Annotated in this window: 224 protein-coding genes, 4 tRNA genes and 1 other RNA gene (2 of these 229 running past the window's edge); 105 read left to right on the top strand and 124 right to left on the bottom strand. The window is 65.0% G+C overall.

Features of this window, described 5'->3' with window-relative positions:
* Positions 1-311: the 5' portion of a DUF3775 domain-containing protein gene (locus tag EOD43_RS10885; RefSeq protein ID WP_127743692.1), read on the bottom strand. The gene continues 97 nt to the left of window position 1, outside the view; only the first 311 of its 408 coding nucleotides appear in the window; its start codon is at positions 309-311; its stop codon lies off the left edge, out of view.
* Between the two features lie 91 nt (positions 312-402).
* Positions 403-479 (bottom strand) — tRNA-Met (locus tag EOD43_RS10880).
* 220 nt (positions 480-699) lie between these two features.
* Here EOD43_RS10880 and EOD43_RS10875 point away from each other — a divergent pair.
* From EOD43_RS10875 to EOD43_RS10865, 3 genes are read left to right on the top strand one after another with little or no spacing between them, the layout of a single operon-like run.
* On the top strand, positions 700-1,293 hold the full coding sequence (locus tag EOD43_RS10875) for a cupin domain-containing protein (RefSeq protein WP_127743690.1): 594 nt from the start codon (positions 700-702) through the stop codon (positions 1,291-1,293).
* Between the two features lie 5 nt (positions 1,294-1,298).
* Positions 1,299-2,462, top strand: a complete 1,164-nt coding sequence (locus EOD43_RS10870; protein ID WP_164857191.1) for an MFS transporter — start codon at positions 1,299-1,301, stop codon at positions 2,460-2,462.
* A gap of 42 nt (positions 2,463-2,504) precedes the next feature.
* On the top strand, positions 2,505-3,134 hold the full coding sequence (locus tag EOD43_RS10865) for a TetR/AcrR family transcriptional regulator (RefSeq protein WP_127743686.1): 630 nt from the start codon (positions 2,505-2,507) through the stop codon (positions 3,132-3,134).
* Between the two features lie 352 nt (positions 3,135-3,486).
* Here EOD43_RS10865 and EOD43_RS10860 read toward each other — a convergent pair whose 3' ends face one another.
* Positions 3,487-5,160, bottom strand: a complete 1,674-nt coding sequence (locus EOD43_RS10860) for a formate--tetrahydrofolate ligase (RefSeq protein WP_127743684.1) — start codon at positions 5,158-5,160, stop codon at positions 3,487-3,489.
* Between the two features lie 53 nt (positions 5,161-5,213).
* Between EOD43_RS10860 and EOD43_RS10855 the strand changes: the two genes are divergently transcribed.
* Both EOD43_RS10855 and EOD43_RS10850 read left to right on the top strand, forming a co-directional pair.
* The gene (locus tag EOD43_RS10855) at positions 5,214-6,110 is read left to right on the top strand and encodes a hypothetical protein (RefSeq protein ID WP_127743682.1); all 897 of its coding nucleotides are present in this window, start codon (positions 5,214-5,216) and stop codon (positions 6,108-6,110) included.
* Positions 6,095-6,955, top strand: coding sequence for a S41 family peptidase (locus tag EOD43_RS10850; RefSeq protein WP_164857190.1), 861 nt, complete (start codon positions 6,095-6,097; stop codon positions 6,953-6,955). The genes EOD43_RS10855 and EOD43_RS10850 overlap by 16 nt, the downstream gene beginning before the upstream one ends.
* Positions 6,956-6,959: 4 nt before the next feature.
* Here the strand turns inward: EOD43_RS10850 and EOD43_RS10845 are convergent, their stop codons facing one another.
* On the bottom strand, positions 6,960-7,448 hold the full coding sequence (locus EOD43_RS10845) for a pyridoxamine 5'-phosphate oxidase family protein (protein WP_127743678.1): 489 nt from the start codon (positions 7,446-7,448) through the stop codon (positions 6,960-6,962).
* Between the two features lie 59 nt (positions 7,449-7,507).
* Complete coding sequence (locus EOD43_RS10840) at positions 7,508-9,238, bottom strand: N-acyl-D-amino-acid deacylase family protein (protein WP_127743676.1); 1,731 nt, start codon at positions 9,236-9,238, stop codon at positions 7,508-7,510.
* A gap of 149 nt (positions 9,239-9,387) precedes the next feature.
* Here EOD43_RS10840 and EOD43_RS10835 point away from each other — a divergent pair, with 149 nt between their 5' ends.
* Positions 9,388-10,173, top strand: coding sequence for a class II aldolase/adducin family protein (locus EOD43_RS10835; protein WP_127743674.1), 786 nt, complete (start codon positions 9,388-9,390; stop codon positions 10,171-10,173).
* A gap of 11 nt (positions 10,174-10,184) precedes the next feature.
* A complete protein-coding gene (locus EOD43_RS10830) occupies positions 10,185-11,357 on the top strand; it encodes an acyl-CoA dehydrogenase family protein (protein ID WP_127743672.1) in 1,173 nt (390 codons plus the stop codon).
* 102 nt (positions 11,358-11,459) lie between these two features.
* Here EOD43_RS10830 and EOD43_RS10825 read toward each other — a convergent pair whose 3' ends face one another.
* Positions 11,460-11,666, bottom strand: a complete 207-nt coding sequence (locus EOD43_RS10825) for a hypothetical protein (RefSeq protein ID WP_127743670.1) — start codon at positions 11,664-11,666, stop codon at positions 11,460-11,462.
* 100 nt (positions 11,667-11,766) lie between these two features.
* Positions 11,767-12,378, bottom strand: coding sequence for a hypothetical protein (locus EOD43_RS10820; RefSeq protein WP_127743668.1), 612 nt, complete (start codon positions 12,376-12,378; stop codon positions 11,767-11,769).
* Between the two features lie 136 nt (positions 12,379-12,514).
* On the opposite strand from EOD43_RS10820, the gene EOD43_RS10815 reads away from it, so the two are divergent.
* From EOD43_RS10815 to EOD43_RS10805, 3 genes are read left to right on the top strand one after another with little or no spacing between them, the layout of a single operon-like run.
* Entirely contained in the window at positions 12,515-13,273 is a 759-nt protein-coding gene (locus EOD43_RS10815) for an SDR family NAD(P)-dependent oxidoreductase (RefSeq protein ID WP_127743666.1), read from the top strand.
* Positions 13,270-14,832: an acetate--CoA ligase gene (locus EOD43_RS10810; protein WP_127743664.1), complete on the top strand. Its 1,563-nt coding sequence runs from the start codon at positions 13,270-13,272 to the stop codon at positions 14,830-14,832. The genes EOD43_RS10815 and EOD43_RS10810 overlap by 4 nt, the downstream gene beginning before the upstream one ends.
* On the top strand, positions 14,829-15,767 hold the full coding sequence (locus tag EOD43_RS10805) for a DUF3237 family protein (RefSeq protein ID WP_127743662.1): 939 nt from the start codon (positions 14,829-14,831) through the stop codon (positions 15,765-15,767). The genes EOD43_RS10810 and EOD43_RS10805 overlap by 4 nt, the downstream gene beginning before the upstream one ends.
* 4 nt (positions 15,768-15,771) lie before the next feature.
* Here EOD43_RS10805 and EOD43_RS10800 read toward each other — a convergent pair whose 3' ends face one another.
* From EOD43_RS10800 to EOD43_RS10785, 4 genes are all read right to left on the bottom strand, one after another.
* The gene (locus EOD43_RS10800) at positions 15,772-16,008 is read right to left on the bottom strand and encodes a hypothetical protein (protein WP_127743659.1); all 237 of its coding nucleotides are present in this window, start codon (positions 16,006-16,008) and stop codon (positions 15,772-15,774) included.
* A 99-nt stretch (positions 16,009-16,107) separates the two neighbouring features.
* Positions 16,108-16,183: transfer RNA gene (locus EOD43_RS10795), tRNA-Glu, on the bottom strand.
* 80 nt (positions 16,184-16,263) lie between these two features.
* On the bottom strand, positions 16,264-18,384 hold the full coding sequence (locus EOD43_RS10790) for a M3 family metallopeptidase (RefSeq protein WP_127743658.1): 2,121 nt from the start codon (positions 18,382-18,384) through the stop codon (positions 16,264-16,266).
* A gap of 24 nt (positions 18,385-18,408) precedes the next feature.
* Positions 18,409-19,338 (bottom strand): LysR family transcriptional regulator, encoded by a 930-nt coding sequence (locus tag EOD43_RS10785; protein ID WP_127743656.1) that lies wholly within the window; start codon positions 19,336-19,338, stop codon positions 18,409-18,411.
* A 98-nt stretch (positions 19,339-19,436) separates the two neighbouring features.
* Here EOD43_RS10785 and EOD43_RS10780 point away from each other — a divergent pair, with 98 nt between their 5' ends.
* Genes EOD43_RS10780 through EOD43_RS10770 form a run of 3 tightly spaced genes read left to right on the top strand, consistent with a single transcriptional unit; the run spans position 19,437 to position 24,014 of the window.
* Positions 19,437-20,588 carry an isovaleryl-CoA dehydrogenase gene (locus EOD43_RS10780; protein ID WP_127743654.1) on the top strand — a complete coding sequence of 384 codons (1,152 nt, stop codon included), beginning with the start codon at positions 19,437-19,439 and terminating at the stop codon, positions 20,586-20,588.
* Positions 20,585-22,177, top strand: a complete 1,593-nt coding sequence (locus tag EOD43_RS10775; RefSeq protein WP_127743652.1) for a carboxyl transferase domain-containing protein — start codon at positions 20,585-20,587, stop codon at positions 22,175-22,177. Before EOD43_RS10780 ends, EOD43_RS10775 begins: the two co-directional genes overlap by 4 nt.
* 4 nt (positions 22,178-22,181) lie before the next feature.
* Positions 22,182-24,014 carry an acetyl/propionyl/methylcrotonyl-CoA carboxylase subunit alpha gene (locus EOD43_RS10770; protein WP_127743650.1) on the top strand — a complete coding sequence of 611 codons (1,833 nt, stop codon included), beginning with the start codon at positions 22,182-22,184 and terminating at the stop codon, positions 24,012-24,014.
* Between the two features lie 93 nt (positions 24,015-24,107).
* Here EOD43_RS10770 and EOD43_RS10765 read toward each other — a convergent pair whose 3' ends face one another.
* Both EOD43_RS10765 and epsC read right to left on the bottom strand, forming a co-directional pair.
* On the bottom strand, positions 24,108-24,443 hold the full coding sequence (locus tag EOD43_RS10765; RefSeq protein WP_127743648.1) for a DUF2794 domain-containing protein: 336 nt from the start codon (positions 24,441-24,443) through the stop codon (positions 24,108-24,110).
* A complete protein-coding gene (epsC, locus tag EOD43_RS10760; RefSeq protein ID WP_127743646.1) occupies positions 24,443-25,141 on the bottom strand; it encodes a serine O-acetyltransferase EpsC in 699 nt (232 codons plus the stop codon). Before epsC ends, EOD43_RS10765 begins: the two co-directional genes overlap by 1 nt.
* 199 nt (positions 25,142-25,340) lie before the next feature.
* Here epsC and EOD43_RS10755 point away from each other — a divergent pair, with 199 nt between their 5' ends.
* A complete protein-coding gene (locus EOD43_RS10755) occupies positions 25,341-26,210 on the top strand; it encodes a hypothetical protein (protein ID WP_164857189.1) in 870 nt (289 codons plus the stop codon).
* Positions 26,211-26,398: 188 nt separating this feature from the next.
* On the opposite strand, the gene ahpD is transcribed toward EOD43_RS10755, so the two are convergent.
* Together ahpD and EOD43_RS10745 are read right to left on the bottom strand one after the other, a co-directional pair.
* Positions 26,399-26,920 carry an alkylhydroperoxidase, AhpD family gene (gene ahpD / locus EOD43_RS10750; RefSeq protein ID WP_127743642.1) on the bottom strand — a complete coding sequence of 174 codons (522 nt, stop codon included), beginning with the start codon at positions 26,918-26,920 and terminating at the stop codon, positions 26,399-26,401.
* A 115-nt stretch (positions 26,921-27,035) separates the two neighbouring features.
* Positions 27,036-27,581 (bottom strand): peroxiredoxin, encoded by a 546-nt coding sequence (locus EOD43_RS10745; protein WP_127743640.1) that lies wholly within the window; start codon positions 27,579-27,581, stop codon positions 27,036-27,038.
* A 123-nt stretch (positions 27,582-27,704) separates the two neighbouring features.
* Between EOD43_RS10745 and EOD43_RS10740 the strand changes: the two genes are divergently transcribed.
* A complete protein-coding gene (locus tag EOD43_RS10740) occupies positions 27,705-28,616 on the top strand; it encodes a LysR substrate-binding domain-containing protein (RefSeq protein WP_127743638.1) in 912 nt (303 codons plus the stop codon).
* A gap of 240 nt (positions 28,617-28,856) precedes the next feature.
* On the opposite strand, the gene EOD43_RS10735 is transcribed toward EOD43_RS10740, so the two are convergent.
* The 5 genes from EOD43_RS10735 to pgsA are packed head-to-tail and all read right to left on the bottom strand — an operon-like array spanning position 28,857 to position 31,377.
* Positions 28,857-29,579: an anti-sigma factor gene (locus tag EOD43_RS10735; protein WP_127743636.1), complete on the bottom strand. Its 723-nt coding sequence runs from the start codon at positions 29,577-29,579 to the stop codon at positions 28,857-28,859.
* Entirely contained in the window at positions 29,572-30,114 is a 543-nt protein-coding gene (locus tag EOD43_RS10730; protein WP_240653150.1) for a sigma-70 family RNA polymerase sigma factor, read from the bottom strand. The genes EOD43_RS10735 and EOD43_RS10730 overlap by 8 nt, the downstream gene beginning before the upstream one ends.
* On the bottom strand, positions 30,111-30,560 hold the full coding sequence (locus EOD43_RS10725; RefSeq protein ID WP_127743634.1) for a molybdenum cofactor biosynthesis protein MoaE: 450 nt from the start codon (positions 30,558-30,560) through the stop codon (positions 30,111-30,113). Before EOD43_RS10725 ends, EOD43_RS10730 begins: the two co-directional genes overlap by 4 nt.
* Positions 30,557-30,820 (bottom strand): MoaD/ThiS family protein, encoded by a 264-nt coding sequence (locus EOD43_RS10720; protein ID WP_127743632.1) that lies wholly within the window; start codon positions 30,818-30,820, stop codon positions 30,557-30,559. Before EOD43_RS10720 ends, EOD43_RS10725 begins: the two co-directional genes overlap by 4 nt.
* Positions 30,821-30,825: 5 nt before the next feature.
* Positions 30,826-31,377 (bottom strand): CDP-diacylglycerol--glycerol-3-phosphate 3-phosphatidyltransferase, encoded by a 552-nt coding sequence (pgsA, locus tag EOD43_RS10715; RefSeq protein ID WP_127743630.1) that lies wholly within the window; start codon positions 31,375-31,377, stop codon positions 30,826-30,828.
* 175 nt (positions 31,378-31,552) lie between these two features.
* Between pgsA and EOD43_RS10710 the strand changes: the two genes are divergently transcribed.
* Positions 31,553-32,932: an MFS transporter gene (locus EOD43_RS10710; protein ID WP_127743628.1), complete on the top strand. Its 1,380-nt coding sequence runs from the start codon at positions 31,553-31,555 to the stop codon at positions 32,930-32,932.
* A 241-nt stretch (positions 32,933-33,173) separates the two neighbouring features.
* On the opposite strand, the gene EOD43_RS10705 is transcribed toward EOD43_RS10710, so the two are convergent.
* The 3 genes from EOD43_RS10705 to EOD43_RS10695 form a co-directional block, all read right to left on the bottom strand.
* Positions 33,174-34,445, bottom strand: a complete 1,272-nt coding sequence (locus tag EOD43_RS10705) for a DUF445 domain-containing protein (RefSeq protein WP_127743626.1) — start codon at positions 34,443-34,445, stop codon at positions 33,174-33,176.
* Between the two features lie 66 nt (positions 34,446-34,511).
* Positions 34,512-37,580, bottom strand: coding sequence for an efflux RND transporter permease subunit (locus tag EOD43_RS10700; protein ID WP_127743624.1), 3,069 nt, complete (start codon positions 37,578-37,580; stop codon positions 34,512-34,514).
* 10 nt (positions 37,581-37,590) lie between these two features.
* Entirely contained in the window at positions 37,591-38,766 is a 1,176-nt protein-coding gene (locus tag EOD43_RS10695) for an efflux RND transporter periplasmic adaptor subunit (RefSeq protein WP_127743622.1), read from the bottom strand.
* Between the two features lie 245 nt (positions 38,767-39,011).
* Between EOD43_RS10695 and EOD43_RS10690 the strand changes: the two genes are divergently transcribed.
* Positions 39,012-39,722, top strand: coding sequence for an SIMPL domain-containing protein (locus EOD43_RS10690; protein ID WP_127743620.1), 711 nt, complete (start codon positions 39,012-39,014; stop codon positions 39,720-39,722).
* Positions 39,723-39,784: 62 nt separating this feature from the next.
* Here EOD43_RS10690 and EOD43_RS10685 read toward each other — a convergent pair whose 3' ends face one another.
* The 3 genes from EOD43_RS10685 to EOD43_RS10675 all read right to left on the bottom strand — a co-directional run bounded on the left by EOD43_RS10685 (position 39,785) and on the right by EOD43_RS10675 (position 40,837).
* A complete protein-coding gene (locus EOD43_RS10685; RefSeq protein WP_127743618.1) occupies positions 39,785-40,033 on the bottom strand; it encodes a GlsB/YeaQ/YmgE family stress response membrane protein in 249 nt (82 codons plus the stop codon).
* Between the two features lie 115 nt (positions 40,034-40,148).
* Entirely contained in the window at positions 40,149-40,448 is a 300-nt protein-coding gene (sciP, locus tag EOD43_RS10680) for a CtrA inhibitor SciP (protein WP_127743616.1), read from the bottom strand.
* Between the two features lie 113 nt (positions 40,449-40,561).
* Positions 40,562-40,837, bottom strand: coding sequence for a hypothetical protein (locus EOD43_RS10675; RefSeq protein ID WP_127743614.1), 276 nt, complete (start codon positions 40,835-40,837; stop codon positions 40,562-40,564).
* Between the two features lie 109 nt (positions 40,838-40,946).
* Here EOD43_RS10675 and mnmA point away from each other — a divergent pair, with 109 nt between their 5' ends.
* A complete protein-coding gene (mnmA, locus tag EOD43_RS10670) occupies positions 40,947-42,050 on the top strand; it encodes a tRNA 2-thiouridine(34) synthase MnmA (protein ID WP_127743612.1) in 1,104 nt (367 codons plus the stop codon).
* 53 nt (positions 42,051-42,103) lie between these two features.
* Here the strand turns inward: mnmA and EOD43_RS10665 are convergent, their stop codons facing one another.
* Positions 42,104-42,814 carry an SDR family NAD(P)-dependent oxidoreductase gene (locus tag EOD43_RS10665; protein ID WP_127743610.1) on the bottom strand — a complete coding sequence of 237 codons (711 nt, stop codon included), beginning with the start codon at positions 42,812-42,814 and terminating at the stop codon, positions 42,104-42,106.
* 24 nt (positions 42,815-42,838) lie between these two features.
* Positions 42,839-44,299 carry an amidophosphoribosyltransferase gene (gene purF, locus EOD43_RS10660; RefSeq protein ID WP_127743608.1) on the bottom strand — a complete coding sequence of 487 codons (1,461 nt, stop codon included), beginning with the start codon at positions 44,297-44,299 and terminating at the stop codon, positions 42,839-42,841.
* 128 nt (positions 44,300-44,427) lie between these two features.
* Between purF and hisI the strand changes: the two genes are divergently transcribed.
* The 4 genes from hisI (at position 44,428) to EOD43_RS10640 (ending at position 49,037) form a co-directional block, all read left to right on the top strand.
* Entirely contained in the window at positions 44,428-44,805 is a 378-nt protein-coding gene (gene hisI / locus EOD43_RS10655) for a phosphoribosyl-AMP cyclohydrolase (protein ID WP_127743606.1), read from the top strand.
* A gap of 167 nt (positions 44,806-44,972) precedes the next feature.
* Complete coding sequence (locus tag EOD43_RS10650) at positions 44,973-45,455, top strand: DUF1465 family protein (RefSeq protein WP_338068994.1); 483 nt, start codon at positions 44,973-44,975, stop codon at positions 45,453-45,455.
* A 23-nt stretch (positions 45,456-45,478) separates the two neighbouring features.
* Positions 45,479-46,525 carry a LacI family DNA-binding transcriptional regulator gene (locus EOD43_RS10645; RefSeq protein WP_240653149.1) on the top strand — a complete coding sequence of 349 codons (1,047 nt, stop codon included), beginning with the start codon at positions 45,479-45,481 and terminating at the stop codon, positions 46,523-46,525.
* Between the two features lie 97 nt (positions 46,526-46,622).
* Positions 46,623-49,037 (top strand): TonB-dependent siderophore receptor, encoded by a 2,415-nt coding sequence (locus tag EOD43_RS10640; RefSeq protein ID WP_127744709.1) that lies wholly within the window; start codon positions 46,623-46,625, stop codon positions 49,035-49,037.
* On the opposite strand, the gene EOD43_RS10635 is transcribed toward EOD43_RS10640, so the two are convergent.
* The 4 genes from EOD43_RS10635 to rsmI are packed head-to-tail and all read right to left on the bottom strand — an operon-like array spanning position 49,025 to position 51,881.
* Positions 49,025-49,630 (bottom strand): DedA family protein, encoded by a 606-nt coding sequence (locus tag EOD43_RS10635; protein ID WP_127743604.1) that lies wholly within the window; start codon positions 49,628-49,630, stop codon positions 49,025-49,027. The genes EOD43_RS10640 and EOD43_RS10635 overlap by 13 nt on opposite strands.
* A gap of 2 nt (positions 49,631-49,632) precedes the next feature.
* Positions 49,633-50,595: a glutathione synthase gene (gene gshB / locus EOD43_RS10630; protein WP_127743602.1), complete on the bottom strand. Its 963-nt coding sequence runs from the start codon at positions 50,593-50,595 to the stop codon at positions 49,633-49,635.
* A gap of 54 nt (positions 50,596-50,649) precedes the next feature.
* Positions 50,650-51,003: a YraN family protein gene (locus EOD43_RS10625; protein WP_127743600.1), complete on the bottom strand. Its 354-nt coding sequence runs from the start codon at positions 51,001-51,003 to the stop codon at positions 50,650-50,652.
* Entirely contained in the window at positions 51,000-51,881 is an 882-nt protein-coding gene (rsmI, locus tag EOD43_RS10620; RefSeq protein ID WP_127743598.1) for a 16S rRNA (cytidine(1402)-2'-O)-methyltransferase, read from the bottom strand. The genes EOD43_RS10625 and rsmI overlap by 4 nt, the downstream gene beginning before the upstream one ends.
* Positions 51,882-51,893: 12 nt before the next feature.
* Between rsmI and EOD43_RS10615 the strand changes: the two genes are divergently transcribed.
* Positions 51,894-53,072 carry a penicillin-binding protein activator gene (locus EOD43_RS10615; protein WP_127743596.1) on the top strand — a complete coding sequence of 393 codons (1,179 nt, stop codon included), beginning with the start codon at positions 51,894-51,896 and terminating at the stop codon, positions 53,070-53,072.
* A 3-nt stretch (positions 53,073-53,075) separates the two neighbouring features.
* On the opposite strand, the gene EOD43_RS10610 is transcribed toward EOD43_RS10615, so the two are convergent.
* Genes EOD43_RS10610 through rph form a run of 4 tightly spaced genes read right to left on the bottom strand, consistent with a single transcriptional unit; the run spans position 53,076 to position 56,387 of the window.
* Positions 53,076-53,774 carry a DUF4230 domain-containing protein gene (locus EOD43_RS10610; protein WP_240653147.1) on the bottom strand — a complete coding sequence of 233 codons (699 nt, stop codon included), beginning with the start codon at positions 53,772-53,774 and terminating at the stop codon, positions 53,076-53,078.
* A 50-nt stretch (positions 53,775-53,824) separates the two neighbouring features.
* Positions 53,825-54,997 (bottom strand): radical SAM family heme chaperone HemW, encoded by a 1,173-nt coding sequence (gene hemW / locus EOD43_RS10605; protein WP_127743592.1) that lies wholly within the window; start codon positions 54,995-54,997, stop codon positions 53,825-53,827.
* Positions 54,998-55,047: 50 nt separating this feature from the next.
* On the bottom strand, positions 55,048-55,668 hold the full coding sequence (gene rdgB, locus EOD43_RS10600) for an RdgB/HAM1 family non-canonical purine NTP pyrophosphatase (protein ID WP_420822453.1): 621 nt from the start codon (positions 55,666-55,668) through the stop codon (positions 55,048-55,050).
* 2 nt (positions 55,669-55,670) lie between these two features.
* Positions 55,671-56,387, bottom strand: coding sequence for a ribonuclease PH (rph, locus tag EOD43_RS10595; RefSeq protein WP_127743588.1), 717 nt, complete (start codon positions 56,385-56,387; stop codon positions 55,671-55,673).
* Positions 56,388-56,590: 203 nt separating this feature from the next.
* Between rph and hrcA the strand changes: the two genes are divergently transcribed.
* A complete protein-coding gene (hrcA, locus tag EOD43_RS10590) occupies positions 56,591-57,634 on the top strand; it encodes a heat-inducible transcriptional repressor HrcA (RefSeq protein ID WP_127743586.1) in 1,044 nt (347 codons plus the stop codon).
* Positions 57,635-57,661: 27 nt separating this feature from the next.
* Here the strand turns inward: hrcA and EOD43_RS10585 are convergent, their stop codons facing one another.
* Complete coding sequence (locus EOD43_RS10585; protein WP_127743584.1) at positions 57,662-57,982, bottom strand: PilZ domain-containing protein; 321 nt, start codon at positions 57,980-57,982, stop codon at positions 57,662-57,664.
* Positions 57,983-58,171: 189 nt separating this feature from the next.
* On the opposite strand from EOD43_RS10585, the gene EOD43_RS10580 reads away from it, so the two are divergent.
* Positions 58,172-58,750: a carboxymuconolactone decarboxylase family protein gene (locus tag EOD43_RS10580; RefSeq protein ID WP_127743582.1), complete on the top strand. Its 579-nt coding sequence runs from the start codon at positions 58,172-58,174 to the stop codon at positions 58,748-58,750.
* A gap of 36 nt (positions 58,751-58,786) precedes the next feature.
* Here the strand turns inward: EOD43_RS10580 and EOD43_RS10575 are convergent, their stop codons facing one another.
* The 7 genes from EOD43_RS10575 to miaA form a co-directional block, all read right to left on the bottom strand.
* Positions 58,787-60,331: a 2-isopropylmalate synthase gene (locus EOD43_RS10575; protein WP_127743580.1), complete on the bottom strand. Its 1,545-nt coding sequence runs from the start codon at positions 60,329-60,331 to the stop codon at positions 58,787-58,789.
* A 214-nt stretch (positions 60,332-60,545) separates the two neighbouring features.
* Positions 60,546-61,955 carry a sensor domain-containing diguanylate cyclase gene (locus EOD43_RS10570; protein WP_164857188.1) on the bottom strand — a complete coding sequence of 470 codons (1,410 nt, stop codon included), beginning with the start codon at positions 61,953-61,955 and terminating at the stop codon, positions 60,546-60,548.
* A 94-nt stretch (positions 61,956-62,049) separates the two neighbouring features.
* Entirely contained in the window at positions 62,050-62,688 is a 639-nt protein-coding gene (locus tag EOD43_RS10565) for a YceI family protein (RefSeq protein ID WP_127743576.1), read from the bottom strand.
* An 87-nt stretch (positions 62,689-62,775) separates the two neighbouring features.
* Positions 62,776-63,795: a ketol-acid reductoisomerase gene (ilvC, locus tag EOD43_RS10560; RefSeq protein WP_127743574.1), complete on the bottom strand. Its 1,020-nt coding sequence runs from the start codon at positions 63,793-63,795 to the stop codon at positions 62,776-62,778.
* A gap of 64 nt (positions 63,796-63,859) precedes the next feature.
* Positions 63,860-64,375, bottom strand: a complete 516-nt coding sequence (gene ilvN, locus EOD43_RS10555) for an acetolactate synthase small subunit (protein ID WP_127743572.1) — start codon at positions 64,373-64,375, stop codon at positions 63,860-63,862.
* A gap of 50 nt (positions 64,376-64,425) precedes the next feature.
* The gene (locus EOD43_RS10550; protein ID WP_127743570.1) at positions 64,426-66,180 is read right to left on the bottom strand and encodes an acetolactate synthase 3 large subunit; all 1,755 of its coding nucleotides are present in this window, start codon (positions 66,178-66,180) and stop codon (positions 64,426-64,428) included.
* Between the two features lie 82 nt (positions 66,181-66,262).
* Entirely contained in the window at positions 66,263-67,213 is a 951-nt protein-coding gene (gene miaA / locus EOD43_RS10545) for a tRNA (adenosine(37)-N6)-dimethylallyltransferase MiaA (protein ID WP_127744708.1), read from the bottom strand.
* Between miaA and serB the strand changes: the two genes are divergently transcribed.
* Positions 67,206-68,084: a phosphoserine phosphatase SerB gene (serB, locus tag EOD43_RS10540; protein ID WP_127743568.1), complete on the top strand. Its 879-nt coding sequence runs from the start codon at positions 67,206-67,208 to the stop codon at positions 68,082-68,084. The genes miaA and serB overlap by 8 nt on opposite strands.
* Here the strand turns inward: serB and EOD43_RS10535 are convergent.
* Both EOD43_RS10535 and EOD43_RS10530 read right to left on the bottom strand, forming a co-directional pair.
* On the bottom strand, positions 68,081-68,392 hold the full coding sequence (locus tag EOD43_RS10535) for a peptidylprolyl isomerase (protein WP_240653146.1): 312 nt from the start codon (positions 68,390-68,392) through the stop codon (positions 68,081-68,083). The genes serB and EOD43_RS10535 overlap by 4 nt on opposite strands.
* 69 nt (positions 68,393-68,461) lie before the next feature.
* Positions 68,462-69,538 (bottom strand): SPOR domain-containing protein, encoded by a 1,077-nt coding sequence (locus EOD43_RS10530; protein WP_240653145.1) that lies wholly within the window; start codon positions 69,536-69,538, stop codon positions 68,462-68,464.
* Between the two features lie 162 nt (positions 69,539-69,700).
* Here EOD43_RS10530 and EOD43_RS10525 point away from each other — a divergent pair, with 162 nt between their 5' ends.
* Positions 69,701-70,996: an SPOR domain-containing protein gene (locus EOD43_RS10525; protein ID WP_127743566.1), complete on the top strand. Its 1,296-nt coding sequence runs from the start codon at positions 69,701-69,703 to the stop codon at positions 70,994-70,996.
* Positions 70,997-71,049: 53 nt separating this feature from the next.
* Here EOD43_RS10525 and EOD43_RS10520 read toward each other — a convergent pair whose 3' ends face one another.
* Positions 71,050-72,279, bottom strand: coding sequence for a dihydroorotase (locus EOD43_RS10520; protein ID WP_127743564.1), 1,230 nt, complete (start codon positions 72,277-72,279; stop codon positions 71,050-71,052).
* Positions 72,276-73,238, bottom strand: a complete 963-nt coding sequence (locus tag EOD43_RS10515; protein WP_127743562.1) for an aspartate carbamoyltransferase catalytic subunit — start codon at positions 73,236-73,238, stop codon at positions 72,276-72,278. Before EOD43_RS10515 ends, EOD43_RS10520 begins: the two co-directional genes overlap by 4 nt.
* A gap of 104 nt (positions 73,239-73,342) precedes the next feature.
* On the opposite strand from EOD43_RS10515, the gene EOD43_RS10510 reads away from it, so the two are divergent.
* A complete protein-coding gene (locus EOD43_RS10510; protein ID WP_127743560.1) occupies positions 73,343-74,221 on the top strand; it encodes an SDR family NAD(P)-dependent oxidoreductase in 879 nt (292 codons plus the stop codon).
* A 53-nt stretch (positions 74,222-74,274) separates the two neighbouring features.
* Here EOD43_RS10510 and EOD43_RS10505 read toward each other — a convergent pair whose 3' ends face one another.
* Both EOD43_RS10505 and EOD43_RS10500 read right to left on the bottom strand, forming a co-directional pair.
* Positions 74,275-74,664: a hypothetical protein gene (locus EOD43_RS10505; protein ID WP_127743558.1), complete on the bottom strand. Its 390-nt coding sequence runs from the start codon at positions 74,662-74,664 to the stop codon at positions 74,275-74,277.
* 27 nt (positions 74,665-74,691) lie between these two features.
* Positions 74,692-74,781 (bottom strand) — tRNA-Ser (locus tag EOD43_RS10500).
* Positions 74,782-74,900: 119 nt separating this feature from the next.
* Here EOD43_RS10500 and EOD43_RS10495 point away from each other — a divergent pair.
* The 8 genes from EOD43_RS10495 (at position 74,901) to EOD43_RS23635 (ending at position 82,461) form a co-directional block, all read left to right on the top strand.
* Positions 74,901-76,028, top strand: a complete 1,128-nt coding sequence (locus EOD43_RS10495) for a lytic murein transglycosylase (RefSeq protein WP_240653144.1) — start codon at positions 74,901-74,903, stop codon at positions 76,026-76,028.
* A complete protein-coding gene (locus EOD43_RS10490) occupies positions 76,012-76,920 on the top strand; it encodes a septal ring lytic transglycosylase RlpA family protein (RefSeq protein WP_127743556.1) in 909 nt (302 codons plus the stop codon). The genes EOD43_RS10495 and EOD43_RS10490 overlap by 17 nt, the downstream gene beginning before the upstream one ends.
* Positions 76,917-78,092: a D-alanyl-D-alanine carboxypeptidase family protein gene (locus EOD43_RS10485; protein WP_127743554.1), complete on the top strand. Its 1,176-nt coding sequence runs from the start codon at positions 76,917-76,919 to the stop codon at positions 78,090-78,092. The genes EOD43_RS10490 and EOD43_RS10485 overlap by 4 nt, the downstream gene beginning before the upstream one ends.
* Positions 78,093-78,192: 100 nt before the next feature.
* Positions 78,193-79,158, top strand: coding sequence for an AAA family ATPase (locus EOD43_RS10480; RefSeq protein ID WP_127743552.1), 966 nt, complete (start codon positions 78,193-78,195; stop codon positions 79,156-79,158).
* Between the two features lie 39 nt (positions 79,159-79,197).
* Positions 79,198-80,754 (top strand): methionine--tRNA ligase, encoded by a 1,557-nt coding sequence (gene metG, locus EOD43_RS10475; RefSeq protein WP_127743550.1) that lies wholly within the window; start codon positions 79,198-79,200, stop codon positions 80,752-80,754.
* Positions 80,754-81,530 carry a TatD family hydrolase gene (locus tag EOD43_RS10470; RefSeq protein ID WP_127743548.1) on the top strand — a complete coding sequence of 259 codons (777 nt, stop codon included), beginning with the start codon at positions 80,754-80,756 and terminating at the stop codon, positions 81,528-81,530. The genes metG and EOD43_RS10470 overlap by 1 nt, the downstream gene beginning before the upstream one ends.
* Positions 81,527-82,291 (top strand): MBL fold metallo-hydrolase, encoded by a 765-nt coding sequence (locus EOD43_RS10465; RefSeq protein WP_127743546.1) that lies wholly within the window; start codon positions 81,527-81,529, stop codon positions 82,289-82,291. The genes EOD43_RS10470 and EOD43_RS10465 overlap by 4 nt, the downstream gene beginning before the upstream one ends.
* Complete coding sequence (locus EOD43_RS23635) at positions 82,288-82,461, top strand: hypothetical protein (protein WP_164857187.1); 174 nt, start codon at positions 82,288-82,290, stop codon at positions 82,459-82,461. Before EOD43_RS10465 ends, EOD43_RS23635 begins: the two co-directional genes overlap by 4 nt.
* A gap of 55 nt (positions 82,462-82,516) precedes the next feature.
* Here EOD43_RS23635 and EOD43_RS10460 read toward each other — a convergent pair whose 3' ends face one another.
* On the bottom strand, positions 82,517-82,783 hold the full coding sequence (locus EOD43_RS10460) for a hypothetical protein (protein ID WP_127743544.1): 267 nt from the start codon (positions 82,781-82,783) through the stop codon (positions 82,517-82,519).
* A gap of 149 nt (positions 82,784-82,932) precedes the next feature.
* Here EOD43_RS10460 and EOD43_RS10455 point away from each other — a divergent pair, with 149 nt between their 5' ends.
* The 3 genes from EOD43_RS10455 to EOD43_RS10445 are packed head-to-tail and all read left to right on the top strand — an operon-like array spanning position 82,933 to position 84,673.
* Positions 82,933-83,568: a DMP19 family protein gene (locus EOD43_RS10455; protein ID WP_240653143.1), complete on the top strand. Its 636-nt coding sequence runs from the start codon at positions 82,933-82,935 to the stop codon at positions 83,566-83,568.
* Positions 83,565-84,089: a GNAT family N-acetyltransferase gene (locus tag EOD43_RS10450; RefSeq protein ID WP_127743542.1), complete on the top strand. Its 525-nt coding sequence runs from the start codon at positions 83,565-83,567 to the stop codon at positions 84,087-84,089. Before EOD43_RS10455 ends, EOD43_RS10450 begins: the two co-directional genes overlap by 4 nt.
* Positions 84,090-84,091: 2 nt before the next feature.
* Positions 84,092-84,673 (top strand): permease, encoded by a 582-nt coding sequence (locus tag EOD43_RS10445; protein WP_127743540.1) that lies wholly within the window; start codon positions 84,092-84,094, stop codon positions 84,671-84,673.
* A gap of 17 nt (positions 84,674-84,690) precedes the next feature.
* Here the strand turns inward: EOD43_RS10445 and mutL are convergent, their stop codons facing one another.
* Positions 84,691-86,490, bottom strand: a complete 1,800-nt coding sequence (gene mutL, locus EOD43_RS10440) for a DNA mismatch repair endonuclease MutL (RefSeq protein ID WP_127743538.1) — start codon at positions 86,488-86,490, stop codon at positions 84,691-84,693.
* 114 nt (positions 86,491-86,604) lie between these two features.
* On the opposite strand from mutL, the gene EOD43_RS10435 reads away from it, so the two are divergent.
* From EOD43_RS10435 to EOD43_RS10400, 8 genes are all read left to right on the top strand, one after another.
* Complete coding sequence (locus tag EOD43_RS10435) at positions 86,605-87,648, top strand: rod shape-determining protein (protein WP_127743536.1); 1,044 nt, start codon at positions 86,605-86,607, stop codon at positions 87,646-87,648.
* A gap of 17 nt (positions 87,649-87,665) precedes the next feature.
* Positions 87,666-88,541, top strand: coding sequence for a rod shape-determining protein MreC (locus EOD43_RS10430; protein WP_127743534.1), 876 nt, complete (start codon positions 87,666-87,668; stop codon positions 88,539-88,541).
* A 10-nt stretch (positions 88,542-88,551) separates the two neighbouring features.
* Positions 88,552-89,061, top strand: coding sequence for a rod shape-determining protein MreD (locus EOD43_RS10425; RefSeq protein ID WP_127743532.1), 510 nt, complete (start codon positions 88,552-88,554; stop codon positions 89,059-89,061).
* The gene (mrdA, locus tag EOD43_RS10420; protein ID WP_127743530.1) at positions 89,058-91,073 is read left to right on the top strand and encodes a penicillin-binding protein 2; all 2,016 of its coding nucleotides are present in this window, start codon (positions 89,058-89,060) and stop codon (positions 91,071-91,073) included. The genes EOD43_RS10425 and mrdA overlap by 4 nt, the downstream gene beginning before the upstream one ends.
* Complete coding sequence (rodA, locus tag EOD43_RS10415) at positions 91,070-92,170, top strand: rod shape-determining protein RodA (RefSeq protein ID WP_127743528.1); 1,101 nt, start codon at positions 91,070-91,072, stop codon at positions 92,168-92,170. Before mrdA ends, rodA begins: the two co-directional genes overlap by 4 nt.
* A 109-nt stretch (positions 92,171-92,279) precedes the next feature.
* A tRNA-Lys gene (locus EOD43_RS10410) sits at positions 92,280-92,355 on the top strand.
* Positions 92,356-92,718: 363 nt separating this feature from the next.
* Entirely contained in the window at positions 92,719-93,234 is a 516-nt protein-coding gene (locus tag EOD43_RS10405; RefSeq protein WP_127743526.1) for a Dps family protein, read from the top strand.
* Positions 93,235-93,380: 146 nt separating this feature from the next.
* Positions 93,381-94,298: a cation diffusion facilitator family transporter gene (locus EOD43_RS10400; RefSeq protein ID WP_164857186.1), complete on the top strand. Its 918-nt coding sequence runs from the start codon at positions 93,381-93,383 to the stop codon at positions 94,296-94,298.
* A 43-nt stretch (positions 94,299-94,341) separates the two neighbouring features.
* Here EOD43_RS10400 and EOD43_RS10395 read toward each other — a convergent pair whose 3' ends face one another.
* The gene (locus EOD43_RS10395; protein WP_240653141.1) at positions 94,342-96,465 is read right to left on the bottom strand and encodes an FdhF/YdeP family oxidoreductase; all 2,124 of its coding nucleotides are present in this window, start codon (positions 96,463-96,465) and stop codon (positions 94,342-94,344) included.
* Here EOD43_RS10395 and EOD43_RS10390 point away from each other — a divergent pair.
* The 5 genes from EOD43_RS10390 to EOD43_RS10370 all read left to right on the top strand — a co-directional run bounded on the left by EOD43_RS10390 (position 96,464) and on the right by EOD43_RS10370 (position 101,901).
* Positions 96,464-97,180 carry a FecR family protein gene (locus tag EOD43_RS10390; RefSeq protein WP_127743522.1) on the top strand — a complete coding sequence of 239 codons (717 nt, stop codon included), beginning with the start codon at positions 96,464-96,466 and terminating at the stop codon, positions 97,178-97,180. The two genes, EOD43_RS10395 and EOD43_RS10390, sit on opposite strands and share 2 nt — an antisense overlap.
* 103 nt (positions 97,181-97,283) lie before the next feature.
* The gene (locus EOD43_RS10385) at positions 97,284-99,674 is read left to right on the top strand and encodes a TonB-dependent siderophore receptor (protein WP_127743520.1); all 2,391 of its coding nucleotides are present in this window, start codon (positions 97,284-97,286) and stop codon (positions 99,672-99,674) included.
* Positions 99,675-99,681: 7 nt separating this feature from the next.
* Complete coding sequence (locus EOD43_RS10380; protein WP_206363516.1) at positions 99,682-100,398, top strand: energy transducer TonB; 717 nt, start codon at positions 99,682-99,684, stop codon at positions 100,396-100,398.
* Between the two features lie 150 nt (positions 100,399-100,548).
* The gene (locus EOD43_RS10375) at positions 100,549-101,460 is read left to right on the top strand and encodes a hydroxymethylglutaryl-CoA lyase (protein ID WP_127743518.1); all 912 of its coding nucleotides are present in this window, start codon (positions 100,549-100,551) and stop codon (positions 101,458-101,460) included.
* Positions 101,461-101,469: 9 nt separating this feature from the next.
* On the top strand, positions 101,470-101,901 hold the full coding sequence (locus EOD43_RS10370; RefSeq protein WP_127743516.1) for a GlcG/HbpS family heme-binding protein: 432 nt from the start codon (positions 101,470-101,472) through the stop codon (positions 101,899-101,901).
* On the opposite strand, the gene EOD43_RS10365 is transcribed toward EOD43_RS10370, so the two are convergent.
* From EOD43_RS10365 to EOD43_RS10355, 3 genes are read right to left on the bottom strand one after another with little or no spacing between them, the layout of a single operon-like run.
* Positions 101,898-102,947 (bottom strand): AbrB family transcriptional regulator, encoded by a 1,050-nt coding sequence (locus EOD43_RS10365; RefSeq protein WP_164857185.1) that lies wholly within the window; start codon positions 102,945-102,947, stop codon positions 101,898-101,900. The two genes, EOD43_RS10370 and EOD43_RS10365, sit on opposite strands and share 4 nt — an antisense overlap.
* Positions 102,947-104,017, bottom strand: a complete 1,071-nt coding sequence (locus EOD43_RS10360) for a phosphotransferase (RefSeq protein ID WP_127743512.1) — start codon at positions 104,015-104,017, stop codon at positions 102,947-102,949. The genes EOD43_RS10365 and EOD43_RS10360 overlap by 1 nt, the downstream gene beginning before the upstream one ends.
* Complete coding sequence (locus tag EOD43_RS10355; RefSeq protein WP_127743510.1) at positions 104,014-105,192, bottom strand: acyl-CoA dehydrogenase family protein; 1,179 nt, start codon at positions 105,190-105,192, stop codon at positions 104,014-104,016. The genes EOD43_RS10360 and EOD43_RS10355 overlap by 4 nt, the downstream gene beginning before the upstream one ends.
* 193 nt (positions 105,193-105,385) lie before the next feature.
* Between EOD43_RS10355 and EOD43_RS10350 the strand changes: the two genes are divergently transcribed.
* Positions 105,386-106,528, top strand: coding sequence for an acyl-CoA dehydrogenase family protein (locus tag EOD43_RS10350; RefSeq protein ID WP_127743508.1), 1,143 nt, complete (start codon positions 105,386-105,388; stop codon positions 106,526-106,528).
* A 24-nt stretch (positions 106,529-106,552) separates the two neighbouring features.
* Here EOD43_RS10350 and EOD43_RS10345 read toward each other — a convergent pair whose 3' ends face one another.
* From EOD43_RS10345 to EOD43_RS10320, 6 genes are all read right to left on the bottom strand, one after another.
* Positions 106,553-107,206 (bottom strand): TetR family transcriptional regulator, encoded by a 654-nt coding sequence (locus tag EOD43_RS10345; protein ID WP_164857184.1) that lies wholly within the window; start codon positions 107,204-107,206, stop codon positions 106,553-106,555.
* An 80-nt stretch (positions 107,207-107,286) separates the two neighbouring features.
* On the bottom strand, positions 107,287-108,066 hold the full coding sequence (locus tag EOD43_RS10340; protein WP_127743506.1) for an SDR family NAD(P)-dependent oxidoreductase: 780 nt from the start codon (positions 108,064-108,066) through the stop codon (positions 107,287-107,289).
* 23 nt (positions 108,067-108,089) lie between these two features.
* Positions 108,090-109,256, bottom strand: a complete 1,167-nt coding sequence (locus EOD43_RS10335) for an acetyl-CoA C-acetyltransferase (protein ID WP_127743503.1) — start codon at positions 109,254-109,256, stop codon at positions 108,090-108,092.
* Positions 109,257-109,276: 20 nt separating this feature from the next.
* A complete protein-coding gene (locus tag EOD43_RS10330) occupies positions 109,277-111,319 on the bottom strand; it encodes a 3-hydroxyacyl-CoA dehydrogenase NAD-binding domain-containing protein (RefSeq protein ID WP_127743501.1) in 2,043 nt (680 codons plus the stop codon).
* Between the two features lie 10 nt (positions 111,320-111,329).
* On the bottom strand, positions 111,330-112,103 hold the full coding sequence (locus EOD43_RS10325) for an SDR family NAD(P)-dependent oxidoreductase (protein WP_127743499.1): 774 nt from the start codon (positions 112,101-112,103) through the stop codon (positions 111,330-111,332).
* A gap of 2 nt (positions 112,104-112,105) precedes the next feature.
* Positions 112,106-112,888, bottom strand: coding sequence for an enoyl-CoA hydratase-related protein (locus EOD43_RS10320; protein ID WP_127743497.1), 783 nt, complete (start codon positions 112,886-112,888; stop codon positions 112,106-112,108).
* A gap of 165 nt (positions 112,889-113,053) precedes the next feature.
* Here EOD43_RS10320 and EOD43_RS10315 point away from each other — a divergent pair, with 165 nt between their 5' ends.
* Both EOD43_RS10315 and EOD43_RS10310 read left to right on the top strand, forming a co-directional pair.
* Complete coding sequence (locus EOD43_RS10315) at positions 113,054-114,580, top strand: long-chain-fatty-acid--CoA ligase (protein WP_127743495.1); 1,527 nt, start codon at positions 113,054-113,056, stop codon at positions 114,578-114,580.
* Positions 114,581-114,667: 87 nt separating this feature from the next.
* Complete coding sequence (locus tag EOD43_RS10310) at positions 114,668-115,000, top strand: DUF4286 family protein (protein WP_127743493.1); 333 nt, start codon at positions 114,668-114,670, stop codon at positions 114,998-115,000.
* 48 nt (positions 115,001-115,048) lie between these two features.
* Here the strand turns inward: EOD43_RS10310 and EOD43_RS10305 are convergent, their stop codons facing one another.
* From EOD43_RS10305 to EOD43_RS10265, 9 genes are all read right to left on the bottom strand, one after another.
* The gene (locus EOD43_RS10305) at positions 115,049-116,332 is read right to left on the bottom strand and encodes an acyl-CoA dehydrogenase family protein (protein WP_127743491.1); all 1,284 of its coding nucleotides are present in this window, start codon (positions 116,330-116,332) and stop codon (positions 115,049-115,051) included.
* On the bottom strand, positions 116,332-116,730 hold the full coding sequence (locus EOD43_RS10300) for a DUF6285 domain-containing protein (RefSeq protein WP_206363514.1): 399 nt from the start codon (positions 116,728-116,730) through the stop codon (positions 116,332-116,334). Before EOD43_RS10300 ends, EOD43_RS10305 begins: the two co-directional genes overlap by 1 nt.
* A complete protein-coding gene (locus tag EOD43_RS10295; RefSeq protein ID WP_127743489.1) occupies positions 116,723-117,751 on the bottom strand; it encodes a phosphotransferase family protein in 1,029 nt (342 codons plus the stop codon). The genes EOD43_RS10300 and EOD43_RS10295 overlap by 8 nt, the downstream gene beginning before the upstream one ends.
* 80 nt (positions 117,752-117,831) lie before the next feature.
* Positions 117,832-119,265: an NAD-dependent succinate-semialdehyde dehydrogenase gene (locus tag EOD43_RS10290; protein WP_127743487.1), complete on the bottom strand. Its 1,434-nt coding sequence runs from the start codon at positions 119,263-119,265 to the stop codon at positions 117,832-117,834.
* A gap of 13 nt (positions 119,266-119,278) precedes the next feature.
* Positions 119,279-120,961, bottom strand: a complete 1,683-nt coding sequence (locus EOD43_RS10285; protein ID WP_164857183.1) for an FAD-dependent oxidoreductase — start codon at positions 120,959-120,961, stop codon at positions 119,279-119,281.
* A 10-nt stretch (positions 120,962-120,971) separates the two neighbouring features.
* The gene (locus tag EOD43_RS10280; RefSeq protein WP_127743483.1) at positions 120,972-122,063 is read right to left on the bottom strand and encodes a CaiB/BaiF CoA transferase family protein; all 1,092 of its coding nucleotides are present in this window, start codon (positions 122,061-122,063) and stop codon (positions 120,972-120,974) included.
* Positions 122,053-123,207: an acyl-CoA dehydrogenase family protein gene (locus EOD43_RS10275; RefSeq protein WP_127743481.1), complete on the bottom strand. Its 1,155-nt coding sequence runs from the start codon at positions 123,205-123,207 to the stop codon at positions 122,053-122,055. The genes EOD43_RS10280 and EOD43_RS10275 overlap by 11 nt, the downstream gene beginning before the upstream one ends.
* Positions 123,207-123,953, bottom strand: a complete 747-nt coding sequence (locus EOD43_RS10270; protein ID WP_127743479.1) for an SDR family oxidoreductase — start codon at positions 123,951-123,953, stop codon at positions 123,207-123,209. The genes EOD43_RS10275 and EOD43_RS10270 overlap by 1 nt, the downstream gene beginning before the upstream one ends.
* A 13-nt stretch (positions 123,954-123,966) precedes the next feature.
* Positions 123,967-125,487: an AMP-binding protein gene (locus tag EOD43_RS10265; RefSeq protein ID WP_127743477.1), complete on the bottom strand. Its 1,521-nt coding sequence runs from the start codon at positions 125,485-125,487 to the stop codon at positions 123,967-123,969.
* A 126-nt stretch (positions 125,488-125,613) separates the two neighbouring features.
* On the opposite strand from EOD43_RS10265, the gene EOD43_RS10260 reads away from it, so the two are divergent.
* The 6 genes from EOD43_RS10260 to EOD43_RS10235 all read left to right on the top strand — a co-directional run bounded on the left by EOD43_RS10260 (position 125,614) and on the right by EOD43_RS10235 (position 131,856).
* A complete protein-coding gene (locus tag EOD43_RS10260) occupies positions 125,614-126,417 on the top strand; it encodes an IclR family transcriptional regulator (RefSeq protein WP_127743475.1) in 804 nt (267 codons plus the stop codon).
* A gap of 57 nt (positions 126,418-126,474) precedes the next feature.
* On the top strand, positions 126,475-127,719 hold the full coding sequence (locus EOD43_RS10255) for a thiolase family protein (protein ID WP_206363513.1): 1,245 nt from the start codon (positions 126,475-126,477) through the stop codon (positions 127,717-127,719).
* Positions 127,716-128,567, top strand: a complete 852-nt coding sequence (locus EOD43_RS10250; protein ID WP_127743471.1) for a MaoC/PaaZ C-terminal domain-containing protein — start codon at positions 127,716-127,718, stop codon at positions 128,565-128,567. Before EOD43_RS10255 ends, EOD43_RS10250 begins: the two co-directional genes overlap by 4 nt.
* A 135-nt stretch (positions 128,568-128,702) precedes the next feature.
* On the top strand, positions 128,703-129,833 hold the full coding sequence (locus EOD43_RS10245) for a CaiB/BaiF CoA transferase family protein (RefSeq protein ID WP_276318200.1): 1,131 nt from the start codon (positions 128,703-128,705) through the stop codon (positions 129,831-129,833).
* 121 nt (positions 129,834-129,954) lie between these two features.
* Positions 129,955-131,253, top strand: coding sequence for a spinster family MFS transporter (locus EOD43_RS10240; RefSeq protein WP_127743467.1), 1,299 nt, complete (start codon positions 129,955-129,957; stop codon positions 131,251-131,253).
* Between the two features lie 24 nt (positions 131,254-131,277).
* Positions 131,278-131,856, top strand: a complete 579-nt coding sequence (locus EOD43_RS10235; RefSeq protein WP_127743465.1) for an NADPH-dependent FMN reductase — start codon at positions 131,278-131,280, stop codon at positions 131,854-131,856.
* A 5-nt stretch (positions 131,857-131,861) separates the two neighbouring features.
* On the opposite strand, the gene EOD43_RS10230 is transcribed toward EOD43_RS10235, so the two are convergent.
* A complete protein-coding gene (locus tag EOD43_RS10230) occupies positions 131,862-132,293 on the bottom strand; it encodes a MarR family winged helix-turn-helix transcriptional regulator (protein ID WP_127743463.1) in 432 nt (143 codons plus the stop codon).
* A gap of 101 nt (positions 132,294-132,394) precedes the next feature.
* On the opposite strand from EOD43_RS10230, the gene EOD43_RS10225 reads away from it, so the two are divergent.
* Genes EOD43_RS10225 through EOD43_RS10215 form a run of 3 tightly spaced genes read left to right on the top strand, consistent with a single transcriptional unit; the run spans position 132,395 to position 135,859 of the window.
* Positions 132,395-134,032, top strand: coding sequence for a long-chain-fatty-acid--CoA ligase (locus tag EOD43_RS10225; protein WP_127743461.1), 1,638 nt, complete (start codon positions 132,395-132,397; stop codon positions 134,030-134,032).
* Entirely contained in the window at positions 134,029-135,156 is a 1,128-nt protein-coding gene (locus EOD43_RS10220; protein WP_127743459.1) for an alpha/beta hydrolase, read from the top strand. Before EOD43_RS10225 ends, EOD43_RS10220 begins: the two co-directional genes overlap by 4 nt.
* Positions 135,143-135,859 carry an alpha/beta fold hydrolase gene (locus EOD43_RS10215; RefSeq protein WP_127743457.1) on the top strand — a complete coding sequence of 239 codons (717 nt, stop codon included), beginning with the start codon at positions 135,143-135,145 and terminating at the stop codon, positions 135,857-135,859. Before EOD43_RS10220 ends, EOD43_RS10215 begins: the two co-directional genes overlap by 14 nt.
* 76 nt (positions 135,860-135,935) lie before the next feature.
* On the opposite strand, the gene EOD43_RS10210 is transcribed toward EOD43_RS10215, so the two are convergent.
* From EOD43_RS10210 to EOD43_RS10170, 9 genes are all read right to left on the bottom strand, one after another.
* Entirely contained in the window at positions 135,936-136,544 is a 609-nt protein-coding gene (locus tag EOD43_RS10210) for a VOC family protein (protein WP_127743455.1), read from the bottom strand.
* Positions 136,545-136,603: 59 nt separating this feature from the next.
* Positions 136,604-137,320, bottom strand: coding sequence for a glutathione S-transferase N-terminal domain-containing protein (locus tag EOD43_RS10205; protein WP_127743453.1), 717 nt, complete (start codon positions 137,318-137,320; stop codon positions 136,604-136,606).
* A complete protein-coding gene (locus EOD43_RS10200; protein WP_127743451.1) occupies positions 137,317-137,802 on the bottom strand; it encodes a nuclear transport factor 2 family protein in 486 nt (161 codons plus the stop codon). The genes EOD43_RS10205 and EOD43_RS10200 overlap by 4 nt, the downstream gene beginning before the upstream one ends.
* A gap of 71 nt (positions 137,803-137,873) precedes the next feature.
* Positions 137,874-140,123 carry a TonB-dependent receptor gene (locus EOD43_RS10195; RefSeq protein WP_164857182.1) on the bottom strand — a complete coding sequence of 750 codons (2,250 nt, stop codon included), beginning with the start codon at positions 140,121-140,123 and terminating at the stop codon, positions 137,874-137,876.
* 212 nt (positions 140,124-140,335) lie between these two features.
* Positions 140,336-141,247, bottom strand: a complete 912-nt coding sequence (locus tag EOD43_RS10190) for an SMP-30/gluconolactonase/LRE family protein (protein ID WP_127743447.1) — start codon at positions 141,245-141,247, stop codon at positions 140,336-140,338.
* 35 nt (positions 141,248-141,282) lie between these two features.
* Positions 141,283-141,924: a carboxymuconolactone decarboxylase family protein gene (locus EOD43_RS10185; RefSeq protein WP_127743445.1), complete on the bottom strand. Its 642-nt coding sequence runs from the start codon at positions 141,922-141,924 to the stop codon at positions 141,283-141,285.
* Positions 141,925-141,951: 27 nt separating this feature from the next.
* Positions 141,952-142,341 (bottom strand): nuclear transport factor 2 family protein, encoded by a 390-nt coding sequence (locus tag EOD43_RS10180; RefSeq protein WP_164857181.1) that lies wholly within the window; start codon positions 142,339-142,341, stop codon positions 141,952-141,954.
* Between the two features lie 2 nt (positions 142,342-142,343).
* Positions 142,344-143,240, bottom strand: a complete 897-nt coding sequence (locus EOD43_RS10175; protein ID WP_127743441.1) for an SDR family NAD(P)-dependent oxidoreductase — start codon at positions 143,238-143,240, stop codon at positions 142,344-142,346.
* Between the two features lie 178 nt (positions 143,241-143,418).
* A complete protein-coding gene (locus EOD43_RS10170; protein WP_127743439.1) occupies positions 143,419-144,171 on the bottom strand; it encodes an SDR family NAD(P)-dependent oxidoreductase in 753 nt (250 codons plus the stop codon).
* A 206-nt stretch (positions 144,172-144,377) separates the two neighbouring features.
* On the opposite strand from EOD43_RS10170, the gene EOD43_RS10165 reads away from it, so the two are divergent.
* The 3 genes from EOD43_RS10165 to EOD43_RS10155 all read left to right on the top strand — a co-directional run bounded on the left by EOD43_RS10165 (position 144,378) and on the right by EOD43_RS10155 (position 146,147).
* Positions 144,378-144,665, top strand: coding sequence for a DUF1330 domain-containing protein (locus tag EOD43_RS10165; protein WP_127743437.1), 288 nt, complete (start codon positions 144,378-144,380; stop codon positions 144,663-144,665).
* 94 nt (positions 144,666-144,759) lie between these two features.
* Positions 144,760-145,401, top strand: coding sequence for a GntR family transcriptional regulator (locus EOD43_RS10160; protein ID WP_127743435.1), 642 nt, complete (start codon positions 144,760-144,762; stop codon positions 145,399-145,401).
* Positions 145,402-145,418: 17 nt separating this feature from the next.
* Positions 145,419-146,147: a glutathione binding-like protein gene (locus tag EOD43_RS10155; protein ID WP_127743433.1), complete on the top strand. Its 729-nt coding sequence runs from the start codon at positions 145,419-145,421 to the stop codon at positions 146,145-146,147.
* Positions 146,148-146,171: 24 nt separating this feature from the next.
* On the opposite strand, the gene EOD43_RS10150 is transcribed toward EOD43_RS10155, so the two are convergent.
* Positions 146,172-147,347, bottom strand: coding sequence for an LLM class flavin-dependent oxidoreductase (locus tag EOD43_RS10150; protein WP_164857180.1), 1,176 nt, complete (start codon positions 147,345-147,347; stop codon positions 146,172-146,174).
* Positions 147,348-147,462: 115 nt separating this feature from the next.
* Here EOD43_RS10150 and EOD43_RS10145 point away from each other — a divergent pair, with 115 nt between their 5' ends.
* The 3 genes from EOD43_RS10145 to EOD43_RS10135 all read left to right on the top strand — a co-directional run bounded on the left by EOD43_RS10145 (position 147,463) and on the right by EOD43_RS10135 (position 149,445).
* Complete coding sequence (locus EOD43_RS10145; RefSeq protein ID WP_164857179.1) at positions 147,463-147,894, top strand: MarR family winged helix-turn-helix transcriptional regulator; 432 nt, start codon at positions 147,463-147,465, stop codon at positions 147,892-147,894.
* A 73-nt stretch (positions 147,895-147,967) separates the two neighbouring features.
* Complete coding sequence (locus tag EOD43_RS10140; protein ID WP_127743427.1) at positions 147,968-148,672, top strand: glutathione S-transferase family protein; 705 nt, start codon at positions 147,968-147,970, stop codon at positions 148,670-148,672.
* Between the two features lie 71 nt (positions 148,673-148,743).
* Complete coding sequence (locus EOD43_RS10135; protein ID WP_127743425.1) at positions 148,744-149,445, top strand: TetR/AcrR family transcriptional regulator; 702 nt, start codon at positions 148,744-148,746, stop codon at positions 149,443-149,445.
* Here the strand turns inward: EOD43_RS10135 and EOD43_RS10130 are convergent.
* Both EOD43_RS10130 and EOD43_RS10125 read right to left on the bottom strand, forming a co-directional pair.
* Positions 149,442-151,754, bottom strand: coding sequence for an arylsulfatase (locus EOD43_RS10130; RefSeq protein ID WP_127743423.1), 2,313 nt, complete (start codon positions 151,752-151,754; stop codon positions 149,442-149,444). The two genes, EOD43_RS10135 and EOD43_RS10130, sit on opposite strands and share 4 nt — an antisense overlap.
* 58 nt (positions 151,755-151,812) lie before the next feature.
* The gene (locus EOD43_RS10125) at positions 151,813-154,731 is read right to left on the bottom strand and encodes a TonB-dependent receptor domain-containing protein (protein ID WP_240653139.1); all 2,919 of its coding nucleotides are present in this window, start codon (positions 154,729-154,731) and stop codon (positions 151,813-151,815) included.
* 160 nt (positions 154,732-154,891) lie between these two features.
* Here EOD43_RS10125 and EOD43_RS10120 point away from each other — a divergent pair, with 160 nt between their 5' ends.
* Positions 154,892-155,611, top strand: a complete 720-nt coding sequence (locus EOD43_RS10120) for a TetR/AcrR family transcriptional regulator (protein WP_127743421.1) — start codon at positions 154,892-154,894, stop codon at positions 155,609-155,611.
* Here the strand turns inward: EOD43_RS10120 and EOD43_RS10115 are convergent.
* Entirely contained in the window at positions 155,595-156,533 is a 939-nt protein-coding gene (locus EOD43_RS10115) for a formylglycine-generating enzyme family protein (protein WP_127744700.1), read from the bottom strand. The two genes, EOD43_RS10120 and EOD43_RS10115, sit on opposite strands and share 17 nt — an antisense overlap.
* 107 nt (positions 156,534-156,640) lie before the next feature.
* A complete protein-coding gene (locus EOD43_RS10110) occupies positions 156,641-157,081 on the bottom strand; it encodes a DUF983 domain-containing protein (RefSeq protein WP_127743419.1) in 441 nt (146 codons plus the stop codon).
* Positions 157,082-157,176: 95 nt separating this feature from the next.
* Between EOD43_RS10110 and EOD43_RS10105 the strand changes: the two genes are divergently transcribed.
* The 10 genes from EOD43_RS10105 (at position 157,177) to EOD43_RS10060 (ending at position 168,176) form a co-directional block, all read left to right on the top strand.
* Positions 157,177-158,529: an aminotransferase-like domain-containing protein gene (locus tag EOD43_RS10105; RefSeq protein WP_127743417.1), complete on the top strand. Its 1,353-nt coding sequence runs from the start codon at positions 157,177-157,179 to the stop codon at positions 158,527-158,529.
* Positions 158,530-158,678: 149 nt separating this feature from the next.
* Positions 158,679-159,620, top strand: a complete 942-nt coding sequence (locus EOD43_RS10100) for a hypothetical protein (RefSeq protein ID WP_127743415.1) — start codon at positions 158,679-158,681, stop codon at positions 159,618-159,620.
* 168 nt (positions 159,621-159,788) lie between these two features.
* Positions 159,789-161,555: an N-acyl-D-amino-acid deacylase family protein gene (locus tag EOD43_RS10095; RefSeq protein WP_127743413.1), complete on the top strand. Its 1,767-nt coding sequence runs from the start codon at positions 159,789-159,791 to the stop codon at positions 161,553-161,555.
* 30 nt (positions 161,556-161,585) lie between these two features.
* Positions 161,586-163,058, top strand: a complete 1,473-nt coding sequence (locus EOD43_RS10090; RefSeq protein WP_127743411.1) for a flavin-containing monooxygenase — start codon at positions 161,586-161,588, stop codon at positions 163,056-163,058.
* A 2-nt stretch (positions 163,059-163,060) separates the two neighbouring features.
* Entirely contained in the window at positions 163,061-163,813 is a 753-nt protein-coding gene (locus tag EOD43_RS10085) for an SDR family NAD(P)-dependent oxidoreductase (protein ID WP_127743409.1), read from the top strand.
* 35 nt (positions 163,814-163,848) lie between these two features.
* Positions 163,849-164,358, top strand: a complete 510-nt coding sequence (locus tag EOD43_RS10080; RefSeq protein WP_127743407.1) for a response regulator transcription factor — start codon at positions 163,849-163,851, stop codon at positions 164,356-164,358.
* Positions 164,359-164,488: 130 nt separating this feature from the next.
* On the top strand, positions 164,489-164,920 hold the full coding sequence (locus EOD43_RS10075) for a hypothetical protein (protein ID WP_127743405.1): 432 nt from the start codon (positions 164,489-164,491) through the stop codon (positions 164,918-164,920).
* Between the two features lie 10 nt (positions 164,921-164,930).
* Positions 164,931-165,260 carry a helix-turn-helix domain-containing protein gene (locus tag EOD43_RS10070; protein ID WP_127743403.1) on the top strand — a complete coding sequence of 110 codons (330 nt, stop codon included), beginning with the start codon at positions 164,931-164,933 and terminating at the stop codon, positions 165,258-165,260.
* A gap of 115 nt (positions 165,261-165,375) precedes the next feature.
* Positions 165,376-167,178 (top strand): flavin-containing monooxygenase, encoded by a 1,803-nt coding sequence (locus tag EOD43_RS10065; protein ID WP_127743401.1) that lies wholly within the window; start codon positions 165,376-165,378, stop codon positions 167,176-167,178.
* 59 nt (positions 167,179-167,237) lie between these two features.
* Positions 167,238-168,176 carry a cyclase family protein gene (locus tag EOD43_RS10060; protein WP_127743399.1) on the top strand — a complete coding sequence of 313 codons (939 nt, stop codon included), beginning with the start codon at positions 167,238-167,240 and terminating at the stop codon, positions 168,174-168,176.
* Positions 168,177-168,188: 12 nt separating this feature from the next.
* Here EOD43_RS10060 and EOD43_RS10055 read toward each other — a convergent pair whose 3' ends face one another.
* The 8 genes from EOD43_RS10055 to ccmC all read right to left on the bottom strand — a co-directional run bounded on the left by EOD43_RS10055 (position 168,189) and on the right by ccmC (position 173,349).
* Positions 168,189-168,392 (bottom strand): hypothetical protein, encoded by a 204-nt coding sequence (locus tag EOD43_RS10055; RefSeq protein ID WP_164857178.1) that lies wholly within the window; start codon positions 168,390-168,392, stop codon positions 168,189-168,191.
* A gap of 88 nt (positions 168,393-168,480) precedes the next feature.
* The gene (locus tag EOD43_RS10050; protein WP_127743395.1) at positions 168,481-169,119 is read right to left on the bottom strand and encodes a tetratricopeptide repeat protein; all 639 of its coding nucleotides are present in this window, start codon (positions 169,117-169,119) and stop codon (positions 168,481-168,483) included.
* Positions 169,116-169,562, bottom strand: coding sequence for a cytochrome c-type biogenesis protein (locus EOD43_RS10045; RefSeq protein WP_127743393.1), 447 nt, complete (start codon positions 169,560-169,562; stop codon positions 169,116-169,118). Before EOD43_RS10045 ends, EOD43_RS10050 begins: the two co-directional genes overlap by 4 nt.
* 53 nt (positions 169,563-169,615) lie before the next feature.
* Positions 169,616-170,143: a DsbE family thiol:disulfide interchange protein gene (locus EOD43_RS10040; protein WP_127743391.1), complete on the bottom strand. Its 528-nt coding sequence runs from the start codon at positions 170,141-170,143 to the stop codon at positions 169,616-169,618.
* Positions 170,143-172,071: a heme lyase CcmF/NrfE family subunit gene (locus tag EOD43_RS10035; RefSeq protein ID WP_127743389.1), complete on the bottom strand. Its 1,929-nt coding sequence runs from the start codon at positions 172,069-172,071 to the stop codon at positions 170,143-170,145. Before EOD43_RS10035 ends, EOD43_RS10040 begins: the two co-directional genes overlap by 1 nt.
* Positions 172,068-172,502 (bottom strand): cytochrome c maturation protein CcmE, encoded by a 435-nt coding sequence (gene ccmE / locus EOD43_RS10030; protein WP_127743387.1) that lies wholly within the window; start codon positions 172,500-172,502, stop codon positions 172,068-172,070. Before ccmE ends, EOD43_RS10035 begins: the two co-directional genes overlap by 4 nt.
* Positions 172,499-172,636: a heme exporter protein CcmD gene (ccmD, locus tag EOD43_RS10025; protein ID WP_127743385.1), complete on the bottom strand. Its 138-nt coding sequence runs from the start codon at positions 172,634-172,636 to the stop codon at positions 172,499-172,501. Before ccmD ends, ccmE begins: the two co-directional genes overlap by 4 nt.
* The gene (gene ccmC, locus EOD43_RS10020; RefSeq protein WP_127743384.1) at positions 172,633-173,349 is read right to left on the bottom strand and encodes a heme ABC transporter permease CcmC; all 717 of its coding nucleotides are present in this window, start codon (positions 173,347-173,349) and stop codon (positions 172,633-172,635) included. Before ccmC ends, ccmD begins: the two co-directional genes overlap by 4 nt.
* A gap of 116 nt (positions 173,350-173,465) precedes the next feature.
* Between ccmC and EOD43_RS10015 the strand changes: the two genes are divergently transcribed.
* Positions 173,466-174,377, top strand: coding sequence for a DMT family transporter (locus tag EOD43_RS10015; protein ID WP_127743382.1), 912 nt, complete (start codon positions 173,466-173,468; stop codon positions 174,375-174,377).
* A gap of 1 nt (position 174,378) precedes the next feature.
* Here the strand turns inward: EOD43_RS10015 and EOD43_RS10010 are convergent, their stop codons facing one another.
* Positions 174,379-175,446, bottom strand: coding sequence for a hypothetical protein (locus EOD43_RS10010; RefSeq protein WP_127743380.1), 1,068 nt, complete (start codon positions 175,444-175,446; stop codon positions 174,379-174,381).
* Positions 175,447-175,576: 130 nt separating this feature from the next.
* On the opposite strand from EOD43_RS10010, the gene EOD43_RS10005 reads away from it, so the two are divergent.
* Positions 175,577-176,716, top strand: coding sequence for an epoxide hydrolase family protein (locus EOD43_RS10005; RefSeq protein ID WP_127743378.1), 1,140 nt, complete (start codon positions 175,577-175,579; stop codon positions 176,714-176,716).
* On the opposite strand, the gene EOD43_RS10000 is transcribed toward EOD43_RS10005, so the two are convergent.
* From EOD43_RS10000 to EOD43_RS09965, 8 genes are all read right to left on the bottom strand, one after another.
* Positions 176,713-177,633: an SMP-30/gluconolactonase/LRE family protein gene (locus EOD43_RS10000; RefSeq protein WP_164857177.1), complete on the bottom strand. Its 921-nt coding sequence runs from the start codon at positions 177,631-177,633 to the stop codon at positions 176,713-176,715. The two genes, EOD43_RS10005 and EOD43_RS10000, sit on opposite strands and share 4 nt — an antisense overlap.
* Before the next feature lie 157 nt (positions 177,634-177,790).
* Complete coding sequence (phoB, locus tag EOD43_RS09995; RefSeq protein ID WP_127743374.1) at positions 177,791-178,489, bottom strand: phosphate regulon transcriptional regulator PhoB; 699 nt, start codon at positions 178,487-178,489, stop codon at positions 177,791-177,793.
* On the bottom strand, positions 178,486-179,193 hold the full coding sequence (phoU, locus tag EOD43_RS09990; protein WP_127743372.1) for a phosphate signaling complex protein PhoU: 708 nt from the start codon (positions 179,191-179,193) through the stop codon (positions 178,486-178,488). The genes phoB and phoU overlap by 4 nt, the downstream gene beginning before the upstream one ends.
* A gap of 13 nt (positions 179,194-179,206) precedes the next feature.
* Positions 179,207-179,953 (bottom strand): phosphate ABC transporter ATP-binding protein PstB, encoded by a 747-nt coding sequence (gene pstB / locus EOD43_RS09985; RefSeq protein ID WP_240653240.1) that lies wholly within the window; start codon positions 179,951-179,953, stop codon positions 179,207-179,209.
* Positions 179,954-180,018: 65 nt separating this feature from the next.
* Positions 180,019-181,302, bottom strand: coding sequence for a phosphate ABC transporter permease PstA (gene pstA / locus EOD43_RS09980; protein WP_240653239.1), 1,284 nt, complete (start codon positions 181,300-181,302; stop codon positions 180,019-180,021).
* Entirely contained in the window at positions 181,295-182,674 is a 1,380-nt protein-coding gene (pstC, locus tag EOD43_RS09975) for a phosphate ABC transporter permease subunit PstC (RefSeq protein WP_127743368.1), read from the bottom strand. The genes pstA and pstC overlap by 8 nt, the downstream gene beginning before the upstream one ends.
* Positions 182,671-183,681 carry a substrate-binding domain-containing protein gene (locus tag EOD43_RS09970; protein WP_240653137.1) on the bottom strand — a complete coding sequence of 337 codons (1,011 nt, stop codon included), beginning with the start codon at positions 183,679-183,681 and terminating at the stop codon, positions 182,671-182,673. The genes pstC and EOD43_RS09970 overlap by 4 nt, the downstream gene beginning before the upstream one ends.
* 118 nt (positions 183,682-183,799) lie before the next feature.
* Complete coding sequence (locus EOD43_RS09965) at positions 183,800-185,020, bottom strand: ATP-binding protein (RefSeq protein ID WP_240653136.1); 1,221 nt, start codon at positions 185,018-185,020, stop codon at positions 183,800-183,802.
* A gap of 148 nt (positions 185,021-185,168) precedes the next feature.
* On the opposite strand from EOD43_RS09965, the gene EOD43_RS09960 reads away from it, so the two are divergent.
* The 4 genes from EOD43_RS09960 to EOD43_RS09945 are packed head-to-tail and all read left to right on the top strand — an operon-like array spanning position 185,169 to position 187,795.
* Positions 185,169-185,606, top strand: a complete 438-nt coding sequence (locus tag EOD43_RS09960) for a hypothetical protein (RefSeq protein ID WP_127743362.1) — start codon at positions 185,169-185,171, stop codon at positions 185,604-185,606.
* Between the two features lie 13 nt (positions 185,607-185,619).
* The gene (locus EOD43_RS09955) at positions 185,620-185,907 is read left to right on the top strand and encodes an HPr-rel-A system PqqD family peptide chaperone (RefSeq protein ID WP_127743360.1); all 288 of its coding nucleotides are present in this window, start codon (positions 185,620-185,622) and stop codon (positions 185,905-185,907) included.
* Positions 185,907-186,773, top strand: coding sequence for an HprK-related kinase A (locus EOD43_RS09950; protein ID WP_127743359.1), 867 nt, complete (start codon positions 185,907-185,909; stop codon positions 186,771-186,773). Before EOD43_RS09955 ends, EOD43_RS09950 begins: the two co-directional genes overlap by 1 nt.
* A complete protein-coding gene (locus EOD43_RS09945; RefSeq protein WP_127743357.1) occupies positions 186,770-187,795 on the top strand; it encodes a nucleotidyltransferase domain-containing protein in 1,026 nt (341 codons plus the stop codon). Before EOD43_RS09950 ends, EOD43_RS09945 begins: the two co-directional genes overlap by 4 nt.
* Here EOD43_RS09945 and gph read toward each other — a convergent pair.
* Complete coding sequence (gene gph / locus EOD43_RS09940; RefSeq protein ID WP_127743355.1) at positions 187,764-188,432, bottom strand: phosphoglycolate phosphatase; 669 nt, start codon at positions 188,430-188,432, stop codon at positions 187,764-187,766. The genes EOD43_RS09945 and gph overlap by 32 nt on opposite strands.
* 44 nt (positions 188,433-188,476) lie before the next feature.
* Between gph and glmU the strand changes: the two genes are divergently transcribed.
* From glmU to EOD43_RS09910, 6 genes are all read left to right on the top strand, one after another.
* The gene (gene glmU, locus EOD43_RS09935; protein WP_127743353.1) at positions 188,477-189,835 is read left to right on the top strand and encodes a bifunctional UDP-N-acetylglucosamine diphosphorylase/glucosamine-1-phosphate N-acetyltransferase GlmU; all 1,359 of its coding nucleotides are present in this window, start codon (positions 188,477-188,479) and stop codon (positions 189,833-189,835) included.
* Positions 189,836-189,938: 103 nt separating this feature from the next.
* Positions 189,939-190,373 carry a hemerythrin domain-containing protein gene (locus EOD43_RS09930; RefSeq protein WP_164857176.1) on the top strand — a complete coding sequence of 145 codons (435 nt, stop codon included), beginning with the start codon at positions 189,939-189,941 and terminating at the stop codon, positions 190,371-190,373.
* 42 nt (positions 190,374-190,415) lie between these two features.
* Positions 190,416-190,652: a ribbon-helix-helix domain-containing protein gene (locus EOD43_RS09925; protein WP_127743349.1), complete on the top strand. Its 237-nt coding sequence runs from the start codon at positions 190,416-190,418 to the stop codon at positions 190,650-190,652.
* Positions 190,652-191,017: a type II toxin-antitoxin system VapC family toxin gene (locus EOD43_RS09920; protein ID WP_127743347.1), complete on the top strand. Its 366-nt coding sequence runs from the start codon at positions 190,652-190,654 to the stop codon at positions 191,015-191,017. Before EOD43_RS09925 ends, EOD43_RS09920 begins: the two co-directional genes overlap by 1 nt.
* A gap of 13 nt (positions 191,018-191,030) precedes the next feature.
* On the top strand, positions 191,031-192,854 hold the full coding sequence (glmS, locus tag EOD43_RS09915; protein WP_127743345.1) for a glutamine--fructose-6-phosphate transaminase (isomerizing): 1,824 nt from the start codon (positions 191,031-191,033) through the stop codon (positions 192,852-192,854).
* 105 nt (positions 192,855-192,959) lie between these two features.
* Positions 192,960-193,376: a JAB domain-containing protein gene (locus EOD43_RS09910; protein WP_127743343.1), complete on the top strand. Its 417-nt coding sequence runs from the start codon at positions 192,960-192,962 to the stop codon at positions 193,374-193,376.
* Here EOD43_RS09910 and EOD43_RS09905 read toward each other — a convergent pair.
* From EOD43_RS09905 to EOD43_RS09875, 7 genes are all read right to left on the bottom strand, one after another.
* Positions 193,373-194,194, bottom strand: a complete 822-nt coding sequence (locus tag EOD43_RS09905) for a hypothetical protein (protein ID WP_127743342.1) — start codon at positions 194,192-194,194, stop codon at positions 193,373-193,375. The two genes, EOD43_RS09910 and EOD43_RS09905, sit on opposite strands and share 4 nt — an antisense overlap.
* 27 nt (positions 194,195-194,221) lie before the next feature.
* Entirely contained in the window at positions 194,222-194,983 is a 762-nt protein-coding gene (thiD, locus tag EOD43_RS09900) for a bifunctional hydroxymethylpyrimidine kinase/phosphomethylpyrimidine kinase (protein WP_127743340.1), read from the bottom strand.
* Positions 194,976-195,335: a hypothetical protein gene (locus tag EOD43_RS09895; RefSeq protein ID WP_127743339.1), complete on the bottom strand. Its 360-nt coding sequence runs from the start codon at positions 195,333-195,335 to the stop codon at positions 194,976-194,978. Before EOD43_RS09895 ends, thiD begins: the two co-directional genes overlap by 8 nt.
* Before the next feature lie 5 nt (positions 195,336-195,340).
* A complete protein-coding gene (gene glmM, locus EOD43_RS09890) occupies positions 195,341-196,678 on the bottom strand; it encodes a phosphoglucosamine mutase (RefSeq protein ID WP_127743337.1) in 1,338 nt (445 codons plus the stop codon).
* A 77-nt stretch (positions 196,679-196,755) separates the two neighbouring features.
* Positions 196,756-198,042, bottom strand: coding sequence for an amidohydrolase family protein (locus EOD43_RS09885; RefSeq protein WP_127743335.1), 1,287 nt, complete (start codon positions 198,040-198,042; stop codon positions 196,756-196,758).
* Positions 198,039-199,454: an amidohydrolase gene (locus EOD43_RS09880; protein WP_127743333.1), complete on the bottom strand. Its 1,416-nt coding sequence runs from the start codon at positions 199,452-199,454 to the stop codon at positions 198,039-198,041. Before EOD43_RS09880 ends, EOD43_RS09885 begins: the two co-directional genes overlap by 4 nt.
* The gene (locus tag EOD43_RS09875) at positions 199,444-201,225 is read right to left on the bottom strand and encodes a peptide MFS transporter (RefSeq protein WP_127743331.1); all 1,782 of its coding nucleotides are present in this window, start codon (positions 201,223-201,225) and stop codon (positions 199,444-199,446) included. The genes EOD43_RS09880 and EOD43_RS09875 overlap by 11 nt, the downstream gene beginning before the upstream one ends.
* Positions 201,226-201,354: 129 nt before the next feature.
* On the opposite strand from EOD43_RS09875, the gene EOD43_RS09870 reads away from it, so the two are divergent.
* The 3 genes from EOD43_RS09870 (at position 201,355) to EOD43_RS09860 (ending at position 203,462) form a co-directional block, all read left to right on the top strand.
* A complete protein-coding gene (locus EOD43_RS09870) occupies positions 201,355-201,939 on the top strand; it encodes a nitroreductase family protein (RefSeq protein WP_127743329.1) in 585 nt (194 codons plus the stop codon).
* A 39-nt stretch (positions 201,940-201,978) separates the two neighbouring features.
* Positions 201,979-202,323, top strand: a complete 345-nt coding sequence (locus tag EOD43_RS09865) for a GntR family transcriptional regulator (protein ID WP_127743327.1) — start codon at positions 201,979-201,981, stop codon at positions 202,321-202,323.
* 203 nt (positions 202,324-202,526) lie between these two features.
* Positions 202,527-203,462: an L-threonylcarbamoyladenylate synthase gene (locus EOD43_RS09860; RefSeq protein ID WP_127743325.1), complete on the top strand. Its 936-nt coding sequence runs from the start codon at positions 202,527-202,529 to the stop codon at positions 203,460-203,462.
* Positions 203,463-203,730: 268 nt separating this feature from the next.
* Here the strand turns inward: EOD43_RS09860 and msrA are convergent, their stop codons facing one another.
* From msrA to EOD43_RS09835, 5 genes are all read right to left on the bottom strand, one after another.
* A complete protein-coding gene (msrA, locus tag EOD43_RS09855; RefSeq protein WP_127743323.1) occupies positions 203,731-204,276 on the bottom strand; it encodes a peptide-methionine (S)-S-oxide reductase MsrA in 546 nt (181 codons plus the stop codon).
* Positions 204,277-204,326: 50 nt separating this feature from the next.
* Positions 204,327-204,569, bottom strand: a complete 243-nt coding sequence (locus EOD43_RS09850) for a DUF2171 domain-containing protein (protein WP_127743321.1) — start codon at positions 204,567-204,569, stop codon at positions 204,327-204,329.
* Between the two features lie 51 nt (positions 204,570-204,620).
* An RNA gene (rnpB, locus tag EOD43_RS09845) (RNase P RNA component class A) lies at positions 204,621-205,014 on the bottom strand.
* A gap of 41 nt (positions 205,015-205,055) precedes the next feature.
* Positions 205,056-206,018 carry a class II fructose-bisphosphatase gene (gene glpX / locus EOD43_RS09840; RefSeq protein ID WP_127743319.1) on the bottom strand — a complete coding sequence of 321 codons (963 nt, stop codon included), beginning with the start codon at positions 206,016-206,018 and terminating at the stop codon, positions 205,056-205,058.
* 81 nt (positions 206,019-206,099) lie between these two features.
* Positions 206,100-207,392, bottom strand: a complete 1,293-nt coding sequence (locus tag EOD43_RS09835; RefSeq protein WP_127743317.1) for a homoserine dehydrogenase — start codon at positions 207,390-207,392, stop codon at positions 206,100-206,102.
* 64 nt (positions 207,393-207,456) lie between these two features.
* Between EOD43_RS09835 and EOD43_RS23630 the strand changes: the two genes are divergently transcribed.
* Both EOD43_RS23630 and EOD43_RS09825 read left to right on the top strand, forming a co-directional pair.
* A complete protein-coding gene (locus EOD43_RS23630; protein ID WP_164857174.1) occupies positions 207,457-207,786 on the top strand; it encodes a hypothetical protein in 330 nt (109 codons plus the stop codon).
* Between the two features lie 133 nt (positions 207,787-207,919).
* Positions 207,920-208,786 carry an alpha/beta hydrolase gene (locus tag EOD43_RS09825; protein WP_164857173.1) on the top strand — a complete coding sequence of 289 codons (867 nt, stop codon included), beginning with the start codon at positions 207,920-207,922 and terminating at the stop codon, positions 208,784-208,786.
* Here EOD43_RS09825 and EOD43_RS09820 read toward each other — a convergent pair whose 3' ends face one another.
* Positions 208,787-209,170 (bottom strand): RidA family protein, encoded by a 384-nt coding sequence (locus EOD43_RS09820; RefSeq protein WP_127743311.1) that lies wholly within the window; start codon positions 209,168-209,170, stop codon positions 208,787-208,789.
* A 111-nt stretch (positions 209,171-209,281) separates the two neighbouring features.
* On the opposite strand from EOD43_RS09820, the gene EOD43_RS09815 reads away from it, so the two are divergent.
* On the top strand, positions 209,282-210,490 hold the full coding sequence (locus EOD43_RS09815; protein WP_240653135.1) for a GGDEF domain-containing protein: 1,209 nt from the start codon (positions 209,282-209,284) through the stop codon (positions 210,488-210,490).
* On the opposite strand, the gene EOD43_RS09810 is transcribed toward EOD43_RS09815, so the two are convergent.
* The 4 genes from EOD43_RS09810 to EOD43_RS09795 all read right to left on the bottom strand — a co-directional run bounded on the left by EOD43_RS09810 (position 210,463) and on the right by EOD43_RS09795 (position 216,598).
* Positions 210,463-210,816 (bottom strand): ArsC family reductase, encoded by a 354-nt coding sequence (locus EOD43_RS09810; protein WP_127743309.1) that lies wholly within the window; start codon positions 210,814-210,816, stop codon positions 210,463-210,465. The genes EOD43_RS09815 and EOD43_RS09810 overlap by 28 nt on opposite strands.
* A gap of 87 nt (positions 210,817-210,903) precedes the next feature.
* A complete protein-coding gene (locus EOD43_RS09805; RefSeq protein ID WP_127743307.1) occupies positions 210,904-213,645 on the bottom strand; it encodes a TonB-dependent receptor in 2,742 nt (913 codons plus the stop codon).
* 264 nt (positions 213,646-213,909) lie between these two features.
* On the bottom strand, positions 213,910-215,217 hold the full coding sequence (locus tag EOD43_RS09800; protein WP_127743305.1) for a sensor histidine kinase: 1,308 nt from the start codon (positions 215,215-215,217) through the stop codon (positions 213,910-213,912).
* The gene (locus EOD43_RS09795) at positions 215,207-216,598 is read right to left on the bottom strand and encodes a sigma-54-dependent transcriptional regulator (RefSeq protein WP_127743303.1); all 1,392 of its coding nucleotides are present in this window, start codon (positions 216,596-216,598) and stop codon (positions 215,207-215,209) included. The genes EOD43_RS09800 and EOD43_RS09795 overlap by 11 nt, the downstream gene beginning before the upstream one ends.
* Before the next feature lie 173 nt (positions 216,599-216,771).
* On the opposite strand from EOD43_RS09795, the gene EOD43_RS09790 reads away from it, so the two are divergent.
* From EOD43_RS09790 to EOD43_RS09780, 3 genes are all read left to right on the top strand, one after another.
* Positions 216,772-218,082, top strand: a complete 1,311-nt coding sequence (locus EOD43_RS09790; RefSeq protein ID WP_127743301.1) for an efflux RND transporter periplasmic adaptor subunit — start codon at positions 216,772-216,774, stop codon at positions 218,080-218,082.
* A 14-nt stretch (positions 218,083-218,096) separates the two neighbouring features.
* Complete coding sequence (locus EOD43_RS09785) at positions 218,097-218,777, top strand: ABC transporter ATP-binding protein (RefSeq protein WP_127743299.1); 681 nt, start codon at positions 218,097-218,099, stop codon at positions 218,775-218,777.
* Between the two features lie 131 nt (positions 218,778-218,908).
* Positions 218,909-221,410: an ABC transporter permease gene (locus EOD43_RS09780; RefSeq protein ID WP_127743297.1), complete on the top strand. Its 2,502-nt coding sequence runs from the start codon at positions 218,909-218,911 to the stop codon at positions 221,408-221,410.
* Positions 221,411-221,450: 40 nt separating this feature from the next.
* Here the strand turns inward: EOD43_RS09780 and EOD43_RS09775 are convergent, their stop codons facing one another.
* On the bottom strand, positions 221,451-221,861 hold the full coding sequence (locus tag EOD43_RS09775; RefSeq protein WP_127743295.1) for a DUF2147 domain-containing protein: 411 nt from the start codon (positions 221,859-221,861) through the stop codon (positions 221,451-221,453).
* An 81-nt stretch (positions 221,862-221,942) separates the two neighbouring features.
* Between EOD43_RS09775 and EOD43_RS09770 the strand changes: the two genes are divergently transcribed.
* Both EOD43_RS09770 and EOD43_RS09765 read left to right on the top strand, forming a co-directional pair.
* Positions 221,943-222,185, top strand: coding sequence for a type II toxin-antitoxin system Phd/YefM family antitoxin (locus tag EOD43_RS09770; RefSeq protein ID WP_127743292.1), 243 nt, complete (start codon positions 221,943-221,945; stop codon positions 222,183-222,185).
* Entirely contained in the window at positions 222,185-222,610 is a 426-nt protein-coding gene (locus EOD43_RS09765; RefSeq protein WP_127743290.1) for a type II toxin-antitoxin system VapC family toxin, read from the top strand. The genes EOD43_RS09770 and EOD43_RS09765 overlap by 1 nt, the downstream gene beginning before the upstream one ends.
* Here the strand turns inward: EOD43_RS09765 and guaA are convergent, their stop codons facing one another.
* On the bottom strand, positions 222,611-224,209 hold the full coding sequence (gene guaA / locus EOD43_RS09760; protein WP_127743288.1) for a glutamine-hydrolyzing GMP synthase: 1,599 nt from the start codon (positions 224,207-224,209) through the stop codon (positions 222,611-222,613).
* A 111-nt stretch (positions 224,210-224,320) separates the two neighbouring features.
* On the opposite strand from guaA, the gene EOD43_RS09755 reads away from it, so the two are divergent.
* Positions 224,321-224,599 (top strand): acyl carrier protein, encoded by a 279-nt coding sequence (locus EOD43_RS09755; protein ID WP_127743286.1) that lies wholly within the window; start codon positions 224,321-224,323, stop codon positions 224,597-224,599.
* A 314-nt stretch (positions 224,600-224,913) separates the two neighbouring features.
* Here EOD43_RS09755 and trxB read toward each other — a convergent pair whose 3' ends face one another.
* Positions 224,914-225,013: the 3' end of a thioredoxin-disulfide reductase gene (gene trxB, locus EOD43_RS09750; protein ID WP_127743284.1), read on the bottom strand. The gene runs 866 nt beyond the window's last position; 100 of the gene's 966 nt are visible here — the last part of the coding sequence; its start codon lies off the right edge, out of view; the stop codon is at positions 224,914-224,916.

Below are 225,013 nucleotides of genomic sequence, written 5' to 3'. Positions count from 1 at the left end.
ATCGCCTCGTCGGTGCCGTCCTCGCCGGCGGCTTCGAGCGCCTCGTCCCACTCGCTCGCGTCGAAGGTGCCGCGGCCGACCAGCGCCAGCGCCAGCACCTCGTAAAGCTCATCCTCGTTGAGATCGTCGAGCAGGCTCGACACCTCTTCCTCGATCGCCTCGTTGGCCTCATCCTCGATCACGGCGAAGGGATCGTCGGAATCGGTGGGATCGTCGTCGGCCTCGGTCTCGATCGCGGGCACCTGCGCCTCAAGCTCGCGGGCGCGCACGATCAGCCGGCAGACGGTTTCAAGCGATACGGTCAGTTCCATCGCACACAGTTCCTCTTCCCCATCATGGCCGCAAACGTGGGCCTGCGGGAGTGGTTCCGGGATGTGCGAAGGATTTTGAAGGACCGTGGAGTGGTAGCGGAGGAGGGACTTGAACCCCCGACACGCGGATTATGATTCCGCTGCTCTAACCAGCTGAGCTACTCCGCCCCAGAGGGCACCGCTCCACGGTGGAGGCGGCCTATAGGTGGCGTCTGCGCGCCGGTCAACAGCCCGTTCGGCCCTTCATGGGAAATTACGGATGCGGGCTAAAGCGAACCGGATTCGAAAATCATCGCGGCAAGGCGCGACATCGCTTGACCCGCCCGGTGGGTGGGAGAATAATGCATTATAAAGCGCGGGGCAGACGCGCGGACCAGGAGATCGAAGCATGACCGACGGCATCAGCAGCACCGGCACCACCCCAGAGAGCGTCGAGCCCGTCGAGGCGCCCAAGGGCACCCGCCAGCGCATGCAGATCTTCCGCGGCGCCGATGCGCCCGAACTCGGCAAGGATGCGATGCCCTTCGTCGGGATCGATGCGGGCGTGATGGCGGGCTTCGCCAAGCTCGCGGCCGCGCAGGGCGGCGAGGAGCGCGTGGCGGGCGAGGATGTTCGCGTCCTCTTCAGCCAGCCCGGCGGCGGCATGAGCCTGTGCTACAGCTGGTTCAAGAGCGGCTATGTGCTGCCGCGGCACAGCCACAATGCCGACTGCATCTATTATATCCTGGGCGGCGCGTTGCGCGCGGGCACGCAGATCCTGCGCAAGGGCGACGGCATCTTCATCCCGGCGGACTTCGGCTACACGTTCGAGGCGCTGGAAGACGGGGTCGAGTTCCTCGAGTGCCGCAACGCGACCCATTTCAACATCCATTTCAAGGGCAATGACGAAGCCCATTGGGACAAGATGGCCGCCAGCTATCGCGACAATAAGGATCGCTGGAAGGAAGAGACCGTAAAGCCGACGGACCGCGTTCCGGCCTGACGCGCGTGGAGCGCGCACCGCTGGGGATCGCGGCCCGGACCGCGATCCTGCTTTCGCCCGTCCTGTCGGCCTATGCGGTCGCAGGGCTGACCCCGATCCTGCCCAAGGTCGGCGCGCATTTCGCGGCGACGCCGGGGGTGGGGTGGCTCACCCGGCTGATGGTGACGTCGATCGGCATCGCGATGCTGTTCGCGCCGTTCACCGGCATCGTCGCACGCAGGCTGGGCTGGCGCCGTGCGCTGATCCTCGGCCTGATCGGCTATGCGGCGTTCGGCGTTGCGGGTGGGATCATCGACAATCTGTGGCTGATCGTCGCGACGCGCTTCGGCCTGGGCCTCTCGACCGCCATCATCGCGACCTTGCTCGTCTCGCTGATCGCGACCGAGATGGATGGCGATCAGCGCAACCGCTGGCTCGGCTATGTCCTGCTGACCGGCACGCTCGGCGCGCTGGTGCTGGTGCCGCTGGCGGGGTTCCTGGGCAAGGTCGACTGGCGATTGCCGTTCATGGTCCATGCGCTCGCGCTGGGCGTCGTGGTGCTGGTGGCTGCGGGCATCCCTCACAGCGTCGGCGCGCCGCCCCAGCATGCGCCGAAATCGGCCGGGGGCGGGGGCTTCCCCATCTCGATCGTGATTTTGGGGATCGTGACCGGCGCGCTGGTGAGCACGCAGTCGCTCTATACGCCGTTCCATCTGGCCGACATCGGCATCCACGATCCGGGCGTGGTGGGGCTGGCGATGCTGCCGGCGGCGCTGGGCGGGGCGCTCGTCTCGCTGGTCTATGCGCGCTGGCGGCGGGGCGTTTCGCTGTGGCTGACCTTCGTCGTGGCCTTCGTGGTGATGGCGGGCGGGCTGGCGATCACCGGCCTTTCGACCAACCTGCCGGTGCTGCTGGCTGGGCAGGCGGTGGCGGGGTTGGGCCTGGGGCTGGGCAGCCCTAACCTCTACGCCTTCGCCGCGATGGTGGGCCGCGATATCGATAAGACGCGCAATATGGGCCTCGCCCGCGGCGCCTATTTCGCCGCGCCCTTCCTCGCGCAGTTTGCGCTGGAGCCGATTGCGGGGCTGGCGAGTGCGGGGATCGCGTTGGTCGCGCTGGGCATATTCGGGGTCGTTGCGGCGCTGCTCGTCCGCATGATGATACCGCGTTCGATTGCGGTTGCTGTCTGACGGCCCTTTTCCCCCGGGCATTTCGGTGCAAAGGGGAGGAGCATGAACAAGGGTAAGCAGGTCGCGGCGCTTGGCGCCTTCGCACGCGCGCAGCGCGAGGAAAATCGCCGCAGGCTGATCGCGGCCGCGCGCCGGGTGTTCGAACGATCGGGCTACCTCGCCCCGTCGGTCGACGACATCGCGCAGGAGGCCGGGGTCAGCCGCCAGACCTTCTACCGACATTTCGACGGCAAGCTGGCCGTGGCGATGGAGTTCTTCGACGAACAGCATCAGCTGGCGCGCAAGGTGTGGGGGCAGATTTCCGCCGAGCAGGCCCGCGATCCGAAGGGCGTGCGCGCCTGGCTGACCAAGATGCTCGACGGTTATGAGCAGGATCGCAATGCGTTGCGGGCTTTCTTCGAAATGGGCGCCGTTGAGCCGACCTTCACCAAGGCGGTGAAGGATCTGGTGCGCGACTATATGGCGGAGCTGACCGAGAATATCCCGCTGTTTCGGTACGAACAGGATGGCAGCGTGCAGGATCGCGAACGCTTCGCCGATGCGGTGCTGCTGGTCGAACTGATCCTCGAGCAGTTCAACAGCTACATCATCCACTATGCGCTGCTCGAACGGAACGACATGCTCGACGCGCTGACCCGATCCTTTAGCAGGTTTGTTGCGCGTTATCCGTGACAACCTGTCGTTTACAGGATGTAACAGGTTCGATAGACAGAAGCCACGAGGCGAAACGCACGGCGGGTCATGGCCCCGTCATGCGGCTTCGATCGGGCTAAACTATCGCGCCATCCCGCCACCACCCTCTCGGCGGGATGGCGTTTTTTTTATGCTTGTTATCCTCCCCCGCCAGGGGGAGGTGGCGCCGAAGGCGACGGAGGGGGAGGATGCGATTCAAACGAGTTAGCTGCTGACCTCCCCCTCCGTCAGCTACGCTGACACAGTGCGAGGTCGGATCGTTCCCCGAACGATCCTTGAACACGCGGGGCGTGTTCAACCTCGCGCTCCCTGGCGGGGGAGGATTGAGGGTTTAGAACAGACCTTCGATCACGCCGTCGGCGTCGATGCGGATCGATTCGGCGGCGGGCACCTTCGGCAGGCCGGGCATCGTCATGATTTCCCCGCAGATCGCCACGACGAAGCCGGCCCCGGCGGCGAGGCGGACTTCGCGGACCGGCACGACATGGCCGGTGGGCGCGCCGAGCAAGGCCGGATCGGTCGAGAAGCTGTATTGCGTCTTGGCAAGGCAGACGGGGAGATGGCCGTAGCCCGCGGCCTCCCAACGATCGAGCTGGGCGCGGACGCTGGGATCGGCGACGGCTTCCTCGGCGCGGTAGATGCGGGTGGCGATCGTGTTGATCTTGTCGAACAGCGAAAGATCATCGTCGTAGATCGGTGCGAATTGCGCCGCACCCATATCCGCGATCGCGGCGACGGCTTCGGCCAGCTCGACCGCGCCCGCGCCGCCCTCGGCCCAGTGGCGGCACAAGATTGCCTGCGATCCATGCGCTTCGGCGACTTCGCGCAGAACCTGCAGTTCGGCATCGCTGTCGGTGACGAAATGGTTGATGGCGACCACGGCAGGGACGCCGAACTGGCGGACATTCTCGATATGACGGATCAAGTTGACCGAGCCGCGGCGAACCGCCTCGACATCCTCCTTGCCCAGATCGGCCTTGGCGACGCCGCCATTCATCTTGAGCGCGCGGACGGTGGCGACGATCACGACGGCCTCGGGCGAAAGCCCCGCCTGCCGACATTTGATGTCGAAGAATTTCTCCGCGCCCAGATCGGCGCCGAATCCGGCTTCGGTGACGACATAATCGCCCAGCGACAGCGCCGCGCGGGTGGCGATGACCGAGTTGCAGCCATGCGCGATGTTCGCGAAGGGGCCGCCGTGGACGAAGGCCGGATTGCCCTCCAGCGTCTGAACGAGATTGGGCTGGATCGCTTGGGCGAGCAGCACGGCCATTGCGCCATCGGCCTTCAGATCGCGCGCCGTGATCGGCTTGCGATCGCGCGTATAGGCGACGACGATGCGGCCGAGCCGCGCCTCCATATCGGCCAGATCTTCGGAGAGGCACAGGATCGCCATCACTTCGGAGGCGACGGTGATGTCGAAGCCGGATTCGCGCGGGAAGCCGTTGGCGGTGCCGCCGATCGACTGGACGACGTCACGCAGCGCGCGATCGTTCATGTCGAGCACGCGGCGCCACATCACGCGGCGCACGTCGATGCCCAGCGCATTGCCCCAGTGGATATGGTTGTCGATCATCGCGGCGAGCAGATTGTGCGCCGAGGTGATGGCGTGGAAATCGCCGGTGAAGTGGAGGTTGATATCCTCCATCGGCGCGACCTGCGCAAAGCCGCCACCGGCTGCGCCCCCCTTCATCCCGAAACAGGGGCCGAGCGAGGGTTCGCGCAGGCACAGGACGGTCTTTCGCCCGGTGCGGTTCAGCGCGTCGGCCAGGCCCACCGACGTCGTCGTCTTGCCTTCGCCCGCCGGCGTCGGATTGATGGCGGTGACGAGGATCAGCTTGCCCCTTTTGCCCTTCTCCTCCTGTGCGCGGAGCCAGGGCAAAGCGATCTTCGCCTTGTATCGACCATAAGGTTCGACGGCATCCTCCGGGATGCCAAGCGCGTCGGCCACATGAGCGATAGGACGAAGCTTGGCGGCGCGCGCGATCTCGATGTCGGTTTGCATAGAGTGATCGGTATCAAGGCGGAACGGCCTGCGCCATCCCTCGTTGGCGGGTGATGGCAAGGTATCTGTGGATCGTTGGGGCACTGGCGCTGATAGCCGCCGCCGATGCGCGTAAGCCGGCGCCGCCGCGCGGCGAACTGGTGGTGCCGATCGATGCACCGGTGATCGATGTCGAAGTGGCGGGCGTGCCGCTGCGGCTGCGCGTGGGGCTGGACGCGAAGGATGTGGTGGAGATCAACGCCGACGTCATCCCGCGCCTGCCGATCATGTTCGAGGATGGGTTCGACGCGCAGGTCGGGCGGGAGACGATCAAGGGCGTAACCGCGATCGGCGAGCTTCGGATCGGCAGGACGAAGCGCCCGGTGCAGCTGTCGTCGCACGGCCCGAAATGCTGCGAGGGCGTCGATGGCGAGATCGGGCTTGGTCTGTTGCCCTATGCCACCGTGCGTTTCGTGCGCGATGGGGTGCAGGGGGCGCTGGAGGAGCGGCGGCTGCCGGTGCGATCGACGATCGAGCGCGGGCTGGAGGCGGTGCCGGACGGCAGCCCGATCGCGATCCAGTTGGCGCCGGGGCGGGAGCGGAGCGTGGCCACTGCCGCCGCCGGCGCCCTGTTGGCGCGCAAGCTGGGCGGAGGGCCGGACGGGGAGAGTTTCGAGGTGGCTTCGGCCTTTGGCGTGACGCGGCCGGCGCGGCGGGTGCGGTTCGAACGGCCGGCGGAGATTGCAGGGTTCGCCTTTGCCGACATAGCCGTGCGGATGACCGATTTTGGCGGGCGGGAGAGCTTTGCCGACCCCGACGCGGAGCCCGGCGATATCGTCGTGAAGCGGCACATTCCGCGTCAGGAGGCGTGGCCGGTCGTGATGCTGGGGCGTGACCGGCTCGATCGATGCGCCGAGATCGCTGTCGATATGGTCGGCAGGCAGGTGACGTTGCGATGCGTCTTCGGCTGATCGCGATCGTCGCGGCGATGCTGCCGCTCTGTGCGGCGGCGTCGGATCGGGCGGCGCTGTTCGATCGGGCCTGGTCGCTGGTTGATCGGCATTATTGGGATCGCAGTTTCGGCGGGCAGGATTGGGCCGCCGCGCGTGATCATTATCGGGGGCGGGCCATCGCGGCGGCCGATCAGGCGAGTTTCTATGCAGCGCTCAACGCGATGCTGGCGTCGATCGGCGACAGTCATGTCTATGCGCGATCGCCGGCCGATCTGGCGGTGGAGCGTGCACCCGATCGCACGAAGCGCGAAGCGCGCGAAGTCGCGTTGGACGTATGGCTGGTGCGCTTCGATGCCTTCATGCCGCCCGACGAGCGCTGGTTGCGCGCGACGATGCGGGCGGTGCGTCCCGAGGCGCTGATCCTCGATCTGCGCGACAATGGCGGGGGACGGGACGATGTGTTGGATCGGATAGCGGGTATCTTCCTGCCCAGTGGCACGCCGCTATTGTTGCGTGAAGATGCTATCGAAAAGACGGTCGGCAAGCGGCTCTATAACAGACGGATTTATGTTCTGATCGGGCCGCGAACCGCCAGCGCGGCCGAACTACTTGCGGCGGCTTTGGATCGCGCTGGGGCCGATGTGATCGGGCAGCGGAGCAAGGGGGCGGTGACGGGCGGGGCGGACTATCGCCTGCCCGATGGCGGGAGGCTGACGGTGGCCGATTATGATGTGCGGCTGCCCGATGGCACGCGGATCGAGAAGGTCGGGGTGAGGCCCCGGCACGTCGTGGCAGATCGGCCGGGGGAGGATGCGCCGCTCGCCTGCGCGCTCCACCTCGCAAAAGGTGGAGCGGCGTGCTGACGGATCAGGCGAGCGAGACCTCGGCGACCTTGTCCTTATAATCTTCCTTCGGATCGCGGCCGAGCATCGTCTTGATGCCGGCGATCAGGCTCGATCCGTTCTCCCAGATTTCGGCCTTTTCGGGATCGAGGCGGAGAAGGGCGATCTTGGGATCGTCCTTTCCGCCTTCATACCAGGCGGCGACATGGCTGTTCCACAGCCGCTCCACGACCGCGCGATCGGTGTCGACGCGGACGGTGCCGTGGATCGTGGCGAACAGATCATGCCCCTTCGATGCGAAGGTGGCGATGGCGCGGCCGCCATAATTGGCGAGGCTGTTGACCAGCGCATTGTCGGTAGAGGTGAACATCCACAAGGGGCCATGATCACCCTCGACCTGCACGGTCATCGGGCGGGTATGGCCATCCTCGGCGCCGTCCTGCCCGAGCATGATCGTCATGTCCGAGCGGAGGGCTTTCCAGAATTTGGCTTCGAGTTCCTGCGGGGTCGGCATGTCCATTCTCCTCGGCTGTTATCGCCGTGAAAAACGGATGGCCGGGAAGCCGGGTTCCCTCAGGCGGCCGCAGCGACATTGGCTTTGCCACGCGCGCCGCGCACGAGGCGACCGGGGAGCGCGCCGGTCGGTTCGCCGTCACGATAGGTGACTTCGCCCGCCACGATCGTCCAGCGATAGCCGCCCGCCCGCTGGACGAGGCGGCGGGCGCCGGTCGGCAGATCGTAGCGGACTTCGGGCGCGTAGAGGCTGAGCGCGTCGAGATCGATGATGTTGAGATCGGCGCGCAGCCCCGGCTCGATCCGGCCGCGATCGCCGAGGCCGAGCGCCTGCGCGGTATCGTTCGTCTGCATCCGCACGAGTTTCTCGATGCCGATGCCTTCGCCGCGTTCGCGCTTGGCCCAAAGCATCACCTGCGTGGGGAAGGATCCGTCGCAGATGATCCCCATATGCGCGCCGCCATCGGACAGGCCGGGAATGGTGTTGGGATCGAGCAGCAACTCCCGCGCATGATCGAGATTGCCATACGCATAGTTGGTCGCGACCGTGTAGATCAGCCCGCGACCGCCATCGCTCAGCATATGATCGAGCGCGATTTCGGCCGGTTCGACGCCGCGCGCCTCGGCAAGGCCCGCGATCGAATCCTCCGGACGGGGTTCGTAATCGGTATTCTCGCGGGCGAGGATGTACATGCGGCTGAAGTTGCGCAGGCCGGCGGGAAGGTCGGGGCTGCGGTTCGCCTCCAGCAGCCGTTCGCGGAAGGCCGGATCGCTCAGTTTCGCGACCTTTTCGGCATGGGGCAGCGCGATGATCTCGCGGAACACAGGGTTGGCGATGAAGGGGTTGTAGGTCAGTTCCAGCCCCTGCAGCGCGCCGACGCCGCGCGCGGCGACCTGCGCCTTCATCGGCAGGCCGGCCGCGACCGCGTCGCCCAGATGCGCGACGATGCGGCGCCAATCCTCGGGCCGTTCATGCTTCTGCATCAGCGAGAAGGAGAGGGGGCGGCCGCTTTCCTCGACCATGTGACGCATCAGTGCGAACTCGCTGTCGACATCGTCAAAGTCGCAGATCATCTGCAGCGTGCCCTTGCCCGCCGCCGCCAGCCCTTTGGCGATACCGACCAGCTCGCGCTCGGCGGCCTTGAGCGTGGGGGTATGTTCGCCGTCGGGCGTCTTGTGGTTGATCGTGCGCGAGGTGGAGAAGCCCAGCGCGCCGGCCTCCACCGCGCGTTTGGCGATGGCGGCCATCGCGTTGATGTCCGCCTCGGTCGCCTGTTCGAAACAGGTCGCGCGCTCGCCCATCACATAGGTGCGCAAGGCGGCATGGGGCAGCTGGGTGCCGATATCGACGTCGAAGCGCCGCTCCTCGATCGCGTCGAGATAATCGGGGAAGCTCAGCCAGTTCCACGGCAGACCCTCGGTCATCACCGGATTGGGAATGTCCTCGACCCCCTCCATCAGCCGGACGAGCCGTTCGCGATCCTCGGGCTTGCACGGTGCGAAGCCGACGCCGCAATTGCCCATCACGATCGTGGTGACGCCATGCCAGGACGAAGGCTGCATCCGTTCGTCCCATAGCGCCTGGCCGTCATAATGGGTGTGGACGTCGACGAAGCCGGGGGTGACGATCAGGCCGGTCGCGTCGATTTCCTGCGCGCCGGTGCCGCGAACCTCGCCGATTGCAGCGATCCGGCCGTCCTTGATCGCCACGTCGCCGATGAAGCTGTCACCGCCGCTGCCGTCGACCACGGTTCCGCCGCGGATCACCAGATCATATGCCGTATCGGCCATCACACTCTCCATATTTTGATAAGAGTGTGCGCTTTCGGATTGGCGATGAACAGCCCGGCTTTGTTGGCCCAGGCGACAAATGAGCGAGCATTGCGTCGCCTCATCAATTGAGTTAACTCTTTTGCCAACAAGAGAGGGAGCCAAGGGTGATGGAGTCGAAGATCGTCCCGACGATCTGGCCCAAGGGCAAGGAATTGCCGCCGCCGCGCGAGTCGATCGCGGAGGAGCGGCTGTACCGCAAACAGAGGCTTGCCGCCGCCTGCCGCATCTTCGGAAAGCTCGGTTTCGACATGGGCGGAGCCGGCCACATCACGGTGCGCGATCCGGGCGATCCAACGCATTTCTGGGTAAACCCCTACACGGTCCCGTTCGGCCATATCACGGTGTCGAGCCTGATCATGGTCAACCATGAGGGGCGTCGGGTTGAGGGTGAAGGGCAGCTCAACCGCGCGGCCTTCGCGATCCACGCGCGGCTGCATGAGGCGCGGCCCGACGTGCTGGCGGCGGCGCATTCGCACTCGATCCACGGCAAGACCTGGTCGACCCTGGGTCGCACGCTCGATCCGCTGACGCAGGACGCCTGCGCCTTCTATCAGGATCACCGGGTCTTCTCGGCCTTTTCGGGGGTAGTGTACGACACTGACGAGGGCGATCGGATCGCCGAGGCGCTGGGCGACGGCAAGGCGGTGATCCTGCAGAATCACGGGCTGCTGACCGTTGGCGGATCGATCGAGAGCGCGGTGTGGCGCTATATCGGGATGGAGAATGCCGCGCAGGTGCAACTGGCGGCGGAGGCGGTCGGTACGCCGATCCCGATCCCGCACGACGTCGCGATCAAGACGCGTGGCCAGATCGGGTCCGAGATTGCCGGCATCTACGGCTTCAAACCCTATTGGGACATGGTCATCCGCGACGAACCCGACCTTTTCGACTGAAGGACCCCATCTTGTCCGATCATATCCTGACGCCCGAACAGGCGGAGATCAGCAGCGCCGTGCAGAAGGTGCTGGCCGATTTCGACGATGCCTATTGGCACGATTGCGATGAGGCGAAGCGCTTTCCCGAAGAGTTCGTGAAGGCGATGGCCGATGGCGGTTGGCTGGGCATCGCCATGCCGCAGTCTGTGGGCGGCGCGGGGCTGGGGCTGGGCGAGGCCGCGGCGATGATGCAGGCGGTGACGGAGAGCGGAGCGGGCTTCACCGGCGCATCGGCAATCCACCTCAACATCTTCGGGCTGATGCCGCTGATCCGCTTCGGCACCGATGAACAACGCGCGCGCCATTTGCCGCGCGTGCTGGCGGGCGAGGATCGGGTCTGCTTCGGCGTGACAGAGCCCGATAGCGGCCTCGACACGACCAGCCTGAAGACCTTCGCCACGAAGAAGCCCGGCGGCGGATGGCGGATCAACGGGCGCAAGATGTGGACCAGCGGCGCGCAGACCGCGACCAAGATCCTGATCATCGTCCGCACCACGCCCAAGGAGCAATGCGCCAAGCCGACCGAGGGGCTTTCGCTATTCTATACCGATCTCGATCGATCGAAGGTGGACGTGCGGCGCATCCCCAAGATGGGGCGCAACGCGGTGGATACCAATGCGGTGTTCATCGACGATCTGGACGTGCCCGACGAGGATCTGGTCGGCGAAGTCGGCAAGGGCTTCCGCTACCTGCTCCACGGCCTCAATCCGGAGCGCGTGCTGTTCGCGGCGGAATCGGTGGGGCTGGGGCGTGCGGCGCTGCGCAAGGCATCGGACTATGCGCGCGATCGGACCGTCTTCGGCCGACCGATCGGGCAGAACCAAGGCATCCAGCACCCGCTGGCCAAATGCTGGATGGATCTGGAGGCGGCCAATCTGATGGCGTTCCAGGCCGCCCGCCTGTTCGATGCCGATCAGGAATGCGGATCCTTCGCCAATGCCGCCAAATATCTGGGCGCGGAGGCGGGTTTCCATGCGTGCGAGACGGCGGTGCTGACGCATGGCGGCATGGGTTATGCCCGCGAATTCCACGTCGAACGCTATTTCCGCGAGTCCATGATCGCGCGCATCGCGCCGGTCAGCCGCGAGATGATCTTCAGCTACATTGCAGAGCGAGAGCTGGGGCAGAAGAAGAGTTATTGAGGGGAGGGTGATGGGCGCACGCGGGGCGCGCTCATAAGCGCCAGCGGCGGCTTGACCTAAATATGCGTCATCCCGGCCTCCGCCGGGATGACGGTTGGGGGCTTATCCCTCCTTGTGGGTCTTGGTGATCTTGGTGGTCTTCTTGATCACCTTGCGATGATGGACCGTCGCGGTGCGGTTGACGCATTTGTCGGTGACGGTTTTCGAACAGGTCGGTAGCGCGGGCGCGGCCGGCGCAGCGTCCTGCGCGTGGGCGGCAATCCCCGTCGTCGCGAAAGCGAGCGCGGTCAGCATCACGATGGTCTTCATCAGAAAACTCCTGCCTCTTCAGCGAGACGTTGCCCGCCGCCGGGCCAAACGCGCGAACATCACAACAGGTTCGGCTCGCGCATCATTTCCTGATATCGCTTCACTTCTTCGGTTTGGCAGGCCCGGTGACCTCAAGCTTGCGGGCAAGCTCCAGTATCTGGGCGCGCGTGGCGGCGGCGCCTTCGGATGGATAAGCGGCCGTGAGGCGCGCGCTCCAATAGCCGAAGCTGACGGTCGAGAGGCTCAGTTCATAAGGCTGGCCATCGGCGACCGCGGTGAAGCGGCCCTGATAGCCCGATCCGGCCTTCATGCCCGGCGGATCGAATGGCCCTTCACCGGCCGGCTTCAGATCGCTGAACTTCAGCGCGCCGAAATATTGGCCGATCAGCGATTTCATGCCGAGATAATGTTCCTTCGGCGTCATCGCCTCGATGTGGATCAGCGCGACGCGCGCGACGATCGGCGTGCCGTTCAGATCGCGGCCATAAGCGATGGTCACGTCATGCCCGACCAGATCGAAGGGCTGCTCGTAGAATCGGGTGAAGCCGGCGAGTTTCTTGGGAAACACCGTGCCGCTGGCTTCGTGGATCAGATTGTCATTGCCCCGGCATTTGAAGCCGGTCGGAACCGCATCGGGGCAGGCCGCCTGCGCGCCCGTTGCCGCTGTTGCCAGCAGCAGCGCCGCCATGATCGATCGCATCCGCTTCGCCATATCGTGCACCCCTGTTCTGCGAGACGCGCCTGTCCTAGCCCAACCTTTAGTCGTTCCGAAAGGGTGTGCGGTTCGCGCCGACTGCGATATTCCAAACGAAACGCCAAAGAAAACGAACGACAAAGGAGCAGGGTTGATGGCGGACGTCCGCTATGATTTCGCGGGAGAAAGTGTCGTCGTCACCGGTGGCGGGCGTGGACTTGGCCGGGCGATTGCAGAGGGCTTTGCTGCGGCGGGCGCGACCGTCGCGATCATCGGACGCGATGCTGATCGCCTGGCGCAGGCGGCCGCAGACATAGAGGGCGATGTGCGTGCTTATGCGGCCGATGTCGCAGACGAGGCTGCGATGGAGGCGGTCGCCGCGCGCATCCTGGGCGACCTTGGGCCGGTCGACACTCTGATCAACAATGCCGGGATCAACCCCTGGTATCGCAGCGCCGAAAAGGTGCCGATGAGCGAATGGCGCGCGATCATCGACGTGAACCTGAGCGCGGTGTTCCATTGTTGCCTGTTGTTCGGGAAGCCGATGATCGAGCGCGGCAAGGGATCGATCATCGGGATCAGCTCGGTCGCCGGCCATGTCGGGCTGGCCAAGGCGGCGGCCTATAATGCGGCGAAGGGCGGGCTGGAACTGCTCACCAAGTCGCTGGCGATCGATTGGGCGGCGAAGGGCGTGCGGGTGAACACGGTCGCCCCCGGCTATTTCGAGACCGATCTGACGGCGGGCCTGCAGGGGCACGAGATATTGTCGGGCAAGATCGTGGATCACACGCCGCTGGGGCGCTTCGGCAAGCCGGAGGAGGTTGTGGGGGCGTGCCTCTATCTGGCGTCCCCGGCCGCGAGTTACGTGACCGGCCAGTCGCTGCGCGTCGACGGCGGTTATACCGCGTCATGAGCCTCTATCCGCCGAGCTTCAATTTCGGCGGCGACGTCGTCGATCATCTCGCGCGCACCGTCGACGGCCCGGCGCTGATCTGGGCCAATGCAGCGGGCGAGGAGCAACGCTTTTCCTTTTCGGATATGGCGCGGCTTACCGCGAAGCTGGCCGCATCGCTGGCGAAGCTGGGTGTCGCGAAGGGCGACCGCGTCATCATCATGCTGCCGCGCATTCCCGAATGGCAGATCGCAATGGTTGCCTGCTTCAAGCTGGGTGCGATCCCGATCCCGTGCATCGAGATGCTGACCGCCAAGGACATCGCCTATCGCGTCGCCCGCGCCGAGGCGAAGGTGGCGATCGCGCGCGCGGAGCAGGTCGACAAGTTTGCGGGCCTCGACATCCCAATCCGCATCAGTGTGGGCGCGGCAGCGGACTGGCTGGCGTTCGACGCGCTGATCGATGCCGGCGATCCGGGGTTCGAGCCGGTGCGGATGGAGGCCGAGGATCCGGCGATCCTCTATTTCACCAGCGGATCGACCGGCCAGCCCAAGGGCGTGCTGCATGCGGCGCGCGCCACTTATGTGTGGCGGCAATCGGCGATCGACTGGCTCGATCTGCGCCGCGACGACATGATCTGGGCGACGGCGGATACGGGCTGGAGCATGGCGGGCACGGCGATCCTGGTCGGGCCGTGGAGCGTGGGGGCGTGCGCCTTCTTTTATGACGGGCCGTTCGACGCTGCGGAGCGGCTGCGGCTGCTGTCTCGCTATGGCGTCACCGTCTATTGCGCGCCGGCCACCGAATTGCTCCGCGTGGTCGATCAGGACATGGCGGCGCACGATCTTTCGCGCCTGCGCCGCACGACATCGGCGGGCGAATCGCTGAGCCCCGTGATCGTCGATCGCTGGCAACGGGCGACGGGGCATCCAATTGCGGAAGGCTATGGCCAGACCGAAACGCTGATATCGATCTGCTATCCGCCCGATCTGCTCTACCGCCGGGGTTCGGCGGGCAAGGCGATGGCGTATAACGACGTCCGCATCGTTGCGGGCGGGCGCGAACTGCCGCGCGGCGAAATCGGCGACATCGCGATCCGCGCGCCCAATCCGCAGATCATGCTGGGTTATTGGAAGGATCCGGAGCGGACGGCCGATTGCTATGCCGACGGGCCGGATGGACGATGGTTCGTCACCGGGGATCGCGGTTCGCAGGACGAGGACGGGTTCATCTATCATCAGGGGCGCACCGACGATGTGATCAACTCGTCGGGCTATCGGATCGGGCCGAGCGAGATCGAGGATGTGCTGCTGACCCACCCCGCGGTGGCCGAGGCGGCCGTGGTAGGCGGGCCAGATGAGGAGCGCGGCGAGATCGTGGTCGCTTTCGTTGTGGCGCGCGGCGATGCCGGAGAGGCGCTGGCGGGCGAGTTGCAGGCCTTCGTTCGGGCCGGAACCGCGCCCTACAAATATCCGCGCAGCGTGCGCTTCGTGGGCGAATTGCCCAAGACGCTGACCGGCAAGATCCAGCGCAACGTGCTGCGCGAACAGCTCGTGCGCGAAAAGGGAGAGGGGAAATGAGCGAGGTCCAGATTCCGGTCGACCATATGTTCACGATGGTGCTGGAGGGGCTGAACGACGCCCGCCACGATTATGTGGGGCCGTTCGGCCGCCGCATCTTCGAGAAAGCGAGCGGTGGCACGATCCGGGGGGCGCGGCTGAACGGACAGGTGCTGAGACTGCATGCGACTGACTATGGCCGCGCCAGCCTCGACGGATCGTTGCGGCAGCTCGATGCCGAGGCGGGGCTGCTGCTCGATGACGGGACCGCGATTCTGATGCGCTATCGCGGGCGGATGTCGCCGCGTTATGGCGCTGGGCAGTCGCGGATTTCGGCCGTGTTCGACGTGGCGGACGGGCCGCATGGCTGGATCAACGGGATTCAGGCGATGGGCGTCGGGGAGGAGCGCGCCGACGGCACCACGGTCATTGAGGTCTATCAGCTGACCGGCGAGGCCGAGAGCGAAGGCCCGCGCGATACCGCGACCGACCCGAGCCAGCGCCGCAGTCTGCCCGCCGAATTCGTCCTGCGCCGCAAGAGCGAGCATGAGCCGGGATCGAAGCGGCATACCGTCGCCAGCCCCTTCGGCGCGCGTTACTTCACGCTGGCCGAGGCCGGCGGCGCGTTCAAGGGGCCGAAGATCGCGGGGCAGTTCCTGTCCGGCTACAGCTGGTCGCCGCATTATATGCATGCGAAGGGCGAGCCGGGTCAGCCGGGGTTCGAGATGCTGATGCATTATGACGTCAAGACGCTGCTGCGCACCGATGACGGAACATCGGTGCTGATGGCCTATACCGGCGCGACGTCGGGCGCCTATGCGCGCGGGGCCTGGATGACGGCGACCTTGTTCGAAGTGCCGGAAGGGCCGCACGCCTGGTTGAACGAGGTGCAGGCGGTGGGGGCAGGGCGATGGGCCGGGGACGGCGCCGAATATCGGGTGTTCGCGCTGCTTTGAGCCGTTACGGCCTGGCGCTGACCGGCTTGCCGCATTCGAGATCGCGGCTGTTCTTGCCGACGGCCTTCTTGCACATCCGCATCATGCCGGTGACGGTGTCGAGCACGTAGAGGCTCGGTTCGTAAGGGCCATCGCCGATCACGACCTGATAACGGCCGATCTTTGAAGGGGGAGCCTGCGGTGCGGGCTGGTTGCAGCCGGCGAGCAGCAGCGCCGTCAGGATGATTGCGGGTTTCATCATCGGGAATCGCTCCTCCGTTCCGCGCCGCGTGAACCGGCGTTCTGGCCATATCGAAGCGCAGGATAGACCGATCTGGGCTGTCGAAAGCCTGAACCGTGGTGGTGACCCCAACGGGACTCGAACCCGTGTTTTCGCCGTGAAAGGGCGACGTCCTAGACCGCTAGACGATGGGGCCGTCGATCGGTGACGGGGCGATTAGGGGAGAGGCGGCGGGGGGTCAACCCCACCCGACGCCCAACCTGTCATTAAAGTGATTTATTCCTCCGTAACCGGGAAGCCTTCGTGGCGCAGCCAGGCGGCGACCTTCGGATCGCGGCCCCGGAAATTGCGGAATGCCTGCGCCGGATCGACCGTATTGCCCACCGACAGGATCGTGTCGTGGAATCGCTTGGCGGTGGCGGGATCATAGGGGCTGCCCGCTTCGCCGAACGCTTCATAGGCGTCGGTCGCCAGCACTTCGGCCCACAGATAGCCGTAATAGCCCGCCGCATAGCCTTCGCCGGCGAAGATATGGCCGAATTGCGGGATGCGATGCCGCATCACGATTTCCTTCGGCATGCCGATTTCGGCCAGAGTCGCCTTTTCGAACGCTTTGGGATCGATCGCGGCGTCGCCCGCCAGATGCAGCTTCATGTCGACGATCGCGCTCGCCTGAGTCTCGACCACGCTGAAGCCCTGGTTAAAGGTCTGCGCGCGCTTGATCTTGGCGAGCAGTTCGGCCGGAATCTGTTCGCCCTTCGCATTGACGAGCATCGCCTGCACCTCAGGCGTCGAGAACCAGTTCTCGTTCACCTGGCTGGGGAATTCTACGAAGTCGCGCGCCGTATTCGTGCCCGACAGCGACGGATAGGTGCTGTTCGCGCTCAGCCCGTGCAGCGCGTGGCCGAATTCGTGGAACATGGTTGCGGCATCGTCCCACGAAATCGTCGTGGGCTGCCCCGCGCCGCCGGGGATGAAGTTCGAATTGTTCGACACGATCGTCGGCACGTCGCCATCGACACGCGATTGCTCGCGATAGGCGTTCATCCACGCGCCCGATTGCTTGCCGGCGCGCGCGAACGGATCGAAATACCAATAGCCGATGTGATTGCCGGCCTTGCCCTTCACCTCATAGACGGTGACGTCGGGGTGATAGACGGGCAGGCCGTCGACCTTCGCGAAGCTGTAGCCGTAGAGCTTGCCCGCGGCCATGAACATCGCGTCGCGGACATGATCGAGCTGGAGGTAGGGCTTCACCTCACCCAGATCGAGGTCGTACTTCGCCTTGCGCAGCTTTTCCGCATAGAAGCGGTAGTCCCACGGCTCGATCGTGATCTTGTCCGCATCGGCGATCTTCTGCATCTCGGCGACGTCGGCATGGACCTGCGCAACCGCGGGTTTCCACGCACGCATGAGCAGGTTCATCGCATTGTCGGGCGTCTTCGCCATCGTGTCGGCCAGGTGCCAGTGCGCATAGGTGGGATAGCCGAGCAGCTTCGCCTTCTGCGCGCGGACCTTCAGGATTTCGACGACGAGCGCATTATTGTCGTTGGCATTGCCGTTGTCGCCGCGGCTGACCCACATGCGCCAACCCTTTTCGCGCAGCGCGCGGTCGGTCGCGTAGGTCACGAAGGGCTCCATTGCCGATCGCGTGTTGGCGATGCGCCATTTGCCGGGCAGCTTGTGTGCTTCGGCATCGGCCGATGCGGCGGCGATCTGCGCGTCGGTAAGTCCCCTCAGCTGATCCTTGTTATCGAGGACGAGGGCGTAATTCTCCTCATCGGCCAGCTGGTTCTGCGCGAACTTGGTGTAGAGCGCGGCGAGCTTCTGATTGTAGGTCGACAGGATCGCCTTGTCGGCGGCGCTGAGCTTCGCGCCGGCCTGGTTGAAGTCGTTCCACGATTTCCAGACGAGGCGCTGCTGTTCGGGGGTCAGCTTCGCCTTGTCGGGCGAATTGTAGATCGCGTCGATGCGAGCAAAGAGCTTGGCGTTCTGGATCAGCCGGTCCTGCGCGGCCGCCAGTTTCGGCATGACCTCTTCCTCCACCTTCTGGAATTCGGGGCTGGAGAGGTTGGACGAATAGACGAAGAAGATGGTCAGCGCGCGGCTGAGCGGGCGGCCGGCCTTTTCGAGCGGGACGATCGTGTTGTCGAAGGTGGGCGCGGCGGGATTGGCCGTGATCGCGTCGACTTCCTTGAACTGCGCCTCGATCCCGGCCTCGATCGCGGGCTTGAAATCGGACACCTTCGCCTTGTCGAACGCCGGGACGCCACCGTTCGGGCCGGTCCATTCGGCGAGCAGCGGATTGGCGGGCAGCGCGGGGGCCGCGCCCAGCGGCGCGGTCGCGGCGGCCACCACCATCGCGGCGGTGCCGGCGGCGAGGATCATCTTGTTCATGGAGTCCGGTCTTTCTTCTATGGCTTATCGCCCCATCTTATCGAGCGGCGGCAGCTTGGCCAGCGGGATCGTATCGCCCCCGCGCGTGCGGCGAAGCACCGAATAGAGCGCGCTGACGAAGGTCGGCCGGCTGAAGCGCATCGCCTCATGCCGCCCGCCATAAGCGATGCCGACGGTGCGGCGCAGATCGAAGCCGGCGAGCCGAGGGCGGACAACGCCGGGCGCGGTGAACCCGTCGGGCATCACCGTAACGCCCAGGCCGGCGGCGACCATGCGGATCGCATTGTCGTCGCTGGTGGTGCGCAGCGCGAAGAAGGGGCGCACGCCGCGATCGGTGAAATAGCGGCTCGTTTCGGGCAGCGCCTCGCAATGGCGGCGGACGATCATGACGTTGTCGGCCAATGCCTCACCCGCGATCTGCGGCTGCGCGGCCAGCGGGTGCAGGGCGGGGAGGGCGAGGGCATAGCCTTCCTCATATAACGGCTCCTCGACGAAGCGATCGCCGCCCCGGTTGACGAGGGTGACGGCCAGATCGACGCGTCCGCGCGTCAAATGCTGGGTCAACTGGCGCTCATTCCCTTCGACCAGTTCGATTCGCGCCTTGGGATCGATCCGGTGCGCATCGGCGACTGCGGCGGCGATGGCGACGATCGGGATCGAGGTGAGGATGCCGACGCGCAGCACGGCCGGCGCCTCCGCGACGACCACCGATTGCTGGGCAAGCTGGAAGCTGCTTTCGATCGCGCGGGCGTGCGGCAGGAGGCGGGTGCCTGCGTCAGTGAGGTGGACACGCTGGCTCGATCGATGGAACAAAGATGCGCCGATCAGTCTTTCCAGCTTGGCGATCCCGACCGACAAGGTGGGTTGGGACACGTTGCTCTGTTCCGCCGCGCGGGAGAAGGTGCCGTTGTCGACCACGGCGAGGAAGTACCGCAACAGATATCGGTCGATCATAGATGCAGTCTATGATGTCGGCGCATATCTTTCAATTTCCGTCGATCGCCGCGCGGCGCTACCTTCGCCGCAATCATAAGAATGGAAGAGAGGATGCGATGACCACCGCTCCGTTCGATTTCGGCCTTGGCGAGACCGCCGAGATGATCCGCGACACCACCGCCCGCTTCGCGACCGACCGGATCGCACCCATCGCGGCGAAGATCGACGCCGAGGACTGGTTCCCGCGCGATCTGTGGCCCGAAATGGGCGCGCTGGGCCTGCACGGCATCACCGTCGAAGAGGCCGATGGCGGCCTTGGCCTCGGCTATCTCGAGCATGTGGTGGCGCAGGAGGAGGTGGCCCGCGCATCGGCCTCGATCGGCCTAAGCTATGGCGCGCATTCGAACCTGTGCGTGAACCAGATCCGCCGCTGGGCGACCGCGGAGCAGAAGGCGCGCTACCTGCCCAAGCTGGTGTCGGGCGAGCATGTCGGCAGTCTGGCGATGTCCGAGGCGGGGGCGGGATCCGACGTCGTCTCGATGAAGCTCAAGGCCGAGAAGAAGGGCGATCGCTACATCCTGAACGGCACGAAATTCTGGATCACCAACGCGACCTATGCCGACGTTCTGGTCGTCTATGCCAAGACGGGCGAGGGATCGAAGGGGATCAGCACCTTCCTGATCGAGAAGGGCTTCAAGGGTTTTTCGATCGGGCAGAAGATCGACAAGATGGGCATGCGCGGATCGCCGACCGCCGAACTGGTGTTCGACGATTGCGAGGTGCCGGAAGAGAACGTCATGGGGCCGCTCAACGGCGGCGTCGGCGTGCTGATGTCGGGGCTGGATTATGAACGGACCGTGCTGTCGGGCATCCAGCTGGGCATCATGCAGGCGTGTCTCGACGTGGTCCTGCCTTATGTTCGCGAGCGCAAGCAGTTCGGAAAGCCGATCGGCGCGTTTCAGCTGATGCAGGCGAAGATCGCCGACATGTATGTCGCGCTCAATTCGGCGCGGGCTTACGTCTATGCGGTCGCCAAGGCCTGCGACGCGGGGAAAACGACGCGCTTCGACGCTGCGGGCGCGATCCTGCTGGCGAGCGAGAATGCGATGAAGACCTCGCTGGAGGCGGTGCAGGCGCTGGGCGGGGCCGGCTATACGAAGGACTGGCCAGTCGAACGCTTCATGCGCGACGCCAAGCTGCTCGATATCGGTGCGGGCACCAATGAGATCCGGCGGATGCTGATCGGGCGGGAGTTGATCGGCGCATGATCCTCGGCACCTCGCTCGATCCGGCCTCGCCCGAATTCCTTGCGCGCGCCGCGCATAATCGCGGGCTGGCCGACGATCTGCGCGCGCGGGTCGCCAATGCGGCGCTGGGCGGCAGCGGGCAGGCGCGCGAACGGCATGCGGCGCGCGGCAAGCTGCTCCCGCGCGACCGGGTGGAGCGGCTGCTCGATCCAGGTTCGCCCTTCCTCGAAGTTGGGCAACTCGCGGCGAACGGCCTCTACGGAGACGAGGTGCCGGGTGCGGGGATTATCGCCGGGATCGGGCGGGTTTCGGGCCGTCAGGTGATGATCGCGTGCAACGACGCGACCGTGAAGGGCGGCACCTATTATCCGATGACGGTGAAGAAGCATCTCCGCGCGCAGGAGATTGCCGAGGCCAACCGCCTGCCGTGCATCTATCTGGTCGATAGCGGCGGCGCGAACCTGCCGCATCAGGCCGAGGTTTTCCCCGATCGCGAGCATTTCGGGCGCATCTTTTTCAATCAGGCGAACATGTCCGCAAAGGGTATCCCGCAGATCGCCTGCGTGATGGGAAGCTGCACCGCGGGGGGCGCCTATGTGCCGGCCATGTCGGACGAGACGGTGATCGTGCGTAATCAGGGCACGATCTTCCTCGCCGGCCCGCCGCTGGTGAAGGCCGCGACGGGCGAGGTGATCTCGGCCGAGGATCTGGGTGGCGGCGACCTGCACGGGCGCAAATCCGGCGTGGTCGATCATGTCGCCGACAATGACGAACATGCGCTGTCGATCGTCCGCGATATCGTCGCCACGATCCCGCTCGACCGCACGCCCGACATTGCGATGCGTGAACCGCGTGCGCCTCTGTTTCCTCCCGAGCAGCTTTACGGCGTTGTCCCCGACGATGTCCGCGCGCCCTATGATGTGCGGGAGGTGATCGCGCGGATCGTCGATGGATCCGAGTTTCACGAGTTCAAGGCGCTCTACGGCACCACGTTGGTCTGTGGTTTCGCGCATATCTGGGGCATGCCGGTCGCGATCCTCGCGAATAATGGCGTTCTGTTCAGCGAGAGTGCGGTCAAGGGCGCGCACTTCATCGAACTCGCCTGCCAGCGGCGAGTGCCGCTGCTGTTCCTCCAGAATATTTCGGGCTTCATGGTCGGCGGCAAATATGAGGCCGAGGGAATCGCCAAACATGGCGCGAAGCTGGTCACGGCGGTCGCGACCGCGCAGGTGCCCAAGATCACCGTGCTGATCGGCGGCAGCTTCGGTGCCGGCAATTACGGCATGTGCGGGCGGGCCTATTCGCCGCGCTTCCTGTTCAGCTGGCCCAATGCGCGGATCAGCGTGATGGGCGGCGAGCAGGCGGCCTCGGTCCTCGCCACTGTCCACCGCGATGCCGATCGCTGGAGCCCGGAGGAGGCCGAAGCCTTCAAGAACCCGATCCGCCAGAAATATGAGGATGAGGGCAATCCCTATTACGCGACATCACACCTTTGGGATGACGGCATCATCGATCCCGCCCAGACCCGCGACGTCCTCGGCCTCGCCTTCGCCGCCACGCTGAACGCCCCGATCCCCGAAAACGCGCGCTTCGGCGTGTTCAGGATGTGATGCGATGATCAATAAACTCCTGATCGCCAATCGCGGCGAGATCGCTTGTCGGATCATCCGCACCGCGCGTGAGATGGGGATCGCGACGGTTGCGGTCTATTCGGATGCCGATGCCGAAGCGCTACATGTGCGCGAGGCCGATGAGGCGGTGCATATCGGGCCGGCGCCGGCGCGCGAAAGTTATCTGGTCGGGGAGAAGATCATCGCGGCGGCCAAGGCTACGGCTGCGGAGGCGATTCATCCGGGCTATGGCTTCCTTTCGGAGAACGCAGATTTCGCCGAGGCGGTGATCGCAGCGGGGCTGATCTGGGTCGGGCCGAAGCCGTCGAGCATCCGCGCGATGGGCCTCAAGGATGCGGCCAAAAGGCTGATGCAGGACGCGGGCGTGCCGACCACGCCCGGCTATCTGGGCGATGAACAGTCCGAAGTGCGATTGCAGTCCGAGGCCGATGCAATCGGCTATCCGGTGCTGATCAAGGCGGTCGCGGGCGGCGGTGGCAAGGGGATGCGGCGGGTCGATGCCGCAGCGGACTTCGCCGAGGCGCTGGCATCGTGCCGGCGCGAGGCGGCGGCTTCGTTCGGCGACGACCGGGTGCTGCTGGAGAAATATATCCTGAGCCCGCGCCATATCGAGGTGCAGGTGTTCGGCGACACCCACGGCAATATCGTTCACCTGTTCGAGCGCGACTGTTCGCTCCAGCGCCGCCACCAGAAGGTGATCGAGGAAGCGCCCGCACCGGGGATGGATGATGCGACCCGCGCTGCGATCTGCGAGGCGGCGGTCAAGGCGGCGCGGGCGGTCGACTATGTCGGGGCGGGGACGATCGAGTTCATCGCCGACGCCTCCGAAGGGCTGCGCGCAGACCGCATCTGGTTCATGGAGATGAACACGCGGCTTCAGGTCGAGCATCCCGTGACCGAAGAGATTACCGGGCAGGATCTGGTCGAGTGGCAGTTGCTGGTCGCGTCGGGCGAGTCTTTGCCGCTCGAACAGGACGAGTTGGAGATCGACGGTTGGGCGATCGAGGCGCGGCTTTATGCCGAGGATCCGGCCAAGGGCTTCCTGCCGTCGATCGGTGCGCTCGATCTGTTCGAACTGGGCGATGATGTGCGGATCGACAGCGGGGTCGAGCGGGGCGCAGCGGTTTCCCCACATTATGACCCGATGATCGCCAAGATGATCGCCTGGGGCGAGGATCGCGAGGAAGCGCGGGAGACGCTGGCCGCCGCGCTCGATCACAGCGCGATCTGGCCGGTGCGCACCAATGCGGGCTTTCTGGTGCAGGCGTTGGAGCATCCCGATTTCATCGAGGGCAATGTCGATACCGGCCTGATCGCGCGCGAAGGCGATACGCTAATGCCGCCTGCGACGCCGTCGCTCGATGCGCTGGCCGATGCGGCTGCGGCGGTCGCGGGCGGCAACGGGTTGGGTGGCTTCCGGCTCAATCGGGCGATGAACGAGCAGGGGCGCTTTCTGCTCGACGGGCGGCCGATCGATATTGCCTTCGACGGGCAGGCGGGCGGCGATCCTTCGGATTCGATCCTGATCGCTGAACATGGTCAGGTCTGGAAACTCGCCCGCTGGCGCGTCGATGGCGCGGGCGGGGCAGGGGCCGGCGATGGCGCGATCCTGTCGCCGATGCCGGGCAAGGTCATCGCGCTCGCCGTGGCCAATGGCGATCGGGTCGAGAAGGGCCAGAAGATCGTCACGATCGAGGCGATGAAGATGGAGCACAGCTTGACCGCGCCGTTCGACGGGACGGTGGTCGATCTGTCGGTGGTCGAGGGCGGGCAGGTCAGGGAAGGTGTGTTGCTCGCGCGGATCGAGAACGACTGATCTTTTACACCGTTCGTGTCGAGCGAAGTCGAGACACGTAAGTCGGGCGCGCGTGAACGTATCTCGACTTCGCTCGATACGAGCGGTTCGGCGTTATTCGGCCACCAGCTTCATCAGCCGCCGCTCGATGGGCGCCAGAACCGGGCCGAGTTCGTGCCCGCGCTTCAGGATCACACCATTTTCACCGAACAGGGTCCACATGCCCTGACGGTTGCGCAACACTGGGCGTTTCTCGATGCGGATTTCGGGGCGCTCGGCCGTGCGGCGGAAGGCGGCGAAACAGGCGGCGTCGCGGCCAAGGTCCATCGCGTAGTCGCGCCAGTGGCCGGCGGCGACCATCCGGCCGTAGAGATCGAGGATGCGGCCCAGTTCCTGCCGATCGAAGCCGACCTGCTGGGGTGATCCGGGAAACGGGGTAACGACGCCCATCAGGCGCAGTCACGATCCTTGGCAGCCTCCGCCTTGGCGTCGCGTTCCTCGATCAATTGCGAGAGGCGATTGCGCATCGTCTCAAGCTCGCACTTGAGGATTTCGAGCTGCTGGGTCTGTGGATCGAACCGCTCGCTGCACTGAGTGCCATAAGGCACGAAATTGCGCTGAAACTCGGTGGCGTCGACCAGCATCGGCTTGGCGGGGATGCCGACGACCACCTGGCCCTCCGCCACGTCCTTCGTGACGACCGCATTGGCGCCGACGCGCGCCCGTGCGCCGATTGTGAGCGGGCCAAGGACAGCCGCGCCAAGGCTGATAATAGCGCCATCGCCGATCGTGGGATGGCGCTTGCCGCCAGCGCCATTGGTCGGGTTGGTGCCGCCAAGGGTGGAACCCTGATACATGGTGACGTCATTGCCGACGATCGCCGTCTCGCCGATCACAACGAAGCCGTGATCGATGAAGAAGTTTCGCCCGATCTGCGCGCCCGGATGGATATCGATCGCCGTCAACGCGCGCGAGATGTGGTTGATCAGCCGCGCGAGGAAATAGAGCTCGGCCTGAAACAGCCAGTGCGCAACCCTGTGAAGGCCAACAGCCAGTACACCGGGGTAAAGCAGAATTTCCCAGCGCGAGCGCGGCGCCGGATCGCGGGCCTTGATCGAATCCAGATAGGAAATGAGGCCATCAAACATGCGCGCGTCTTTCGTGCGGTTCCCTTTATGAGGGAATATTATAGGGACGACGCCCGCCGCTTGAAAGGGTTCCATGTTCTCGATCTAAGGATCAAGCGAAGCTTTACGATTGTGAAAATGACCGGAAATGGATGCACTTTATAAGGGTAATCTTAGTTTCGTGATAAAATTGCTTTCATGCAGACATTGGGGTGTGGGCATGAAAAACCTTAATTCTATCATGAATTTTATGAAGATAGGGATCTTGCTGTCCGGGATTTCTTTGTCAACAGGATGTACATACCTTCAAGCGCAGTCGCGCGTTGACCCCCGTACGGTCGCAAATTATTCCAGATATGCAATCGAAGACAAGCAGTGTCGATTATCGTCGCCAAGCGATAAGAATGCCAACCGATTGAATGACGACACACGCTCAGGCGCAATCAATCTCGACTGCTTTCGTTTTCCAGAAGATAGCATGCGCGGGAAAGAAATACCCGAAGACGGCAAGACAGCTTATGCACTGGCTGTCGCAGATGTCGCGGGAATACAGAGAAATCGGCTCACATCTATTCTCATCAAGCATGCGGATGACGTATGTACGACGGAAATGGGCCGTTTCGCCGCAAACGAAGCGACAGTTAATGCGTCGCTGAGTATCCTCACCAGCGGCTTTGCGGCTGCCAGCACGATTGTATCGGGCGAGTTATCGAAAAGCATTCTATCCGGAATTGCTACCACAACCAGCGCAAGTCGTGCGCACATTAATGCCGAAGTTTATCGGAATATCGTATCTGCCACTGTCAATCATGCTATCCAGAATGAGAGGGATCGCCAAAAGTTGCAAATTTTAGCTAAGAATAGTATGAATATATCGACATATAGCGTCGATCAGATGATCATGGATGTGAACCAATATCATCAAGTTTGTTCTTTTTATCGAGGGTTGACTCTCGTAAACGACGCGGTTGACAAGCAAAAGGTCGACCCGTCAGATTTGAGATCCAATATCGATCGCGCGGTATCGGATCTAAAAAACACAGATTGCCGATTATCAGGCCCAGATGAAGCAGAAGGGGGCCGATACTGATTTCCTAAAAGAGCAGGTTAAGGTGCTCCAGACCCAGTTGAGTACGCTTGTTTCGGCCCGTGCAGAGGCTACTGCGACTAATGTCGACCCTGCATCGACCAAACCCAAGCCGGAAACGCCGGCACCCGTCAGTCCCTAATTTTGTCACTCGCCTCTTTTTCTCCTAGAAAGAGACGAGTGACCGATGGTCATACCGCCGTCGCGTGGACGGTGGCGGCGGCCTTGATGATCGCGCCGACGCGGGCCGCGGTCTGGATCACGTCCGAAGCGACATTGTGCTGGCGCAGCACCTTTTCGTGCGCGTCGATGCACATGCCGCAGCCGTTCATGGCGGAGACGGCGAGGCTGAACAGCTCGAAATCGTCCTTTTCGATGCCGGGATTGCCGATGACGTTCATGCGCAGCTTCGCCGGCATCTGCCCATATTCCTTGTTCGAGGCGAGATGGACGAAGCGGTAATAGACGTTGTTCATCGCCATGACGGCGGCCGATGCGCGCGCGGCGTTGGCGGCTTCGGGCGAAAGCTTGCCTTCGGCTTCGGCCTCTGCGGCGTCGACGATCGGCTTGTAGCCGCTGCCATGCGCGCAGGCGAGCAACAGGCCATATTTGCGCTGGTCGCCCAGCGTCTGATCGCTGAGGAGCGAGCCGACGTTCAGCCGGATGTCCTTGGCATAATCGGGAAGCGCGTCAGCGAAGGTCTTGAGCGACATCGGTCGTTCCTTTTCGATCTGAGAAAGAAAAAGGGCGCGGAGGTTGATGCCCTCCGCGCCCTTCTTGCGCCCGCGCCCCTTAGGGGGAGACGCAGGCTGGCCGCCTGTAAGGGGCTCAGGCGGCGGGCTTGAGAACCTCGTCACCCTTGCTCCAGTTGCAGGGGCACAGTTCGTCGGTCTGCAGCGCGTCGAGAACGCGGATCGCCTCGGCCGGGTTACGACCCTGGTTGAGGCCGTTCACGGTGACGTGCTGAATGATGTTGTGCGGATCGACGATGTAGGTCGCGCGATAGGCAACGCCCGCATCCTTGTCGACGATGCCGAGCGCGTTCGCCAGCTTCTTCTGGTTGTCCGCGATCCACGGGAAATCGCAGTTGGCCAGACGCTCGTCCGACTTGCGCCACGCGAAGTGGACGAAATCGGTGTCGGTCGAAGCGCCGATCAGCACCGCGTCACGATCCGCGAAATCGTTCTTCAGTTCGCCATAGCCGATGATTTCGGTCGGGCAGATGAAGGTGAAGTCCTTCGGCCAGAAGAACACGACCTTCCACTTGCCGCCGGTCTCGCCGGTGTCGATCGTCTCGCCGGCCGGGAGCGCAGCCACGCCCTGCTGAACGGGCAGGACGAACGAGGGGAATTCATCGCCAACGGTAAGCGCCATGTCGAAGCTCCTTTATGTGATTTGCCGGTGCGGCGTGACGGATATTGGTGACGGTGTGATGGCAGGGTGGCTTTCGCACGACAAATTGATTATTTCGCCTCCATTGATCGATAGAGGCGATGAATGGCAACCTATCTCCCGACCCTCAAGCAGCTGCAATATCTGGTGGCTCTCAAGGATCACGGCCATTTCGGCAAGGCGGCGGAGGCGTGCTTCGTCACCCAATCGACCCTGTCGGCGGGGTTGCGCGAACTGGAGTCGCTGATCGGGATCACCCTGGTCGAACGCACGCGCCGCGTGGTGCGCTTCACGCCGCTGGGTCTGCGGATCGCCGACAAGGCGCAACGCGTGCTGCGCGAGGCCGAGGAACTGAGCGATCTGGCGCGCGCGGCGGGCAAGCCGTTGTCGGGCGATCTGCGGATGGGCGTGATCCCGACGATCGCACCCTTCCTGCTGCCGCGTATCCTGCCGAAGCTGCGCAACGAATGGCCCGACTTGAAGCTCTATCTGCGCGAGGAGACGACGGGCGCGGCGTGCGATTCGCTCCACCGCGGGCATGTCGACTGCGTGCTGCTGGCGCTGCCTTATCATTGCGGCGACGTGGAGAGCGTCGACCTGTTCCTCGACCGGCTGTTCGTCGCCTTTGCCGAGGATGAGAAGATCGATCATTCGCCGGTGCTGAGCGCCGATGCGATCGATGAAAGCCGGCTTCTGCTGCTCGAGGACGGGCATTGCCTGAAGGATCATGCGCTGGCGGCGTGCAACCGACCCGAATTGCGGGCGGAGGCGGCGATGCTCGGCACCTCGCTCCACACGCTGGTTCAGATGGTCGACAACGGGCTGGGCGTCACCCTGCTGCCTGCGATGGCGCTCGATGCGGGCATCCTCGACAATACGCATGTGCTGGCGCGGCCGCTGGATGCCGAGCATCCGTCACGCCGGATCGCGCTCGCCTGGCGCAAGGGCAGTCCGCGTGAAAAGGAGTTCCGTCTGCTGGCTGATGCCTTGCGGGAGGCGGGGCAGGGCGCGTCCTGACCGGCTTTGGCGGAAAGCCGCCAAAAATATTTTAATTTTCCCTGCATCCGCTGCAACCCGATCATACGTAGCGGCGTAACGACTCTTGCCCCCCGCCCCCGGAACAGTGGCGTAGCCGTCCGGGGCGACCGTGCGAGTAGCGTTGCGTACCCCTAACCCCCGTCCCCGGCGCGAACGCGGGCAGGCTTCGTCGTCGGGGACACCCGGATTTCCGATTTAAACGATGTGGAGAATGTCCCGTCAGCTGACGGGCATCGTCACCATGCTGCCCGAATAGAGGACCGGGCCGGTGGGCAGGCCGGTCGGCGATCCGCCGACGGGTTCGAGCGAGACCGCGATCGTCGCATCATCACGCCCGTCAAGCATCTTCGCGGGCATCGTCGTCGGGCCGGACGAGGGCATGAGGCCGAGCGACTTGGGCGCATCCTTGCCCATGATCGCCCACAGTTCGAGGCTGTGGCCGGGGCGCGGCGCCAGGTTAACCGGCATGACCTTCATCTTCCCCGTCGCCTGATCGAAGGTGACAAGCAAAGCAGGCGTGCCGCCATTCTCGCTGAGCGCGGCGATCGACTGGATGCCGGGCTGCAGCGGGGCAGGGGAGGACGTGATCGTCGGCGGCGAACTGAGCATCGGGCCGCGCAGCGCGAGGCCCGAGGTCAGCACCGCGACGACTGCGGCGGCGGCCGTCGCCAGTTGCCAGCGGCGATGCGCCTTGCCCATCGGGCGATTGTCGTTCGCGACGGTCGCACCCGTCGTCGCGCGCTCGATCCGCCGCCACAGATCGGGTGAAGGCTCGACCGACGGCGCCGTCAGCAAAGCCGGCGACAGGCGCGATTGCCATTCGGCGACGGCGCGCGCGATTGCAGGATCGGTGAGGATGCCGAGCGCGACCGCCTGCCGCTCATAGGTTTCGAGCGTGCCGAGGACATATTCGCCGGCGATCAGATTGGGATCCTCAGCCACCGAGGCACCCCTTCAGCTTGCCGAGCGCGCGGTGGAGCCACGACTTGATCGTGCCGCTGGGATGGCCAAGCCGTTCGGCCAACTCATCGCGACTGTCGCCGCGCAGATAGGCGGCGAGCACCAGCTGGCGCTGATCCTCGTCGAGCCGCTCCAGGCAGACGCGCAGCGCGGCCAGCGCCTCGGGCGATGGCGTGCCTTCGTCGGCGAGCAGATCGAAATCGAATTCGTCGGTCGATATCTTGCTGCCCGGCCGTTCGCGGCGGCGAACGTCGATCGCGACGTTGCGCGCGATGGTGGCCAGCCACGCGATCGGGCTGCCGCGCATCGCGTCATAACCCGCGGCATTCCGCCAAATCTTTACGTAGATATCCTGCATCGCGTCTTCAGCTACCGACCTTTCAGGCAAGATACGGAGCACGATGCCGAATAGTTTCGCCGAAGTCCGGCGGTAGAGTTCGGCGAAAGCGGCGCGATCGCCGTCCGCCGTCGCAAGCAGAAGAACGCCCAGTTCGGCACTTCCGATACCAGCCGTCATGCCCGCCACCTGTCGGTTGCCGCCGCGTCGCTTTTGCGCGTTTCGACCCAGGCGCTGCGGCCGTCGGCGAAATGCTCCTTCTTCCAGAAGGGCGCCTCGGTCTTGAGCCAGTCGATCAGATAGGCGCAGGCTTCGAGCGCGGCGTGGCGATGGCGCGCGGCGGCGGCGGTCAGCACGATCCGCTCGCCGGCGCGCAAAGGTCCGTAGCGATGGATCACGGTCACGCCGACCAGCGACCAGCGATCGGCGGCCTGTTCGGCAATGTCGCGCATCACCTTTTCGGTCATGCCCGGATGATGTTCCAGTTCGAGCATCTCCATGCCCCCTTCGCCGCGCACGACCCCGGTAAAGCTCGCTATTCCGCCGCCCCCCAGCGCCTCGAGCCGCGCCAGTTCGGCCCCGACGTCGATATCCTCGCGCTGGACGAGCACTCGCAACGCGCTCATGCGGCGCCGCCGGTGACCGGAGGGAACAGAGCGACTTCGCGCGCGCCGGCAAGGCTCGCGTTCAGATCGACGAAGCGATCGTCGATCGCCGCGCGCAGCTTCGTGCGATCGGCGAAGGCGGTGACATAGCCGTTGCCGCGCGCGACGAGCCAGTCGACCAGATCGACGACGCTGGCCACCGATGCCGGCGGATCGACGCGCTCGCCGCTCAACCCGATCGCCTCGCGGATGCCGGCGAAGTAGAGGAGGTCGATTGCCACCCGCATCAATCCATGTGCCGGATGCCGACGCGCAGATAGTCCCAGCCCGTAAGCAATGTCAGCACGGCGGCGGCCCACAGGCTGAACAGCCCGACAGCGCCGATCCACGACCATTCGGGCAGCGCGCCCGCCAGGATGATCGCCCCGAGCGAAATCAGCTGGAAGGTCGTCTTCCACTTGGCGAGTTGGCTGACCGGCACCGAAATCTGCAGGCCGGCGAGGAACTCGCGCAGCCCCGACACCGTGATCTCCCGCAACAGAATGATCAGCGCCGCGATCGTATGATAGCCCGAGACGTCGCGCGTGAAGACCAGCATCACGATGACGGCCGCGACCATGATCTTGTCGGCGATCGGATCGAGGAACACGCCGAGTTTCGACACCGTCCCCTGTGCGCGGGCAAGATAACCGTCGAAATAATCGGTGATCGCCATCAGCGCATAGAGCCCGAAGGCGATCGCATATTCGAGCTTGCTTGCGCCTGGCCATAACAGAAATACGAGGATCGGCACCGCCAGGATGCGCGAGAGCGTCAGGATGTTCGGCAATGTCAGCATCTGCCGTCTCCTCTAACCCACTTCCCCCCACCGTAGGAAGCGGGGACGCAACGATTTTCCGCCATATCCGGTGTCATCACATCGTCACGCATATCGCGCTTGGTCCGCCCGACGCGCTGGGCTATGTCCGCAACCGTTCGAGCCGGCGATAACGATAGAAGGCCCCAAGCTCCGCATGACCCCGTCTTTCCGGCTCCTCGGCCAGCGCCGGTTCCTGCCGCTTTTCGTCACCCAGTTCCTGGGCGCGTTCAACGACAATCTGTTCAAGACATCGATGGTGCTGTTCGTCACCTTCGAAGTCTATTCGGATCCGGCGGTCGAGGCGAAATTCTCCGCGCTGGCAACCGCGCTGGTGATCCTGCCCTTCTTCCTGCTGTCGGCATTGTCGGGGCAATTGGCGGACAGCCGCGATAAGGCGAAGATCATCCGCATCATCAAGGCGGCCGAAATCGGTATCATGGTGGTCGGTGCCGCCGGCCTGATGCTGAAGATGATCCCGGTGATGCTCGCTGCCCTGTTCGCAATGGGCGTGCATTCGACCTTTTTCGGCCCGATCAAATATGCGCTGCTGCCCCAGCATCTGGAAAAGGATGAGGTGCTGGCGGGCACCGGCCTGGTCGAGGCGGGCACCTATATCGCGATCCTGGCGGGCACGATCCTGGCGGGCTTCATCAGCGCGAAAACGGCCGCCGCCGGCGTTCTGATCGTCGCGGTGCTGGGCTGGATCGCGGGGCGACAGGTGCCGGCCGCGCCGCCGTCTGGCAAGGGCGAACCGCTCGACTTCCACGTGGTGCGCGCGTCGATCAAGCTGGTGTCGGACACGATGCACGTCCGCCGGCTGTTTCTGGCCATCATCGCGATCAGCTTCTTCTGGGCGATCGGATCGGTGCTGATCATCGAATTCCCGCCGCTGGTGAAGAACGTCTTCACTGCCGACGAAAAGGTGGCGAGCCTGTTCCTCGCGATCTTCTCGGTCGGCGTGGCGATCGGATCGGTGCTGATCAACAAGCTGCTCGGATCGCATGTGTCGGCGCGCTACGCCCCCGCATCGGTGATCGCGATGGCCGGCTTCGTCCTGTTCATGTATTTCGTGGCGGAAGGCTGGGCCGGGCGCACCGACGGCCGCCTCTACAACCTCGTCGAGTTCATCCACCATCCGGGCTCGTGGCTCGTGGCGCTCGCGCTCCTGGGCGTCGCGGTGACCGGCGGCATGTTCGTCGTGCCGCTCTACGCTTTCCTCACGACCACGGTGGGCGAGGACAAGACCGCACGCACCGTCGCCGCCAATAACATCGTCAATTCAGGCGCGATGGTGGGCGGCGCCGTCGCGGTGATGGGTGTAATGGCGACCGGCGTTTCGGTGCTCAACGCGCTGCTGCTGGTGCCGGTGATGTGCCTGGTATCGGCCTGGACCGGTTGGCGGCTGCACAAGGCGTGCGGCGAGGCCGAGCTTCCGGAGCATGAGGTGCCCTTCGCGCACGATCCGACCGGCGACATGCTGCCGATCCTGTCGCAGCACCACGAAGCGCCGTCAGCCGAGAACGAGCAGAAATAAAGCCAGGAACACCGAATAGGCGATCAGGAAGCGGCGCCCGTCCTCGGGCGAGACCTGCGCTGTGAGTTTACGCCACATGGGCTTGAGGTATCAGCCGGGGCAGGGCGCGACAACGGTCGGCAGCCGTGGCGGTTGTCCCAAAATCGTCATCCCGGCGGAGGCCGGGATCTCAGGCGGCTCTCGCGGCTAGCCGGTCTTCAAAACTCCTGAGATCCCGGCCTCCGCCGGGATGACGGGTGGTTCAGAGTAACTGCGACAGGCCGTGGAGGCCGAGGCCGACGAGGCCGCCGACCAGGGTGCCGTTGACCCGGATATACTGCAGATCGCGGCCCACGGCATTTTCGAGCTGGCGAGTCACGGTGCCCGCATCCCAACTGCGGATCGTGTCCGATACGAGCGTGACGATGCTGTCGCCATAATCGGCGACGAGGCCGACGACCGCGCGGCGTGTGAAGCGGTTGATCGTGCGGCGGAGTGCGGCGTCGGTCTGCAGGGTAGAGCCCAGCTGACGCAGCGCCTCGCCGATCTGGCCGCCGGTCACGACCTCCGGATTGCGCGCGGCGGCGATCATGCGGGTGCGGGCGCCCTGCCACAGCCGGTCCATCCACGCCGCGACCGCCGGACTGTCGATGATGTCGGCCTTGAGCGCGGAGACCTTTGCGCGGGTGTCGGGATCGTTCTGGAGGTTGAAGGCCAAAGTCTCCAGCCCCTCCTGCGCCTTCAGGCGGAGCGGGTGGTGCGGATCGGTCGCCATATCGTCGAGCAGCTTGTGGAGCCCTTCGACGATCGCGGTCGACAGTTTCTCGTCGAGGCCGGTCCAGCGCATGAACTTGCCAGTGCGCGCCTGCACCATGTCATGGATCACGCCTTCATTGTGGAGCAGGACGCGGCTGCCCCACTGGATCAGGCCGTCGAGCATTTCGGCGTGGCGGTTCTCGACGATCGCGGCGGACAGTGTCTGGCCGAGCAGGGGGCTGACATCGAACTCGCGCAGCCGGTTGGCGAGGCCGCTTTTGACCATCGCGCCGAGTCGCTCGTCACCCAGCGATTCGAGGATCGTCGCGATCAGGCGGCCGACGCCTTCGCGCATCCGGCCGCTCTTGGGCGGGTTGGCCAGAAGGCGCCCGATAGCGCCCGCCGCATCCACCTTCACCATCCGCCGCGCGACGACCGAGGCGGTCAGGAAGTTGACGCGCAGGAAGTTGGCTAGGCTCGATCCGATCCGATCCTTGTTGCGCGGAATGATCGCCGTGTGCGGGATGGGGAGGCCAAGCGGGTGGCGGAACAGCGCCGTCACCGCGAACCAGTCGGCCAGCCCGCCGACCATTGCCGCTTCGGCGAAGGCGCGGACATAGCCCCAGACGTCATGCCCGCCGTCCAGTTCGCGCCCGCGCGCGGCGATGTAGATGGCGGCCATCAGGATCAGCAGGCCGGTCGCGACGATCCGCATGCCGCGTACGCCCCCCTGTGCGGGGTTGAAGCGGTCGAGGCCGGTCGTCTTGAGCAGGTTCATGGTTCGAAAATGGCCGATCGCGCCGATAGTTCAACCCAGGGGTTTAATCGGCGCGATCGGTATCTCTCACTCCGCGGGATGATGCGGCGCCGGAACCGGGCCGTCCTTGCCGCCGACGATCAGCTTGCGGCTTAGCCAGCCGCCGATGCGCCGCTCGATCCCGACCGCCAGGCTGAAGCCCGCCGGAACGATGATGAGGGTGAGCAGGGTCGACAGGATCAGGCCGCCGATCACGACGACGCCCATCGGCGCACGCCAGCTTCCATCGCCGGTGATCGACATGGCGACGGGCAGCATGCCCGCAACCATCGCGACCGTGGTCATCACGATCGGCTGCGCGCGCTTGTGGCCCGCATCGATGATCGCTTCGTCCCTCGGCACGCCCTTGTCCATCTCCTCCAGTGCGAAGTCGACGAGCAGGATCGAGTTCTTGGCGACGATGCCGAACAGCATCAGCAGACCAATGAACACCGGCATCGACAGCGCATTGCCGGTCAGGTGGAGCGCGATCGCGCCACCCAGCGGGGCCAGCAGAAGCGCGCTCATGTTCACCATCGGCGGCACGACGCGCTTGTAGAGCAGCACCAGCACCGCGAACACGAGCAGTACGCCCGAGATCACCGCGATCACGAAGTTCACGGCGAGTTCGGCCATGATCTTCTGATCGCCGAAGGAGACGCGGTTGATGCCGTTGGGCAGGTTCTTGACCGACGGCAACTGATCGATCTTCGACTGCGCTTCGACCACGCCCGGCGCGAGATCGGCGGTGATCACGATGCGGCGGTTCTGGTTCTGGCGGCGAAGTTCGGACGGGCCGGCGCCGAAGGTGACGTCGGCGACGACCTTCAGCGGCACCGATCCGCCCCGCGCGGTGGGAACAGGCAGGTTCTGGATCGTCGCCAGGCTCTTGCGCGAATCCTCGTTCAACGACACCCGGATCGGGATCTGGCGATCGGAGAGCGAGAATTTCGCGACGTTCTGATCGATGTCGCCCAGCGTCGCGATGCGGATCGTCTGGCTGAGCGCCGCCGTCGTCACGCCCATGTCCGCGGCAAGATCGAAGCGCGGATGGATGTTGATTTCCGGACGCGGCGTATCGCCTTCGAGACGCGGCGCGCGCAGCTCCTTCAGCTTGCTCATCTCGTCGACGATCTTGAGCGAGTGCTTGTACAGCTTATCGGGATCGTCCCCGGCGAGCATGAAGGTGATGTCGCGACCCAGACCACCCGACTGCGATTGGAAGGTCACGCGGGCATCGGGAATTTCGCGCAGGGCCGGGGCCAGTTCGCGTTCGAACTGGGTGCTCGTGCGCTTCCGATCCGGATTGAGCGTGAGGAAGATGTCGCCGCTACCGACGTTGATGTCGGCGAAGGCGGCCACAACCTCAGGCTGCTTGCGCAGGATGGCCGATGCCTTTTCGGCGACCGCCTCGGTCTGCTCGAGCGTGGTGCCCGGCGTCATCGAGATTTTCACCTGGCTCGAGTCCAGATTGAGCGGCGGCTGCAGCGTGACGGGCAGGGTCATGAACGCCACGACGGTGGCGACCAGCGAGAGGCCGGCAATGCCCATCGTCTTCCAGCGATTGGCGAGCGACCAGTGCAGGATGCGCAGATATCCGTCGATCCACTTGGCATCGCCATGCGGCTTCGCACCCTCGGCCTTCAGGAAGTAGGCCGCGATCATCGGCGTGATGAGGCGCGCGACCGCGAGGCTGAGCAGCACCGAGATCACGACCGTCAGGCCGAAGCTCTTGAAGATTTGACCCGAGACGCCTGGCATCACGCCCACGGGCAGGAAGACCGCGACGATCGACATCGTCGTCGCCAGCACCGCGAGACCGATTTCGTCCGCGGCGTCGATCGACGCCTGATAGGCCGATTTGCCCATGCGCATATGTCGGACGATATTCTCGATCTCCACGATCGCATCGTCGACGAGCACGCCGGCCACGAGGCTGAGCGCGAGAAGGCTGGCATTGTTCAGCGTGAAATCGAGCAGATCCATGAACCAGAAGGCCGGGATCGCCGACAGCGGGATGGCGAGCGCCGAAATCACCGTCGCGCGCCAGTCGCGCAGGAAGATGAACACGACGATGACGGCCAGCACCGCGCCCTCGATCATCGCTTCGATGGCCGAATGGAACTGCTGCTTGGTATAATCGACGCTGGTGTAGAGCTGCGTGAACTTGACCTTCGGATATTGCTTCCGAAGCTGGTCGAGCTTCTTCATCGCATTGTCATAGACGGTGACGTCCGAAGACCCCTTCGCCTTGACCATCGCGAAGCTGAGCACCTGCCGCCCGTTCATCTTCGAAACGTTGCGCTGCTCGGCATAGCGATCGCGCACTTCGGCGATGTCGGCCAGGCGAACCGTCTGGCCGGAGGGCAGGGTGATCAGCTTTTCGCCGAGCGAATAGGCGTTTTCGGCATTGCCGACCACGCGCACGGCCTGTTCGGAACCGGCGATCTCCGCACGGCCGCCAGCGGCGTTGACGTTGACCTGGCGCAGCTGGGCGTTGACCTGGCTTGCGGTGATGCCGAACGACTGCATCTTGGCGGGATCGAGGATCACGCGGATCTCGCGGCTCACGCCGCCACCGCGGCGGACCTGCGCCATGCCGGTGACGTTGAGCAGGGTCTTCGCGACCGTGTTGTCGACGAACCAGCTGAGTTCCTCGAGCGTCATGTCGACGGCTTCGACCGAGAAATAGGCGATCGGGCCGCCATCCATTTCGAGGCGCGAAATCTGCGGCTCCAAAATGCCTTCGGGCAGCTGCGAGCGGATGTTGGAGACGGCGTCGCGGACATCGTTGGTCGCGCGATCAACCGGCACGCCGATGTTGAACTGAACAACCGTGCGCGAATTGCCTTCGCTGATGTAGGACGACAGTTCGTCGACGCCGCTGATGCTGCGAACGGCGGCCTCGACGCGCTGCGTGACCTGCATTTCCAGCTCGGTCGGGGCGGCGCCCGGCTGCGAGATTTCGACAGCGACCGCCGGGAAGCTGATGTCCGGCTGCTGGTTCACGTCCATCCGCATGAAGCTGATGATGCCCGCGAGCGTGAGCGCGACGAACATGACGATGGGCGCGACCGGGTTGCGGATCGCCCAGGCGGATATGTTGCGGAAGCCCATGACTGGCGCCTTATTTGTCGGTCTTGACGACCGGCTTCACCTTGTCGCCGGGGTTGAGGAAGGCGCCGGCCGAATAGACGACCTGTTCGCTGCCGTTCAGACCCGACAGGACCGAGACGCCCGCATCGGACACATCGCCCACCTTGACGGTGCGCTTCACGACCTTGCCGCCCTCGATCACGTAAACGAAGTTGCCGCCCTTGGGCTCGCTGAGCACCGCGCTTTCGGGCAGCAGCGGGGCGATGCCCTTGCCCGCGACGATCTCCGCCGCGGCGAAACCGCCGGGGCGCAGCGCCGGATTATAGGCGAGCTGGATGCGCGCGACGCCCTGACGGGTGGTCGCGTCGATGATGGGCGAAAGCTGCCACACCGAACCGGCGAACTTCTGCGCCGAGCCGACCGGGGTAACCGTTGCGGTCGAACCGACCTTGAGGCGGGCGAGATCCTGTTCGGCCAAAGCCGCACGGATTTCCATCTCACCGCCCTTGGCGACGCGGAACAGCGCGCCATTGCCCGGACCGACCACCTGGCCCGGTTCGACCGCGCGGGTCAGCACGAGGCCGGCGGCGGGCGAACGGATGTCGAGACGACCGATCGTCGCGCGCTGCTGCCCAAGCTGGGCCTGCGCGACCGAGACGCGCGCGATCGCGGCGTCGCGGGTCGCGGCGCGGCGATCGAGATCCGCCTTCGAGATGAAGCCGCGCGAAACGAGCGCCTGGGCGCGTTCATATTCGAGTTTGGCGATATCGGCATCGGCGCGCGCGACCTGCACCTGGGCGGAGAGTGAGCTTGCCTGCTGCGACTGGACCGAACGCTCGATCGTGGCGAGAACCTGCCCGGCCTGCACCCAGTCCCCCGGTTCGACCAGCACGGCCTTCACCTGGCCGCCTTCGCCGGCGACGCCGACCGGCATTTCGCGCTTGGCGGCGAGCGTGCCGTTGGCGGCGATCGTGGCGGCGACTTCGGTCTTGCCGGGGACGATGACGGTGACGACGGGCGCGGTATCGGGCGCAGCCGCGGGCTTCTTTCCGCCGAAGACCATTTTCGCCACCAGCAGCGCCGCGATCAATGCGACAGCCACCGCACCGATCAGGATCAGGCGGCGGCGCTTCGCCGCGCGCTCTTCATCCCATGCATAGGCGCTATATTCGGGCGCATCCTGATGGATGCCGGTCTCGACGTTCATCCCCATCTTCTTTCTGCTTGCGGACCTTTGGAGCGGCCCTCCGCCCCCAATTGGAACTGTATTAGCTTAATATGTCACCTGGCTCAAGCCGGGATCGGAACGATTGGGCAACTTCGGCGCAATCCGGACCAATTTTGGCAAGGCCGGCGTTCAGCTTCCATGCAGTCCCGCCGATACACAGCGTCATACAGGTGCCGTGTTGTCGCGGCAATGCGCGAAACAACCGGTACGGACAGGAGACAGGAATGAAGATGAAGAGTTTGGCGATCCTGATGGCAGCAGCTTCGGTGCCGGCGATTTCCAGCGCGCAGGAGCCCGCCGCCGCCGCAATTCAGGGAACGCGCCTCGATATCGTCGCGACGGGGGAAGTCAGCACCACCCCCGACATCGCGTCGATCAGCGCCGGTGTGGTGACGCAGGCACCCACCGCCGCCGCGGCGATGGCCGAAAATGCGCAGCGCATGGCGGCGACCGTCGCTGCGCTGAAGAAGGCCGGCGTGGCCGATCGCGATATCCAGACCAGCTCGATCGGCCTGCAGCCGCAGTATAAATATGCCGAGAACCAGCCCCCAGTCATCACCGGCTATCAGGCATCGAACCAGCTGATCATCCGCTTCCGCGACGTGAAGCGGGCAGGGGCGATCCTCGACGCGCTGGTCGCGGCCGGCGCCAACCAGATCAACGGGCCGAACCTGTCGGTCGATCATCCCGAAGCCTTGCTCGATCAGGCGCGGGTGAAGGCGATTGCGGACGCCAAGGCGCGCGCCGAACTCTACGCCAAGGCGGCCGGGCTGAGCATCAAGCGGATCGTGTCGATCAGCGAAGGCAGCTTCGATCCGGGTCCGCGCCCGGTGCCGATGATGGCGATGCGAGCGGAAAAGATGGCCGACACGTCGATTGAAGCGGGCGAGCAGCGCCTGTCGGTAAGCGTTTCGGTTACGTTCGAACTGCAATAAACAAAGAAGAAGGGCCGCCGGATCGCTCCGACGGCCCTTTCTTTCGAGAGCTGAACTCTAGATCAGCGTACCGCGCCGCGACGCACCAGATTGACGATCGCGAGCAGGATGACCGCCCCCAGGAAGGCGCTGATCCATCCGCCGAGGCCACCGCCACCGAGCGTGCGGCCGAACAGCACGCCGCCGATGAACGAACCGACGATGCCGACGATGACGTTCAGGATGATGCCCTGCTGCGCGTCGGTGCGCATCACGATGCTTGCCAGCCAGCCGATGATGCCGCCGACGATCAGGAAAATGATCAGGTCCATGTCGTTCCTCCTGTATCTATCTTCGGTTCGGCATGGCCGAAAAACCGATTGCGCTAGATACGCTTGGCGACTGGGCTAGTTCCTTTTCCCGCGTGTTTCCACGGCTCGTTTCGCCTCAATACTTCTGCTGACGCTCGTACAGCGACTTATAATGCTGGATGCGGGTGACGCGCAGACCCGGCATGCCCGAACGCTCGACCGCGCGCTGCCACGATGCGAATTCCTCAACCGTCAGGCTGTAACGATCGCAGACCTCGTCGACGGTCAGCAGACCGCCCGACACCGCAGAGACGACTTCGGCCTTGCGGCGGACGACCCAGCGGGTCGTGCTCGGATCGGGGAGGCTGGCGAGGGTCAGCGGCTCGCCGAGCGGGCCGATAACCTGAGCGGGACGGATTTTCTGGTTCTCGATCATTTACGCTACCTCTACACGGCCCGAGGACCAGGATGTGTTCCTCTTGGTCATTCCCTAGGGTTCCGCTCTCAACGAAGGTTTGAACGGCACGGTAAACGGCCGGGTCACCTTCCTTAGCCTTCATTATCCACGATCGTTCCAGCGGCAGCCTGATGGAAGCTGCCGTGCATGGCGGACGACGCGGCGCGCCATCCATCCTCGCCCAGGAACAATGCGATGGCGCTATCGGCCGGATGGGACGAACGCACAGGCGCCGTCGCCTCCATCGCACGCACGGTGGGGGAAGCGGCTTGCGCCGCCGCCAACGCCGCCTTGAGCGCGTCGAAATCCAGACCAGTCGTTACCGGGGTTGCGGCGGCGGTGTCGAAAGCTCCGAACGTTTCCTTCATCCCGCCACCTCCTTTCCGGTCTCAGGCAAGGTAACGGGCGGAGCGGAGGAATCTTTAGGAGGAAATGTCGGATTCGCCGATCGTCTAAGCTGCTGCTAAAGGGCGCCGCATGTTTGGTGATTTTCAACTCGAAGATATCGCGAAAAAGCGGATCGTCGTCGCCATGTCGGGCGGCGTCGACAGTTCGGTCGTGGCGGCGCTCGCAGCCAAAAGCGGCGCCGAGGTAATCGGTGTGACGCTGCAGCTCTACGATCATGGCGCGGCGGTTGGCCGCACCGGAAGCTGTTGCGCCGGGCAGGACATTCGCGACGCGCGCGCCGTCGCCGATCGGCTCGGCATCGCGCATTATGTCTTTGACTATGAAAGCCAGTTCCGGGATTCGGTGATCGCCGACTTTGCGGACGAATATGCCGCGGGGCGCACGCCGATCCCCTGCGTCCGCTGCAATCAGGGGGTGAAGTTCACCGACCTGTTCGGCATCGCGCGCGATCTGGGTGCCGATTGCCTCGCGACCGGCCATTATGTCCGCCGCGTGATGGGCGCTGATGGCCCTGAGCTTCACCGCGCGATCGATCCGGCGCGCGACCAGAGCTATTTTCTGTTCGCGACGACCGACGATCAGCTGGCCTATCTGCGCTTCCCGCTGGGCGGCATGGAAAAGGCCGCCGTGCGCGCCATCGCCACCGAATATGGCCTGGGCGTCGCGGCCAAGCCCGACAGCCAGGACATCTGCTTCGTGCCCGATGGCGACTATGCCAAGATCGTCCGCAAGCTGCGCCCCGAAGCCGCCGAACCTGGCGAGATCGTCGATCTGGAAGGCCAGGTGCTGGGCCAGCACAAGGGGCTGATTCACTTCACCGTCGGCCAGCGGCGCGGGATCGAGATCGGCGGAAGCCCCGAGCCGCTGTATGTCGTGCGCCTCGACCCGGCCGAGCGCCGCCTGATCGTCGGCCCGCGCCGCGCGCTCGCGGTGCGCGCCGCGATGCTCGACGATTGCAACTGGATCGGCCCGCGCGGCGATGGACCGGTGACGGCTAAGGTTCGCTCGCTTGCCAAGCCAGTACCGGCGCGGATCGAGGGCGATGCGGTGGTGTTCGAACAGCCCGAATATGGCGTGGCGCCGGGGCAGGCGGCCGTCCTCTATCGTGGCGATCGCGTGCTGGGTGGTGGCTGGATCCGCGAGACGGTCGCGGCTGAGGCGTTGGCCGCTTAGAGCGATTTCGAGGCGAATATGATCATTCGCCGGCTCGGAAATCGCGGAAAAATCTATGCCTCTACGCGGGTGCGGCTGCCGCTCTCGAAGCCGTTTTCGGCCAGCTTCGCGATGGTTTCAGCGACGACATCGGGGCTCTTGAGCGTCGCCTGATCCTCGCCGGGGAATGCCTGCTGCCGCATCTTGGTGGCGGTGGCACCCGGATCGATGATCGACACGCGGACCTTGCTGATGTTAGCGACTTCCTGCGCATAGGCATTCAGCATCGTATCGAGCGCAGCCTTCGAAGCGCCATAAGCGCCCCAATAGGGCCGGGCCTTGGCGCCCACCGACGAGGTGACGCCAAAGACGCTCGCATTGTCCGACGCGCGGAGCAGCGGATCGAAGGCGGCGATAAGCTGCTGCTGTGCCATGACATTGAGCGTCAGGACGCGGGCGAACTCCTTGGCATCGATCGCGGCGACCGGCGCCAGCGTTCCGAGCATCGCGGCGTTCAGCACCATGACGTCGAGGCGTGCCCAGCGGCCGGCAATCGCCTCGGCCAGGCGGGCGATGCTGTCATTCTCCGCCAAATCGAGCGGCGCGATCGTCGCGGTACCGCCATGCTGGTGGATCGCCTCCTCGACCTCCTCAAGGCCGCCGGCCGTGCGCGCGGTGAGGATGACGTGCGCGCCACGCTTGCCCAGCGCGATCGCGGTCGCAGCGCCGATGCCGCGCGATGCGCCGGTGACGAGCGCGAGCTTGCCGGAAAGCGTCTGGATCATAGTCGGTCCGTATTCGAGGAAGGATCAGGCGACGACGCGTTCGCCGTGCAGCGCGAGTTGATCGGTCGGCTCCAGTTCCGCCTGATCGGTCAGGTGGGTCGGATAGTCGCCGGTGAAGCACGCATCGCAGAAGCTGGGCGCGCGATCGTCGCGATTGTCCTCGCCCAACGCCTTGTAGAGGCCGTCGATCGAGAGGAAGGCGAGGCTGTCGGCGCCGATATAGGTCGCCATCTCGGCCACGTTCATCTGCGCGGCAAGCAGCTTGGCGCGCTCCGGCGTATCGACGCCGTAGAAGCAGCTGTGCCGCGTCGGCGGGCTGGCAATGCGCAGATGGACTTCGCGCGCGCCGGCGTCGCGGAGCATCTGCAGGATCTTCACGCTGGTCGTGCCGCGCACGATCGAATCGTCGATCAGCACGATCCGCTGTCCTTCGATGAGCGCGCGATTGGCATTGTGCTTCAGCTTCACGCCCAGATGGCGAACCTGATCGCTCGGCTGAATGAAGGTGCGGCCGACATAATGCGATCGGATGATGCCCAGTTCGAACGGAATGCCCGATTCCTGTGCGTAACCTATCGCCGCCGGCGTACCGCTGTCGGGAACGGGGACGACCAGATCGGCGTCGACCGGATTTTCGATCGCGAGCTGCGCGCCGATCCGCTTGCGCACCGAATAGACCGACGATCCATCGACGATCGAGTCGGGGCGCGAGAAATAGACATGTTCGAAGATGCACGGCCGCGCGCGGACATCGCCGAACGGACGGATCGATCGCAGGCCGCTTTCGGACACGATCACCAACTCGCCCGGCTCGACCTGACGAATGAAGGTGCCGCCGATCACATCGAGCGCGACGGTTTCCGACGCGAAGACATAAGCGTCGCCGACGCGGCCCAGCACCAGGGGACGGATGCCGAGCGGATCGCGGCAGGCGATCATGCCCTCCGCCGTCATACAGATCAGCGCATAGGCACCCTCGACCTGCTTGAGCGCATCGATGAAGCGATCGAGCAGGGTGCGATATTTGGACATCGCGACGAGGTGGATGATCGTCTCGGTATCGCTGGTCGACTGGAAGATCGAGCCGAGGCGGACAAGCTCACGCTTGACCTTCATCGCGTTCGAAATGTTGCCGTTATGCGCGATCGCGAAGCCGCCCGAGGACAATTCGGCGAACAGAGGCTGCACGTTGCGCAGCGCGGTTTCGCCCGTCGTCGAATAGCGGACATGGCCGCAGGCGACCTTGCCCGGCAGGCCGCGGATCACATCGTCGCGGTCGAAATTGCCCGCGACATGACCCATCGCGCGATGGGTGTGGAAGGCGTGGCCATCCCAACTGGTGATGCCCGCCGCCTCCTGGCCGCGATGCTGCAGCGCGTGGAGACCCAGCGCCACCATTGCCGAGGCGGTTTCCGCGCCCCAAATTCCGAAAATGCCGCATTCTTCACGCAGCTTGTCGTCGTCGAACGGATGCGTGGTGAGCATCGCGAATCCCGCTGTTGGCCGATGGGCGGGCATATAGGGGGCGGTATCGGCTTTGTCGCCCCCGCTGTGACCCACGATTGTCACTTTTCGACTTGAGGGGCATTCGCCTTTCGGCCAATCGCCCGCTTATGGCCGACGATCGCGAACAGGGACGGGCGCTTCAGCCCAAATATGACGCCGCAGGATTGATCACCGCGGTGGTGACCGATCATGCGACCAGCGAGGTGCTGATGCTCGCGCATATGAATGCCGAGGCTTTGGACGCGACGATCCGCACCAGGGAGGCGACCTTCTTCTCGCGTTCGCGCGGGCGCCTCTGGAAGAAGGGCGAGACCAGCGGGAACGTGATGCGCGTCGTCGAGTTGCGAATCGATTGCGACCAGGATGCGGTCTGGATGCGCTGCGAACCGGCCGGTCCGGCATGTCACACAGGCGAGCGAAGCTGCTTTTATCGTATAATTGCGACGGATGCGGAGGGCGCCGTGACCCTCGATCGCGAATTATGATCCACCCTTGATGATAACTCATCAAAAAGCGCGGTTTTTCTAGTGATTAGCAATTTCAGATACTTGGCGGCCTGAACAGGCGATTTTTGCAATCGTTCGCACATCTTTGCGCGGCAAAAATCCATCGCAAGCCAATGGCTTAACGATGATTTCTCTTTCGAAGCGCAATGCAACTGTGTCATTCTCAACAGATGGGGAATGAACCAGCCCAGATTCGACTTCACGGCCGGCTGATCGACACTCTGTACACAGAGGCGATGCTGCTGGCGGATGAGGCGCGCGCTTATTTTGAGCGGGCGTCGGCGGAGCGCGATGCGCTTCAGCCGATCGATCGGGTCGTCTTCTCGTGCGAGTCGCTCAAGGTCACGACGCGGCTGATGCACATCCTCTCGTGGCTCCTTTCGCAGCGCGCGGTGGAAATGGGCCAGATCGACAGGATCGAAGCGCGCATGTCGACACGGAGGATCGGCGAGGCCGCCGACAGCGACCCCGCGACGCTTGCGGGGCTTCCCGCAGAAGCGATCGCGCTGATCGAGGCCAGTCGTGAACTCTACGCCAGGGTGGCACGGCTCGATGCCGCGGAAGAACCGGCAGAACCGGCGCCAAGCCCTGCGTTGAATCTTCTGAGCCGCCTGGAGAGCGCTTTTTAAAGTCCACGGGACATGGCGCAATCATGTCCATTCTAGACCGCGATCGGGGGGCGGCAATGATAAGAAAGCCCAGAGAGGGCGTTACGAGCATATCCGATCTGGCGCGCCTTGCAGGCGTGTCGGCATCGACCGTGTCGCGTGCGTTGGCCGGCAGCAGCATGATCAGCGAGGGCACCCGCACGCGCATCAAGGCGCTGGCGCGGGAACATGGCTTTCGCCTCAACCAGATGGCGCGAAACCTGCGTCTGCGTCGTTCGCAGGCGATCGGGCTGGTGCTGCCGATGGGGCATGAAGTCGGGCAGCATCTGTCCGATCCCTTCTTCGGCCTGATGATCGGGCATCTGGCCGAAGGCGTCACCGCGCGCGGCTATGATCTGCTGCTGTCGCGTGTCGTGCCGACCGAAGAAGGCTGGCTCGATGCGCTGGCCAATTCGGGGCGGATCGACGGATTGATTGTCCTTGGTCAATCGGATCAGGTCGATGCGCTCGATCGGCTCGGCTCGGAATATCGCCCGCTGGTGGTCTGGGGCGAAAAGCATGAGGGCCAGCGTTATTGTTCGGTCGGCAGCGATAATCGCATCGGCGGCATGCTCGCGACCCAGCATCTTCTCGCGGCCGGGCGGCGGCGCATCCTGTTTGCCGGCAGGCTTGACGTTCCGGAGGCCGTTGCGCGCTATGCCGGCTATGGGGATGCGCATCGCGATGCGGGTGTGCAGCCTTTCGGTGCGGTGGAAACGCCCTTCGAAGCGGCGCCTGCTTTCGCGGTGATCGCCGAGCGTCTCAACCAGGGCGAATTGCCCGATGCGATCGTGGCGGCATCCGATGTCATCGCGATCGAGGCGATCAAGGCGCTTATCGCGCGCGGGCTGAAGGTTCCCGATGACGTCGCCGTCGTCGGCTATGACGATGTTCCGGTAGCCGAACTGATGTCGCCACCGCTAACGACGATCCGGCAGGATTTCCGCCGTGGCGCGACCGAACTGGTCGATCGCCTGTTCCGTCGCCACGCCGGCGAGGATGTCGGTTCGATGGTCATGGCGCCGACATTGGTGAAGCGGGCATCGGCCTAACGAGCGCCGACTGAATATCAGGGCTTGCAGCCTGCCGTCGCCCAAGCGAAAACTGGCGGATATGAGGGGTGTTGCGGCAGGCGTGAGTTTGGGGGCGATGGCGTTGGCGACGCCGTCTTTCGCGCAGACTGCGCCCGTCGAACCGCGCCAATTGTCGAGTTCGCCCACCGTGATCGTGACGGCGGTGCCGCGCGGGCTGAACCGGCTCGATGCGAGCATCTCGGTCAGTACGATCAGCCCCGATGAAATATCGGTCCTCTCGCCGCGATCGACGGCAGAGATTTTCCGCAACATTCCCGGCATCCGATCGGAAAGCTCGGGCGGAGAGGGCAATGCCAATATCGCGGTGCGCGGGCTGCCCATCGCGACCGGCGGCGCCAAATATGTCCAGATCCAGGAGGATGGGCTTCCCGCGCTCCAGTTCGGCGACATCACCTTCGCGACCGCTGACAGCTTCATCCGTGCCGATCTGAACGTCCTGCGGATCGAGGCGGTGCGCGGCGGCTCGGTATCGACGCTCGTTTCGAACGCGCCCGGCGCGGTCATCAACCTGCTGTCGAAGACGGGCGAGACCGCGGGTGGGCAGGTGCGCGCGGGCTTCGGCCTCGATTATGACGAATATCGGCTCGATTTTGATTATGGCGCGCCGATCGGAAACGACTGGCGTTTCCATGTCGGCGGCTTCTATCGGCGTGGCGAAGGGCCGCGGAAGACCGGCTATGACGGCAATCGCGGCGGGCAGATCAAGGGCAACGTCACCAAGGATTTCGGCACCGGCTTCGTCCGCCTCTATTTCAAATATCTGGACGATCATGCGGTGTCTTACCTTCCCGCGCCGGTGCGGGTGACGGGCAGCGACGCCGATCCGCGCTACGAAAGCCTGCCCGGTTTCTCGATCAACGGCGGATCGCCTTATTCGCGCAACATCCGCGGCGCACTGACGCTCGATCGCAACAACCGCCCGGTGCGCGACGATATCGCCGACGGAATGCACCCGCTGGTCCGCCAGATCGGCCTGGAAGTGCAGATCCAGCCCGGCGACGGATGGACGCTGCGCGAGCGGTTTCGCTACGCCAACACGTCGGGCCGCTTCATCGGCCTGTTCCCCGCGCTGGTCGACAATGCGTCGACAATCGCGACCGCATTGGGCGGGGCAGGGGCGGGCCTGACCTACGCAACCGGCCCGCTGGCGGGCACTGCCATCACGGCGCCGGCCGGGCTCAACGGCAATGGCCTGCTGTCGGAAAGCGTCGTCTTCGATGTGCGGCTCCGCAACCTCGACGAAATCGTCAATGAGATGCGCGCGATCCGCGACGTCAACATCGGCGGCGGCAAGCTGACCCTCACCGGGGGCCTCTATCTCGCGCGTCAATATGTCGAGAGCGACTGGCGGTGGACGAGCCTGGTCTCGGACGTGCGCGGGGACGGCAACGCCGCTTTGGTCGATATCCGTAACGCCGCTGGACAGCGCGTCACCGAAGGCGGCGTCTATGGCTATGGCGCGACCTTCTTCGGCAATTGCTGCCGTCGCGATTATGACCTGCGATACGACATCGCGGCGCCGTTCGCGGCGATGAGCTTCCTGAAGGGCAAATGGTCGCTTGCGGCCAGCCTGCGCTGGGACAATGGCCGCGCGCGGGGCAATCTGGGCGGGCTGACGGCCAATCTCGCGTCGGTCGACGTCAACGGCGATGGCGCGATTTCGGCGCCGGAGACGCGGACCACCGTGCTCGCGGGTGCGCGATCACCGGTTCGCTACAATTACGACTATGTTTCCTGGTCGACCGGGCTGAACTATCGGCTCGGCCGGGAGACTGCGTTGTTCCTCCGTTACAGCCGGGGCGGGCGCGCCAATGCCGATCGCATCCTGTTCGGCCCCGCAATCGACGCGACGGGCGACATCGTCGACAAAGGCGCGGCGGTCGATTTCGTGCGGCAGGCCGAAGCCGGCTTCAAATATCGCACGCGCCGCATGGAGTTTTACGCGACCCTGTTCCACGCCAATACCGAGGAACAGAATTTCGAGGCGACCAGCCTGCGCTTCCTCGATCGCCGCTATCGCGCGACGGGCGTGGAGCTTGAGGGAAGCTATTTCTCGCTCAGCGGCCTGGGCCTCACCGCCAAGGGCACCTGGACGGATGCGGAGATCAGCCGCGATGCGATCACGCCCGCGAACAAGGGCAATCGCCCAAGGCGGCAGGCGAAGTTCGTCTATCAACTGACCCCGCAATATCGCCAGCAGCTGTTCACGATCGGCGCGAACGTGGTCGGCACGACCGACAGCTATGCGCAGGACAGCAACCAGCTGAAGCTGCCGGGCTTCACCACCGTCAATCTGTTCGCCGAAGTGCGGCCGATGCCGGGTGTGTCGGTCTCGATCGGCGCGAACAACATCTTCGATGTGAAGGGCTTTACCGAGGCGGAAGAAGCGACGATCTCCGCCAATGGCATCGTCCGTGCCCGATCAATCAATGGGCGGACGATATCGGCGACGATCGGCTACTCCTTCTGAGCCGATTTCCAGGTCGCGACGCGCCAGAGATACCAGACGACCATCACGCCCACGAGCGCGAAGGTCACGATGTTCAGCCATTGCTCGGCCTGCGCAAAGGTGTGACGCAGGGTCCAGCCGATCGTGCCGAGTACCGTCACCCAGCCCAGAGTCCCGACCATCGACCAGAGGAAAAAGGCGGGGAAGCGCATCCGCACCAGCCCGGCGGGCACCGAGATCAGGGTCCGGAAAGTCGGCATGATGCGGCCGAGGCCCACGAACCAGCCACCATAGCGCCGGAACCAGCGTTCGCCGGTCTCGATCTCGCTCCAGTCGACGGTGAACCAGCGGCCGTGGCGCTCGACGACTGGACGCAACCGATCGAACCCCAGCGCACGCGCGATGAAATACCACATCGTGTTGCCGACCATCGCGCCCGCCGTCCCGACGACGATCGCGACGGGCAAAGACAGCCTGCCCGCGGCCGCCTCGAACCCCGCCAGCGACATGATCACTTCGGACGGGATCGGCGGAAACACCGTCTCCGCCACCATCAGCAGGAAGATACCGAAATAGCCGCCGTCGACGATCAGCTGGCGAATCCAGTCGGCCACGATCAGCCGGCCTTGGCCGAGCCAGCCTTTCCTTCAATCGCCTCCCAGATCAGCGCCGGCGTGTCGCTGCCGTTGAAATTGTCGATCGCGACAATACCGGTGGGGGAGGTGACGTTGATCTCGGTGAGATGCCCGGCGATCACGTCGATCCCGACGAACAGAAGGCCGCGCGCGGCAAGGTCCGGGCCGAGCGCCTCGCAAATCTCGGTCTCGCGCGCCGTCAGTTCGGTCGCATCGGCCTTGCCGCCCGCCGCAAGGTTCGATCGAATCTCACCTTTCTTCGGCAAGCGATTGATAGCGCCTGCAACTTTCCCATCTACCAGCACGATGCGCTTGTCGCCCTTCGTCACGTCGGGCAGGAAGGCCTGCACCATGAACGGCTCGCGCCAGACCTGTCCGAACAATTCGGTGAGCGCCGCGAGATTGGCATCATTGCGGCCGACATGGAACACGGCCGACCCGGCATTGCCGTAGAGCGGCTTCACGACCACCTCGCCATGCTCCTCGTGGAAGGCGCGGGCGTCCTCCAGGCGGCGGGTGATCATCGTCGGCGGCATGAAGCGCGCATAATCGAGCACGAACAGCTTTTCGGGCGCGTTGCGGACCGAGGCGGGATCGTTGACCACCAAAGTCTTGTGCTGGATCCGTTCGAGCAGATGGGTCGCGGTGATATAAGCGAGGTCGAAGGGCGGATCCTGTCGCATCAGCACGACATCGATATCGTCGGCGAGGTCGATCACCTGCCAGTCGCCCAGTTCGAAATGATCGCCGACCACGCGGGCCAGTTTCTTGATCCGGCGCGCAGGCGCGGTCAGCCGTCCGTCGCGATAGCACAGGTCGCCCGCCGCATAATGCCAGAGGCTGTGTCCACGCGCGATGCCGGAAAGCATCACGGCGAAGGTCGAATCGCCCATGATGTTGATCGTCTCGAGCGGATCCATCTGGACCGCGACATTCAGGCTCATGGGAAGGCTCCGGCTACGATTTCGGAGCTTAACTAGGGTCGCCGCAGCGAATTGTCACCCGTGCCAGACGTTGGGCAGGTGGATGGGCAGCGACCAGGGGCGCACCAGCATCACATCGATGCGGATCGCATCGCGCGGGCCGGCATAACGCGGCGCCACGGCCTCGGCGGCGGCGATCACGCGGCGCAGGCGATATTCGTCGATCGAACGGAGCAGATTGCGTTCGGTGCCGCGCGTCTTGACCTCGACGAAGGCGACGGTGCCCCCGCGGCGCGCGACGAGATCGATTTCGCCGCGACGCGTCTTCACGCGCCGGCCGACGATCCGCCAGCCGCGCAGCATCAGCCACAAGGAGGCGAGCGTCTCGCCCCAGCGGCCCCGCTTTTCGGCATGGTGACGGTCGCTCATCCCCGGTCCTTCATCGTCATGGCCAAGGCATAGAGGTCGCGGCGGGCAAGACCTGTGATTTTCGACACTTCTGCGGCCGCTTTTGTGGGCGGCAGGTGCAAAAGCGCGTCGCGCAGCAACGCTTCCGCATCGGCCTCGGTCGTGGGTGCGGCTTCGCCGGGCGGGCCGACGATGACGACGATCTCGCCCTTGGGCGGATGATCGGCATAGCGCGCCGCAAGCTCGGTCAGCGTTCCCGTCACGCATTCCTCATAAGCCTTGCTGATTTCCCGGGCGACACCGGCCTCGCGATCGCCCAGCCCCTTGGCCAAAGCGGCGAGGGTAGCAGCCAGTCTTGGCCCGGATTCGTAAAGAATCAGTGTGGCGCGAATGGCGGAAATCTCGGCAATCGCATCGGCCTTGGCCTTTTCCTTGGCGGGCAGGAAGCCAAGGAAGAAGAATCGATCGGTGGGCAACCCCGCCAGCGTCAGCGCGGCGATTGCGGCGCAGGGGCCGGGAATGGTTGTGATCACATGGCCCGCCGCCCGCGCGTCGCGAACGAGCTTGTAGCCCGGATCAGAGATGAGCGGCGTTCCCGCGTCGGATACCAGAGCGATCGCTTCGCCCGCCATTCGTGCGATCAGCGCCGGACGAACCTTGTCGGCATTGTGATCGTGATAGGGGGCCATCGGCCGCTTCGTGCCGATGCGCTGCAACAGCTTGGCCGTCACACGGCTGTCTTCGACCGCGATCAGATCGGCACGCGCCAATATGTCCGCGGCGCGAGGGGAAAGGTCGCCCAAGTTGCCGATCGGCGTGGCGACGATATACAGGCCCGGGGGGAGGGACGCATTCGGCTGCCCATCGGCGGCCGGGTCGGGCTCGGAAGGATCGATCATAGAATGACTGTAATGGCAGAAGCTCCCCGTCGCGATCAACGGTCGCGCCGCTCGTTTGTCGCGGGAGCGACATTGTTGACGATGTTGTTGGCCAGCTGCTCCGGAGTCGTTCCGCGCGGTGGCCGCCCGGCGCCGGCCGCGCCCAAGCCCGAAAGCCAGTCCGAAATCGCCCCGCAGGATCAGCCGCGTCATCGCGTCGCCGTGCTGGTGCCGCTCAGCGGCCCGAACGCCGCGGTCGGCCAGTCGATCGCCAATGCTGCGAGCATGGCGCTGATCGACACGAGCAATAAATCGATCCGGCTGACGACCTACGACACCGCAACCGGAGCGGCGGCCGCCGCCAAGCGCGCGCTGGCCGATGGCAATCGGCTGTTCCTGGGGCCACTGCTGTCCGACGACGTCGCGGCCGTCGCGACCGAGGCGCGCGCGGAATCGGTGCCCGTGGTCGCTTATTCGAACGATGCCGCCGTGGCCGGTAACGGCGTCTATCTGATGGGCTTTTCGCCCAGCCAGTCGGTCGATCGCGTCGTGCGCTATGCCAAGGGGCGCGGCATCACCAAGTTTGCTGCGCTCGTCCCCGCGGGTGTCTATGGCCGCAATGCATCCACCGCGATGATCCGCGCGGTTGAGGGCGCGGGCGGATCGCTGGTGGCGATGAAGTCGTTCGATCGTACACCGAAGTCGCTCAGCATGGCGGTGGCGCAGCTCGGCAAGGGGCAGCCCTATGACGCGGTGCTCGTCGCCGACAATGCCCGCATCGCCACGCAGGCCGTGCCGCTGATCCGCAAGGCAACCAGCCCGCAGGCGCGGGTGATGGGGACCGAGCTGTGGCAGGCCGAATCGGCGCTGCTGACCTCACCGGTGCTCGCGGGATCCTGGTTCGCCAGCGTTTCGGACAAGCGCTATCGTCAGCTTGCCGCCGGCTACAAGCGCCAGTTCGGCCGCGCGCCGTTCCGTCTGGCGAGCCTCGGCTACGATTCGATGCTGCTGGTGATCAAGGCGGCGGGCAGCTGGAAGGTGGGCGATCGTTTCCCGGCGAACATGTTGCGCGATCCCGACGGCTTCGTCGGTGTTGACGGCGCCTTCCGCTTCGGCCCGACCGGCATCGCCGAACGCGCGCTCGAGGTTCAGGAATTGAGCCCCGCGGGCGCCAAGACGGTGTCCGAAGCCCCGGCGAGCTTCAAGCAATAGGCCTTACGGCTTGTCGGCATAGACATCCTCGACCGAGCGGGAGCGGGTAATCCACTCCCGGCTCGGTTGCGGAAAATCCTTCTCGCCGGCGAAGCGGACGCGGATAGCGGCCTCCATGCCGGCAGCGCGCAGGGGCAGGCCGAAGTTTTGCGCCACCGCGCGGCGGGTCGCATCGCGGGCGAGCGACATCGGGATCGGCGCGCGCGCCTGACGCAGCAGTTCGGCCTGGCCCGCGCGGCGATTGGCGGCGTCGAGCGTCTGCGCGGCGTCGGTCAGCCGCAGCAGCAGCCCACCGCTGTCATATTCCTTGATCCGCGTCATGTCGATCTGCGGGCCGACCGTTTCGACATCGGGCAGGGTGACGAACAATTCCTTGCTTTCGGCCGCCCAGCGCACGTCGGCGTCCTTCAGGCGTGCCATGTCGACCTCGTAGCGGACGAGGCCCGGCATGATCAGTGTCTTCTGCGCGGACAGGCCGAAGCGGCTCTGCTTCGACGTCACCACCGCGACATAGCTGGCGGTGAAGGCGGACAGCCGGTTCTGCTCGCGCAGTCCCTGCAGGCTGGCGGACACGATCGTCTCGGGCTTCGGATCGACGATCGCGTCGTAGCGCCGCCCCATCGACCACCCGACGATCGCCACCGTGATCACGACCGCCAGACCGATTGCCAGCCCGACCCACAATCCCACACTTCGCCGCACGCGCATCTCCTTCCCCTGCGAGATGGGGGAGGGGGTGGGCGTTTTGAAGATCAGTCGGCGGTGACGATTTCGGCAAGGATGGCGTCGAGCAGCAGCATGCCCGCTTCGGTCACGCGCAGAGCGGTGCCGTCTCGCGCCACAAGCCCATGCCCGGCCAGCTTTGCGACCGCGGCTTCGTCGACAAGCTGCTCGATCGGCTGCCCGGTGCGCGCGGCGATGGCGGCAAGGTCAATCCCGGTATTGAGGCGCAGGCCCATCAGCAAAGCTTCGCGCGCGCGTTCGGCGGGGCTGAGGACATCTTCAGTCTGGATGCCGTGTCCCTGCGCATCGACCCGCGCGATCCAGTTCTCGGGCTTCTTGTGCCGTGCGGTCGCAATACCGACGCGACGACCATGCGCGCCGGGGCCGACACCCGCATAGTCGCCGTAACGCCAGTAGGCCAGGTTGTGCCGGCTCTCGGCGCCTGGCCGGGCGTGGTTCGAAACCTCATAAGCGGGAAGCCCCGCCTCGCGCATCTGCACGCGGGTCTGTTCGAACAGGTCGGCGGCGCTGTCGCTGTCGAGCGTCGGCAGATCGCCCTTGGCGAAGCGCGCGGCGAATTGCGTGCCCGGCTCGATCGTCAATTGATAGAGCGAGAGATGTTCGGTGCCGTAGCCGAGCGCCCGGGACAGTTCGGCCTCCCACGCGGCGGCGCTCTGGCCGGGGCGGGCATAGATCAGGTCGAAGCTGACCCGCCCGAAATGGCGTTGCGCGGTTTCGAGGCCCCGCAGCCCTTCTGCGGTGTCGTGCGCGCGGCCGAGGAATTTGAGCATCTCGTCATCAAGCGCCTGCAGGCCCAGCGAGACACGGTTGACGCCCGCCGCCGCAATGTCGCCGAAGCGCGCGGCCTCGATCGAATTGGGGTTGGCCTCCAGCGTGATTTCGATGTCGTCGGCGAAGGTCCAATGCCGGCCGGCGGCCTCGATCAGCGCGGATACCGTTGCGGGTGGCATCAATGACGGCGTGCCGCCGCCGAAGAAGATCGAGCTCAGCCGCCGATTAGGCAGCAGCGCCGCCTCATGCGCCAGATCGGCGAGCAGGGCCGTGCGCCACGCCTCCTGATCCACGGTCTCGCGGACATGGCTGTTGAAGTCGCAATAGGGGCACTTTGCGACGCAGAAAGGCCAGTGGATGTAGAGGGCGAGATTTGCCTGATCCGTTCGTGTCGAGCGTAGTCGAGACACGTCGTCGCGCGAAAACGCCCCTCGACTTCGCTCGGGACGAACGGAAGAGTTCAAAACACCGCCGCGACGAGCTTCTTGAAGGCGTCCGCGCGATGGCTCATCGCGTGCTTCGCCTCGGGCTCGATTTCGCCGAAGGTCTGATCCATGCCGATCGCCTGGAACATAGCGTCATAGCCGAAGCCATTGGCCCCCCGCGGCGGCCAGACGAGCGTGCCGTCGACGCGCCCTTCGAAGCTTTCGACATGACCGTCGGGCCACGCGATCGAGAGCGCGCAGATGAAATGCGCGTCATGCCCGGCCTGCGGCCCCTGTTCGACGACGCGCGCATTCACGCGGCGCATCGCCTCGGCAAAGTCGCGGGTGCCGTCTTCGAGTTCGGCCCAGCGTGCCGAAAAGATGCCGGGCTCGCCGCCCAGCGCCTCGACGCACAGGCCGCTATCGTCGGCGAGCGCGGGCAGGCCCGTCAGGTCCGCCGAAAAGCGGGCCTTGAGTTCGGCATTCGCAATGAAGCTGGTGCCCGTTTCTTCCGGTTCGGGCACGTCCATCGCCGCCGCCGAAACCGTTTCGATCCCATAGGGCGCGAGCAGTTCGGCGATCTCCTTGAGTTTGCCCTTGTTGTGGCTCGCGATCACGAGCCGTCCGGGGGCAAGCTTGCGATGGGGCAGCTCGATGCTCACCGACCGGTGGCCTTGCGCTGCTCGGCGAAGATCTGGGTGCAGCCGATCCGGGCGAGGCGGAGCAGGCGGAGCAGTGCCTCCTCGTCATAGGTCGCACCCTCGGCGGTCGCCTGCGCCTCGGCGATGTTGCCATTGTCGAGCAGGACGAAGTTCGCATCAGCATGCGCGTTCGAATCCTCGATATAATCGAGGTCGAGCACCGGCGTGCCTTCGTAGATGCCGCACGAGACCGCAGCGACCTGCGCCGTGATCGGATCCTCGGCGATCAGCCCCTGCGCCATCAGCTTGTCCACCGCGAGGCGCAGCGCGACCCAGCCGCCCGAGATCGACGCGGTGCGGGTGCCGCCGTCGGCCTGAATGACGTCGCAGTCGATCGTGATCTGGCGCTCGCCAAGCTTGGTCATATCGACCACGGCGCGCAAGGATCGGCCGATAAGGCGCTGAATTTCCTGCGTACGGCCCGACTGCTTGCCCTTCGCCGCCTCACGGCTGCCGCGCGTGTGGGTCGCCCGGGGGAGCATGCCATATTCGGCCGTCACCCAACCCTGGCCCTTGCCACGCAGGAAGGGCGGAACGCGCTCCTCGACGCTGGCGGTGACGAGCACCTTGGTGTCGCCGAACGAGATCAGCACCGAACCTTCGGCGTGAACGGTGAAACCGGTTTCGATCGCGATTGCGCGCATCTGATCGGGGGTGCGGCCGGATGGGCGCATGGGGATATCCTTCTTGTGATGTGGCCGGCTCTTTAGGCTTGGGGAAGGGCGGGGGCAACTGCTCTGGATCGTCATCCCGGCGGAGGCCGGGATCTCAGGAGATAGAGGAGACGAGCGTGAGGCAGGAACCTCCTGAGATCCCGGCCTCCGCCGGGATGACGAGATGGTTGAGCGGGCGACCAGCTTTCCCTATCTCTCGCTGCGTGAGCGGACCGCCTGTTACCGAATTGTCGACCCGAGCGCGCGAGGTGTTTCGCGTGGTCGTCGAAAGCTATCTGGGCTCCGGCGCGCCCGTCGGATCGCGCACCATCTCCAAGCTGGCCGGGCTGAACTTGTCGCCCGCCTCGATCCGTAACGTGATGCAGGATCTGGAGGAACTGGGGCTGCTCGAGGCGCCGCATACCTCGGCAGGCCGTATGCCCACCCAGACCGGCCTGCGCCTGTTCGTCGACGGCATGATGCAGACGGCGGAGCCTTCGCCCGAGGAACGCGCCGCGATCGAAGCGCGCGCGGCGCGCGGCGGGCCGATCGAGGAGGCGCTGGCCGCAACCAGTGCGGTGCTGTCGGGCCTGTCGGCTTGTGCGGGGATCGTCCTCGTTCCCCCCAACGAGCCGGTGCTGCGGCAGTTCAGTTTCGTCCCGCTGTCGCGCGAACAGGCGGTGGCCGTGATGGTGGGCAATGACGGAAGCGTCGAAAATCGCGTCGTCGATCTGCCGCCGGACATCCCGGCCAGTGCACTGGTCGAAGCGGGCAATTTCATCAGCGAACGCCTGGCCGGCATGACATTGAGCGAGGCTCGCGCCCGCATGGAGGCCGAAATCGGCCGCGAACGGGCGGCGCTCGATAAGGCTGCGGCGGCGCTGGTCGAACGCGGGCTGGCCGTCTGGTCGCGCGATGGCGCGTCACGGCCCGTGCTGATCGTGCGCGGGCAGGCCAATCTGATCGATCCGGGCGACGCCGCCGATCTGGAGCGTGTCCGCCAGTTGCTCGACGAGATCGAGGGCAAGGAGGAGATCGCTCGGCTGCTCGAAAGCGCGCGAAGCGGGCAGGGGATGAAGATATTTATCGGCGCGGAGAACAAGCTGTTCTCGCTGTCGGGATCGTCGGTGATCGCCGCGCCCTATCGCGGGGTCGATGGACGCGTGGTCGGCGTGGTGGGGGTGATCGGGCCGACGCGGCTCAATTATGCGCGGATCGTGCCGATGGTCGATTTCACCGCGCAGGCGCTGACGCGGATGATGACCTGACGCGGAAGTTTCCTATGGGAAACATTTTCAGGCCGCGTCGCGCTGCCGTGCCTTGGTGACGATCGAGAGCACTTCGAGTTCGCTCAGCGGATCATCGAACTGAATACCGAAGCGATTGCCTTCGACCCAGCGGACCGTCGCTGGAACTTCGAGATGCTGGCGTTCGATCACCAGCTTGCAACCCACTGGCAAGGGCGGGTGCGCGTTCAGCATCGCGCCGCCGCGCGAAACGTCCAGCAGGACGCCGCCCAGCTCGCCATGTACCGAGTAGATGTTGACGGCGAGCATGATGCGATGGCGCCCGTAGCGCCGTGCCTCACTCTCATCGCTGTCGTTGTCGAACGTCATTCCCTCACCCGGCGATACCGACTCTGATGGTTCCGAAACGATGCCCGGATATCCCTAACAATCGGCTAATGGGCCGGCTCATTTTGTCGCATTTCCGCGATCCGTTCGCAGCGCGAGCATTTTCGGCAAATAGCTATTCGATGGGGTTCGCACATCTAGGCTCGGATTTTTCCGGCTGGAGGATCCGCGATGCTGCCACAGACACCGTTCAACCGCGTGCCGCGCGAGGCGATGAACGCCCGCCATCAGGGAAGCTGGGATCGATCGCAGGAACTGCACGGCGACACTAGCTTCGTCGAGGTGATGACGAACGCGCCGCAGGTTTACGACTGGTATAACCACGCCTTCTACCGCGATCTGTTCGCGTCCGGCCGGCTCGATCCCAAGCTGGTCGAGCTGGTCCGCCTCCATCTTGCCGGGCGGCATGGCTGCGCGTCGTGCAACCGATCGGACTGGGCGGCGGCGATTGCGGCCGGCTACACCGAGGAACAGCTGAACGCGCTGTCCGACTATGAAAATGGCCCGTTCGAGGAGCGCGAGCGCGCGATCCTGGCGTTGGCGGACGTGATGGCGCTCGACAATGCAGCAGCGGTCGTCACCCCCGAGCTTTACGATCGGTTCAAGCGATCGTTCAGCGATGCCGAGCTGGTCGAGTTCGGGGTGATCATGGCGGTGCTGACCGGCATGGCGAAGTTCATCCTCGCCTTCGATCTGCTCGAACGGCTGCGGACCTGCCCGTTTCGGCCGCCGCAATCGCGCGAAGCCTGAAGAAGTGGGGCGGTCGTACGGACCGCCCCTTTTTCCTCAGCTGGCAACCCTGGCGTCCACAGGCGCCTTGCCGCGCTTGACCATCATCTTGTTGAGCGCGTTCACATAAGCGCGCGCCGATGCGACCATCGTGTCGTGATGCGCGCCGCGCCCGCGGGTCGTGCGGCCATTCTCCGACAGGAGGACCGACACCTCGGCCTGCGCATCGGTGCCGCCCGTCACGGCGTGAACCTCATACCGCTCCATGATCGAGCTGTCGTGCGGCACTATCATGCGGATCGCGTTGAACAGCGCGTCGACCGGGCCGTTGCCACGCGACGTGACCGTCTTGTCCTCGCCATCGACCTCCAGCGTCAGGATCGCGCGCTGCGGGCCGTTCGATCCGCAATAGATCTCGACTTCCTTGACCTGGATCGCGGCGTGGCCGCTGTTCACCTCGTCATCGACCAGCGCGACGATATCCTCGTCGTAAACCGCCTTCTTGGCGTCGGCGAGTTCCTTGAAGCGCGCGAACGCGTCCTGGAAGGCGTTGTCGCCCAGTTCGTAGCCCAGTTCCTGCAGCTTCTGGCGGAAGGCGGCGCGGCCCGAATGCTTGCCCATGACCAGGCTCGACTGGGTCAGGCCGACGCTTTCGGGGGTCATGATCTCGTAGGTCGACGAGTCCTTGATCATCCCGTCCTGATGGATGCCGCTTTCATGCGCGAAGGCATTGGCGCCGACGATCGCCTTGTTCGGCTGCACCTGGAAGCCGGTGATGCCCGAAATCAGGCGGCTGGCGCGGGTGATCTCGGTCGACACGATGTTGGTGCGCACCGGCATCACGTCGTGGCGGACCTTCAGCGCCATCGCGATCTCTTCGACCGCAGCATTGCCGGCGCGTTCGCCGATGCCGTTGATCGTCGATTCGACCTGCCGTGCGCCGCCCATCACCGCCGCCAGCGTGTTGGCGACCGCGAGGCCCAGATCGTTATGGCAGTGGGTGGAGAAGACCGCGAGATCGGCATTCGGCACCCGGCCAATCATGTCGCGAAACATCGCGCCATAGGTTTCGGGCGTCGCATAACCCACCGTATCGGGCAGGTTGATCGTCCGCGCGCCGGCCGCGATCGCGGTTTCGATCGCACGCGCCAGAAAGTCGGGGTCCGAACGGGTCGCATCCTCGGCCGACCATTCGACGTCGGGGCACAGGTTGCGCGCGAGGCGGACGGTGCGATCGATCGCCTCCAGCACCTCGTCGGGCGACTTGTTCAGCTTCACCCGCATGTGGAGCGGCGAGGTGGCGATGAAGGTGTGGATGCGCGGGCGCTGCGCATGCTGCACGGCTTCCCACGCGCGCTCGATATCGGCGGTCGCCGCACGTGCCAGCGACGCGACGGTCGCACGCTTGCACTGGCGCGCCACCTCGCTCACCGCCTCGAAATCGCCGGGGGAGGCGATGGCGAAGCCCGCCTCGATGATGTCGACGCCCAGCGTTTCGAGCTGGGCCGCCACCTGCAGCTTTTCTTCCAGATTCATCGAACAGCCGGGAGACTGCTCGCCATCGCGCAGGGTGGTATCGAAAATCAGAATAGTGTCGGTCACGGAACCTGCTCCTGTTGCAGGATTGTCTTGTCGGGCTGCGGTCCAGAACCCCTTAGACGCCGTGGCTTGGAAAGGCCGGCCCCGGCCCCAAGCGAAATCGCGCGCCTAAGGGCGCGTAAGTCGAAGCAGGAGAAGGGCGCGATAATGCGTCATCGGGGTGCCCGATACATCGAAAGCTGCGCGCAAGTCCAGTGCGGAGAATGGATTATTGCGATTATGCCGGGGCATAGCTTTCGATCCGCAGCTTCGCGCCCTTCGATCGCTTCGCATGGTACATCAGCCGATCGGCCGCCGCGATGATGTCGGTCGCCTGGCAGCCGGCCGCGGCTGGAACCGCGACGGCGCCCGCACTGACCGAGATCGGCCATCCGCATGTCGTCGCCTCGCTCTTGATCGCGCCGCACGCCGCCTCGATCAGCGGGCGTGCATCTTCCCCGGCGGTGCGGGGCAGAATCATCACAAACTCGTCGCCACCAAGCCGGGCAAGCCGATCCCCGCGACGCCGCGACATGATCAGCGTCTCGGCGATCGAGACGAGGCAGCGATCACCCTCATCATGGCCGAGTTGGTCGTTCACCCCCTTGAAGCCATCCATGTCCAGGAAGGCGAGAACGAAGGCCTCGCCACTGATCGCCGGATCGAGCATCTGATCCAGCAGTTCGATCAGCCCGCGGCGATTGAGCAGGCCGGTGAGGCTGTCGCGCCGTGCCGCCTGTTCGGCCGTCTTGCGCGCGCTGATATCCTCGACCACCGCGACGAAGAATTCGGGTGCCCCCGTCTGATCGCGGACGAGCGAGACGGTGAGGTTGACCCACACCACCTCGCCATCGCTGCGGATATAGCGCTTCTCCAGCGTGTAATTGTCGGTGACGCCTTCGATCAGTTCGGCGACATGATGTTCGTCGATCTCGAGGTCGTCGGGGTGGGTGATCTGCTGGAAACCGCCAGCGAGCAGTTGATCGTTGGTATAGCCCGCAATCCGGCAGAAGCGTTCGTTGACGCGCAGGAAGCCTCCGTCGGGTCCGACGAGCGCCATGCCGACCGCCGCCTGTTCGAAGGTCGCGACGAAGCGGCGATGCGCGCTTTCATGCCCTTCGCTCTCCTCCAGATGCGCATTGCCCAGAAAGGCGAGGGCGAGGGGCCCGGCCAGCAGGCGGATCGCGATCTGATGATCCTCGGTAAATGCATCGGGCCGCATCGCGCCGATCTTGAGCACGCCAACATGGCCTGAACGGAACGGAATGGGGACCACAGCGATGGATCGTATCCCAAGCCGCACGATGACCGGTGCGAAGCCGCCGCTCTGTTCGATATCCGCCGCATAAACGTAGCGGCCATTGCTGAGCGCGAGTTCGGCCGAATGGGTGACGCCGTCGAGCCTGCGGCCGGCGAGGCTTTCGAAACTGCCGCGTGCGGCCTTGCAGATCAGCCCTGCGGGTTCGCTGACCGCGACGAGCGCACCGTCCGCGCTGGGCAGCATGAGCAATGCGCCGTCCAGCACGGCGCCGATGGCTTGCTCGACATTGCCGTCGGCGGCGGCGATGACCGATTGCAGCGCAAGCAATGCCTGCGACAGCCGCAATTCCGTCACCGCCAGTTCGCCATGAGCATCTTCGTTACGCAAACGATCGTTCTCCGATGGAGGCCGCCACGCTAATGTTAACGAAGATGAACGGAAATGCCCAATCATCCGCCAAATGCAAATGATTGCAAAGCGGTCAGGCGGGCTTTTCGAACGCCACGCTGATCGTCAGCGGCACGGCATCGGGCACCAGCGGCACGCCGTAGCTGACGCCGAAATCGCTGCGCTTGATCGTGGTCGTGGCTTCGAAGCCGACCTGCTCGGTGGTCGCCTTTGTCATCGGGTTGAACATCTTGCCCGCGCCGACGAACTTCGTGTCGAGAACGACCGGCTTGGTCACGCCCTTGATCGTCAGGTTGCCCGCAATCACGGCCTTCGTGCCGTTCACCTTGACCGAGGTGGATTCGAAATGCGCGGTCGGGAACTTGGTCGCGTCAAAGAAGTCCGCAGCCTTCAGATGCTTGTCGAGATCGGCGCTGGTAGTTTTGATGCCCTCCAGCGGGATATCGATCGAAACCTTGGCGGCGGCGGGCTTCTTGGGATCGAGCGTCAGCGTGCCGGTGATGTCGCCGATCAGCCCGCGATACTGGCTGAAACCAAGGTGGAGAACGTCGAAGCCGACCTGCGTGTGATAGGGATCGGCCTTGTAGGTGCCGCCGGTGATGCGCGCCGGATCGGGCGCGCCGGGCGCCTCCTTGGGCATATCCTGCGCGATTACGGGCAGGGCAGCGGCGCTGGCCAACAATGCGGCCAGAAGCAGAGGCGCCTTCTTCATCGTCTCTCTCCACAAATGCGAAAGGGCGGCACGCGCAAGCGCACCGCCCTTCAACTGATCACGGACCGAAACGATCCGATCAAGCGATTAGTTCTTGGTCTTGTCGACCAGCTTGTTCTTGCCGATCCACGGCATCATCGCGCGCAGTTCCGAACCAACCTTTTCGATCGGGTGAGCAGCGGCGGCCTTGCGGCTCGCCTTCAGCTCGGGCTGGCCGGCGCGGTTGTCGAGGACGAAGTTCTTCACGAAACGGCCCGACTGGATATCGGCCAGGACGCGCTTCATTTCGGCCTTGGTGTCGGGCGTGATGATGCGCGGGCCGGTGACGATGTCGCCATATTCGGCGGTGTTCGAGATCGAATAGCGCATGTTGGCGATGCCGCCTTCATAGAGCAGGTCGACGATCAGCTTGGTTTCGTGGAGGCATTCGAAATAGGCCATTTCGGGGGCATAGCCCGCCTCGACCAGCGTCTCGAAACCCGCCTGGATCAGGTGGGTGATGCCGCCGCACAGAACGGCCTGCTCGCCGAACAGATCGGTTTCGCACTCTTCCTGGAAGGTCGTCTCGATCACGCCCGAACGGCCGCCGCCGACCGCCGAAGCATAAGAGAGGGCGACGTCATGCGCGTTGCCGCTGGCGTCCTGGTGGATTGCGATCAGGCAGGGCACGCCGCCGCCGCGCTGATATTCCGAACGGACGGTGTGGCCGGGGCCCTTCGGCGCGATCATGAACACGTCGATGTCCTTGGCCGGCTCGATCAGGCCGAAATGGACGTTCAGGCCGTGCGCGAAGGCGACGGCCGCGCCCGACTTCAGGTTCGGGGCGATCTCGTCATTGTAGATCTGCGCCTGATGTTCGTCGGGGGCGAGGATCATGATGATGTCGGCCCAGGCCGCCGCTTCGGCGACCGAGAGAACCTTGAAGCCGGCATCTTCGGCCTTCTTCGCGGTGCCCGAACCGCCGCGCAGCGCGATCGCGACTTCGGCAACGCCCGAGTCACGCAGGTTCTGCGCATGGGCATGGCCCTGGCTGCCGTAACCGACGATGGCGACCTTCTTGGTCTTGATGAGGCCGATGTCGGCATCACGATCGTAATAGACGCGCATTTCAATTCCCTTTCCGAAATCTTGGGGGCGGCCGTTAGCGGCCGTTCGCCTCTCCTGAAAGCTTTTAAAGTGCCTCTTTGCCGCGAATGATCGCGGCGACGCCGGTGCGCGCGACCTCGACGAGGCCAACCTCGCGCATCAGCTCGAGAAATTTGTCGATCTTCTCGGGGTTTCCGGTCACCTCGAAGATGAAGCTCGAAATCGTCGAGTCCACGACGCGGGCGCGATAAACCTCCGCCAGGCGAAGAGCCTCGATCCGGTGATCGCCGGTGCCGACGACCTTCACCAGCGCCAGTTCGCGTTCGACATGCGGGCCGAGGACGCTGAGATCGGTGACCTTGTGGACCGGGATCATCCGGTCGAGCTGCGCCACCACCTGTTCGATCACATGCTGCGTGCCCGACGTCACGATGGTGATGCGGCTGATCTTCTCGTCCTCGGTGACGTCAGCCACCGTCAGGCTCTCGATATTGTAGCCGCGCGCCGAAAAAAGCCCCGCGATGCGGGCGAGGATGCCGGCTTCATTGTCCACGGTCACGCTGAGCGTATGCCGCTCGGTGGCCTCCTGTTTGATGTGCATTGGGATCGGTCCCTGATCGAATTATGTCGTTAGGCGAAGGCGAGCGGGGATCAGACGAGCGCCTTGGCTTCGTCGTCCATCTCGCCGACCACCTCGTCGGCTTCGAGGATCATGTCGGTATGCGCCGCACCCGACGGGATCATCGGGAAGCAATTGGCGAGCTTGGCGACGCGGCAGTCGACCATCACCGGTCCGTCATGCGCGAGCATCGCGGCGATCCCGTCGTCGAGTTCGCCCGGCCCCTCGATCCGGATACCCTTCCAGCCATAAGCCTCCGCCAGCTTCACAAAGTCTGGTAAAGCATCGCTGTAAGACTCTGAATAACGGCCAGCATAGGTCAGATCCTGCCATTGGCGGACCATACCCATATATTCGTTGTTCAGGATGAAGATCTTCACCGGCAGACGATATTGGGTCGCGGTGCCAAGCTCCTGAATGTTCATCTGGATCGACGCTTCGCCGGCAATATCGATAACCAGCGCGTTGGGATTGCCCAGCTGCGCGCCGATCGCGGCGGGCAGGCCATAGCCCATCGTGCCCAGACCACCCGAGGTGAGCCACTTGTTCGGCCCTTCGAAATCGAAGTGCTGCGCGGCCCACATCTGATGCTGGCCAACCTCGGTCGTGATGATCGGCTTTTGCTTGTGCGTCGCCTCCCACAGCCGCTTGATCGCGTGCTGGGGCATAATCTCCTTGGTCGAAGCGCCATATTTCAGGCTCTTCTTCGCGCGCCATCCGTCGATCTGAGCGAACCAGGGCTTAAGATCCTGCGCGGCGTGCTGGCGCGCCTTCCACAGCTTGACCATGTCCTCCATCGCGCGGCCGACATCGCCGACGATGCCGACATCCGCGCGCACGATCTTGTTGATCGAGCTGCGATCGATATCGACGTGGATCTTCTTGCTATGCGGTGCGAAGGCATCGAGGCGACCGGTCACGCGATCGTCGAAGCGCGCGCCGAGGCAGACGATCAGGTCCGCCTTGTTCATCGCCAGGTTCGCTTCATAGGTGCCATGCATGCCCAGCATGCCCAGCCACTGCGGCGACGAAGCGGGGAAGGCGCCGAGGCCCATCAAGGTTGAGGTCACAGGCGCGCCGGTCACGCGCGCCAGTTCGCGCAGGATCATGCTCGCCGCCGGGCCCGAGTTGATCACGCCGCCGCCGGTGTAGAGCACCGGGCGCTCGGCCGCCGCGATCATCTCGACCGCGGTTTCGATCAAGGTCGGATCCGCCTTCACCTGCGGACGATAGCCCTTGTGCGGCATCTCCTTGGTGGTCGGCTTGCGATAGCTGGCGGTCGCGACCTGCACGTCCTTGGGCAGATCCACCACCACCGGGCCAGGACGACCCGAGGTGGCGATGTGGAACGCCTCATGGATCACGTCGCTCAGCTGCGCCGGATCCTTCACCAGATAATTATGCTTGGTGCAGTGGCGGGTGATGCCCACCGTGTCGCATTCCTGGAAGGCATCGGTGCCGATCAGGGGGGTACCCACCTGTCCGGTGATCACCACCATCGGGATCGAATCCATCAGCGCGTCGGCAATGCCTGTGACGGCATTGGTCGCGCCGGGGCCGGACGTCACCAGCACCACGCCGGGCTTGCCGGTCGAACGGGCATAGCCCTCCGCCGCATGCGCCGCGCCGCCTTCCTGGCGGACGAGGATGTGGCGAATCCGCTTCTGCTTGAACAGCGCATCGTAAATCGGAAGGACGGCGCCGCCGGGATAGCCGAAGACGACCTCGACGCCGAGATCGGTCAGCGCCTGGATCAGGATATCGGCTCCGGAAAGCTCGGCAGTCATCGTTCGGTCCTCGTTCACGCTCAAAAACATCAGGAGACGCGGCGTTTACCGCATCCGGGAGGCGCGACCTAGGGATAATAAACTAATGTGTCAACACATCATTGCGTAATTTAATTGCGATTTGATCGATCAAATTGTCATCCAGTTGCGCCTCCACACGCTGCCAATCCGGCGGCACTTGGTTCCGGAACCAGTTGAACTGCCGCTTGGCATATTGGCGGGTCGCGGCCTGGGCGCGGTCGAGCATCGTATCGTAGTCGATTTCGCCCGCCTGCCACGCCGCGATTTCAGGCACGCCGATCGCGCGCATCGCGGGAAGGGCGGGGTCGAGCCCGCGCGCCATCAGCCTGTCGACCTCCTCGACTGCGCCCTGCTTCAGCATCACCTCGAACCGCACATCACACCGCGCGCGGAGCCATTCACGGGGCGGCAGGAGGACAGCTGGAGCGAGTGAGATATCATTCGAGATTCCACCCTCAAGCCTCTCTTGCCATTGGCTAATCGATTCTCGGGTTGATCGCATAACCTCGAGCGCGCGGGCGATCCGGGTCGTGTCGCTCGGGCGCAATCGATCGGCCATCACCGGATCTTCGATCGACAAAGCGGCATAGTTTTCGGCGACGGATCGCGCGCGCACCTCCGCGCGGATCGCAGGATCGATCTCGGGGATCGGCGCAATTCCGGACAGCAATGTGCGGATATAAAGGCCAGTGCCGCCGACGAGCACGGGCAGTCGCCCTTCCGCGTGCGCTTCGGCGATCGCTCCGCGGGCATCAGCCGCCCAATCCGCTGCCGAACAGGCTTCAGCCGCGTCACGATAGCCGAACAGGCGGTGCGGCACGCGCGTTTCGTCCTCAGCACTCGGCCGGGCGGACAGCACGCGCAGATCGGCATAGACCTGTGATGCATCGGCATTGATCACCACGCCGTTCGCGATTTCGGCCAGCTTCATCGCCAGAGCGGACTTGCCGCTGGCCGTCGGCCCCGCAATAAGCGCGACCGGTTTACGATCCGGAGAGACGATAGTGTTCATCGCCACGCTGATAGCATCGGAAAAGCTGGGGCAGGGCGATATTTCCGCCGCCGCCGACCGGATCGCCGCCGCAGGCGCAAAGCCGGGCGCGATTGGCTGGATCGAGGATGCTGTCGCCTGCGATATCGGCTTCGATGGCGATGCCGTGGCCGTGCGCGCCGCACTGGAAGGTGCGTTCGCGGGCACCGACGTGGTGGTGCAGGAGGCGGCGCGCCGTCGCCGCAAGATGCTGATCGCCGACATGGATTCGACGATGATCACGATCGAATGCATCGACGAACTCGCCGATTATGCCGGGATCAAGGCGCAGGTCGCCGACGTCACCGAACGCGCGATGCACGGCGAACTCGATTTCGAAGGCGCGCTCGATGCGCGCGTCGCTCTGCTCAAGGGGCTCGACGCCAGCGTGATCGATCGCTGCCATGCCGAGCGGGTCGTGATCATGGGCGGCGCCAAGCCGCTGGTCCGCACGATGCGCGCGAACGGGCATGATTGTTATCTCGTCTCGGGCGGGTTCACCGTCTTCGCCGATCGCGTGGCCGAGGAGATCGGGTTTACGCGGGCGCTATCGAACATATTGGAGATCGAGGGCGGGGTGCTGACCGGCACGGTCGCGCGCCCGATCGTGGGCGCTGCGGCCAAGCGCGAGACGCTGCTGGCCGAAGCGACGGCGCATGGGTTCGATCCGGCCGATTGCCTCGCGGTTGGCGATGGCGCGAACGACATTCCGATGATCGAGGCGGCGGGGCTGGGGATCGCCTATCACGCCAAGCCGAAGACCGCCGCTGCAGCTTCGGCACGCATTGATCACAATGACTTGCGTGCGCTTCTTTACGCGCAGGGTTACAAGCGCAGCGAGTGGATGGCTTAGGCCGTCATATCCGCGATGATGGCGTTGAGCGCGAAGGCGACTGCCGCCTCGCCGCCATCGAAATCGATCCGGATGCCATCGGCGTCGATCGCCGAAACCCGGCCCTTGATCGCGCCGGCATCGGGATGCTGAAGCTCAACGACCATGCCGGTCGCGGGAACGATCGTCGTGTCGATCTGCGCGCCGCTGCCCGAAACCGATCGCAACGCTACGGTCGAGCTTTCATGGCCGACGACGAGGGTGCAGAGCCGGCGCCGGCGCCACGGCGTCGCCATAGCATGAGCAGGGCTGATCTTTTCGTAAAGCATGCGAATCCGTATCCGTGATGTCCGGATCGGTTTACACGCCGACGCCCTGCCAATCGGTTAAGGCGGTGATTACCCTCCGGTAGGGAAACAGCCGCTAACGGCCCCGGCCGCCGCAGCGCATGCCTGGCTTGCGGCCGCGCGGGTCGCGAACGGCCCGGCCTGCAGCCGCGTCATGGCGCCGTTGGGCACGTAGAAGGGCGTCAGGCCCGAAAGCCCGCCCGACTTGCTGATCTTCGACCAGGCGGTCTGCGCCGCGCCGGGGGTCGAGAAGGCGCCCAGCTGGATCTTCCACTTGCCACCGGCACTTGCGGCGACCGCCGGCTTCGGTGCGGCAGGCGCGAGTGTGGGCTTCGCCGGCGTAGCGGCCACCGGCTTGGGCGGCGCCACAGGGGCGGTTACGACGGGCTTCGGTGCGGCGCTGGCCACCTGCGTCGGGGCAGGGGCGGGCGGCGGGGCCGAGGCGGGAACATCGGTGCGGGCGACGGCGGACGGCGTCGGCCCACCCGCCACGCCGCGCGAACTGCGCATCGTCAGCGGGGTGCTGCCCGTTCCCTGATCGACCATCTTGAGCTGATCGGTGCGCTCCATTTCCTTGGCGATCGCAAGGCCGGACTGCTTCTGATTTTCGGGGATCAGCTGATCCATCTGGGTCAAGCTGGTGCTGGCCGCGCCGATGCCCTGCGCCTTGGCGCGCGTCATATAGGCATAAGCGCGCGACCAGTCCTTCGGCAGCGAATCGCCGTTGAAATAGGCGGTGCCGACGACGTACTGCGCGCGCGCTTCACCATGATCGGCGGCCTTCTTGAGCCAGGTCATCGCCTCATCGCGCTTGCCCGACTGGAACAGCTGGAGCCCCAGAGTCGCCTGCGCCTGTTCGTGATCGGCGGCGGCGGCCTTGCGATACCATTCGGTCGCCGCATTCGCATCCTGCGGCACGCCGCGGCCGAGCTTGTAGGCCTGCCCCAGATTGAACTGCGCATCGGGATCACCGGCGGCGGCAGGTGCCTTCCATTCGCCAACCGCCTTGGGATAGTCGCCCGCCAGCCATGCATCGACGCCTTCCTTGACCCCTGCAAATGCCGGCCCCGTCATGGCCCCAGCCATAGCGGTCGTTCCGATCAGCACCGCGACTGCCCAAGCCTTCATCACCACCGCCTCAAAATCTCCCGTCAGGGCCGGGTGATAGCGCCTTTATGACCGGCTCGCGACAAGGAATTCGCTTAAAGAACGTCGTTAACACTTCCTTAGCGGCGGCCGTGCGATGCGGGTGGGGAGGGCGAATTGCGCCCGCAGAATATGGGGTTTGACATGCGCAAGTGGTTGGCGTTCGCGATGGCGGGCTTGAGCGTTGCAGCGACGGGCTGTGCGATGACGGCACAGCATCCGCGCCTCACGGTCTCACAGCCGGCAGGCCCGCGCGCCGCCGCGACGGCCGCCAGCGCCGCGCAGGATGCGCTGCTCGCCCGCAACCCGCTTCTGGCGCTCGGACAGGCCGAAACCGCCGTCGGCCTCGCGCCGCAGGACGCCAACTATCGCGCGCTGCTCGGCCGCGCCTATCTCGCCAATGGCCGCTTCGGTTCGGCCGAGACGGCGTTCGGCGACGCGCAGGCGCTTGATGCCACGATGGGCCGTATCGCCGTGATCAAGGCGCTGGCCGAACTCGCGCAGGGCAAGGCCGATGCCGCGCTTGCGACGCTCGATGGTCTCAAGGCCGATCAGGCCGATGCCGAAGCCGGTCTCGCGCTGATGCTCGCCGGCCGTCGTGAGGCGGGCCTCGACATGATCGAGGCCGCCGCCCGCGCACCGGGCGCCGATGCCCGCGCGCGTCAGAACCTCGCCTTGGGCTATGCTTTGCTCGGCCGCTGGGATGCCGCCTCGGCAACCGCCGCGCGCGATGTGCCGGCCGATCAGATCCCCGATCGCCTGCGCCGCTGGTCGCAGATCGCCGCCGCGCAGGATCCCGCGCAGCAGGTTGCGGCCCTTCTGGGCGTCGCGCCGGTTCAGGATCCGGGCATGCCGACGGCGCTCGCGCTTGTTACGCCGACTGTCACCCCGGCCGAGCCCGCCCCGGTTCTTGCCGAGGCCGCGCCGCAGCCCGAAGCTATTGTCGAACCGGCAGCGCCGGTTGCTATCGCCGAACAGGCTCCCGTCGCTCAGCCCGTCGTTGCGCCTGCGCCGATCATGGCCGTCGCGACGATCGAAAAGGCCCGCACGGCCGCTCCGGCCCGCCTTGCTGCCCCTAAGGCTCGTCCGGTCTTCGCGATGGTCAGCAAGCCCAAGTCGCGCACCGCGACCGTTAGCCGCGGTGGTGACTTCACGGTGCAGCTTGGCGCGTTCAGCTCGGCCCACCGGACCGAGGCCGCCTGGGGCCGTATCGCAGGCAAGGCAGGCTATCTCGCCGCCTATACGCCGTCGGGATCGGACTATCGCGTCGGCAAGGCGACGCTCTATCGCCTCTCGGTGGGCGGCATCGCCACCCGCGCCGAGGCGGCGAAGCTCTGCACCCGTATCAAGGCGGCTGGCGGTTCGTGCTTCGTTCGCGCCACCGCCAATGATCGCCCGCTCGAATGGGCGCAGCGCCGCGAGGATGCGCGCCGCGCCTGATCTGGCTTCCACCGCTAAATTGGAGGGCGATCCGGGCGACCGGGTCGCCCTTTTCATTTGACGATCACGCCGCCCTTGATCGTGGTCAGCACCTTGCCCTGAACCGGCAGGCCATCGAACGGCGTATTGCCCGCGGCACCGGCCATGCGATCGGAATCGATCTTCCAGAAGGCATCGGGATCGAACAGGACCAGATCGGCCTCCGCGCCCGGTTCGATCGTGCCGCCGGGCAGGCCCAGCAGCTTCGCAGGCGCCGTCGAGAGCAAGGCGACCAGATCGGGCAGAGCGAGCACGCCGTCGCGCACCAGCGCCAGCGAGAGCGTCAGCAAAGTCTCCGCGCCCGACATACCGGCTTCGGCGTCGGCATAGGGCAGGCGCTTGGCCTCGGGGCCGAGCGGATCGTGGCTCGAACAGATGACGTCGACCGTGCCGTCGCGGATCGCCGCGACCGCCGCCGCCACATCGTCATTGTCGCGCAGCGGCGGGGAGAGGCGGGCGAAGGTGCGGAAGCCGCCGATCGCGATGTCGGACAGCAGGAAATATGCGGGCGAGATACCGCAGGTGACGCGCACGCCACGCGCCTTGGCCGCCCGCACCAGATCGAAGGCGGCGGCCGTCGACAGCTGACGGAAGTGGATCGCGGCGCCGGTGCGTTCGGCCAGCGCGATATCGCGCGCAACGGCCATCGCTTCGGCGATCGCGGGCGCAGCGGGCAGGCCGAAGCGGGTCGCCATCTCGCCTTCGGTCGCGACGGCGCCGGAGGTCAGCCCGCCATCCTCGGCATGCGCGATGACCACCAGATCGAGCGCGGCGGCATAAGCCAGCAGGCGATACATCACGCCCGAATCGGCAATCCAGTGCCGCCCGGTTGCCACCGAGCAGGCGCCCGCCGCCTTCATCAGCCCGATTTCTGCCAGATCGTTACCCGATAGCCCCTTGGTCGCTGCGGCGATCGGGTGAACCCATAGATCAGGCTTGCCCGCCGCGGCCGCGCGCTGGACGAGCGCGGCATGATCGAGCGCGGGCGACTGATCGGGCATCAGGGCGACGCGGGTGACGCCGCCGGCCGCGAAGGCCGCCATATCGATCGCGAAGCAGCCAAGGTCGACCAAGCCCGGCGCAAGATAGGCGCCCTTGGCGTCGAGCGTTTCGGCATCGGCGGGCGCATCGAAGCTGCCGACCGCCGCAATCTTCCGATCGATTATCAAAATATCGCCGGAAACATCTGATTTAGCGATCGGATCGATGATGCGCGCGTTGCGGATGGCGAGCGGCTTGATCATGCCCAGCCCTCCACACCGCGACGTCGTCGGGTCAGCACGTCCAGGCACGCCATGCGCACCGCGACGCCCATTTCGACCTGTTCGGTGATCGCCGATCGTGTCGGATGATCGGCCACGCTGCTCACGATCTCGACCCCGCGGTTCATCGGCCCCGGATGCATCACCAGCGCGTCCGGCGCGGCGCGTTCCAATCGCTCGGGCGTCAGGCCGTACAGCGCGTGGAATTCGCGCGGGGAGGGGAGGTAGGCGCCCTCCATTCGTTCGTTCTGGAGGCGGAGCATCATCACCACGTCGGCCCCGTCGAGGCCTGCATCGAAATCGTGGAAAGGCTTGGCGCCCATCCGCTCGATCGCAGTCGGCATCAGGGTCGGCGGCGCGACCACACGCACCTCGGCGCCCAAAGCGGTCAGCGCGAGAATGTTCGACCGCGCGACCCGGCTGTGGAGGATGTCGCCGCAGATCGCAACCGTAAGCCCGGCAATATAGCCCTTGCGGCGGCGGATCGTCAGCGCGTCGAGCAAAGCCTGCGTCGGATGCTCATGCCGTCCGTCGCCCGCATTGAGCACCGGGCAATCGACCTTGTCGGCCAGCAACTGCACCGCGCCCGAAGACTGGTGCCGCACCACGATCATGTCCGCGCGCATCGCGTTGAGCGTGACGGCGGTGTCGATCAGAGTCTCGCCCTTCTTCACGCTCGACTGGCTGACCTGCATGTTGACGACGTCGGCGCCCAGGCGCTTGCCCGCAATTTCGAACGACAGCAGCGTGCGCGTCGAATTTTCGAAGAAGGCGTTGATCAGCGTCAGGCCGGCAAGCCGGCTGTCATGCTTGGTGGTGGTTCGGTTGAGGGCGATCCACTGTTCGGCTTCGTCGAGCAGGAACGCGATCTCATGCGGCATAAGCCCGTAAATTCCCGTCAGATGCTGATGCGGGAAGGGGCAGGGGAGGTTCGCAGACATTAAAGCCGCGCCATAGGGCCACCCGCGCCAAAGCTCAAGCCGTGCGGGCTTGAAACCTTTCGCCGATGCGCGTCATCTGCCGCCAAAATATATGGGAGAGTGCGATGCGACTGGATGGGAAGGCGATCGTCGTCACAGGCGCGGGGCGCGGGATCGGCGCGGCTTATGCGACGGCGCTGGGCGCGGCGGGTGCGCGGGTGGTCGTCAACGATATCGATGCCGAAGCGGCGGAGGCGATCGCCGATCAGATCCGATCGGATGGCGGGGACGCGATCGCCGAGCCGAGCGACATCGCCCGCCCGGAAAAGGCGGCCGCGCTGATCGAACGGTGCGTCGCCGCGTTTGGCGCGATCGACGGGCTGGTGAACAATGCGGCGATCATGATCCCGGCGCGTCTCGAACAGGACAGGCTCGAAAGCCTGCGGGCGATGATCGACGTCAACATCATCGGCACCTTCAACTGCGCGCGAGCCGCGATCGAACCGATGCTGGCGGCGGGGAAGGGGGCGATCGTCAACGTCACCTCAGGCGCGCAGACCGGGCAGACGGCTTTGGGCGGATATGGCGCGACCAAGGGCGCCGTCGCATCCTTCACCTATGCCTGGGCCGGGGAGCTTGCGGGAAGCGGCGTCCGCGTCAACGCGATCTCGCCGATGGCCGCGAGCGCGATGTCGGGCGTGATGGGCAGCTATCTGCGCGAACAGGGTGTGGTCCGTACTGCTGGCCCCGCGATGCCCGCGCCCGAAACCAACGCGCCACTGATGGTCTACCTCCTGTCCGATCGCGCAGCGGGCATCACTGGCCAGATCGTGCGTATCGATGGCACTCGCCTGAGCTTGATGACGCACCCCGCGATCCGCGCGCCGATCATCGAGCGCGAGACGTGGACGCCCGACGCGATCGCCGACGCCTTCGATGCAACGCTGGCGGCGAACCAGTTGCCGACCGACGTGCATCTCTATGAGATCGAAATGGTTCGCTAAGGTGCGACTGAAAGGTGCGCTGCCGCCTTATCGAAGGCTGGCGATCATTTGGCTTAGACCGCCCAGATATCCCGGACAAACGCCATCGCGAATGCGAAGGTGAAGGCATAGCCAAATCGATCCAGGCTGCCCAAATCCTGGCCTCGCCTGTATCTGATTTTGCCGATCAGCATCATCAGGCCGCCGATCACGACCGGCGTGACGAATAGGTTTAATGTCCGCAAGCGGGGATCGCTGATCAGCGACGCCGGCATCAGCCAAAGGCTGATCCCTCCGGCAATCGCACCCCAAATGGTAAATCCGATGATCGAGAGGATCGGGTTTCTTCGTCCGACCACCGAATCCTTGAGGCTGCGAAGGCCCAGTTCGGCCAGGATCTCGAAGAAGAATTGAAGCAGTATTTCCCCTAGAAACTGGAAAAGCACTTCAAAGATCAGTTCCATTATTTTCACACCCCCAATGCGAAAAAATGGCGGAAGAGGTGGGATTCGAACCCACGGTGAGCTTGCACCCACGGCGGTTTTCAAGACCGCTGCCTTAAACCGCTCGGCCACTCTTCCGGAATGCGCGGTTGGCTGCCGATAGTCCCGGTGCGCCCGTTCGTGCAAGTCGCGCGACAGCGAAGGGTTCATCATCGCGCGATGCTGTGGCAGGAGGAGGTCGTGAAGAAGGGAATAAGATGGGTTTGAAGAAGGCGTCGATCGCCGCGATGATCTGCTGGCTGGTTGCAAGTCCGGGCGACGCTCAGCCTGTTTCCGATCAACCCGATCCTTCGACCGTGATCGCCGGCGATGCATCCACCGATGATGCCGCCCAGGTCGTCGATGCGCCCGCGCCCGTCGTGCCCGCGCAGGATATCGCCCTGCAAAATTTCATCCGCACCTTGCGGTCCAAGGCGATCGAGCGGGGCGTATCGGGCAATGTGTTCGATGCGGTCGTGCCGACGCTGACCTACAATGATCGCGTGATCCGCCTCGATCGCGGCCAGCCCGGTTCGTCGTCGAGCAGTTCGGCATCGCCCGATTTCGCGCCTTATCTGGCGAGCCATGTCGATGCGACGCGGATCAATATGGGCCGGTCGCGCTACGGGCGGCTGCGCCCGCTGCTGGCGAGCATCGAGACGAAGACGGGCGTGCCAGAGCAGATCATGCTCGCGATCTACGGCCACGAAACCGGTTACGGCACCTTCACCGGCAATTTCGATCTGCTCCGTTCGCTCGCGACATTGGCGTTTGAAGGACGGCGGCGCGATCTGTTCGCGGCCGAATATATCGACACGCTGCTGCTGCTCCAGCGCGGCATCCCGCGCGAGACGCTGAAGGGCAGCTGGGCCGGGGCGACCGGCTATCCGCAATTCCTGCCGTCGGTCTATCTGCGGCTCGGCATCGATGGCGACAATGACGGGCGTGTCGACATCTGGCGCAGCGAGCCCGACGCGCTCGCCTCGATCGGCAATTATCTGAGCGATGCGGGGTGGAAGCCCGGCGCGCCCTGGGGCGTCGCGGTGCGCGTGCCCGACGGTTTCGATCGCGGTGCCGTCTCGCCGCTGATGAGTTCGCCGCGCTGCCCGCGCGTCCATGCCCGCCACAGCCGCTGGCTGACCGTCACCGAATGGCGGCAGAAGGGGCTGATGATGCTCGGCAGCCGCATTCCCGCGGACGATGAGCTGACGATGCTGATCGAGCCGGACGGGCCGGGGCGCACCGCCTATCTGCTGACGAGCAATTATCGCTCGATCCTCGATTATAACTGTTCGAATTATTATGCGCTGTCGGTGGGGCTGCTGGGCGATGCGGTTGGCAACTAAGCGGGCTTTATCGCTCGCGCTGCTGATGTTCCTCGCGGCCTGCGCCTCGAAAGAACGGCCGCGCGGCAGCTATCCGTCGCGTCCCTCGGCCGGGCGGCCATCGTCTGGACCAGTGTCCGATACGCCGGTGAAGATCGGCAAGCCCTATCAGGTCGCCGGCATCTATTATTACCCGGCCGATGACGCCAATTATGACGAGGTCGGCTATGCCAGCTGGTATGGCGCGCAATTCCACGGCGCGCCGACCGCCAATGGCGAGCCGTTCGACATGGATCGCGTCGGCGCCGCGCATAAGACGCTGCCGCTGCCGAGCTATGTCGAGGTGACCGCGCTCGATACCGGGCGAACGATCCTGGTCCGCATCAACGATCGCGGGCCGTTCGTTTCCAACCGGATCATCGATCTATCGCGCCGTTCCGCCCAGCTGTTGGGGATCGAGCGGGCAGGCGTCTCGCGCGTCCGCGTCCGCCGGGTCTATCCGTCGGACAGCGACAAGCTGGCGCTGCGTTCGGGCCGCCCTGCCTCAGATCGCCCCTATGCGAGCCGATCCGAACTGGCGGCGCTTTCCGCCCGTTTCGTAGAGCGGCGCCCCGATCGTCCGGCCCCGCCGCGTGTTGCCGCGGCGATCCCGGCGCCCGATGTCCCGGTCGGCGGCCTCTTCGTCCAGGTCGCGGCCTTTGGCGATCGCACACGCGCCGAGGATGTCGCCGAAGGGCTGGGCGGGCGGGTCGAGGCGACGGGCCTGCTGTGGCGGGTGCGGATGGGGCCTTACAAATCTGTGGATGAAGCGAACGGCGCGTTGGCGCTGGTGCAAGCACGGGGCTATCAGGACGCGAGGCTGGTGAATATTCCGGCCACACAGAGTTCCTCGGAGGGAAGAACGACGCCATGAAGCGCACCAAGACCGCCCTGCTTTCCATGACCCTGATCGGCCTCGCGCTGCCGGCCGAAGCCGCCGCGCCGCCGTTCGACACGCCGGCGCCGGTCGCCTTCATGAAGGATTTGTCGTCGGGCGCGGTCCTCTACGCGAAGGATGCCGACCGCCGCATGCCCCCGGCGTCGATGGCGAAGATGATGACGGTCTATGTCGCCTTCGATCTGGTGAAGAAGGGCGAACTCAGCCTCGACAAGATGATCACCGTCCAGCCCGAAACGTGGCGCAAGTGGCACGGCCCGTCCGCTGGATCTACTATGTTCCTGTCGGCGGGCGAGCAGGTGAGTGTCGCCAACCTGCTATTCGGCATCGTCACCCTGTCCGGCAATGATGCCTGCGTCGTTCTGGCCGAAGGGATTTCGGGCACCGAGCCTGCCTTCGTCGCGCTGATGAACCGCCGCGCCAAGGAAATGGGGCTGACGAACAGCCATTTCGGCACCTCGAACGGATGGCCCGACGGCGGCGTGACCTATGTCAGCGCGCGCGACCTCGCGACGCTGGCCGAACGGACGATCGAGGAGCATCCCAAGCTCTACAAGACCTTCTACAGCCGCCCGAACTTCACCTGGGGCAAGACGCTGGGGTCGGGGGCCGCGATCACGCAGGCGAACCGCGATCCGCTGCTCGGCCGCGTGGCGGGCGCCGACGGCCTCAAGACCGGCCATACCGAGGAGGCTGGTTATGGCTTCACCGGTTCGGCGGAGCAGAATGGCCGCCGTCTCGTCATGGTTCTGTCGGGCCTGACCGGCTTCAACCAGCGGATCGATCAGTCGGTCAGCTTCATGAACTGGGGCTTCGGCGCGTGGCAATCGAAGGTGATCGCCGCCAAGGGCCGCAAGGTCCAGGTCGCCGAGGTACAGGGCGGTGACGCCCGCGAAGTCGCCCTGATCGCGCCGAAGAATCTTGCGGTCACGATCCCGGCCGGCCTCGGTTCGGACCTCAAGACCAAGGTAGTGTACAAGGGACCGATCAAGGCGCCGTTCAAGGCGGGCGCGCATATCGCCGATCTGGTCGTTACCGGCCCCGATCTGCCGCCGCAGACCCTGCCGCTCGTCGCCGCCAGCGACGTGGGCGAGGCAGGCTTCTTCGGGCGCATGGGCAACAACCTCAAGGGGTTGGTGGGGCTTTGATCCAAATGCCTCGTCATTGCGAGGAGCCGAAGGCGACGCGGCAATCCACTCCGCAGTTCGGAATGGATTGCTTCGCTACTTTTGCAATGACGAGGAAACGGTGAGCCTGATCGGCCACCGCGAGGAAATCAGCGCCTTCCGTGAGGCGCTCGATTCCGGCCGTATCCATCATGGCTGGCTGCTCGCGGGGCCGCAGGGCGTGGGCAAGGCGCGCTTCGCCCTTGCGGCCGCCACGCGCATGCTGGCCGAGGCGGCCGGGCCTCCGGTGTCGTTGCCGGGGCTGGACGTGCCCACGACGCATCCGATCGCCAATTATGTCACGCAGGGATCGCACCCCGACCTGAAGATCCTCGCGCGTCTCCCCAAGGACAAGAGCGAGGAACTGGCGCGGTCGATCAGCATCGATCAGGTGCGTTCGCTACAGTCGATGTTCGCGACGACGCCCAGCTTCTCGCAACGCCGCGTCGTCATCATCGACGCGATCGACGATCTCGAGCGCCCAGCGGCCAACGCATTGCTCAAGAATCTGGAAGAACCGCCGGCGGGCACGATCTTCCTGCTCGTCAGCCACGCGCCGGGCCGGCTTCTCCCGACGATCCGCTCGCGCTGCCGCCTCCTGCGCTTCGGGCGCTTGTCGGATAGCGAAATGGCGCGCGCGATAGCGGAGGCTGATCCCGAACTGCCGACGGCCGAAGTGGACGCGCTGGTTGCGGTGGGGGAGGGATCGCCCGGCCGGGCGCTGGGCTTTGCCGGCCTCGATATCGCCGCGCTCGATGCCACGATGGATGCGCTCGCGTCCAAAGGCGATCCGACCAACGCACTGCGCTCCGATCTCGCTCGCAAACTCGGCCTCAAGGCCGCGCAGCCGCGCTACGAAGCCTTTCTGGAGCGCGTTCCCGCCCGCATCGCCGCCGAGGCGAAACGCCGCCACGGGCAGGCCGGTACCGACGCGATTGCGCTGTGGGAACAAGCGCGCGCGATCGGGGACAGCGCGGTTCGCCTCTCGCTCGATCCGCAGACGACGGTGTTCGAACTCGGCACCTTGCTGACCCGGCTCGCGGCCTGACGGTTGCACCTGTCACGAGGCGCTCCTAAAGCCTCGGCCATGTCCGAACCTTTCTACGTCACCACCGCGATCAGCTACCCCAATGGTCGCCCGCATATCGGCCACGCTTATGAGGCGATCGCCGCCGATGCGATCGCGCGTTTCCAGCGGCTGATGGGCCGCGATGTCCGCTTCCAGACGGGCACCGACGAGCATGGCCTGAAGATGGCGCAGGCGGCGCGCGCGCGCGATCTCACGCCGCGCCAGCTAGCCGACGAGATGTCAGGCTATTTCAAGGAAATGGCGAACAAGCTGGACATCAGCTGTGATCGCTTCATCCGCACCAGCGACGAGGATCATTACGCGGCTAGCCAGTCGATCTGGAAGGCGATGGAGGCCAATGGTGACCTCTATCTCGATCGCTACGAGGGCTGGTATTCGGTCCGCGACGAAGCCTTTTACGACGAAAAGGAGCTGATCGACGGGGAAGGGGGCGTCAAGCTCTCACCGCAGGGCACGCCCGTCGAATGGACCGTCGAGGAAAGCTGGTTCTTCCGCTTGTCGAAATATCAGGAGCCGCTGCTGGCGCTCTATCGCGACCAGCCCGATTTCATTCGTCCCGAAAGCCGCCGCAACGAGATCGTCAGCTTCGTGTCCGGCGGGCTCAACGATCTGTCGGTATCGCGCACCAGCTTTGATTGGGGTGTGCCGGTGCCCGGATCGCCCGGCCACGTTATGTATGTGTGGGTCGACGCGCTGACCAACTATATCACCGGTCTAGGCTATCCGAACGGCGGCGATCTGTGGGACAAGTTCTGGCCGGCGAACGTCCATATCATCGGCAAGGACATCGTCCGCTTCCACACGGTCTATTGGCCGGCCTTCCTGATGTCGGCGAAGATCGCACTGCCGAAGCAGGTTTTCGGCCACGGCTTCCTGCTCAACCGGGGCGAGAAGATGTCGAAGTCGGTCGGCAATGTCGTCGATCCGATCGCGATGGCCGACAGCTATGGCGTCGATCAGCTCCGCTATTTCCTACTGCGCGAGGTCAGCTTCGGACAGGATGGAAGCTATAGCCATGAAGCGATTGTAAATCGGTCGAATTCCGAACTCGCCAACAGCTTCGGCAATCTTGCGCAGCGAACGCTGTCGATGATCTTCAAGAATCTGAATGGTGAGCTTCCGGCGGTCGATCGCAACGAGGATGACGCGGCGCTGGTCCGTGCGGTGGCCGGCGCCTGCCTCGACGAACTGCCGCGCGCGTTCGAACAATTCGCGTTCTCGACGGGCATCGAAGCCTGGATGAAGGCGGTGTTCGCCTGCAACCAGTATGTCGACGCGCAGGCGCCGTGGACGCTGCGCAAGACCGATCCGGAGCGGATGAAGACCGTCCTGGGTGTGCTGTTCCAGGCGATCCGCGATCTCGCCATCGCGATCAGCCCGATCATTCCGACCTCGGCGGGCAAGCTGCTCGACCAGATGGGGATCGCCGCCGATGCGCGCGATTTCGCCGCGCTCGAGCGGCAGGGCTGGTATGACGAACTGCGCGCGTCGGGCTTCACGCTGGCGCAGCCGAGCGGCCTGTTCCCGCGCCTCGAACTCGAAGCCGCCGACTGATGTTCGTCGATAGCCATTGCCACCTCAACTATGCCGGCCTTGCCGAACGACAGGACGAGGTGCTGGCGAAGGCGCGGGCGGCGGGTGTTTCGACGATGCTCAACATCTCGACCCGCGCGGCGGAGTGGGATGCGGTGCTCGCGGTGGCCGAGCGCGAGCCGGATGTCTGGGCGAGCATCGGCATCCACCCGCACGACGCGGACACGCATGAGGATATCGAGACCGCGCTTCTGGTCGAAAAGGCGGCGCATCCGCGCATCGTCGGAATCGGCGAGACCGGGCTCGATTTCTTCTACGACAAGTCCGATCGCGATCGGCAGCGGGCGAGTTTCCGCCGTCACATCGCCGCCGCGCGCGAAACTGGCCTGCCGCTGATCGTCCACACCCGCGAGGCGGAGGACGACACCAGCGATATCCTGCGCGACGAAATGGGGAAGGGGGCCTTCACCGGCGTCATCCACTGCTTCACCGCCAGCGCAGCGCTCGCGAAGGACATGATCGATCTCGGTTTCTACATTTCGCTGTCGGGGATCGTGACGTTCAAGAATGCGGCCGACCTGCGCGCAACGGCGCATCTAATCCCGCGTGATCGGCTGCTGATCGAAACGGATTCGCCTTTCCTCGCGCCCGTTCCGCATCGGGGCAAGCCGTGCGAGCCGGCCTTCGTCACCGATACGGCGCGCGCGCTCTCGGTCGAGTTGAGCTGGCCGATCGAGGATCTGGCGGCGCAGACCAGCGCCAATTTCTTCCGCCTTTTCCATAAGGCGGCCGCATGAAGCTGCGCATCCTCGGCTGCGGCACTTCGTCCGGCGTGCCGAGGATCGGGAATGACTGGGGTGCTTGCGACCCTAACGATCGGCGTAACCGCCGTTCGCGCGCCTCGATCGCGGTCGAAACCGACGCCGTCCGGATCCTGGTCGATACCTCGCCCGACATGCGCCAACAGCTTCTGGATGCCGATATCGGCAGCATCGACGCGGTGCTGTGGACCCACGATCACGCCGATCATTGCCACGGCATCGACGATATCCGGCAGCTGTTCCATGTTCGCGGCACGCCGGTTCCGGGCTACGGCTTCGCGCAGACGATGGCGCAGCTGCGCGAACGCTTCGCTTATGCCTTTTTCGGGCGGGACGGCTATCCGCCGACGATCGAGGGCCATGATCTGCCCGACGATCTGACGCTGGGCGACGTCCGCATCCGCCACGTCGCACAGCCCCACGGCGATATCTTCAGCGCGGGATATCGCTTCGATCGAGGCGGAAAATCCATCGGATATTCGACGGATTTTCATGCTGTTACGCATGAAATGTTGGAATTGTTCGCAGGTGTCGGCATCTGGGTGATCGACGCGCTGCGTGCCCGGCCGCACCCCACCCACGCGCATCTGCAATTGTCGCTGGATGCGATTGCGCAGGCGAAACCGGGCAGGGCGATCCTGACGCACATGGATCAGTCGATGGACTTCGCGACCCTCGCGCCGACGCTGCCGTCGGGGGTCGAGCCGGGCTATGACGGACAGGAGATCGCCTTATGAGCGGAGATCAGATCGCCAGCACGGTCTTCGTATCACTCGTGCTGCTGCTCGTCCTCAACAGCCTGATCGCACGCCGTGTGCCAGGCGGCAGCTATATGAAAATGGCTGGTTTGTGGGTGTTGATCGTCGCGGTCGTCACGGCCGCGATCTGGCTGATTTACGGGCGCTAGAGCGATTTCGAGACAGACAGAATGTCTGCCGGCTCGGAAATCGCGTCGTCAGGAACTACCGGTCGCAGGCTGAGTAATCACCGTCGACACAGGCGTCGTAGCGCTTGCGCCACGCGGCGAGCCGGCGCTGATAGTCATTCATTGCGGCCTCGTTCGAACGACGAACCCGCGCATTGCCATTGTCACGCCGTTCGGTTGCCGCAAGCGCGCGACGGTTGAGTTGCTCGGTGCGGAGACGATCGGCTCGATGCGCAGAATCCTCAGCACGCGCAACCGCGGCCTGAGAGAGGATGAGAAGGCCCAGAAGATGTTCGCGCCGCATGAGGGCGCCGATATCGACCAGCGGCTTTCAGCCTGCTGAACGATCTGGCCATATCAACATTTAACATAATATATATTATCGCATCATGATCTTGCACAAGGAAGACTGCTCCCGATGTGGCCACCTCACTTGCTCTTCGATAAGTGCAGATGCACAAACTGAACATGAGAAAAATACCCTGCACCACCTGTGGCGCATTGATATTACCAGTCACCGCTGAGAGTACCGGCGGCGTTTGCATGGCTTGTAAGCAAGGCATCAGGAAGAGCATGGAGGCATCACGCGCCGCCCTGCAGAAATCGAAAGAATATGATCCTCACCACGAACTGTGGCTGTCTCTTGTAAAACGCTGGTCCAATGATCCCTCTTTATCGAGTTGGTCAAAGGAGGAGAAGATATACTTCTCTGTCACCCTGTTCGAAAACGAACTGTATAATGGTGGATTTGAGCAATATTTTTCCAATAGCTCGGCCAATTATTATGCTTATGCAGTTATGGGCTTGAGAGATTTAGGCGCAGAGGGTTCTTTAGAGATTCTCGTGGAAGCTGCGAGCATATTGTTCGGTGCGGACGGCCCGCCTGATAGCCAGCAAGCTCGCTGGGGCATTATGTACATGAAAAATCATGAAGAAACAGATATCGAGCATATCCTCGACGCAGGAGTCGACGAACACCTCGATCAGCTCGACCAACGTTTTTATAAAAGTTCCAAGGATATTGCAGACCTTCTCGAGGCCTATGAAGTAAAGCATGGACTAGTCGTGCCATTTTTGAGTTTCGAATGACGAAAAATCTAGAGTTCGTCATACGCCCTCTCGACCAAAGCGATCTCGATGCCGCGCTGGCACTCCAAAACAAAAGTTATCCTGCGTTCCTTTGTGAAGACGCGATCGCCTTCGCGAGCCGCATGGCGCTGCCAAGCAACTTTTGCCTGGCAGCGTTCCGATCGAACCGATTGATCGCTTACCTCATCGCGCATGGATCGGCCGCGCGTTCGCCATTCCCGGTCGGCTATGTCCTGAACCCCGATGATGCCGGTCACGACGTTTTGTTCATCCACGATCTGTGCGTTTCCGCCGCCGGACGCGGTTCGGGTGTCGGTCGCCAGCTGATCGACCGGGCGTTCGAACTGGCAGTTGCGGCCGGTCTGCCCCGCGCCGAACTGATCGCTGTCGAGGGTGCCGCGGGCTATTGGAAGACGCTGGGCTTCGTCGAGGAGCAATGTTCGCCCGCGCTCGCCGCGAAAGTCGCCTCCTACGGCGCCGATGCCCGCTGGATGGCACGCGATATTCGTGCGATGCCGTGAAGATGCGCTTCGATCGACGTCAGCTTCTCGCCTTGTTGCCCGCACTCGCGCTGGCGCGTCCCGCTTCGGCGCTGACGCTCGCCGAGCCGAACGACGTCTTCCAGAAGCAGCTCGACATGTTTTGGCCTCTGTTCATGTCGCTGCCCAATGTGCGCGAGCCGGTACGCGATGCCGATGCGCGCGACATCTGCTTTATGTTCACCAACAAGAGCTGCGCGATCTGCAAATCGGTCCATCGCGCCTATCGGTCGGGCTTTTCGAAGCTCGAGATGCGCTTCATCGTCTATCCTTGGCCCGGCGACGATAACCGCGAGTTGAACTGGCTCTATCGCCGCGAGACGAGTTTCGCCGATCTCGACGCCTATATGATGGGCAAACCGGTGCCGATGACCGCATCGGACAGCCCCGACCTGCCCGATCAGGTGCTGATGGCCGGCCGCCATATCGCCGAGGAACTGATCGAGGGCGGCGGCTTCGGCACCCCCTTCTTCCTCTACGCCGCAGGCGCCGCGACTAAGGGGCCGGTCACCTACACCGCCGGCGATATCGGGGCGGTGCAGGACATGTTCGACCGCGCGGTATGATCGCCCTCGCCCGCTAACTATTTCCGCCCGAACAGTTTCTCGATCTCGCCATGCCCCAGCTTGATCCAGGTCGGGCGGCCGTGGTTGCACTGGCCCGAATGCGGCGTGACCTCCATTTCGCGGAGCAGCGCGTTCATCTCGACGACCGACAGGGTCCGCCCTGCCCGTACCGATCCGTGGCACGCCATCGTTGCCGCGACATGATCGAGCCGTTCCTTGAGCGACAAAGCCTGATCATAGGCCGCGAGTTCGTCGGCCAGATCGACCACCAGCCCACGCACGTCGCCCTGCCCAAGCAAGGCCGGCGTCGCGCGGACGAGGATGGCGGCGGGGCCGAAGCGTTCCAGTTCCAACCCCATTTCGGCGAGTTCGCCAACCCGCGCCTCGATCCGGTCGCACGCGACCTCGTCGAGTTCGACGACTTCGGGAAGCAGCAGCGCCTGTGCCCGCGCACCGCCCTCGGCCATCGCGCGCTTCATCCGTTCGAGCACGAGCCGTTCGTGCGCGGCATGCTGATCGACGATGACGAGTCCGTCCTCGGTCTCGGCGACGATATAGGTCGCCGCGATCTGCCCGCGCGCAATGCCCAGAGGATAATGAACCGGCGTTGGCGGCGCGGCTTCGGCCGGCTCGGCCTTGCCCATCGGCATCGGCGCGAAGGCGGGGGCGCTGTCCCATACCGAACCCTGCCCCCCTTCCCCGCCGCCCGCCGGCATCGGATAGGCGAATCCGGGGGAGCGCGATGGCCAGGATGGGGCCGATGGCGGGGGCGCGAAGCTCGATCCGCTTTCCCAATTGCCGAGTGACGCCACCGATGCGCGGTGCGCGCTGCGATGCCCCGCCTCGTCAAGCGCCGCGCGCAGCCCGCCGACGATCATCCCGCGGATCAGCCCCGGATCGCGGAAGCGCACCTCGGTCTTGGCCGGATGGACATTGACGTCGACCAGATCGCCCGGAAGCTCGACGAACAAAGCCACCACCGGATGCCGATCGCGCGCCAGCATGTCCTGATAGGCGCCGCGCACCGCACCGATCAGCAATCGGTCCTTCACCGGGCGGCCGTTGACGAACAGATATTGATGGTCGGCGACACCGCGATTGAAGGTCGGCAGGCCGGCAACCCCGGTCAGCGAGATGCCTTCGCGCCCATAATCGACCGCAACGCTGTTTCCCGCGAGTTCGCGGTCGGTGAGTGCCGCGACCCGCTGCGCGCGCTCCTCGCCCGGCGGCACGCTGAACGCGCGGCGGCCATCATGCTCCAGTGTGAAGCCGATATCGGGGCGCGCCATTGCGAGCCGCTTCACCGCATCGACGCAGGCCGCATATTCGGCGCGCGCGGATCGCAGGAATTTGCGCCGCGCGGGGACCTTGGCGAACAGTTGGGCGACCTTGATCCGCGTGCCGGGCGGCAGGGCGGCCGGCCCCTCCCCCGCCACCGCGCCATGATCGACCCGGCGCAGCCATCCATCGGCGCCGCGCACTCGGCTTTCGATCGTCAATTCGGCGACGCTCGCGATCGACGGCAAAGCCTCGCCCCGAAAACCCAGAGTCGTTACCGCCTCGATCGCCTCGTCGGGCAGTTTCGACGTGGCGTGGCGTTCCAGAGCCAGCGCGATATCGGCCGGCGCCATGCCGCATCCGTCGTCGATCACCTCGATCGCGGCGAGCCCGCCTTCGCTCAGCGCAATCGATATGCGGGTGGCACCGGCGTCGATCGCATTTTCGACCAGTTCCTTCAGCGCGCTGGCGGGCCTTTCGACCACTTCACCGGCAGCGATGCGATTCACGAGATGCTCTGGCAGGCGGCGTATTGACATGGGGGTTGCTCTAGCCCAAGCGGCGCCTTTCCGCATCCTCGTTTCCGGCCTTCAAAAAGCCGATTGTTTCGGGGCGGCGGCCACGCCCGACACGCCCATCATACGGACGGACGAATGCTTTTTCAGCGCCTCTTCAAATTCATGTCGCACGATATGGCGATCGATCTCGGCACCGCGAACACCGTTGTCTATCTGCGCGGACGCGGGATTGTGCTCAACGAACCGTCGGTCGTCGCGATCGAAACGATCAACGGCGTCAAGCGCGTCAAGGCCGTCGGCGATGACGCCAAGCTGATGATGGGCAAGACCCCGCATCAGATCGAGGCGATCCGCCCGCTACGCGACGGCGTTATCGCGGACATCGACGTCGCCGAACAGATGATCAAGCACTTCATCCATAAGGTGCATGGCGGCAAGGCGCGCCCGTGGCGCTTCCCGGAAATCGTGATCTGCGTGCCTTCGGGTTCGACCTCGGTCGAGCGCCGCGCGATCCGTGACGCCGCGTCGAACGCCGGCGCTTCGCAAGTGTGGCTGATCGAGGAGCCTATGGCCGCTGCGATCGGCGCCGGCATGCCTGTGACCGAGCCGGTCGGATCGATGGTCGTCGATATCGGCGGTGGCACCACCGAAGTCGCGGTCCTCTCGCTGCGCGGCCTCGCCTACACCACGTCGGTCCGCGTCGGCGGCGACAAGATGGACGAAGCGATCAGTTCCTACGTCCGCCGCAATCACAACCTCCTGATCGGCGAAGCCACGGCCGAGCGGATCAAGCAGGAAGTCGGCGTCGCCAAGATGCCGGCCGATGGCAAGGGCCAGACGATCCAGATCAAGGGCCGCGATCTCGTCAACGGCGTGCCGAAGGAGATCGCGATCACCCAGGCGCAGATCGCCGAGGCACTGACCGAGCCGGTCTCCGCGATCGTCGAAGGCGTGCGCATCGCGCTGGAAAACACGCAGCCCGAACTCGCGGCCGACATCGTCGATCAGGGCATCGTCCTCACCGGCGGCGGCGCGCTGCTGCAGGGGATCGACGAAGTGCTGCGCGAGGCGACCGGCCTGCCGGTCTCGATCGCCGACGATCCGCTGACCTGCGTTGCGTTGGGCACCGGTCGCGCGCTGGAAGACACCGTCTTCCGCGGCGTGCTCCAGACCGCCTGACGAGGCGCTGAGCGGCGATGGCGGCGCCCCGGCACCGGCGTCGAGGCTTTTCGCGCCGCGTCCAGTACAGCCTGTTCGCCGGCTATGTGCTGGCGGTCGTGGGCGTGATGGTCGCGGTGGCGTTGCTGGCCATCGCGCATCTCGATCCGCGCGCCTTTGCGACGCTGCGCGGCGTCGCGATCGATGCGGGTAGCCTGATCAGCGGCCCGCCGCGCGCGATCGTACGCGGCGCCGCGGACATCAGTGCCGAGATCGACGCCTATTTCGATGCCGCCGCGCAAAATCGCGCTCTGAAGCGCCGCCTGGAAGCCAGCGAGCGTGCCCGTATCGGCGCGCAGGCGCTTGCCCTTGAGAATGCTCGCCTCAAGCGGATGGCGCTGCTTGTCGAGCATCTTCCGCGCCCGCTGCTCAGCGCGCGGATCGTCGGATCGACGCCCACCGCGGCGCGCCGTTTCGTGACGCTCGCCGCCGGCAGCAGCGACGGGGTGCGCCCCGGCATGGCGGTGCGCGCCCCCGAAGGACTGATCGGCCGCGTGTTCGAAACCGGGATGATCGCGTCGCGCGTCCTGCTTCTCACCGATGGCGAAAGTGCCGTGCCGGTGCGGATGGCGCGCAACGGCGTCGCGGCGCTTGTTACAGGCCGAGGCGATGGCAGCGTCGAGATACGCGGGCTGATCGCAGGCGGCCGCCCGTTCCGTCGGGGCGATCTGGCGCTGACCTCGGGCGTCGGCGGGGTCTATACGCCGAATGTGCCGGTTGCCGTCGTCGTGTCGGTCACGGGCGATCGTGCTGTCGCCCTGCCGCTGGCCGATCCCGCCCGGATCGGCATGGCGCTGGTCTATCCGATCTATCAGGCGCCATCGGATGCTGCTCCATCGCAGCCGAAACCGTGATAACTGGGCTATGATCGCCGTCCCCCGCCCCCTGCCCGTCTGGCTGCCGCTCAAGGCCCGGCTCGTGCCCGCGCTGTCGACGATGGCGGGATCGGCGGTCGTTCTGCTGCCGGTGGTCGCGGTCGGGCCGTCCATGCCCCCTTTCGGCCTGCTGATGCTGCTCGCCTGGCGCCTGCTGCGACCCGAAATGTGGCCCGCCTGGGTCGCGTTGCCGCTCGGGCTGTTCGACGATCTTCTGTCCGGGCAGATGCTTGGCACCTCGATGGCGATCTGGACGGTGGCGTCGCTGATCTTTGACTGGATCGACCATCATCTGCTGTGGCGTGATTTTTGGATGGAATGGGCGCTCGCCGCGCTGACCATATTGTTTGCGGTCATGGGCGGATGGGCGGTGTCGCGCAGCTATGTCGCTTATGGTTCGGTGGTCGTGGCGATGCCGCAGGCGGTTTTGTCGGTGCTCGTTTTCCCCGCTTTGGTGCGTCTGGTCGCCGCGCTCGACCGATGGCGTCTGGCCCGATGAAGTTCGGGCGCACCACCCGGATCGTCACCGAACAGCTTCAGGCGTTCAGCTTTCAACGGCGCGCTTTTGTCCTCGGTGCCGCGCAGGTCGGCTTTGGCGGGCTGCTGGCGGGCCGCATGGGCTGGCTCGCGATCGCGCAGAATGAGCGTTATTCGACGCTGGCCGAGAATAATCGCGTCCAGATGACCTTGGTGCCGCCGCGCCGGGGCTGGATCATCGACCGCGCCGGCAAGCCGATCGCGATCAACCGCACCGTCTTTCGCGTCGACATCATCCCCGATCAGCTGCGCAATCCCGCCGCGACTTTGGGCACGCTCCAGCAGCTGCTCGCGCTCACCGCCGAGGATCTCGATCGGATCCGCGAGGATCTGGGCAAGGCGCGGGGTTATCAGCCGGTCAGCGTCGCCGATAATATCCCCTATGAACGCTTCGCGGCGGTCAGCGTGCGTCAATCCTCGCTGCCCGGTGTTGCGCCGTCGAGCGGCTATGGCCGTTACTACCCCGCCGGCCCTGCGGTCGCCCATCTGGTCGGCTATGTCGGCCCGGCATCGGCCGCCGATTATGATCGCACCCGCGATCCGTTGCTGATCACGCCGGGTTTCAAGATCGGCAAGGAAGGTCTTGAAAGAACAATGGAACCCTGGCTTCGCGGTAAGCCGGGTGCCAAGCGCAGTGAAGTGACAGCGCGCGGCAAGGTGGTGCGCGAACTCACCACCCGGCCCGAGGTCGTCGGCAACGCGCTCCAGCTCACGATCGACGCTGGGCTCCAGGCTTATGCCGCGCGCCGGCTCGGCCCCGAAAGCGCGTCGGCGGTCGTGATCGATACGCATACCGGCGGTATCCTCGCGATGGCATCGATGCCGGCTTATGATCCCAACGGCTTTTCGGACGGCATCAGCCATCGCGAATGGGACATGATGTCGTCGAACGATCATCTGCCGCTGACCAACAAGGTGATGCAGGGGCTGTATCCGCCCGGCTCCACCGTCAAGCCAATGGTATCGCTGGCCTTGCTCGAGGCCGGCGTCGATCCGAACCAGACAGTTGTTTGCACAGGTCGCTACCGGCTCGGGAACAGCTATTTCCACTGCCACAAGCATAGCGGGCATGGTTCGGTGAACATGGCGCACGCGATTGCGGCCAGCTGCGACATCTATTTCTACACGATGGCGCGGCTCGTCGGGATCGATCGGATCGCGGCGACGGCGCGGATGCTGGGCATGGGCGAGGAATTCGTGCTGCCCATGCCGTCGCAGCGTTATGGCACCGTGCCCGATACCGAATGGAAGCTGCGCAAGTACAAGCAGCGCTGGACCACAGCCGATACGCTCAATTCGACGATCGGACAGGGCTATATGCTCGCCAATCCGCTCCAACTCGCGGTGATGGCGGCCCGGATCGCGAGCGGCACCTCGCTGTCGCCTCGCCTAATCGTCAACAAGCGCTATCCCGAGCAGGGCGGCGCACTCGATGTCGATCCGCGCAATCTCGAGATCGTGCGCGCGGGGATGTCCGGTGTGGTCAATGGCCCTTGGGGCACGGGTGGACGGGCGCGCCTCAACCTGCCGACCGGCGAACTGCTCGCGGGCAAGACAGGCACCGCGCAGGTGCGCCGTATCTCGATGGCGATGCGCCGCGCGGGGATGACCGGCACCGACGGCATGCCGTGGAAATATCGCGAACATGGCCTGTTCATCGGTTTCGCACCGGTCGTCGACCCGCGCTATGCGGTGTCCGTCGTCGTCGAACATGGCCTGCACGGCACGGCAGGCGCGGTCATCGCGCGTGACCTGATCACCTATCTCTACGATCCCAAGCGTGCGCTCGATCGGCTTCGTGGGCTTGAGGAAGGCTGGGGCGGCACGATCGAACAGCGCATGGCGGCCGATGCGTGGCGCTGGGATCACCGCAACGACCCGCCTGCCCCCGTCATCAAGCCAGCGCCCGCTCAAGCCCCCTCGCCCGCTCCGCAGGGGGCTGAGGGCGCCGATGCGCAGGACGACGAACGATGAGCCGCGATTCGCTCGTCCCGCAGCCGCTGCGCCAGATTCCGTGGGGAATGCTGGCAATGGTCTGCGCGATTGCCGGCTTCGGCCTGATCGTCCTCTATTCGGCGGCGGGCGGCAGCATGACACCCTGGGCGCAGTCTCAGGGAACCCGCTTCCTCATCTTCCTGTTCCTGGCGATCATATTGTCCCGCGTGGGCGAGGATGGCGTGAAGGGGGTCGCGATCCCCGCTTATGTCATCCTGCTGGGTATGCTCGTGGCGGTCGAACTGTTCGGCTTCGTCCGTGGCGGCAGTCGACGGTGGCTCGATCTGGGCATCATCCGATTGCAGCCTTCGGAGTTGATGAAGGTCGCAATCGTCCTGGCTGTGGCGCGCTTCTACGATCTGCTGCCGGCCAGCGCGATCCGCAGCTGGACGGCGATCTGGATCCCGGCACTGATGATCGGTTTTCCCATGATTCTCGTCATGGCCCAGCCCGATCTCGGCACATCGCTTATGATCTGCCTGGGCGGTATCACCGTCGCCTTCCTGGCCGGCCTCCCGCTGCGTTTGTTCGTGGGTGCCGGGCTGGCGCTCGCCGCGGCGCTCCCGCTCGCTCTGTCGATGATGCACGGATATCAGCGCGACCGGGTGGAAATCTTCCTCAACCCCGAAAGCGACCCGCTCGGCACCGGTTATCACATCATCCAGTCGAAGATCGCGATCGGATCCGGCGGCGTTTTCGGCAAGGGCTTCCTGGGCGGGACCCAGAGCCACCTCGATTACCTCCCCGAACGCCATACCGACTTCGTCTTCGCGACGATGGCGGAGGAATGGGGGCTGATCGGTGGCTGTGGAATTATCGGTGCCTATCTGCTCGTCCTGCGCTGGGGCATGGGTGTGGCGGGCCGCGCGCGATCCCGATTCTCGCGCCTGACGGCGGCCGGGCTGACGACGACGATCTTCTTTTATGTCGCGATCAACCTGTCGATGGTGATGGGCATGGCCCCCGTGGTCGGCATCCCCCTGCCCCTGGTTTCCTTCGGCGGATCGGCGATGATGACGGTCCTGATCTGCCTCGGACTGCTCATGGCAATCGACCGTTCCGCACGCCGAAATTGAGCTTTTTAAAAAATCTCCGATTTGACGGTTTACAACCGCCCCAGCCCCGACTATCAGCGCGCCTCACCCACGGCGGGAGGCACCAACCTCCCCTCTGAGGCCAAGGTGTGGACGCATAGCTCAGTTGGTAGAGCAGCTGACTCTTAATCAGCGGGTCCTTGGTTCGAGCCCAAGTGCGTCCACCATTCCTTTCATACACTTAGCGCGCGCCTCAAGCCAGTGCCCCTAAACGCTGGGGGTGTTTTGTGCCAGAAAATCAGCTGTTCTTGGCGCTTCGTTTTAGAAATTCACACCATACCTCAGCATGTTAAGTTCAACTCGGCTCTCTGAGTTGTCCTTGCTCTAATTTCTGTGGCTGGGGAATCAGCAGGTCTGTACTCGGCACAAAAACGCATTTCCGCCTCTGTCCGTCGCGAGCGTCACAGCCTTATGTCTCAGATGGGCCACACCTTCGTATGACATCAGGGTGTGGGGATTGGCGCTATAGATCGGTACGACGGCACCGCCCGCATGGAAGGATATGCCGTGCCTACCGAAAGGAACCTCCCATGGACCCGCTCGTCATCGTCCGGCCTGGTGGCCTCACCGACCTTCCCGAAGCCGGGACCCGTGACATCGGCGCCGCGCTGCGCGCGCTGCTCGCCGATTTCTTCGCGCTCTATGTGAAGACCAAGAACTTCCACTGGCATATGAGCGGTCCGCATTTTCGGGACTATCATCTGCTGCTTGACGAGCAGGCCACCCAGCTGTTCGCGGTGACCGATCCACTCGCCGAACGCGCCCGTAAGATCGGCGCGCCGGCGATCCGCTCGATCGCTGACATCGCCCGGCTGCAGCGGCTCTCCGACAATAGCGAGACCTATGTCGATCCGCAGGACATGCTGGCCGAGCTGCGCGACGACAATGTTCGCGTGACCGCTGCGATGCGCCAGGTCCATGCGGTGTGCGACGAATATGGCGATGTGGCGACCGCCAGCCTGCTCGAGGTCTGGATCGACGAGAGCGAAGGCCGCACCTGGTTCCTGAACGAAGCGATGCACGCCCGGCCCGGCTCGAACTACTAAACCGGCGGACGCCCCTCGATCGGCGATCGGGGGCGAGCTTCGACCGACCAGAATGACGATCAGGCGATGGGCGCTCCGCTGGCGGGGCGCCCATCCTTCATGGAGAGCCGGCAGTGCGGAGTGCGGTTCAGAACAAAGGGGCCCAGTTGGTTCTGCTCGGCATGGGGACCGACCTCGCGATCGCGCTTCTCAAGTTCACGGCGGCCTCCGCGACGGCATCCGCGTCGATGTTCGCCGAGGGCATGCATTCGGTGATGGATCTCGCGACCGAGGCGATCTTGCTCTACGGGCTCTATGCCGCCCGGCGACCGGCGAATGTCGAGCATCAGCTTGGCTTTGGCCGCGAGATCTTCTTCTGGAACTTTATCGCTGCGCTGGTCCTGCTCGCTTTGGGTGCCGGCGTCACGCTCCACAATGCCCTGCGGCAGGTCATCCACCCGCGTCCGCTCGAGGATGGATGGATCAACTATGCGGTGCTCGCCACGAGCTTCGCGGTCGAGGCCGTCATAACCTGCTATGCGATCCGCTCCAGTCGGCTGATGCGGCTACGCCATGGCATCCGGCGCTATCTGATGGAGGTCCGCGACGTCACCTCGTTGACCGTCCTCGCCACCAGCCTCGCCGGCCTGCTGGGCCTGGCGATCGCGACGATCGGCACGGTGTCGGGCGCCGCGTTCCATCGGCCGGTGCTCGATGGTCTGGCCTCAATCCTGATCGCCGTCCTGATGGGGCTGACCGCGCTGCTCCTCGCTGGCCAGAGCAAGTCCCTCTTGATCGGAGCGGCGGCGACCGAGGATACCGTCGCCGACATCAAGCGGGCGGCCACGGGGCTGGAAGAGGTCCGGAGCATCAATGGTTGTCTGACGGTCCATCTGGCCGCCGAACAACTGCTGGTGGGCTTGAGCGTCAGCTTCAGCCCTGGGCTGGATACGGCCGAGGTTGAGGCTGCGGTGATCAAGCTTGAACAGGCGGTCAAGAGCTGCCGGCCCGATGTCCGCTTCTTGTTCGTCCGTCCGGAAAGCGTCGAAACGGCGGACCGCCGGCGTCGCCTGCGAGGATGGTGAGCCTGATCAAGGTGCGCCAGAAGATGAGCCTAAAACCGCGCTTTCATGCGGCGCGCCGTACCCTGACGGGCGTCGATTTGTAGCTCGGGGTGCCGCTGGCGTGGTCGTGCTCATCGAGCGCGATGAGCCCATTGGCTTCAGGATAATAAGCCGCGATCGAACCTCGAGCTATGTCGTGGGCGACTGCCGTCTGTCCCCGTAGCTCGCGCTCTCCGGCGACGATGTCGACCCGGTCGCCATGCTCGAGACCCAGCTCGCGCAGGTCGTCGGCGTTGAGGAAGACGACGTCGCGGCGGCCGGTGATCCCGCGATAGCGGTCGTTCAGGCCGTAGATGGTGGTGTTGTACTGGTCATGGCTGCGGATCGTGGTCAGCAGATAGGGATGGCCCTCGCGCTCGACGTCGAGCGGCAGTTCGGTGACCAGGAAATGCGCCAGCCCATCGGGCGTGTCCCATTGCCGCTGCGACGCGCCGACCCGCAGGCGGAAGCCGCCCTTCACCCGCACCCGCTCGTTGAAGTCGTAGAAGTCGGGGAAGACCTCCTCGATCTTGTCGCGGATGCGGTCATAATCGGCGACCAGCTCGTCCCACGCCACCACGCTGTTCGGCACGGCGGCTCTGGCGAGGCCGGCGACGATCGCGGGTTCGGACCGGAGCGTGTCCGACACGGGCTTGAGCATGCCGCGCGAGGCATGCACCACCGACATCGAATCCTCGACCGTCACCGCCTGGCGTCCGCTCGCCTGCACGTCGATCTCGGTACGGCCGAGGCAGGGCAGGACCAGGCTTTCCCGGGCGGTGAGCAGGCAGGTGCGGTTGAGCTTGGTGACGATCTGGACGCTGAGATCGAGCTTGCGGAAGGCCGGAAAGGTGGTCTGCGGGTCGCTGATCGCCACCGCCAGATTGCCGCCCAGGCCGATGAAGGCCTTCGCCGTGCCATCGCGCATCGCGGCGATCGCCTCCACGGCGTTGTGGCCATGCGCGCGCGGGCTTGTGATACCGAAGGCTCGGTCGAGCCGTTCGAGGAAATGTTCGGTCGGGATTTCGGTGATGCCGACGGTGCGGTCGCCTTGCACGTTCGAATGGCCCCGAACCGGGCAGATCCCCGCCCCTTCGCGGCCGAAATTGCCGCGCAGCAACAGCAGGTTCGCCATCTGCTGGACGGTTTCGGTGCCATGGCGATGCTGGGTGATCCCCATGCCGTAGCAGAAGATCGCGCGCGGTGCGGTCCAGTAGCCCCGGGCGATGCTCTCGATGGCATCGCGCGACAAGCCCGAAACCCGACAGATCGCATCCCAGTCGGTGGCGTCGATATCGGCGCGGAGCGCATCGATGCCGCTGGTGTGCATGTGGATGAACTCGCGGTCGAGCAGCCCGGCGCCGCCCGCGGCCATATCGAGCGCGTCGGCCTCGAACAGCGCCTTCATCATGCCCTTGAGCAGCGCCAGATCGCCGCCGACCTTGATCAGGTGATAGGCCGACGAGATCGGCGTCGCGCCCAAGGTCACCATCTCCACTGGCGCCTGCGGGTCCTGGAAGCGCTCCAGTCCGCGCTCGCGCAGCGGGTTGATCGCGATGATCGGCTTGCCCCGGCGCGAGACCTCGCGGAGGGTTCCGAGCATGCGCGGGTGATTGGTGCCCGGGTTATGGCCGAAGCTGAACACCGCGTCGGTCTCGTCGAAATCCTCGAGGGTGACCGTGCCCTTGCCTACCCCGATCGACTTGGGCAGCCCGACGCTGGTCGCCTCGTGGCACATGTTAGAGCAGTCGGGGAAATTGTTCGTCCCAAACTCGCGCGCGAAGAGCTGGTAAAGGAAGGCTGCCTCGTTGGAGGCGCGGCCCGAGGTGTAGAACTCGACCTGGTTCGGATCGGCCACCGACCGCAGGGCGGCCCCTGCCCGCTCGAAGGCCTCGTCCCATGCGATCGGCACGAAATGATCGGTCTCGGCGTCGTAGCGCAGCGGATGGGTCAGCCGCCCCGCCTCCTCCAGCGCATAGTCGGACCAGGTCCAGGTCGCGCGGCTGCAGGATTGGCGTGCGGCTGCCCCCGAACATGAGACGGCCTTTCGGCGCGAACGACAGAGTTGGCGCGATCTCGCCGCTCTGGAAGATGCCTTCGCCTCCGATAGGGTCGAGACGCGTCCCGTCGCCGGACGGCGATGGGCCATGCCGAAGGTCGCGACGCTTGCCGTAGCGGCGGCGGCCTGCGTGATGCTGGTCGGGCCGCAGGCGATACTGCGTCTTCGTGCCGATCATATCAGCCCGCATGGCGAGATTAGTCGCGTCGCACTCGCCGACGGATCGGTGGCCATGCTCGACAGTGATAGCGCGATCGCGGTCGATTATGACGGAAGCGAACGGCATGTCCGCCTGCTGGAAGGCCGCGCCTGGTTTCAGGTCCGTCATGGCGACGCCCGCCCATTTCGCGTGGCGGCGGGCGATGGCGTGACCGAGGATGTCGGCACGGCATTCGAAGTTGATGCGACGGGCGATCAGGTGCGCGTCGGCGTAACCGAAGGCGCCGTCCGGGTATCGGGCAGGCAGGGGAAGGCGTTGGACCTGCGCGCAGGCGATCGCGGCGGCTATGCGGGGGATCGTGCGGCCATCCCGATTTCGGGCGATCGCGACGATATCGCCGGCTGGCGCAGAGGCGAATTGCTGATGCGGTCGATGCCGCTCGACACCGCGATCCATGCGATTGCACGCTATCGATCGGCCCCCGTCTTCCTGTGGGGCGATTTCGCCGCCGCTGCGCCGGTCAGCGGCAGCTTCCGCACCGATCAGCCCGAAGATGCCCTGGCGACCTTGATCGTCATGCGTGGACTGGATCAGGTGCGCCTGCCCGGCGGCGTCCTGATCCTGCGCCCGAAACGGGCCGTCTAAAAAAATCCGCGCTCCCCCTTGGGTGCAGACGGTCGGCAGCCGTCAATGCATCGACAAGATGCTGCGAATGCATCGCAACAGCGCCTAAGGGGTTTCCAATCCGATGTCGTTTTCCTGTTCGTTGCTCGCCCGCCTGACCATCGGCGCGGCGCTCCCTGCCATCGCCATCGCTTCCACCCCCGCTTTTGCCCAGGCCACTGCGCAGCGCAGTTTCGACATTCCCGCTCAATCGCTGGAAAGCGCGCTGTTGCTCTACATGCGCCAGTCGGGCGTGCAGGTCGGTTATGAGCCGGCCGACGTCGCCGGGCGGTCCTCCACCGGCATTTCGGGGGCGCTGACAACGGGCGAGGCTCTGTCCCGCCTGTTGGGCGGAACCGGCCTCACCTATCGATCGACCGGCGGCACATCGGTGCGGCTGCAGGCGATCCCGCGTACCGGCGGCAACGCCGTCCAGCTTGGTCCGGTCCGGGTGCAGGGCGCGGGCAATGGCCCCGCTGGCCCGATCGAAACCGCCACTGGCCCGGTCCCCGGTTATCGCGCCGCGCTGACCGCCACAGCGACGCGGACCGACAGTGCGATCCGCGATGTGCCGCAGTCGATCCAGATCGTCCCCCGCACCGTGATCGAGGATCAGGCGGCTGTGCGCCTGACCGATGTGATCCAGAACGTGTCGAGCGTGCAGTTGAACGGCACCGCCGGCAACCGCGCCGAAACCTACAATATCCGCGGCTTCGTGGCATCGCGCTACGCGATCAACGGCTTCCCGCTGACCAATGCGGCGGAACGGCCCGAGGCTTTTCTCGACCTTGCCAATGTCGAGCGCGTCGAAGTGCTCAAAGGTCCGGCGTCGGTGATGGTAGGCCTTACCGATCCCGGCGGCGTCATCAACATCGTTACCCGTGCACCGACGGAGCAATTCTCGCTCGACGGATCGTTCCAGGCGGGCAGCTTCGATTTCTACCGCAGCGAATTGTCGGTCAGCGGGCCGCTCAACGCATCCGGCACGCTGACGGCGCGTGTCACCGGCGCACTCCAGACCGACGGGGGTTTTCGCGATGAGGCCCGCGACAGCGAACGCGCCTTCGGTGCCGCGGCGCTGCGCTGGGAACCCGATACGCTGACCCGCGTCGATCTGACCGCTGACTATCTCGACAGCAAGCAGCCCTTCGATCGCGGCCTCTATGCCGACGAGAATGGCAATCACCCGCGCGATGCCGGCAACTTCCTCGGCGAAAAATGGTCGACGAACGCCTCGCGCAAACTGGTTCTCGGCCTCGCCGCGCAACGGCAGGTCGTTCCCTGGCTGATGCTGCGCTTCACCGGGCGCTATACCGATGCGACGTCGTTCGACAGCAACGGCGTCGATCTGCAGGGGCTGGAAGCCGACAACCGCACCCTGCGCCGCCGCGTGACCACCCGGACCGAGGCGCCCGAGGATCTCACCATGCGGTTCGAAGGGCTGATCGATGCCTTCACCGGCGGGATCGAACACCGCATCATGATGGGCGTCGAGCATAATCGCGGCGAGTTCTTCTTCAATTCGGCGCGCGCCAATATCGGCTCGATCGACATCTACAACCCGGTCTATGGCGCCACGCCGATCCCGGTGACGCGGCAGAATGCGCGTTACGACCGCGAAACGCGCAACTGGGGCTATTATCTTCAGGATCAGATCAGCCTGGGCGAACAGTGGAAGGCGCTGCTCGGCCTGCGTTACGACACGGCCAAGAGCCATCAGGACGACATCTTCAACGATGAGATCATCCGCACCAGCGATGATGCGCTGACGTGGCGCGCCGGTCTGGTCTATCAGCCGACCAACACGATTTCGGTCTATGCCAGCTATACGCGCAGCTTCATTCCACAGACCGGCCAGTTGATCGACGGCACCCCGCTGGCCCCGGAAAAAGGCGAACAGTTCGAAGGCGGCGTGAAGCTCGATATCATCCCCGACGCCCTGTCGCTGACCGCTGCGGTGTTCCAGACCACCAAGCAGAATGTCGCGACCGACGATCCGACCGATTCCGACTTCTCGATCCTGACCGGCGAGCAGCGGGTGCGCGGCGTCGAGTTCGATCTGACCGGCGAGATCCTGCCCGGCTGGAACATCATCGCCAACGCCGCCTATCTCGATACCGAGATCACGCGCGACAACGTGTTCGCGATCGGCAACCGGCTGACCGGCGTGCCGGAATTGAGCGGGCGGCTGTGGACCAGCTACAGCGTGCGCAGCGGGACGTTGAAGGGCCTGTCGGTCGGCGGCGGCATCCGCGTCGCCACGAAGCGGCAGATCGATCTCGACAACAGCTTCACGATCGAGGGTTACGAGACGTTCGACGCCTCGATCCGCTACGCCATCGACGAGCATTGGGAGGCGTCGGTCAACGCCCAGAACCTGACCGATCGCTTCTACATCGAAGGCGTACAGAGCGAGAGCAACCTCTATGCCGGCACGCCGCGCCGCGTGATGGGCACGGTTCGGGCGCGGTTCTGAACCCGGCATGGGCGTGCATGGGAACGTGGTGGCGCAAGAGGCGGACGAGACCGGTGGCGATGCGCTGCCGGAGGCGACCGCCTATGCGCCCCAGCGCCGGTCCTGGCTGGCGCTGGCCCTCACGCTCACCGTGCAGTCGATCCCGCTCGCGCTCGCGCTGTGGGTCTGGACGCCAGCGCTGGTGCAGATCGCGCCCGCATCCGACCTTGCAGTGTTCGACGTGACGTCCCCCGTCGAACCGGCCAGCGAGCCCGAGCCGGCTCCCCCCGAACCGGCGCCGGTCGATCCCCCCTTGAGCGAGGTCGCCCCGGCACCGACAGACGTCGCACCGGGCGACCTCCCGATCCCGCAGCCTCCCGTGCCCGCCGCCCGCTCGACATCGCAAGCGCCCGTCCAACCGCCCGCTCCGCCGCCGACCAAGCCTGCGCCGAACGACCAGCAGTCCGCCGACTGGCATGCGCGGGTGCTCGGGCGGCTCAACGCGGTGAAAGCCTATCCGGCCTCAGCGCGGGCGCGGCGGCAGCAGGGGGTGACGATGATCCGCCTGGTGATCGACCGTGGCGGCAAAGTGCTCGACGTCGGCCTCGAACGCAGCTCAGGTTTCGCCTTGCTTGATCGTGAGGCACTCGCCTTACCTGGCCGCGCGATGCCGCTGCCGGCTCCCCCCGATAATGTGCCCGGCCAGCGGATCGAGTTGGTAGTACCGGTTGAGTTCTACTTCTGATCGAAAGCACTACGAGCTGAGCGGACTTTTGATGGCGCCGCCCTCCCCTAAATGCATGCACCAAGAATCTATTTCTAGACATATCGGCCAAAATTTCTGAAATATGATGCTTGTTAAGGCGTAATTGCATCCAAAATTGCGTGGCAGCATATGATCCAAAACAGTAGCATCGAGATCGTGGAGGTTTCCCCCCGCGATGGAATCCAGAACGAGAAGCGTCCCTTTTCGGTCGATGAGAAGATCGAACTGATCGAGCGCGCGGTGGCGGCCGGCGCGCGACGGATCGAGGTCGGCAGCTTCGTTCGCGCCGATCGCGTGCCGCAGATGGCGGGCAGCGAGGAAGTGATCGCCCGGCTGCGCCTGCCGTCCGACGTCGTCACCATCGGGCTGGTGATGAACAAGAAGGGATTGCTACGCGCGCTGGAGACACCGATCGGGGAGATCGGCGCGGTCTGCATCGCCAGCGACAGCTTCGGGCAGCGCAATCAGGGGCAGACATCGAACGAGTCCGTCGATGTCGCCCGCGACATCATCAGCTTTGCCGGACAGGAGGGGCGCCGCGCACAGGTCACGATCGGCGCTGCCTTCGGCTGTCCGTTCGAAGGCGAGGTCGATAGCGAGCATGTCGTCGAAATGGCCCGTCGCCTGGCCGATGCCGGACCGGTCGAGATCGCGCTGGCCGATACGATCGGCGTCGCGGTGCCCGCACAGGTTTCGGCATTGATCGGCCGCGTACGCGAGGCGATCGGCGCCCTGCCCGTTCGCGTCCACCTCCACAATACCCGCGGGACCGGGATCGCGAATGCCTGGGCCGCGATCGAAGCGGGTACGACGACGCTCGACAGCTCGATCGGCGGCATCGGCGGTTGCCCGTTCGCACCGCGCGCCACCGGCAATATCGCGACCGAAGACCTGGCCTATATGCTCGATCGATCCGGGATCGAGAGCGGCTATTCGCTCGATCGCCTGATCGAGACCGCGACATGGCTTGGCGGCGTGATGGAGCGCGATCTGCCGGGCCTCGTCAGCCGCGCCGGCGGATTTCCCAAACCCACGATCTGAGGATTATCGATGACCGACGGCCGCACCATCCTAACCATCACCGCGCATTCGGCACAGGCGCTGCTCGCCGCGGCGGCCGAGGCGGCGGATAAGGCCGGCGTGCCGATGTGCATCGCGGTCAGCGATGTGGGCGGCAACCTTGTCGGCTTCCTGCGCATGGATGGCGCGCCGCTGCTCAGCATCGATATCGCGACGAACAAGGCCTATACGGCTGTCGGCTTCGGCATGCCCACGCATAGCTGGCACGATTTCATCAAGGATGACGCTCCGCTCGCGCTCGGCATCGTGCACACGCCCCGGCTCGTCACCTTCGGCGGCGGCTATCCGATCCGCAGCGAAGGCGCGGTGATCGGCGGGATCGGCATCAGCGGCGGCCATTATCATCAGGACATGGAGGTCGCGACCGCTGCGCTGACCAAATTGGGCTATCCGGTCGACTAAGGCGCCGCGACGGTCATGCGCGTCGCGACAGCGCGAGCCAGCAGCGGCCCGATGATGATGACGGCGATGAAGCGCACAAGCTGCATCGCCAGCACGAATGGCACATCGACATGGACCGACGTCGCGATGATCGCGACGGCATCGATCCCTCCGGGGCTGGTCGCCAGATAGGCGGTCATCAGATCCTGACCCGACAGGCGGGCGAGGACGAGGCTGTAAAGCGCGCAGGCGAGGATCATGCCCCCTAGCGACACCAGCAAGCGCGGCGCGAGCCGGGCGACCTTGCGCGTGATCTCAGGCGTGAAGCCAAGCCCAATCTGCCATCCGACGCTGAGATACGACGCCGCCAGCAGCCAACCGGGAAGCTGCGGACGGGCGAGGCCGAAATAGACCGCGACCATCGCGACGAGGAGCGGGCCGGTGAAGGCGGGCGCCGGCAGCCGCGTGACGCGACCGATCGCAAGCCCCGCAACGCCGATCACCACCGTCTCAGCCAGATGGCGCATATCGATCGGCGGAAACCAGTCCTGTCCGGCCAAATGGCTGCCATGCTGCGCCCCGAGCAAGGCGGCGAGTGACGATCCGAGCACCGCGACCATGATGACCCGCAGCCACATCATCGTCGCCACCAATTGCCAGTCGGCGCCATCCTCACGCGCCATCAGCGTCATCGCGGCGGCAGCGCCGGGCATCGAACCCCAGATCGCGGTCTTACCCGGCAGGATGCCGCGACGCGCAAGCAACCAACCGAGGCACAGCCCGATCGCCACCGTCACCAGCGCCGTCGACAGGAACAGCCACGGTGCCCGCCATGCCGTCGCGACGATGGCGGGATCGAGCGACTTGGCGACCAGCAGCCCGATCACCGCCTGTGCGATCTGATAGGGCGCCTTGGGAAGTTCCCACTCCCACCCGCGCGAGGCGAAGACGATCGCCGCGATCATCGGCCCCAGCAGGAGCGCCGCGGGAAGACCGATCACATCCAGGAGCGCCGCGAACAGCGCAGATACGACCAGAAGCGCCGCGATCCGGCCGTAATGCCCCACTATCGCGCGCCGGCCCGGACGGCCTGCTCCCACGCGATCGCCGTCAGTTCGGGCAATACGCCCACGCGCTCCTTGGCCTGTGCGGAGGACGCGGTGCCGCGGATCACCCGGCCCTTGATCCCGTGGAAGATCGCGGCGAGCCGGAAGAAGTTGAACGCGACGTAGAAGTCATATTCGGGCATCGCGTCCCGCCCGGTGCGACGGCAATAGGCCGCGAGATAATCGGCCTCGTCCGGAATGCCGAGCGCCGCAATATCCGCCCCGCCCAGCCCCGCGACGATATGCGGCGGCATCCGATACATCATCGCATGATAAGCAAAGTCGGCGCCGGGATGGCCCAGCGTCGACAATTCCCAATCGAGCACGGCGATGACGCGCGGCTCGGTCGGGTGGAAGATCATATTGTCGATGCGGAAGTCGCCATGCGTGATCGCGGTCTCGTCCGCCGCCGGGATGTTGTCGGGCAACCAGGCGACCAGTCGATCCATGTTGGGATCGCGCCCCGCCTCGGCATCGTCGAGATATTGCTGCGACCAGCGCGCGATCTGCCGCGCGAAATAATTGCCCGGCCGGCCATAGTCGCCCAGCCCGATCGCCGCATAATCGACCTTGTGGAGATCGGCGATCGTCGCGTTCATCGCGTCGAACAAGGCGGCGCGCTCCGCATTGCCAACTTCGGGTATCGTCGCGTCCCAGAAGATGCGCCCTTCGACCATCTCCATCACGTAGAACCACGTGCCGATCACCGCTTCGTCGGTGCACAGCCCGAACATCCGCGGCACCGGGAAACCCGCCGTGCCCAGCGCCGCGATGACGCGCGCCTCGCGATCGACCGCATGCGCGCCCTTCAGCAACTGGCCCGGCGGCTTGCGGCGCAGCACATAGGCCCGGCCGGGCGTGATCAGCTTATAGGTCGGATTGGATTGGCCGCCCTTGAACTGCTCGACCGTCAGCGGCCCGGCAAAGCCGTCGACATTCGCCTCCATCCAGCGCGCCAGCGCCGCCTCGTCGAAGCGGTGATCGGCCCGGATCGCGCCCGCGCCAACATTGTCGTCGGCCTTGGCGCTCATGCGTTGGCGGCCTTGTGGTCGCGCTTGATCTTCTTGGCGAGGCTCCATTTGTGGACTTCGGTGGGGCCGTCATAGATGCGGAAGGCGCGGATTTCGCGGAATACCTGCTCGACGATCGTATCGCCCGAAACGCCGGTCGCGCCCATCACCTGCACGCAGCGATCGGCGATCCGCATCAGCGCCTCCGACACCGCGACCTTGGCCATCGAGCTTTCGACCGTGCCGAGCGATCCGCTGTCCAGGACGTCCGCACACCAATAGATCATCTGTTCGGCCTGGCGCAGGTCGATCAGATTTTCGGCGAGCATGAAGCCGACGCCCTCATGGTCGATCAGCGGCTTGCCGAACGCCATGCGGCGGCAGGCATAATCGCTCGCAATCTCGTTCGCGCGAATGCACGCGCCCAGCCAACGCATGCAGTGCGAAAGCCGCGCCGGGCTCAGCCGCACTTGCGCATATTTGAAGCCCTCCCCCGCCTCGCCCAGCATCTGATCCGCCGGCACGCGCAGATTGCTGATCGTCGCGACCGCATGGCCGCCGGGCATCGACGAGTCGATCGTATCGAGGATGCGATCCAGGGTGATCGCGGGATGCGGCAGATCGACCAGGAACATGCACGCGCCGCCGGTCTCCTCCGACTTCGCCATCACGATACCGACCTTCGCGCCCTCAGCGCCGGTGATGAATGCCTTGCGCCCGTTGATCACCCAGTGGTTGCCGTCCATCCGGCAGATCGTCTGCATCATCGAGGGATCAGAACCCGCACCACCCTCGGCCGCCGGTTCGGTCATGAAGAAGGCCGATCGCGCATCGCCCGACACCAGCGGATCGAGGAAGTGCGCCTTCTGCTCGGCGGTGCCGACCTTGCCGAGCAGGTACATATTACCCTCATCGGGCGCCATCGTGTTGACCGCGGTAGGGCCGAGCGGGGACAAGCCCGAACGGATCAGGACCGTCGCGGTCTCGCGTTGGGTCAGGTGCCCACCATCGGGCAGGATGTGCGGTGTGAGGACGCCAGCGGCACGCGCCTTCTGGCGCAACTCGACCACCAGATCTTCCGCAGGGCCATGCGCGCCGCAGCGCGGATCCTTTTCATAGGGAACGACAACGTCGCGCACGAAGGCTTCGACCCGGTCGGCCAGCGCGCCGACATCCACATCATGTGCGCCACTCATCGTTCCGCCCTGCCCCTTTTCCCGGTATTTTCACGATATCGGCCGATATCGCATATGCGCGATCGACCTAGCATTGCGAATCCCGATCGGCAATTATGTATTCGATTGATTAAATTCTCACGCAAGGTTGACCACCCCATCCTTGAGGGATAGCCGGGATTCAAAATCCGCATCCTTTTCGGGGAGAATGCCCATGATGCCGTCGTCCGGTCGCCTTGCCTATGGCGAGAGCCACGACCTTTTTCGCGAACAGGTCCGGCGTCTCTTCGAACGAGAATTGGTCCCGCATCTCGATCGGCACGAGCGCGAAGGGATCGTCGATCGCGCGTTCTGGAAAGCGGCAGGCGAAGCCGGCCTGCTCTGCCCCACCGTTCCCGAAGCCTATGGCGGCCTGGGTCTCGATTTCAGCTATAATGCGGTGGTCGACGAGGAACTGGCCTATACCGGGTCGTCGGCGGGCCTTTCGCTCCAGTCGGACATCGTTGCGGACTATATCGTCCATTATGGATCGGAGGAGCAGAAGCAGAAGCTGCTGCCCGGCATGATATCCGGCGACATCATCGGCGCGATCGCGATGACCGAGCCCGGCGCCGGATCGGACCTGCGCGGCATCCGCGCGACCGCGCAGCGTGACGGCGATCATTATGTCGTCAACGGATCGAAGACCTACATCACCAACGGCCAGAATGCCGATTTCGTGATCGTCGTGGTGAAGACCGACGCCGGCACCGGATCGGCCAGCACCTCGCTCGTCATCGTCGAGGCTGATCGCGAAGGCTTCGCGCGCGGGCGTAACCTGGACAAGATCGGCCAGCATTCGGCCGACACGTCGGAGTTGTTCTTCAACGAAGTACGCATCCCCATCGGCAATTGCCTGGGCGAGGAAGGCAAGGGCTTAGCCTATCTGATGACCCAGTTGCCGCAGGAACGGCTGTCGATCGCGGTCTCGGCAATGGCCTGCACGCAGCGCGCGTTCGATGAAGCGATTAATTTCACCAAGGATCGCAAGGCGTTCGGCAAACCGATTTTCGAGTTCCAGAACAGCCGCTTCACCCTCGCCGCGCTCGCCGCGAAGATCCAAGTTGGCTGGGCGCATCTCGACTGGGCGATCGCGCGCCATGTCGCAGGCAACCTTACGACCGCCGAAGCCTCCGCCGCCAAGCTGTTCCATTCGGAACTCCTCGGCGAAGTCGCCGATCAGGCGCTCCAGCTGCACGGCGGGGCGGGCTATATGAACGAATATATGATCGCCCGCCTGTGGCGCGACGCACGTGTGACCCGCATCTATGGCGGCACATCGGAGATCATGAAGGAAGTGATCGCCCGGTCGCTCTGACCGGGCCGGGTCACGCGGCGCGGGTCAGAGCAATCTGACCCGCGGCCCTCCCCGCTCGACCGGCGGCTTATCGACCGTCATGCCGTTGAGCAGAAGCTCGAGCAGCGTATCGGTGTACGACCGGCGCAGATCATCATCGACGCCTTCGACGCCAAAGGCGATCCGCAGCATCTGCGTGCCGAAGAACAGGTGATCGCACGCCCCAAGCACGATGAAGTAGACCAGTTTGGGATCGATCGGCTTGAACACGCCTTCGGCAATGCCCTGTTCGATCAAGCTGCGCTGCGTCTTGGCCAATGGGCGTGATATCGTCTCCGCCACCTTCTCGCCCGCCTGCTGATCCTCGAACAGATAATGGATCAATCGATTGACGAAGGGATAGCGGAAATAGATGTTGATGATGCCCTTGACGTGTAGCTTCAGTTTTTCGACCGAAGGCACATCCATCGTCAGCAGACCTTCCATCTGCCGCATGCTCGGCCCCAGAACATCTTCGAGCAGCGCAAGAAGAAGCCCCTGCTTCCCACCGAAATAATATTTGACGAGCGCCGAGTTCAGGCCGGATCGCTGTGCGATCTCGCTCAGCGACACTTCGATGGAGCCGCGCTCGATCATCAACGACTTTGCAGCGTCGATCAGCGCCTGCCGCGACGAGCTCCTTTCGTTACTCGACGGCACGGGGAGACTTGTTTCCTGGATCTGTGACACGAAAGGACAATACGAAATCCCCGTCCCGGTTCAAGCGAATGGATCGATCGTCAGCGCGGCGCCATGCGGATCGCACCGTCGAGCCGCACATCTTCGCCGTTGAAATAGCTGTTGCGGCACATCTCGATCGCCAGCGCCGCATATTCGGCCGGCATGCCCAACCGCTTGGGGAAAGGCACCATCGCCGACAGCGCATCGACCACCTTGTCGCCCATACCCAGCATCAGCGGGGTGGCGAAGATGCCCGGCAGGATCGTATTGACGCGAATACCCTCGCTCATCAGGTCGCGCGCGATCGGCAGGGTCATGCCCACGATGCCGCCCTTCGACGCCGAATAGGCCGCCTGCCCCATCTGCCCATCCTCGGCCGCAACCGATGCGGTGTTCACGATCGCCCCGCGTTCGCCATCCGCCATCGGATCGAGCGACAGCATGCCCGCCGCCGCCTTGGCGATGCAGCGGAAGCTGCCGATCAGGTTGACCTGGATCACCTTTTCGAAGGCATCGAGCGGGAAATGCTTGGCCTCGCCGGTCGCTTTGTCGCGGCTCGCGGTCTTGATCGCATTACCGATGCCCGCGCAGTTGATCAGGATGCGTTCCTGCCCATGCGCAGCCCGCGCCTTCGCGAAAGCCGCGTCGACCGAGGCATCGTTGGTCACGTCGACCTTGCAGAAGGTGCCGCCGATCTCGGCCGCGATGGCCTCGCCGGCCGCCTCGTTCAGGTCGAAGATCGCGACCTTGACGCCCTCGGCCGCCAGCGCGCGCGCCGTCGCCTCGCCCAGGCCACTCGCCGCGCCTGTCACCACCGCCGCCGTTCCCGAAAGTCTCATCGATCCCGTCCTATCTGTCTGTCTTAAAGCGCTTCGACGATGGTCACATTGGCGATGCCACCGCCTTCACACATCGTCTGTAGGCCATAACGCTTGCCGCGCGCACGCAATGCGTGAACGAGCGTGGTCATCAACTTCGTCCCGCTCGCCCCCAACGGATGGCCGAGCGCGATCGCCCCGCCATTGACGTTGAGTTTCGCCGGGTCCGCCCCCGTCACCTGCAACCACGCAAGCGGCACCGGCGCGAAGGCTTCGTTCACCTCGAACAGGTCGATATCGCCGATCGCCATCCCCGCGCGCTTCAGCGCGTGCGCGGTCGCGGGGATCGGTTCCTCCAGCATGATTACCGGATCGCCCGCCGTCACCGAAAAGCTATGGATGCGGGCGAGCGGGGTAAGCCCATGATCTTTCACGGCTCGCGCGCTGGCGATCATCACGCCCGAAGCGCCGTCGCAAATCTGACTGGCGCTGGCGGCGGTAATGACCCCACCCTCTTGCAGCAGTTTCACACCGCCCAGCGATTCCATCGAAGCATCATAACGAATGCCCTCATCGTGGATGTGGCGCGTCCCATCGGCCAGGGTCAGCGGCACGACTTCGGCATCGAACGCGCCCGACTGAGTCGCGGCCGCCGCGCGCCGGTGACTTTCGAGCGCAAAGGCATCGAGATCTTCCCGGCTGAAGCCATATTTGGTCGCCATCATTTGCGCGCCGGTGAACTGGCTGAACTCCTCGACGCCATAGCGATCCTTGATCTTCTGCGACCAGGGGCCTTCGCCAATCCCTTCCTTCGCCGGCAGCCAGGTGGCGACACCCATCGGCACCCGCGTCATGCTTTCGACGCCCGCCGCGATCACGATGTCTTGCGTGCCCGACATGATCGCCTGCGCCGCGAACTGGACCGCCTGCTGCGACGAACCGCACTGCCGGTCGATCGTTACCGCAGGCACGCTGTCCGGCAGCACCGATGCCATCACCGCGCTGCGGCCCACCTGCATGCTCTGCTCGCCGGCCTGGCTGATGCAGCCCATGATCACGTCCTCGATCACCTTAGGATCGATCCCCGATCGATCGACCAGCGCATCGAGCACCGCGCCGCCCAGATCGGCCGGATGCCAGTCCTTCAGCTTGCCATTCCTGCGCCCGCCCGCGGTGCGACCGGTGGCGACGATATAGGCTTCCTTGCTCATGCTCGATCTCGATCCGTTGTTCATGCGGTGAAGGATGTGCCGTCACCGGCATGGCGGCGCAGCAATGGGGAGACATCGGCGCCACGGGCATCGAGCGCGGCCACGATCTTTGGAAGGCCGGTCTGGTCGCCCCAGATCATCGGCCCGCCGCGATAGACCGGCCAGCCATAGCCCGTGACCATCGCGATATCGATGTCGGACGCGCGCTGCGCGATCCCTTCGTCCAGCACCTTCGCGCCTTCGTTGACGATCGGGTAGAACAGCCGCTCCAGCAGTTCGGCATCGCTGTAGTCGCGCGGCTCGACCCCGCTCTTTGCCGCGAAATCGCGCACCACCTGCTCGACCCACAGCGACGGGGTCGGGCGACGGCGATCGTCATAATCGTAATAGCCGGCGCCCTTCTTCTGGCCCCAGCGATCGGCTTCGCACAGCACCTCCTGCACCGTGCGGCCCGCGCTGTTCGCGCGATCCCATCCGATCACGTCGACACCGACCAGATCGAGCATCGTGAAGACCCCCATCGCCATGCCATAGTCGGTCATCACTCGATCGATCCGCCACGGCATGACGCCCGCCAGCAGCAATTCCTGCGCCGCGTCGACGCAGGTTTGCATGATCCGATTGGCGATGAAGCCGTGGCACACGCCCGACAGGATCGCGACCTTGCCCAGCTTGCGGCCCAGCGCCATGCCGGTTGCCACCACTTCAGGCGCGGTCTTCGCGCCGCGCACCACCTCCAGCAGCCGCATGATGTTGGCTGGCGCGAAGAAGTGGAGGCCGATCACCCGATCGGGCCGCCCCGTGACCGCGGCAATCGCATCGAGATCGAGGAAGCTGGTGTTGCTCGCCAGAATCGCGCCGGGCTTCGCGGCCTGATCCAGTTCGCGGAAGATTGCCTGCTTGAGTGCCATATCTTCGTACACCGCCTCGATCGCCAGATCGGCGTCGGCCACCGCCACGCCAATTTCGGTTCCGGTGTTCAGCAATCCGATCCGCCGCTCAGCCTCTTCGGCCTTGATCCGTCCCTTCTCGGCAAGCGCGCGCAGCGTCTTCGCGATCCCGCCCGCGCCGCGTTCCACCGCGCCTGCATCGCGATCGACCAGTGTCACCGACAGGCCGATGTTGAGGAAGGCGGTCGCAATCCCGCTCCCCATCGTCCCCGCACCGATCACCGCGACCTTCACGACGGGCAGCGGCTTGGCATCAGCCGGCAGGCCCTGCACCTTCGCCGCTGCGCGTTCCGCGAAGAAGATGTGGCGCTGCGCCGCCGATTCCGGGGTCGCCATCGCCTGTTCGAACAGCTCCCATTCGCGCTTGAGTCCCGCATCGAAATCGAGCGTTACCGCTGCCTCTATCGACTGCAAGATCAGATCGGGTGCCTTGAATCCCACGAAGCTGCGCGGATTGCGCTCGCGATAGGCCGCGATCGCTATCTTGGCCGCCTCGACATCAAGATCGGGCGCGCGATCACGAATGCGCGGCAAGCGACGCTCGGCCGCCATCGTCCGCGCATAGGCCACCGCATCGGCGCGCAGATCGCCAATCGCAATCTCGTCGATCAGCCCCAGTTCGTGCGCTCGCCTGGCACCGATCGGCGCACCGCCCACGATCAGATCGAGCGCGCGCTCCACGCCCGCGATCCGCGGCGTGCGTTGGGTTCCGCCCGCGCCCGGCAGCAGGCCCAGCGACACTTCTGGCAGGCCCACTTTCGCATCCGCGCTCGCGATCCGGCCATGACAGGCGAGCGCGAGTTCGAATCCGCCGCCCAGCGCCGTGCCGTGGATCGCCGAGATCACCGGCTTGGTCGAACCCTCGATCACCGCGAAAATGTCGTTCAGATCGGGGCGGCCCAGCGGCTTGCCGAACTCCGAAATGTCGGCGCCCGCGAAGAAGGTTCGGCCCCGGCACCGGATGACGATCGCCCGCACTGCATCGTCTGCGACCAGCGCCTTCAGCCCGGCATCGAGCGCATTTCGCACAGCCGCGCCCAGCGCATTGACCGGCGGTGAGTCGATCAGCAGCAGCGCGACATCGCCGTCGCGTTCGATGGTGGAGATGGTCATGCCTGTCGCCTCAAAGGGTCTGGCCGTCATCGATCGCGAAGACCGATCCGGTGATCTGCGCACTCGCATCGGAGCACAGGAAGAGGACGGTGGGATCGAGCACGTCGATGTCCATCAACCGCCGTCGCGGAAAGCTGTCCAGCAGCGCCTGCCCCTTGTCCGACGACAGGAAATCATCGGTCAGTTCGGTGCGCATATAGCCGGGGCAGACGACGTTCACGTTGACGCCCTTGTTCGCCCAGTCGAGCGCCATCGTGCGCCCCATCTGCGTCACCGCCGCCTTGGTGGCACTGTAGGTGACGGTATGTGCCGACGTGTACCAGGCCGTGACCGAGGATATGATGACGATCCGGCCATGTCCCCGCTCGGCCGATCCCGCCTTGATCATGCGTCGAGCGCCCTCGCGCGCCGTAAGGAACACGCCGCGCTGGTTGATCGCGACGATGCGATCGAACTCGTCGATGTCCATGCCGAGTGCGCTCTTGCCCGAGCTAACCCCGGCATTGGCGATCACGCTGTCGACCGGGCCGATCGCCGCTTCGATCGCGTCATAGGCGGCAATGGTCGATGCCTCGTCGGCGACGTCCATCGGCGTGGCGACGGCGATGCCGCCATCTGCCTCGATCTCGGCGCGCAGGCTCTCCAACGCTTCGATCCGCCGCGCCGCCAGCGCGACCCGCGCGCCGCTGCGCGCGAGTTTCTTGGCGAAATGCCGTCCGATGCCCGAAGACGCGCCGGTGACCAGCACGGTCCGCCCGGTCAGGTCGAAACTATAGCCGCCCATGCCTATCGCCCTTGAAAGACAGCGGGTCGCTTGGCCAAGAAGGCCGCGATCCCTTCCTGCGCATCATCGGTGAAGCCCGCGTCGCGCTGCGCGATCCGCTCAGCCGCCAATGCTTCGCCCCAGCTCGTATCGAGCGCGCGCCACACCTGCTGCCGCAGCATCGCGACGCTGCGCGGCCCCGCCGCCAGCCTCTGCGCGATATCGAGCGCGGCGGCCTCCAGCGCGTCGTCCGCCACGACCCGGTTGATCAGCCCCCAGTCGAGCGCCTGTGCCGCCGAAACGCGCTCGCCCAGCAGCATCATTTCCATCGCCCGCGCCCGGCCCACGGCGCGGGGCAGCATCCACGTCGATCCCGCATCGGGGACGAGGCCGATCCGCACGAAGGCCTGCATGAAATAAGCGGTCTCGCTGGCGACGATCAGGTCCGCCGCCAGCGCCAGCGCGCACCCGGCACCTGCCGCCGGCCCGCGCACCGCGCTGATCCACGGAATGTCGAGATCGCGAAGCCGCATCATCAGCGGATTGACCTGATCTTCGAGCATCTGCCCGAAATCGAGCTTCTCGCCGCCCGCCATCATGTCGATCTTGCCGAGATTGGCGCCCGAACAGAATGCCTTGCCCTTGCCGATCATCAGCATGGCGCGCACTTCCGGACCCAAGGCGTCGATCGCCGCGATCAGATCCTCGCACATCTGCACCGACATGGCGTTGAGCGCCTCGGGCACGGCGAGCCGGACGATGCGCACCGCACCGACATCTTCGATCTCGATCGTTTCGAATTTCATCGTCGATCCCCGCTTTCCATGCCCGGTTAGCGGACGGCTTTCCAACATGTCAATTGATCGATTAATTTTATCCCGCAACCCACGTCCGACAATGGACTATCGGGCGACGCATTGTTAAGTTCACGATTAAAGTGCCTCAGGCACGGCCATAAGGGAGAGCGCGAGATGCCGGCCAACGACACGATCGGCAGGATGATCCGCCGACACGCGATCGAACGGCCGACGATCGATGCCATCCGTTACGAAGGCACCTCGATCGACTTCGTAACGCTCGCCGCCCGCGCCGAAGGCGTCGCCGCCGCGCTGGCGGATGCCGGGATCGGCAAGGACGACCGGATCGCCATCCTCGCGAAGAACCATCCCGCTTTCCTCGAAATCTGGGCGGGGGCGTGCATGGTCGGCGCGGTGCTGGTGCCGATCAACTGGCGGCTCAGCCCGCGCGAGATCGCCTTCATCATCACCGATAGCGCCGCGAAAATCCTGTTCGTCGATGCCGAACAGCATGCCCGGCTCAACGAACCGCTGCCCCGCACGATCGCGATCGACGGCGAAGATTATCGCGCGTGGCGTGATCGCCCGCCGATCGCCTCTCCCACTGAGATCGATCCCGAACATATCGCGATCCAGCTCTACACATCGGGCACGACCGGCTTTCCCAAAGGCGCGCTGATCAGCCATCGCGCGCTGCTGGGCGGCAAGGATATCTGGCGCCATCTCGACTGGTGGACATGGGTGCCCGAAGATGTCGGGTTGGTGGCGATGCCGCTGTTCCACATCGGGGGCATCGGCTGGCTGCTGATGGGGCTGGAAACCGGCGCGACCAACCATCTGATGCGTGAGTTCGACGCCGACGAAATCCTCGCTCTGCTCGATCGCGGCGGCTTCACGAAGATGTTCATCGTGCCGACCGCGCTGCAATCCCTGCTTCACGCGCCGGCCGCGGCGACCACCGACTTCTCCTCGCTGCGCACGATCCTCTACGGCGCCAGCCCTATGCCGATGCCTTTGCTGCGCGAGGCGATCGCCCGGATCGGGTGCAATTTCGCGCAGCAATATGGGATGACCGAGACCGCCGGCACTGTGATCGCGCTCGGCCCCGACGACCATCGCGGCGAGCAGCCACCCAAGCTCAACGCTGCCGGTCGGGCGATGCCGACGGTCGAACTGCGCATCACCGACACCGAAGGCAATGTCCTGCCACCCGACACGCTCGGCCAGGTCGAGATCCGATCCTGCGCCAATTTCTCGGGCTATTGGAACCGCCCCGATGCCACGGCGGAGGCGATGGGCGAGGATGGATGGCTGCGCACCGGCGATGCGGGGCTGCTCGATGCCGACGGCTATCTCTTCGTGCTCGATCGGATCAAGGACATGATCATTTCGGGCGGCGAGAATATCTACCCGCTCGAGGTCGAAAGCATGCTGCTCGAACATCCGGCGATCGAGGAAGTCGGCGTGATCGGGCTGCCCGACGAACGCTGGGGCGAAAGCGTCGCGGCGGTGATCGTCACGCGCGATGGCGCAGCGCTGGATCAGGCCGATCTACGTATGTGGTGCCGCGAGCGTATCGCGGCGTTCAAGGTGCCCAAGACCTTCATCTTCATCGACGCCTTGCCTCGTAACGCATCGGGCAAGTTGCTGCGCCGGGCCTTGCGCGAAGCCCACGCCCCGCAACCGGCGGCTACGGCGTGAATCTGTCCATAATCCGTAAGCCGTGACGGCTTGTCACCATCGTCGGTTCGCGACACATCTCGGATCGACAATGGAGAGGAGGACGTCTTGGCGCGTTACATTTTGATGGTCGTCACCAGCCCAGTCGAGGGCAAGGGCGAGGAATATAATCGCTGGTACAATGAGCAGCATCTGCGCGACGTGCTGAGCTGCGACGGCTTCGAACGCGCCGAGCGTTTCGAACTGACCGTGCCGGTGATGGGCCAGTTTCCCGGTAAGTACGTCGCGCTCTACGAAATGGAATCGGACGATCCGATGCGCGACTTCGGCAAGCTGGGCGCGAAGATGCAGTCGGGCGAATTGTCGCAGACCGATTCGATGAGCGCCGAAAGCGGCATCGCGCTGCTGACCCCGATCAAGACGCTCGCCAAGGGCGAATAAGCGGGTTGCAGGTCCGGACGCCATCGGCGGCCCGGACCACCCCGCCCCTCAGTCGCGCCGCTTGTTCGGCCCCGCAAAGCCGAACAGGAAAGCCGCGACCTTGCGCATCTGAATCTCCTCCGCGCCCTCGGTGATCCGATAGCGGCGGTGGTGGCGATAGATGTGTTCGAACGGCTTGTGCCGCGAATAGCCGATGCCACCATGCACCTGCATTGCGCGATCGGCCGCCTCACAACACAGCCGGTTCGCGTAATAATTGCACATCGACACCTTGTCGGACAGCTTCTGCGCCACCTCCGGATGGGGCATCTGGTCCATTTCCCAGGCGGTCTTGTAGATCAGCTGGCGCAGCATTTCGGCCTGGGTCGCAAGTTCGACCAGCGGGAACTGGATCCCCTGATTGGCCGCCAGCGGCTTGCCGAACGGCCGACGCTTCACGGCATAGTCAACGCTCTCGCGAATGCAGTAGGTCGCCGCCCCCAATGAGCTGGCCGCCTGCCGTATCCGGTTTTCATGGACGAAGGCCTGCGCGACCGACAGCCCCTTGCCCTCCGGCCCCAGCAGTGCGCCTTCGGGCACCCAGACGTTGGTCAGCGACAGGCGCGGATGATCGGTCGGCATGTTGAAGGTCCACAGCCATTCCTCGACCACCAGCCCCTCGCTCGGCACCGGCACGAGGAAGCAACTGATCCCATCGGCATCGCCATCTGCACCGCCGCTCCGCGCGAAGATCGCGCAATGGCTGGCCTTGTGCATGCCGGTGATCCACATCTTCGGCCCGTCGATCCGCCAACCGGCAACGCCGTCGCGCGTCTCGCGCACGGCCCGCGTTTCCATGAAGGTGGCGTCTGATCCGTGATCCGGCTCGGTCAGGCCGAAGCAGACGAACAGTTCGTCCTTCAGCAGGCCGGGGATGAAGGCATCCTTCTGCTCGGGCGTACCGAAATCGCGAAACAGGACGACCAGCGGCTGATTGCCGACGATCGAATGTTCGTTCTGCAGATCGTTGTGCAGGCCAAGCCCCTTGGCCGCCAGATGCTCGCGGATCACCGCCATCCACAGGTTCGATCCGCCCTTCCCGCCGAACTCGACCGGATTGGCGAAGCGGAAATGGCCCGCGCGATCAGCGCGGCGCTGCGCCTCGTGCAGCAGCGCCTCCCATTCGGGACGCGGCAGGCCGTCATTGTCCCAATCGGTGCGGCTATGTTCGCGCCGGTGATCGAAGAAGCGGATATTGTCGTCGGCGTCCTGAAGCGGCTTGATCTCCGCCTCGATGAATCGATCGAGTTCGGCGAGATAGGCGACCAGTTCGGGCGGCAGGGCGAAATCCATCAGGGCAGATCCTGTGACGGGGATGGCAGGGTGCCGAACACGCCCCCGGCGCGGCTTATGCCGGCATAACGGGGCTGATCGACGGCGAGTTTGGCGAGCGTAGTCGCCAGAAGATGCTGTTCGAGACCCGGCGGATCGCGGCCTTCGGCGATCGCATCGGCCAGCGCGCGGCTCAGTTCGGCAACACTGCCCTGCCGGCCCATGAGCTGTTCCAACCGCCCATGTTCGGCAACGGCAATCTCGCCATCCTCGCCGATCTGTCGGGCGACGAGATCGAGCGCGTTGGCGGCGACGCGCGCCTGGAAGGACAGTACGCCATCGAGTGCGGGCACGATCTCATCGCGCAGCAATCGCGCAACCGCGGCGATCAACTCGGTGGGTGTCGGCGCATCATGCATGGTTCGGCCCTCCCGCGATCGTGGTCAGCAGGTCGATCTCATTCTCGGACAGGCGGCGCGCGATCATGCCGCGCTCGACGCTGGGATCGTCGCCATGAAAACGATCGAGCATCTCGCGGCAATGCACGCCCCAGCGCAAGCTGCCCGCGACGCTCCACCAATGGACACGCGCGCGATCCATCACCCCGCCTGCGGCGCGATAGGCATTGATCAGATCGTCGAGCGCACCGATCCCGCCGACCGGGCGATCCACCTGGCCGAAGCGCCACGGCGGCAGGCACAGCCACCCGAAATCCTCCGCCGGATCGCCCAGATGGGTCTGCTCCCAGTCGAGCACCGCGCGAATGCCGTCATCATCGACCATCAGATTGCCCAGGCGGAAATCGCCGTGCACCAATGCGGGGGTTTCGAGCGGCTCGGACCGGTTCGCGCGCAGCCAGCGCAATGCATAAGCAAATACAGGACGCGGAACCGGATCGGTCGCGATCGAACGGCTAAGAAAATCGATCATCTCGCCCGCCTGCGCCTTTCGCATCGGCGGCAGACCAGCGGTCGGTGCGCCGTGGATGCGCGCGAGGATATCCCCGCACTGACGGGCGAAGCCGGCGCGCGCGGCGCTGAACCGATCGTCGCGCTGGATCGCGCGGGCAAACGTGTTGCCGTCGACATGATCGCTGACGAACCCCTCCCCCAGCCCATCGATGATTTCGAGTTCATGGCGGACTTCGGGCACCGGGGCGCCCGCGGCATAGGCCGCGCGGATGGCCGCCGCCTCGATCGGAAATCCGGCATCGAGGATATGGCGCGGCGCGCCGGTCTTGCCCCGACGCAGGATCAGGCGCTCCTGCTGCCCGCCATCGCGATCGACAGCGATCGACCAGCTTTCCTGCATCGCGCCGCCGCTCAGCCGCCTGAGCGCGGTCACGCGCGCGCCGGGAACGATGCGATCGACCAAGGCGGCAACACGCGCGTCAAAGGGCGTTTCGCCTTCACGCACGTCGCTGTCCGCCGCTTTCTGCATCCGACCTTCCCTGTTTCTTTCTGCCGCGATAGCCGCCGGAAAGGTCGATGCCAAGATTTATTCAGTCGATTAAATAATAATCACGCGATGTGCACCGCCTTGGTGATCATGTGCGCGGCGATCCCTTCCGGCCCGTCTTCGGAACCATGACCGCTATCGCGAACCCCACCGAACGGGGCGTCGGGCGCGCTGACGCGAACGTCGTTGATCGCGATCATCCCCGATTCCAGCGCGTCGGCGAGCATATTCTGCCGCCGCCCGTTTTCGGTGAAGCAATAAGCGGCAAGGCCGAAGGGCAGCCGGTTCGCCTCCGCCACCGCGTCGTCGAAATCGTCGAACGGCGTCAGTAGCGCGAGCGGGCCGAACGGTTCCTCGTTCATCACGCGCGCGGACAGCGGCACGTCCGCAAGAACCGTCGGCTGGAAGAAGAAGCCCGTTCCTTCCATTCGCCCGCCGCCAGCGAGCAGCCGCGCGCCCGCTCGCGTCGCATCGGCGACCATCGCCTCGATCGCGCCGGGCCGACGCGGATTGGCGAGCGGCCCCATCTGTGTCGCCGGGTCGAGGCCGTCACCCACCACGACGTGCCGGGTCCGTTCGGCAAAGCCCGCCGCGAAACGATCGTAGATTCCGCGCTGAACGTGAAAGCGCGTCGGCGAAACGCAGACCTGCCCTGCGTTGCGAAATTTGTGCGCGACGAGTGTGTCGAGCGTCTTTTCCAGATCGCAATCGTCGAACACCAGCACGGGGCCGTGCCCGCCCAGCTCCATCGTCGTGCGCATCATCGTGTCGGCGGCCAGCTTCATCAAATGCTTGCCGACCGGCACCGATCCGGTGAAGCTCAGTTTGCGCGTGACCGGCGATGCGAGCAGCTTGCGCGACACCGCATCGGGCACGCCGAAGACGCACTGCACCACATCGCCGGGCACGCCCGCCTCCTCAAAGCAGCGGATCACCTCGCTCGCGCAGCCCGCAACCTCCTCGCTCGGCTTGATGATGATCGAGCAACCCGATGCGATCGCCGGGGACAATTTGCGCACCACATTCAGCACCGGGAAGTTCCAGGCGCAGAAGGCCGCGACGGGACCGACCGGCTGGTGCAGTACCATCGATCGCCGCCCGGCGGGACGCGGCAGGACGCGGCCATAGATGCGCATCGCCTCACCCGCATGAAATTCGAGGATCGCGGCGCCGCCCGCAATCTCGCCCTTCGCCTCGGTGAAAGGCTTCCCCTCCTCAAGCGTAATCAGCCGGGCCAGAGGATCGGCGCGCTCGCGCAGGATCGCAGCCGTGCGCTGAAGAACCGCCGCGCGCTGTTCGGGCGCGGTCTTGCGCCACAGATCGAAGCCACGCTGCGCCGCCGCCAGCGCCTCGTCCAGATCGGCGTCGGTCGCGTGCGGAACAGCCGCCTGGCCGCGACCGGTGCGCGGATCGAGGATGTCCTCCGCATCGCGCCCCTCGCCATAACGCCAACTACCGGCGATGAAGAGGCCGGGTCGCGCCTGATATTCCGTCATAGATGCTCTCCGATCAGCTGGGCTGTGCCAGACTTTTTGCCGCGCGATAGCCGAACGTCATCGCGGGCCCCAGGGTTACGCCCGGCCCCGGATAAACCCCCATCGTGGGATTGGCCATGTCGTTGCCCACGGCATAAAGGCCGGGGATCGGCCCTTCGCGTCCGATGACCTGCGCGTCGGGCGTGGTCCGCAGCCCTACCGACGTGCCGATATCGCCGGGCACCAGTCGCACCGCATAAAAGGGCGCCTGATCGAGCGGACCGACAGAGGGGCTGGGCCGATGCGACATATCCCCCATCGCCCGCTGATAGGCGGTGCTGCCGCGCCCGAAATCGGGATCGGCGCCATGAACGGCATATCCGTTGAACCGCGCGACCGTCTGCGCGAGCCGTTCGGGATCGAGCCCGAGCTTCATGGCCAGCCCCTCCACACTCGGCGCGCCGACCAGATATCCGTTGCGCAGCCAGCGGCCGAAAGAAACAGGATGCGGCCGCACCGGGCCGATGCCGTAGCGGCGCAGCGCGCGATGATCGCAGATCAGATAGACTTCACGCCGCGCCTCCCCCGCCAGCGTCGCCACCATCGGCGGCACGAAATCCTGATAGGAAACCGACTCGTTCACGAAACGCTCGGCCCGCTGGTTGACCGTGATGAAGCCCGGTTTGTTGCGATCGGCAAGGTGCGGGAAGAAAGCGGTTCCGCCGCCCGGTTGCAGCACTGCGCTCATCGGCAGCCAGGTTGCGGGCTGGACCATGTCGTCGTCGATCTCGCCTCCACGCGCCACCGCCATCCGCGCGGCGTCGCCCTCATTGCCGGCCGACGTCAGGCTGGCGCTCGCCTCAGGCGCGAAATAGGCCGCGCGGAGCGTCGGGTCGTGCGAGAAGCCCCCCGTCGCGAAGATCACGCCGCGCCGCGCGCGGATCGTCTGCCGGACGCTATCGCGTATCACGACAGCGCCGGCGATCCGTCCATCCTCCTCGATCAGCTCAACCACCGGGGTCGACAGCAGCAAGGGGATATCGAGCGCGAACGCCTTTTCGGCGAGGCGCCCGATCAGCGCGTTACCGCTCGACAATTCGGTCCCCCGCGACCAGCCCGACAGTCGATCCACGGCATAACGCGCCACCCGTCCCGTCACGAAGGCGAAGGATTTCAGGCTGCGCGTCACCGCATAATAATGGTGAAGATGCTCGCCGTTCAGGCTCATCCCGCCGAACAGCATCAGTTCGCTGATCGGCGGCCGCAGCGTGGCGAAATGCTTGCCGAGACGCCGCCCGTCATAGGCGACCGGCCGCAGGCCGCGCCCGCCCAATGCCGCGCCTTCGATCTCGCTGTGATAATCGGGATAGGGCGACAGCGATTTGAAGGCGACAGCGCCCGCCTGTTCGAGGAAATCCACCATTTCAGGCCCGGACTCGAGATAGGCGTCGATCATCGCCGCGTCGTAGCGATTGCCGAGTTCGTGGCGCAGATAGGTGCGCGCCCGCACTGTGTCCTCGGCCGGATCGCCATCCGCATAGCGCGTGCCCGGTACCCACGGTATCCCGCCCGACTGCGCGCTGGTGCCGCCATAGACGGCATCCTTTTCAACCATCACGACGTCGAGGCCGAGCAGCCGGGCCGTGATCGCCGCCGCGAAGCCCGCCGCCCCCGATCCCGCGACCAGGACGTCGCAGCTCCGTTCGACCTCGGCCACCTCCGCCTCCCTATTTGTCGTTGAACACCGACTTCGTATCCGCGCCGTTGCCGGGATAGGCGCGCGGCGCCGGCGCCGGAGTCGCCGAGAAGCGCGGGCCAGGCGCAGGCTGCACCACGCCATCGATCTCGATAAAGGCATCGCGCGCCTTGGCATGCGGGTGCTGCGGGGCCTCGCTCAGCGACAGGATCGGCGCGAAGCAGGCGTCGCCATATTCGAGCAGATCGCACCACTCATCGCGCGTCTTGGTCTTGAAGATCGCGGCGATCCTCTCGCTCAGCCGCGGCCAGCCCGCCTCATCGTCCTGCGGATCGAAATCGGGATCGTCGGCGATGCCCAGCTTCTCGCGCAGCAGCGCATAGAATTGCGGCTCGATCGCGCCGATCGCGACGTAGCGCCCGTCGGCGCATTCGTAGCTGTCGTAGAAGTGGGCGGCGCCATCGAGGAAATTGGCCTCGCGCTTGTCGACCCAGCGGCCATTCTGAACGAAGCCGTAGATCATCGTGCCGAGCAACGCCGCGCCTTCCCACATCGCGCAGTCGATCACCTGTCCCGGCCCGCCGCGCTGCACCGCCAGCAAGGCCGTGACCATCCCGAAGGCGAGCATCATGCCCCCGCCTCCGAAGTCGCCGACATAATTGCCCGCGGGGACAGGCGGCACGTCGGCGCGACCGATCGTGTGAAGCAGGCCGCTGAGCGCGACATAGTTGATGTCGTGGCCTGCGGCGGGCGCATAAGGCCCGGTCTGTCCCCACCCGGTCATGCGGCCGTAAACCAGCTTCGGATTGGCGGCGAGCAGCACGTCGGGGCCAAGGCCGAGGCGCTCCATCACGCCGGGGCGATAGCCCTCGATCAGCCCGTCCGCCCCCTTCACCAGATCGATCAGCCGCGCAAGATCGGCCGGATCCTTGAGATCAAGGGCCACCGACACGCGCGACCGCAGCAGCGGATCGCGATGCTCGATCACGGCGCCCGGCCGCTCCACCCGGATCACCTCCGCGCCATGATCGGCGAGCATCATCCCGCAGAAGGGGCCGGGGCCGATCCCCGCCATCTCGACGATGCGCAGGCCGGCCAGCGCGCCTTTCGGTTCAGAGCCCATGACGCAGCATGTCCTTCGCGATCACGAGTTGCTGGATCTGCGTCGTGCCTTCGTAGATGCGCAGCACGCGCACATCGCGGAACATCCGCTCGACCGGAACGCCCCGGATATAGCCGGTGCCGCCGTGGATCTGCACCGCGCGATCGGCGACACGACCGACCATTTCGGACGCAAGCATCTTGCAGCAACTCGCCTCACGCGAGATCCGCTCGCCCGCATCGAAGCGCGCCGCCGTCTCGCGCACCAAGGCGCGGGCAGACGCCATTTCGGCCATGCTGTCGGCCATCATCGCTTGGACGAGCTGGAATTCGGCGATCGCCTGCCCGAAGGCTTGGCGATCCTGCCCATAATCGAGCATTTCCTGGATCAGTCGCTGCGCCTGTCCGATACAGGCGGCGGCGACGCCGACCCGGCCGCGATCGAGCACCTTCATCGCGGTCGCGAAACCTCGCCCTTCCCGGCCTCCAATGATCGCGCTGGCGGGCACGCGCACGTCGTCGAGGATGACGTCGGCGGTCGCCGCGCCCTGTTGCCCCATCTTGTGATCGGCGGGCGCGATCTCGAGGCCGGGCGTGCCCGCGGGCACGAGAAACGCCGTCAAATGGGCATTGCCGGGCAGCTTTTCGGACGATGTCCGCGCGATCACGGTGATCAGGCCGGCATGCGGCGCATTGCTGATGAACCGCTTCGTGCCGTTCAGGACATAGTCGTCGCCATCGCGCACCGCCGTCGTCCGCAACGCAGCGCTGTCCGATCCCGATCCCGGCTCGGTCAGCGCGAAACTGGTGATGATCTCGCCCGACGCGATACGGGGCAGCCATTCGGCCTGCTGTTCGGCCGTGCCTTCCTTCACCAGCGCCTGCGATCCGACGCCCAGGTTCATTGCGGTGATCGACCGGAAGGCAAGCGACGCCCACGTCAGTTCGAAGATGATCTCGACCTCCTGCGCGAGCGATAGGCCGAGCCCGCCATACTCCTCGGGCACGGTCAGGCCGAACAGCCCCATCTCGCGCATTTCCTGCACGACATCAGGGGGCAGGCGATCATTTTCCGCGACCCAGGTTTCAAGCGGGACGAGCCGTTCGCGCACATAGCGGCGAACCGCATCGCGCAGCGCCGTCATCGTGTCGGTATCGAGCGCCATCAGTAGCGCCCACCCGTGACGTGGAGCAGCGCGCCGCTGATATAGCCGGCCAGATCGGACGCGAGGAAAGCGACCGCGTCGGCGATATCCTCCACCTTGCCCATCCGGCCGACCGGGGTGGTCTTCGCTGCATTTTCCTGGATCGACGGGAAATGCGGCAGGCTCGTCACCGCCGCCGTCTCGACAAGGCCGGGCGCGACCGAATTGACGGTGATGCCGTTACGGCCATTTTCCATCGACATCGCGCGGGTGAAGCCCAGCAGCCCGGCCTTGGCGGCCGAATAATTGGCCTGCCCCGGATTGCCGAGATGCGCGCGTGACGAGATGTTGACGATGCGGCCCCACTTCGCATCCGCCATCGGCGGGATCGCAGCGCGGGTGCACAGGAACGCGCCCTTCAGCACCACGTCGACCACCGCGTCCCAATCGTTCTCATCCATCTTGGTGATCCGCTTGTCGCGGGTGAAGCCGGCATTGTTGACGAGGATGCCGACCCCGCCGAATGCCGACACGCTACGATCGATCATCGCGGCGACCTGTTCGGCATTGGTGACATCGGCGATGATCGTATCGCATGTGCCGCCCGCGGCGCGGATCGCGCCCGCCTGTTCGGCCAGTCCGCCTTCATTGACGTCGGCCAGCAGCACCAGAGCGCCTTCGGCTGCGAGCCGCGCCGCGACCGCCGCGCCGATCCCGCTGCCCGCACCCGTCACGATGGCCGCCCGGCCGGTAATTCCCAGATCCACTCTTGCTTCCCTTTCAGATACGACGGCCGGCCGCGGCCCAATAAGGCTCACGCAACAGGCGCTTCTTGATCTTGCCCGTCTCTTCACGCGGCAGGCTTTCGCGAAACTCGATTTGCCGGGGTATCTTGTAGCCCGCGATCCGATCCCGCAGCGCCTGCTGCACGCTAGCGCCTGTCAGCTCAGCGCCCGGATCAGGCTGGACGATGGCGAGCAGCGCCTCGCTATATTCCTCGTCAGGAATGCCGAAGACCGCGCAATCGGCAACGCCCGGCACCGCGAGCAACGCAGCCTCGATCTCGGCCGGATAGATATTGACCCCGCCCGACACGACCATGTCGCGCTTGCGATCGCACAGGAACAGCCAACCGTCTTCGACATAGCCCAGATCGCCCGACGCCAGCAGGCCGTTGCGATCGAGCGCGCTGCGCTCTGCGCCGCGGTTCAGATAAGTGAAGTCGGGGAAATGGGCGCTGCGGGTCATGATCTCGCCAATCTCGCCGGGGGCGGCATCGCCACCATCGTCGGTGACGATATGCAGGTCCATCCCCTCGATCGCGCGGCCGACGGTGCCGGGGCGCGCGAGCCATTCCTCGCTCGATACCCGCGTGATCGGCCCCGCCTCGGTCGATCCGTAATATTCCTCGATCACCGGCCCCAGCCAGTCGATCATCGCCTGCTTGAGCGCGGGCGCGCAGGGGCCGCCGGCATGCAGGATCACCTGCAGCGACGACAGGTCGTAAGCCGCCCGAACCTCCTCGGGCAGCGCCAGCATGCGCTTGAACATCGCCGGGACTGCATAAACGTGCGTGATGCGATGGCGCGCGATGTCGGCCAGCAGGCCCTGCGCATCGAACCGCGCCGGCAGCACCAGCAACTCGCCGAGCGCCGCCGCCCGGTGCGCGACCAGATTGGGGGCGTTGTGATAGAGCGGCGCGGGCACCAGGGCGCGCACGCCCTTCCCCATCCGGAACACCACCTGCCGCATATGATCGTTGGCGACCGCCTGTTCGGGCGTGGCCGGGCGGCGTTGCACACCCTTGGGGTGCCCGGTGGTGCCCGACGTGTAGATCAATGCTTCGGTCTGCGGCGCGGGCGGACCGGCATAAAGCGCTTGCCCCGCGATGAAATCGTCCCACGCCTCGACATCCGCGGGCAGCGCCGGATCCGCGACGCGATAAGCCTTGGCGATAGCGGGCGCGACGGCGACGCCGATCGTGTCGATGCCGGTGGCGCCCGCCGCAACGAGCAGGTCGGCATGGCCGATCAGCAGGGTCGCCCCGCAATCCGCGACGATGTAGCGCACCTCTTCGGGCGAGCTGTGCCAGTTGATCGGCACGCAATAGGCCCCCAGACGACGGCAGGCGAGGCTCGCTTCGATGAATGCGATGTCGTTGCGCATCGGCAGAGCCACGCAATCGCCCGCCCCGATCCCACGGGCCGCAATGCCGGAAGCAGCGCGCGCGACCCGATCGGCGAGTTCGCCGGCCGTGCGCTGCGCATCGTCAGTAAGGATTGTCAGGTCAGGCGCGATCATGCTCTCTCCCTTTTCATCGCCCGGTTAAACCGATTCGTTAAATAATGAAAATGATTTTCGCATAAGGCGGAGCTTGATACCGCGTGGTACGGATGCAAGGATGGTGCGGAAAGGATCTGCGCCCCGATGCGGCAAAACCGAAATCCGGGCGAGAGCGCCCCATCGACCGACGACAGCCAGTTCGTGACCGCGCTCGCTCGCGGCATGGAGGTGCTCGACGCCTGCGCCCGCGCCGGCAAGCCGATCGGCAATAGCGAGATCGCGGCGCTCACCGGCCTGCCCGCACCGACAGTATCGCGGCTTACACTAACCCTCTATTCGCTGGGCTATCTGCAGTTCCTGCAGCGCGAACGGCTCTACACCGTCGGGCCGCGCGCCGCGGGCCTTTCCGCCACGATCCTGCGCGGGCTGAGCGTCCGCCGGCTCGCCCGTCCGGAAATGGACGCACTGGCGCAGGATGCCCATTTCAACGTGGGTCTTGGCACGCGCGACGGCGAAATGATGGTCTATGTCGACACGTTCGAGGGCGAGGCGCTGATCGGCCTGCGCCTGCGCGCCGGATCGCGCATCCCGATCCCGACAAGCGCGATGGGCCGCGCCTGGCTGGCCGCAGCGCCCGAACCCGAAAGGACCACGCTACTCGACGCCTTGCGCCCGCGCTACGGCGACGAATGGCGGATGATCATGACGGGGATCGAGCAGGCCGCCCGCGACATTGCCGCTCGCGGTTACTGCATCAGCCTGGGCGATTGGCAGAAGGACATTCACGGCATCGCCGCCCCGCTGACCGATCCGGCGACCGGGACGGTCTATGCGATCAACCTAGGCGGCCCCGCTTATATGCTCACCGAGGCGAGCCTACGCGACGATCTCGCGCCGCGCCTCCTGGCGATCACCGGGCGGATCAAGGCGCAACTCGGCGACACTTGACGAAAATGATTTTCACATGATGCTTTAACCGGTTCGTTAACGACTCCGGGAAAGATCATGGACGTCCATATCGTCGGCATTGGCGCGACGCCGCTTGGCAAGCATCTCGACAAGAGCGTGAAGCAACTGACCGCGCTGGCGGTCGATGCGGCGCTTGCCGATGCCGGGCTCGACAAATCGGCGATCGGCGCCGCCTGGTTCTGTAACACGCGACAAGGCGCGCTGGAGGGGCAGCATGGCGTGCGCGGCCAGGCATCTCTGCGCGCTTATGGGTTCGAGAATATCCCCATCTTCAACACCGACAATGCCTGTGCGAGTTCGAGTTCGGGGCTGTTTCAGGCCTATGCCGCCGTGAAGGCCGGGCTGGTCGAAATCGCGCTGGTCGTCGGCGCGGAGAAGATGAATTATCCCGACAAGCGCGACGCGATGTTCGAAGCGTTCAAGGGCAGCTGGGACCGCGATCTCGCCGACGAGCATATCACCCGCTTGATCGCGATGGGCGCCGCCATGCCTGTACCGGAGGAGTTTCGCGAGGGCGCCGCCGAACGATCGGTTTTCATGGACATCTACGCCGCGCAGGCGCGCTTCCACATGGATCGTTTCGGTACCACGCAACGCCAGATCGCGACCGTCGCGGCCAAGAACCACAATCATTCGGTGCTGAACCCGATCGCCCAATATCGTTTCCCGATGACGGTGGATGCGGTGCTGACCGACAAATTGATCATCTGGCCGCTGACCCGCGCAATGTGCGCCCCGATGAGCGACGGCGCAGGCGCGCTGATCATCGCGGCGGATTCGGCGCTGGCGAAGATCGAACGCCGCCGCGCGGTGCGGATCCGCGGCATGGGCGTCAGCAGTTCGAGCAACCGCGCGGCCGAAGATTATGACCAGCACCTGACCCGCGTCGCCGCCACCGCCTGCTACGAGCGCGCCGGCATCGGGCCGGAGGCGATCGATGTCGCCGAACTGCACGACGCATCGGCCATCGCCGAAATCCTCCACGCCGAAAATGTCGGCTTCTGCGCCTATGGCGAAGGCGGGCCGATGGCGGAAAGCGGCGCGACCGCGCTGGGCGGGCGGCTGCCGATTAACGTGTCGGGCGGCCTTTTGTCGAAGGGGCATCCGATCGGCGCGACCGGCGCGATCCAGATCGTCGAACTCGTCACCCAGTTGCGCGGCGAAGCCGGCGAACGGCAGGTCGAGGGCGCCCGGCTGGCGCTGGCCGAAAATGGCGGCGGTTTCCACGGCATCGAGGAGGCCGCCTGCGTCGTGACCATGCTGGAAAGCGCCGCAGCATGAGCTTCGACGCCGAACGGCTGCGCAACTGGCAGGTGCCGACGATCCGCCAGACGCTGACGCGCAAGGATACCGCGCTCTATGCGCTGACCACCGGTTTCGGGCTCGATCCGATGGATCGTGCCGCCCTGCCCTTCGTCGATCCGAGCCACCCCGAGTTGCGGGCATCGCCATCGATGCCGCTGGTGCTGGGTTATCCGGGATCCTGGATCTCGCATCCCGAGCTGGAGGTCGACATGCCGCGCATGCTCCACCTCGATCAGTTGATCGAGGTGCTGGGGCCGGTGCCGGTGGAAGGCGAGATCGAGGGGCGGACCGAGGTTTTGGACGTGATCGATCGTGGCGAGGGCCGCGGCGTCCTCGTCCCGCACGAGCGCATCCTGACGTGCAACGGCACCAGCTTCGCCCGCCTCACCCAGACGGTATTGCTGCGCTCCGAAGGCGGCTTCGCAGCCACGCCCGGCGCGATCCCGCCGCGTCGGCGTGTGCCCGAAAGCGCGCCCGATCGATCGATCGCCTTCGCGTTGCCCGACAATGCCGCCCTGCTCTACCGCCTCAACGGCGATCTAAACCCATTGCACAGCGACCCGGATGTCGCAGCCCGCGGCGGCTTTGCGCGGCCGATCATGCACGGCATGGGCACGTTCGGCTTCGCCACGCGGCAGATCGTTACGATGATATGCAATCACGATCCACATAAGCTCAGCCGGATCGGTATGCGATTCACCTCTCCCGCTTATCCGGGCGAAGGCCTCATCATCGATATTTGGGACAGTGGAGCCTTTACCGTTCGGGGGTTGGACGGCCGGAAGGTGGTCGATGACGGGGTGTTCGATCTGACCGGGCTTTGACGCCATCGCGGATAATTGCATTCAATCTCTTGTGCTGGCCGCTCTAAACCGGCAAGAATGCTGCAAAGAGCATCAAGCAGGAGAGGAACACTGTCCGACGAGTCATTCGCCGCCCCCGGCGCCACCGCAGGCGCCCTGGAAGGGATCCGTGTCGTCGAAATGGGCCAGCTGATCGCCGGCCCGTTCTGCGGACAGCTGCTCGGCGACATGGGCGCCGAAGTCGTGAAGATCGAACCACCCGAACAGGGCGATCCAATGCGCCATTGGGGTCAGGGATCAACGCCGACATGGTGGCGCGTGATCGCGCGCAACAAATATTCGGTCGCGGCCGATCTGCGCTCAACCGAGGGGCAGGCGATGGTCCGCCGGCTGATCGCCAAGGCGGATATCCTGATCGAGAATTTCCGCCCCGGTACGATCGAGAAATGGGGCATGTCGCCCGAAAACCTGATGGCCGAAAATCCCGGCCTGATCATCGTCCGCGTCTCCGGCTATGGCCAGACCGGCCCCTATTCGACCCGCGCAGGCTTTGGCGGGATCGGCGAGGCGATGGGTGGATGGCGCGCGATCGTCGGCGAACCCGATCGGGCGCCGAGCCGGATGGGCGTGTCGATCGGCGATACGCTGGCGGCGACCTATGGCTGCATGGGGGCGCTGGCCGCACTTCAGGCGCGGGCGCGCACCGGCAAGGGACAAGTCGTCGATTCGGCGCTGTACGAGGCGGTCCTGCAGGTGATGGAAGGGCTGGTGCCCGAATGGGCTGTGGCCGGCCACAAGCGCAACCGCACGGGATCGAAGCTGCCCGGCATCGCGCCGTCCAACGTCTATAAGTGCAAGGATGGCGACTATCTAATCGGCGCCAATCAGGACACCGTGTTCGGCCGGCTGTGCGAGGCGATGGGGCGGCCCGAACTGGCGACCGACGCCCGCTACGCCACCCATATCGCGCGCGGCAAGCATCAGGAGGAGCTCGACGCGCTCGTCGAGGCATGGACCTCGCAACACACCGTCCAGCAGGTCGAGGACGCGATGATCGAACATGGCGTGCCTGCGGGGCGCGTGTTCGATGCCGAGGATATGCTCGCCGACCCGCATTTTGCGGCGCGCGAGGCGATCATAACGGTCGACGATCCTGAGCTGGGGCCGACGCAGATGCAGGCCCCCTTCCCCAAGCTTTCGCGGACCCCGTCGACCGTCCGCCGCCCCGCCCCGCGCACGATCGGGCAGGACACGAAGGAGGTGCTTGCGCGCTGGCTGGGTGAATAACCCGCCGAAGCGCGCAGAAGACGCTTGCAACATCAAATTAATCATTCAATTAATGAAGCGTCACGAGCCCGCCTTAACCTTGGCATGCAAAACCGGCCGATGACGATCGAGGAGAGGTCTGATGCAGGACGAGGCAAGGCAGCGGGGCACGATCACGCTGATCGCGCTGACGCTGGTGGGCACGCTCAATTTCGTCGATCGGCAGATCTTGTCGGTGCTGGTCGAGCCGATCAAGCAGGAGCTGCACTTCAGCGACACTGAGTTCGGGCTGCTGACCGGCCTCGCCTTCTCGCTTTTCTACGCCTTGTTCGGCCTGCCCGCCGCCGTGATCGCCGATCGCGGCAAGCGGGTGCGCGTGATCGCGATCGCCTGCGCGATCTGGAGCGCGTTCACCGCCTTCACCGGCAGCGTCCACAGCTTTGCAGCGATGGCCTTTGCGCGCTTCGGCGTCGGTATGGGCGAAGCGGGCGGCACTGCGCCGTCCATCTCGGTCCTCTCCGACAGTTTCCGACGCGAACAACGCCCGCTGGTGATCGGTCTCTTCACGCTCAACGGGCCGGTCGGCGTGTTCGTCGGCGCGGCATTCGGCGGTTGGGCCGCAACCCATATCGGCTGGCGCGGCGCCTTCTACACGCTCGGCATCGTCGGCCTGATCGCCGCGCCCTTGTTGTGGCTGCTGGTGCGCGAACCGCGCCGTGGGCAGTTCGACGAAGCCCCCTCCCCTGCAGCGGCCGAGGCGAAGCCCGCGACGATGATGGGCACGATCGCCTTCTTCTTCACCGATCCTAACCTGCGCCTGCTGGCGATCGGGAGCGGCCTCTCCGCCTTCCTGAGCTACGGCATGCTCAACTGGATCCCTGCCTATCTGATGCGCGTGCAGCAGATGCCGCTGACGGCGGTTGCGAGCTGGTTCGCCGTTGCGGCCGGCGTGACGATGGGCGCCGGCATGGTCGGCGGCGGCGCGCTGGTCAACGCAGCGGTGCGCCGTTCGGCACGCGGCTATGCGACCGTTCCCGGCTATGCCACGCTCGTCCTTGTCCCGATCTTCGGTCTGTCGCTGATCGTCGATGGCTGGCCGCTGGCGCTCGCGCTGATGCTGGTGCCGATGGCCTGCTGCACCGTCTTCACCCCTGCCTCGCTCGCGCTCGCGCAGGAACTGGGGCCGCGCAATGCCCGCGCCACTGTGGCCGCGACATTGCTGCTGATGTTCAACATCGCTGGTCTGGGCCTCGGTCCGCTGTTCGTCGGCATCGTCAGCGACATGCTGACCCCGACGATGGGCATCGAAGGGCTGCGCACCGGCCTGTTGCTGCTGCTGGTGCCGGGTACCGCCGCGATCTTCGTCTATCTGCGCCTCGCCAACCGCCTGGCCGCGCAATCGGGCACGCCCAAGCCGATCGGCCCCGAGGTCGTCGCCTGACACTCCAGCACGAGGGACAATAATATGGCGATCACCATCGGCCTGTTGGTCGGCAGCGCGCGCGCCGGATCGTATAACCAGTTGCTTGCCGATCGGATCGCGGCGGCGCTGACCGCAGGCGGCGCGACCGTCTGGACGCCGGACGGCTCCGCGATCGACCTTCCCATCTTCCACGCGGATCGCGAGCGCGAAGGCTTTCCCGAGGCGGCCGAAACGCTCAAGCGCGGGCTGGCCGCCTGTCAGGGGCTGGTGCTGATATCGCCCGAATATAACGGCTCGGTCTCGCCGCTGATCAAGAACCTGATCGACTGGGCATCGCGATCGACGCTGGGCGAGCCGCCGCTGACGCTGGCCGCGTTCAAGGGCAAGCCGGTGCTGCTGGCGAGTGCATCGATCGGCCCCTTTGCCGGCGTCCGCGCTATCGGCCACCTGCGCGAAATCGCCCAGGCGATCCAGCTGATCGCGCTGCCCGAGGAAATCCGCGTCGGCGCCGCGACGACCGCGTTCGACACCGACGGCAACCTCACCAATCCCGCCACTGCGGGTCAGATCGATGCCGTCGCCGCGCGGCTGATCGACATCGCCGGCAGGCTTTCGGCCTGATGCCTCTAGTAGCTCGGCCCCCAATCGGCGCGCATCGCATCGAGCAAAGCCGCAAGCCGATCTCCGCCGATCCGATCGGTCAGCGCGCGCGTCATCTCGCCCATCGCCGCCTGCGCATCGTGCCGCATCTGCTCGCCCATTTCGGTCAGCTCGACCACTTTATGCCGGCCATCGTCGGGATCGGGCGCAAGCTGAACCATGCCCAGCGCGATCATCTGATTGATCGTGGTGTGGACCGCCTGCCGCGACACGCCGACCTTGCGGGCGATCTCGGCCGGGCGGACGATGCCGGCGGTGACGTTGATCATCACCATCGACTGGGCACGGCTGACATCAGGCCAGCCCCGATCGTGCAGCCGGGCCTGCAGCCCGTCGTCGAGCCACACGAGACGCTGGAAGATGCGCAGCATCAGATCGGATGTGACGAGATGGTCCATCAGCGCGCGGACGAAGCGGTTCGGTTGATCATTTCAACGGGGTTAGCCGAAGCCCCACGCATTTCAACCTTGCGTTACGCAAACATGCCGGGAGACGATCGATGCTGGGGTTGATGCAGGATTTCCCCCTGACGGTCGACAAGCTGCTCGATCATGCCGCGCGCTGGCACGGCGATCGCGAAATCGTGTCGCGCGACGGGCAAGGCCGGGTCACGCGATCGACCTATCTCGACGTCCACCGCGATGCCAAGCGCGTGACCAACGCGCTGCGCCGCATGGGCGTGAAGCTGGGCGATCGGGTGGCGACGATGGGCTGGAACGGCGCGCGCCACCTTTCGGCCTGGTACGGCATCCAGGCGATGGGCGCGATCTGCCACACGCTGAACCCGCGCCTGTTCCTCGAACAGATCGCCTATATCGCCAATCATGGCGGCGACAGGATGCTGATCGCCGATCCCAATTGCGCCGATCTGGTCGCCGACCTGCTGCCGCTGGTGCCGTCGATCGAACAAGTGCTGTTCTTCTGTTCTGCCGACGAACTGCCCGATGTTCGCCGCCCCGCCATCGCCTTCGACGACTGGATCGCGGGCGAAAGCGACGATGCCGAATGGGGTGGCTTCGATGAGCGGACCGCATGCGGCCTCTGCTACACGTCGGGCACCACGGGCAATCCCAAGGGCGTCCTCTATTCGCACCGTTCCAACTACATCCACGCGCTGATGACGCTGCAGCGCGACGCGCTCGCGCTCAATGCGCGGGACAGCGTGCTGCTGATCGTGCCGATGTATCACGCCAATGCGTGGGGGATCGTCTATTCGGCGCCCGCGACCGGCGCGAAGCTGGTGCTGCCGGGACAGAAGCTCGACGGCCAGTCGCTCCAGGAACTGATCGTCGCCGAAGGCTGCACCTATTCGACCGCGGTGCCGACGGTGTGGCAGACCCTGCTCACCCACTTGCAGGAAAGCGGCACCGGCCTCGGCAAGCTCGAGCGCGTGGTGATCGGCGGGTCTGCCTGCCCGGAATCGCTGATCCGCGCCTTCAACGACGGCTATGGCGTCAACGTCATCCAGGGTTGGGGCATGACCGAGACGAGCCCGCTCGTCACCGTGTCGATCCCCAATGTCGCGGTCGCGGCGATGAGCCCCGAAGATCAGATGCGTTACAAGCTGAAGCAGGGGCGACCGCTCTCCGGGCTGGACCTCAAGATTACCGACGACGACGGCAATCGCCTTCCGCATGACGGGCAGACGCCGGGCCGGCTGAAGGTGAAGGGCCCGACGATCGCATCGGGCTATTATGGCGGCGACGGGGGCAACCCGCTGGACGACGAAGGCTATTTCGATACGGGCGACGTCTCGACGATCGATGCCAACGGCTACATGCACATCACCGATCGGGCGAAGGACATCGTCAAATCGGGTGGCGAATGGATCTCCTCGATCGAGATCGAGAATATCGTGCTGGGCCATCCGCAGGTCGCGCTGGCGGCGGTGATCGGGGTCGTCCACCCCAAATGGGACGAGCGGCCGATTCTGCTCGTCAAGCTCAAGCCCGATGCGGTCGGCGCCGATCCGCAAGCTTTCCGCGCCTTTCTGGACGGCAAGATCGCGCGCTGGTGGATGCCCGACGACGTCCTGATCGTCGACGACATCCCGCTCGGCCCCACCGGCAAGATCGACAAGAAACGCATCCGGGCCGACCTGACCGGCTACCAGCTTCCGTTCGAGGTGACACGATGATCGCACGTGGAGACAGCATCCAAGGGCTCGACATCCTGCCGATCGGCCGGGTGTCAGCAACCGCGCCGCGCATCCTGGCGGGCGGGCATCCGTGCCAAGGGCTCTATTTCACCGAAGCGGGCAAGCGGCCCAAGATCGCGGTGATCGCGACCCATTATAATGTCGACTTCACCGAACATTATATCGCGCCCTATTTCGCCCGCCGCGGCATCGGCTTCCTGGGCTGGAACACGCGCTATCGCGGGTTCGAGGATCAGTTCCTGCTCGAACATGCGCTGATCGACATCGGTGTAGGCACGCGCTGGCTGCGCGAGGAGGCCGGGGTTGAGACGATCGTGATCCTCGGCAATTCGGGCGGCGGATCGCTGATGGGCGCCTATCAGGGTGAGGCGACGAAGATGTCGCTGGACGTGACTGGCGCGGCGCAGGATGCGCTGGCGCAGCTGATCAAGGCCGATCTCTACATCTCGCTCAACGCGCATCAGGGGCGGCCTGAGGTGCTGACCGACTGGATGGACCCGTCGGTGATCGACGAAAATGATCCGGTCGCGACCGATCCCAGCCTCGATCCGTTCAATCCCGATCATGGCCCGCCTTATGACGATGCCTTCATCGAACGCTATCGCGCGGGCCAGCGCGCCCGTAACCAGCGCATCACCCGCTTCGCGCAGGCCGAACTGGCGCGGCTTGCCGAACATGGCATTCCCGATCGGATCTTCCCGCTGTTCCGGTGCTGGGCCGATCTGCGCATGATCGATCCCACGATCGATCCATCCGATCGCACCCCGAACAATTGCTATCGCGGCGATCCGAAGATCGCGAACCGATCCCCGTCGATCGGGCGCGCCAATTTCTGCAAGACATGGCTGTCGATGTGGAGCCTCGAAACTTCAAAATGCGTCGGCCGCCCGCATCTGGAGAAGTTCGATATCCCCTCGCTGGTCGTGCAGGGCACCGCCGATACCGGCGTCTTCCCGGCCGATGCCAAGGCGATCCACGGCTTCATCGGCGCGCAGGACAAGCAACTCGCCTTCGTGCCGGGCGCGCACTATTTCGAGGATGATGTGGCAGAACGCGAGGCGGTGGCGAACCTGATGGCCGACTGGATCCATGCCCGGCGCTGATACGGAGCAGCTGCCGATCGTCCTGTGTTCGGGCCAGTTGCTGACCCGCGAGTATTGGACTCCACTCGAAGCGCGCAATCCCGATCGCCACTTCATCCATGCCGATAACAGCCGGGACGACACGATCGCCGCGATGGCGACCCGGCTGCTCGCGGACGCCCCGCCCCTTTTCCATCTGGTCGCGCATGCGATGGGCGGGTTCCTCGCCTTCGAGGTGATGCGCCGCGCGCCGGAGCGGGTCGCGAGCCTCAGTCTGCTTGCGACGCTCGCGACCGCCGACGGCCCTGCCCAGCTTGCGCGGCGCCAATCCTATATCGATCTGGTCGAACGCGGCGCCTTCGCGCAGATCGTCGAGGAACGCCTGCCGATGCTCATGGCGCCCGATCGGCGTAGCGGCCCGATCGCCGACGCCGCGCGGCGCATGGCCGCGGATACCGGCCCGGATATCTTCCAACGACAGCAGCGCGCGATCATCGGTCGGATCGACAGCCGTCCCCGCCTCGCCGCGATCACGGTGCCCACACTGATCCTGCGTGGTGATGCCGACGGGATCGTAATCGCCGGCGAAACCGCGATCATCGCCGATGGAATAGCCGGCAGCGATGCCCGCGAGATCGCGGATGCGGGGCACCTGTTGCTGCTCGAACAGCCGGAGATCGTGGCCGGCGCGATCGAAGCCCATCTCGCCGCCGTCGAACGCTAAGTCTCACCAAAAAGTAACCCGCCATTGCCGAGGCAATGACGGGCTAGTGCGGGGAGGGTGCCCCGATGGAACTGTGTCAGGCGATCACCGCCTCGTCATTCTTCGCAAGCGCTTCCTTGACGATCAGGCCGACCGCCTTGGTGCCGTCCGCGCGCATCGGATCGTGCGCGACATGCTTGTCGCCCAGTTCGGCCGTCCACGACGCGAACTCCAGGCAAATGCCGTCCGGATCGAAGAAATAGACCGAGCGGACGAACACGCCGGGGTGCATGTCGGCCGAGCTCTGCTTGGGGGAGTCGTCATGGTTGAGGACCTGCGTCACCTCGACCCCCCGCTCCTGCAGCCGCTCATAATATTCGTCGAACTTTTCGGCGGGAACGTTGAACGCGATGTGGTTCATCGAACCATGCCCGCTCTTGAACGGCCCGCGCGTCGGCAGGAAAGCCGGCGCCGCGACACCCGGCGTCGCTTCCGGCGCATCGGGAAACCAGAAGAAGGCGAGCGAGTCGCCATTGCCGATGTCGAAGAAGAAGTGCTGCCCGCGGCCTTCGGGGAAATCGATTGTCTTGGTCAGCGGCATGCCGAGTATGTCGCGATAGAACTCGACCGTCTTGGCCATGTCCTTGCACACGAGCGCCAGGTGATTGACCCCGCGAATGTCGAAAATCGGGTTGGTGGACGTCATTGCTCCAATCCTCTCACTGCATGCGACTCTTATATCGTCAATTTAGTTGACGGTCAATCTCATCCGTCGGCGCGCGCCGTTGCATGCAGCTTGTCGCCGAACAGGTTCGACCACTGCTCCGGTGACAGCACCGGGCGCAGGCTCGAGAGGTTGGCCGTGTTGGTAACGGAGGTGCCGCGGACCACCGCGGGCCGCTCCGCAATCGCGGCGAACCAGCGCTGGATGTTGGGAAAAGGATCGAGTGGCATTTCGATCGCGCGCGTGGCGCGCACCCACGGCCAGGTCGCAATATCGGCGATCGAATAATCCTCCGCCAGATATTCGGCCTCGCCCAGGCGCCGGTTGAGGACGTAGAGGAGCCGCTCCGCCTCCGCCCGATAGCGCTTGATGCCATAATCCTGCCCTTCGGGGGCGTAGCGGATGAAGTGGTGCGCCTGGCCATGATAGGGACCGAAGCCCGAAATCTGCCAGGCGAGCCATTGGCGCGCGAGGCTGCGTCGGCGCATGTCGGTGGGCAACAGCTTGCCGCTCTTTTCGGCGAGATATTCGAGGATCGCGCCCGTCTCCATCACCGCGAAGGGCGCGCCGCCATCGGCCGGATCGTGATCGACGATCGCGGGCAGGCGCGCATTGGGATTGATCTTGCGGAACGCCGGCTGAAGATGCTCGTCGCCCGTCAGATCGTAGAGCTTGATCTCATAAGGCAGCCCCACCTCTTCGAGCATGATACTCGCCTTGTTGCCGTTCGGGGTGGGAACGAAATGCAGTTCGATCATCGATCTTCTCCCGCAAAGCGCGCCCGCGCGAGGGCGAAGGCGCGCACGAAACTATCCTGTCCGTTGGGGTAGCCGGATACGGCGAGGTCGCACCGAGCGATCCGCCATCGTCCTGCCCCGTCGCGGCCGAAGCGGTGATGATATCGGCCGACCAGATGGCCCAGCAGCATGCCACCGCCATCGGCCACGAAATGCAGCGCATCGACATAGGAGTCGGCCATTGCGACATCGTCACCCATCAGGCGGCACCGGATATTGGTGACGCGGTGGAGCGTCGCATCGAAGCCGCCGAGCGCGCGACAACGATCGGCCCAGGCATCGGCCGAAATCGGGCCGACGATCGAACCGATTGCGCCATAATCGAGGGTGATCTCGTCGAGAAACAATGCCCGAAACCCGGCCCAGTCGCGCGCATCGAGCGCGCAGCCATAGCCGATGACAAGCGCCCCCAGTTCCGCGTCGAGCATGGGATCGGGCATCATCCCCTCCCCTGCCCCTCCGGCGGGCCGGCAAGCCGATCCGACCGGAGGGGTGGAGAGAAGGTCACCTTAACTCAGAACTTGAAGCCAGCCTCGATCGCCAGGCTGCGCGACGGCTCGACATAGAGGATCGAGCGCGGAGCGGCCGTGATCGGCGCGGGCAGGCGGAACACGCTGCCCGTGGTCAGTTCGTTGGTCAGGTTCTTGCCGACGAAAGCGATATGCCATTTGTCGTCCTGCGGCGCGAAGGCCACGCGCAGGTCGTATTTCACATAGCCTTCCTGGACGCCGTAGATCGGGCTTTGATCGTCCGAGTTGAAGAAGCTCGAACGGCCCGAAGCGACGCCGGTGGTGTCGATCTTATAGTCGCCAATCAGGAGCCGGTGATGCGCCTGCAGCGATCCGGTCCACTTCGACGTATAAGACGGGCGATAACCGGCCAGATTGTTGGCCGCGATGCTCGCCGGCGACGCCGGGTTGCACTGGGCAAGCGTCTGGCTCGCAAGGCAGGCCGCGCCCGGATATTCGTTATATTTGATATCCTGATAGGCACCGGTCGCCGTGATATCGAGCCCGCGCACCGGACGGACGGTCAGCTGGCCTTCGACGCCCTTCGACGTCGCGCTCGCGGCATTGCCCGTCAGGTAGGACGAGGTCGTCGGGTTATAGACCGACACCTGCAGGTTCTTGAAGCGCGTGTTGTACAGCGCGACGTTGCCCACGATCTTGCGATCGAGCGCGGCAAACTTCAGGCCGATTTCATAGTTGCGCGACCGTTCCGGACGGTAACGGAAATCGGCGTTGGTGGTGCCGTAGGTGTTCGACACGAAACCGCCCGATTTCGAACCGCGCCCGAAGGCGGCATAGGCCATGATGTCCTGGGTCACGTCGAACTGAACCGTGCCCGATGGATCGGTCAGATTCTCGGTGAAGGAGCCGGCTGCGGTGGTGTTCACCGGGCGCAGCGCGAACGGACCATAGACAAGGCGGCCACCAAAGGTCGCTTCCTTATGGGTGCTGGTATAGCGCAGGCTGCCGATCACGCGCAGGCGCGGCGACACGTTCCACGTCGCCTGGCCGAACACCGACTTCGAATTGGCTTCCTGATCGAAAAAGGTGTTGAGCAGGCCGAAATAGTTCAGCGACGCGATGTTGAAGCCACCGAACTGATCGAGGTGGTAGGTGCTGTCGTCATAATAAGCGCCGACGATGAAATCGATCGTGCGGCCCGTGGGCGACAGCAGGCGGATTTCCTGCGAGAACTGGTCGAAATCTTCCGGATAGCTGTTGTAAACCGAATTGGCCGTGACGCCGCCGGTCGGAACCGCCTGGTCGAAATCGTTGATGACCGTGCCCTTGTAGCGCGAATAACCGGTCACGCTCGTCAGCGTATAGTCGCCCAGATAGAAGTTGGCGGTGTTCGACAGGATCCACGAACGGTTGCGATAGCCTTCGCGGCCCAGCGGGCTGTCGACGCTGTAGCGCGTCAGATCGGCCTTCGGACGCGTCGTCAGCGGACCCGAGACGTTCTGGCCGCCGGTGCGGTTCATGCGGACATATTCGAACTTGAGCGTGCTATCGAACTTTTCGCTCGGCTCCCACTTCAGCGTGGTACGCACCATCCAGTTCTTGTTCTCCGGCTCTTTCTTGCCGTTGAACTCGTTGCGGATATAACCATCCTGGTTCTGGATTCGACCCGCGACACGGAAGCCCAGGTTTTCGGTGATCGGACCCGAGATATAGGCGTTGGCGTCATAGCCCTCGATCTTGAAATCGTAGAGCGCGGTGGCGCCGGCCTGGAAGCTGTCGGTCGGCCCGGCCGACACGATGCTGATCGCGCCCGCGGCGGTGTTCTTACCGAACAGCGCACCCTGCGGACCACGCAGAACCTCGACCCGGCCCACGTCGAAGAAGGGCATCGGCGCCTGACGGACACGGCCGGCATAGACGCCGTCCATGTAAAGGCTGACCGCGGAATCGAACGAGAAGTTGGAGGGCGGCGAACCGAAGCCGCGGATGTAGATGACGTCGTTGCCGGCGGTCTGCTGCACGAACAGGTTGGGTACCGCGTTCATCACAGAACGGACGTCGGTGGCGCGGAACGCTTCGAGCTGCTCGCCCGACACGACCGACATCGAAATAGGAACCTTCTGCGCACTTTCGGCGCGCTTCGTGGCTGTTACGACGATTTCGGCAACCTGATCGTCATTGACGGCCGGCGCGGCGGGCGCGGCCGTGTCCGCAGTCTGCGCCCAGCCCGGCGCAGCAACGCCGGCAAGAGCCAGGGCCGTGCCGGCAAAAAGATACCGACGGAATACACTCATCACCATCCTCCCTATTGTAGTTGCACGCAGAGTGGACGCGATTCATGCAGATGTCAATCTGGTTGACCAATTCTGAACAACAATTTTAATTCACCGATTAAACGGATTTTACGCTTATAAATTAAGGGTAATTTCAAATGCCAAGCGTCAAATTGTCAAAATCCGCCTAGTGCTTTGAGTTAGCTGTTTGCATGCAATTGTATTTGTGGCGCTCAGCGGACGAAGGCGAGCGGCAGGCCCGGACGCGGCCATCGACCACGATAGATCCGGCCCGTTGCCGAACCCGTCAACCAGACATCGCGCATATCGGGCCCACCGAAGGCCAGATTGGTGATCGCGATGTCGGGCAAGGCCACATGTTCGGTAGCGCCGTCGGGCGAAAAGATCGTGACGCCGCCATGCACCATCGTGCCCACGCAGACGCGTCCGCCCGCTTCCACCTTCAGGCTGTCGAGCAGCTGCACGCCGGGCAAGGTCGCGATCAAACGCCCCGGCAGCCAGGGCGCCTCCGGCGCGCGTGCCTGCCCCGGCCCTTCGAGATCGAGCGCCCACAGCCGCTGGGTCTGCGTATCGGCATAATAGGCGACATCGCCTGCGGGCGAGAGGCCGATGCCGTTGGGGCTCAGCACCTCGCTGCGCACGCGGCTGATCGCGCTGCCGTCCGCTTGCGCATAATGGATCGCGCCCCAGGTCCGGCCCTCCGCATCGGAGGTGCCGTGATCGGTTAACCAGAAACCACCGTGCCGATCGAAGGCCAGATCGTTCGGCCCCTGAAGCGGCCGGCCATCGCAATGGGTATAGAGCGTCTCGACCGCCCCGCTATCGAGATCCACCCGCTGGATCGATCCGCCGCGATGATCATGCGCGCGATGGCCGGGGATCAGCAGGCCATCGGCTTCGTGCCATTCGAAGCCGCCATTGTTGCAGATATAGACCTTGCCGTCGGGGCCGATCGCGGCGCCGTTCGGGCCGCCAGGCAAGTCGGCAACGGTGCGGATGCTGCCGTCGGGCATGATCCGGGTCAGCCGTTCGCCCGCAATTTCGACCACGAGCAGCCCGCCGTCCGACAAGGCGACGGGCCCTTCCGGAAAGCGGAGGCCTTCGGCGACGATTTCGAAGTCCACCTCTCGCCTCCCCTTTCCGGTTACAGGCGCTGCAATCAGGCCGGGCGCGGGGCGCTGAGGAAGTCGGCCGCGCTGAAGCCTTCGGGTGCCGCGACCTCGACGATCGGATCTTCGCGCGCATCATATTCCATACGCAGCGCGCGCGTGATCACCGCGTGCATGTCGTAAAGGCAGGTGATGTAGGTGAACTCGAAGATCTGCTGATCGTCCCAGAAGGTCTTGAGCTTGTCGAACACCGCCAGCGGCACGCGCCCGCTCTGCCCCGACAGGCAGTCGGCATAGGCCAGGACCGCGCGCTCCTTGTCGTCATAGCAGTCGGCGACCTGCCAGTGCGCGATCGAGGCGATCTTTTCCTCGCTGACGCCAAGGCCGCGCAGCGACTTGCAGTGCTGCGAAAAGACGAACTGGCTGCCCTTCACCCATCCCGCGCGGGTCTGGCCCAGCTCGCGCAGCACCGGATCGATACGGCGTTCCGGATTGCGATAGAGCGCAAAGCCGTCGACCGCGTGCTGGAAGATATCGGGCGAGAGCGCGAACACGGTCCACCAGTCGCCGGGCGTGCCGGTCGCGGTGCCCGGTTCGGCCACCGGATCGCGCTCGCCGAACAGGCGGTTATAATAGCGGGTGACGATGTCGGCCGTGACTTCGGATCGCGGCACCTGACGTAGTACGGGCATGGGAAATCCTTTTGTGGAGCGCGGTTTTCAGGCGTATTTGCGGAATTCGGCGACGTGCGCGGAATCGAAATATTCGTCGAGCCGGGTGATCTTGCCGCCCGCGACCTTGCACACGATGCAGCAGGGAAGGCGCACCGCAACGTCGTCATGCACGCGCACGCCGGTCAGCGCATGTTGCTGCACGAAGCCGCCGGGAAAGGCGGTGACGCGCCGCTCGGCATAGACGCGATCGCGAATGCGGGTCGCCATGCCGCCCAGCGTCGTGCCAGTCTGATCGCGCGTGACGACGATCTCGTCGGTGTTGTGCCAGATCTCGGCATCGGGCGAGAAGCTGTTCACCACCGTGTCGATATCGCCCTGCTCCACTGCATCGAAGAAGCGCTTCGCCAGTGCCAGCGTGTCGTCCAGTTCGCTCATGTTCATGCCTCCTGAAGTTTTACGCCGAACATGCGGCCGCCATTGGCCGCGATCAGCCCATCGATATCGTCGCCGACATAATCGGGGTCTGCCGAGGCGCCGAAGCCCGCGAGCATGTCGGCCGTCACCAGCTCGGCCATCCGCTTCCATTCGGGATGGGTGAAGATCCAGAACTGGTTGTCGCGGATCGACTGGATCACCTTGGCAGCCACCTTGCCGGGTGCCATCCCGCCCGCGAGCACGCCCTGCATCGCCTGCGACGTGGTCGCGGCCTTGCCGGTCTCAAGGCCCACGGGGCGCAGGTTACGCGTGGTTTCGACGATGCGGGTCGAGCTCATCCCCGGCATCAGCACCGAGATGCCGACCTTCGTGCCGCCCAGTTCGTTGCGCAGCGACATGGCGATGCCGAGGGTGGCGAATTTGGAACTGATATAGGCGGTCGAGATCGGCGGCGGCACGATCGCCACCATCGAGGATGTGAGCATCAGATGCGCCTCCTCCCCGCTCGCCTTCATCTCGCCAAGGAAAGTGCGGCAGGCGTAGAGATGGGCGTGCGCGTTGACCGCATAGCCCCAGCGCCACACCTCAGTATCATAGGTTTCGAACGCACCCGCGCCGCCGCCGACGCCGGCATTGCTGATCAGCAGCCGGACCGGGCCGAAATCGCGCGCGATTTGCCCCGCCCGCTCCCACGCCGCTTCATCGGTGACGTCGAGCGCGATACCAATCGCCTCACCACCCCGCGCGCGCAGCGATGCCGCAGCCGCCTCGACGCCCTCGGCATTCACGTCGGCGATGATGATGCGGGCGCCCGCGTCGATCAGCCCTTCGGCGACCGCCAGGCCGATCCCGCTCGCCCCGCCGGTGATGAACGCGGTTTTTCCAGCAACGTCGGTCATATGCCTTGATCCTCTCTCCGGAAAATCGCCGCCTGTTTGTTGGTATCGCGGCGATTTGATCGTTCAGTTCATCCAGATACCTGCGCTTGTCCGTCAATCAGGCTTACGGTTTTGCAAGCCACGACACCCCACAAGCACAGCATCAAAAATCATCGCCAGGCGAACGTGAGCACCCCGATCATGCCGCCCGCGACGCGAACCAGTCCTCCGACACGACATCGATGATCGTGCCCACCGCGCCATCATCCTCGAACTGCCGGATCACGCCCTCGGCGATCGCCAGCGGCGGCATCGCACGATGGCTGGCGAGGATCGGCGTCATCCATTCGGCGCGCCTGTCGCCGGCGGTGGTATCGAGGATCGGCGTGTCGACGAGGCCGGGGCTGACCCCGCAGATCCGAACGCCGGTTCGTTCGTGCAGCTGGCCCGAGGCGCGGGTGAACTGCGCCACCGCCGCCTTCGAACTGCTGTAGAGAATGTCGCGGAAGCCGGCATTGGTGCACGATGTCGACACCGTGTTGATCACCACGCCGCCGCGCCCGCTCATATGCGCGACCGCCAACTGGGTGCCGATGATCACCGCACCGACATTGATCGCCAGCAGCTTTTCGATCCGCGCCGGTTCGGCTTCGGGATAGAGATGCGCGCCGGAAACCACCCCGGCATTGTTGAACAGAAGGTCGATCGGCTGGACCGCGGCGGCTTCTTCGAACGCGCGGACCAGCGCGGCGATATCGGACACGTCGCAGGTCGTTGCGCGCGCCTTCGCGCCCTCCGCCGCGACCAGCGCGACGGACTCGGCAAGCCCGGCCGCATTGACGTCGATCAGGCTGAGGACCGCCGCACCCCGTCGCGCCAGCTGGATCGCCGTTTCGCGACCGATGCCGCTGCCGGCGCCGGTAATCAGGGCGTGAATGCCGGAAATCTCCATGTCGCTCTCCTCGGATGGTTTGCCGATCTTCGCGTCCCGAGATTGATCGGATCGGCCGGCTTATTGTCAACCAACATGACAATACTAATATGCAAAATCCAGCACATTTTGCATGCGATCAACGATGGTGTGTTGCAATTATCCGCCGATCGAAGCTAAGAAGGCGTGAAAATAACTCATCTTTGCATGCAAACAGGGGAGTCGACATGGCCGCTTATGTGGTTTTCATCCGCGACAGCATCACCGATCCGGCCGGCATGGAAGACTATGCCGCCGCCGCCGGCAAGGCGCGCGGCGATCACAAGATCGAACGACTCGTCTTCTACGATCCCTGCGAAGCGCTGGAAGGTCCGCCGGTCGACGGCGTCGTCATCGTGAAGTTCGAAGACATGGCCGCCGCAAAGGCCTGGTATTACAGCGACGCTTATCAGGCGGCCGCGAAGATCCGCCAGCGTTCGGCCGACTATCGGGTCATCCTGACCGAAGGCGTATGAGCGGAGAGAAGGGGCTTATGCTTGCCCCACTGCACGCATTCGGGAAAATCGACGGCGAATCATTTTTGATCCGACCGCGAAGGAATCCGCTCGCATGAGCAAGGCGTTCGACAACGCATATCGCACGATCCGTGAAGGCATCATCAGTGGTGTCTATCCGCAGGGATCGCACCTGACGGCGCAGCAACTGGCCGAACTGACCGGCTTGAGCCGCACGCCCGTGCGTGAGGCGATGCGCCGGCTGGATGCCGAGGGGCTGATCAGCCTGATCCCCAATCGCGGCGCCTTCGTCTCGCGCTGGACGCGTGAGGAGATCGAACAGATCTACGAGCTTCGCGTGATGCTGGAGGCGTTCGCCGCGCAAACGGCGGCGGAGCGCGCCAATCCCGAGCAGGTCGAGGAATTGCGCGCGATCGCCGACCGGATGACCGCCGCGCTCCAGTCGCCCGAAATCGACTATGAAGGCATCACCGAGATCAACGCTGAGTTCCACCGCGCGGTGCTGGAAGCCTGCGGCAATGCGCGCCTGCGCGAACTGCTGGGCTCGCTGACCGAAATGCCGCTGATCCTCAGCACCTTCCGCAATTACAGCCGCGCCCAACTGGAACGCAGCGCCGCCCAGCATGTCGAACTGGTCGAGGCGATCTCGCTGCGCGACGGCGCGCTCGCCCATGCGGTGATGACCGCACATATCCGCACCGCGCGGCAGACGCTGGTGCGGCAAGCCACACCTTAAACAACAGAGAGGCCTCCATGATCGATCTTCATTTCACCGCGACGCCCAACGGCCAGAAGATCAGCATCGCATTCGAGGAATTGGGCCTGCCCTATCGGCTGATCCAATATGATATTTTCCAGGGCGATCACCTGACCGAGGCTTATGGCCGGATCAATCCGAACCATAAGATGCCCGCGATCGTTGATCACGATCCGGCCTTCGGCGGCGGCCCGCATGCTGTGTTCGAATCCGGCGCGATCTTGCAGTATCTGGCGGAAAAGACTGGCAAGCTGCTGCCCGCCGATCCGCGCCAGCGCAGCGTCGCGCTGCAGTGGCTGACATGGCAGGTGGCGGGGCTCGGCCCGATGGGTGGGCAGGCTTCGCACTTCATGCGCTACGCCCCCGAACAGATACCCTATGCGATCGAACGCTATTCGCGCGAACTCGCCCGATTGCTGATGGTGCTGGAGAACCGGCTGAGCGAAGCGCCCTATCTGGCTGGCGACGAATATTCGATCGCCGACATCGCGATATGGCCGGGCCGCGCGGCGATGGCCGTGGTCGATGTCAACCTGGCCGAGACCTATCCCAATATCTATCGCTGGTTCAGCACGATCGCCGAACGCCCTGCCGTCCAGCGTGGTCGCAGTGCTGAAAAGGCATTCCCCGACAAGTATATGGGGCGCCACCAGAAGCTGTCGCCCGAGGAATGGTCGAACATGTTCGGGGATCGGATGCACAGCGCGGTGCCGGGCCACGCCTGACACCGCCAGGGGCCGCGCAGTCCCTTAAGGGGCTGCGTGGCTCGCGATCGTCGCCTTCATCGCGTCGACAAATCCGCCATACGTCACCGCGCTCTTTTCGCGACACCATTCCATCGAGGCGTGGAGCGGATCGGTCGATCCATCAAAGCGGGGCATCACGTAGCGCGCGAACAGTTCGTAGCTTTTCCGCGTAGCGGTCGTGTCGGCGAAATTGTTCGCCATGAACATCAGCGTCCCGAAGCCACCTGCTTGCGCCTGAAGCTTGCGGATATAGTCGACCGCATCGTCGGGGGTGCCGGCCATCGCGACGCCGAACACGCTATATCCCTCCCCGGTCAGCAGCGCGACGCCCTCTCGCGCCGTCTGGATCTTCGCGATCGGGTTGTCGTCGCCCGGCTTCACGCCGCGGATCGCGCGCGTATATTCGATCGAGTCCATGATGCCCCATTCGAGATCGGCGAGCGCCTGCTCACGCGTCTCGGCGATGTGCATGCTCACGACGACCCGCCAGCTGCTACGATCGACGCTGCGCCCCGCATTTTGCGCCGCCGTCTCATAGACGCCCCAATGATCGCCCAGCGCCGAAAAGCCGATCGGCGTCGACACTGCGAGCGACAGCATGCCCAGCCCCAAGCGCCCTGCGGTCGTCGGCCCCGATGGCGTCACGGCGCAGGCCACCACCATGTCCATGCGCGGCCGCTGATAGGGCAGCAATTGCAAGCGGGCGTCGCGCAGGGTGAACCAGTCGGTCGTACGCGACACCGATCGGCCTTCGAACAGATCGATCAGGCATTCGAGCGATTCCACCATCATCCGCCGCTGCTCGCTCGGCTCGATCCCTAGCATATAGGCGTCGGTCGGCAGCTGGCCCGGCCCCGCCCCGAACATGATCCGCCCACGCGTCTGATGATCGAGTTGCGCGATCCGATCGGCGAGGATCAGGGGGTGATGATAGCAGAGCGAATTGACCCCGGTGCCGAAGCGGATGTGGCGAGTGCGATCGGCAACCCCCGCGATCATCAGTTCGGGTGAGGAGATGATCTCCGACCCGCCCGAATGATGCTCGCCCAGCCAGACCTCGTGATAGCCGAGCCGATCGAGATGTTCGATCAGCTGCATGTCGCGTTCAAGCGACAATGTCGGGTTCTCCCGCGCGGGGTGATAGGGGGCAAGGAAGCTCCCGAAGCGCAACGCAGCCATGATCCTCTCCTTATTCCCGATCATCACATTGTAAGTTTAACTGACATTTGTTGTCAATTTATCTGACGATGAGGAGGGGTGCTTTCTTGGCGGTATGCTGGCAAAGGAGGTGGCGATGGCACGACATGCGACATTGCTGATCCCGTTGTTCGAGGCGTTTTCCTGGTTCGACGAAGGGCTGCAGACCTTGCTGCGCGAGGCGGGCTGGACCGCGGTGACGCGGCCGCAGACGATGGTGCTGATCGCGATCGGCCAGGGGATCGAGCGCGCGGTCGACATCGCCCGCGCCATCGGGGTGACGCGCCAGTCGGTCGGCGTGACCATCGCAGAAATGGCGGCCGAAGGGCTGCTCGAAATGGTCGACGATCCCAATGATCGCCGCGCCAAGCGCGTCCACCTGAGCGACAAGGGTGAACGCCGTCGCGAGGATTCGCGCCGTGCAATGGCCGAACTCACCGCCGAACTCGAACGGCGCATCGGCAAGGCCAGCGTGACGAAACTCGGCGAAGCCCTTCAAAAGGATTGGGGCCCGCCGGTCGCGCGCTGATTTTCGTCAGCTAGATTGACAATTCTTCCTCGCCACCGCACAAGGTCGCAACCAGCGGACAAGGGAGAGGATCATGATCCAGCTGTACGGCGGCCCCACCCCCAATGCGCGCAAGATCGCGATCGCACTCGAGGAAATGGACCTCGCCTGGACGCTCGAGCCCATCGACATTCTGGCCGGCGAACAGCTGACGCCCGAATTTCTCGCGCTCAATCCCAACAACAAAACGCCGGTGATCGTCGATTCCGATGGCCCCAATGGCGGCGAGTTCGTCCTGTGGGAAACCGGGGCGATCCTGCTCTACCTTGCCGAGAAGACCGGCCGCTTCATGCCCACCGATCCGGCAAAGCGCGCCATCGCGTGGCAATGGCTGATGTTCCAGGTGTCGGGCATCGGCCCGATGTTCGGGCAGGAGGTGCACTTCACCCATTATGCAAAGGACAAGCACCCTTACGCGATCGACCGCTACAGCCGCGAAGTAGCCCGCCTGCTGCGCGTCCTCGACGAACGACTGGGGTCGAGCGAATGGATCGGCGGGGATGAGTATAGCATCGTCGACATGGCCACCCTGCCCTATCTGCGCCGCAAGCTGATCGAGGAAGCGGGAAGCTATCCGCATATCGAGCACTGGGCCGCCGCGATGCAGGCCCGCCCGGCGGTCGCGACCGGTCTCACCGTCGGCATCGCACGCGCGGAAACCGTCGAGGGTGGCCTTACCGGCTTCACCGACGAACATCGCTCGATCCTGTGGGGAGAGCGCCAGCACGCAGCGCGCTGATCCGCTGCGGAAGCGGGTTCCGGAAATGGGCGAATTGCGTTACTTTCGCTCCATTCTCCCGGTAAATATCGATGGCATCGACAAAAATCCGCTCCCCCGACCCGCGATCCGCTCAGGCCGTCACGAGCCTGCTGAAGATATCGGAGGCTTTGTTCGCCGAACGCGGCATCGATAACGTCTCGCTGCGCGAGATCGCAACCGCCGCAGGATCGAAGAACAACAACGCGGTTCAATATCATTTCGGATCGAAGGAAGACCTGCTCGTCGCCATCTTCCGACAGCGCGTCGAGCAGATGGAGGACCGGCGGGCGGAGATGATCGCGATTGCCGACGAGGCAGGGCTGATGGGCGACCTGCCAACCTTGCTCGAAATCGTCTGCTTGCCCCATCTAGATCTGACCGACGAGGATGGGCGGCATCCCTATCCCAGCTTCCTCCTCCAATATACGCGCCGGTCATGGCGGGTCGGCGACGGCAATTGGGCGGGCGCGGGTGCGATCGGCCCGCATCTACAACGCACGACGATAGCGATGCGCGAGACGCTGGCTCCGCTGCGCACCGATGTCGCGCGGATGCGATCGCAGCTCTGCACCTTCATGTTCCTCGATGCGCTGATCCGATGGGATCAGGTGGAAGCCGACGCGCGCGAGGCGCACAGCATCTTCGTCGTCGATGCGCTGTCGGCGGCGCAGGCGGCGCTGGTCGCGGGACGGAACGATCCGCCCCGCAAGATCAGCCCATTCCGCGCGCTGTTCCCGATGCTCGCGCTCTAGCGCGGGTTCGTGATCTCGATCCGGCCGATGCTTCCGGTGAAGGCGCTCGTCCGGCTCTGATAGGCATCGTCGACCGGGGTGATCGGATCGCTGCCCACGCTGAAGCCTTCGGTGTGCGAAACGATCAGCGCGAACGTCCGGTCGATCCGCCCGTTGCCCGCCGCCGCACCATCGACCGACAGGGTTGCATTGCCGCCGCTCGTCTTCTCTTCGCGATCGAGCTTTAGATTGAGCGACAGCCGGTGCTTGCCCGGCGTCAACGGCGCATAGCCGACGATCCGCGTCACATGTTCGGGCGTGTAGCGATAGGTGAAGCAGGGCCGCCCTTCGCCATCGACGAACAGGCTGTAGCCGCCGAAGCGCCCGCCATGCGCGGCCAGCACGCCCTTGGCACCGCCCGCCGGCACCTCGATCTCCGCATCGATGCGGAAGCTGCGGCCTACGATCGGCGGGGCACCCGTTTCGGGGATTTCGGTGACGGGCTGAGTATAGACGAAGCTGGTGCGTCCCTCGCTCACGTCCGGCCGGCCATCCTGCCCGCCTTCGCTCGCATGGATCGGCAGCATCTTCGCCTTGGCTGCCTCGGCCCAGAAGATGTCCTTTAGTTCGGCGAGCTTGGCGGGGTGGCGCGCGGCGATATCGTGCGCTTCGCTGAAATCCTTCTCGATATCGTAGAGTTGCCATTGGCGCTGTTCGAGCGGGACGGGTTTGGGCCGGGTCTTTTCCCACGGCGTGACCATCGGTGCCGTCGCCGCAACCCAGCCATCCTTATAAATGGCCAAGTTCTGCGACATCGCGAAAATCTGCTGCGTGCGATGCGGCGCCGCGTTCGGATCGCTCAGCGTATAAGCGAAGCTGATCCCGGTGATCGGCTGCTGCTTGACCCCGGCCAGTTCGGCGGGAGCCTGGACCCCCGCGACTTCGAGCAGGGTCGGCATCACATCGCTGACGTGCAGGAATTGCGATCGCAGCTTGCCCGGATCCTTGATGTGGCCGGGCCACATCACCGTCATCGCGTTGCGGGTTCCGCCAAAATGCGATCCGTAGCGCTTCGACCAGGGATAAGGCGCGTTCATCGCCCAGCCCCATCCGCCGGGATAGAGATTATAGGCGTCTTTGGTGCCGATCTGGTCGATATGGTTGATCGCATAGTCGATCGATCCGGTCGCGCCGGCGAGAGCGGTCTGTTCGAACAATTTGCCGTCGAAACTGCCCTCGGCGCTCGCGCCATTATCGCCCTGGATATAGACGATCATGGTGTTTTCGGCCTGCCCGCTGTCCTGGATCGCCCGCAGCACGCGCCCGATCTGGTCATCCGCGAAGGCTAGCGAACCGGCATAAGCTTCCATGTAACGGGCGTAGAGCCGCTTTTGCTCGGGCTTCAGACTGTCCCAGCGCGGCAGGGTTGCAGGACGCGGCGCGTCCGCGGCATTTTTCGGGATGACACCCAGCGCCTTCTGTCGGGCGACGACCTGTGCGCGCATCACATCCCATCCACCATCGAACTGGCCCCTGAATCGGTCGATCCATTCTTTGGGCGCATGGTTTGGCGCGTGGGCGGTTCCGGGGGCGAGATAGATGAAGAACGGCTTGTCGGGCTGCGTCGCCTCATGTTCGTCGATCCAGCGGACGGCATGATCGGCAAGATCGCGGTCGAGGATATAATCGCGCTCGGCCGGGGGCGTGACGGGCCGGGTATTCTCGACCAGACTCGGTTCAAACCCGCTCGTGTCGGCGCCGAGGAAACCGTAATAATATTCAAAACCCAGCCCGGTCGGCCAGCGATCGAAGGGGCCGGCCGCGCTCATTTCCCATTCGGGCGTCACATGCCCCTTGCCAAACATCGCGGTGTTATAGCCGTTCGCCTTCAGGATCTGGGCGATCGTTCCCGCGCTCTTGGGGATGACGCTGTTATAGCCCTCATAGCCGGTCGCCCAGTTTGCGACATAGCCCATGCCGACCTCCTGCGGGTTACGGCCGGTGAGCAGCGAGGCGCGGGTCGGCGAGCAGATCGCAGTGGTGTGGAAACGGTTATAACGCGCGCCCTCCTTACCTATACGATCGAAGGTGGGGGTCGGCACGGGGCCACCGAACGACGTCGATGCACCGAAACCGACATCGTCGGTCATGATGACGATGATGTTGGGCGCCCCCTTCGGTGCGCGCGGCTCCTGCGGCCAGCTTGGCGGTGGAGATTCAGCCGGCGTGCGGCCATTGGCGGTTTGGGCGCCCGCCTGCACGCTCAGCGCGGTCGCGCTCAACAGGGTGAGCGTCAGGCGGGCGATACCCAAAAGGCGACGATGGGACATGCTGGCCGGCTCCCGAAAACAAGAAGGGCCGGCGCGGTGGCCGGCCCTTTGGGACACATCAGAACTTGAAGCGTGCGCCCGCTGTGAAGGCGCGACCGACCTGATCATAGACCGAGATGATCGTCGGGAAATTGACGCCGGGAATGGTGCCGGGGATCAGCGGCGGCTTCTTGTCGAACAGGTTGTTGACGGTACCGAAGAACTCGACATCGCCACCGAAGGCGTCGATCTTCTTGCTGATCGTCAGATCGGTGTACCAGACGGTGCCAACATCGGGATCGGCGAACACCTGGTTCTGGCCGGTCGCGGCGGGGAAGCCGAGCTTGAACTTACCGATATACTGTTCGGAGATGAACACACCCCAGCCATCGTTCTCGTAGTTCACGTTGAACGTGCCACGCCACTTGGGACGGGCGATCGGCTGGCTCCCGTTCGAGCCACGGCCGGCGTTCTCCAGCACCACCTGCGTCGCCGACTGCTGTGTCTTGTAGCTGTCGAGATAGTTCACATAGGCGCGCAGGCTCAGATTGCCGTTGCCAAGCGTGGTCCGATAGGACGCATCAACATCGATACCGCTCGTCTTGAGGACGGCGATGTTGGCCGGGGCGATGCGCACGCTGGTCGGGAAAGCGCCTGCCGACGGACGGTTGACCAGCGCACATTCCGGGGCGTTGGCATCCAAGCGGCAATTGTTGACGATCTGCGCGACCGACAGGGTTCCGATCGCATCGTCGATCTTGAGGTTGTAATAGTCGACCGAGATCGAGAAGCCGCGGAGGAAGCTGGGCGTCAGCACGCCGCCGAAGGTGAAGGTATCGGCCTTCTCCGGCTTCAGATTGCGATTGCCGCCCGTGATCTGGGAAACGTTGGCGGTGACGCCCGAGACCGGATCGTTGAGCGTGCCGATGCCCGAGCTATCGCCCGCGAACAGATCGTAGAGCGCAGGCGCGCGGATATCGCGCGACCGCGTGATACGGAACAGCAGGTCGTCGACCGGCTTCCAGGTGCCGCCGACTTTCCACGTCTCGACCCGACCGCTGGTCGAATAATCGGTGATGCGGCCCGCAGCGTTGACATCCAGCGCGCGAATGAAGGGGATGTCCTTCAGGATCGGAACGCTGATCTCGGCAAAGGCTTCCTTCACGGTCACGCTGCCGTTGGCGATGCCGGTATTGGTGATGTTGTAATAGAGCGAGGACGTGGGGACGCCGCGCAGCCCCGCGAAATAGGCCGAGCGCAACGCCGTGGTCTGGGCCGCGGTGGCGCCCGCCAGCGTCGCCGGATCGGAGTTCGACGTCAGGTGCAGCTTCTGCTTGCGCCATTCCGCGCCGATCGCGATGTCGACCGGGCCGGCCGGCAGATCGAACAGCGATCCCGACAGGCTTGCCTGCAGCTGATCCTGCGTGGTCTCGGCACGATAACGCGACACGCCATTGGCATAATCATAGCCAGCGCGCGTCGCCGCGGCCGAGCCTTCGCCCATGATGTTGAGCGGCTGGCAGCCCTGATATTGCGACGCGACGGTCGGATCGAGCAGCACGCGGCAGGTGATCTGGCCGTTAGCCGGATTACGGACGGCATCGAGCGCAGCGAACGTCTTCTTGATGTCGAACGTCTGCTGGGCGAGCGTGAAGATCGACTTCGAATGGACGTAGCTGGTGTTCCAGTTGAAGTTGCCGAGCTTACCCTCGAAGCCCGCCTGACCCATGTAGAAGTCGGTCCGCTCCTTGGCCTGCAGTGGCCCCATATAGGAAAGGTTCGCGGCCATCGTGAAGGACGGCACGCCCTGCGCGGTCATCGCGGCCTGGACGTTGGCCGGGATATACGGATTGCCGCTGTAGATCGTGACGTTGGCCGGAGCCGAAAAGGCGTTGGCAAGCGAGGCATATTGCAGATCGCTGCGCGTAAACACGCCCTGCCCGAAGAAGGTCACATCGTCGGTCAGATCATAGCTGACCCGGCCGAAGCCCTGATAAGTGCGCAGTGGTGCGACCGCCGTGGTGTTGGGCGAGATAACATAGCCATCGCCACCGACCGCATAACCATTGGTACCGATCAGAGTGCCAGCGTTGAACGGCACCGCCTGACCGGACTGGTTGAAGCGGAAATTGTTGAAACTGAAGCCCGCCGGGCCGTTGATCAGGCCGCCGACGGTCGAATTGGTGATCGTGGTGTTGCTGTAGATCGCAAAGGGATTGGCGGCCGAACCGGCGGGATTGCCCGCGAGCAGCGCTGTGCGGCTCTGGCCGGCATAGAGGAAGTTGCCCAGGCTCTGCTTGCGATCCGAACGCAGCATGCCGCGATTGTTATAATATTCGCCGCTGAGCAGGATGTGGCCGCGATCCTCGGCGAAATCGGTGCCGTAGGCGAGGCCGAACTTCTCGTTGCCATTGTCGCCACGCTGGCTGACGCCCGCCTGCACGACGCCGGTCAGGCCGGTGAACTTCTTGTTCAGGACGAAGTTGACGACGCCCGAGACGGCGTCCGAACCGTAGGCGGCCGAAGCACCCGCGGTCACGATGTCGACGCGCTCGACAAGCAGGTTCGGGATGATGTTGACGTCGACGACGCCACGGAAGGTCGTCGGCGGCATGCGAACGCTGTCGAACATGATGAGCGTGCGCTCGGGGCCGACGCCGCGCAGGTTGAGCAAATTGCCGTTGGCGGCCGACGAGGCGAAGTTGTGCGTGGAGCGGGCCGGGCCGCTCGACAGGCTGAACTGCGGAAGCTTGTTGAGGCCGTCAGCGATGTTGGTAGGGGTCGCCTTGGCGAGGTCGGCGGTCGGTGCGACCGTGACCGGGGTCGGCGCGGTGTAACCGTCGCGGACGATGCGCGAACCGGTGACGACGATGTCCTGAACCTGCTGGTCGTTCGGCGCCGCGGCCTCGGCCGGCTCGGCCTGCTGCGCGCATGCCTGTTGCGCCATCGCGAAGCTGCACGCGCCGGCCAACAGTGCGGAAATCAAATGCCCTTTCATCTCACCTTCTCCCCAACGGACGCACCCTCTTGGATTCTTATCCTTCGGTGCAGAATTGCCTCGTCGCAGAACTTGCACCCTAGGTCAATATTTTTGAGTCGCTTGACGTAAAAAACTCTCTAAGCCACCCTCACGCCTCAAGGACGGAGGAGGAAAGGTCATGGGGGAAAGACCGACATCCCGCCGCGGAGCCTATGCCAGCGCCGCGATGATCGATCGTCGCGCGCGTATCCTGCGCGAAACGCGCCGGCTGATCGCCGAAGACGGCGCGCCCGCATTGCGACTGAGCGACGTTGCCGAGACAGCGGGCGTCGCGATCAACACGCTCTACGGGCTGTTCGGCCGACGCGAAGACCTGATCGCGCACGCCGTGCTCGATGGCTTCGCGACCGAAATCGGCGCGGAGGACACCGCGCGCTACTCGCTCACCGCCAATCTGCAGCGACTGCGCCGGACGGCGGATTATTTTCGGGGGCGGCGCAACGAGCTGGCGGGGCTGGTGTCGATCTATTTCAGCGCGACCACCAGCACCAAAATTCGATCGCTGATCGATGACGGTGCACGTCGCGCCAACGCTGGCTGGGTGCGGGCGAACATCGAAGGTCTCGGCTCCGTCGATCCGCCGCGCCTGACCGAAGCACTGACCCGCTGGGAATTCGCGACATTGTTCGACTGGTCGATCGATCGCCTGTCGGATATCGAAGCCCCGACCGAGCTGGCGCAGGGACATCTGCGCCTGCTGCTGGCCTTCAGCCGGGGCGAGCTAAGCGATCAGATCGCGCGGCATTTGTCCGGGCGGGGACACGATGCTCCGTCGCCCATCCCGGCCCGCGTCCTTAGATCGAGTCCCCTGCCCCACGCGCTCAGCGCGGGCGCCTGAACGCCACATCGCGCACCACGCACCGAAAGCCGACATGGCTGGTGCTCGTATCCGTCGGCTGCGGATGGCGCGCGGCGGGCCGGTAGCGCTGGCAGTAATTTTCGGCGCACAGATGCGATCCGCCCTTCAGCACCTTCCGCCCCATGCGCGGCTGTGGACCACTCCGATCGAGGCTAACGGCGCGCACCGGCCCACGCGGATTGGCGGGAATGCAGCAGCCCTGCTTCTTCTTCCCCGTCTCGGACGTCGGCAGGCCATACCAGTCGGCGGTCCATTCCCAGACATTGCCGATCATATCGAACAGGCCATAGCCGTTCGCCGGATAGCTGCGCACGGGTGACGTCCGCTCCCACCCGTCGAGCATGTCGTTCGCGTAGGGAAACGTGCCCTGCCAGTAATTCGCGAGCATCGCCCCGCCCGGCGTGAGTTCGTCACCCCAGGCGAAGGCCGCGCCATCCAGCCCGCCGCGCGCAGCATATTCCCATTCGGCCTCGGTCGGCAGATCCTTGCCGGCCCAGCGCGCATAAGCCTCCGCATCGGCAAGCGCGACGTGGACGACCGGATGATCCTCCAGCCCTTCGATGCTGCTGTCGGGGCCGGCCGGGTGCCGCCAGTCAGCGCCGAAGCAGAACTCCCACCATTGCGATACGTCGCTCAGGTCGACCGGTCCCGCCGTCTTGCGAAACACGAGCGATCCGGCGCGCACCATCGCAGGGTCGATCCCCGGATAATCGCGCGGATCGGGCGCGTCCTCGGCTATGGTGCGATAGCCGGTCGCCGCCACGAACGCCGCGAAATCGCGATTGGTGACGGGCGTCGGATCGATATGAAATCCGTCGACACGCACCGTCCGCACCGGCGCCTCCTCCGGATAGCCATCATCGGCCCCCATCCGAAACACGCCGCCGGGCAGATAGATCATCGTCTCAACGGATCGCGCATCGGTCATTGGCCGCGAAATGCGCTTTTGTCCCGATCTGTCAATGCGGGTGCGGCATACCCAGCGATCAAATCAAGAGCATCACCTGCTCAGCCGAACTTGCGCTGCGCAGGCATCACGGTCGGGCCGTCGGCGCCATAAGGCTGCCACGGCCGCGAGATCGTGCCCTCGCCCGCCTTGAAGAAATATTGGCTGCAGACGAGCCAGCCCTTGAGCGGGCGCAGCGGCAGCAGGCAGGTGATCAGCATGAACGGCAGCGTCGTCACGAGCTGCACCCAGAGCGGCGGACTGGCCCAGATTTCCAGCATCACCGCGAACACCACTGCGGGCACGCAGCCGAAGCAGATCACGAAAAAGGCCGGCCCGTCCGCCGGATCGGCGAAGCCATAATCCAAACCACAAGCGTCGCATTCGTCGCGGAGCCGCAGGAAGCCGTCGAACAGATGCCCCTCGCCGCAGCGCGGGCACCGGCCGCGTATGCCGGTGCGGATCGGCTCAAGACGGGGCCATTCGGTCGGCGTGCCGGTCATGTCACTATCCTCGCTACTGCGGGCTTCAATGCTATGGGCGCGAGGATAAGTCTTATGTATGGATACAACAACCATACATAAGCCAAGGCCGAAACATGCAAAGCTGGTGGGCAGGCGTCGCCGAACGCGACGGCCCCAAATATCTCGCGATCGTCGCCGCGCTCGACGAGGCGGTTCGCAGCGGACTGCTGCGCGCGGGCGAACGCCTTCCGCCCCAGCGCGAACTCGCCGCCGCAATCGGCGCGGATCTGACCACGGTCACGCGCGCTTATGGCATCGCCACCGATGCCGGGCTGATCCAGGGCGCCGGCCGGCTCGGCAGTTTCGTGCGCAACAATGTCGATCTGCCGCAGGCCGATGTCGAGGCGGAGGGCGGGATGATCATGCCCCCGCAGCCCGCATCCGCGCTGCTACCCGAAGCCCTTCGCATCGGAATGACCAAGCTGCTGCGCGCGGCCGGGCAATCTCCCCTCCTCCAATATCAGCCGTCCGGCGGTAGCCTTCGCGATCGGCGCGAAGCGGCCGCGTCCTTCTCCGATCGCGATATGCCGACCGATGAGGGTGCCGTGGTTATCACTGCCGGTGGGCAGAGCGCGCTGCACGCAATCCTCGCCACCAATCTGACGCGCGGCGACATGATCGCGGCCGCGCCCTATGTCTATCCCGGCCTGCTCCACCTTGCGGCGCGGCTGGACCTGCGCTTGTTCCCACTCCCGGTCGATGCGGAGGGCATCGATCCGGCGGGCATCGCCGATGCCGCCCGCGCCGGGGCGAAGATGCTGTACGTCGTTCCCACCAACGACAATCCCACCACCCTGACCCTCCCCGACCAGCGACGACGCGACCTGGCCGATATGGCGCGCCAGCACGGCCTCACGATCATCGAGGATGACGCCTATGGCCTTCTGCCCTCGCATCCCCCCGCCCCGCTCGCCGCGATCGCGCCCGACCTGTGCTGGCACATTGCCAGTGTATCGAAGATCATCTCCCCCGCTCTGCGGGTTGCGCATGTCCGCGCGCCTTCGGGCCATTCGGCCACGCAACTGGCGGCAGACATCTATGAGACCGCGATCATGGCGCCGCCGCTAAATGCCGCGCTGGTGACATCGTGGCTGCGCGACGGGAGCTTCGCTACGCTGGTCGCCGCGGTGCGCGCCGAAGGGGTTGCGCGCCAACGCCTCGCCGCACAGCACCTCGCATCGCTCACCTATAATGCGCACCCGGAGGGCTATCACCTCTGGGTCGATCTGCCCGGCACTATCGCACCGGCGGATGCGATCGCGGCGACCCGGCCGCTCGGCCTGTCGATCGTCGACGGCGCCACCTTCGCGATCGGCAAGGTGCCGCGATCCAGCAAGGTGCGGATTTCGCTGGGCGGCTCGATCGATCACCCGCGCCTTGCCCGCGCGCTCGATCGGCTGGTCGCGATCGCGACGGGCAAGGGGTAATCTGTCGGGCCGACCGGCCTCGGCTCCTGACCCGCCGAACGCGGACGCCCCGTTTCACGGCGGCTCGGCGCGCTTGCGCTTGATCCGGCCGGGAGCATCGCCGACAAACCTATAATGGCTTCCAGCCAACAACAGAGAGAGACGATGTCATGGCCGCCCGCCCCGATCCCAAGCTGACCGCCCAGCCCCTCGCCAGCTTTGCCGAGAACCCGCAGCCACCGGTCGAGCGCATCCCCGTGCAGGCGCCCGATGCCGATGTCCGGCCCAAGGTTCTGATGGCCCCGGCGGCGGCAAACTATCTGCAGGGCGGCAAGCGGCCCGCGACGTCGAGCGTGCTGATCTCCAGCTCGAAGCATCTCAACGATCCTTATTATCGCGATGCCGTCGCGCAGCAGGCGACCCGTCGCCACGGCCACGATCTGCCCCCGCCCTACATGATCCCGGTCGTGTCGCGCGCGATCACCGAAACCACCGATTTCGCCCGCGTCGCCGAATTGCTGGCGGCCGAGAAGATCCGCATCCCCGCGCTGGGCGAATGGCTGGACGCGCGCGAGGACTGGACCTTCAACAAGGCCGATCTGGCGGGCTGCGCCGAAGGCACGCTGGGCCGCGAGATCTTCGACCTCATGAACATTCCGGGCGTGAACATGGAGTTCGCTTATGCCGGCAAGGCGAACACCACCGACGCCGAATATCTGCAGCGCCGCCGCGGCTATTATCACGATATCGAGCATATCGTGACCGGCTTCGACGCCAACTCTGCGGGCGAAGCCGCACTCGCGATCATGAACGCGACGCAGGATGCCCGCTTCTTCACCCCCGAACTGGCGCAATATCTCAGCGCGCCGGGCATGTGGGTCTCGGCGCTCGGACTGTTCCGCAACGCACTCCACTATCATCATGTAATGCCGACCTATTTCGATGCGACCCGACAGGGCATCGCGGCGGGCCAGGCGATCCGACAGCCGATGTTCCTTGTCCGCTGGATCGATTATGTCGACTGGCAGCTGGACGATATCGCCGCGCATCTCGGTTTCAAACGCGGGCCGGGCCGCGATTGGGGATGGACGACCGACGCGACGATGGACTGATCGCCCCCCGACATCGGACGACCTGTTTCGCCCCGGCCCCACGGCCGGGGTTTTTCTTTGCCAAATGGACAGCCCCTCCGATCCAAGTTAAGCCTTCTCCTAATTTCCGAATCAGCAACGAAAAAGCCGAACGGAAAGCCGGGAAACGCCGGCAGAGGAGAGCGAGAGATGGACGATATCGTCATTCGTGGCGGCAGGATCGCCGATGGTTCGGGTGCCTCAATCATCACGGGCGACGTTGCGATCCGCGACGGCGTGATCACCCAAATCGGCGGCAAGGCCGGCCCGGCGAAGCAGGAAATCGCCGCCGACGGCGCGCTCGTCACGCCCGGCTTCGTCGACGTCCACAGCCATTATGATGGCCAGGTGACGTGGGACGAGACGATCGATCCGTCTTTCTCCAACGGCATCACCACCACGATGATGGGCATGTGCGGCGTCGGCTTCGCCCCTGCTCGCCCGCGCGACCGCGATCTGATGATCTCGGTGATGGAGGGGGTCGAGGCGATCCCCGGCATCGTCCTGGCCGAAGGCGTGCCGTGGAAGTGGGAAAGCTTCCCCGAATATATGGACTTCCTGGCCGGCCGCTCCTTCGGCCTCGATGTCGGCGTACTCGCGCCGCACGCGCCGATGCGCGTCTTCGCGATGGGCGAGCGTGCGGTGACGCATGAGGCCGCGACCGCCGACGAACTGAACGTGATGCGCGATCTGGTGCGCGGCGCGATGAAGGCAGGCGCCTTCGGCATTTCGGCCGGTCGCATCGCCGAACATATCTATGGCGACGACCGCAAAAACACCCCCGGCACCTTCGCCGAGCATGAGGAATTCTTCGCGCTGGCCGAGGCGATGGCCGAAAGCGGGCGCGGCATCTTCCAGATCGTGCCGCGCGGCGCGGCCGGCGCCTCCCCGATCGCGCCCGTCGCCACGCGGCAGGATCGCGAGGCCGAGCATCAATTGTTCGAAGATATCGCCCGCCGTTCGGGCCGCCCGGTCCACTATCTGCTCCAGCAGTTCGGCAGCGATACCGGCGACTGGCAGATGATGCTCAATCGCACCCGCGCCGCCAACGAAGCGGGCCTGCCAATCACCTGCCACATCGCATCGCGCGGCTTCGGCCTCGTCTCGATGCTCGACGGCTATCACAATTTCCAGGCGCGCCCATCCTATCGTGAGATCGAGTATCGGCCGGTTGCCGAGCGTGCGAAGGCGATGCGCGAGCCGGCACGCCGCGCCGCAATCCTGTCCGAAACCAATTTGCCGCCGCAGACCGTGGGCCGCGAAGCGACCTTCGGATCGATGATGCTGACCAATCTGGGCGGTCGCGGCTACCTCTTCACGCCCGCCGACAGCGACTATGAACCCGATCAGGAGCGGATCGTCGACAACGTCGCCTCCGCGCAGGGCAAGACGGTCGAGGAGGTCGTGTACGATCATCTCGCGGCCGCCGATGGCGGCAACAGCGTCGTCCACATGCTGCTCAACTATGCCGGCGGCAATCTCGATCATGTTCACACGATGCTGCGGCATCCCGACACCGTCTCGTCGCTGGGCGACGGCGGCGCGCATATGAAGCTGATCTCCGACGCGTCGATGCTGCCCTTCCACCTCAGCTTCTGGGCGCGCGATCGCAAGCGCGGCCCACGCTTCACGGTTGAGGAGATGGTCGCACGGATCACCGGCCGTAACGCGCGCGCCTTCGGCCTTTCCGACCGCGGCCTGCTACGCGAAGGGCTGCGCGCCGATGTCAATGTGATCGATTTCGACGGGCTGCAGCTGCACCATCCCGTGATCGCGCACGATCTGCCCGCGGGCGGCACGCGGCTCAATCAGGTGACGACCGGCTTCCTCGCCACGATCCTCGCCGGCACCGTCACCCGCCGAAACGATAGCGACACCGGCGCGCGCACCGGGCGCCTGCTGCGCAGCGTCGCCTGATCCCCATCACCCCAGACCGAAAGACCATCCATGATCGATAGTGCGAAGAACCGGGCCGACATGCGGATCATCGTCGTGGGCGCGGGCATGTCCGGCCTGCTTGCCGGTATCGAGCTTCAGAAGGCGGGCTACACCAACTTCGTCATCTACGAAAAGGCGGACAAGGTCGCCGGCACCTGGCGTGAAAACCGCTACCCGGGCCTCACCTGCGACATCCCCTCGCACGCCTATACCTACAGCTTCGCGCCCAATCCCGACTGGACCCAGCGTTATCCGCCCGGCCCGGAAATCTTTGCCTATTTCGCGCGCGTCACTGAGGAATTCGGCCTCAACGAGCGCATCGTCTTCAACAAGGAAGTCACCTCGGCCGTGTTCGAGGATGGCGGCTGGACGGTCGGCACCGCCGATGGCGCGAGCGAGCGCGCCGATGCGATGATCGTCGCGACCGGCATCCTTCATCACCCGAACATCCCGACCTTCGAGGGGCAGGATAGCTTCAAGGGCCCGATCTTCCATTCGGCCCGCTGGGACGAGAGCGTCGAACTCGACGGCAAGCGGATCGGCGTGATCGGTTCGGGATCGACCGGGGTGCAGATCGTCTCCGCGCTGGCCGACCGCGCATCGAAGCTGGTCCACTTCCAGCGCACCCCACAGTGGATCACACCGGGGCAGAACCCGCAGTTCACCGAGGAGCAGCGCGCCGCCTTCCGCGCCAATCCGCAGTTGATGATCGATCTGCATGACTCGCCCGAGCTGAAGGAAGGGCTGCGCATGTTCACGCGCGCCGTCACCGACGTGAACTCGCCCGAAATGGCGGCGGTCGAGGCCTTTACGCGGATGAATCTGGAGAACAACGTCCAGGATCCCGTCCTGCGCGAAAAGCTGCGTCCCAATTATCGCGCGGCATGCAAGCGCATGATCATCTCGATGGACTATTATGAGAAGGTCCAGCTTCCCGCGGTCGAGGTGGTGCGCGAGAAGATCGACCGGTTCGAGGCCAACGGCATCCGCACGGCGGACGGCGAGTTCCACGAACTCGACATCATCGTGCTCGCGACCGGCTTCAAGGCGTCGTCCTTCATGCGCCCGATGAACGTGGTCGGCCGCGACGGCGTCGAACTCAACAAGCTGTGGGATAAAAGGCCGAGCGCCTATCTGGCGGTCTCGATCCCCGATTTCCCCAATTTCTTCATGCTCAACGGGCCGAGCGCGCCGTTCGGCAACCTTTCGAGCATCGCCGTCGCCGAATATCAGATGATGCTGGTGATGAAGCTGCTCGAGGTGATCAGCAGCGGCAATGCCCGCCAGATCAGCGTCTCGCGCGAAGCAATGGCGACCTATAACAGCGAGCTGATCGCCGCGACCAAGGGCACCGTCTGGGCCAGCGGCTGTTCGAGCTGGTATCTTGATCCGGACGGCGTGCCGACGATCTGGCCCTACACGCTCGAACGCTTCATGGAGGAAACCTCCGAACCGAAGCTCGACGCGTTCGAGCGCGCCTGATCATGTTCCGTCTCGATGGCAAGGTCGCGCTGGTCACCGGCGCGGGGCAGAATATCGGCGCGGGCGTTTCCCGGCTGATGGCGGCGCAGGGCGCCACCGTGCTGGTGAACGATTATTATGCCGAACGCGCGCAGGAAACGGTCGACGCGATCGTCGCGGCGGGCGGCAAGGCGCGCGCCGTGCCGTTCGACGTCACCGATCGGGACGCGGTGAACGCCGCCGTCGCCGAGATCGCGGCGAAGGAAGGTCCGGTCGACATCCTCGTCAACAACGCCGGCAATGCAGGCATCGGCGGCAATATGGGGCAGAAGCCCTTCGCCGAAACCTCGCCCGACGTGTGGTCCGGCATCTTCGCGGTCAACCTCTACGGCATGTTCCATTGCTGTCAGGCGGTGCTGCCGGGGATGATCGAGCGCCGGAGCGGCCGGATCATCACCAACACGTCGGGCGCGGGACAGGCCGGGCTCGATATCGGCGTGTCGGCTTATGGCGCGGCGAAGTCCGGGCAGATCGGTTTCATGCGCCACCTCGCTGTCGAAAATGCGCGCTACAACATTACCTGCAACACGATCGCGATCGGGCTGGTCATCGCCAAGCCCAGCCCTGTGACCGAACCGATGGCGAAGACGATCCCGCTCAAGCGGCTCGGCAAGCCCGAGGATATCGGCGCCCTCGCCGTCTATCTCGCCTCCGACGAGGCGAGCTGGATCACCGGGCAGACGATCGGCGCAAATGGCGGCGCCTGGATCAACTGATTGCGTCGGGCGTCAGGCTGCGACTATCTCGGCGCATGGACCAGACGCCCATCGACCGGTTGAGCGACCGGCAGAAGGAATGCCTTCGCCTCGTCTGGCGACATCAGTCGTCGAAGGACATCGCGCGCCAGCTTGGCATCTCCCCCCACACGGTCGACGATTATCTGCGTAAGGCGATCCGCACGCTGGACGCCGCCGATCGTATCGATGCCGCGTGGCGGCTGCACGAGGCGGAAAACGGCACCCCTCAATCATTGATGCTTCAACCGCGCCCCGTTGCCGAACCCTTATTTTCCGCCGCAATTGCGTCTGCAGACGAAGCGGACGCATGGGGCATGGCGGGGCATGGCAAAGACAGTTCAGGGAACAATTCCACCAGCGAGCAGGCACCCTATGTGCCCCTGCCGCGGCCGGAGACGGGCGAGCGCAACGGCCTGAGCGCGTCGCAGAAGCTGGCGCGGATCGGCGCGATGGGGATGATCTGGACCGGGATCGCGATCGCCGCGACCGGCGGCCTCGCCGCGCTGAAATATCTGATCCGCTAGCATCGCGATTCCATGAATGTCGGCAGCGCACGGCTCATATGGCCGTGCGGAAGGAACGTCATGTCCTGTCCCAAAATCTTCACACATCAACAGCTTGACCCCTCGGGCGCCACCATTATCGGTTGGCCGCGTGGTCCTGTTCCTCGCCTTCATCGCGCTGTTCGTCGGCACGCTGGCCTTTGCCGTATTGTTCGGCGACTGGCCGGAACGCTGGGGCGCGGCGATCTTCGCGGCGGCGTGGCTGCTGACGCAGATCGGCATGGCGGGTTTCGATGCGGACAATACGCAAGCAAACCCCTATGTCGCGATCGTCGATCTGATGCTGCTCGTCGCGCTGGTGGTGCTGGCGTTGCGCTGCGACCGATATTGGCCGATGTGGGCCGCGTCGTTCCAGATCCCATCGCTGATCGTCACCACGCTGACGCTGATCGGCGCCAATTCGGACATGCGCGTTTACATGAACGGCACCGCCGTCTGGGCTTGGTTGCAGATGATCGCGCTCGCGCTCGCCACCTGGCGCTATCGCCGCACCAAAGTGAAGGCGGCCAGCATCGTCCTCTGAGGGACGCGGCATGAGCGCTTATTATGCGCGTGCCCGCGCGCTGATGGACATGCGCCGCCGGCGTGACACGATCCTTGGCCCCGATCTGTTCGGCGAGCCCGCGTGGGACATCCTTCTCGATCTCTACACGTCCGAAGCCGAAGGCAAGCAGGTGAAGCTGTCCGCGCTGGGCCTGATCGCCGGGATCGCCCCGACGACGATGATGCGGTGGACCGCAATCCTGCTCAATCGGGGGCTGATTACGCGATCCTTCGACAATCGCGACCAGCGGATTCGGATCGTGACTCTGTCCGATGCGGGCCGCGAGCGGATCGAACAGGTGCTTGCCCACCTGCCCTGATAATATCGCGTTTCGGCTCCGCATATTCGTCAATTGCGCCGTTGTGCGTTTACTTCCGTGACAGCCTGTCCTATCTGTTATGTAAACCAGTGTTTACATAAGGCGGGGATTCGGCATGGCTGATCAGGATAATCTCGGTTTTTCCCCCGAGGCGCTCAAGGAACGGTATCGCATCGAGCGTGAGAAGCGGCTGCGGCCGGACGGCAACGCACAGTTCCACGATCTGAGCGGCGAGTTCGCGCATTTCGATGCCGATCCCTATGCCGAACCCGGCTTCACCCGCGATCCGATCACACGCGAGACCGAGACGTTGATCGTCGGCGGCGGCTTTGGCGGCATGTTCGCCGGCGCGCGGCTGCATCAGGCGGGGATCGACGATTATCTGATCGTCGAGAAGGCGGGCGACTTCGGCGGCACCTGGTATTGGAACCGCTATCCGGGCGCGGCCTGCGACGTCGAAGCCTATATCTACATGCCGATGCTCGAAGAACTCGGCGTCATGCCGACCGAGCGTTACGCCAAGGGGCCGGAAATCTTCGCCCATTGCCAGCGCATCGGCCACCATTTCGATCTGTACAGTCACGCGCTGTTCCAGACGCGCATCACCAGCGCGATCTGGGACGACAAGAGCAATCGTTGGAGCATCGAAACCGATCGTGGCGACAAGATCGCCGCGCGCTTCCTGATCATCGCGGGCGGCATGCTCCACAAGGCGAAGCTGCCCAACCTGCCCGGCCTCAACAGCTTCGAAGGCCATGCCTTCCACACCGGCCGCTGGGATTATGAATATACCGGCGGCACCCCGCTAACCGCGCTCGACAAGCTGGGCGACAAGCGCGTCGCCGTGATCGGCACCGGCGCCACCTCGATCCAGGTCGTGCCCCCCGTCGGCCGCGCGGCCAAGCATCTCTACGTTTTCCAGCGCACCCCTTCGTCGGTGTCGCGCCGCGACAACCGGCCGACCGATCCGGCCTGGTGGAACTCGCTCAAGCCCGGCTGGCAGGCCGAACGCATCGCCAATTTCGGCGCGATCGTCAGCGGCGTGAAGACCGAGGAAGACATGATCCAGGACGGCTGGACCTGGGCCTATTCGGATGAGGCGCAGGATTATGCCAACGATCCGGTCGGCGCATTCGAACGCCGCCAGATCGCCGATTATGGCAAGATGGAAGCCGTTCGGAACCGCTGCGACGAAATCGTCGAGGACAAGGCGACCGCCGAGGCGCTCAAGCCGTGGTACAATCTCCACTGCAAGCGCCCCTGCTTCCACGACGAATATCTGCAGACCTTCAATCGCCCGAACGTCACGCTGGTCGACACCGGCGGCAAAGGCGTCGAACGGATCACACCCAAGGGCGTCGTCGTCGACGGCAAGGAATATGAGGTCGACTGCATCATCTTCGCCTCGGGCTACGAACTGACGACCGAATATACCGGCCGCATGGGCTTCAACCCGGTCGGCCGCGGCGGCGTGTCGCTCAAGGATGCCTGGTCCGAAGGCGCCGAAACCCTGTTCGGCCTGCACGCCCGCGGCTTCCCGAACATGATGATGTACAGCACGGTGCAGGGCGGCTTCTCGGTCAACGTGCCGCAGGTGCTGATCGAACAGTCGGCGCACACCGCGCACGTCATCAAGCACGCGCTCGAAAATGACGTCGAAGTCGTCGAACCGACCGAGCAGGCGCAGAATGACTGGCTTCAGGTCATCCTGAGCCACGTCATGGCCCGCGCCACGATCATGGCCGAATGCACCCCCGGCGCTTATAACAATGAGGGCGCGGCCGACATCAAGATGGCGAAGAATGCGGCCTTCATGGGCGGCACCCCGGCGTTCATCGAAATCCTGAAGGATTGGCGCGAAAAGGGCGATCTTGCCGGTCTGGAACTGCATAAGGGGAAAGCCGCAGCCGAGGCTTGACATCCTGTCGCAGACGATGCCTCCCTCTCCCCAGATAACTAGGGAGAGGGACTGCATCGATGCAGCGGAAGGATTTCGACAAGATCGCCGAGCGGCTCCGCAACTGGGGCCGGTGGGGCGCCGAGGACCAGCGCGGGACGCTCAACCATATCGGGCCTGAGGCGCTGCAGCGCGCGGCCAATTCAGTCCAGTCGGGCAAGATGTTCGCGCTGGGCCTGAACTTCGACAAGAACGGCCCGCAGCCGCCGGGCATGCGCATGAACCCGCAGCTGTACATGACCGCGATCGCGCAGGTCATGAACCCGAATTTCCCCGAAGTCGTCTTCTCCGACGACGTCGTCCATATGTCGCTGCAGTGCGCGACCCAGTGGGATGCGCTCAGCCACGCCCATTATGACGGCGTGCTCTATAACGGTTGCAAGGCGTGCGACGTGCTGAGCACCGCCGGCGCCAGCAAGAACGGCGTCGAACATCTCGCCAATCCCGGCATCATGGCGCGCGGCGTCCTGCTCGATATCGCGCGGCTCAAGGGGGTCGATCGGCTTGAGGGCGGCACGCTCGTCACCGTCGACGATCTGCGCGCCGCCTGCGACAAGCAGGGCGTGTCGATCCAGGCGGGCGACATCGTGATGGTTCGCACCGGCCATATCGATCACTTCACGATCGATCGGAACATGATGAGCTTCTACATGAACAATCCCGGCGTCACGACCGAGGTCGCCGAATGGCTCTACGATCACAGCGCGGCGGCGATCGCGGCCGACAATCTGGCGGTGGAAACGACGCCGATGGAAAGCTTCGGCGGCTCCGAAATGCCGCTGCCTTTCCACATGCTGTGCCTGCGCGAAATGGGCCTGCCGCTGGGCGAGATGTGGAACCTGTCCCCGCTCGCGGCCGATTGCGCGGCCGACGGGAAATATACCTTCCTGCTCGCGGCCCCGCCGCTCGCGATCACCGGCGCGGTCGGCTCGCCGGTCAATCCTGTGGTGCTGAAATAAGGTTCGGGGCGCTCAGTAACTCAACTGGGCGCCCTGCCCTGCGACGGCCACGATCGGCAGGCCGCGCCACGACCAGCCCGCTTCGGTGCGCACGAAGCGATAACGCTCGCCGCTCCCCACAAGGCCCGAAATAAAATCGTGGCTGACGCGCCAGCCCTGCGGCTTGCGCCCTTCGGCGCGGGCGGTGGCAAGCATTTCGAGAGCGTCTGTGATCATCGGCATCGTCCGTCCTCCGCTTGGGACTTCCTATGCGGCGATCTGACGCCAGCAATCGTTACGGCCAAGTAAACAAGTGCAACGCAATCTATTGCTGCGCGCCGCCACCCTGCATTTGGGCGATTTCAGCGAGCCGTTGCTCGACCTCGGGCCGCCACGGCGCGTCGGGCGTGCTGCGCGCCAGCAGATCGCTCCACACCGTCGCCGCACGATCGAGCTGGCCCGCCTGCGCATAAGCGAGGCCCAGGAAGAAGGGCGGACCCGGATGATCGGGGGCAAGCTTCCCCGCCCGTTCGAAGGCCAGCTGTGCGGCCGGGTTCATCATCCCCTTGCCGTGGATCACCAACGCATTGCCAAGGCCGACCCACAGATCGGGGCTGTTCGGACGGCGCGAAAGCTCGCCCTTGATGATGCCGATCGAATAGAGGTCGAGCCCGCGCTGATGGAAGCTATCGGCGCTCGCGAGCACCTGGGCGTCACCACCCACGCTGCTCATCCCCATCTTCTCGCGTTCCTGCAGGAAGCCGTTGTCGGGCACCTGCGCATTCTCGGCCGGGGGCGTCGGCTTGCCGGGCAGCGCGGGGCTCCCCTGCCACGCATAGCCCGCGACGCCGACGAACAAAGCCGCGCCGACCAGCTCCATCCCGCCCTTGGGCAGTCTGCCCCAGCGAAACAGCGAACCGCCCACCAGCAGGGCAAGCCCCAGAAAGACCAGCCAGCCCGTCACTTGCGCTTCCTCCGCTTGAGCCGTCCGCTCACGATCCAGATGCCGATGCCCAGGAACAGGATCGGCATCACCCACAGCGGCCATGTCAGCGCATCGAGCGGGGGATTATAGCTCACCCAGTCGCCATAACGCTCGATCAGCCACTTGCGGATCTCTTCGGGCTTCTCGCCCTTCTGGATGCGCGTGCGGACCAGCGAGCGCATATCGCCCGCCATCTCGGCATCGCTGTCCGCGATCGACTGCCCCTGGCAGACGAGGCAGCGCAGCGACTCCATCAGATGCTTGGCCGCCGCTTCCTGCTTGGGATCGGGCAGCTGCTCGTTCGCATAAGGTGCGGCGGGCATCAGCGAGTCAGCGAAAGCGGGCGTCGTTACAGAAAGCAGCAGCGCCAAACCCACCACCGCTCGTGTCGAGCGAAGTCGAGACGCGTTGGCTGGACGCATCGCTGGAGAACGTGTCTCGACTTCGCTCGACACGAACGGATGGGAAAAGAGGCTCACTTTGCCGCCCCCAGAGCCGACATGATGCCGGGCACGTCCTGCGGCTGGATATCGCCGATATGCTGGTGGCGGATGATGCCCTTGCCATCGACGACGAAGGTTTCGGGCACGCCCGAAGACCCCAGCGCGATCTGCACGCTCGAATTGGGATCGCCGCCGATCGCACGATAGGGATCGCCGTTGCGGGCGAGGAAACGGGCCAGATCCTCCGGCCGATCGCGGATCGCGATGCCGTAGATCGGGACGCCTGCCTGCGCGAGTTGATCGAGCTGCGGTGCTTCGGCGATGCACGGGATGCACCAGCTGGCGAAGACGTTGACGAGGTGCGGCTGCCCGTTCGCCAGTTCGGCGCTCGACACGCCCGCCTTGCCCGCAACGCCGGGCTGCAGCGCGAATTGCGGCATCGGCTTGCCGATCAGCTGCGATCGGATCGTCTTGCTCTCCGGGCTGATCAACCCGCTCGCGAACACGACGAAGAAGGCGATGAACAGCGCCAGCGGCGCCCAGATCAGCAGGCGCCGCATCAGATGAACTCCGGCGGCGGCGCATGGCGGATCTCACGCCGGATTCGCCCGACCATCGCCAGGAAACCACCGAACGCGACCAGCGCGCCGCCCAGCCAGATGAAGGTCACGAACGGCTTCCACCATGCGCGCAGCTGCCAGCGGCCCTGATCATCGGGCTTGCCGACGACGATATAGAGCTGCCCGTCGAGCACCGTCTTGATCGCGGCCTCGTTGGTCTCGGTCTGCGGCGACGGGAAGCTGCGCGTTTCGGGCTTGAGGATCATCGGCTCGCCGCCCTCGCCGCGCCGCGCGGTGATCGTCGCTTCGATCGCGGTATAGTTCGGGCCGGCGATCGGCTGCACATCGTCGAGGCGGACGATATAGGGGCCCACCTTGTGGGTCGCGCCGACCTGCGTCGCGACAAGCGTTTCACGGGTGAACGCGCTCTCCGCCGCCATGCCCGCCATGCTCACCGCAATGCCCAGGTGCGAGATCACCATGCCCCAGATGAACAAAGGCGTGCGACGCAGATTGCGCTTCCACAAAGGCGCGAGGCTCGCGAGGCCGACGCCCGCCGCCGCGACCAGACCGAGCAACGGCAATATGCGAATGCCCGGCGCGAGCAGGATCACCGCGAGCAGCGCGAGGGCCGCCACCAGCACCGGCAGCGCGATCCGACGGGCCACCGCCTTCAGATCGTCACGACGCCAGCGCATCACCGGCCCCGCCGCCATCACCGCGACGAGGATCAGGGCAAGCGGTCCCGCCGCGCTGTTGAAATAAGGCGGGCCGACCGACAATTTCTCGCCCGTCACCGATTCAGCGATCAGCGGATAGAGCGTGCCGACCAGCACGATGCCGAGGATCGCCGAGAGCAGCAGATTGTTGATGACGAGCGAGCCTTCGCGGCTCACCGCATCGAAGCGCGAACCCTCGCGCACCGTGCCCACGCGCAGGCCGAACAAAGCCAGCGCGCCGCCGATATAGATGGCGAGCAGCGCGAGGATGAACGTGCCGCGCTTGGGATCGACCGCGAAGGCGTGAACGCTCGTCAGGATGCCCGATCGGACCAGGAAGGTGCCGACCATCGACATCGAGAAGGCGACCACCGCCAGCATCACCGTCCACGCGCGCAGGCCCTCGCGCGTCGCCAGCACCGTCACCGAATGGAGCAAGGCGGTCGCGGCGAGCCACGGCATCAGCGAGGCATTTTCGACCGGGTCCCAGAACCACCAGCCACCCCAGCCCAGTTCGTAATAGGCCCAGTAGCTGCCCGCGGTGATGCCCAGCGTCAGCAGTATCCACGCGCCCAGAACCCACGGCCGCATCGCGCGCGCAAAGGCCGCGCCCACATCGCGCGTCACCAGCGCGCCGACCGCGAAGGAGAAGGCGACCGACAGCCCGACATAGCCGAGGTAGAGCGTCGGCGGATGGAAGGCGAGGCCCGGATCCTGCAGCAGCGGGTTGAGCCCCTGCCCCTCGACCGGCGCGGGATTGAGCCGCGCGAACGGATTCGATGCAAACAGCAGGAAGGCGTAGAAACCAAGGCCGATCGCAGCCTGCGCGGCCAGCGTCGCGATCAATGTGCGCTCGTTCAGCCGCCGCTCGAGGATCGCCACCGCGCCGCCCGCGACGCCCAGGATCGTCACCCACATCAGCATCGAGCCTTCGTGGTTTCCCCAGGTTCCGGCGAATTTGTAGAGAAGCGGCTTGGTCGAGGCATCGTTGGCGGCGACCAAAGCCACCGACAGATCGACCGTCACGAACAGCCAGATTAGCGCCACGAAGGCGATCAGCGTCAGCACGCCCTGCACCACCGCGACCGGCCGCACGGCGGCCAGCAGGTCGGTGCGTCCGCTGCGTACGCCCATGATCCCCAGCACTAGCTGCAGCGCGGCGAGCGCCGCGGCGAGCCACAATGCGGCAAGCCCCCCTTCCGCGATCACTTTTTCAGGCTCTCCGTCTTGTGCATCTCGCCGGCCACCTGCGGCGGCATATAGCGTTCGTCATGCTTGGCCAGGATATTGTCCGCGACGAAGCTGCCGTCGGGCTGAAACTTGCCCTCCGCGACAACGCCCGAATTCTCCTTGAAGAGATCGGGGACGATGCCTTTGAACGTCACCGGGATCGTTTCGACATTGTCGGTCACGATGAAGCGGATCGTCACGCCATCGGCCTCGCGCTTGATCGATCCGCCCTGCACCATCCCGCCCAGGCGGACGGCGCGGCCGGTTTCGACATGGTCGCGCTTCGCATCGGTCGGCGTGTAGAAATAGGCGGCCTGATCCTTGAGCGCCGACATGGCGAGCAAGGCCGCGCCGATGATCGCGACGATCGCAAGACCGGCGAGGATCAGACGTTGGTTCTTAGCCTTCACGGACGATCTCGTTTGGTCAGCGCATCGGCCTTCTTCTCGGCGCGGCGCATCGCGGCATAGCTGATCGCGATGATCGCGATCGTGCCGACGATCGTGATCGCATAAGCGGCGGTGATGAAGGGCCAGTGGTTCATTCGGCGCTCATCCGGCGCAGCCGCGCCTCGACCTTCGCCTCGGCCAGCAAAGCGCGCATCCGCATCAGCACGACGGCGCCGAACAACAGCGAGAAGCCCAGCGTCGCGATCGGCAGCGGCCACAGGATCGATCCGTCGATCGTCGAACCTTTCATCGTGATGCTCTGCCCCTGATGCAGCGTGCGCCACCATAAAACCGAATAATGGATCACCGGAATGTTGACCGCACCGATCACACCGAAGATCGCCGAGATGCGATCGTTCGCGCCCCGCTCCGACCCCGCCGACGACAAAGCGACATAGCCCAGATAGAGGAAGAACAGGACCAGCATCGACGTCAGCCGCCCGTCCCATTCCCACCATGTGCCCCAGGTCGGTCGGCCCCAGATCGATCCGCTGATCAGGCAGATCGCGGCGAACAGCGCCCCCGGCACCGCGATCGCGCGCGCCGCGACGCTGGCCAGCGGATGGCGCCAGATCAACTGCATCAGGCTCGCCACCCCAATCCCCGTCCACCCCGCCATGCCCAGCCAGGCGGCGGGAACGTGGACGTACATGATCCGCACGCTTTCGCCCTGCAGATAATCGGGCGGCGTGACGAACAGCCCCGAAACAAGCGCCACCACGACCAGCAGCCCCCCGCCCCACCCGAGCCAGGGTGTCAGCGGACGCGCGATCGAAAGGAAGCGGGCAGGATTAGCGAAGATGTGCACCGAGCGGGGCATAGATCAGCTTGTGTTCGGAGAAAAGCCGCGACTGCTTGCGATCGTTCAACAATACGCCCAAGGGATGCCTCACCTAATTCCATCGCCCACGGCCCCATCATCCCATGATCGACGATCATAATCACAATCTGCGCGGAATCATGTTCCGTTGCGTTTCGGTGATCTGCTTCGCGATCATGGCCGCCGCGATGAAATGGGCGAGCGAGGCGCATGTCACCGCGATCGAAATGCTGTTCGTCCGATCGACCATCGGCCTGCCGATCGTCGTCGGCTGGCTGCTCATCGGGCCGGGCATCGGCATCATTCGCACGAAGCGGCCGAAGGCGCACCTGATCCGATCGATGATCGGCATGTCGGGCATCCTGATGACGTTTCAGGGCCTGATCCTGCTGCCGTTGGCCGAAGTGACGACGATCGGCTTTTCGGCGCCGATCTTCGCGACGATCCTGTCGGCGCTGATCCTGAAGGAAAAGGTGGGCGGACATCGCTGGACCGCGGTGCTGTTCGGCTTCCTGGGCGTTGCGATCGTCGTGCGTCCCGGCGGTGGCGGCGAAGCCTTGTCGCAATTCGGCGTCATCGCCGCGCTGCTGGGCGCCGTCGGGACGGCGGGCGTCACCATCACGATCCGACAGTTGGGCGGCACCGAACAGCCGGGCACGATCGTCTTCTGGTTCTTCGTATCGTGCGCGGTGGTGAGCGGAGCGGCGATGCCGTTCTACGGCCATCTGCGAGCACCCGAGACTTATGCGGTGATGTGCATCGCCGGCTTTGCGGGCGCCGCCGCGCAGATCCTGATGACGATGTCGCTAAAGGCCGCCCCGGTCTCGGTGGTCGCGCCGTTCGATTATGGGCAGATCATCTGGGCGAGCCTGCTCGGCTGGCTGTTCTGGTCGACCACGCCGACGCTGAACACCTTGGCCGGCGCGGGCCTGATCGTCTTCGCCGGGCTCTACACCGCCTGGCGCGAAAGCCGGAAGCGGCGGGTGACGGTCGCCGCCACCCCGCCGCTCGAATAGGTCACGCTGTCAGAAGCCGATCCGGCGCCGGCAAGCGCACCGCCAGATCGCCGGGCAACAGCCCCACCACGAAGCGCCGCGCCACCTGCCAGAAGGCCGAGAGCAGCAGCAGCGCCGATCCGATGATCAAAGCGGTGAAGCCGAACGCCATGTCGACGGCGCCTGCCTGCTGAAACAGGCTCGACAGCGCGAACAGAACATAGGCCAGCGCCGAGACCATCAGCGCGCGCCGGTCGATCGCCAGCGCGACGAAGCCCAGCACGATGTAGAGCGCGACGACCACGCCCCCCTGCCCCGGCGACGTCGTACCGCCGTGAAGCAGACCCAGCATCGCGAAGACCGGGTGGACGATCATCGGCGCGGCCAGCAGGTGCAGCCAGAAGGCGACATCGGCGCGGCGTGTCTGCCGGCGCGTGTCGCTCATGTCCCACCACATGGCGAGTGCGAACACGCCCAGACCGCAGGCGAAGATGATCGCCGTCACATGATCGGCAAGTTGTGGTGCGGCGGCGAGCAGCAGGCCGGTGACGACCGCACTCAGCGTCGCAACTCCGACGGCCACGGTGATCGGCACGCGGAACCGGCGCCAATGCAACCAGACACCGCCGGCGGTCAGCGCGCCCGACAATGCGAGCATGATGGCCGACATGCGATCCTGCGCCAGTTCGGTCTCGCTGGGGATCAGCAGCGTGCCGAAACCGAGCAGCAGACCGCCCGCAAAGGCCACGAGCAGGATGATGCTGGGCAGCGCCATACGGCGGCTGCGCGTGAAATATTCGGCCAGCCCCCACGCGGTGCCCGCGATCAGGAACCCCATCGCCGGCGTCGGGCCATGTTCGGTCGTCGCACCGATCCGAATGCCGTGGCCGATCCACCCCATCGCCACCAGCAGCAGCGAAGCCGCGATCGAGACGAAGATGTCGTTGAAGCCGGTGAGAAGGCGGAAGCTCTCCTCATCTGCGGCCGGCGTCGCGCGCTCGCGCGCCACCCACCCACGGAAATCGGCCGCCGCCTGCGCACTCAACGCGCCGGCTTCGACCGCTCCGTCAATATCGCTCTCGCTATACATTCGGCATTTCTCCGATTGCCCAATGCGCGGCTTATAGCATTGCCGTATTATATCAGCAATACAGTTACACAGCCTTGCCGCGCGCGGCCGCGATTGCCATCCTCCCCGCAAAAGAAGCAGGAGACAATGGATGCGGATCGAGCCTTTCACGATCGCGATTCCGGACGATCGGCTGCAATGGGTGCTCGGCCGCCTCGCCGATGCGCGCTGGCCCGAACTGCCCGACGAGGAACCGTGGCGGCACGGCGTCCATGATGCCGACCTGCGCGACTTCGTCGATCATATCCTGAACCATTATGACTGGCGCGCCGAGGAAGCGAAGCTCAACGCCTTCCCGCAGTTCATGGCCGAAATCGATGGCCAGAACATCCACTTCATCCACGCCAAGTCGGGCCGGCCCGACGCGCCCACCGTCCTGCTCAGCCACGGCTGGCCCAGCACCCATGCCGATTTTATCGGCGTGATCGACCGGCTCACCCAACCCGAACGATTTGGCGGCCGCACAGAGGATGCACTCCACCTCGTCATCCCCTCGCTACCCGGCTACGGCTTCTCCACGATGCCACGCCGGATCATCGGCCCGCCCACCTTCGCGCGCCAGTTCGATCGGCTGATGACCGAGGGGCTGGGCCTCGACTCCTATATCCCGCAGGGCGGCGATGTCGGTTCAGTCATCTCAAGCTGGATCGCGTGGCGTTCCCCCGCGGTCCGCGCGCTCCACCTCAACTATAATGGCTGGTTCCAGCCCGGTCAGAAGCCCGAAACGCCCGAGGAGGCCGAAGCGGTCGCGCGCTGGCACAATCTGCGCGACGATGACGGCGGCTATTCGCACCTCGCCGCGACGCGCCCGCTCAACCTCGCTTACGCCTTTACCGACAGCCCGCTGGGCGCCGCCGCGTGGATCTTCGCGCGCTACAAGCGCGGAATCGACGATCTGTGGGCGGTCTATGACAAGGATGCGCTGGCGACGACGGTGATGATCTTCCTGCTGACCGGCAGCCTGCCATCATCGATGAACAGCTATCGCGGCCTGCGCATCGACGAACAGCGCCCCGCCGACAGCATCATCGACGTGCCGACCGCCTTCCTGCGCTTCCCCGGCGAGATCGCCAGCTTCCCCCGCAGCTTCCTCGAAAAGACCTACACCAACATCGTCCGCTGGACCGACGTGCCGGCCGGCGGCCACTTCGCGGCCTTCGAGCAGCCCGAGCTGTTCTGCACCGACCTGCTCGCCTTCTGCCGCGACGTTACCGATGGGAAATTCGACTAAACCGCACCGCGCACATTGGTCCGCCCACGGACAATCATGTTGCGCGCGCGAGCGACGATGAACAGGTCGCGACGGTCCTTGCCACCCCACGCAATGTTCGTGGGCATGTCGAAGATCGATCCTTCCCCGTCATGCATCACGTCGATCAGTTCCCCTGCCGGCGTGATCGCGACCAGGCGGTTGGCGAAGGGCAGAGTGACCCAGAGATTGCCGTCCGCATCGAAGGCTATGCCGTCGCAATAGCCGAGGCGCCGACGATCCTGCGGCGGGAGCGCCCGGATCGCGTCGATCGTCTGATCGGGAACCGCCTCACCAAGCTGCGGCCCGAAATTCTCACGCGGCCCCAGCCTGCCGTCCGGCAATCGCCGGTAACGGATGATCCGCGCCTCCGGCGTCACCGCGACATAAAGGTAAAGCTGCGCGGGATCGATGCAGGTGCCGTTGGCGCCGCGAATGCCGGTCGCCACAATCCGCGCCTTGCCACCGGGCGAGACCATATAGACGAAGCCATCGGCGATCGTCTTGCCGATCGCCTTCGCATTGCCCCACGACGAATGGCTGCAATAGATCGTCCCGTCCGCCGCCACGCACGGGCTGTTCGAAGCCAACAGCGCGCGTCCGTCAAAGCTTTCGGCGAGCTTCTCATCCGCTCCGTTCGAGAGGGCGACACGCTGCAGGACACCGGGCTTACCGGACAGCAGCCCCATATTGGCGACGATCGCATTGCCTTTGCCATCCAACGCGACACCGCACGGCGCGATCGCATCGCCCCGACGCGACAGCGTGCCATCGGGTTCGCGGATCGTCACGGCCGCATGATGATCGGTGAAGATCACCCGGCCGGCACGATCGACCGCAATCCCTTCGGGGCGATCGAGATTATCGATGAAGGTCGAAAGCCCGTCGATACGGAGCACCGGAGGCTTCGGTTTTGCAGCGAAGGAGGGCGCCGAGGCTATGAAGCTACCCGCGACACTCGCAACGAAGGTCCGTCGATCCACGCCCTCTCTCCTGCATCCATCAATTTATCATTGAGGTGCAGTTTTAAGAGGGCGTGATATCGCAGGCAAGTCGCTAGGCCGCGCCTTCCGAATCCAGCGCGTAGCCGGCAGAACGGACGGTGCGGATGATGTCCGCCGCATCCCCGATGTTGATCGCCTTGCGCAGACGGCGAATGTGGACGTCCACGGTGCGCGGCTCGATGTCGCTGTCACGGCCCCAGACCGAGTCCAACAGCCGTTCGCGCGAAAAGACGCGGCCCGGATGCTCCAGGAAATGCTTGAGCAGCCGGAACTCGGTCGGCCCCAGTGCGACGGGCGAACCCGCACGGCGAACCTTATGCGCGGCCGTGTCCATCTCGATGTCGGCATAGGCGAGCTGTTCGCCCGCCAGCGCCGGCCGCACGCGGCGCAGCACCGCGCCGACGCGCGCCACCAACTCGCGGGGAGAGAAAGGCTTGGTCACATAATCGTCGGCGCCGGTTTCCAGACCGCGCACGCGATCCTCTTCCTCGCCGCGCGCCGTCAGCATGATGATCGGCACGTTCGCGGTGTCGGCGACGCGACGCAGACGGCGGCACACCTCGATCCCCGAAAGCCCCTCGACCATCCAGTCGAGCAGGACGAGATCCGGCGGGCTTTCGCGGGCGAGAAGCAGCGCCTCTTCGCCATCCACCGTATGCTCGACCTCGAAATTCTCACGCTCGAGATGCCAGCGGACGAGTTCGGCGAGCGCCGCATCGTCCTCGACCAGCAGAACATGCCCCCTGCTCATTGCGCGTCTCCCGCCAACGGATCTTCGCCTTTGGTCCGCTCCGCCATCGTCTTCCCGGTCGCCGCGAAATAGACCATCTCGGCGACGTTGGTGGCGTGATCGCCGATCCGCTCGAGATTCTTCGCGATGAACATCAGATGGGTCGACGCGGTGATATTGTGCGAATTCTCCATCATGTAGGTCAGGAGCGTTCGGAACAGGCTGTTGTAGAAATCGTCGACCTCACGATCGCGCTCGATCACCGCAATCGCGGCCTCGGCGTCGCGCGTGACGAAGGCGTCCAGCACGTCGCGCACCATCCCGGCGACGACGCGGCCCATCGACGGCAGCACCGACATCGGCTCCATCCCGCGCGCGTCCTGCAGGACGGGTACGCGCTTGGCGATATTCTTGGCATAATCGCCCATACGCTCGACGACGGCGGCGATCTTGAGCGCGGCGAGAACATCGCGCAGATCGTCGGCCATCGGCGCGCGCAGCGCGATCAGGCGGACGACGCGGCGTTCGATCTCGGCCTCCAGTTCGTCGATCTTGCGGTCGCCCTCGACGACGCGGGCCGCGCCATCGAGATCGCGATGCTGGAGCGCGGCCAGCGCATCGGTGATCGCGGCTTCGGCGCGCCCGCCCATTTCGGAGACGAGGCCACGCAGCTCGCTCAGATCCTCGTCGAACGCCTTGACGGTATGTCCCGTAGTCGTCGCCATTCCGTCTCTCTCCTCAGCCGTAACGGCCGGTAATGTAATCCTTGGTGCGCTGTTCGCGCGGATTGGTGAACATCTCGGACGTGTCGCCATATTCGACGAGATGGCCGAGGTGGAAAAAGGCGGTGCGCTGCGAAACGCGCGCGGCCTGCTGCATGTTGTGGGTCACGATCGCGATGGCATAACGGCCGCGCAGTTCGTGGATCAGTTCCTCGATCTTGGCGGTCGCGATCGGATCGAGCGCCGAACAGGGCTCGTCCATCAGGATCACTTCGGGATCGACCGCGATGGCGCGGGCGATGCACAGACGCTGCTGCTGACCACCCGAAAGCGCGGTGCCGCTGTCGTTCAGGCGATCCTTGACCTCATCCCACAGGCCGGCGCGCTTGAGCGACTGTTCGACGATCTGCTCCATCTCCCCGCGCGAAGCGGCGAGGCCGTGGATGCGCGGGCCGTAGGCGACATTCTCGAAGATCGACTTCGGGAACGGGTTCGGCTTCTGGAACACCATGCCGACGCGCGCACGCAGTTGCACGACGTCCATCGACGCGTCGTAGATGTCCTCGCCGTCCAGGCGGATATCGCCTTCGACGCGGGCGCCCGACACGGTGTCGTTCATACGGTTGAGCGTGCGCAGGAAGGTCGATTTGCCGCAGCCCGACGGGCCGATGAAGGCGGTAACCTCATCGGTCGGGATCTCGATCGAGACGCCTTTGATCGCCTGCTTGGGGCCGTAATAGACGTTCACGTCGCGCGCGACCATTTTGATGTCGCGCGGGGTACCTGCCGGGCTTTCGGTCGCGGCGTCCGCGAAATTCTGGGCGTTCATCACCAGCGCCTTTCGAAGCGATTACGAAGATAGATGGCGAGACCGTTCATCGCCATCAGGAAGACGAGCAGCACGATGATCGCGGCCGACGTCTTCTCGACGAAGCCCTTGCTGACCTCGTCGGACCACAAGAAGATCTGCACCGGCAGCACGGTCGCGGGATCGGTGAGGCCACCCGGAGGTGCCGAGACGAAGGCGCGCATGCCGATCATCAGCAGCGGCGCGGTTTCGCCCAGTGCGCGGGCCATGCCGATGATCGTGCCGGTCAGGATGCCGGGCAAAGCGAGCGGCAGGACGTGGTGGAACACCACCTGCACCCGGCTCGCCCCGATGCCCAGCGCAGCGTCGCGGATCGACGGCGGCACCGCCTTGATCGCATTGCGCCCGGCGATGACGATCACGGGCATCGTCATCAGCGCCAGCGTCAGGCCGCCGACGATCGGCGCCGAACGCGGCAGGTTCATCGTGTTCAGGAATACCGCGAGCCCCAACAGGCCGAAAATGATCGACGGCACCGCCGCCAAATTGTTGATCGACACCTCGATCAGGTCGGTCCAGCGGTTACGCGGGGCATATTCCTCCAGGTAAAGCGCGGAGAGCACGCCCACCGGGAAGGCGAGCGCCAGCGTGACGAGCATCGTCAGCAGCGATCCCTTGAACGCGCCCCACACGCCCACCATCGTCGGATCGGTCGAATCCGCGCCGGTCAGGAAGCTCAGGTCGAAGCTGGTGCGAACCTCAGTGACCTTGCGGACGCGATCGAGATCGGCGTCGGCCGCACCGCTCTTGGCCGCACGATCGATCGCGCTCGACGCGGGCACCCAGATGGCGGCCTGCCCCTTCAGGATGTCGGGATTGTCGGCCACCTTGTTGCGCACCGCCAGCCATGCGCCTTCGGACAGCAGCTTGAACGACCCGCCACCGAATTTCTGCTGGGCGGATTCGAACAGCACACCTTCGAAATCGGCAGCGGCCAGAGCAGCATCGCGGCCCGGCCCACGGAAGCTGGCCGGATCGAGGCGGATCGAGGCGTGCGCGAAATCGACAGGCACGAGGACTTCGGTGCGGCGGAAGCCGCTCGCGCCATTGCCGATCATCGTGACCAGCAGGAAGGCGAGGAAGCCGACCGACAGCAGCACCGCGCCCAGCCCCATCGCGTGGAAGCGGCGTTCGGCGGCATAGCGACGCGCGATGCGACGCTGCATCACATTGCCCTTCCAGTCGGTCGGGCGGCGCTCTGGTGCTTCGGCCGGCGCAGGCGGAGTGGCGACCGGATCAGTCATAAGCCTCACGATATTTCTTCACCACGCCGAGCGCGACGATGTTGAGCAGCAGGGTGACGAGGAAGAGGACGAGGCCGAGCGCGAAGGCGGCGAGCGTCTTGGCGCTGTCGAACTCCTGATCGCCGGTCAGCAGCTGGACGATCTGGGTCGTCACCGTCGTCACGCTGGCAAAGGGATTGGCGGTAAGGTTGGCGGCAAGGCCGGCGGCCATCACCACGATCATCGTCTCGCCGATCGCGCGGCTGACCGCGAGCAGGACGCCGCCGACCACGCCGGGCAGTGCGGCGGGCACCAGAACCTTGCGGATCGTCTCCGATGTCGTGGCACCCATCGCGAGACTCCCGTCGCGCATCGACTGCGGCACCGCCGCGATCGAATCGTCGGCCATCGAGGAGACGAACGGAATGATCATGATGCCCATGACGAGGCCGGCCGCGAGCGCGCTTTCGGACGATGCGCCGGGGATACCGACGGTCACGGCGAAGCTGCGCAGCGCCGGCGCCACTGTCAGCGCGGCGAAATAGCCGTAAACGACGGTCGGCACGCCCGCGAGCATTTCGAGGATCGGCTTGAGCCACTTACGCGCGGTCGCCGGCGCATATTGGGTCAGGTAGATCGCGCTCATAAGCCCCAGCGGGATCGCGACGATCATCGCGATGATCGCACCGATGAAGATCGTGCCCCAGAAAAGCGGCACCGCGCCGAACGCGCCCGACGAACCGACCTGATCGGCGCGGATCGCGGTCTGCGGGCTCCAGGTCGTGCCGAACAGGAACTCGATCGGCGAAACCTTCGCGAAGAAGCGCAGCGATTCGAACAGCAGCGAGAAGACGATGCCGATCGTCGTCACGATCGCGATCAGCGACGCGGCGATCAGCGCGATCATCACCACGCGCTCGACGGCGGTACGCGCGCGGAAGCTGGGGGTCAGGCGGAACCAGGCATAAGCGCCGCCGGCCAATCCCAGCAGGGCGGCGATACCGAAGCCGATCCAGCCATAGCGCGTCGTCGCCGAACGATAGACCGGGGCAAGCTGTTCCGACGCCGGGTGGAAGCCCGCCGCCATCTCGCCGCTCGCAAGCCCGCGCACCTCGGCCATCACCGCAGACCGCTCCATCGGATCTGCCGGAAGCTGCGCGGCCGCCGGCGCGGACAGGGTCTCGCTGGACACCAGACCGGGCATCGAGACCGACCAGGCGATCAGGAAGATCAGCGCAGGCACGCCCGCCCACAGCGCGACATACCAGCCATGATGGCCGGGTCGGCTGTGCGGACGCGGGCCGCCGGCAAAGGCCGCGGCCTTGCCGCGCGCCAGAGCCCAGGCGACGACGCCCAGCGCGATGATGGTGACGAGGGCTGCGGAAAAGGTCATTCGGTCAACGTCTTCGGATCGAGGGGCGTCAGCGCCTTGGCGACGGCGACGTTCTTCGCCTGCACATCGGCCGGCGCGGCGATCAGGCCGCGGCGCGACAAATAGCCTTCCTTGGTCCACGCCGAAGCATATTCGGCGACGAACTCGGCAAGGCCCGGCACGGCGCGCAGATGCGCGGCCTTGACGTAGATGAACAGCGGGCGGGCACCGGGATAGCTGTAATCGGCGATCGTCTCGTAGGTCGGATGCACGCCGTTGAGCGGGATGCCGCGAACGCGATCGGCATTCTCACCGAGGAAGCTGTAGCCGAAGATGCCGATCGCATCGGGATTGGCGCTCAGCTTCTGGACGATCAGATTGTCGTTCTCGCCCGCTTCGACATAGGCGCCATCCTCACGGATCTTCGTGCAGATCGCCTTGAACTTGTCGGGGTCGGTCTTGCCCAGCGCCTTGGTCGCCGGATCGGCTTTGCACCCTGCGTCGAGGATCAGCTCGGCGAAGGCGTCGCGCGTGCCGCTGGTCGGCGGCGGGCCGTAAACCTGGATCGCGATGTCGGGCAGCGAGGCGTCGACATCCTTCCAGGTGTGCGCCGTCTGCTTCTTGCCATAAGGCTCGGCCGCCAGCGCCTTGTACACCTGCGCCGGGGTCAGCGCGATCGCGGAACCGGCATTGCTTTCCGCGAGCATGATCCCGTCGATGCCGATCTGAAGCTCGATCACGTCGCGGACGCCCGCTTTGACGCAGCCTTCCATCTCGGACTTCTTGATCCGGCGCGATGCGTCCTCGACGTCAGGATAGGCCGCGCCCACGCCCGAGCAGAACAGCTTCATGCCCGCGCCGGTGCCCGTCGATTCGACGATCGGCGCCTTGAACTTCGGGTTCTTGCGGGCGAAGCGTTCGGCCACCGCGGTCGAGAAGGGATAGACGGTCGAGGAACCGACGATTCGGATCTGCTGTCGCGAGGCATCCTGCCCGCACCCGGCGAGAAGCAGGGCCGACGCCAGCATCAGACCCCTTACCAGACGCATCGAAAACCTCCGCCGATCGCAGCTCAAAATCCGAGTCGCGTATCGGCCCCCGCGAACTCCCTGCGGCCGCCTATGGTGGCCGCATGTGACAGGTTCATTACACCGAAGTCGGCTCCGCGGGGGGAAATGTTACAGTCACCACGGTGCCCTCGCCCAGCTTGCTGACGATGCCGAAGGTCGCGCGATGGCGTTCGACGATATGCTTGACGATGGCGAGGCCAAGGCCGGTGCCCCCCACCGCGCGGCTGCGCCCCGCATCGACCCGATAGAAGCGTTCGGTGAGGCGCGGCAGATGCTCCGCCGCAATCCCCTCCCCCTGATCGGCGACCTGCAGGCGCACCTTGCCGCCGAGCGGCTGAAGCGTGACGCGAATCGGCGTGCCGGGCCGCCCATATTTGATCGCATTGCCGATCAGATTGTGGAGCAGCTGCGCGATCTGAACGCGATCGGCACGAACATCGGCGACGTCGCCGATATCGATGCTGATCCGGCCGCCTTCCTCGCGCTGCCCGGATCGGATGACGTTGACGACCTCCTCCACCACCGGCGGCAATGCGATCGGCGTCTGCGGGGTCGAGAATCGATCGGCCTCGATCCGCGACAGCGACATCAGATCGTCGACAAGCTGCTGCATCCGCTTGGCCTCGGCCAGCATGATGCCCAGGAAACGCTGCCGGATCGCCTCATCCGCGCCCGCGCTTGCGTCGCTCAACGTCTCGATGAAGCCCAGCAGGGTCGCGAGCGGGGTGCGCAGTTCGTGGCTGGCATTGGCGACGAAATCCACCCGCATCCGCTCGGCCGCCCAGCTGTCGGTGCGATCGCGCAGGCGAACCAGGCGGACGCCATTGGGCAGCTTGTGCACCGACATCAGCCAGCGTTTGTCGGGCGCGCCGATGCCGACCAGCTCGATCGGGCTCGACGGCGGATCGCTGAGCGGCGAGGCGAGCATGTCGGCGGCGGCCGGGTGGCGCAGCGCGAGGCGGAAGTCGCCCTTGAGCCGTTCGGAGCCGAAGATCGTCTGGGCGGCGGCATTGGCAAAGGCGATGCGCTGCCCCTCGATGATCATCATCGGATCATCGACCGCCTCGATCAGTTCGGCGCCACGCAGGATCGGCTGTTCGGGCTCCGGCTCGGGCACGCTCGGTTCGACGATGACAGGACGTACAGGTTCGTGGTCGGGAATCGTCGCCAGCCATAGCAATGTGCCCGCCGCAAGCCCCGCCCCGACCGCCGATCCGATCGGCGCATCGAGCAGCCAGGCGACGAGCGCCGTAGCCGTAAAGATAGCCGCGACCGCCAGCGTGCGCCTTTCGCCCAACGGCCGTCTCTCCAAATCGTCCTGCTGCCCCGCCATAATCGACTAGGCTGGAGCCGTTATGGGAAACATTTGTGACATCGACCAGCCCCCCTCGCCTCTCCGCTACATTCGGGGTAAGGACCGGGCAGTGGCTTGGCAGGGGTGTAGTATGGCCGAACGGGACGAAATCGAACGGTCGGCGACCGATAAAGCCCCAGCCGAAACCGGCAGCCTCGATACGTCGCGCCGCAATCTCCTGCGCCTCACCGCGCTCGGCGGCGCCGCGATCGCAACGGTCCGGCCCAATGCCGGCCTGGCCCAGGCGGCGACCTCTGCCCTGAAATGCCAGATCCCGATTCCCGACAGCGCGAATGCCGGAAAATGGATCAAGAGCGACGGTACGCTCGTCAAATCGGGGACATCCGGCGCTTATGCTCCGCCTTCGACTCCGCTGGTCGGTGAAGATGTCAAAAATTCGCTCAGCTACGGCACGCGATATTCGGGCTACACCCAGCAGCAGACGAACGCGTACAACAATTACATCAAGAAGCTGACCGTCGGTAAGCAGGGCTATACCTGTTACGCTTCGGTGATGACGCCTCGCTAATCCGGTCGGGCTGATGGCCCCGCTGCCTCATTTTCGTGCCGAACCTTATGCCGTGCATCCGGTGATCGCGACCGCCGATGATATGACGCTGCTATTCCATCGCGCCTCGGGCGAGACGCATCTGCTCGCGGCACCGATGCCCGATATGCTGGAACTGCTCGGCGAGGCGCCCGACACCGCCGCCGGCCTCACCGCCCGCCTGTGCGATCGGCTGGGCATCGCCGTCGATGAGGAAGCCGGCACGGTCGTTTCGCACAGGCTCGCCGAACTGGAAGCCGCCGGTCTGGTCTGGCGCGACTGATGCACCGGTTCGACGTGCGGGTGGGGCCGATCGGATATCGGGTGGGATCGGCCTGGGCCGGCCCCCTGAACTCGCTTCGCCGTCTTTATAGCGGATATCCGGCGCCAGATGACGGCATCGCCACCCTCACCGCGCGGATCGAGCCGGAGCGGCCGTGGCGCAAATATATCCATCCTCAGGTCGCGATACGGGGCGACCATGAATTGCCCGATGCGCTGCCGATGGCGCTACGCCACGCGCTGCTCGCCGCCGAAATGGCGATGAACCTTCAGATCGCGCTCGGCGAGCGCCGCCATCTGCTGCTCCATGCTGGCGCGGTCGAGCGCAATGGGCGTGTCATCATCCTCACCGGCGAATCCGGATCGGGGAAGTCGACACTGTCGGCGTTGCTGGGCGAACATGGCTGGCGGTTGATGAGCGACGAGTTCGTTCTGATCGAGCCTGAGACGGGCCTCGCCCGCGCCTTCCCGCGCGCTATCAGCCTGAAAAACGCGGCGATCGGCGAGTTGGAGCGCGTCGTATCGGACGCGAGCCGCTTCGGGCCGCTGCTCCGCGCGACGCCCAAGGGCGATCTGCGCCACCTGCGCCCCGCCCGCGATGCGATCGCGCGGATGGACGATCGCGCGAGCCCTGCGCTGATCCTGTTCCCGACCTTCGGCTATGCATCGCAGGCCGAAGGGATCGGGCAGGCCGAACTGTTCGCGCTGCTCACGCAGGGTTCGACCAATTATGCGGCGCTGGGCGAGCGCGGTTTCGCCGCGATGACCCACCTGGCCACCACCGTGCCGGGCGTCCGCTTCGCCTATCCCGACAGCGCGAGCGGCATGGCGATCGTCGAACAATTCGCGGCGGAACTCGGGATATGAGGAACGCCCCCCCCCTTGTGCGCGCACTCACCGATCCCGCAACCACGGACGGGTTCGCGCCCGACGATTGGACCGCGCTCCTCTCGATCGCGCGGGCGGAGCGGCTGATCGGCAGTCTCGCGGTGCGGCTGGCCGGTCGCGGCCTTCCGGCGCCGGTGATGGAGGCGCTGGAGGCTGCGCGCGTGCAGACCGCCTTCGATCATGTTCAGGCGCGATGGGAAGTCGAACTGACCCGCCGCCTGCTCGCGCCGCTCGGCATCCGACCGATCCTGTTGAAGGGCAGCGCCTTCGTCGTCGGCAATCTCACCGCCGGGGAAGGCCGCGCGGTGGGCGATCTCGATATCCTGCTGCCCGCCGATCAGTTGAATACGGCCGAGGCCGCCCTGCTCGTCAGCGGTTACGAATGGGCGAAGGACGATCCCTACACCCAATCCTATTATCGCCGCTGGATGCACGAACTGCCGCCGCTGATCCACGCCGATCGCGGGACGATGATCGACGTTCATCACACGATCCTGCCACTCACCGCGCGGCCGACTCCAGTCGCAGCGGCTTTGGTGGCCGATGCCGTCGATATCGGATCGGGCCTCGCGATGCTGTCGCCCGCCGACATGATCGTCCACGCCGCCTGCCACCTGATCGCGGATGGCGACCTTGCCGGCGGCCTGCGCAATCTCTGGGATATCGATCGGCTGGTGCGGGATTTTTCGGCGCAGGCCGATTTCTGGCCAAAGCTCGCCGAACGATCGGCCTTGCACCAGATGCGCGAGCCGCTGGCGCGTGCGCTCCGCCTAACGCATCGGCTCTACGAAACCCCAATCGATCGCCGCCTTGCCGGGCCGGATCGCGCGAGCGACGCCCTGTTCGTCCGCCGCCTGCTCTCTCGCGACGTCTGGGGTCGCCAGACCAATGCCGGAACCCGCCTCGCTTTCTACATAAGGTCGCACTGGATGCGGATGCCGCCGCTGATGCTGGCGCGGCACCTCTGGATCAAGGCGCGAGGCGTTCCAGCGTCGGAATAAGCGCGTCGTAATGAGCGATCAGCGCGCTGGCGCCGAGCAGTTCGGGCGCACGATCCGAAAACCCGAACGTCACCGCGATCGTCGGTATGCCCGCATTCCGGCCGGTATCGGTGTCGGTGATCGAATCGCCGACATAGGCCGCCCGACCGCCGCCGCAGCGCGCGATCGCTTCGAACAGCATCGCGGGATCGGGCTTCTTCGTCGGCAGCGTATCTCCACCCACCAGCGCATCGAACCGCCGCTCCCAGCCCAGCGCATCGATCAGCGCACGCGCAAGACCCTCGGCCTTGTTCGTGCAGACCGCCAACTTCACGCCCCGCGCCGCCAGCGCATCGAGCGCGCTTTCCAGACCCGGAAAAATCTGCGTCCCATCGGCGATATGCGCGACATAATGATCGATGAAGATCGGAAAGCCGCGCTCGACCAGTTCCTCGGTCGCGCCGCCCGTCGCACCCAGCCCCTTCTGGAGCAGCGCGCGGGCGCCGTGCCCGATCATCCCGCGTACGCTGTCCGCCGACACCGGCGGGCGCCCCAGTTCGCCCAGCGCGTGATTGAGCGCCCCCGTCAGATCGGGCGCGGTATCGGCAAGCGTGCCGTCGAGATCGAAGGCGACGACGTCGAAGGGAAAATCGGCCATGACCGCCCCTTGGCCGCGCCGTCGCCGCATGGCAAGTGACGCCCATGCAGACTCGCCCCTTCGCCGCCCTCATCCTCGCCGCCGGAAAGGGCACGCGGATGAAGTCCGATCTCCACAAGGTGCTCCATCCGATCGCCGGCCTGCCCATGCTCGGCCACCTGCTCGCCAGCGTCGATGCGCTGGGGGCGGAGCGCAGGGTAGTGGTGACGGGCGCGGGCCGCGAACAGGTCGAAGCCTATGTCGCCCCGCGCGGAGTCGCGGTCGCCACGCAGGAGCCGCAGCTTGGCACCGCCCACGCCGTCCAGCAGGGCGAAACCGCTCTCGAGGGCTTTGATGGCGACGTCCTGATCCTCTACGGCGATGTGCCCCTCGTCCGCCCCGAAACGATGCAGGCGATGCTCGATCGGCTGAACGCCCCCGATGCGCCGGTCGCCGTCGTGCTGGGCTTCCGCCCGGCGGACGCGCTCGCTTATGGCCGCATCCTTTCGCGCGCCGACGGCACGATCGAAAAGATGGTCGAATATAAGGACGCGACACCCGAGGAGCGCGCAATAGACCTGTGCAATTCGGGCCTGATGGCGGTGCGCGCCGCCGACCTATGGCCGCTGCTCGCCAAGGTCGGCAACGACAATGCCGCGGGCGAATATTATCTGCCCGACATCGTGATGATCGCGAGGGAAGCGGGCCGCGCCTCGGCGGTGATCGAAGCCGCGCCGTGGGAAGTCGCCGGCGTCAACAGCCGCGCCGAACTCGCAGGGGTCGAGGCCGAATGGCAGGGCCGCCGCCGGCTCGCGGCGATGACCGACGGCGCGACCCTGATCGCGCCGGACACCGTATGGTTTGCATATGATACCAAGATCGGTCGCGATGTTATTGTAGAACCGAATATTTTCTTCGGACCAGGCGCCACGATCGGCGACAATGTGACCATCCACGCCTTCAGCCACATCGAGGGCGCGACGGTCGAAAATGGCGCCGAGCTCGGCCCCTATGCCCGGCTTCGTCCCGGCGCGGAGATCGGCCCCAAGGCCAAGGTCGGCAATTTCGTCGAGATCAAGAAGGCGAAGCTTGGGCCGGGCGCGAAGGCCAATCACCTGAGCTATATCGGCGATGCCGATGTCGGCGCGAAGGCCAATATCGGCGCAGGCACGATCACCTGCAATTACGATGGCTTCCTTAAGTACAAGACCACGATCGGCGAAGGCGCCTTCATCGGATCGAACAGCGCGCTGGTCGCCCCGGTGACGATCGGCGACGGCGCGATCGTCGGCGCGGGATCGGTCGTGACCTGCAACGTCAATTCCGATGCCCTCGCCATCGCCCGCGGCAAGCAGGAGGAGCGCAACGGCTGGGCCGCGACCTTCCGGGACAAGATGGCAGCGAAAAAGGCGGAAAAGCGCTGATTTTCGACCAAGGTCTAGTGCCAAACTAATTTAGATCAGTCGCTTATACCCCTCGGTAAGAATGTTTGGCCTAGCGCTGGCTCCGTACCACGGGAGCCGGGCAATGCATGATTTCCACACGCTGATGATCGAACATGACCGCCTCGACAGGCTGGCGATCGAGCTGCTCGAAATCGTCGCCGGCGAACCCGATCCCGCCACCGCGCTCGCAGTGCGCGCCGACTTGTCGGTCACGCTCGACGATCATCTGAGCAAGGAAGACGGCTTCCTCTACGATCGCCTGCTCGGCAATGCCGAGGAGGATTGCTACCCCGCCCGCGTCCGCGAATTCCACAGCTGCTTCGCGGCCCTCGCGGCGGACTGGAAAGACTATCTCCAGCTCTGGGACAATGAGTGCGTGTCCGCCGACTGGACCGGGTTCGTCAGCGAAACCGCCGCGATGATGGAGCGCCTGCGCGCCCGCATCAAAGCGGAGAACGACCTGCTCTATCCGCTGGCGCTCCAGAAGAACCACATCCGCCTGCGCGCCGCCGCCTGAACGCCCGTTGCGGGCGATATCACATGATGATATCGTCCACTCATGCGAACACTGGTCGATCTTCCCGAAGACGATATTCGATGGCTCGACCATAAGGCGGCCGAGACCGGCCAGTCGCGTGCCGCGATGGTGCGCGAAGCCGTCTCCGCCTATCGCGCGGAATCGAGCAAGGACTGGATCGCGCGCGGCGCGGGCTATTGGAAAAATCGCACCGATATCGGCGATCCCGTCGAATATCAGCGCGCGATGCGCGCGGATCGCGATGACGGCCAGGGCTAGTGAGCGACCCGTTCTTCGACACCAACATCCTGATCGACTGGCTTCTGGATCGCTCGCCGGCCATCACGGAACTGGGCCGCTATCCGCGGCATCGGATCAGCCGGATCGTTTGGACCGAAGTGCTGGCGGGCGAACCCGCAGCGACGCGTGATGAGGTGCGCTTCCTTCTACAGCCGTTCGAAGTCGTCGAGATGGATCAACGAACCGCTGTCGCTGCGGCGGATATTCGCTATCGCACGCGGATGAAGCTGCTCGATGCCATGATCCTCGCGACCTCGCAGGTTCACGGCGCTATCCTGATTACACGCAACACCAAGGATTTCCCGGCAACGATGCCGGGCATCCGCGTTCCCTACACCCTCTGAAAGAGCAAAGCCCATGTGCGGAATCATCGGTATTCTCGGCAATCAGGACGTTTCCGGCCGGCTGCTCGAAGGGCTGCGGCGGCTCGAATATCGCGGCTATGACTCGGCGGGCATCTGCACGATCCACGACGGCGCGCTCGATCGCCGCCGCGCGGAGGGCAAGCTCGACAATCTGGCCAAGAAGCTCGATGCGGAGCCGCTGCCCGGCATCATCGGCATCGCCCACACCCGCTGGGCGACCCACGGCGCGCCGACGCAGGACAATGCGCACCCGCACGCCACCGGCGAAGTCGCCCTGGTCCACAACGGAATCATCGAGAATTTCAAGCCGCTGCGCGACGAACTGATCGCCAAGGGCCGCACCTTCACGAGCCAGACGGACACCGAAGTCGTCGCCCACCTGATCTCCGCCGATGTCGAGGCGGGGATGGAGCCGATTGAGGCCGTTCGCACCAATTTGAAGCGCCTCCACGGCGCCTTCGCGCTCGCCATCCTGTTCCGCCAGCATCCCGATCTGCTGATCGGCGCGCGCCTGGGTTCGCCGCTGGTCGTCGGCTATGGCGAGAATGAGACCTATCTCGGCTCCGATGCGCTCGCCCTCGCCCCGCTGACGCAGAAGATCGCCTATCTCGAGGAAGGCGACTGGGTCGTTATCACCCGCGCGGGCACGCAGATCTACGACAAGGACGATCAGCCGGTCGAACGCCCGGTCGTCAATTCGGGCGTGTCGAGCCTGACGATCGACAAGGGCAATCACCGCCACTTCATGCTCAAGGAGATTTACGAGCAGCCGATCGTCGTGGCGCAGACGCTCAAATCCTATGTCCGCCGCCTGGACGAGCAGGTGTCATTGCCGACCCCCGATTTCGATCTCGGATCGATCCGCCGCGTGACGATCGTCGCGTGCGGGACCAGCTATTATGCCGGCATGGTCGCCAAATATTGGTTCGAACAGTTCGCGCGCGTCCCCGTCGACCTCGATGTCGCATCCGAGTTCCGCTATCGCGCGCCGGTGATGGAGGAAGGCGGGCTGATGATCGTCATCAGCCAGTCGGGCGAAACCGCCGACACACTCGCCGCCCTGCGCCATGCCCGCGCCGAAGGACAGAAGATCGCCGCCGTCGTCAACGTCCCCACATCGACGATGGCGCGCGAGGCCGATCTGCTGCTGCCGACCCATGCCGGCCCGGAAATCGGCGTCGCCTCCACCAAGGCGTTCACCTGCCAGCTCGCGGTGCTGGCCGCGCTCGCCGCCAATCTCGCCCGCGCCAAGGGCCGCCTCAACCCGCGTGAGGAGAAGGAGGTCGTCCGCCACCTCGCCGAAGCGCCCGCCGCGATCAACGGCGCGCTGGCCTATGACGAGGCGATCGAAGCGATGGCGCACCTGATCGCCCCGGCGCGCGACGTGCTCTATCTGGGCCGCGGCACCGATTATCCGCTCGCGCTCGAAGGCGCGCTAAAACTCAAGGAAATCAGCTATATCCACGCCGAAGGTTATGCGGCGGGTGAAATGAAGCACGGCCCGATCGCGCTGATCGACGAGAATGTGCCTGTCATCGTCATCGCGCCGTCCGGTCCGCTGTTCGATAAGACCGTGTCGAACATGCAGGAGGTGCAGGCGCGCGGCGGCAAGGTCGTGCTGATCTCCGACTATGACGGGATCCAGGCGGCGGGCGACGGCTGCATGGCGACGATCACGATGCCCAAAGTCCATCCGCTGATCGCCCCGATCGTCTATGCGATCCCGGTTCAGCTGCTCGCTTATCATGTCGCGGTACTGAAGGGCACCGACGTCGATCAGCCGCGGAATTTGGCGAAATCCGTCACGGTGGAGTGATTTTCCACCATAATGGATGATGATAACGCCATGAAATCGTTTGATTCATCCAAAACCGATGAAGCCTGATATTCAGTCGGTTCGCCGTGCCCGCACATTGGGCGGGTGCGGCGAAACGATCTTCCCTTCTCCAGCGCGGGCAGCCGCGAGCGGCTGACCGGCCCGGAAGATGTGATGCGTCTTTTCGACGCCGATGCCGCGCACGAAGCCTCCGAAAGCGTCCAGATCTTTCATCTCGATTCCGACAGGCACCTGCTGGGCCGATCGATCGTCGCGGGTGGGGATGAAGGCGCGGTCGACCTGCCGATCCGGCGTATCATCGGCGAGGCGCTAGAGCTGGGATCATCGATGCTCGTCATCGCCCACAATCATCCCAGCGGCGATCCCGCGCCGAGCCGGGCGGACCAACTGGCTACCAGGAAGCTGGCCGACATCGCCCGCGCGCTCGATATCCGCCTGCTCGATCACATGATCGTGGCCGGAGACCGCAGCTACAGCTTTGCCGAGAGCGGCCTGCTTTAACGCAATTCGTCAACGTAACGATCGGTGCCGTGGAACGTCGGGATGAAAGGCGCGACGAAGGCCAGCTTGCCCTTCCCCGACGCCGCCAGATCGGCCTCCGCCTTTCCGAACAGCGCGTCAAACGACCGCTCAGGCTCATTGTCGCTGAACCACAGGATCGTGACGCGATCGTCCAGGCCCGGAATATCGGCGACATCGGGCATCTTGTCCGCGGGCAGCGGGATCGGGGTGAAGATCGTCGCGACCGCCATGTCGCTGCCCTTCAGCTTCGATGGGATATAGTCGGCCTTGAGCCAGTCGATCAGCGCCTCGCGCTGCCCCTCGGTCGCATCGATCACCTCCAGCACATGACCGCCGAACGGATAGTTGAGGATGTGAATATCACGCACCACCGCGTCGTCGCGATAGACCGCCCCGCGATAGGTCTGGAACGACGTGTAGATATGATCGCGCTTCAGCAGGATGCGGTCGTCGGCGCGCAGGCGCCGATTGATCGCGGTGCTGTGCGCGGCCTGATCGTCCTGCCGCCCCTCGATGATCCAGTAGAGCGAGATATATTTGCCCAGCGCCAGCGGGTTCGCGATCGGCGAACCTTCCGGCGCACGCATCCCCTGCAGGCGCTTCGGCGCCACGAAACGGCGGCCCGCGAACATCCACGGCATCGCCAGCGCGCCCGAGATGAAGTGATCGTCTTCGTACCAGCGATTATACTCACGATCGAAGCCTTCATGCGGCTCGACCATCGTGATCAGTGCCGAACCGATCTGGGCCTCATACGGCCCTTCGGCAATCGCGCGGTGCAGTTCCAGCGAGTCCATGATCCGTCTCCCATTGTCTTATGGGAGCTATCGAACCAGACCCTGCCTCATCGGTCCATGCCCATTTCCGAGACCCGGTGCTGCAAGCAGGCTGGCACGGACGAAATCGCGCGCTTTCTCCACAGCCTCGGAAAGCGGCCGCCCTTGCCCCAGCCCGGTCGCGATCGCGCTGGCCAGCGTGCAGCCTGTGCCGTGCGTGTGCCGCGTCTCGATCCGCTCGGATGTCCATTCGGTCGATCGGCCATCGGCGGTGACGAGACGATCGATCAGGTCCACACCCTCGCCATGCCCGCCCTTGGCCAGCACCGCGCAGCCGTGCCGCGCCGCCAGCGCCTCGGCCGATCCGCCCAGCACGCCCAGCTCGGGCAGGTTGGGCGTCACCACCGTCGCAATATCCATCAGCCGCCCGAACGCCGCGATCGTCGCCTCGTCGGCCAATAACGAACCACTGGTCGCGACCATCACCGGATCGAAGACGATCGGCACAGTGTCGAGCGCCGCGAGCCGATCGGCGACCGCGTTCACCACCTCGGCCGATCCGATCATCCCGATCTTCACGGCATCGACGCCGATGTCGCTCACCACCGCATCAATCTGCTCGATCACGAAGCCGGCCGGCACCGGCATCACCCCGGTCACGCCCAACGTGTTCTGCGCCGTCAGCGCGGTGATCGCGGTCATCGCGTGGCCGCCCAGCATCGTCACCGTCTTGATATCGGCCTGAATACCCGCGCCGCCGCCCGAGTCCGATCCGGCGATGATGAGGATGCGCTTTATCGTTCTATCCAATCGTGTTCGCGAAATTGTCCACTGCAGAGTCGGCAAGGTCGAAGATCATCAAAGGCACACCGAAGCCCAGATAGAAAATCGTGTCACCTGCCATCGTGGCTCTCGCCCCTAGCCTTCCGCCCGGAAGCGCGACGCCGTCATCATTATCCCAATATTTGAAATCGGCCATGTCGCGCGTCAGCAGCGAAGCCGCATTCCAGAAGAAGCGATGCGCCAGAAGAGCCTGGAGGATCAAGAAAGCGTAATAGAAAACCGATCTATAATTCTGATTTCCCGTCATTAAATTAACAACGACGACGACAGAAACGGAAGCCGCTGCGAAGATTGAAGCGGCCTTTCCCTTGCGGACCAACGGCCTCACGCCGCCTTGCGCACCGCCTCGCAAATCTGGTCGACCATCGCCTCGACCAGCTTCTTGTCCTCGCCTTCGGCCATCACGCGGATCAGCGGCTCGGTGCCCGATTTGCGGATCACGAGGCGGCCGGTGCCGTCGAGCTGCTTTTCGGCATCGGCGATCGCGGCCTTGACCTTGTCGTCCTTCAGCGGCTCGCCACCCGCGAAGCGGACGTTCTTGAGCAGCTGCGGCAGCGGATCGAACAGGTGGAGCAGCTTGCTCGCGGGCTTTCCGCTTTCGACCAGTTGCGCAAGCACCTGCAGCGCCGCGATCATGCCGTCGCCGGTCGTCGCGTGATCGGACATGACGATATGCCCCGATTGTTCGCCGCCGATGTTGAAGCCTTCGGACCGCATCGCCTCGACCACATAACGATCGCCCACCTGGGTGCGATGGAGCGTCAGGCCCAGGCCCGCCAGATAGCGTTCGAGGCCCAGGTTCGACATCACCGTAGCAACGATCCCGCCACCCTTGAGTTCGCCGCGCTTGAGCGCCCCGGTCGCGATCAGCGCCATCAGCTGGTCGCCGTCGACGATGCGGCCCAGATTGTCGACCACGATCAGGCGATCCGCATCCCCGTCCAGCGCGATACCGATGTCGGCGCGCGTCTCGCGCACCTTTTCCTGCAACGCTTTGGGGTCGGTCGATCCGCATTTGTCGTTGATGTTCGTGCCGTTGGGCTCGACGCCCATCGAAATCACGTCGGCGCCCAGTTCCCACAGCGTCATCGGCGCGACGTTGTATGCCGCGCCGTTCGCGCAATCGACGACGATGCGCAGCCCATCGAGTCGCAGATGTTCGGGAAAGCTCGATTTGATCGCGTGGACATAGCGGCCACGCGCATCCTCGACGCGGCGGGCGCGGCCGATATCGGCCGATTTGGCGAGCTTGGCGGGCTTGTCGAGCGCAGCTTCGATCGCCGCCTCGTCATCGTCGCTCAATTTGTAGCCGTCGGGACCGAACAGCTTGATGCCGTTGTCGAAGAAGGGGTTGTGGCTGGCGGAGATCATCACGCCCAGATCGGCGCGCATCGCGCGGGTCAGCAGCGCGACCGCAGGCGTCGGCATCGGGCCGACCATGACCACGTCCATGCCCACGCTGGTGAAGCCCGCGACCAGCGCCGATTCCATCATGTAACCGCTCAGGCGCGTATCCTTGCCGATCACGACGCGATGGCGATGATCGCCGCGCAGGAAATGCGCGCCGGCGGCCTGGCCGACCTTCATCGCGATCTCGGCGGTCATCGGGGTTTCGTTGGTCCGGCCCCGGATACCATCGGTGCCGAAATATTTGCGCGCCATGCAATCGTCCCCAGCGGAGGTTGGACGCGCTAGATGCGCCGAAACGGGCGGAGCCTCAAGAGGCTCCGCCCTTCGTCTCAATACTCGTACGCCTTGGGCAGCGCCTTCTCGGTCGGATCGAGATAGCGGTCGCGCAGGCGCGTTTGACGGCTCGTCATCGGCTGAGCAACGCCGTCGATCCAGATCGCGACGGGCGCGGATGCGATCTCCAGCGGATCGCCGTCCCAGATCACGACATCGGCATGGCGACCCGGACGCAGCGATCCGATCTCCCCGCCCATGCCGATCGCCTCGGCGGGTTTCGACGTGATCGTGGCGAAGGCCTGCCCCCAATCGAGCCCGGTCGCACCCGGAATCTTGGTGATCGCCACCAGATTGCCGGCGAACTGGGTCAGATAGGATTCATACGGCCCTTCCGAAGCATCGACGTTGGAAATCGCGACCAGAACGCCCGCCTTGGTCAGCCGTCCGACGTTCGACTGGGTCGCCGCCAGTGTCTCGAACCGCTCGGGCAGGTCGGTGATCGCCGCCGCGATTACCGGGACCTTCGCGGCCGCGATCTGGTCGGCGATGCGCCAGCCCTCCGTGGCCCCCACCAGCACCAGCTTGATAGCCGGATAGTCGGCCTTGAGCGCAAGCGCCGCGCGGATATCCGCCACCCGCTCAACATGGACGAGCAGCGGCATCGTGCCCCGGATCACCGGGCCGAGCGCCTGCGCGTCCTGCTTCGTGATCAGCGAGTCCTTGCTGAGCCAATCCACCTGCGCGGGGTTTTGCGCGGCGACGAGCGCGGCGCGGAGCAGGACGTGCGCGGCCGGGCGGGTGCCGCCGCCATGATCGCCCGCATCCTCGCCCAGCTCGACATATTGGAATGCGCGCGGCTTCGTCACTGGATCGACATCGGCGCCCAGATCGATCACCGCGCCCTGCCCGCCGAACATCGTGTTGCCTGCCGCCGGAATCACGAAGGCGCGCGTGGTGCCGCTCGATCGTTCGGTCGCGATCCCCTGCCCGCTGGTGTTGATCGACGTCGAAACGTCGATCGCGGCGGAAAAGGGCGAACCCTTGGTCTGCGCGTCGTTAGTTTCGTTCATCCCGTAACCGTCGACGATGCCGAGCGTGGAGATCGGCGCGACGATGCCGGGGGACACCCACTTGCCCGTCGCATCGACCACCCGTGCGCCCGCCGGCACCGCGACGCCCGCTCCGGCCGCCACGACGCGGCCATTGGCGATGACGACGGTGCCGCCCTGGATCGGCTGCGATCCATCCCCGATCGCGACGGTGCCGCCGGTGATGGCGACGGTTTCGGCCGAAAGCGGCGTGGCGATCAGCGCGGCTGCTGCCAGAAGGAGATGCTTCATTTCACGTCTCCCTCGCCGGGCTGGCCAAGCTCGAAGTCGCTCACCGGGCGCAGCTTCGGATTATAGGCGTCGTAGAGCATCGCCCCGTCGATCCACACCTTCTCCGGCCGGGTATAGACGCTGAACGGATTGCCGTTCCACAGCACCACGTCGGCCATCTTGCCGGCCTTCAGGCTGCCCGTCTTGTCGGCGATGCCCAGCGCCTTGGCCGGGTTGATCGCCAGCCACGTCCAGGCGAGTTCGTCCGAAATGTCGATCCCGGCGCGGCGGCCCGAAGCGAGCGCCTTGCCCGCTTCCTGGTTCAGCCGCTGGATGCCGTTCTGATCGTCCGAATGGATCGTCGCGCAGGTGCCGGTCTTCTGCAGGATCGCAAGGTTCTCCGGAATGCCGTCATAGCTTTCCATCTTGAAGCCATACCAGTCCGCCCAGACGGACGCGCAGACCCCGTTCGCCTTCAGCAGATCGCCGATCTTGTAAGCCTCCACCGCGTGATGGAAGGCCGATACGTGATAGCCGAACTCCTTGGCCATATCGATTACGTTGGCCATTTCGTCGGCGCGGTAGCAGTGGTTCTGGATCAGGATTTCGCCGCTCAGCACGCCCATCAGCGTGTCCATCGCGATATCGCGCGACGGCTGCTCGCCGCCCTTCTCCTCATATTTGTCCCACTTGCGCTTATATTCGGCCGCCTTCGCCCAGGTCTGGCGATCGACCGCGATATTGCCCATGCGGGTCGAGGGCTGGCGCCCCTTCGATCCATAGACGCGCTTGGGGTTCTCACCGCACGCCATCTTCAGGCCATAAGGCGCACCGGGGAACTTCATGCCCTGCGCGGTGCGGGCATAGACGTTCTTGAGGACGACCGAGCGGCCACCCATCAGGTTCGCCGAACCCGGCAGGATCTGCAGCGTTGTCACCCCGCCATTGGCCAGCGCACGGCTGAAGCCCGGATCCTGCGGCCACACGCTATGTTCGGCCCAGACGTCGGCGGTCACGGGGCCGGTCGCCTCGTTCCCGTCCGACAGCGCCTGCACACCCGGCGACGGATAATCGCCCAGATGGCTGTGGATATCGATGACGCCCGGCGTCACCCACTTGCCCTTGGCGTCGATGACGGTGGAGCCAGCGGGGATCGCGAGGTCCGGTCCGCCGATCGCCGTCACCTTGCCGTCGGCGAACAGCACGGTCCCATTCTCGATCCGGCCGCCTTCGCCGTCATAGACGGTCGCCCCGACCAACGCGGTCGGGACACCCGGATAGGCATGATAGGTCGACGGGAAGGGATCGTGGTTGAACCCCTTCCCCTTGCCCGGCGGCGGCGCATCCGACGCCGCCGACTTGGGCTTGGCCGCCTGCCCGCACGCGGCGAGCGTCAGCGCGACGGCAATCGCCAGCTTGAGCTTATTGGACACCGTGCATCCACTTCTTGATCACAGGGGACAGGACGAACAGGACACCGCCGATAATGACCGACGCGAGGCCGATCGTCTGGAACACGCCGGCATAGGTCTCCAAGCTGACCTTCAGGTTGGTCACCTGCCCGCCGACGGTCTCGACGCTCGCCACCTGTGCGACGACGCCGGCAACGTACTGCGCGCAGCTGATCGACAGGAACCATACGCCCATCATCAGGCCCACGACGCGGGCGATCGACAGCTTGGTGATCATCGAAAGCCCCACCGGCGAGATGCACAGTTCGGCTGCCGAGTGGATCAGGTACAGCAAAGCCAGCCACCAGACCGAGACCTTGAAGTCCGCCCCGGCATAGGCCGTGCCCCACACGAGCGCGAGGAAGCCGAGGCCCACGCCCGCCAGCGCGATCGCGAACTTGATCGGGATCGACGGCTCCAGCCCGCGCTTGCCAAGGGCATTCCACAGGATCGACGTCAGCGGCGCCAGCAGAACAATGAACAGCGCGTTGAAGAACTGCGTCTGCCCCGCCGTCATCGTGAACAGGCCGAAGACCGAAAGATCGGTGTTGCGATCGGCGAACAGGGTCAGCGACGACCCCGCCTGTTCGAACAGGGTCCAGAAGACGACGTTGAACACGATCAACACGATCGCGGCGAGCATCATCTGGAACTCGACCTTGTTGCCAGCCTTCAGCGCCCATAGCGGGATCGCGATCACCGCGATCAGGAAGGTCGTGAACAGCACCTTGCCCATCAGCGGCAGCGCCAGCAGATAGCCGACAATGCCCGATCCGTCGGTCGGCGGCGCGGCGTTCATCAGATTGGTGAACAGGAACCACGCGACCGGAACAGCGAGGACCGCACCGACATAGATGACGAGGCGACGATCGGGCGCGCCCGCGGGCGCATCGCCGAAGCCCGCAAGCTGCTTGCCCGAAAACTGGATCAGCGCCCAGCTGATCATCATGCCGACGGCAGCAAGGAAGAAGCCCGCCCACCAATCGATCGCGACCGCCAGGAACGGGCACAGAATCTGCGAGAACAGCGAACCCAGGTTGATGCCCATGTAGAAGATCGTGAAGCCCGCATCGCGGCGGCGATCCCCCGGCGCATAGAGCGCGCCCACGATCGTCGAAATGTTCGGTTTGAAGAAGCCGTTGCCCACCACGACCATCGACAAGCCGATCAGCAGGATCATCGTGAAGAAGGGGCTGCGTTCGGCCTCGGCCTTGAACCCGCCCTTGGGAATGCTGCGCGCGACGCTGCCGTCGGCGGCGAGCAGGTTCACCGAACCATCGTCCTGCCCCTTGATCGCAAGCTGGCGATCGCCGTCGACCACCGACTGCGCACCGCTTTCGGCCACGACGACCTCGTAACGCGTGCCCTCGATCATCGCGAAGGGCTTGGCGGTCGGCCCGCCGAAGCAGAGCGTCAGATAGCCGAGCGACATCAGGATCGCGCCGAACTTCACCGACTGTTTGGAGCCGAGATAGCGATCGGCGATCATGCCGCCGACCAGCGGGGTCAGATAGACGAGCGCGGTGAAGCCGCCATAGAGGCCGTTGGTCGTCTGATCGCTGAACAGGAAATGTTTGGTCAGGTAGAGCGCGAGCAGCGCCCGCATACCGTAGAAGCCGAAGCGTTCCATCGCCTCGGTCGTGAAAAGCCTGGCGAGTTGTCGGGGATGCCCGAACCAGGTTTTCTCGTCACTCGGATTGACATGCGAAATGTCGGGCTCACGCGGATTATCCGCGGTTGGCGTGTCGACCATGTAGACTCCCTATGTGCGCTCTGGCCTCCGTTCGGGGCGGCGCGTCTCATGGGGACCGCAAACTAGGCAGGTCGCGGCGCGCTGTGAAGCCGGTTGTTGCACAGAGCCGCCGCTGATAACGAGACGGCCATGTTCAACGACCTCTCCAGCACCGCTGCCCTGCTCGCCACCCGGCGCTCCGGCAAGGCGCGCGACCTCGCCGCCCCCGGCCCCGACGACGCGCAACTCCGCCAGATTTTGGAGGCCGCGATGCGCGTGCCCGATCATGGCAAGCTGGCGCCGTGGCGCTTCGTCGTGATCCCGCTGGATCAGCGGGACGCCTTCGCCGCGATGCTGCGCGCCGCCTATCTGAAGGCGAATCCGGGCGCCGGCCGCCTCGAACTCGAAGCGATGGACCAGTTCGCGCAGCAGGCGCCGGTGATGGTCGCGATCCTCTCGACCCCCGCCGCCGGCAGCAAGATTCCGGTGTGGGAGCAGGAGCTTTCGTCGGGCGCCGCCTGCATGAACATGCTGATCGCCGCGCATGCGCAGGGTTTCGCCGGCAACTGGCTGACGGCATGGCCCGCCTTCAACGAAGACGTGCTCGTCTCGCTCGGCGGCAAGCCCAATGATCGCATCGCCGGCTTCGTCTTCATCGGCACGCAGGTGAAGCCGCTCGAGGAGCGCCCCCGTCCGACCTATGAAGCTGTCGTTTCGACGTGGAAAGGCGGATAAGGATTGACGCGGCGTGCTGTGTTAGCACAGTGTGACGCCATGAGTTCGCAAGATCGCCCCGTCTATCTCCGCCTCCGCGACATCATCGCGGAATCGATTCTCGACGGGGTCTATGGCGATGGCGACGCTCTCCCCTCGGTCCGCGCCTTCGCGGCCCAGCACGGCGCCAACCCGCTGACGGCGGCCAAAGCCTATCAGGGTTTTCAGGACGAAGGCCTCGTCGTCGTCCGCCGCGGCGTCGGCATGTTCGTCGCCGAAGGCGCCAGTGAGCGTCTGCGCCGCGAAGCCCGCACCCAGTTCCTCGAAGACCAATGGCCCCGCGTCGTCGATCAGATGCGCCGCCTGCGCATCGAACCCGCCGACCTGCTCGACAAGGTCAACTGACGCTAAACGCGTCATCCCGGCACAGGCCGGGATCTCAGGCGCCTCCTGCTCGCCGCCTCTCTCCCTACCTCGTCATTGCGAGGAGCCGAAGGCGACGCGGCAATCCAGTCCGCACATGAGAATGTCGCGAACCTCGCCCAACTTGGGCCTGGAACGCCTCGCTACGCTCGCAATGACGAGTTGGCGGTGATAGCGCGTCCTCGATGACCACCCGCACCCTCCCCGCCACCGAAGACGCCATCGCCGAAGCCGCGCGCCTGATCGCCGCGGGTGCGATCGTCGCGGTGCCGACCGAGACCGTCTACGGCCTCGCGGGCGATGCGACCTCAGGCGAAGCCGTCGCCGCGATTTACACCGCCAAGGGACGCCCCAGCTTCAATCCGCTGATCGTCCACGTCGCCGATCGCGCAATGGCCGATCGGATCGCCACCTTCGGCCCGCTCGCCGATCGCCTCGCCGAGCACTTCTGGCCTGGCCCGCTCACGATGGTCCTGCCGCTGCGGGGCGGCGCGCCGATCGCCAGCCTCGTCACCGCCGGCCTCTCGACCGTCGCGATCCGCATGCCCGCGCATGAGGTCATGCTATCGCTAATCTCTGCCGTTGGCCGCCCCCTCGCCGCACCCTCCGCCAATGCCAGCGGATCGATCAGCCCGACCCGCGCCGAACATGTCGCCCGCACGCTCGGCGGCCGCCTTCCCCTCATCCTCGATGGCGGGCCGACCGAAGCCGGCGTCGAATCCACGATCGTCGCGGTCGAGAGCGACAGGCTCCGCCTGCTCCGCCCCGGCCCGATCACGGCCGAAATGCTGGCCGAATTCGCGCCCGTCGACACGGCCGAAAGCGGCGCGATCGAGGCGCCGGGCCAGCTCGCCAGCCACTATGCGCCCTCCAAGCCCGTCCGTCTGGGCGCGACCACCGCGAAAGACGGCGAATATCTGATCGGTTTCGGCCCGGTCGCGGGCGATGTCTCGCTGTCGCCCGCCGGCGATCTCCAGCAGGCCGCCGCGCGCCTGTTCGATCTGCTCCACGTCGCCGACGCATCGCCGGCCCCCGCTATCGCGGTCGCCCCCATCCCCCACGATGGCCTCGGCGCAGCAATCAACGACCGCCTGAACCGGGCCGCCGCACCCCGCCCTTGACATTGTTCTCTTTTTGTTCTATTAAACTCGGATGCCCTCCGCCCCACATCCCTCGTCATTGCGAGCGCAGCGAAGCAATCCAGGCCCGCAGAACAGAGCCTCGCGACCATCTCTAGTTCGGGCCTGGATTGCTTCGTCGCCTTCGGCTTCTCGCAATGACGACTACAGGTCGCGAATTCGCTATATCGAAAGCCACAAAGGCCGCGAAAGCCACGACGGTTGTGGCTTTCGCGGCTTTCGCCACGGCTGATACGCTGATGAAAACCGATCAGGCGGTCGCGGCGTTCTTCAACCGGTTCGCATAACTCTTACGGAATTTCATCAGCTTGGGCGCCACCACGGCGACGCAATAGCCGTTATTAGACCCTTCGCGGGCGAAATATTCCTGGTGATAGTCCTCGGCGACATACCAGGGCGCATCGGGCTCGATCGTGGTCACGATCGGGCCGCTCCAGTCGGTCTGCGCCCGCTCGATCGCGGCCCTGGCTTCGGCCTCCTGCTCGGGCGAATGCGGGAAGATCGCGCTGCGATATTGCGTGCCGACATCGTTGCCCTGCCGGTTCAGCTGGGTCGGATCGTGAACATGGAAGAAGATATCGAGCAGTTCGCCATAGCTGATCACATCCGGATCATAGGCAATCCGGATCGCCTCGGCATGGCCGGTGTCGCCGCCGCAGACCTGCTTGTAGGTCGGATCCGGCACATGCCCGCCGATATAACCGCTTTCGACCGAGTGAACCCCGATCACATCGTCATACACCGCCTCGACGCACCAGAAGCACCCGCCGGCCAGCGTCGCGATCTCTTCCGCCATCACCTGATCTCCTTTGATGCAGAAGATAGGTGATGGCGGAGCGGTTGCAATCAGGCTTCTTCTTCGAACGTCACCGCCACGTCGCCATTGGCCGACAGGCGCACCTTGTCGCCCTCGACACCGGCGACGAGGCCGCCCGAAATATAATGGTGGTGGCCCTTATGGCTCCCCTCGCCGCTGTCCTTCTTGGTCAGCTTGATGCGATCGCCGTCGACATGATCGACCGTGCCGACATGGACGCCATCGGCCCCGATGACTTCCATATGTTCCTTGATGCTCGAAAGATCGGCCATGCCTCGTCTCCTTGGGAAGGTGGAGACGCAGAAACGCGCGAGCAAAGAAAAAGCGCCAGAGGATCTGTAAGCCGGGTTCTGTCCACCGCCCGCGAAGGGCGGATGGGCGATCATTCCTCTAGGGCCGCGCTCGCACGCGGCCTCCAGCAATCAACCCGGACGACCGGGCGGAGTAGCCCATGCGCCGTCCCTATTCGATCTTGCTCCCGGTGGGGTTTACCATGCCGTTCCCGTTGCCGGGTCCGCGGTGCGCTTTTACCGCACCCTTTCGACCTGGCCGAGAGCCCGCCCCAAAAAGGAATGGGCCCGCTCGGTGGTCTGCTTTCTGTGGCACTGTCCCTGGGGTCGCCCCCGCCGGGCGTTACCCGGCACCGTCACTCCTTGGAGCCCGGACTTTCCTCCCCGGCGGCCATAAAGCCGCCGCGGCGATCGCCCGATCCTCTGGCGCCGGGCGGCTGTAGCGCCCGGTCGGCAGAGGTCAAGCTCTTAGGCCCGGCGGTGCTCGCCGCGCACGCGACGCACGGTGCCCGACGATGCGCGCATCACGACGCTCTCGGTCGTAATGCAGTCCTTGCGGACCTTGACGCCATCAAGGAACGAGCCGTCGGTCACGCCGGTCGCCGCGAAGATCGCGTCGCCCTTCACCAGATCGTCGAGGTCATAGATCCGGTCGAAATCGGTGACGCCCCACTTCTTGCCGCGCGCCTTTTCGTCATCGTTGCGGAAGATCAGGCGGCCCTGGAACTGGCCGCCGACGCACTTGAGCGCGGCCGCCGCCAGAACGCCTTCCGGCGCGCCGCCCGAACCCATGTAGATGTCGATCGTGGTGTCAGGGTTGGTGCAGGCGATCACGCCGGCCACGTCACCATCGGGGATCAGCACGACGCCGCAGCCGATCGAGCGCAGCTCGGCGATCAGCTTTTCGTGGCGCGGGCGATCGAGCACGCAGGCGATGATCTCGTTGGGCTTCACGCCCTTGGCCTTGGCCAGCGCCTCGACATTCTGCGTCGGCGTGTTCTTCAGGCTGACGATACCCTTTTCGTAGCCCGGCCCGATCGCCAGCTTGTCCATGTACGTATCGGGCGCGTTGAGCAGACCGCCCTCTTCGGCGATCGCGAGAACCGCGAGCGCGTTCGGGAACGCCTTGGCCGTCAGCGTGGTGCCTTCGAGCGGATCGAGCGCGATGTCGATCTTCGGGCCTTTGCCGGTGCCGACCTTCTCGCCGATGTAGAGCATCGGGGCTTCGTCGCGCTCGCCCTCGCCGATAACGACCGTGCCGTCGAAGTCGAGCGTGTTGAACGCGGCGCGCATCGCTTCGACCGCGACATGGTCGGCGGCCTTCTCGTCGCCACGGCCGACCAGCTTGGAGGCGGCTATGGCGGCGGCCTCGGTCACGCGCACCATTTCGAGAACAAGAACTCGATCGAGCGCGTTGCCTGCCTTACCCATAGCGAAAAGCCCCTTTAAACTGGCGTGGAAAGTCCGAGCGATTAGGACAGCATAGTTACATTGTCGAGAAGCGCGCGGCGCTTATTCTTCCAATATGTGCATGAGCATCGGTGAAGCGACGAGGCTCTGCGATCCTTCGAGCCGTTCGAGCGCCTGCATCACCGATTTTTCGGGTGCGACATGCGTGACGATCGCGATCAGCACATTGCCGTCGGCGGCGGCCCCGCGCTGGATCAGGCTTTCGATCGAAACCCCGGCATCCCGCATCGCCGCCGTGATTTCCGCCAACACGCCGGGGCGATCCGCCACGGTGAAACGCAGATAGACGCGGCCGCGACGATCATCGGCCGGCGCCGGTTCGGCGCGGGCGAGCGAAGCGACCGGCATCGCAAAGGCCGGTCCGGTTTCGCCGCGCGCGATATCGATCAGGTCGGCGACGACGGCCGATGCAGTCGGCCCCTCGCCAGCGCCACGTCCCTGGAAGAACAGGCGGCCAACGAAATTGCCGTGCGCCACGACCGCGTTGAGCGAACCCGAGACGTGCGCCAGCGGATGGCTGAGCGGCACGAGGCACGGATGGACGCGCTGAAACAGCCCCTTCACATCGGCATCCCCCTGCCCGACCAGGCGGATGCGGAAGCCGAGCGCGGCGGCTTCCTTGATGTCGGCGGCGATGACGTGGCGGATACCGGTGATCGCGACATTCTTGAAATCGACCGCGGTGCCGAAGGCGAGGCTCGCGAGGATCGCCAGCTTGTGCGCGGCGTCGACGCCGTCGATGTCAAAGCTGGGATCGGCTTCGGCATAGCCAAGACGCTGCGCTTCGGCGAGAACGTCGGCAAAGTCGCTGCCCTTCTCCTCCATCTCGGTCAGGATATAGTTGCAGGTGCCGTTGAGGATGCCGAAGACCTGCGCGATCTCATTGGCGGCCGCGCCCTCGCGCAGCCCCTTGATCACCGGAATGCCGCCCGCGACCGCCGCTTCATATTTCAGCGCGACGCCCTGCTGTTCGGCCAGGCCCGCCAGTTCGATGCCGTGATGCGCGATCATCGCCTTGTTCGCGGTGACGAAGGGCTTGCCTGCCGCCAGCGTCTCGCGCGCCAGCGTCAGCGCCGGGCCGTCCGAACCGCCGATCAGTTCGACCACCACGTCGATGTCCTGCGCATCCGCAAGCGTCGTCGCATCGTCGACCCAGGCGAAGCGCGACAGATCGATGCCGCGATCGCGCGTCCGATCCCGCGCCGTCACCGCGACGACCTCGATCGGCCGCCCCGCGCGCCGCTCGATCAGTTCGCGATTTTCGTCGAGCAGCTTAATCACGCCCCCGCCGACCGTACCGAGCCCTGCGAGCGCGACCTTGAGCGGTTGAGACATGCTTATGGAGCCTTTCTGCTTCGAATCTTCGGCGGCTTGTTAGGGCGAAGTCGCGGGAAAGGCCATGATGTCGGCGCGCAATCGTCATTCCGGCATCACAATGTCTTATTTTCAACCACTTGGACGTAACGATAGGAACGTCGAATATCTCGGATCGTTCTGTTTGTGTCCCTTGCGGACGATCACAGGAGAGAATGTCATGGGCGAGAATCGCCAGAGCGGCATGGACCGCGATCCGAACAACCAGAACCGCCAGCAGGAGCAGCACCGCGAAGGCTCGCTCGACAAGCAGCAGCAGGCCCAGCGCCAGCAGCAAGGCGGCCAGGACAGAGGTCAGCAATCGGACCAGTCCGATCAGGATCGCAATCGGCAGGATCGCGACCAGCAGCGCTGATCCACGTCGATTGATGACGCCAGAGATGGGGATCGCTTGGCGGTCCCCATTTTGCTGTGCGCACTTTCCTCCAAAACCAATTCGCGTCATCACCCGTAACTGATCGGGGTGGTTCTGAAACATGCGGGGGATAATGCGTCTGACGTTGATCGGGCTGGCAGTGCTGGTCGTGGGCGTGCTCATCGCGGGCGCATGCTCGCCGCTCAAAACCTTCGATGCGGTTCTGCCCAAGGACAGCAGCAGTCGCGAGATCGCGGCCGACATTCCCTATGGCGAAGGCGCGCGCCGCACGCTCGACATCTACGCCCCGCGCGACATGGTTGCCGGCAAGCCGAAACCGGTGATCTTCTTCGTCTATGGCGGTTCGTGGGCGAACGGCACCAAGGATGGCTATGCCTTCGTCGGCCGTGCGCTTGCCGCATCGGGGTTCGTCGTTGTGATCGCCGATTATCGGCTGGTTCCCGAAGTCCACTTCCCCGGCTTCCTGCAGGATTGCGCCGCCGCCTTCCATTGGACCGTCGCGAACATCGCCCGCTATGGCGGCGATCCGAACCGGATCGTGCTGAGCGGCCATTCGGCGGGCGCGTATAATGCCGCGATGCTCGCGCTCGATCCGCAATGGCTGGGCGCCGATCGCGCGGCGGTGAAGGGCTTCGTAGGGCTGGCCGGCCCCTATGACTTCCTGCCGTTCGAAGGGCCGATCCCGGTCAAGACCTTCGGCCAATGGCCCCGCCCGGACGAGACGCAGCCGATCCACTACGCCTCCGCCTCCGCGCCGCCGATGCTGCTGCTCCACGGATCGAAGGACGACACCGTCTGGCCGAAGAATTCGATCAACCTCGATCGCCGCCTGCGCGAACTGGGCGCGCAATCGGAACTCAAGGTTTATGAGGGCACCGGCCATGTCGGGATCGTGACCGCACTGGCCAAACCGTTCCGCGGCAATGCGCCCAGCCTCGCCGACGTCACCGCCTTCGCGCACCGCGTGGCCGGGGAATGATCAGCGACGGCGGAGCGCGGTCACCTCGATCTCGATCTTCATCTCGGGCTTGATCAGTCCGGCGACCAGACACGTCGCCGCCGGCCGTATCTCGCCGAACGCATCGCCCAGCACCGGCACCACCGCGTCCCAATAGGATGCGTCGGTGATGTAATAGGTCGCGCGCACCACATCCGTCAGCGCGAAGCCGCCTTCGGCCAGTGCGGCCGCAATCACCGCAATCGCATTGCGCGCCTGATCGGCCACATCGTCCGGCATGACGCGGGTTTCGGGATCATAGCCGGTCGTCCCCGCCACAAACGCCCAGTCTCCGTCGATCAGTGCACGGCTATAGCCCGCCTGCTTTTCGAAGGGTGAGCCGGACGAAATCAGGCGACGGGTCATCAGTTACTCCCGGAAAGAGACGATTCGATTGCGACACCGCTTAACTTACGATGTGGCGGGAACAATCCCGATTGAGTAGCGCGCGATGCGTATTATGAATGGCGCAGTAAGTTGGGGGCTGCACAAACCGGCGTGTCGACCGATTTCTTCATTTTGACGATCCTGCTGATGGTCAACGCGTTGGTGGCGACGGCGCTGTTGCTCGCCGCGCGCAGCCTTGGTCAGCCGCTGGTCGCGCGGCTGCTTGCGGCGGCCTTCGGCTGCAACGTCGTAATGTACATCGTCGACGTGCTCTACATCGCGATGTTCCGCGACAGCCTGGCGATGTTCTGCCTGCTCAATGTTCTGGCGACGCTCGGCACGATGTTCGCGGCCGCCGCGATGCGCGTGCGCGTGGGATTGCCGCCCAAATTGTGGATCTATGCGGCGGCGCAGGTGCTGACGCTGGCGCTCACCCTCTATTTCTGGGTGATCGATCCGAACAAGGGCGCGCGCGGCGCGATCGTCCCGCTGATGGCGTCGGCCATGATCATCTGGGGCACGCTCGCCATGTGGCGGCCGGGGCGCAAGCTGTTGCTGGGCGAAAGGCCGATGATCGTGACCAGCCTGGCGATGGTGACGACCGAGAGCATCGGCGGCATCGCGCTGGCGCTGCGCGGGCGCGAGCCGGACGCCTTCCTCGAGAACGTCTATATGTTCGTGGTGTTCATCGGCCTGCCGGCGATGACGGTCGCGCTGGGCATGTTCGCGCTCTACCTGCTGGCCAGCGACCTTGCCGACAAGCTCCGCCGCACCGCCGAGACGGACTCGCTGACCGGCGCGCCCAATCGGCGCGCGATCGAGGCGACCGGCCGCCGCGTCATCACCGAATCCGCCACCACCGGCAGGCCGCTCTGCGCGGCGCTCTGCGATCTCGACCAGTTCAAATATATCAACGATCGCTTCGGCCACGCGCTGGGCGACGAGGTGTTGTGCAGCATCTCATTGCTGTTCGAACGGCACGGTGCAAAGCCACTTCACGGGCGCTATGGCGGCGAGGAATTTCTGCTGTTTTTCCCCAATCGCACCCTGATCGAGGTGCATGACGAGGTCGAAAACCTTCGGCGCGACGTGATGGCGATCGCGATCGCGGGCCTGCCGATCCAGATCACGGCCAGCTTCGGCCTGACCCAGCTAACCCCGATCGACACGCTCGCGACTTTGATCAAGCGCGCCGATCAGGCGCTCTACGCCTCCAAGCAGGCCGGCCGTAACCGCACGACGATCGCCGAACCGGCCGCTGCCCGCCCGCGTCAGGAGTTCGCCAGCTCGCGCGCGTAATTGTCGGGCTTGAAGCCGACGATCAGCTTGCCGTCGGCATCCAGAACCGGACGCTTGATCATCGAAGGCTGCGCCACCATCAGCGCGATCGCCTTGTCGCGATCGATCCCGGCCTTGTCGGCATCGGGCAGCTTCTTGAAGGTCGTACCCGCCTTGTTAAGCAGCACTTCCCAGCCCACGACATCAGCCCAACGACCTAGCGTCGCGGCGTCGATGCCCGACGCCTTATAGTCGTGAAAGTCATAGGCCTTGCCCTGATCGGCGAGCCAATCGCGCGCCTTCTTGATCGTGTCGCAATTCTTGATGCCGTACATGGTGATGGTCATGGGCGTCCTCTCGCAGTCGCCGCCTTCAGACACGAGAAAGGCCGCCGCTGCAATCGCAACGACGGCCTTTTGCTCGGATGAAGAAGCTTAGAATTCGACGCTGAGATCGAGCCCGAAGCTGCGCCGCTCGACAAAGGTGCCGCCCGCCGAAATGCCGTAGAAGGCGAGGTAGGACAGGCCGTGCTTCTCATCGAACATGTTGCGGACGTAGCCCGAGATGCGCCCCTTCGTGCCGCCGATCGGAATATCGACCAGCGAGATGCGCGCATTGGCCAGCCAGAATCCGCCCAGACGCCCGTTCTTCACCAGCAGATCGGTGTAGGTCTGCGTGCTCGTCGCGACGTCCGCCGCCGTTGCGGTCGGCAGGCCGTAAAGCGCCAGCAGTTCGCGCGGCAAGCCCAGCGCCGGGGTCGTCGGGATGGTCTGGGCTTCGTAGTGCGAGCGGTAGTTCGCATCGAGGCGGATCGAGAGATAGGCGTCACCGATGATCGGCTGCGTATCGTACTGGACCGAACCCTGCAGCGTCCACTCAGGCGCGATCGGCTTGGCGGGCGCGACACCTGCGAAGGGCGAGGCGAAGGTCTGCTTGGCATAACCGACGCTGCCGTTGAGCGTCAGCCCGTCGAGCGGTGCGGCGGTCAGTTCGGCCTCGAAGCCCTTCACCTTGGCCGAGCCGAGGTTGAGCAACTGCGTGGCCGTCACGTTCGTGATGGCGGTCTGACCGGGCAGGACAACCGGAATCGGCGACGTGCGGTTGAACTGCGAGTTCTTGCTCGACTGATAGAAAGCCGCGGTGTTGAAGCGGACCTTGCGATCGAACAGTTCCGACTTGAAGCCGATTTCGCCGGCCTTGGTCGTTTCCGGTTCGAACGGCACGTTGCGGATCGCGCCACCGGCCAGATAGGCGGTCGCATAACGCGCATAGATGTTGGCATCGCGCGAGAAGTGATAGGTGATCGTGCCGTCGTACGTGAACTTGTCGAACTTCTGCCGCAGGAAGGCCGACACCTGCTGACGGCCCGGCTGCACCAGCGGATCGGCATCGAGGAAGTTCGCCATGAACTGCGGGATATCACCCGTCTTCTCATCCTTGGTGTAGCGGCCGCCGAGCACGATATCGACCTTCTCGACCGGCTTGACCGTCAGGCGCCCGAAGATCGCCTTCGATTCCGACGTCGAGTGGTTGTAATCGCCCGCCAGCGTCGAACCGATGCCCCAGTTGTTCAGGCCGCCATTGGGCTGGATAACCGGGATACCGTTGGTGCCGTTGAGCGCGGCGATGATGCCGCCCGGCGAGGTCGCGTTGGCGTTCGAACCGAACTGATAGGCGAACCCCTTCTCCTTGAAATAGTAGAGGCCGACCAAATAATCGAGCCATTCGGTCGCGCTGCCGAAGCCCTGCAATTCCTGCGAGAACTGGCGCTGCTCCTGCCCCTGGAAGGCATAGCCGAGCGGGAACAGGGTATTCTGGCCGGCGGGGAAGCGCGACGCGGGATAGAGCGCCGGGTTCACCGCAGTCAGGAACTCGTTCATCAGCGTGAACTGGCCACCGTCGCCATTCTGCTGCACCTGGGTCTTGAGGTTGCGATAGGCCGTGATGCTCTTCACGGTCAGATAATCCGCCGCTTCATAGTTGAGCGTCAGATTGTGGCCGTAGGAGCGGATCAGCGCCGGCGCGGTATAAGGCTCCGCCTTGGCGCCCGGACGGCGGAAGCCGAGCGAGAAGTCCTGCGCGCCGACCGAGTCGAAATTACCGCGAATGCCACCGACATTGGTGATCGTGCCGGGGCGCGAGATAACGCCGTTGGTGAAGCCCGGCGTGGTGATTGCGCCCGCGCCGCACTGGTTCACGCTGCCGCCCAGCGCGATCGCCGCCGCCACGCAGCTGCCGCCGCGCGAATAGCCCTGAATGTTCTGGGTCGCGTTGGCTTCGAGTTGGTGGTTGTAATCGAACTTGTAATCGGCGGTCAGGCCGTCGATCCCTTCGTAGCGCGCGGCCACGAACACGTTGTCGCTGTTCAGATAACCGAAGCTGCTCGCCGCCTTCTTCGGGGTGTAGGCGAAGTTGAACGCATCGCTCGCCGGCGTGGTGGCCGTCGCGGCGACCGCCGGAACGCTGATGTTCACCGGGCCGGGACGGAAGCCCGCAGCACGGTTCTTGAAATCCCCTTCGCGCTCGTCATGCATATAGCTGACCCGCAGCGAGAGGCCGTTGAACTCGGGGAAGTCGACCGTCGCGCGATAGCGGCGGCGATCGCGGCTGCCGAGGCCGGCTTCCAGCGTGGCACCGAACTTGCCGGTCGGGTTCGCGGTCACGATGTTGATCGAGCCTGCGGTCACGTTACGACCGAACAAAGTGCCCTGCGGACCTTTAAGCACTTCGATGCGCGAGATATCGGGCAGGTTGAAGCTCTGCCCCTGCGAACGCGCCAGATAGACGCCGTCGAGATAGACGCCGACGCGGCTGTCCAGGCCGATGCGCGGCAGGCTCTGCCCGTTGACGCCGCGGATCGCGACCTGTCCGCCGCCGGGGATCGAAGTCTTGCCGGTGATCAGGTTCGGCACCGACGCGCCCAGATCCTGCACCTGGCTGATCCGGTTGTCGTTCAGCGTCTTGGCGTTCATCGCCGTGATCGACAGCGGCACGTCCTGCAGGCGTTCCTCAACGCGACGCGCGGTGACGACGATGTCCTGCAGGCCGCCCTGCGGCGCTTCCTCGGCCGCCGGCTCGACGGCGGCGTCCTGCGCGAAAGCGGGAATGCTCAAGCTCGTCGCCAGCGCCATCGCGGAGACGCGCGCAACCTGAAGCTGAATCGAAAATTTGCCCATGAAACCCTCTCAAAACCAGATGAAGTCTCGCCTGTGCCGGCGATGTTGCGCGCCTGAATCGACGCTTCACAGGGATGGGACGCGCTGGGACAGCCGCCCGCGCCGATCGTCATCTCTCTCCAGAACCCGGGTATTTTCCCGGCTTTTCACCGCTTGGGCGGCAGGCGCGCTGCTATGACGAAGCCGTGACGGAGCGACCAACGACTTTTGGGAACCGGGTTAAACGCATTTTTGCATCACGCACCGCACAAATGGCGATAGCGGTCAGACGAGGATTTCGATGCTCGTTCCGTCCGGGCCGCTATGGCGCAGCGCGACGGTGCCGCGATGCGCGGTGACGATGCGTCGGACCAGGCTCAGGCCCACGCCGGTTCCGGTCGGCTTGGTCGTGAAGAAGGGCAGGAAGATGTCGTTCGTCAGGTCGGGCGGAATGCCCCGTCCGTTGTCGCCCACCGTGATCGCGATGCCGGCCGCGCCGCGCGCGATGGTCAATCCGATCTGCGGCGATCGCCCGGCGCCGGCAGCCGCCTCGGCGCCGTTCTTCATCAGATTGAGCACCGCCTGCGCCATCAGATCGGGATCGAGATCGAGCATCAGATCGTCGGGCGCGACCGACACTTTGAGCCCCGCCCCCTCGCCTTCGGGCGTCGCCGCGAACAGCCGCCCCATCTCCTCCGCCCAGCCCTTCGCGGCGAAGCGGCGCGGATGGATGACCGGCGATCGGATGAAGGCGCGATAGCCCTCGACGAAGTGCATGATCCCTTCGGACCGGCGCGCCACCGTCTCGATCGCCATGCGCGCATCGGCCAGATCGGCGGGCGCATCGGCCATCAGCGACGCGGCCGACCGCGCGAGCGACGTCACCGGGGTCATCGAGTTCATGATCTCATGCGTCAGCACGCGGACCAGATCGGCCTGCGCGCTCATTTCGACCGCATCGATCTCGCTGTGAAGCGGCTGGATCGCCAGCAGGCGCAGCGGCCGGCCGAGGCGGTGGAGCGGGGTCGCAAGCATCGACGCCCGCTGCGGCCTACCATCGATCGACACGATCCCAAGCCGCCGCCCCCGGCCGTGCAGGGCCGCCACCAGATCGTCGCCGAAGCCCGCAAAATCCTCGATCCGGACGGCGTCGGTGTGGAACAGCTTGCGCGCCGCGCGATTGACCAGCTCGACCCGATCCTCGTCGATCACCAACAACGCGACCGGCGCCTCGTCGACCAGGGCCGCGTGAAATCGCCCCGCATCGGTCGCCGCGGCGCGTTCGTCGCGCAGGGTGCGGATCGCGGAGTCCAGCTGGCGGCCCAATATCTCGAAGCCCCCGCCCCTCCGCCCGGTCGAAAAGCCCTGCGAAAGATCGCCGTGCATCAGCGCTTGCACGAAGCGCGCGACCTCGACATTTGTGCGGCGGACATAGGCCCACAGGCTGGCCACCGCCGCGACCAGCAGGAGCGCCGAGAGGATCGCGGTCGCCGCCAGCGACTGCGACAGGCTGCCCACCAGTGCGAACATCGTCGCACCGATCGCACCGAGCCGCAGCGCGACCCCGGCCGAGAAGCTGCGATCAAAGCCCATGCTTTTCCATGCGCCGATAGAGCGAACCGCGCGTCAGGCCGAGATCGGTCGCGGCGGCCGAGATATTGTAAGCGTGCTTCTTCAGCGCGCGCTCGATCATCTGGCGCTCGGCGCGCTCCAGGTTGAAATCGCCCGTCTCGGCCGAAATGGTCTCGGGCGCGATGCGGACAGGCGTCGCCCCGCGCGCCAACGGAAAGTCGGCCAGTTCATAGGCATCGCCCTGCGCGAGAATGACCGCACGTTCGGCGGCATGGCGCAACGCGCGAACATTGCCCGGCCAAGCATGCTCCTGCAGCGCCACGATCAGATCGGACGGCAGTTCGCGCTCGGGCGCATCGTAGCGACGCCGATAAATGTCGATGAAGTGCGCGAGCAGCAGCGGGATATCCTCACGCCGATCGCGCAGCGGCGGCAGGTGGATTTCGACCGTGTTGAGCCGGAACAGCAGATCCGCGCGAAAGGCGCGTTCGTCGGTCAGCCTGTCGGGCGCGACATTGGTGGCGGAAACAACGCGCACGTCGATCGGCACCGGCCGGTTCGCGCCCACCGGCGTCACCTGCCGCTGTTCGAGCGCGGTGAGCAATTTGGGTTGGAGATGGAGCGGCAGATTGCCGATTTCGTCGAGGAACAAGGTGCCGCCATCGGCCGCCTGCAGCCGCCCGACCCGATCGGCGCGTGCATCGGTGAAGGCGCCCTTCACATGGCCGAACAGCTCGCTGTCGATCAGGTTTTCGGTCACGGCCCCCATATCGACCGAGACCATCGCGGCCGACGCACGGCGCGAGCGATTGTGGATTTCGCGCGCGACCAGTTCCTTGCCGGTCCCGTTCTCGCCCAGGATCAGCACATTCGCCTCGGTCGGCGCCGCGCGCTCGATCAGCGAATGGACATGCCGCATCGCGGGCGACGTGCCGAGCAGAGGCGTTGCCGTCGCCGCCGCGCTCAAGGTCGCGACCTTCGCGCGTTCGACCCCGGTGGCACGGCGCGAACGGCGCAGGCGCGCGGCGGTGCTGACCGTGGCGACCAGACGTTCGTTGAGCCACGGCTTCGATACGAAATCGGTCGCGCCACGCTTCATCGCCTCGACCGCCATCTGCACCCCGGCATGCGCGGTGATCAGGACGACCACAGCATCGGGATCGGCCTTCACGATCCGATCGAGCCACAGAAAGCCTTCGCTCCCATCGGTCGCCCCGCGCGCGAAATTGGCGTCGAGCAGGACGACGTCGGGCGATCGTTGGGCGATGAGGCGCAGCCCCTCTTCCGGCACCGGCGTCGTCAGCACCTCGGTAAAATGGTCGCGCAGCGCCAGGCGCGCGGCGAGCAGGATATCCTGATCGTCGTCGATCACCACCGCCAGATCGAACCGGCCATTCGCCATCAATTCCCCCATATCCCCAGCATGTCCGATTTCGGACAGTCGCGAAAGGACGACTGTTCGCTTTCGGACAAATCAACTGTCCGGAAACGGACAGCACAGGCGAGCGCAGTTCGACGAAAGGCTTATGCCGCCTGACCAGCAGCAAGTGGCACGCCGTTTGCGTAACAATCGGCATGACCGTTCTCCGCATGAAATCCGAACCGCAGAGCAGCGCCCCGACCGGCGGCAGCATGGATCGCGTGATCGAAAAGCGTGGGCTTTCGACGCGCACCAAAATCATCGCCGGCGGCGTGGCCGCGCTCCTGCTACTGATCGCCGCGTGGTGGTTCGCGCCGCGCGGGGAAAGCCAGACGGTCGATGCGACCCGTCTCACCATATCCGACGTGAAGATGGGTACGTTCGACGATTTCCTGCCGTTGCGGGGCCGCGTGACCCCGCTCCTCACCGTCTATCTCGACGCTGTCGAAGGCGGCCGGGTCGAAAAGATCCTGGTCGAGGATGGGGCGACCGTGGCGAAGGGGCAGCTTCTCGCCGAACTCTCGAACGCCGATCTCCAACTCTCCACGCTGGCGCGCGAAACCGAAGTCGCCGAGCAGCTCAACAATCTGCGCACGACCGAACTCAATCTGTCGCGCAACCGGCTGGAGAATGAGCGCAACCTGATCCAGGCGGATCTCGACGCCAATAAGGCGAAGCGCCAGTACGAGATCCAGCGCCCGCTGGCCGACAAGGGCTTCGTTGCGGGCCGCACCTTCCGCGACACGACCGACGATTATCAATATCAGCTCAAGCGCGGCCGCGTGCTGCGCGAGGCGCAGGCGACCGACGAGCGGCTTCAGACAAGCCAGCTCGCGCAGCTTCGCGCCACCGCCAACTCGCTCCAGTCCGCGCTCGCCATCGCCCGCGCCAACCTCGATCAGCTGAAGCTGCGCGCGCCGGTCTCCGGCCAGCTCACTGCCTTCTCGATCCAGGTCGGCCAGTCGATGAGCCGCGGCGAGCGGATCGGGCAGATCGACAGCCCCGGCCGCACCAAGATCGTCGCGGGCGTCGACGAATTCTATCTCGGCCGGGTCGAACCCGGCCAGATCGCCACGATCGAGCGCGACGGCAAGCCGTATCGGATGAAGGTCGCCAAGATCTATCCGCAGGTGAAGAATGGCGAGTTCGAGGTCGACCTGTGGTTCCTGGGCGCCGAGCCTGAGGGCATGCAGCGCGGCCAGACGATCCAGACCCGGCTGACGCTGGGCGATCCGGTTCGCGCCCGCCTGATCCCCAATGGCAGCTTCTATAACGACACCGGCGGCAGCTGGGTGTTCGTGGTGGCGCCCGACGGCAAGAGCGCGGTGCGCCGCAACGTCCGCCTTGGCCGCCGCAATTCCGATTTCATCGAGGTGCTCGACGGGCTCGATCCCGGCGAGAAGGTGATCACCTCCTCCTATTCCGGCCTCGTCGACAAGACCGGCCTCGACATCAAGCGCGACTGAGAAGGACCGAACCCATGCTGACGCTGCGCAACCTTTCCCGCACCTACCGCACCGACACGGTCGAAACGACCGCGCTCGACGCGATCGATCTCGATATCGCCGCGGGCGAGTTCGTGGCGATCATGGGGCCTTCGGGCTGCGGCAAATCGACCCTGCTCAATATCCTGGGCCTGCTCGACAGCCCCAGCGGCGGTTCGTACCTGTTCCATGATCAGGAGGTCGCCGGCCTGCCCGAGGCGAAGCTGGCCGATGTCCGCAAGCGCCATGTCGGCTTCATCTTCCAGAGCTTCAATCTGGTCGACGAGCTGACGGTGCGCGAGAATATCGAGCTTGCCCTGCTCTACCACGGCATCTCGGCCGGTGATCGGCGCAAGCGCGTCGCCGCCGCGATGGACCGCGTCGGCATCGCCCACCGCGCCGATCACCGGCCCAGCCAGTTGTCGGGCGGCCAGCAGCAGCGCGTCGCCGTCGCCCGCGCGGTCGTCGGCAAGCCCGATCTGATCCTGGCCGACGAACCGACCGGCAACCTCGACACCCAGCATGGTGAGGAGGTGATGGGCATGCTCCAGGCGCTCAACCGCGACGGGGCGACGATCGTGATGGTCACGCACTCGCCCGCCCACGCCGATTATGCGAGCCGCGTCGTCAACATGCTCGACGGCCGAATTTTGGTGGAGCGCCGTAGGGCGGCGTGAGGACTCCCCATCCCGTCATCCCGGCGGAGGCCGGGATCTCAGGAGGTGGGGAGATGAACTAGCGGCAAGAGCCTCCTGAGATCCCGGCCTCCGCCGGGATGACGAGGAGGGAGGATCAAGGGGACAGCCCAATGTGGCGCAACTATCTGACCGTCGGCATCCGGGCGCTCGCAAAGAGCCGCGCTTATGCCTTCATCAACATATTGGGTCTGGCGATCGGCATGGCCGCGTGCCTGATGATCCTGCTCTTCGTCCGCTACGAGCTGACCTATGATGCGACGCTGCCGGGCGCGGAAAACGCCTATCAGTTCCAGTCGCATTACAAGTCGCCCGAAACGGGCAATGAGATGAACCTGCAGATGACGGCCTATGTCGCCGGTCAGCGGCTGAAGAAGGATTTCCCGCAGGTCGACAAGCTCGTTTACGCGCTGTCTGCCAGCCCGATCGTGACGAAGGACGGACAGGCGACGCCCAGCGACGACGTGCTGCTGGTCGACGGCAATCTGTTCGATGTGCTCCAATTCCCGTTCTTGCGCGGCAATCCCGCGACCGCGCTGCAATCGGCCGGATCGCTGGTCGTCACCGAAAGCGAGGCGATCAAGCGGTTCGGTACCGTCGACGCGCTGGGCAAGACGCTGACGATGGGCGCGCGCGGCCGCACCTTCGATTATCGCGTCACCGGCGTGACGGCAGACACGCCGAAGAACAGCGCGATCAAGTTCAACATGGTCGGCCGGATCGATCCGAACAGCTATTTCGCCGACATCCCCGAATTCCTCGACAGCTGGGGCTGGCAATCGGGCTGGGTGTTCGTGACGCTGCGTCCCGGCGCCAACCCTGCCGCGATCCGGTCGCAGCTTCCCGCCTGGGAGAAGCGCAACATTCCGGACGAGACGATCGCCGGGCTGCGCACCAATGCGGGCGACGATCAGGACTGGCACCTCGTCAACGTCCGCGACATCCATCTGGGCAAGGCGCAGGGCGGATCGATGACGCCGGGCAACGACCGGCGCACCGTCTATACCTTCGCGGTGATCGCGGTGCTGATCCTGGCGATGGCCTGCGTCAACTTCACCAACCTGGCCACCGCCCGCGCCGGACAACGCGCCCGCGAAGTCGCGCTGCGCAAGGTGCTGGGCGCGAGCCGCAAGCAGCTGATCGCGCAGTTCCTGACCGAATCCGTGCTGATGTCGGCGATCGCGATGCTGGTCGCGCTGGCGATGGTCGAACTCAGCCTGCCGTGGTTCGCCGCCTTCCTGAAGGCCGATCTGGCGCTACATTACTGGGGCGTGGATGGCGTTCTGCTGCCGATGATCCTGCTCGTGCTGGTCGTCGGCCTTGCGGGCGGCCTCTACCCCGCGTTCATCCTGTCGGGTTTCCAGCCCGCACGTGTGCTGAAGGCGAACAAGTCGAGCGCGGATGCGAGCGGCTCGGGCCGGCTGCGTTCGGTGCTGGTGATCGGCCAGTTCGCGGTATCGATCGGCCTGATCGTCTGCACCGCCGTCATCTACGCGCAGACCGTCTATGCGCAGACGGTCGATCCCGGCTTCAAGCGCGACGGCATCCTGCAGATCGACAATGCCGGCCGCATCCGCGATCACGCCGCGCGCCGATCGCTGGTCGACGAGATCAAGCGCGTCGACGGCGTCCTCGCCGCCGCCACGACATCGATCGGCGTCAACACCCGCAACAGCAGCAATCGCGGCTTCCAGGTCGAAGGGCGCAACGAGTCGATCCTGATCGGTACCTATGCGATCGATCCGGACTTCTTCGCGACGATGGGCCTGCGCAAGGTCGCGGGGCGCCTGCTCGATCGCAACCGCGCGATGGACGACGCGACCCTGCCCTTCCCCTCGCAGCCCGAGGCGGATGCGGCGCTCAACCGGCGCGGCCTCAACGTCGTGATGAACGAACTGGCGCTCAAACGGCTGGGCTTCGCCGATCCGCAGGCTGCGATCGGCAAGACGGTCAAGACGTCGATGGTCGACACCAAATATGGCGCGACCCCGGTGACGATCGTGGGCGTGGTCAACGACACGCGCTTCCGTTCGGTGCGCACGCCGATGGAGCCGATGATGTTCTATCGCGACCAGGGCGGCGACGATTATGTCATCGTCCGCTACACCGGCGATCCCGCAGCGGTCCGCGCCCGGATCGAGCGGCTGTGGAAAAGCCGCCAGCCCGCCGTTCCATTCGAGGCGCAGTTCAGCGACGACATCATGACCCGCCTCTACGAAGCCGAGACGGCCCGCGCGCAGATCTTCGCATCCTTCGCGATCCTCGCGGTGATCGTCGGCTGCCTGGGCCTGTTCGGCCTCGCCAGCTTCACCGCCGAACGCCGCACCAAGGAGATCGGCATTCGCAAGGTGCTGGGCGCGCGGACGCGGGATATCGTCCAGTTGCTGGTGTGGCAGTTCAGCCGGCCGGTGTTGATCGCCAATCTGATCGCCTGGCCGGTCGCCTGGTGGGTGATGCGCGATTGGCTCAACACCTTCGACAGCCGGATCACGCTGACCCCGGTGCCGTTCGTCATCGCCGGCGCGATCGCGCTCGTCATCGCGATCGGCACCATATCGGCCCACGCCGTCCGCGTGGCGCGCGCCAACCCGATCCACGCGCTGCGATACGAGTAAGGAACGGGGCGTCGCCAGCGATGGCGGCGCCCTTCCTACGTCAGGGAAGCCGCGTCCACGTCTGGCTCTTGCACCCTACCCGGCCGATCAGGCAGCCGGTGCCGACCAACGTGTTCTCATCGACGACGCTGATCGTGCCCGACAAGGTCTTGCCGATATCGGGCACATGGACCTTGCCACGCCACTCGCCCTTCTTGTCTAGGCGGAACTCGCGGAACAGCTGCAACCCGATCAGCTCGGCCGTCCCGCCCCGGCGCGCATCCGCCTTGGCCTTGTCATTCGCCCAGACGACCGTGCCACACATATACTTGCCGCACCGCTCGGCTCGAACATGGACGCTGTTCTGCGGATTGCGCCAGATGCCGAACGAGCCGTCACCGACCGCGGCACCGGCGGGCTGCACCAGAAGGGGCGCTGCGATGACCGCGAGAGACAGCCTCGTCCACTTCATCGAACACCTCTCCACTGCGTCTGCACTGGCAAGATCGCACTGCTCGCGCTATATGACCAGATAGATAGTCAGGACCGTGATATGGACGCGATCAATCTGGCGGATGCCAAGGCCCATCTGAGCGAACTCGTCGATCGTGTCGAGGCAGGGGATTCGATCGACATCACCCGACGGGGCAAGCCAGTAGCTCGCCTCACCTCGGTGGACAAACCCCGCAAGGCGATCGACGTCGCCCTGCTCCAATCGCTCACGGCCACCATGCCTGTGCAGGACGATGGTGCTGCAAAGCTGGTACGCGCGATGCGGGATGGCGATCGTTACTGATGCTCTATATCGACACGTCGCTGATCGTTGCGGCGCTTTCCAATGAAGCGGCGACGCCACGCGTTCAGGCATGGCTGGCGCAACAGGATCCGGCCGAGCTTCTGATCAGCGACTGGACCATGACGGAGACATCCTCCGCCTTCGCCATCAAGCTGCGGACCCGGCAGATCGAGCTTGAGCACAGGGCCGCTGCGCTGGCCGCTTTCCACAAGCTGGTCGCCGACAGCCTGACCGTTCTGCCCGTTACCGGCGCGCATTTCAGGGCGGCGACGAAGTTCGTGGATCAGCACATGCTCGGGCTTCGCGCGGGCGACGCGCTGCATCTTGCCATCGCATCGGATCACGGCGCCACGGTCCACACGCTCGACCAACGGCTTGCGGACGCCGGCCCCGCACTGGGCGTGCCTACGCGCTTGCTTGGCTGATCACTCCCACTCGATCGTGCCGGGCGGCTTCGAGGTGTAGTCGTAAACGACGCGGTTGATGCCCTGCACCTCGTTGACGATGCGGGTCGCGCAGCGGGCGAGGAAGGCGGCGTCGAAGGGGTAGATGTCGGCGGTCATGCCGTCGGTGGAGGTGACGGCACGCAGCGCACAGACGCTGTCATAGGTGCGGTGATCGCCCATCACGCCGACGGTGCGGACGGGCAGCAGCACAGCGAACGCCTGCCAGATCGCGTCATAGAGGCCCGCGCGGCGGATCTCGTCGAGGTAGATGGCGTCGGCCTTGCGCAGGATGTCGCACCGCTCCTTGTTCACTTCGCCCGGAATGCGGATCGCGAGGCCCGGCCCGGGGAACGGGTGGCGGCCGACGAAGATGTCGGGCAGGCCCAGCTCGCGGCCCAGTTCGCGGACCTCGTCCTTGAACAGCTCGCGCAGCGGCTCGACCAGCTTCATGTTCATGCGTTCGGGCAGGCCACCGACATTGTGGTGGCTCTTGATCGTCACCGAAGGCCCGCCGGTGAAGCTGACGCTTTCGATCACGTCCGGATAGAGCGTGCCCTGCGCCAGGAAGTCGGCGCCGCCGATCTTCTTCGCTTCGGCTTCGAACACTTCGATGAAGGTCTTGCCGATGAACTTGCGCTTGGCCTCCGGATCGCTGACGCCGGCCAGGCCGTTGAGGAACAGCGTCTCGGCGTTCACATGGACCAGCGGGATGCCGTAATGCTCGCGGAACAGGCCGACGACCTGATCGGCCTCGCCCATGCGCATCAGGCCGTGATCGACGAACACGCAGGTCAGCTGATCGCCGATCGCCTCATGGATCAGCACGGCGGCGACCGCGCTGTCGACGCCGCCCGAAAGACCGCAGATCACGCGGCCGGAGCCGACCTGCTGGCGGATCTCGGCGATCTTGGTCGCGCGGAACTCGGCCATCGTCCAGTCGCCGGTAAGGCCGCAGACGTGGCGGGCGAAGTTGGCGATCAGCTTGGCGCCATCGGGGGTGTGGACGACTTCGGGGTGGAACTGGACGCCGTAGAAGCGGCGCTTTTCGTCCGAGGTGACCGCGAAGGGGGCGCCCTCCGACACCGCGATCGGGGAGAAGCCGGGCGGGAGCGCGTCGACCTTGTCGCCGTGGCTCATCCAGACCTGATGGCTCTCGCCTTCCTTCCACAGCCCATCGAACAGCGCCGATCGGCCGGTCACCTCAATGAAGGCGCGGCCGAACTCGCGACTGTCATGCCCCGGCGTCACCGAACCGCCGAGCTGCGCGCACATCGTCTGCTGGCCATAGCAGATGCCGAGGATGGGAATGCCCGCCTCGAAAAAGGCCTGCGGGGCGCGGGGGCTGCCGATATCGGCGACCGATGCGGGGCCGCCCGACAGGATGATGCCCTTCGGCTGGAGCCGTTCGAACGCGGCCTCGGCCTGGGTGAAGGGTGCGATCTCGCTATAGACGCCCGCTTCGCGCACGCGGCGTGCGATCAGCTGGGTCACCTGACTGCCGAAATCGACGATCAGGATGGATTCATGAGGCTGGCCGGCGGTGGGGCCAGACGGAACCGCGGGGAGCTGGGCTGTCATGGGGGGCCGATAAATGCGTGAGCCCGTCCTGTCCAGTATGCGCTGGCGCATCTTGCCGTATGCAATCGATGGGTCTAGTCGGGCGCGACTTTTTCGGACGCTTTTCAAGGAATGACGGTGACCGTGAACGATCCTGGCGCAACCGAAGATGTGGTGCGCGCCGTGCTCGCCGACGTGCTGGGCCTCGATCCCGCCCGCGTCGCCGCCTTCGATGCCGACACCCAGCTGTTCGGATCGCTGCCCGAACTCGATTCGATGGCGGTCGCCGGCCTGCTGACCGAACTTGAGGATCGGCTGGGCATCATCATCGACGACGATGAGGTCGACGGCGAAATGCTCGAGAGCTTCGGCGCGCTGGTGAGCTTTGCCGAGGCGAAAGTCGCGGCCTGACCGCCTCTCCTTTCGACCCGATTCGCAGCGTCACGCTGGGTCGAAAGTTGTCAAAGTTGTCACTACGTCATCGCGGGAACAGGCTCTGCGGAGTGAGTTTGATTATCACTCGCAACTGAGTGCGTGCCGTCTCACCCTGAGAAAGAGTAATGCGCGAGCGCGTTACGGCAGCTTATGTACTTCTTTTGTTCCCATTTGTCAAGCATATCGTCATCCCGGCGGAAGCCGGGATCTCTGGATGTTCGTTCGGCTAGCTTACGCCTGGATGCTCGCTGAGATCCCGGCCTCCGCCGGGATGACGGGAATGTACAGCCTCAGGCCGGTTCAACCTCGAAATCGGTCTCGGCCAGGAAACGTTCGGCGTCGAGCGCGGCCATGCAGCCGGTGCCGGCGGCGGTGACGGCCTGGCGGTAG

This window comes from Sphingomonas crocodyli, from assembly GCF_004005865.1.
In the GTDB taxonomy this organism is placed as follows: Bacteria; Pseudomonadota; Alphaproteobacteria; order Sphingomonadales; family Sphingomonadaceae; genus Rhizorhabdus; species Rhizorhabdus crocodyli.
The sequence above is the reverse complement of the archived record's forward strand: the minus strand, read 5'-3'. Positions and strand labels throughout refer to the sequence as shown.

Coding starts and splice junctions, on each gene's coding strand:
- EOD43_RS10650 (WP_338068994.1), top strand. CDS start 44,973: ATGCAACTGTGTCATTCTCAACAGATGGGGAATGAACCAGCCCAGATT.
- EOD43_RS10015 (WP_127743382.1), top strand. CDS start 173,466: ATGATCGACGATCATAATCACAATCTGCGCGGAATCATGTTCCGTTGC.
- EOD43_RS09780 (WP_127743297.1), top strand. CDS start 218,909: ATGTGGCGCAACTATCTGACCGTCGGCATCCGGGCGCTCGCAAAGAGC.
- EOD43_RS10065 (WP_127743401.1), top strand. CDS start 165,376: ATGGCTGATCAGGATAATCTCGGTTTTTCCCCCGAGGCGCTCAAGGAA.
- EOD43_RS10290 (WP_127743487.1), bottom strand. CDS start 119,265: ATGACGGAATATCAGGCGCGACCCGGCCTCTTCATCGCCGGTAGTTGG.
- EOD43_RS10730 (WP_240653150.1), bottom strand. CDS start 30,114: ATGACGGCTGGTATCGGAAGTGCCGAACTGGGCGTTCTTCTGCTTGCG.
- EOD43_RS10320 (WP_127743497.1), bottom strand. CDS start 112,888: ATGAAATTCGAAACGATCGAGATCGAAGATGTCGGTGCGGTGCGCATC.
- EOD43_RS10580 (WP_127743582.1), top strand. CDS start 58,172: ATGCTGCCACAGACACCGTTCAACCGCGTGCCGCGCGAGGCGATGAAC.
- ahpD (WP_127743642.1), bottom strand. CDS start 26,920: ATGTCGCTCAAGACCTTCGCTGACGCGCTTCCCGATTATGCCAAGGAC.
- EOD43_RS10585 (WP_127743584.1), bottom strand. CDS start 57,982: ATGACGTTCGACAACGACAGCGATGAGAGTGAGGCACGGCGCTACGGG.
- gph (WP_127743355.1), bottom strand. CDS start 188,432: ATGGCCGATTTTCCCTTCGACGTCGTCGCCTTCGATCTCGACGGCACG.
- EOD43_RS10530 (WP_240653145.1), bottom strand. CDS start 69,538: ATGAAGGCTTGGGCAGTCGCGGTGCTGATCGGAACGACCGCTATGGCT.
- glmS (WP_127743345.1), top strand. CDS start 191,031: ATGTGCGGAATCATCGGTATTCTCGGCAATCAGGACGTTTCCGGCCGG.
- EOD43_RS10165 (WP_127743437.1), top strand. CDS start 144,378: ATGGCCGCTTATGTGGTTTTCATCCGCGACAGCATCACCGATCCGGCC.
- EOD43_RS10725 (WP_127743634.1), bottom strand. CDS start 30,560: ATGAGCGCGTTGCGAGTGCTCGTCCAGCGCGAGGATATCGACGTCGGG.
- EOD43_RS09795 (WP_127743303.1), bottom strand. CDS start 216,598: ATGGCGAATGGCCGGTTCGATCTGGCGGTGGTGATCGACGACGATCAG.
- EOD43_RS10865 (WP_127743686.1), top strand. CDS start 2,505: ATGAACAAGGGTAAGCAGGTCGCGGCGCTTGGCGCCTTCGCACGCGCG.
- EOD43_RS09875 (WP_127743331.1), bottom strand. CDS start 201,225: ATGGTCGACACGCCAACCGCGGATAATCCGCGTGAGCCCGACATTTCG.
- EOD43_RS10170 (WP_127743439.1), bottom strand. CDS start 144,171: ATGGAGATTTCCGGCATTCACGCCCTGATTACCGGCGCCGGCAGCGGC.
- sciP (WP_127743616.1), bottom strand. CDS start 40,448: ATGATCGAGAACCAGAAAATCCGTCCCGCTCAGGTTATCGGCCCGCTC.
- EOD43_RS09950 (WP_127743359.1), top strand. CDS start 185,907: ATGCACCGGTTCGACGTGCGGGTGGGGCCGATCGGATATCGGGTGGGA.
- EOD43_RS10465 (WP_127743546.1), top strand. CDS start 81,527: ATGAAGCTGCGCATCCTCGGCTGCGGCACTTCGTCCGGCGTGCCGAGG.
- EOD43_RS09850 (WP_127743321.1), bottom strand. CDS start 204,569: ATGGCCGATCTTTCGAGCATCAAGGAACATATGGAAGTCATCGGGGCC.
- EOD43_RS10375 (WP_127743518.1), top strand. CDS start 100,549: ATGATCCAAAACAGTAGCATCGAGATCGTGGAGGTTTCCCCCCGCGAT.
- EOD43_RS10425 (WP_127743532.1), top strand. CDS start 88,552: ATGATCGCCGTCCCCCGCCCCCTGCCCGTCTGGCTGCCGCTCAAGGCC.
- EOD43_RS10220 (WP_127743459.1), top strand. CDS start 134,029: ATGATCGCACGTGGAGACAGCATCCAAGGGCTCGACATCCTGCCGATC.
- msrA (WP_127743323.1), bottom strand. CDS start 204,276: ATGGCGGAAGAGATCGCGACGCTGGCCGGCGGGTGCTTCTGGTGCGTC.
- EOD43_RS10840 (WP_127743676.1), bottom strand. CDS start 9,238: ATGGCCGATACGGCATATGATCTGGTGATCCGCGGCGGAACCGTGGTC.
- EOD43_RS09775 (WP_127743295.1), bottom strand. CDS start 221,861: ATGAAGTGGACGAGGCTGTCTCTCGCGGTCATCGCAGCGCCCCTTCTG.
- EOD43_RS10100 (WP_127743415.1), top strand. CDS start 158,679: ATGGCCGCCCGCCCCGATCCCAAGCTGACCGCCCAGCCCCTCGCCAGC.
- rsmI (WP_127743598.1), bottom strand. CDS start 51,881: ATGATCGATCCTTCCGAGCCCGACCCGGCCGCCGATGGGCAGCCGAAT.
- EOD43_RS10430 (WP_127743534.1), top strand. CDS start 87,666: ATGGCGGCGCCCCGGCACCGGCGTCGAGGCTTTTCGCGCCGCGTCCAG.
- EOD43_RS10625 (WP_127743600.1), bottom strand. CDS start 51,003: ATGAGCGACCGTCACCATGCCGAAAAGCGGGGCCGCTGGGGCGAGACG.
- EOD43_RS10070 (WP_127743403.1), top strand. CDS start 164,931: ATGAGCGCTTATTATGCGCGTGCCCGCGCGCTGATGGACATGCGCCGC.
- EOD43_RS10210 (WP_127743455.1), bottom strand. CDS start 136,544: ATGACGTCCACCAACCCGATTTTCGACATTCGCGGGGTCAATCACCTG.
- EOD43_RS10325 (WP_127743499.1), bottom strand. CDS start 112,103: ATGGGCGGCTATAGTTTCGACCTGACCGGGCGGACCGTGCTGGTCACC.
- EOD43_RS10505 (WP_127743558.1), bottom strand. CDS start 74,664: ATGGAACTGATCTTTGAAGTGCTTTTCCAGTTTCTAGGGGAAATACTG.
- EOD43_RS09945 (WP_127743357.1), top strand. CDS start 186,770: ATGAGGAACGCCCCCCCCCTTGTGCGCGCACTCACCGATCCCGCAACC.
- EOD43_RS10805 (WP_127743662.1), top strand. CDS start 14,829: ATGAGCGAGGTCCAGATTCCGGTCGACCATATGTTCACGATGGTGCTG.
- EOD43_RS10265 (WP_127743477.1), bottom strand. CDS start 125,487: ATGATCGCGCCTGACCTGACAATCCTTACTGACGATGCGCAGCGCACG.
- pstA (WP_240653239.1), bottom strand. CDS start 181,302: ATGACTGATCCGGTCGCCACTCCGCCTGCGCCGGCCGAAGCACCAGAG.
- mutL (WP_127743538.1), bottom strand. CDS start 86,490: ATGTCAATACGCCGCCTGCCAGAGCATCTCGTGAATCGCATCGCTGCC.
- EOD43_RS09765 (WP_127743290.1), top strand. CDS start 222,185: ATGCTCTATATCGACACGTCGCTGATCGTTGCGGCGCTTTCCAATGAA.
- EOD43_RS10470 (WP_127743548.1), top strand. CDS start 80,754: ATGTTCGTCGATAGCCATTGCCACCTCAACTATGCCGGCCTTGCCGAA.
- EOD43_RS10235 (WP_127743465.1), top strand. CDS start 131,278: ATGGCGATCACCATCGGCCTGTTGGTCGGCAGCGCGCGCGCCGGATCG.
- EOD43_RS09960 (WP_127743362.1), top strand. CDS start 185,169: ATGGCCGAACGGGACGAAATCGAACGGTCGGCGACCGATAAAGCCCCA.
- mnmA (WP_127743612.1), top strand. CDS start 40,947: ATGTTTGGTGATTTTCAACTCGAAGATATCGCGAAAAAGCGGATCGTC.
- EOD43_RS10640 (WP_127744709.1), top strand. CDS start 46,623: ATGGCGTTGGCGACGCCGTCTTTCGCGCAGACTGCGCCCGTCGAACCG.
- EOD43_RS10135 (WP_127743425.1), top strand. CDS start 148,744: ATGGCATCGACAAAAATCCGCTCCCCCGACCCGCGATCCGCTCAGGCC.
- EOD43_RS09955 (WP_127743360.1), top strand. CDS start 185,620: ATGGCCCCGCTGCCTCATTTTCGTGCCGAACCTTATGCCGTGCATCCG.
- EOD43_RS10115 (WP_127744700.1), bottom strand. CDS start 156,533: ATGATCTATCTGCCCGGCGGCGTGTTTCGGATGGGGGCCGATGATGGC.
- EOD43_RS10815 (WP_127743666.1), top strand. CDS start 12,515: ATGGCGGACGTCCGCTATGATTTCGCGGGAGAAAGTGTCGTCGTCACC.
- mrdA (WP_127743530.1), top strand. CDS start 89,058: ATGAAGTTCGGGCGCACCACCCGGATCGTCACCGAACAGCTTCAGGCG.
- EOD43_RS10450 (WP_127743542.1), top strand. CDS start 83,565: ATGACGAAAAATCTAGAGTTCGTCATACGCCCTCTCGACCAAAGCGAT.
- EOD43_RS10780 (WP_127743654.1), top strand. CDS start 19,437: ATGACCACCGCTCCGTTCGATTTCGGCCTTGGCGAGACCGCCGAGATG.
- EOD43_RS10800 (WP_127743659.1), bottom strand. CDS start 16,008: ATGATGAAACCCGCAATCATCCTGACGGCGCTGCTGCTCGCCGGCTGC.
- guaA (WP_127743288.1), bottom strand. CDS start 224,209: ATGACAGCCCAGCTCCCCGCGGTTCCGTCTGGCCCCACCGCCGGCCAG.
- EOD43_RS10485 (WP_127743554.1), top strand. CDS start 76,917: ATGAAGCGCACCAAGACCGCCCTGCTTTCCATGACCCTGATCGGCCTC.
- EOD43_RS09930 (WP_164857176.1), top strand. CDS start 189,939: ATGCATGATTTCCACACGCTGATGATCGAACATGACCGCCTCGACAGG.
- EOD43_RS10395 (WP_240653141.1), bottom strand. CDS start 96,465: ATGGCCCATCGCCGTCCGGCGACGGGACGCGTCTCGACCCTATCGGAG.
- miaA (WP_127744708.1), bottom strand. CDS start 67,213: ATGAACACTATCGTCTCTCCGGATCGTAAACCGGTCGCGCTTATTGCG.
- EOD43_RS09870 (WP_127743329.1), top strand. CDS start 201,355: ATGTTCAACGACCTCTCCAGCACCGCTGCCCTGCTCGCCACCCGGCGC.
- EOD43_RS10755 (WP_164857189.1), top strand. CDS start 25,341: ATGAAAAACCTTAATTCTATCATGAATTTTATGAAGATAGGGATCTTG.
- hisI (WP_127743606.1), top strand. CDS start 44,428: ATGGCCGACGATCGCGAACAGGGACGGGCGCTTCAGCCCAAATATGAC.
- EOD43_RS10160 (WP_127743435.1), top strand. CDS start 144,760: ATGAGCAAGGCGTTCGACAACGCATATCGCACGATCCGTGAAGGCATC.
- EOD43_RS10225 (WP_127743461.1), top strand. CDS start 132,395: ATGCTGGGGTTGATGCAGGATTTCCCCCTGACGGTCGACAAGCTGCTC.
- EOD43_RS10740 (WP_127743638.1), top strand. CDS start 27,705: ATGGCAACCTATCTCCCGACCCTCAAGCAGCTGCAATATCTGGTGGCT.
- EOD43_RS10140 (WP_127743427.1), top strand. CDS start 147,968: ATGATCCAGCTGTACGGCGGCCCCACCCCCAATGCGCGCAAGATCGCG.
- EOD43_RS10835 (WP_127743674.1), top strand. CDS start 9,388: ATGGAGTCGAAGATCGTCCCGACGATCTGGCCCAAGGGCAAGGAATTG.
- EOD43_RS10615 (WP_127743596.1), top strand. CDS start 51,894: ATGGCAGAAGCTCCCCGTCGCGATCAACGGTCGCGCCGCTCGTTTGTC.
- EOD43_RS10855 (WP_127743682.1), top strand. CDS start 5,214: ATGGCAAGGTATCTGTGGATCGTTGGGGCACTGGCGCTGATAGCCGCC.
- EOD43_RS10850 (WP_164857190.1), top strand. CDS start 6,095: ATGCGTCTTCGGCTGATCGCGATCGTCGCGGCGATGCTGCCGCTCTGT.
- EOD43_RS10250 (WP_127743471.1), top strand. CDS start 127,716: ATGAGCTTCGACGCCGAACGGCTGCGCAACTGGCAGGTGCCGACGATC.
- EOD43_RS10260 (WP_127743475.1), top strand. CDS start 125,614: ATGCGGCAAAACCGAAATCCGGGCGAGAGCGCCCCATCGACCGACGAC.
- EOD43_RS10130 (WP_127743423.1), bottom strand. CDS start 151,754: ATGTCCCATCGTCGCCTTTTGGGTATCGCCCGCCTGACGCTCACCCTG.
- EOD43_RS09810 (WP_127743309.1), bottom strand. CDS start 210,816: ATGACCATCACCATGTACGGCATCAAGAATTGCGACACGATCAAGAAG.
- glmM (WP_127743337.1), bottom strand. CDS start 196,678: ATGGCGCGCAAATATTTCGGCACCGATGGTATCCGGGGCCGGACCAAC.
- EOD43_RS10195 (WP_164857182.1), bottom strand. CDS start 140,123: ATGAGTGTATTCCGTCGGTATCTTTTTGCCGGCACGGCCCTGGCTCTT.
- EOD43_RS10305 (WP_127743491.1), bottom strand. CDS start 116,332: ATGGATTTCGCCCTGCCGCCCGAACTGGTCGCCTATCTCGCCGAACTC.
- EOD43_RS09865 (WP_127743327.1), top strand. CDS start 201,979: ATGAGTTCGCAAGATCGCCCCGTCTATCTCCGCCTCCGCGACATCATC.
- EOD43_RS10300 (WP_206363514.1), bottom strand. CDS start 116,730: ATGCATGATGCGCCGACACCCACCGAGTTGATCGCCGCGGTTGCGCGA.
- EOD43_RS10490 (WP_127743556.1), top strand. CDS start 76,012: ATGCGGTTGGCAACTAAGCGGGCTTTATCGCTCGCGCTGCTGATGTTC.
- EOD43_RS10120 (WP_127743421.1), top strand. CDS start 154,892: ATGGGGGAAAGACCGACATCCCGCCGCGGAGCCTATGCCAGCGCCGCG.
- EOD43_RS09835 (WP_127743317.1), bottom strand. CDS start 207,392: ATGTCTCAACCGCTCAAGGTCGCGCTCGCAGGGCTCGGTACGGTCGGC.
- EOD43_RS10785 (WP_127743656.1), bottom strand. CDS start 19,338: ATGATCGACCGATATCTGTTGCGGTACTTCCTCGCCGTGGTCGACAAC.
- EOD43_RS10745 (WP_127743640.1), bottom strand. CDS start 27,581: ATGGCGCTTACCGTTGGCGATGAATTCCCCTCGTTCGTCCTGCCCGTT.
- EOD43_RS10770 (WP_127743650.1), top strand. CDS start 22,182: ATGATCAATAAACTCCTGATCGCCAATCGCGGCGAGATCGCTTGTCGG.
- EOD43_RS10240 (WP_127743467.1), top strand. CDS start 129,955: ATGCAGGACGAGGCAAGGCAGCGGGGCACGATCACGCTGATCGCGCTG.
- EOD43_RS23630 (WP_164857174.1), top strand. CDS start 207,457: ATGATGTCGGCGCGCAATCGTCATTCCGGCATCACAATGTCTTATTTT.
- EOD43_RS10010 (WP_127743380.1), bottom strand. CDS start 175,446: ATGTATAGCGAGAGCGATATTGACGGAGCGGTCGAAGCCGGCGCGTTG.
- EOD43_RS10275 (WP_127743481.1), bottom strand. CDS start 123,207: ATGGCGCTCGATACCGACACGATGACGGCGCTGCGCGATGCGGTTCGC.
- EOD43_RS10005 (WP_127743378.1), top strand. CDS start 175,577: ATGCGGATCGAGCCTTTCACGATCGCGATTCCGGACGATCGGCTGCAA.
- EOD43_RS10565 (WP_127743576.1), bottom strand. CDS start 62,688: ATGAAGAAGGCGCCTCTGCTTCTGGCCGCATTGTTGGCCAGCGCCGCT.
- EOD43_RS10535 (WP_240653146.1), bottom strand. CDS start 68,392: ATGCTTTACGAAAAGATCAGCCCTGCTCATGCTATGGCGACGCCGTGG.
- EOD43_RS09800 (WP_127743305.1), bottom strand. CDS start 215,217: ATGGGCTTTGATCGCAGCTTCTCGGCCGGGGTCGCGCTGCGGCTCGGT.
- rodA (WP_127743528.1), top strand. CDS start 91,070: ATGAGCCGCGATTCGCTCGTCCCGCAGCCGCTGCGCCAGATTCCGTGG.
- EOD43_RS09820 (WP_127743311.1), bottom strand. CDS start 209,170: ATGACCCGTCGCCTGATTTCGTCCGGCTCACCCTTCGAAAAGCAGGCG.
- EOD43_RS10040 (WP_127743391.1), bottom strand. CDS start 170,143: ATGCGGCGCCTGCTGATCTGGGCGCCGCTGGCGCTGTTCATCGCCTTC.
- EOD43_RS09905 (WP_127743342.1), bottom strand. CDS start 194,194: ATGGACTCGCTGGAACTGCACCGCGCGATTGCCGAAGGGCCGTATGAG.
- EOD43_RS09885 (WP_127743335.1), bottom strand. CDS start 198,042: ATGAAGCATCTCCTTCTGGCAGCAGCCGCGCTGATCGCCACGCCGCTT.
- EOD43_RS10515 (WP_127743562.1), bottom strand. CDS start 73,238: ATGTCTGCGAACCTCCCCTGCCCCTTCCCGCATCAGCATCTGACGGGA.
- EOD43_RS10090 (WP_127743411.1), top strand. CDS start 161,586: ATGATCGATAGTGCGAAGAACCGGGCCGACATGCGGATCATCGTCGTG.
- EOD43_RS09755 (WP_127743286.1), top strand. CDS start 224,321: ATGACGGTGACCGTGAACGATCCTGGCGCAACCGAAGATGTGGTGCGC.
- EOD43_RS10335 (WP_127743503.1), bottom strand. CDS start 109,256: ATGAGCAAGGAAGCCTATATCGTCGCCACCGGTCGCACCGCGGGCGGG.
- EOD43_RS10085 (WP_127743409.1), top strand. CDS start 163,061: ATGTTCCGTCTCGATGGCAAGGTCGCGCTGGTCACCGGCGCGGGGCAG.
- EOD43_RS10520 (WP_127743564.1), bottom strand. CDS start 72,279: ATGATCAAGCCGCTCGCCATCCGCAACGCGCGCATCATCGATCCGATC.
- EOD43_RS09825 (WP_164857173.1), top strand. CDS start 207,920: ATGCGTCTGACGTTGATCGGGCTGGCAGTGCTGGTCGTGGGCGTGCTC.
- EOD43_RS10510 (WP_127743560.1), top strand. CDS start 73,343: ATGCGACTGGATGGGAAGGCGATCGTCGTCACAGGCGCGGGGCGCGGG.
- pstC (WP_127743368.1), bottom strand. CDS start 182,674: ATGACCTTTTCCGCAGCCCTCGTCACCATCATCGCGCTGGGCGTCGTC.
- EOD43_RS10175 (WP_127743441.1), bottom strand. CDS start 143,240: ATGACCGACGTTGCTGGAAAAACCGCGTTCATCACCGGCGGGGCGAGC.
- EOD43_RS10080 (WP_127743407.1), top strand. CDS start 163,849: ATGGACCAGACGCCCATCGACCGGTTGAGCGACCGGCAGAAGGAATGC.
- EOD43_RS10340 (WP_127743506.1), bottom strand. CDS start 108,066: ATGAGACTTTCGGGAACGGCGGCGGTGGTGACAGGCGCGGCGAGTGGC.
- EOD43_RS10405 (WP_127743526.1), top strand. CDS start 92,719: ATGGACCCGCTCGTCATCGTCCGGCCTGGTGGCCTCACCGACCTTCCC.
- EOD43_RS10295 (WP_127743489.1), bottom strand. CDS start 117,751: ATGCAGAAAGCGGCGGACAGCGACGTGCGTGAAGGCGAAACGCCCTTT.
- EOD43_RS10845 (WP_127743678.1), bottom strand. CDS start 7,448: ATGCCGACCCCGCAGGAACTCGAAGCCAAATTCTGGAAAGCCCTCCGC.
- EOD43_RS10390 (WP_127743522.1), top strand. CDS start 96,464: ATGCCGAAGGTCGCGACGCTTGCCGTAGCGGCGGCGGCCTGCGTGATG.
- glpX (WP_127743319.1), bottom strand. CDS start 206,018: ATGGGTAAGGCAGGCAACGCGCTCGATCGAGTTCTTGTTCTCGAAATG.
- epsC (WP_127743646.1), bottom strand. CDS start 25,141: ATGTTTGATGGCCTCATTTCCTATCTGGATTCGATCAAGGCCCGCGAT.
- EOD43_RS10055 (WP_164857178.1), bottom strand. CDS start 168,392: ATGATCACAGACGCTCTCGAAATGCTTGCCACCGCCCGCGCCGAAGGG.
- EOD43_RS10255 (WP_206363513.1), top strand. CDS start 126,475: ATGGACGTCCATATCGTCGGCATTGGCGCGACGCCGCTTGGCAAGCAT.
- EOD43_RS10105 (WP_127743417.1), top strand. CDS start 157,177: ATGCAAAGCTGGTGGGCAGGCGTCGCCGAACGCGACGGCCCCAAATAT.
- EOD43_RS10790 (WP_127743658.1), bottom strand. CDS start 18,384: ATGAACAAGATGATCCTCGCCGCCGGCACCGCCGCGATGGTGGTGGCC.
- EOD43_RS10360 (WP_127743512.1), bottom strand. CDS start 104,017: ATGAGCGCCAAGGCCGACGACAATGTTGGCGCGGGCGCGATCCGGGCC.
- EOD43_RS10045 (WP_127743393.1), bottom strand. CDS start 169,562: ATGCGTCCAGCCAACGCGTCTCGACTTCGCTCGACACGAGCGGTGGTG.
- EOD43_RS10550 (WP_127743570.1), bottom strand. CDS start 66,180: ATGACTGCCGAGCTTTCCGGAGCCGATATCCTGATCCAGGCGCTGACC.
- EOD43_RS10695 (WP_127743622.1), bottom strand. CDS start 38,766: ATGAACGTCGAGACCGGCATCCATCAGGATGCGCCCGAATATAGCGCC.
- EOD43_RS09790 (WP_127743301.1), top strand. CDS start 216,772: ATGACCGTTCTCCGCATGAAATCCGAACCGCAGAGCAGCGCCCCGACC.
- EOD43_RS09860 (WP_127743325.1), top strand. CDS start 202,527: ATGACCACCCGCACCCTCCCCGCCACCGAAGACGCCATCGCCGAAGCC.
- EOD43_RS10455 (WP_240653143.1), top strand. CDS start 82,933: ATGCACAAACTGAACATGAGAAAAATACCCTGCACCACCTGTGGCGCA.
- EOD43_RS10875 (WP_127743690.1), top strand. CDS start 700: ATGACCGACGGCATCAGCAGCACCGGCACCACCCCAGAGAGCGTCGAG.
- EOD43_RS10495 (WP_240653144.1), top strand. CDS start 74,901: ATGGGTTTGAAGAAGGCGTCGATCGCCGCGATGATCTGCTGGCTGGTT.
- EOD43_RS10435 (WP_127743536.1), top strand. CDS start 86,605: ATGCTTTTTCAGCGCCTCTTCAAATTCATGTCGCACGATATGGCGATC.
- EOD43_RS10645 (WP_240653149.1), top strand. CDS start 45,479: ATGTCCATTCTAGACCGCGATCGGGGGGCGGCAATGATAAGAAAGCCC.
- EOD43_RS10700 (WP_127743624.1), bottom strand. CDS start 37,580: ATGGGCTTCCGCAACATATCCGCCTGGGCGATCCGCAACCCGGTCGCG.
- pgsA (WP_127743630.1), bottom strand. CDS start 31,377: ATGCTGACATTGCCGAACATCCTGACGCTCTCGCGCATCCTGGCGGTG.
- phoB (WP_127743374.1), bottom strand. CDS start 178,489: ATGAGCAGGGGGCATGTTCTGCTGGTCGAGGACGATGCGGCGCTCGCC.
- EOD43_RS09805 (WP_127743307.1), bottom strand. CDS start 213,645: ATGGGCAAATTTTCGATTCAGCTTCAGGTTGCGCGCGTCTCCGCGATG.
- EOD43_RS10215 (WP_127743457.1), top strand. CDS start 135,143: ATGCCCGGCGCTGATACGGAGCAGCTGCCGATCGTCCTGTGTTCGGGC.
- EOD43_RS10525 (WP_127743566.1), top strand. CDS start 69,701: ATGCGCAAGTGGTTGGCGTTCGCGATGGCGGGCTTGAGCGTTGCAGCG.
- EOD43_RS10095 (WP_127743413.1), top strand. CDS start 159,789: ATGGACGATATCGTCATTCGTGGCGGCAGGATCGCCGATGGTTCGGGT.
- EOD43_RS10820 (WP_127743668.1), bottom strand. CDS start 12,378: ATGGCGAAGCGGATGCGATCGATCATGGCGGCGCTGCTGCTGGCAACA.
- ccmD (WP_127743385.1), bottom strand. CDS start 172,636: ATGAACCACTGGCCCTTCATCACCGCCGCTTATGCGATCACGATCGTC.
- purF (WP_127743608.1), bottom strand. CDS start 44,299: ATGCTCACCACGCATCCGTTCGACGACGACAAGCTGCGTGAAGAATGC.
- EOD43_RS10710 (WP_127743628.1), top strand. CDS start 31,553: ATGACCCCGTCTTTCCGGCTCCTCGGCCAGCGCCGGTTCCTGCCGCTT.
- pstB (WP_240653240.1), bottom strand. CDS start 179,953: ATGGTCGCGCGCGACGTGAACGTCTATTACGGCCCCAAGCAGGCGATC.
- ilvN (WP_127743572.1), bottom strand. CDS start 64,375: ATGCACATCAAACAGGAGGCCACCGAGCGGCATACGCTCAGCGTGACC.
- phoU (WP_127743372.1), bottom strand. CDS start 179,193: ATGGCGACGACTACGGGACATACCGTCAAGGCGTTCGACGAGGATCTG.
- EOD43_RS10350 (WP_127743508.1), top strand. CDS start 105,386: ATGATGCCGTCGTCCGGTCGCCTTGCCTATGGCGAGAGCCACGACCTT.
- EOD43_RS10110 (WP_127743419.1), bottom strand. CDS start 157,081: ATGACCGGCACGCCGACCGAATGGCCCCGTCTTGAGCCGATCCGCACC.
- EOD43_RS23635 (WP_164857187.1), top strand. CDS start 82,288: ATGAGCGGAGATCAGATCGCCAGCACGGTCTTCGTATCACTCGTGCTG.
- EOD43_RS10280 (WP_127743483.1), bottom strand. CDS start 122,063: ATGGGCTCTGAACCGAAAGGCGCGCTGGCCGGCCTGCGCATCGTCGAG.
- EOD43_RS09970 (WP_240653137.1), bottom strand. CDS start 183,681: ATGCTGGCGTCGGCCCTGCTTCTCGCCGGGTGCGGGCAGGATGCCTCG.
- EOD43_RS10180 (WP_164857181.1), bottom strand. CDS start 142,341: ATGAGCGAACTGGACGACACGCTGGCACTGGCGAAGCGCTTCTTCGAT.
- EOD43_RS10765 (WP_127743648.1), bottom strand. CDS start 24,443: ATGGGCGTCGTTACCCCGTTTCCCGGATCACCCCAGCAGGTCGGCTTC.
- EOD43_RS09925 (WP_127743349.1), top strand. CDS start 190,416: ATGCGAACACTGGTCGATCTTCCCGAAGACGATATTCGATGGCTCGAC.
- EOD43_RS10810 (WP_127743664.1), top strand. CDS start 13,270: ATGAGCCTCTATCCGCCGAGCTTCAATTTCGGCGGCGACGTCGTCGAT.
- EOD43_RS10705 (WP_127743626.1), bottom strand. CDS start 34,445: ATGAACCTGCTCAAGACGACCGGCCTCGACCGCTTCAACCCCGCACAG.
- EOD43_RS10230 (WP_127743463.1), bottom strand. CDS start 132,293: ATGGACCATCTCGTCACATCCGATCTGATGCTGCGCATCTTCCAGCGT.
- EOD43_RS10155 (WP_127743433.1), top strand. CDS start 145,419: ATGATCGATCTTCATTTCACCGCGACGCCCAACGGCCAGAAGATCAGC.
- EOD43_RS09785 (WP_127743299.1), top strand. CDS start 218,097: ATGCTGACGCTGCGCAACCTTTCCCGCACCTACCGCACCGACACGGTC.
- EOD43_RS10330 (WP_127743501.1), bottom strand. CDS start 111,319: ATGACCATCTCCACCATCGAACGCGACGGCGATGTCGCGCTGCTGCTG.
- EOD43_RS10860 (WP_127743684.1), bottom strand. CDS start 5,160: ATGCAAACCGACATCGAGATCGCGCGCGCCGCCAAGCTTCGTCCTATC.
- EOD43_RS10125 (WP_240653139.1), bottom strand. CDS start 154,731: ATGAAAGGGCATTTGATTTCCGCACTGTTGGCCGGCGCGTGCAGCTTC.
- EOD43_RS10060 (WP_127743399.1), top strand. CDS start 167,238: ATGCAGCGGAAGGATTTCGACAAGATCGCCGAGCGGCTCCGCAACTGG.
- EOD43_RS10825 (WP_127743670.1), bottom strand. CDS start 11,666: ATGAAGACCATCGTGATGCTGACCGCGCTCGCTTTCGCGACGACGGGG.
- EOD43_RS10200 (WP_127743451.1), bottom strand. CDS start 137,802: ATGATGCCCGATCCCATGCTCGACGCGGAACTGGGGGCGCTTGTCATC.
- EOD43_RS10775 (WP_127743652.1), top strand. CDS start 20,585: ATGATCCTCGGCACCTCGCTCGATCCGGCCTCGCCCGAATTCCTTGCG.
- metG (WP_127743550.1), top strand. CDS start 79,198: ATGTCCGAACCTTTCTACGTCACCACCGCGATCAGCTACCCCAATGGT.
- rph (WP_127743588.1), bottom strand. CDS start 56,387: ATGCGCCCATCCGGCCGCACCCCCGATCAGATGCGCGCAATCGCGATC.
- glmU (WP_127743353.1), top strand. CDS start 188,477: ATGCAGACTCGCCCCTTCGCCGCCCTCATCCTCGCCGCCGGAAAGGGC.
- EOD43_RS10355 (WP_127743510.1), bottom strand. CDS start 105,192: ATGAGTGGCGCACATGATGTGGATGTCGGCGCGCTGGCCGACCGGGTC.
- EOD43_RS10150 (WP_164857180.1), bottom strand. CDS start 147,347: ATGGCTGCGTTGCGCTTCGGGAGCTTCCTTGCCCCCTATCACCCCGCG.
- EOD43_RS10665 (WP_127743610.1), bottom strand. CDS start 42,814: ATGATCCAGACGCTTTCCGGCAAGCTCGCGCTCGTCACCGGCGCATCG.
- EOD43_RS10205 (WP_127743453.1), bottom strand. CDS start 137,320: ATGATCGAACTGCATTTCGTTCCCACCCCGAACGGCAACAAGGCGAGT.
- EOD43_RS10690 (WP_127743620.1), top strand. CDS start 39,012: ATGAAGATGAAGAGTTTGGCGATCCTGATGGCAGCAGCTTCGGTGCCG.
- EOD43_RS10685 (WP_127743618.1), bottom strand. CDS start 40,033: ATGGACCTGATCATTTTCCTGATCGTCGGCGGCATCATCGGCTGGCTG.
- EOD43_RS10675 (WP_127743614.1), bottom strand. CDS start 40,837: ATGAAGGAAACGTTCGGAGCTTTCGACACCGCCGCCGCAACCCCGGTA.
- EOD43_RS10185 (WP_127743445.1), bottom strand. CDS start 141,924: ATGCCCGTACTACGTCAGGTGCCGCGATCCGAAGTCACGGCCGACATC.
- EOD43_RS10315 (WP_127743495.1), top strand. CDS start 113,054: ATGCCGGCCAACGACACGATCGGCAGGATGATCCGCCGACACGCGATC.
- EOD43_RS10380 (WP_206363516.1), top strand. CDS start 99,682: ATGGGCGTGCATGGGAACGTGGTGGCGCAAGAGGCGGACGAGACCGGT.
- EOD43_RS10445 (WP_127743540.1), top strand. CDS start 84,092: ATGCGCTTCGATCGACGTCAGCTTCTCGCCTTGTTGCCCGCACTCGCG.
- EOD43_RS09770 (WP_127743292.1), top strand. CDS start 221,943: ATGGACGCGATCAATCTGGCGGATGCCAAGGCCCATCTGAGCGAACTC.
- ilvC (WP_127743574.1), bottom strand. CDS start 63,795: ATGCGCGTCTATTACGATCGTGATGCCGACATCGGCCTCATCAAGACC.
- EOD43_RS10370 (WP_127743516.1), top strand. CDS start 101,470: ATGACCGACGGCCGCACCATCCTAACCATCACCGCGCATTCGGCACAG.
- EOD43_RS10460 (WP_127743544.1), bottom strand. CDS start 82,783: ATGCGGCGCGAACATCTTCTGGGCCTTCTCATCCTCTCTCAGGCCGCG.
- EOD43_RS10145 (WP_164857179.1), top strand. CDS start 147,463: ATGGCACGACATGCGACATTGCTGATCCCGTTGTTCGAGGCGTTTTCC.
- gshB (WP_127743602.1), bottom strand. CDS start 50,595: ATGAGCCTGAATGTCGCGGTCCAGATGGATCCGCTCGAGACGATCAAC.
- EOD43_RS10385 (WP_127743520.1), top strand. CDS start 97,284: ATGTCGTTTTCCTGTTCGTTGCTCGCCCGCCTGACCATCGGCGCGGCG.